Origin of the sequence: Streptomyces sp. SP18CS02 (assembly GCF_036322365.1) — a bacterium.
Taxonomy (GTDB): Bacteria; Actinomycetota; Actinomycetes; order Streptomycetales; family Streptomycetaceae; genus Streptomyces.
The window spans coordinates 1-230,686 of sequence record NZ_JAQYXC010000297.1 but is presented as its reverse complement, the minus strand read 5'-3'; the positions used below and the strand labels follow the sequence as shown (position 1 = coordinate 230,686).

The 230,686-nt window shown below is 72.5% G+C and carries 179 protein-coding genes, 4 pseudogenes and 1 CRISPR repeat array (1 of these 184 cut by a window edge); of the genes and pseudogenes, 91 read left to right on the top strand and 92 right to left on the bottom strand.

Going from position 1 to position 230,686, the window contains the following annotated elements; all coding sequences use genetic code 11:
* The 3 genes from PUR26_RS29740 to PUR26_RS29730 form a co-directional block, all read right to left on the bottom strand.
* Window positions 1-486, bottom strand: partial view of a pyruvate dehydrogenase gene (locus PUR26_RS29740; RefSeq protein ID WP_329877091.1) — the 5' portion only. It extends 1,257 nt beyond the left edge of the window; only the first 486 of its 1,743 coding nucleotides appear in the window; its start codon is at window positions 484-486; its stop codon lies beyond the left edge, outside the window.
* 27 nt (window positions 487-513) lie between these two features.
* Window positions 514-2,025: a protein phosphatase 2C domain-containing protein gene (locus PUR26_RS29735; RefSeq protein ID WP_329877089.1), complete on the bottom strand. Its 1,512-nt coding sequence runs from the start codon at window positions 2,023-2,025 to the stop codon at window positions 514-516.
* 120 nt (window positions 2,026-2,145) lie between these two features.
* Window positions 2,146-2,547, bottom strand: coding sequence for a hypothetical protein (locus PUR26_RS29730; RefSeq protein WP_329877087.1), 402 nt, complete (start codon window positions 2,545-2,547; stop codon window positions 2,146-2,148).
* Window positions 2,548-2,774: 227 nt separating this feature from the next.
* Here PUR26_RS29730 and PUR26_RS29725 point away from each other — a divergent pair, with 227 nt between their 5' ends.
* Both PUR26_RS29725 and PUR26_RS29720 read left to right on the top strand, forming a co-directional pair.
* Window positions 2,775-3,758: a helix-turn-helix domain-containing protein gene (locus PUR26_RS29725; RefSeq protein WP_329877232.1), complete on the top strand. Its 984-nt coding sequence runs from the start codon at window positions 2,775-2,777 to the stop codon at window positions 3,756-3,758.
* A 117-nt stretch (window positions 3,759-3,875) separates the two neighbouring features.
* On the top strand, window positions 3,876-4,358 hold the full coding sequence (locus tag PUR26_RS29720) for a DUF456 domain-containing protein (protein ID WP_329877086.1): 483 nt from the start codon (window positions 3,876-3,878) through the stop codon (window positions 4,356-4,358).
* 145 nt (window positions 4,359-4,503) lie between these two features.
* On the opposite strand, the gene PUR26_RS29715 is transcribed toward PUR26_RS29720, so the two are convergent.
* The gene (locus PUR26_RS29715; RefSeq protein WP_329877230.1) at window positions 4,504-5,904 is read right to left on the bottom strand and encodes a DNA-3-methyladenine glycosylase 2 family protein; all 1,401 of its coding nucleotides are present in this window, start codon (window positions 5,902-5,904) and stop codon (window positions 4,504-4,506) included.
* A gap of 161 nt (window positions 5,905-6,065) precedes the next feature.
* Window positions 6,066-7,172, bottom strand: coding sequence for a ribosome small subunit-dependent GTPase A (gene rsgA / locus PUR26_RS29710; protein ID WP_329877084.1), 1,107 nt, complete (start codon window positions 7,170-7,172; stop codon window positions 6,066-6,068).
* Window positions 7,173-7,623: 451 nt separating this feature from the next.
* Here rsgA and PUR26_RS29705 point away from each other — a divergent pair, with 451 nt between their 5' ends.
* Complete coding sequence (locus PUR26_RS29705; protein ID WP_329877082.1) at window positions 7,624-8,433, top strand: class I SAM-dependent methyltransferase; 810 nt, start codon at window positions 7,624-7,626, stop codon at window positions 8,431-8,433.
* Here the strand turns inward: PUR26_RS29705 and PUR26_RS29700 are convergent.
* Both PUR26_RS29700 and PUR26_RS29695 read right to left on the bottom strand, forming a co-directional pair.
* Complete coding sequence (locus tag PUR26_RS29700) at window positions 8,399-9,637, bottom strand: cation:proton antiporter (RefSeq protein ID WP_329877080.1); 1,239 nt, start codon at window positions 9,635-9,637, stop codon at window positions 8,399-8,401. The genes PUR26_RS29705 and PUR26_RS29700 overlap by 35 nt on opposite strands.
* 2 nt (window positions 9,638-9,639) lie before the next feature.
* Entirely contained in the window at window positions 9,640-10,110 is a 471-nt protein-coding gene (locus tag PUR26_RS29695) for a cation:proton antiporter regulatory subunit (RefSeq protein ID WP_329877078.1), read from the bottom strand.
* A gap of 709 nt (window positions 10,111-10,819) precedes the next feature.
* Between PUR26_RS29695 and PUR26_RS29690 the strand changes: the two genes are divergently transcribed.
* Window positions 10,820-11,269 carry a VOC family protein gene (locus tag PUR26_RS29690; protein WP_329877076.1) on the top strand — a complete coding sequence of 150 codons (450 nt, stop codon included), beginning with the start codon at window positions 10,820-10,822 and terminating at the stop codon, window positions 11,267-11,269.
* On the opposite strand, the gene PUR26_RS29685 is transcribed toward PUR26_RS29690, so the two are convergent.
* Complete coding sequence (locus PUR26_RS29685; RefSeq protein WP_443077212.1) at window positions 11,209-11,946, bottom strand: helix-turn-helix domain-containing protein; 738 nt, start codon at window positions 11,944-11,946, stop codon at window positions 11,209-11,211. The two genes, PUR26_RS29690 and PUR26_RS29685, sit on opposite strands and share 61 nt — an antisense overlap.
* Before the next feature lie 221 nt (window positions 11,947-12,167).
* Here PUR26_RS29685 and PUR26_RS29680 point away from each other — a divergent pair, with 221 nt between their 5' ends.
* Genes PUR26_RS29680 through PUR26_RS29665 form a run of 4 tightly spaced genes read left to right on the top strand, consistent with a single transcriptional unit; the run spans window position 12,168 to window position 18,691 of the window.
* Complete coding sequence (locus PUR26_RS29680) at window positions 12,168-12,494, top strand: CU044_2847 family protein (RefSeq protein WP_329877074.1); 327 nt, start codon at window positions 12,168-12,170, stop codon at window positions 12,492-12,494.
* A 21-nt stretch (window positions 12,495-12,515) separates the two neighbouring features.
* Window positions 12,516-14,612, top strand: coding sequence for a VMAP-C domain-containing protein (locus PUR26_RS29675; protein ID WP_329877226.1), 2,097 nt, complete (start codon window positions 12,516-12,518; stop codon window positions 14,610-14,612).
* Between the two features lie 52 nt (window positions 14,613-14,664).
* Window positions 14,665-15,699: an AAA family ATPase gene (locus PUR26_RS29670; RefSeq protein WP_329877072.1), complete on the top strand. Its 1,035-nt coding sequence runs from the start codon at window positions 14,665-14,667 to the stop codon at window positions 15,697-15,699.
* Window positions 15,689-18,691, top strand: coding sequence for an SAV_2336 N-terminal domain-related protein (locus PUR26_RS29665; RefSeq protein WP_329877070.1), 3,003 nt, complete (start codon window positions 15,689-15,691; stop codon window positions 18,689-18,691). Before PUR26_RS29670 ends, PUR26_RS29665 begins: the two co-directional genes overlap by 11 nt.
* On the opposite strand, the gene PUR26_RS29660 is transcribed toward PUR26_RS29665, so the two are convergent.
* Window positions 18,688-19,878 carry a YihY/virulence factor BrkB family protein gene (locus PUR26_RS29660; protein ID WP_329877068.1) on the bottom strand — a complete coding sequence of 397 codons (1,191 nt, stop codon included), beginning with the start codon at window positions 19,876-19,878 and terminating at the stop codon, window positions 18,688-18,690. The two genes, PUR26_RS29665 and PUR26_RS29660, sit on opposite strands and share 4 nt — an antisense overlap.
* A gap of 17 nt (window positions 19,879-19,895) precedes the next feature.
* Here PUR26_RS29660 and PUR26_RS29655 point away from each other — a divergent pair, with 17 nt between their 5' ends.
* Window positions 19,896-21,548, top strand: a complete 1,653-nt coding sequence (locus tag PUR26_RS29655; RefSeq protein WP_329877066.1) for an acyl-CoA dehydrogenase family protein — start codon at window positions 19,896-19,898, stop codon at window positions 21,546-21,548.
* Between the two features lie 470 nt (window positions 21,549-22,018).
* Complete coding sequence (locus tag PUR26_RS29650) at window positions 22,019-23,338, top strand: helix-turn-helix domain-containing protein (RefSeq protein WP_329877064.1); 1,320 nt, start codon at window positions 22,019-22,021, stop codon at window positions 23,336-23,338.
* Window positions 23,339-23,438: 100 nt separating this feature from the next.
* On the opposite strand, the gene PUR26_RS29645 is transcribed toward PUR26_RS29650, so the two are convergent.
* The 3 genes from PUR26_RS29645 to PUR26_RS29635 all read right to left on the bottom strand — a co-directional run bounded on the left by PUR26_RS29645 (window position 23,439) and on the right by PUR26_RS29635 (window position 25,798).
* Window positions 23,439-24,173: a response regulator transcription factor gene (locus PUR26_RS29645; RefSeq protein WP_329877062.1), complete on the bottom strand. Its 735-nt coding sequence runs from the start codon at window positions 24,171-24,173 to the stop codon at window positions 23,439-23,441.
* 174 nt (window positions 24,174-24,347) lie between these two features.
* Complete coding sequence (locus tag PUR26_RS29640; RefSeq protein WP_329877060.1) at window positions 24,348-24,977, bottom strand: ScbR family autoregulator-binding transcription factor; 630 nt, start codon at window positions 24,975-24,977, stop codon at window positions 24,348-24,350.
* Window positions 24,978-25,060: 83 nt separating this feature from the next.
* Window positions 25,061-25,798, bottom strand: coding sequence for a ScbR family autoregulator-binding transcription factor (locus PUR26_RS29635; RefSeq protein WP_329877058.1), 738 nt, complete (start codon window positions 25,796-25,798; stop codon window positions 25,061-25,063).
* Between the two features lie 219 nt (window positions 25,799-26,017).
* On the opposite strand from PUR26_RS29635, the gene PUR26_RS29630 reads away from it, so the two are divergent.
* The 12 genes from PUR26_RS29630 (at window position 26,018) to PUR26_RS29580 (ending at window position 36,427) form a co-directional block, all read left to right on the top strand.
* Entirely contained in the window at window positions 26,018-26,584 is a 567-nt protein-coding gene (locus PUR26_RS29630) for a GNAT family N-acetyltransferase (RefSeq protein WP_329877056.1), read from the top strand.
* A 249-nt stretch (window positions 26,585-26,833) separates the two neighbouring features.
* Window positions 26,834-26,917 (top strand): putative leader peptide, encoded by an 84-nt coding sequence (locus PUR26_RS34765; protein ID WP_443077216.1) that lies wholly within the window; start codon window positions 26,834-26,836, stop codon window positions 26,915-26,917.
* A 126-nt stretch (window positions 26,918-27,043) separates the two neighbouring features.
* A complete protein-coding gene (locus tag PUR26_RS29625) occupies window positions 27,044-28,741 on the top strand; it encodes a nitrite/sulfite reductase (RefSeq protein ID WP_329877054.1) in 1,698 nt (565 codons plus the stop codon).
* An 88-nt stretch (window positions 28,742-28,829) separates the two neighbouring features.
* Window positions 28,830-29,009, top strand: a complete 180-nt coding sequence (locus PUR26_RS29620) for a hypothetical protein (RefSeq protein ID WP_329877052.1) — start codon at window positions 28,830-28,832, stop codon at window positions 29,007-29,009.
* Complete coding sequence (locus tag PUR26_RS29615; RefSeq protein WP_329877050.1) at window positions 29,006-29,704, top strand: phosphoadenylyl-sulfate reductase; 699 nt, start codon at window positions 29,006-29,008, stop codon at window positions 29,702-29,704. The genes PUR26_RS29620 and PUR26_RS29615 overlap by 4 nt, the downstream gene beginning before the upstream one ends.
* Window positions 29,704-30,270, top strand: a complete 567-nt coding sequence (gene cysC, locus PUR26_RS29610; RefSeq protein ID WP_329877048.1) for an adenylyl-sulfate kinase — start codon at window positions 29,704-29,706, stop codon at window positions 30,268-30,270. The genes PUR26_RS29615 and cysC overlap by 1 nt, the downstream gene beginning before the upstream one ends.
* Window positions 30,267-31,205: a sulfate adenylyltransferase subunit CysD gene (gene cysD, locus PUR26_RS29605; protein WP_329877047.1), complete on the top strand. Its 939-nt coding sequence runs from the start codon at window positions 30,267-30,269 to the stop codon at window positions 31,203-31,205. The genes cysC and cysD overlap by 4 nt, the downstream gene beginning before the upstream one ends.
* 2 nt (window positions 31,206-31,207) lie before the next feature.
* Complete coding sequence (locus PUR26_RS29600; protein WP_329877045.1) at window positions 31,208-32,545, top strand: sulfate adenylyltransferase subunit 1; 1,338 nt, start codon at window positions 31,208-31,210, stop codon at window positions 32,543-32,545.
* A 210-nt stretch (window positions 32,546-32,755) separates the two neighbouring features.
* Window positions 32,756-33,868: an aliphatic sulfonate ABC transporter substrate-binding protein gene (locus PUR26_RS29595; RefSeq protein ID WP_329877043.1), complete on the top strand. Its 1,113-nt coding sequence runs from the start codon at window positions 32,756-32,758 to the stop codon at window positions 33,866-33,868.
* A gap of 43 nt (window positions 33,869-33,911) precedes the next feature.
* Window positions 33,912-34,700 (top strand): ABC transporter ATP-binding protein, encoded by a 789-nt coding sequence (locus PUR26_RS29590; RefSeq protein WP_329877041.1) that lies wholly within the window; start codon window positions 33,912-33,914, stop codon window positions 34,698-34,700.
* Complete coding sequence (locus PUR26_RS29585; RefSeq protein WP_329877039.1) at window positions 34,687-35,607, top strand: ABC transporter permease; 921 nt, start codon at window positions 34,687-34,689, stop codon at window positions 35,605-35,607. The genes PUR26_RS29590 and PUR26_RS29585 overlap by 14 nt, the downstream gene beginning before the upstream one ends.
* A 10-nt stretch (window positions 35,608-35,617) precedes the next feature.
* Window positions 35,618-36,427: a sirohydrochlorin chelatase gene (locus PUR26_RS29580; protein WP_329877037.1), complete on the top strand. Its 810-nt coding sequence runs from the start codon at window positions 35,618-35,620 to the stop codon at window positions 36,425-36,427.
* 441 nt (window positions 36,428-36,868) lie between these two features.
* Here the strand turns inward: PUR26_RS29580 and PUR26_RS29575 are convergent, their stop codons facing one another.
* The 6 genes and pseudogenes from PUR26_RS29575 to PUR26_RS29550 form a co-directional block, all read right to left on the bottom strand.
* Window positions 36,869-37,420, bottom strand: coding sequence for a DUF1697 domain-containing protein (locus PUR26_RS29575; protein ID WP_329877035.1), 552 nt, complete (start codon window positions 37,418-37,420; stop codon window positions 36,869-36,871).
* 76 nt (window positions 37,421-37,496) lie between these two features.
* A complete protein-coding gene (locus tag PUR26_RS29570; protein WP_329877033.1) occupies window positions 37,497-38,699 on the bottom strand; it encodes a S8 family peptidase in 1,203 nt (400 codons plus the stop codon).
* Window positions 38,700-39,202: 503 nt separating this feature from the next.
* Window positions 39,203-40,440: pseudogene (gene mgt, locus PUR26_RS29565) on the bottom strand (macrolide-inactivating glycosyltransferase).
* Window positions 40,441-40,452: 12 nt separating this feature from the next.
* Entirely contained in the window at window positions 40,453-41,766 is a 1,314-nt protein-coding gene (locus PUR26_RS29560) for an ABC transporter substrate-binding protein (protein WP_329877029.1), read from the bottom strand.
* A complete protein-coding gene (locus tag PUR26_RS29555) occupies window positions 41,766-42,617 on the bottom strand; it encodes a carbohydrate ABC transporter permease (RefSeq protein ID WP_329877027.1) in 852 nt (283 codons plus the stop codon). Before PUR26_RS29555 ends, PUR26_RS29560 begins: the two co-directional genes overlap by 1 nt.
* Window positions 42,614-43,543 (bottom strand): carbohydrate ABC transporter permease, encoded by a 930-nt coding sequence (locus PUR26_RS29550; RefSeq protein ID WP_329877025.1) that lies wholly within the window; start codon window positions 43,541-43,543, stop codon window positions 42,614-42,616. The genes PUR26_RS29555 and PUR26_RS29550 overlap by 4 nt, the downstream gene beginning before the upstream one ends.
* Window positions 43,544-43,674: 131 nt before the next feature.
* Here PUR26_RS29550 and PUR26_RS29545 point away from each other — a divergent pair, with 131 nt between their 5' ends.
* Both PUR26_RS29545 and PUR26_RS29540 read left to right on the top strand, forming a co-directional pair.
* Entirely contained in the window at window positions 43,675-44,526 is an 852-nt protein-coding gene (locus tag PUR26_RS29545; RefSeq protein ID WP_329877023.1) for a phosphotransferase enzyme family protein, read from the top strand.
* Between the two features lie 64 nt (window positions 44,527-44,590).
* Window positions 44,591-45,454 (top strand): alpha/beta fold hydrolase, encoded by an 864-nt coding sequence (locus PUR26_RS29540; protein WP_329877021.1) that lies wholly within the window; start codon window positions 44,591-44,593, stop codon window positions 45,452-45,454.
* Between the two features lie 73 nt (window positions 45,455-45,527).
* Here PUR26_RS29540 and PUR26_RS29535 read toward each other — a convergent pair whose 3' ends face one another.
* On the bottom strand, window positions 45,528-46,250 hold the full coding sequence (locus PUR26_RS29535; RefSeq protein WP_329877019.1) for an exonuclease domain-containing protein: 723 nt from the start codon (window positions 46,248-46,250) through the stop codon (window positions 45,528-45,530).
* 130 nt (window positions 46,251-46,380) lie between these two features.
* Window positions 46,381-47,622: an SAV2148 family HEPN domain-containing protein gene (locus PUR26_RS29530; protein WP_329877017.1), complete on the bottom strand. Its 1,242-nt coding sequence runs from the start codon at window positions 47,620-47,622 to the stop codon at window positions 46,381-46,383.
* A gap of 587 nt (window positions 47,623-48,209) precedes the next feature.
* On the opposite strand from PUR26_RS29530, the gene glgX reads away from it, so the two are divergent.
* Together glgX and treY are read left to right on the top strand one after the other, a co-directional pair.
* Window positions 48,210-50,333 (top strand): glycogen debranching protein GlgX, encoded by a 2,124-nt coding sequence (gene glgX, locus PUR26_RS29525; RefSeq protein WP_329877015.1) that lies wholly within the window; start codon window positions 48,210-48,212, stop codon window positions 50,331-50,333.
* A gap of 271 nt (window positions 50,334-50,604) precedes the next feature.
* Window positions 50,605-52,938, top strand: coding sequence for a malto-oligosyltrehalose synthase (gene treY / locus PUR26_RS29520; RefSeq protein WP_329877013.1), 2,334 nt, complete (start codon window positions 50,605-50,607; stop codon window positions 52,936-52,938).
* A 185-nt stretch (window positions 52,939-53,123) separates the two neighbouring features.
* On the opposite strand, the gene PUR26_RS29515 is transcribed toward treY, so the two are convergent.
* Window positions 53,124-53,672 carry a DUF1707 and FHA domain-containing protein gene (locus PUR26_RS29515; protein ID WP_329877011.1) on the bottom strand — a complete coding sequence of 183 codons (549 nt, stop codon included), beginning with the start codon at window positions 53,670-53,672 and terminating at the stop codon, window positions 53,124-53,126.
* Between the two features lie 389 nt (window positions 53,673-54,061).
* Here PUR26_RS29515 and treZ point away from each other — a divergent pair, with 389 nt between their 5' ends.
* On the top strand, window positions 54,062-55,807 hold the full coding sequence (gene treZ, locus PUR26_RS29510) for a malto-oligosyltrehalose trehalohydrolase (RefSeq protein WP_329877009.1): 1,746 nt from the start codon (window positions 54,062-54,064) through the stop codon (window positions 55,805-55,807).
* A 161-nt stretch (window positions 55,808-55,968) separates the two neighbouring features.
* Window positions 55,969-56,694 carry a glutamine amidotransferase-related protein gene (locus PUR26_RS29505; RefSeq protein ID WP_329877007.1) on the top strand — a complete coding sequence of 242 codons (726 nt, stop codon included), beginning with the start codon at window positions 55,969-55,971 and terminating at the stop codon, window positions 56,692-56,694.
* Between the two features lie 46 nt (window positions 56,695-56,740).
* Here the strand turns inward: PUR26_RS29505 and PUR26_RS29500 are convergent, their stop codons facing one another.
* On the bottom strand, window positions 56,741-57,367 hold the full coding sequence (locus PUR26_RS29500) for a nucleoside/nucleotide kinase family protein (RefSeq protein ID WP_329877005.1): 627 nt from the start codon (window positions 57,365-57,367) through the stop codon (window positions 56,741-56,743).
* Between the two features lie 121 nt (window positions 57,368-57,488).
* Between PUR26_RS29500 and PUR26_RS29495 the strand changes: the two genes are divergently transcribed.
* Entirely contained in the window at window positions 57,489-57,881 is a 393-nt protein-coding gene (locus tag PUR26_RS29495; protein WP_329877003.1) for a VOC family protein, read from the top strand.
* A gap of 121 nt (window positions 57,882-58,002) precedes the next feature.
* Here PUR26_RS29495 and msrB read toward each other — a convergent pair whose 3' ends face one another.
* The 4 genes from msrB to PUR26_RS29475 form a co-directional block, all read right to left on the bottom strand.
* Window positions 58,003-58,410, bottom strand: coding sequence for a peptide-methionine (R)-S-oxide reductase MsrB (gene msrB / locus PUR26_RS29490; protein WP_329877000.1), 408 nt, complete (start codon window positions 58,408-58,410; stop codon window positions 58,003-58,005).
* Window positions 58,411-58,420: 10 nt separating this feature from the next.
* Window positions 58,421-59,818: a UDP-N-acetylmuramate--L-alanine ligase gene (gene murC / locus PUR26_RS29485; protein WP_329876998.1), complete on the bottom strand. Its 1,398-nt coding sequence runs from the start codon at window positions 59,816-59,818 to the stop codon at window positions 58,421-58,423.
* 237 nt (window positions 59,819-60,055) lie between these two features.
* Window positions 60,056-60,526, bottom strand: coding sequence for an indole-3-glycerol phosphate synthase (locus PUR26_RS29480; protein WP_329876996.1), 471 nt, complete (start codon window positions 60,524-60,526; stop codon window positions 60,056-60,058).
* A gap of 108 nt (window positions 60,527-60,634) precedes the next feature.
* On the bottom strand, window positions 60,635-61,435 hold the full coding sequence (locus tag PUR26_RS29475; RefSeq protein ID WP_329876994.1) for a pyrimidine reductase family protein: 801 nt from the start codon (window positions 61,433-61,435) through the stop codon (window positions 60,635-60,637).
* A 26-nt stretch (window positions 61,436-61,461) separates the two neighbouring features.
* Between PUR26_RS29475 and zapE the strand changes: the two genes are divergently transcribed.
* The 6 genes from zapE to PUR26_RS29445 all read left to right on the top strand — a co-directional run bounded on the left by zapE (window position 61,462) and on the right by PUR26_RS29445 (window position 68,923).
* A complete protein-coding gene (zapE, locus tag PUR26_RS29470) occupies window positions 61,462-62,541 on the top strand; it encodes a cell division protein ZapE (protein WP_329876992.1) in 1,080 nt (359 codons plus the stop codon).
* 34 nt (window positions 62,542-62,575) lie between these two features.
* A complete protein-coding gene (locus tag PUR26_RS29465; RefSeq protein WP_329876990.1) occupies window positions 62,576-63,001 on the top strand; it encodes an OsmC family protein in 426 nt (141 codons plus the stop codon).
* Window positions 63,002-63,283: 282 nt separating this feature from the next.
* The gene (locus PUR26_RS29460; RefSeq protein ID WP_329876988.1) at window positions 63,284-64,642 is read left to right on the top strand and encodes an alkaline phosphatase PhoX; all 1,359 of its coding nucleotides are present in this window, start codon (window positions 63,284-63,286) and stop codon (window positions 64,640-64,642) included.
* Between the two features lie 222 nt (window positions 64,643-64,864).
* The gene (locus tag PUR26_RS29455; RefSeq protein ID WP_329876986.1) at window positions 64,865-66,334 is read left to right on the top strand and encodes a nucleobase:cation symporter-2 family protein; all 1,470 of its coding nucleotides are present in this window, start codon (window positions 64,865-64,867) and stop codon (window positions 66,332-66,334) included.
* 35 nt (window positions 66,335-66,369) lie between these two features.
* A complete protein-coding gene (locus tag PUR26_RS29450; RefSeq protein WP_443077211.1) occupies window positions 66,370-67,317 on the top strand; it encodes a polysaccharide deacetylase family protein in 948 nt (315 codons plus the stop codon).
* A 235-nt stretch (window positions 67,318-67,552) separates the two neighbouring features.
* Window positions 67,553-68,923 carry an FAD-binding oxidoreductase gene (locus PUR26_RS29445; protein ID WP_329876984.1) on the top strand — a complete coding sequence of 457 codons (1,371 nt, stop codon included), beginning with the start codon at window positions 67,553-67,555 and terminating at the stop codon, window positions 68,921-68,923.
* Window positions 68,924-68,968: 45 nt separating this feature from the next.
* Here PUR26_RS29445 and PUR26_RS29440 read toward each other — a convergent pair whose 3' ends face one another.
* The 4 genes from PUR26_RS29440 to PUR26_RS29425 form a co-directional block, all read right to left on the bottom strand.
* Window positions 68,969-69,154 carry a hypothetical protein gene (locus PUR26_RS29440; RefSeq protein WP_329876982.1) on the bottom strand — a complete coding sequence of 62 codons (186 nt, stop codon included), beginning with the start codon at window positions 69,152-69,154 and terminating at the stop codon, window positions 68,969-68,971.
* A gap of 140 nt (window positions 69,155-69,294) precedes the next feature.
* Window positions 69,295-69,963: an ABC transporter gene (locus PUR26_RS29435; protein ID WP_329876980.1), complete on the bottom strand. Its 669-nt coding sequence runs from the start codon at window positions 69,961-69,963 to the stop codon at window positions 69,295-69,297.
* Entirely contained in the window at window positions 69,960-70,856 is an 897-nt protein-coding gene (locus tag PUR26_RS29430; protein WP_329877222.1) for an ABC transporter ATP-binding protein, read from the bottom strand. The genes PUR26_RS29435 and PUR26_RS29430 overlap by 4 nt, the downstream gene beginning before the upstream one ends.
* Window positions 70,853-71,530 (bottom strand): AIM24 family protein, encoded by a 678-nt coding sequence (locus PUR26_RS29425; RefSeq protein WP_329876979.1) that lies wholly within the window; start codon window positions 71,528-71,530, stop codon window positions 70,853-70,855. The genes PUR26_RS29430 and PUR26_RS29425 overlap by 4 nt, the downstream gene beginning before the upstream one ends.
* A gap of 70 nt (window positions 71,531-71,600) precedes the next feature.
* On the opposite strand from PUR26_RS29425, the gene PUR26_RS29420 reads away from it, so the two are divergent.
* The 6 genes from PUR26_RS29420 to PUR26_RS29395 all read left to right on the top strand — a co-directional run bounded on the left by PUR26_RS29420 (window position 71,601) and on the right by PUR26_RS29395 (window position 78,731).
* Window positions 71,601-72,359 carry a peptidyl-tRNA hydrolase gene (locus PUR26_RS29420; protein WP_329876977.1) on the top strand — a complete coding sequence of 253 codons (759 nt, stop codon included), beginning with the start codon at window positions 71,601-71,603 and terminating at the stop codon, window positions 72,357-72,359.
* A 110-nt stretch (window positions 72,360-72,469) separates the two neighbouring features.
* On the top strand, window positions 72,470-73,339 hold the full coding sequence (locus PUR26_RS29415; protein ID WP_329876975.1) for a DUF4142 domain-containing protein: 870 nt from the start codon (window positions 72,470-72,472) through the stop codon (window positions 73,337-73,339).
* An 89-nt stretch (window positions 73,340-73,428) separates the two neighbouring features.
* A complete protein-coding gene (locus tag PUR26_RS29410) occupies window positions 73,429-74,970 on the top strand; it encodes a DUF692 domain-containing protein (RefSeq protein ID WP_329876973.1) in 1,542 nt (513 codons plus the stop codon).
* On the top strand, window positions 74,967-75,989 hold the full coding sequence (locus PUR26_RS29405) for a TIGR04222 domain-containing membrane protein (protein WP_329876971.1): 1,023 nt from the start codon (window positions 74,967-74,969) through the stop codon (window positions 75,987-75,989). Before PUR26_RS29410 ends, PUR26_RS29405 begins: the two co-directional genes overlap by 4 nt.
* A 170-nt stretch (window positions 75,990-76,159) precedes the next feature.
* A complete protein-coding gene (locus PUR26_RS29400) occupies window positions 76,160-76,906 on the top strand; it encodes a TIGR04222 domain-containing membrane protein (protein ID WP_329876969.1) in 747 nt (248 codons plus the stop codon).
* Between the two features lie 184 nt (window positions 76,907-77,090).
* A complete protein-coding gene (locus tag PUR26_RS29395; protein ID WP_329876968.1) occupies window positions 77,091-78,731 on the top strand; it encodes an alpha/beta hydrolase in 1,641 nt (546 codons plus the stop codon).
* A gap of 230 nt (window positions 78,732-78,961) precedes the next feature.
* On the opposite strand, the gene hemQ is transcribed toward PUR26_RS29395, so the two are convergent.
* Together hemQ and hemG are read right to left on the bottom strand one after the other, a co-directional pair.
* Window positions 78,962-79,684 (bottom strand): hydrogen peroxide-dependent heme synthase, encoded by a 723-nt coding sequence (gene hemQ, locus PUR26_RS29390; RefSeq protein WP_329876966.1) that lies wholly within the window; start codon window positions 79,682-79,684, stop codon window positions 78,962-78,964.
* A 10-nt stretch (window positions 79,685-79,694) separates the two neighbouring features.
* Window positions 79,695-81,146: a protoporphyrinogen oxidase gene (gene hemG, locus PUR26_RS29385; protein WP_329876964.1), complete on the bottom strand. Its 1,452-nt coding sequence runs from the start codon at window positions 81,144-81,146 to the stop codon at window positions 79,695-79,697.
* Between the two features lie 125 nt (window positions 81,147-81,271).
* Between hemG and PUR26_RS29380 the strand changes: the two genes are divergently transcribed.
* The 4 genes from PUR26_RS29380 (at window position 81,272) to PUR26_RS29365 (ending at window position 85,555) form a co-directional block, all read left to right on the top strand.
* On the top strand, window positions 81,272-82,225 hold the full coding sequence (locus tag PUR26_RS29380; protein WP_329876962.1) for a DUF4349 domain-containing protein: 954 nt from the start codon (window positions 81,272-81,274) through the stop codon (window positions 82,223-82,225).
* A 20-nt stretch (window positions 82,226-82,245) separates the two neighbouring features.
* Complete coding sequence (locus PUR26_RS29375) at window positions 82,246-83,628, top strand: FAD-dependent oxidoreductase (protein WP_329876959.1); 1,383 nt, start codon at window positions 82,246-82,248, stop codon at window positions 83,626-83,628.
* Between the two features lie 737 nt (window positions 83,629-84,365).
* The gene (locus PUR26_RS29370; protein ID WP_329876957.1) at window positions 84,366-85,034 is read left to right on the top strand and encodes a hypothetical protein; all 669 of its coding nucleotides are present in this window, start codon (window positions 84,366-84,368) and stop codon (window positions 85,032-85,034) included.
* On the top strand, window positions 85,022-85,555 hold the full coding sequence (locus PUR26_RS29365; protein WP_329876955.1) for a hypothetical protein: 534 nt from the start codon (window positions 85,022-85,024) through the stop codon (window positions 85,553-85,555). Before PUR26_RS29370 ends, PUR26_RS29365 begins: the two co-directional genes overlap by 13 nt.
* A 55-nt stretch (window positions 85,556-85,610) precedes the next feature.
* Here PUR26_RS29365 and PUR26_RS29360 read toward each other — a convergent pair whose 3' ends face one another.
* From PUR26_RS29360 to hemE, 3 genes are all read right to left on the bottom strand, one after another.
* Window positions 85,611-86,258, bottom strand: coding sequence for a tetratricopeptide repeat protein (locus PUR26_RS29360; protein WP_329876953.1), 648 nt, complete (start codon window positions 86,256-86,258; stop codon window positions 85,611-85,613).
* Window positions 86,255-87,343, bottom strand: a complete 1,089-nt coding sequence (locus PUR26_RS29355) for a MerR family transcriptional regulator (protein WP_329876951.1) — start codon at window positions 87,341-87,343, stop codon at window positions 86,255-86,257. The genes PUR26_RS29360 and PUR26_RS29355 overlap by 4 nt, the downstream gene beginning before the upstream one ends.
* A gap of 79 nt (window positions 87,344-87,422) precedes the next feature.
* Complete coding sequence (hemE, locus tag PUR26_RS29350) at window positions 87,423-88,430, bottom strand: uroporphyrinogen decarboxylase (RefSeq protein WP_329877220.1); 1,008 nt, start codon at window positions 88,428-88,430, stop codon at window positions 87,423-87,425.
* A 196-nt stretch (window positions 88,431-88,626) separates the two neighbouring features.
* On the opposite strand from hemE, the gene PUR26_RS29345 reads away from it, so the two are divergent.
* The 5 genes from PUR26_RS29345 (at window position 88,627) to PUR26_RS29325 (ending at window position 95,782) form a co-directional block, all read left to right on the top strand.
* Complete coding sequence (locus tag PUR26_RS29345) at window positions 88,627-89,298, top strand: DUF3000 domain-containing protein (RefSeq protein ID WP_329876949.1); 672 nt, start codon at window positions 88,627-88,629, stop codon at window positions 89,296-89,298.
* A 533-nt stretch (window positions 89,299-89,831) separates the two neighbouring features.
* Window positions 89,832-90,494 carry a helix-turn-helix transcriptional regulator gene (locus tag PUR26_RS29340; RefSeq protein WP_329876947.1) on the top strand — a complete coding sequence of 221 codons (663 nt, stop codon included), beginning with the start codon at window positions 89,832-89,834 and terminating at the stop codon, window positions 90,492-90,494.
* Between the two features lie 79 nt (window positions 90,495-90,573).
* The gene (locus PUR26_RS29335; protein WP_329876945.1) at window positions 90,574-91,869 is read left to right on the top strand and encodes a ribonuclease D; all 1,296 of its coding nucleotides are present in this window, start codon (window positions 90,574-90,576) and stop codon (window positions 91,867-91,869) included.
* A 560-nt stretch (window positions 91,870-92,429) separates the two neighbouring features.
* Complete coding sequence (locus PUR26_RS29330) at window positions 92,430-93,656, top strand: thiolase family protein (RefSeq protein WP_329876944.1); 1,227 nt, start codon at window positions 92,430-92,432, stop codon at window positions 93,654-93,656.
* Complete coding sequence (locus tag PUR26_RS29325) at window positions 93,653-95,782, top strand: 3-hydroxyacyl-CoA dehydrogenase NAD-binding domain-containing protein (protein WP_329876942.1); 2,130 nt, start codon at window positions 93,653-93,655, stop codon at window positions 95,780-95,782. The genes PUR26_RS29330 and PUR26_RS29325 overlap by 4 nt, the downstream gene beginning before the upstream one ends.
* Window positions 95,783-96,179: 397 nt before the next feature.
* Here PUR26_RS29325 and PUR26_RS29320 read toward each other — a convergent pair whose 3' ends face one another.
* Window positions 96,180-97,295 (bottom strand): hypothetical protein, encoded by a 1,116-nt coding sequence (locus PUR26_RS29320; RefSeq protein ID WP_329876940.1) that lies wholly within the window; start codon window positions 97,293-97,295, stop codon window positions 96,180-96,182.
* A gap of 132 nt (window positions 97,296-97,427) precedes the next feature.
* On the opposite strand from PUR26_RS29320, the gene PUR26_RS29315 reads away from it, so the two are divergent.
* Window positions 97,428-97,814, top strand: coding sequence for an NTP pyrophosphohydrolase (locus tag PUR26_RS29315; protein ID WP_329876938.1), 387 nt, complete (start codon window positions 97,428-97,430; stop codon window positions 97,812-97,814).
* 4 nt (window positions 97,815-97,818) lie between these two features.
* Here PUR26_RS29315 and PUR26_RS29310 read toward each other — a convergent pair whose 3' ends face one another.
* The 9 genes from PUR26_RS29310 to ngcE all read right to left on the bottom strand — a co-directional run bounded on the left by PUR26_RS29310 (window position 97,819) and on the right by ngcE (window position 109,882).
* On the bottom strand, window positions 97,819-99,327 hold the full coding sequence (locus tag PUR26_RS29310) for an amino acid permease (protein WP_329876936.1): 1,509 nt from the start codon (window positions 99,325-99,327) through the stop codon (window positions 97,819-97,821).
* A 151-nt stretch (window positions 99,328-99,478) separates the two neighbouring features.
* A complete protein-coding gene (gene dxs, locus PUR26_RS29305; RefSeq protein WP_329876934.1) occupies window positions 99,479-101,398 on the bottom strand; it encodes a 1-deoxy-D-xylulose-5-phosphate synthase in 1,920 nt (639 codons plus the stop codon).
* 162 nt (window positions 101,399-101,560) lie between these two features.
* Window positions 101,561-102,862 carry a sugar ABC transporter permease gene (locus tag PUR26_RS29300; RefSeq protein WP_329876932.1) on the bottom strand — a complete coding sequence of 434 codons (1,302 nt, stop codon included), beginning with the start codon at window positions 102,860-102,862 and terminating at the stop codon, window positions 101,561-101,563.
* Window positions 102,859-103,653 carry an ATP-binding cassette domain-containing protein gene (locus PUR26_RS29295; RefSeq protein ID WP_329876930.1) on the bottom strand — a complete coding sequence of 265 codons (795 nt, stop codon included), beginning with the start codon at window positions 103,651-103,653 and terminating at the stop codon, window positions 102,859-102,861. Before PUR26_RS29295 ends, PUR26_RS29300 begins: the two co-directional genes overlap by 4 nt.
* A 206-nt stretch (window positions 103,654-103,859) precedes the next feature.
* Window positions 103,860-104,960 carry a substrate-binding domain-containing protein gene (locus tag PUR26_RS29290; protein WP_443077208.1) on the bottom strand — a complete coding sequence of 367 codons (1,101 nt, stop codon included), beginning with the start codon at window positions 104,958-104,960 and terminating at the stop codon, window positions 103,860-103,862.
* A 122-nt stretch (window positions 104,961-105,082) separates the two neighbouring features.
* Entirely contained in the window at window positions 105,083-106,282 is a 1,200-nt protein-coding gene (locus tag PUR26_RS29285; protein WP_329876928.1) for an ROK family transcriptional regulator, read from the bottom strand.
* Between the two features lie 244 nt (window positions 106,283-106,526).
* Window positions 106,527-107,456 (bottom strand): carbohydrate ABC transporter permease, encoded by a 930-nt coding sequence (locus tag PUR26_RS29280; protein ID WP_329876926.1) that lies wholly within the window; start codon window positions 107,454-107,456, stop codon window positions 106,527-106,529.
* Window positions 107,456-108,379, bottom strand: coding sequence for a carbohydrate ABC transporter permease (locus PUR26_RS29275; RefSeq protein ID WP_329876924.1), 924 nt, complete (start codon window positions 108,377-108,379; stop codon window positions 107,456-107,458). The genes PUR26_RS29280 and PUR26_RS29275 overlap by 1 nt, the downstream gene beginning before the upstream one ends.
* Window positions 108,380-108,430: 51 nt before the next feature.
* The gene (ngcE, locus tag PUR26_RS29270) at window positions 108,431-109,882 is read right to left on the bottom strand and encodes an N-acetylglucosamine/diacetylchitobiose ABC transporter substrate-binding protein (protein WP_329876922.1); all 1,452 of its coding nucleotides are present in this window, start codon (window positions 109,880-109,882) and stop codon (window positions 108,431-108,433) included.
* Between the two features lie 506 nt (window positions 109,883-110,388).
* On the opposite strand from ngcE, the gene PUR26_RS29265 reads away from it, so the two are divergent.
* Window positions 110,389-114,195: a GH92 family glycosyl hydrolase gene (locus PUR26_RS29265; RefSeq protein WP_329876920.1), complete on the top strand. Its 3,807-nt coding sequence runs from the start codon at window positions 110,389-110,391 to the stop codon at window positions 114,193-114,195.
* Window positions 114,196-114,386: 191 nt separating this feature from the next.
* On the opposite strand, the gene acnA is transcribed toward PUR26_RS29265, so the two are convergent.
* Window positions 114,387-117,104, bottom strand: coding sequence for an aconitate hydratase AcnA (acnA, locus tag PUR26_RS29260; RefSeq protein ID WP_329876918.1), 2,718 nt, complete (start codon window positions 117,102-117,104; stop codon window positions 114,387-114,389).
* A gap of 805 nt (window positions 117,105-117,909) precedes the next feature.
* Complete coding sequence (locus tag PUR26_RS29255) at window positions 117,910-118,260, bottom strand: winged helix-turn-helix transcriptional regulator (protein ID WP_329876916.1); 351 nt, start codon at window positions 118,258-118,260, stop codon at window positions 117,910-117,912.
* Between the two features lie 41 nt (window positions 118,261-118,301).
* Here PUR26_RS29255 and PUR26_RS29250 point away from each other — a divergent pair, with 41 nt between their 5' ends.
* The 3 genes from PUR26_RS29250 (at window position 118,302) to PUR26_RS29240 (ending at window position 121,290) form a co-directional block, all read left to right on the top strand.
* On the top strand, window positions 118,302-119,189 hold the full coding sequence (locus PUR26_RS29250; RefSeq protein ID WP_329876914.1) for an NAD(P)-dependent oxidoreductase: 888 nt from the start codon (window positions 118,302-118,304) through the stop codon (window positions 119,187-119,189).
* Between the two features lie 164 nt (window positions 119,190-119,353).
* Entirely contained in the window at window positions 119,354-119,710 is a 357-nt protein-coding gene (locus PUR26_RS29245) for a VOC family protein (protein WP_329876912.1), read from the top strand.
* Window positions 119,711-119,760: 50 nt separating this feature from the next.
* Window positions 119,761-121,290: a helix-turn-helix domain-containing protein gene (locus PUR26_RS29240; protein WP_329876910.1), complete on the top strand. Its 1,530-nt coding sequence runs from the start codon at window positions 119,761-119,763 to the stop codon at window positions 121,288-121,290.
* 202 nt (window positions 121,291-121,492) lie between these two features.
* Here PUR26_RS29240 and PUR26_RS29235 read toward each other — a convergent pair whose 3' ends face one another.
* From PUR26_RS29235 to PUR26_RS29190, 10 genes and pseudogenes are all read right to left on the bottom strand, one after another.
* Window positions 121,493-121,687, bottom strand: coding sequence for a DUF2795 domain-containing protein (locus PUR26_RS29235; protein ID WP_329876908.1), 195 nt, complete (start codon window positions 121,685-121,687; stop codon window positions 121,493-121,495).
* Between the two features lie 878 nt (window positions 121,688-122,565).
* Window positions 122,566-122,850: pseudogene (gene cas2e, locus PUR26_RS29230) on the bottom strand (type I-E CRISPR-associated endoribonuclease Cas2e); the annotation flags it as partial.
* Window positions 122,851-122,874: 24 nt separating this feature from the next.
* Window positions 122,875-123,822: a type I-E CRISPR-associated endonuclease Cas1e gene (cas1e, locus tag PUR26_RS29225; protein WP_329877216.1), complete on the bottom strand. Its 948-nt coding sequence runs from the start codon at window positions 123,820-123,822 to the stop codon at window positions 122,875-122,877.
* A 109-nt stretch (window positions 123,823-123,931) separates the two neighbouring features.
* A complete protein-coding gene (gene cas6e / locus PUR26_RS29220) occupies window positions 123,932-124,663 on the bottom strand; it encodes a type I-E CRISPR-associated protein Cas6/Cse3/CasE (RefSeq protein ID WP_329876906.1) in 732 nt (243 codons plus the stop codon).
* Window positions 124,660-125,535, bottom strand: a complete 876-nt coding sequence (cas5e, locus tag PUR26_RS29215) for a type I-E CRISPR-associated protein Cas5/CasD (protein WP_329876904.1) — start codon at window positions 125,533-125,535, stop codon at window positions 124,660-124,662. The genes cas6e and cas5e overlap by 4 nt, the downstream gene beginning before the upstream one ends.
* A complete protein-coding gene (cas7e, locus tag PUR26_RS29210; protein WP_329876902.1) occupies window positions 125,532-126,749 on the bottom strand; it encodes a type I-E CRISPR-associated protein Cas7/Cse4/CasC in 1,218 nt (405 codons plus the stop codon). The genes cas5e and cas7e overlap by 4 nt, the downstream gene beginning before the upstream one ends.
* A 43-nt stretch (window positions 126,750-126,792) precedes the next feature.
* Complete coding sequence (gene casB, locus PUR26_RS29205) at window positions 126,793-127,686, bottom strand: type I-E CRISPR-associated protein Cse2/CasB (protein ID WP_329876900.1); 894 nt, start codon at window positions 127,684-127,686, stop codon at window positions 126,793-126,795.
* A 120-nt stretch (window positions 127,687-127,806) separates the two neighbouring features.
* Complete coding sequence (gene casA / locus PUR26_RS29200) at window positions 127,807-129,402, bottom strand: type I-E CRISPR-associated protein Cse1/CasA (protein WP_329876898.1); 1,596 nt, start codon at window positions 129,400-129,402, stop codon at window positions 127,807-127,809.
* A gap of 308 nt (window positions 129,403-129,710) precedes the next feature.
* Complete coding sequence (cas3, locus tag PUR26_RS29195; RefSeq protein ID WP_329876896.1) at window positions 129,711-132,698, bottom strand: CRISPR-associated helicase Cas3'; 2,988 nt, start codon at window positions 132,696-132,698, stop codon at window positions 129,711-129,713.
* Window positions 132,699-132,937: 239 nt separating this feature from the next.
* Window positions 132,938-133,210: direct repeats of the CRISPR family, unit length 29 nt; unit sequence GTGGTCCCCGCGCAGGCGGGGGTGTTCCG.
* Between the two features lie 84 nt (window positions 133,211-133,294).
* Window positions 133,295-133,783, bottom strand: a complete 489-nt coding sequence (locus tag PUR26_RS29190; protein ID WP_329876894.1) for a hypothetical protein — start codon at window positions 133,781-133,783, stop codon at window positions 133,295-133,297.
* A gap of 246 nt (window positions 133,784-134,029) precedes the next feature.
* Between PUR26_RS29190 and PUR26_RS29185 the strand changes: the two genes are divergently transcribed.
* Window positions 134,030-134,797 carry an ankyrin repeat domain-containing protein gene (locus tag PUR26_RS29185; protein ID WP_329876892.1) on the top strand — a complete coding sequence of 256 codons (768 nt, stop codon included), beginning with the start codon at window positions 134,030-134,032 and terminating at the stop codon, window positions 134,795-134,797.
* A 20-nt stretch (window positions 134,798-134,817) separates the two neighbouring features.
* On the opposite strand, the gene PUR26_RS29180 is transcribed toward PUR26_RS29185, so the two are convergent.
* The 7 genes from PUR26_RS29180 to PUR26_RS29150 all read right to left on the bottom strand — a co-directional run bounded on the left by PUR26_RS29180 (window position 134,818) and on the right by PUR26_RS29150 (window position 143,042).
* On the bottom strand, window positions 134,818-135,534 hold the full coding sequence (locus tag PUR26_RS29180) for a GntR family transcriptional regulator (RefSeq protein WP_329876890.1): 717 nt from the start codon (window positions 135,532-135,534) through the stop codon (window positions 134,818-134,820).
* Between the two features lie 58 nt (window positions 135,535-135,592).
* The gene (locus PUR26_RS29175; protein ID WP_329876888.1) at window positions 135,593-136,594 is read right to left on the bottom strand and encodes a proline racemase family protein; all 1,002 of its coding nucleotides are present in this window, start codon (window positions 136,592-136,594) and stop codon (window positions 135,593-135,595) included.
* 1 nt (window position 136,595) lies between these two features.
* Complete coding sequence (locus tag PUR26_RS29170) at window positions 136,596-137,498, bottom strand: dihydrodipicolinate synthase family protein (RefSeq protein ID WP_329876886.1); 903 nt, start codon at window positions 137,496-137,498, stop codon at window positions 136,596-136,598.
* Window positions 137,498-139,105 carry an NAD(P)/FAD-dependent oxidoreductase gene (locus PUR26_RS29165; protein ID WP_329876884.1) on the bottom strand — a complete coding sequence of 536 codons (1,608 nt, stop codon included), beginning with the start codon at window positions 139,103-139,105 and terminating at the stop codon, window positions 137,498-137,500. The genes PUR26_RS29170 and PUR26_RS29165 overlap by 1 nt, the downstream gene beginning before the upstream one ends.
* On the bottom strand, window positions 139,086-139,367 hold the full coding sequence (locus tag PUR26_RS29160) for a (2Fe-2S)-binding protein (protein WP_329876882.1): 282 nt from the start codon (window positions 139,365-139,367) through the stop codon (window positions 139,086-139,088). Before PUR26_RS29160 ends, PUR26_RS29165 begins: the two co-directional genes overlap by 20 nt.
* Window positions 139,364-140,596: an NAD(P)/FAD-dependent oxidoreductase gene (locus PUR26_RS29155; protein ID WP_329876881.1), complete on the bottom strand. Its 1,233-nt coding sequence runs from the start codon at window positions 140,594-140,596 to the stop codon at window positions 139,364-139,366. Before PUR26_RS29155 ends, PUR26_RS29160 begins: the two co-directional genes overlap by 4 nt.
* Window positions 140,597-140,678: 82 nt before the next feature.
* Entirely contained in the window at window positions 140,679-143,042 is a 2,364-nt protein-coding gene (locus tag PUR26_RS29150) for a collagenase (protein WP_443077207.1), read from the bottom strand.
* A 242-nt stretch (window positions 143,043-143,284) separates the two neighbouring features.
* Here PUR26_RS29150 and PUR26_RS29145 point away from each other — a divergent pair, with 242 nt between their 5' ends.
* Entirely contained in the window at window positions 143,285-144,667 is a 1,383-nt protein-coding gene (locus tag PUR26_RS29145; protein ID WP_329876879.1) for an aminopeptidase P family protein, read from the top strand.
* 90 nt (window positions 144,668-144,757) lie between these two features.
* Here PUR26_RS29145 and PUR26_RS29140 read toward each other — a convergent pair whose 3' ends face one another.
* Window positions 144,758-145,156 (bottom strand): RidA family protein, encoded by a 399-nt coding sequence (locus tag PUR26_RS29140; protein WP_329876877.1) that lies wholly within the window; start codon window positions 145,154-145,156, stop codon window positions 144,758-144,760.
* Window positions 145,153-146,265, bottom strand: coding sequence for an acyl-CoA dehydrogenase family protein (locus PUR26_RS29135; RefSeq protein WP_329876875.1), 1,113 nt, complete (start codon window positions 146,263-146,265; stop codon window positions 145,153-145,155). The genes PUR26_RS29140 and PUR26_RS29135 overlap by 4 nt, the downstream gene beginning before the upstream one ends.
* A 133-nt stretch (window positions 146,266-146,398) precedes the next feature.
* On the opposite strand from PUR26_RS29135, the gene PUR26_RS29130 reads away from it, so the two are divergent.
* Complete coding sequence (locus PUR26_RS29130) at window positions 146,399-148,018, top strand: AMP-binding protein (RefSeq protein WP_329876873.1); 1,620 nt, start codon at window positions 146,399-146,401, stop codon at window positions 148,016-148,018.
* Window positions 148,019-148,027: 9 nt separating this feature from the next.
* Entirely contained in the window at window positions 148,028-148,846 is an 819-nt protein-coding gene (locus PUR26_RS29125) for a PaaX family transcriptional regulator (protein WP_329876871.1), read from the top strand.
* Here the strand turns inward: PUR26_RS29125 and PUR26_RS29120 are convergent.
* Both PUR26_RS29120 and PUR26_RS29115 read right to left on the bottom strand, forming a co-directional pair.
* On the bottom strand, window positions 148,824-151,100 hold the full coding sequence (locus PUR26_RS29120) for a bifunctional salicylyl-CoA 5-hydroxylase/oxidoreductase (protein ID WP_329876869.1): 2,277 nt from the start codon (window positions 151,098-151,100) through the stop codon (window positions 148,824-148,826). The genes PUR26_RS29125 and PUR26_RS29120 overlap by 23 nt on opposite strands.
* A gap of 5 nt (window positions 151,101-151,105) precedes the next feature.
* Window positions 151,106-151,933, bottom strand: coding sequence for an enoyl-CoA hydratase family protein (locus PUR26_RS29115; protein ID WP_329876867.1), 828 nt, complete (start codon window positions 151,931-151,933; stop codon window positions 151,106-151,108).
* A 486-nt stretch (window positions 151,934-152,419) separates the two neighbouring features.
* Between PUR26_RS29115 and PUR26_RS29110 the strand changes: the two genes are divergently transcribed.
* Window positions 152,420-152,845: an ATP-binding protein gene (locus PUR26_RS29110; RefSeq protein WP_329876865.1), complete on the top strand. Its 426-nt coding sequence runs from the start codon at window positions 152,420-152,422 to the stop codon at window positions 152,843-152,845.
* Here PUR26_RS29110 and PUR26_RS29105 read toward each other — a convergent pair.
* The 6 genes from PUR26_RS29105 to PUR26_RS29080 all read right to left on the bottom strand — a co-directional run bounded on the left by PUR26_RS29105 (window position 152,817) and on the right by PUR26_RS29080 (window position 162,577).
* Entirely contained in the window at window positions 152,817-154,250 is a 1,434-nt protein-coding gene (locus tag PUR26_RS29105) for an amino acid permease (RefSeq protein WP_329876863.1), read from the bottom strand. The two genes, PUR26_RS29110 and PUR26_RS29105, sit on opposite strands and share 29 nt — an antisense overlap.
* A gap of 480 nt (window positions 154,251-154,730) precedes the next feature.
* The gene (gene argF / locus PUR26_RS29100; protein WP_329876861.1) at window positions 154,731-155,738 is read right to left on the bottom strand and encodes an ornithine carbamoyltransferase; all 1,008 of its coding nucleotides are present in this window, start codon (window positions 155,736-155,738) and stop codon (window positions 154,731-154,733) included.
* A gap of 188 nt (window positions 155,739-155,926) precedes the next feature.
* Entirely contained in the window at window positions 155,927-157,159 is a 1,233-nt protein-coding gene (locus PUR26_RS29095; protein WP_329876859.1) for an arginine deiminase, read from the bottom strand.
* 157 nt (window positions 157,160-157,316) lie between these two features.
* Window positions 157,317-159,860 (bottom strand): polynucleotide kinase-phosphatase, encoded by a 2,544-nt coding sequence (locus PUR26_RS29090; RefSeq protein ID WP_329876857.1) that lies wholly within the window; start codon window positions 159,858-159,860, stop codon window positions 157,317-157,319.
* On the bottom strand, window positions 159,857-161,419 hold the full coding sequence (locus PUR26_RS29085; RefSeq protein WP_329876855.1) for a 3' terminal RNA ribose 2'-O-methyltransferase Hen1: 1,563 nt from the start codon (window positions 161,417-161,419) through the stop codon (window positions 159,857-159,859). The genes PUR26_RS29090 and PUR26_RS29085 overlap by 4 nt, the downstream gene beginning before the upstream one ends.
* Window positions 161,420-161,653: 234 nt before the next feature.
* Window positions 161,654-162,577, bottom strand: coding sequence for an LLM class F420-dependent oxidoreductase (locus PUR26_RS29080; protein ID WP_329876853.1), 924 nt, complete (start codon window positions 162,575-162,577; stop codon window positions 161,654-161,656).
* A gap of 247 nt (window positions 162,578-162,824) precedes the next feature.
* Between PUR26_RS29080 and PUR26_RS34760 the strand changes: the two genes are divergently transcribed.
* Window positions 162,825-163,235 carry a hypothetical protein gene (locus PUR26_RS34760; RefSeq protein WP_443077205.1) on the top strand — a complete coding sequence of 137 codons (411 nt, stop codon included), beginning with the start codon at window positions 162,825-162,827 and terminating at the stop codon, window positions 163,233-163,235.
* A gap of 20 nt (window positions 163,236-163,255) precedes the next feature.
* On the opposite strand, the gene PUR26_RS29070 is transcribed toward PUR26_RS34760, so the two are convergent.
* From PUR26_RS29070 to PUR26_RS29055, 4 genes are all read right to left on the bottom strand, one after another.
* A complete protein-coding gene (locus PUR26_RS29070; protein ID WP_329876851.1) occupies window positions 163,256-163,774 on the bottom strand; it encodes a DUF6099 family protein in 519 nt (172 codons plus the stop codon).
* Window positions 163,775-163,899: 125 nt separating this feature from the next.
* The gene (locus tag PUR26_RS29065) at window positions 163,900-164,268 is read right to left on the bottom strand and encodes a nucleotide pyrophosphohydrolase (RefSeq protein ID WP_329876849.1); all 369 of its coding nucleotides are present in this window, start codon (window positions 164,266-164,268) and stop codon (window positions 163,900-163,902) included.
* On the bottom strand, window positions 164,265-165,431 hold the full coding sequence (locus tag PUR26_RS29060; protein ID WP_329876847.1) for an AAA family ATPase: 1,167 nt from the start codon (window positions 165,429-165,431) through the stop codon (window positions 164,265-164,267). Before PUR26_RS29060 ends, PUR26_RS29065 begins: the two co-directional genes overlap by 4 nt.
* 54 nt (window positions 165,432-165,485) lie before the next feature.
* The gene (locus PUR26_RS29055; protein WP_329876845.1) at window positions 165,486-165,881 is read right to left on the bottom strand and encodes a cell division protein SepF; all 396 of its coding nucleotides are present in this window, start codon (window positions 165,879-165,881) and stop codon (window positions 165,486-165,488) included.
* Window positions 165,882-166,357: 476 nt separating this feature from the next.
* Between PUR26_RS29055 and PUR26_RS29050 the strand changes: the two genes are divergently transcribed.
* Entirely contained in the window at window positions 166,358-167,584 is a 1,227-nt protein-coding gene (locus PUR26_RS29050) for a helix-turn-helix transcriptional regulator (RefSeq protein WP_329876843.1), read from the top strand.
* Here PUR26_RS29050 and PUR26_RS29045 read toward each other — a convergent pair.
* The 6 genes and pseudogenes from PUR26_RS29045 to PUR26_RS29020 form a co-directional block, all read right to left on the bottom strand.
* Window positions 167,541-168,749: an FAD-dependent monooxygenase gene (locus PUR26_RS29045; protein ID WP_329876841.1), complete on the bottom strand. Its 1,209-nt coding sequence runs from the start codon at window positions 168,747-168,749 to the stop codon at window positions 167,541-167,543. The two genes, PUR26_RS29050 and PUR26_RS29045, sit on opposite strands and share 44 nt — an antisense overlap.
* Window position 168,750: 1 nt before the next feature.
* Entirely contained in the window at window positions 168,751-176,070 is a 7,320-nt protein-coding gene (locus tag PUR26_RS29040; protein ID WP_329876840.1) for a non-ribosomal peptide synthetase, read from the bottom strand.
* Between the two features lie 704 nt (window positions 176,071-176,774).
* Window positions 176,775-177,932 (bottom strand): FAD-dependent monooxygenase, encoded by a 1,158-nt coding sequence (locus PUR26_RS29035; protein ID WP_329876838.1) that lies wholly within the window; start codon window positions 177,930-177,932, stop codon window positions 176,775-176,777.
* A gap of 304 nt (window positions 177,933-178,236) precedes the next feature.
* Window positions 178,237-179,277, bottom strand: a pseudogene (locus tag PUR26_RS29030) (IS701 family transposase); the annotation flags it as partial.
* 1,279 nt (window positions 179,278-180,556) lie between these two features.
* Window positions 180,557-181,474, bottom strand: a complete 918-nt coding sequence (locus PUR26_RS29025; RefSeq protein WP_329876834.1) for a TIGR03619 family F420-dependent LLM class oxidoreductase — start codon at window positions 181,472-181,474, stop codon at window positions 180,557-180,559.
* A 339-nt stretch (window positions 181,475-181,813) separates the two neighbouring features.
* On the bottom strand, window positions 181,814-183,028 hold the full coding sequence (locus PUR26_RS29020) for an MFS transporter (RefSeq protein ID WP_329876832.1): 1,215 nt from the start codon (window positions 183,026-183,028) through the stop codon (window positions 181,814-181,816).
* Window positions 183,029-183,262: 234 nt separating this feature from the next.
* Between PUR26_RS29020 and PUR26_RS29015 the strand changes: the two genes are divergently transcribed.
* The 15 genes from PUR26_RS29015 to PUR26_RS28945 all read left to right on the top strand — a co-directional run bounded on the left by PUR26_RS29015 (window position 183,263) and on the right by PUR26_RS28945 (window position 198,660).
* Entirely contained in the window at window positions 183,263-183,721 is a 459-nt protein-coding gene (locus tag PUR26_RS29015) for a MarR family winged helix-turn-helix transcriptional regulator (protein WP_329876830.1), read from the top strand.
* Window positions 183,722-184,405: 684 nt separating this feature from the next.
* Complete coding sequence (locus PUR26_RS29010) at window positions 184,406-185,614, top strand: sedoheptulose 7-phosphate cyclase (protein ID WP_329876828.1); 1,209 nt, start codon at window positions 184,406-184,408, stop codon at window positions 185,612-185,614.
* Window positions 185,611-186,642 (top strand): ROK family protein, encoded by a 1,032-nt coding sequence (locus tag PUR26_RS29005; RefSeq protein WP_329876826.1) that lies wholly within the window; start codon window positions 185,611-185,613, stop codon window positions 186,640-186,642. Before PUR26_RS29010 ends, PUR26_RS29005 begins: the two co-directional genes overlap by 4 nt.
* Window positions 186,639-187,853, top strand: coding sequence for an alcohol dehydrogenase catalytic domain-containing protein (locus PUR26_RS29000; RefSeq protein ID WP_329876824.1), 1,215 nt, complete (start codon window positions 186,639-186,641; stop codon window positions 187,851-187,853). The genes PUR26_RS29005 and PUR26_RS29000 overlap by 4 nt, the downstream gene beginning before the upstream one ends.
* Window positions 187,850-188,650 (top strand): SDR family NAD(P)-dependent oxidoreductase, encoded by an 801-nt coding sequence (locus tag PUR26_RS28995; RefSeq protein ID WP_329876822.1) that lies wholly within the window; start codon window positions 187,850-187,852, stop codon window positions 188,648-188,650. The genes PUR26_RS29000 and PUR26_RS28995 overlap by 4 nt, the downstream gene beginning before the upstream one ends.
* Window positions 188,647-189,618 (top strand): sugar phosphate isomerase/epimerase family protein, encoded by a 972-nt coding sequence (locus tag PUR26_RS28990; protein WP_329876820.1) that lies wholly within the window; start codon window positions 188,647-188,649, stop codon window positions 189,616-189,618. The genes PUR26_RS28995 and PUR26_RS28990 overlap by 4 nt, the downstream gene beginning before the upstream one ends.
* A complete protein-coding gene (locus PUR26_RS28985) occupies window positions 189,615-190,292 on the top strand; it encodes an HAD-IA family hydrolase (protein ID WP_329876818.1) in 678 nt (225 codons plus the stop codon). Before PUR26_RS28990 ends, PUR26_RS28985 begins: the two co-directional genes overlap by 4 nt.
* A gap of 42 nt (window positions 190,293-190,334) precedes the next feature.
* Window positions 190,335-191,363, top strand: coding sequence for a ketoacyl-ACP synthase III family protein (locus tag PUR26_RS28980; RefSeq protein WP_329876816.1), 1,029 nt, complete (start codon window positions 190,335-190,337; stop codon window positions 191,361-191,363).
* A gap of 13 nt (window positions 191,364-191,376) precedes the next feature.
* On the top strand, window positions 191,377-192,489 hold the full coding sequence (locus tag PUR26_RS28975; protein WP_329876815.1) for a zinc-dependent alcohol dehydrogenase: 1,113 nt from the start codon (window positions 191,377-191,379) through the stop codon (window positions 192,487-192,489).
* Window positions 192,486-193,460: a hypothetical protein gene (locus tag PUR26_RS28970; RefSeq protein WP_329876813.1), complete on the top strand. Its 975-nt coding sequence runs from the start codon at window positions 192,486-192,488 to the stop codon at window positions 193,458-193,460. Before PUR26_RS28975 ends, PUR26_RS28970 begins: the two co-directional genes overlap by 4 nt.
* The gene (locus PUR26_RS28965) at window positions 193,461-194,567 is read left to right on the top strand and encodes an acyl-CoA dehydrogenase family protein (RefSeq protein WP_329876811.1); all 1,107 of its coding nucleotides are present in this window, start codon (window positions 193,461-193,463) and stop codon (window positions 194,565-194,567) included.
* A 124-nt stretch (window positions 194,568-194,691) separates the two neighbouring features.
* Window positions 194,692-195,909, top strand: coding sequence for an acyl-CoA dehydrogenase family protein (locus tag PUR26_RS28960; protein ID WP_329876809.1), 1,218 nt, complete (start codon window positions 194,692-194,694; stop codon window positions 195,907-195,909).
* Window positions 195,910-195,913: 4 nt separating this feature from the next.
* Window positions 195,914-197,080: an isocitrate/isopropylmalate dehydrogenase family protein gene (locus PUR26_RS28955; protein WP_329876807.1), complete on the top strand. Its 1,167-nt coding sequence runs from the start codon at window positions 195,914-195,916 to the stop codon at window positions 197,078-197,080.
* Entirely contained in the window at window positions 197,077-197,907 is an 831-nt protein-coding gene (locus PUR26_RS28950; RefSeq protein ID WP_329876805.1) for an amidohydrolase family protein, read from the top strand. The genes PUR26_RS28955 and PUR26_RS28950 overlap by 4 nt, the downstream gene beginning before the upstream one ends.
* A 333-nt stretch (window positions 197,908-198,240) precedes the next feature.
* A complete protein-coding gene (locus PUR26_RS28945) occupies window positions 198,241-198,660 on the top strand; it encodes a hypothetical protein (RefSeq protein WP_329876803.1) in 420 nt (139 codons plus the stop codon).
* Window positions 198,661-198,824: 164 nt separating this feature from the next.
* Here PUR26_RS28945 and PUR26_RS28940 read toward each other — a convergent pair whose 3' ends face one another.
* Both PUR26_RS28940 and PUR26_RS28935 read right to left on the bottom strand, forming a co-directional pair.
* Window positions 198,825-199,643: a VOC family protein gene (locus tag PUR26_RS28940; protein ID WP_329876801.1), complete on the bottom strand. Its 819-nt coding sequence runs from the start codon at window positions 199,641-199,643 to the stop codon at window positions 198,825-198,827.
* Window positions 199,644-199,780: 137 nt separating this feature from the next.
* A complete protein-coding gene (locus PUR26_RS28935; protein WP_329876799.1) occupies window positions 199,781-200,155 on the bottom strand; it encodes a DoxX family protein in 375 nt (124 codons plus the stop codon).
* Between the two features lie 317 nt (window positions 200,156-200,472).
* Here PUR26_RS28935 and PUR26_RS28930 point away from each other — a divergent pair, with 317 nt between their 5' ends.
* Window positions 200,473-201,780 (top strand): phytase, encoded by a 1,308-nt coding sequence (locus PUR26_RS28930; RefSeq protein ID WP_329876797.1) that lies wholly within the window; start codon window positions 200,473-200,475, stop codon window positions 201,778-201,780.
* A gap of 261 nt (window positions 201,781-202,041) precedes the next feature.
* Here the strand turns inward: PUR26_RS28930 and PUR26_RS28925 are convergent, their stop codons facing one another.
* Window positions 202,042-203,355 (bottom strand): hypothetical protein, encoded by a 1,314-nt coding sequence (locus tag PUR26_RS28925; protein WP_329876795.1) that lies wholly within the window; start codon window positions 203,353-203,355, stop codon window positions 202,042-202,044.
* A 966-nt stretch (window positions 203,356-204,321) separates the two neighbouring features.
* Here PUR26_RS28925 and PUR26_RS28920 point away from each other — a divergent pair.
* From PUR26_RS28920 to PUR26_RS28905, 4 genes are all read left to right on the top strand, one after another.
* On the top strand, window positions 204,322-206,424 hold the full coding sequence (locus PUR26_RS28920) for an ABC transporter ATP-binding protein (protein ID WP_329876793.1): 2,103 nt from the start codon (window positions 204,322-204,324) through the stop codon (window positions 206,422-206,424).
* A gap of 356 nt (window positions 206,425-206,780) precedes the next feature.
* Complete coding sequence (locus tag PUR26_RS28915; protein WP_329876791.1) at window positions 206,781-207,812, top strand: ROK family protein; 1,032 nt, start codon at window positions 206,781-206,783, stop codon at window positions 207,810-207,812.
* Between the two features lie 115 nt (window positions 207,813-207,927).
* Window positions 207,928-209,151: a mannose-6-phosphate isomerase, class I gene (gene manA, locus PUR26_RS28910; protein ID WP_329876789.1), complete on the top strand. Its 1,224-nt coding sequence runs from the start codon at window positions 207,928-207,930 to the stop codon at window positions 209,149-209,151.
* 393 nt (window positions 209,152-209,544) lie between these two features.
* Window positions 209,545-211,191 (top strand): cellulase family glycosylhydrolase, encoded by a 1,647-nt coding sequence (locus PUR26_RS28905; RefSeq protein WP_329876787.1) that lies wholly within the window; start codon window positions 209,545-209,547, stop codon window positions 211,189-211,191.
* A gap of 360 nt (window positions 211,192-211,551) precedes the next feature.
* Here the strand turns inward: PUR26_RS28905 and PUR26_RS28900 are convergent, their stop codons facing one another.
* Entirely contained in the window at window positions 211,552-212,583 is a 1,032-nt protein-coding gene (locus tag PUR26_RS28900; RefSeq protein WP_329876785.1) for a LacI family DNA-binding transcriptional regulator, read from the bottom strand.
* Window positions 212,580-215,084 (bottom strand): glycoside hydrolase family 2 protein, encoded by a 2,505-nt coding sequence (locus PUR26_RS28895; protein WP_329876783.1) that lies wholly within the window; start codon window positions 215,082-215,084, stop codon window positions 212,580-212,582. The genes PUR26_RS28900 and PUR26_RS28895 overlap by 4 nt, the downstream gene beginning before the upstream one ends.
* 268 nt (window positions 215,085-215,352) lie before the next feature.
* Between PUR26_RS28895 and PUR26_RS28890 the strand changes: the two genes are divergently transcribed.
* From PUR26_RS28890 to PUR26_RS28875, 4 genes are all read left to right on the top strand, one after another.
* Window positions 215,353-216,672: an ABC transporter substrate-binding protein gene (locus PUR26_RS28890; RefSeq protein ID WP_329876781.1), complete on the top strand. Its 1,320-nt coding sequence runs from the start codon at window positions 215,353-215,355 to the stop codon at window positions 216,670-216,672.
* A gap of 108 nt (window positions 216,673-216,780) precedes the next feature.
* The gene (locus PUR26_RS28885) at window positions 216,781-217,758 is read left to right on the top strand and encodes a carbohydrate ABC transporter permease (protein WP_329876779.1); all 978 of its coding nucleotides are present in this window, start codon (window positions 216,781-216,783) and stop codon (window positions 217,756-217,758) included.
* Between the two features lie 17 nt (window positions 217,759-217,775).
* Window positions 217,776-218,639, top strand: a complete 864-nt coding sequence (locus PUR26_RS28880; RefSeq protein ID WP_329877212.1) for a carbohydrate ABC transporter permease — start codon at window positions 217,776-217,778, stop codon at window positions 218,637-218,639.
* Window positions 218,640-219,140: 501 nt separating this feature from the next.
* Window positions 219,141-220,907, top strand: coding sequence for an ABC transporter ATP-binding protein (locus PUR26_RS28875; RefSeq protein ID WP_329876777.1), 1,767 nt, complete (start codon window positions 219,141-219,143; stop codon window positions 220,905-220,907).
* Between the two features lie 378 nt (window positions 220,908-221,285).
* Here PUR26_RS28875 and PUR26_RS28870 read toward each other — a convergent pair whose 3' ends face one another.
* Window positions 221,286-222,860, bottom strand: coding sequence for a pectate lyase family protein (locus tag PUR26_RS28870; protein ID WP_329876775.1), 1,575 nt, complete (start codon window positions 222,858-222,860; stop codon window positions 221,286-221,288).
* Between the two features lie 951 nt (window positions 222,861-223,811).
* Between PUR26_RS28870 and PUR26_RS28865 the strand changes: the two genes are divergently transcribed.
* Together PUR26_RS28865 and PUR26_RS28860 are read left to right on the top strand one after the other, a co-directional pair.
* On the top strand, window positions 223,812-225,155 hold the full coding sequence (locus PUR26_RS28865; protein WP_329876773.1) for an FG-GAP-like repeat-containing protein: 1,344 nt from the start codon (window positions 223,812-223,814) through the stop codon (window positions 225,153-225,155).
* Between the two features lie 182 nt (window positions 225,156-225,337).
* The gene (locus PUR26_RS28860; RefSeq protein ID WP_329876771.1) at window positions 225,338-226,078 is read left to right on the top strand and encodes a DsbA family protein; all 741 of its coding nucleotides are present in this window, start codon (window positions 225,338-225,340) and stop codon (window positions 226,076-226,078) included.
* A 159-nt stretch (window positions 226,079-226,237) separates the two neighbouring features.
* Here the strand turns inward: PUR26_RS28860 and PUR26_RS28855 are convergent, their stop codons facing one another.
* Window positions 226,238-226,783: a hypothetical protein gene (locus tag PUR26_RS28855; protein WP_329876769.1), complete on the bottom strand. Its 546-nt coding sequence runs from the start codon at window positions 226,781-226,783 to the stop codon at window positions 226,238-226,240.
* Between the two features lie 152 nt (window positions 226,784-226,935).
* Here PUR26_RS28855 and PUR26_RS28850 point away from each other — a divergent pair, with 152 nt between their 5' ends.
* The 3 genes and pseudogenes from PUR26_RS28850 (at window position 226,936) to PUR26_RS28840 (ending at window position 229,592) form a co-directional block, all read left to right on the top strand.
* Window positions 226,936-227,319 carry an effector-associated constant component EACC1 gene (locus PUR26_RS28850; RefSeq protein WP_329876767.1) on the top strand — a complete coding sequence of 128 codons (384 nt, stop codon included), beginning with the start codon at window positions 226,936-226,938 and terminating at the stop codon, window positions 227,317-227,319.
* Window positions 227,316-227,945, top strand: a pseudogene (locus tag PUR26_RS28845) (caspase family protein); the annotation flags it as partial. The gene PUR26_RS28850 and the pseudogene PUR26_RS28845, both read left to right, overlap by 4 nt.
* Window positions 227,946-228,083: 138 nt before the next feature.
* On the top strand, window positions 228,084-229,592 hold the full coding sequence (locus PUR26_RS28840; RefSeq protein WP_329877210.1) for a sensor domain-containing diguanylate cyclase: 1,509 nt from the start codon (window positions 228,084-228,086) through the stop codon (window positions 229,590-229,592).
* Window positions 229,593-229,961: 369 nt separating this feature from the next.
* On the opposite strand, the gene PUR26_RS28835 is transcribed toward PUR26_RS28840, so the two are convergent.
* Window positions 229,962-230,330 (bottom strand): hypothetical protein, encoded by a 369-nt coding sequence (locus PUR26_RS28835; RefSeq protein WP_329876765.1) that lies wholly within the window; start codon window positions 230,328-230,330, stop codon window positions 229,962-229,964.
* Window positions 230,331-230,686: the final 356 nt, after the last annotated feature.

Below are 230,686 nucleotides of genomic sequence, written 5' to 3'. Positions count from 1 at the left end.
ACCCGGCAGCGTGACCACGCTGACGCCGCCGCGTCCGACGGCGTGCTGGATCGCCGTCTGGAGCAGCCGCGGCATCTGCTGCGGGCTGGAGATCATCTCGCTGTAGTGGCTGCACTCCTGGAAGAGGCGGTCGGGGTGGGTCTCCTGGAAGTAACCCAGTCCGATCTCGCTCGACGGGATGTGCGAGGCGAGGGCGATCACCGGCGCCATCGACCGGTGGGCGTCGTACAGGCCGTTGATCAGGTGGAGGTTGCCCGGACCGCAGGACCCGGCACAGGCCGCGAGCCCGCCGGTGATCTGTGCCTCGGCGCCGGCCGCGAAGGCGGCGGCCTCCTCGTGCCTGACCTGGATCCAGTCGATGCCGCGGGTCCGCCGGATGGCGTCGACGACAGGGTTCAGGCTGTCCCCGACGACGCCGTACAGCCGCTGGACGCCGGCCCGGACGAGGATGTCGACGAACTGTTCTGCCACATTCTGTTTGCCCATGGTCCCATCCATGCACGACCGGCGCCGTCACGCCTCCCAGATGGCCACACCCGTACGGTCATCGGCGTACCCCTTCACCCTCAGCTGGGTGTCGGCGAGGAACGCCGCCAGGCCCGGCGGTCCCCCGGCTCCCCAGCGCTCGGCCAGCTCCTTCGCGAGGGCGGGCTCGCCGCGCAGGGGGTCGGCCCAGCCCTGGCCGGCCAGCAGCAGCGTGTCGCCGGGGCGTGCCACGGAGGCGCGGAAACGGAACGGTTCGGCCGGCGGCGGGACGGGCCTCTCGACGTACGGCGAGGGGGGCGTGGGGATGTCGAGGTCAAGGGTGGGACGGTCGCCCCCAGGGGTCTCCTCAGGGGTCTGCTCAGGGGTCTGCTCAAGAGGGGAGGGGGGCGAGCCGAATCCGACCACCGGGCCACCGGAGGCCGTGGCGGACGAGGGGACCTCGGGTTCGATGTCCTGCCAGACGCCGTCCCGCAGCCGGAACAGCCCTCCCTCGCCGACGCCGAAGAAGACGCGGGTGCGGCACTCGGGGTCGGCGGTCAGCAGCAGGCAGCGCAGCCGGGCGGTGTACTCCCCCGGTTCCGCACCGAGCTCCGCCGCCCGGGCACGCAGCCTTCCGTACGTACGGTCGACGAGCCGGTGCAGCCCGGACTTCAGGTCGGCGCGGTGGCCCGCCCTGATGTCCTCGGCGAGGCGGGCGTGGCTGCGCCCGACGGCCGCGCCGATCCAGCGGCAGACGTCGGCCGCGGCCAGATGGGCACCACCCGCCCCGCGGGCACCGGTGGCCACGGCGGCCAGGACCAGCGAGGCGTCGCCGGTGCCGAACCGGGCGGTGAGCAGGGCGTCGCGGCGCGGCTCGCCCCGGTAGCGCGCGGAGTCGCCCCGCAGGGAGACGGCGCGCAGGGTGTACGTGCCGTACCGGGCGCCGTCGAGGACGGTGTCGGCGACCAGTTCGCCGAGCTGATCGGCGTGGGCGAGCGGGAGGGCGGTGGGTTCGGCCCCGTAGGTGGGCGGGCCGTCGCCCACGTGCCCGGTGCGCGGTCGCGGCGGGCCGAAGGGGTGCGGCGGCGCGGCGGGAGGGGCGGCCGGGACGGCGGGCGGTGCCTCGGGGCGCGCCGCGGCGGCGGGCCGGGGCGCGGCGGGCGGGGCGGCGGGGAAGGCGCGGGGGCCACCGGTGGCGCCCGGGGGCTCCCAGGGGGCGCGCGGTGGCGGCGGCTGCGCGGTTTCGCGCTCCCACCAGGCCCGGGGGCGCGCCCCTTCGGTCGGCGGCCGTGGTGGAGCAGGCGGTTGTCGCGGCGGCGGAACAGGTGCTGGGGCCTGCGCCGGAACGTCCGGCGGGCTTGGCGGCCCGAGGTCCCCGGCGGTGCGCGGCGGCTCCTGGGGCGGGGTGCCGGGTGCCTCGGCCACCGTGCCGGACACCGAGTCGAAGCGGTCGTCGAGCGTGTCGCCCGTCGCGGCCGGGAGGGTGTCCGGTGCGGTGTCGTCGTACAGCCTGTCCCACCACTCGTCCTCGCCGGCGGGCGTCTCCCCCTGTGGGTTCATGCCGTCGATTGTCCACCGCGGGCCGCGCGTGGAACCGGGCATTGGGAGAAAGGGCCGGTACGAATGGTCCGCCGGGCGGCCCCACCCCCCACGGGAAGGACGCCCGGCGGACCGGCGTGATCAACGCACGTCGTACGCGCGGATCACGGTGTGGGTGACGGAGCTGCCGTCGGCGTCCGTCAACCGGGTCCTGAGGGTGACGGGCTTCCCGGCGGCTCCCGCGTGGTCGACGGGCGCGCTCCAGCGACCGCCGCGTTCGCCGGCCCGGGCCTCGGTCCAGGTCGCCCCGCCGTCGTAGGAGTGCGCGGTGATGCGGCCCTTGAGGTCCGGGTGTTCGGCGTCGGCCCCGGTGTCGAGGACGGCGATCCTCGTGCCCGTTCCGTCGCGGCGCGCGGCGGCCTGACCGCCGGTCAGTGGTGCGTGCGCGGCCGGGTCGTCCTGCGGCACGGCGGCCGTGGACGGCGCGACCGCGGTGACGGCAAGGACCGCGGCGGTCGCCGCCGCCGGTGCCGTACGCGACATCGGGCGCATCGCTCTCCCCAAGTGGTTCCGGAGCGTTTCCGGCGCGCAGGCGTGAAAAGGCGCACGTCCCAAGGGTGTTGTGCTGCGGTGGCCGTCACATTGGCAGAGCGGCGAGTGATGCGGGGATGATGTGCGAGGCGGGTTCACGCCGTGGTCCGTTCCCGCCACGGCTGGCTGTGGAACGAGAGCGTCCGGTGAGCGTGAGGGGCGGAGGGGTGGGTTCAGGGGTGCTGGCGGCGATAGGGCTGGACGAACTCCAGGAGTCGGCTTACCGGGCGCTGGTCGCGCTCGGTGCGGCCGAGGTGACGGACCTGGCGCACCGGTTGGCGCTGCCGGAGACGGACACCGAGAGGGCGCTGCGGCGGCTGGAGGCGCAGGGACTGGCCGCGCAGTCGTCGGCGCGGACCGGCAGGTGGGTGGCGGCCCCGCCCGCGGTGGCGCTGGGGGCGCTGCTCACCCAGCAGCGGCACGAGCTGGAGCGGGCGGAGCTGGCGGCGGCGACGCTGGTGGAGGAGTACCGGTCGGACGCGGCCGAACCGGCCGTGCACGATCTGGTCGAGGTGGTGACGGGCGCGAGCGCCGTCGCGCACCGGTTCCTCCAGCTCCGGCTGGGCGCGGCGGACGAGGTGTGCGCGCTGGTGACGGGCAAGCCGATCGCGGTGACGGGGACGGACACCGAGGCCGAGGAACGGGCGGCGGTCCGCGGGGTCGCCTACCGGGTGGTGGTCGAGCGGGAGGTGCTGTCGCTGCCGAGCGGGATCGTCGAGCTGTCGGCGGCGCTCGGCCGCGACGAACGGGTCCGGGTGGTCGACCGGGTCCCGACGAAGCTGGTCATCGCCGACCGGACGCTTGCCATGGTGCCCCTGACCGGCCGGGGTGCGGAGCCGGCGGCACTGGTGGTGCACGCCAGCGGGCTGCTGGAGTCGCTGACGGGTCTGTTCGAGGCGGTGTGGCGGGAGGCGCTGCCGCTGCGGCTGGGCGCGGGCGCGCTGGTGACGGAGGCGGAGGTGCCGGGGCCCGACGCGACGGACCTGGAGATCCTTTCGCTGCTGCTGGCGGGGATGACCGACGCGAGCGTCGCCAAGCAGCTGGATCTGGGGCTGCGGACGGTGCAGCGCCGGGTGAAGGGCCTGATGGAGCTGACGGGTGTGACGACCCGCCTCCAGCTGGGCTGGCACGCCTACGAACGGGGCTGGGTCGCGCGCGGCTGAGCGGTCGGCCGCCGGGGCGGCGGGGAACGGCTGAGCGGTCGGCCGCCGGGCGGCGGAGACACACCCGTGCGGGTGGGGCGAACTGCGCGAACGGGGCGGGTCCGGCAGGCTGGGCGAATGGGTGTGTGGCAGCTCGTCCTGGTCGGGCTGGTGATGCTGCTGGGACTGTTCGGCGTGCTGGTGCCCGGCGTGCCGGGGTCCTTGCTGGTGTGGGCCGGTCTGCTCTGGTGGGCGCTGCAGGAGCACACCGGTCTCGCCTGGTGGCTGCTCGTCGGCGCGACGGCGCTGTTGCTGGTGACCCAGGCCGTGCTCTGGCAACTGCCCGCCCGCCGGCTGCGCGGCGTCGGGGTGACACGCCGGATGGTGGCGTTCGCGGGGGCGGGGGCGGTGGCCGGCTTCGTGCTGGTGCCGGTGCTCGGGGCCGTGCCCGGGTACATCGGGGGCATCTACCTCTGCGAGCGGCAGCGGCTCGGTGGTCACGGGCAGGCCGCGGCGGCGACGCGGACGGTGATGCGGGCCATCGGCACGAGCGTGCTGGTGGAGCTGTTCGCCTGTCTGCTCATCGTCGGCGCCTGGGTGGGCGCCGCGATCGGGAGCTGAGTGCGGGGGGCCGGGCCGGCCCGCGTCACGGGCCCGCCCGCCCGCCCCCTCACTCGTTCGCGTCACGCGTTCGTCGCCCGTCCGGGTGGCGCGTCTCCGTCGCTCGCGGGTCCGGCCGTCACTCGTGGCCCGACCGGTCCGCGCGTCACGCGTGCGCGACCTCTCGCGGGGAGGCGGCCGGCCGGGCGTACGGGGCGGCGGGCCCTCCCGTCGCGGCCAGGTACCGGGTGGCGTACGAGCGCCAGGGCCGCCATCGTTCGCGGTCCGCCCCCGGCTCCAGCGCCACGTCCGGGTCCCCCAGGGCCCGCATCCGGATCAGCGCGGCGGCGCGTGCGGTGACCCCCGGCAGGGCGCGCAGCGCCCGTTCGGCCTCGTCCCGGTCGGCGCCCGGATCGAGCCGTACGTCCCCGGCCGCGAGCGCGGCGGCGAGCGGACCGGCCTGGGGATGGCCGGTGATCGTGGCGGGCTCGGGGAACAGATGGGTGAGCCCGCCGCACGGGTTGTCCAGCGGAGTTCCGTGCGCCTCGACCAGCCGCGCGGCCTCCGCGCGCCCGGTCACGGCCCGCACGGCGAACTCCTCCGGATCTGCGGCGCCGGGCGAGCGCAGCCCCGGGCGGGCCGTCACCAGCGGCCCGAGCACCGCGTCCCCGGCCAGCCGCTCACCGACCGCGTACGGGTCGGCGTCGAGGTCGAGGAGGCGGCGCAGACGCTGCACGGCGGTGGTGAGGTCGCGCAGGTCGGCGAGGTGGATACGGGCCTCCAGCCACGGACCGGCCGAGCGCTCGTCGACGGCGGCGATGCCGGAGCCGTACGGCAGCCGCAGGGTCCGCCGGTAGGTGCGGGCGCCGGGGGTTCCGAGGACCTCCTCGACGCGGTCGACGGCCTCGGCGGCGAGGAGGTCGAAGACCTCGCGAGCGGCGAAGGGCCCGCGGTGGGCCAGCCGCAGCGGAATGCCGGCGGCGACGGCCGCGGGCCGCCCCGCGACACCGGCGGCGGACTCCACGCGCAGCCGGCTGGGGGTCCGTGCGTAGATCCGGCGGATGGTGTCGTTGAACTGGCGGACGCTGGCGAACCCGGCCGCGAAGGCGACCTCGGTGACGGGCAGCGGGGTGGTCTGGAGCAGGACGCGCGCGGTGTGGGCGCGCTGCGCCCGGGCGAGCGCGACGGGTCCGGCGCCGAGCTCGGCATTGAGCTGGCGCTGGACCTGGCGGGCGCTGTAGCCGAGCCGGCCGGCCAGCCCGGGCACCCCCTCGCGGTCGACGACACCGTCACCGATCAGGCGCATGGCGCGGCCGACGACATCGGCGCGTACGTTCCAGGCCGCCGAGCCCGGCACGGCGTCCGGCCTGCACCGGCGGCAGGCCCGGAAACCGTGTCCCTGGGCGGCAGCGGCGGTCGGGAAGAACGTCACGTTCTCGCGCTTGGGCGTCACGGCCGGGCAGCTGGGCCGGCAGTAGATACCGGTGGTGCTGACGGCGAAGAAGAACTCGCCGTCGAACCTGGCGTCCCGGCTGCTGACCGCCTCGTATCGGGTCTCCTCGTCCATCACGGCATCCAGTGTGCGTCGGTCCGCCCGCCGGGGCTGGCGGGATTCGGACACGACGGCCGGGGCGCCTGGCCGCCGGGCGCCGGCACCGGTCGTAGGGGACGGATACCGGCCGGGTGCCGGGGAGGTCCCGGCGCCCGGCCGTCGCGGCACTCACGGCGTCAGCGCGACCGCCCCCGCTTCGCCTCCAACGCCCTGCGGCCTGCCGCGTTCTTGCGCTTCCAGTCCTTGAGGATCTCCGTACGCAGCCGGGCGTCGGTCTTGGCCACGATGCGACGGTTCTCCCGCAGCAGCTTGCGGTAGCTGTCCAGCCGCCGCTCGGGCAGCGAACCGTCCTCGATCGCGGCGAGCACCGCGCACCCGGGCTCCGCCTCGTGGGCGCAGTCGTGGAAGCGGCACTCCCGCGCCAGCTCCTCGATCTCCGAGAAGACCTGGCCGACCCCGGTCTCGGCGTCCCACAGCCCGACGCCGCGCAGCCCGGGGGTGTCGATCAGCACGCCGCCGCCGGGCAGCACGAGCAGGTTGCGGGTCGTCGTGGTGTGCCGTCCCTTGCCGTCCATGTCGCGGACGGCCTGGACGGTCATGACGTCCTCGCCGAGCAGCGCGTTGGCGAGGGTCGACTTCCCGGCGCCGGACACCCCGAGCAGCACACTGGTGCCACCCGCGACCACGGCGGCGAGCACGTCCACGCCCTCGCCGGTGGCGGAACTGACCGGCAGCACCTGCACACCCGGCGCGGTGGTCTCGACGTCCTGCACGAGGTAGGACAGCCCGACCGGGTCGGGTACCAGGTCCGCCTTGGTGAGCACGACGAGGGGCTGGGCACCGGACTCCCAGGCGAGGGCCAGGAACCGTTCGATCCGCCCGAGGTCGATCTCGGCCGCGAGCGAGACCGCGATGATCGCGTGATCGACGTTGGCCGCGAGGATCTGCCCCTCGGACCGGGTGGAGGAGGTGGAGCGTACGAAAGCGGTACGGCGCGGCAGGTACGCGCGTACGTAGAGCGGGTTGCCGTCGGTCTCGACGGCGGCCCAGTCACCGGTGCAGATGACCCGCAGCGGATCGTGGGGGGTCACGAACGCGGTGTCCGCGCGGACGATCCCGTCGGCCGTGACGACATCGCACTGGCCGCGGTCGACGCGTACGACCCGTCCCGGGACCAGCCCGCGGTCGGCGTACGGCGCGAACTGCGCCTCCCAGTCGGTGTCCCACCCGTACGGGAGCAGGGACTGCGACGAGGAAGCGAGAGGGGAGGAGAGAGAAGACAAGGGGGACCCTTCACAAGGGTGGCCCCGGCACGCGCGGTGGACGCGTCAGGCAGTGATGTTCAGCCGGGGACCACAGGGGTGAGCATGATGATCTTTTGAGTGCGGGCAGCACCCCGCGCGACGACAGTCATCAATGTCCTCACCTCCTGATTCCCGTACGGCCACCGGCGGCCCTTCATGGCCGGCCGGAACGAGGGAAACCTTAGCCCGCCGATGTGACGGCGCGCCAACCTTTTTTCCACCGCGCCGGCGCGGGGTCGTGAGCGGGCGTCAGGGCGTCGCGGAGGGCATGGGCGCACGGAGCTGTACGGGGGGCGGGGGCCCGGATCGGGTGGGACAGGGGGTCCGGGACGGGTGGAGCGGGGGTCCGGGACGGGTGTGGCGGGGGACGCCGGTGTGGCACCATCGGAGTGCTTATGACAATCATTGTCGACTGAGGCAAGGGCTCACCATGGCAGGGCGGTTGACGGCGGAGCGGGCGGGCGAGTGGGTCAGGCGGTGGGAACTCCAGCAGCAGCGGTACGCGACCGACCGCGAGGCCCGCTTCACGGTGATCACCGATGTCGTCGAGGCGGCGACGGCGCGCCGGGAGCGTCCCCTGGTCGCCGACCTCGGCTGCGGTCCCGGTTCACTGGCGGCGCGGCTCGCCGCCCGGCTGCCGCGCGCCGAGGTCGTGGCCGTGGACGCCGACCCGCTGCTGCTGGCGTTGGGGCGGGCCCACCACGGGGACCTCGTGCGGTTCGTCGACGCGACGATCGGGGCGCCGGGCTGGCTGGAGTCGCTCGGACTGACCCGCGCACCGGACGCGGTGGTCTCCGCGACGGCCCTGCACTACCTGCCGGAACCGGCGCTGCTGTCGGTGTACGAGCAGATGGCCGCGGCCCTGCGTCCGGGAGGCGTCCTCGTCAACGGCGACCAGCTCTTCCAGGAGGACCCGGCCGTGGCGGGCTTCGCCGACGAGGTGGCGAGGCGGCACGCGCGACGGCAGGGAGCCCACGCCCAGGAGGACTGGGACGGCTGGTGGTCGGCGGCGGCGTGCGCCCCCGAGCTCTCCGCCCCGCTGGCCGAACGCCGCAGCCGGGGCCCCGCGCCGTGCGGGGACAACGGCCTGACGTTGCAGCGCCATGTGGAGCTGCTGCGCAAGGCGGGCTTCGAGGCGGCCGGCCCGGTCTGGCAGTACGGGCCCAGCTGTGTGCTGGTCGCGGTGCGGGCCGAGGAGAGGCCGCTCAGTTCGCGGCCGGGGTCTCACTGCTCTCCGTGATGGTCTCGTAGCCCGGCGGGGGCGGCTTGGAGCGAGGGGGGCGGGTGCTGGTCACCAGACCCCGCACACGACGCACCAGGGGCTCGGTCCAGCGGACGGCGAACGGGCCGACGAGGACCAGGATCAGCACGTACGCCGTGGCGATGGGGCCGATCCGCGGTTCGGTGGCGACCGCGAGGCCGGCGATGACGACGGAGAACTCGCCGCGGGCGACCAGCGCGCCGCCCGCGCGCAGCCGCCCGCGCGGGCCGATGCCGACGCGCCGGGCCGCGTACCAGCCGGTGAAGACCTTCGTCACGACGGTGACCAGCGCGAGCAGCAGCGCGGGCACCAGCACGGGCGGGATCGCGGCGGGGGCGGTCGAGAGGCCGAAGAAGACGAAGAAGACGGCGGCGAAGAGGTCCCGGAGCGGAGTGAGCAGCTTTCCGGCGCCCTCGGCGACCTCGCCGGAGAGCGCGATGCCGACGAGGAACGCGCCGACCGCCGCGGAGACCTGCAGCTGCTGGGCGATCCCGGCGACCAGCACGGTCAGTCCGAGCACGACGAGGAGCAGCATCTCGGGATTGTCGGAGGAGACCGCGCGGCTCAGGAGATGGCCGTGGCGCAACGCGATGTACAGGACGATGCCGACCGTGCCGAGGGCGACGATCAGTGCGAAGCCGGCGCCCGCCAGCCCGGCGCCCGCGAGCAGGGCGGTGAGCAGCGGGAGATAGAGGGCCATCGAGAGGTCCTCGATGACGAGGACGCCGAGGACGGCGGGTGTTTCGCGGTTGCCGAGGCGGCCGAGGTCGGTGAGGACCTTGGCGATGACGCCCGAGGACGAGATCCAGGTGACCCCCGCGAGGGCGACGGCGGCCACCGGGCCCCAGCCGAGGAGGAGCGCGGCGGCCGCGCCGGGCGTGGCGTTGAGGACGAAGTCGACGGCGCCGGAGGGGTACTGGGTGCGAAGGCTGGTGACCAGTTCGGACGCGCTGTATTCGAGTCCCAGGAGGAGCAGCAGCAGGATGACGCCGATCTCGGCGCCGACGGCGACGAAGTCCACACTGGCGTCGAGCGGGACGAGACCACCGTGGCCGAAGGCCAGGCCCGCGAGGAGGTAGAGGGGTATCGGGGAGAGGCCGACGCGACCGGCGAACCGGCCTATCAGGCCCAGGCAGAGGATGAGCGCTCCGAGCTCTATGAGGAGCGCGGTGGTGTTGTGCATGGTCAGCCACCGCCGATGATCGTGGCGAGGGTGTCCACTCCTTCACGGGTGCCGACGACGACCAGCGTGTCCCCGGAGGCCAGTCTGAAGTCCGGGCCGGGCGAGGGGTGGGCCGCGGTGCGCCGCAGGACGGCCACGACCGACGCCCCGGTACGGCTGCGCGCCCTGGTGTCCCCGAGCAGCCGGCCCGCGTACGGGGAGCGGCCGGTGAGGGGGATGTGCTCGGAGACGAGGTCGAGGCCGTCCGTGCGGATGGCGTCGAGAAGCGCCGGATCGATCAAGTGGGCCAGCGCGGTGGCCTCTTCGGGCGCGAGGGGCACCGACGCCAGACAGGTGTCGGGATCGTCGGCCGGGTAGAAACCCAGGAACCTGCGGCCGTCCTGGTGGACGACGACGGAGATGTGCTGGCCGGACGCCGTCGTGAAGTCGTACTGCGTGCCGACACCGGGCAGCGGGGTGCGCCGGGTACCCATGATCGCCCCTCCGGAATGAACACCTACGAGGCAAGTAAAGGATCTTCTTTACTTTATCATTACTTTTCTTGGGGGGCCGGGGTGCCCAAGGGCCGCCGAAGCGCTCGCCCCGGACTCCGGCACCGGCGGCACCGTCCGGGCCGGCGTCCGCCGGGAGCCGGTGACACCGGGTGTCCCGGCCGCCCACGTCGTCCGGGCCGCCGGTCTCGTTCTCGCCGCCCTCGTGGCCTTGGCGACCCTTGAGGCTCTTCTCGCCCTTCTCGCCCTTCTCGCCTGGGAAGTCGCCCCTCGCGCGGGGGGCCCGCCGTCGAGGGGACCCTCGCTGGGCCGGACGGGTGACCCGAGAGCCCGGACACCGTCGGCCCGGGGGCGTTCGGCGCGGCCCCGTCGACCACGCCGCGGGCCCGCGGCCCTCCGTGGCGGAGGAGGTAGGGCCCGAACACCGCGGCCATCACGGCGACCACGCCGACCACCAGGGCGCCGACCAGTGCTGGTCCGACCGCCCGATGCCGTATGCCGTTCACCGTCGCCGCCTCCTCGTGCCAGGGCTCCGCGGAACCGGCGGAGCCCCGTCTCCGGTCCCGTGCGTCCTCCCATTCAACGCCGGGGACGCCCGGCCCGCGGCCGACGGCCGAGCGCGCCCGGCGCCCGACGAGACGGGAGGAGCCGCTCCACCGGTGCGGAAGGGGACGCCGGGGCGCACGGGCCCATGTCCGATTCCTCCAAGACCGGCCAGGGGCCGTGCACCTACCGTTCGGACATGACCACTACGCCACGACTCGCGGCCCTCGGCCTCGTCGTCTCCGACATGGCCGCCTCCCTCGCCTTCTACCGACAGCTCGGCCTGGACGTCCCCCCGGAGGCCGACACCGCCCCGCACGCCGAGGCCACGCTGCCCGGCGGGATGCGGGTGCTGTGGGACACCGAGGAGGTGATCCGCTCCTTCGACCCCGGGTGGACCCGTCCGCAGGGCGGCGACCGGATGGGGCCGGCGTTCCGGTGCGGCAGCCCGGCCGAGGTCGACGCCGTCTACGAGGCTCTGGTCTCCGCCGGCCACCGCGGCCGGCTGAAGCCCTGGGACGCCGTCTGGGGGCAGCGTTACGCCGTGGTGCTGGACCCCGACGGCTGCGGCGTCTCGCTCTTCGCCGACGCGACGTAGGCGCCCAGCGTCATGCCGGCCAGGTCGCGCACCTCCCGCGCGAGGTGCGCCTGGTCGGCGCAGCCGGCGGCGAGGGCCGCCTCGGCGTACGGCCGGCCCTCCCGTACCAGCGCCAGGGCCCGCTGGAGGCGCAGGATGCGGGCCAGCGTCTTGGGGCCGTACCCGAAGGCGTCGAGCGATCTCCGCCGGAGCTGACGTTCGCCCAGACCGACCGCCCCGGCGGTCGCGGCGACGCCGTACCCCGCGTCCAGTGCCCGGACCACGGCCCGCAGCAGCGGGTCCGGGCCGGGAGTCCGCGCGGCCCGTCGCAGCGCGAGCTCCTCCAGGGCCGCGGCGGGGTCGGCCGCCGCCCCCACCCGCTCGGCCAGCCGGCGCACCGGCGCGGAGGGCCACAGCTCGTCCAGCCCGACCCTGCGGTCGCGCAGCTCGTGCGCGGGCACACCGAGCAGCGCGGGCGCGTCGCCGGGCGCGAAGCGCACCCCCACGTACCGGGCGTCCGCGTCCGCCGGGACGAACGCGCCGGTGTCGGGCCCGGCGACGAGCAGCCGTCCCTCGGTCCAGAGCAGGTCCATGCAGCCGTCGGGCAGCACGGGACGGGCGGCCCCGGCCCCGGGCCGCTGTGCGCTCCGGGTCCACACGACGGCCCCGTCGAGCGCCGACGGACGTTCCTCGTACACGCGTCCCAGCGTAGGCCGTGGCCCCGAGCCCCCGTCGGCGTCGCTCGCGGACGGACGGATCCGCCGGACGGATCGGACCGACGGACAGGCCGGATCGATCGGGCCGACGGACAGGCCGGATCGATCGGGCCGGATCGGTGATCCTCTGACAGCGTGTGCGCTCATCGCACACAATGGTGTGCGCCACGACGGCCGCGCTTCTCATGGTTCCGGGGGACGTTATGAGCACGCTGATGCAGTACACGACCGACAGCGGCGCCCAGGTCGTCGTCGAGATGGACGGCCGCGCGCCCGGCGCGCAGCCCGTGGGGCGGGGCGAGAACTCCCTGGCGCGGGCGGGCCGTACGTTCGACGAGGCCCTGGAGGGCATCCACGCGGCTGCCGAGTCCGCGCTGCGCGTGTTCCGCGAGGGCACGCTGAGGCCGGACGGCGTCGAGCTGGAGTTCGGGGTGAAGCTGACCGCCGAGTCGGGCGCCGTCATCGCCAAGGCGGCGGCCGAGGGGCATCTCACGGTCCGGCTGTCCTGGTCGCCCGAGCCCCGGCCCTAGGGTCGGGAGGCTCTGGTGACCATGGGGTCCCCCGCCTGGCACGCGCGCGTCGACCGGGACGGGGAGGTGGCGGGGTCCGGGTTCCTCGTCACCGAACGGACCGTGCTGACCTGCGCCCATGTCGTGGCGGACGCGGACCGGGTGTCGGTGTCGTTCCCGGCGGCGGCAGGTGTGGTGCCGTTGCCGGCGACGGTCGTCGTGCGGGGCTCGTGGGCGGGGTCGCCCCGGGACGCGGGCGATCTGGCCGTGCTGGCACTCGACGAGCCGGTGGCGCTGCGGCCCGCGGTGTTCGCCCCGCTCGAAGAGCCCATCACCGGACGGCTGGGGCACACGCGCCCGGCCAAGCTGGTCGCCTACGGCTTTCCCGAGGGGTACGACGAAGGGGTGCTGAGCGAGCTGCGCGCCGGGTCACGCCAGTTGATCGGCGACGAGTGGGCCCAGCTGGAGGACTGGAAGGGCTACGGGCAGCCGCTGGCCCCCGGCTTCAGCGGTGCGGCGGCGGTCCTGGAGGAACACGGCACCGTCGTCGGCATGATCACGGCCAATGACCCCGACGCCCGCAACGGCCGGATGATCCCGGCGCATGTGCTCGCCCGGCACTGGCCCGCGCTGGCCGACCGGATCCCCACCCTGGGGTACGGCGAGGCGGAGAAGCGGCACCTGCGCGCGCTGGTGGAGCGGACGCCCGGGCCGGCGCCGGGGATCGTCGGGCGACTGCTGGCGGACGCGGTGGGGCCGGTCGGTGTCGCACCGCCGTCCGGCCGCGAGCCGTCCCTGTGGGAGGCGGTGTGGCACCTGCTGTCCGAGGCGCCGCCCCGGCGGGGCGTACTGCCCCTGGCGGAGCTGACCGTACGGCTCGCGGATCTCGTCGAGGACGCCACGCTCGGGCGGGAGTTGCGCGACTGGGCCCATGACCACCGGGCCAGGTTCGACGAACCGTCGGGGGTGCCGGGCGTGCCGCGTACGCCCTTCGCCCCGTACGAGGCGAAGGACGCGGTCCTTCCCCGGCCGCCGATGGGCCACCGGGGCGGGCCCGGCCACACCGTGAGCCGGGCCTCCGCGCCCCACGGCACCGCGCCCCAGTCCCAGTCCCAGTCCCAGTCCCAGTCCCACGACATCGCGTCCCACGGCACCGCGTCCCACCACACCGCGTCCCCCTTCGCCGCGCCTGACGGCACCGCGCGCCAGGGACTCGCGCCCGGCCGCCCCGCTGAGCCCGGCCCCCTGGAGGCGCGGGCACCGGCGCATCCGGTCCCGGAACCCCGGGCCGCCGGACCTCGCGGGGCCGGGGCGGGGGCGCGCGAGGAGGCCGGGGCGCGCTGGTCGCCGATCCTGGTCGAGGTCCGGCACAGCGGGGCGGGCGCGCAGGCGCTGCTCGCGGAGGTGTCCGCGTACCGGGACGGGGCGCGGCGGCTCGTGGGCTCCGAACGTCTGGGCAAGGGCGCGCTGCGGGAGTGGGTGCTGGACCGGATCGACGACGCGTTCGGCCAGCTCGACACCGACGCGAGCGAACTGATCGCGTTCGCGCTGCCGCGCAGCCGGCTGAACGAGCCCGTGGAGCAGTGGGCGCGCCGCAAGGGCGACCGGACCCCGCTCGGCTGCCAGTCTCCCGTGGTGGTCATGGATCACGACCGGCGCTCCAGCGAGCGTCTCCAGTTCAAGCTGAAACAGATGTGGGCGGTCCTCGACGGGCTGCCCGGCAGTACGGTCCACCGCGTCGTGTGCCACAGCGGCGACCGTCCCGACCGGCTGTCCGTAAGGCTCCAGGACGTGCACGGCCCGGTCGGCTTCGCGCGGCCACCGCGCCGGGCCCGTGACCGTGAGCTGCACTGGGCCGCGCTGGACGCCCCCTCGCCGATCGTGCTGTGGCCGCGCACGGGGTGCACCGGCGCCGCGTGCTCGGGGCGGTGCGCGGGCAGTGACTTCCTGGACACCCTGGCCGGTCATCTGGCGACGCTGCCGCCGTCCGAACTGCCCCGGTGGGTGTTCGAGTTGCGCAAGAGCGCCTTTCTGCACGAGGGGGCGGTGCCGCACTGGGCGGACGGTCTCTCGCTCATGTGGGAGGACCCCCGCTGGTTCCCCGCCGTACGCCGTCTCGGCCGGTCGCCGGTGGCGTGACACCGCCCCTCCGCCCCCGCAACCGCACCCTCGAGAGCTTGGGAGCCCGCCTGTGTCGTCACCGTCGTCGCCATCGCTGCCGTCGTCGCCTTCCCTGTGGCCCGTCTTCACCGGAAGCGGCCGCCCGCACGACGGGATCGCCGCGCTGCCGCCGCCTCCGCCGTGGCGCGCCTTCAACGGCGGGCCGGTGCTGGAGCCGCCGCGCCACGACGAGGACCCCGATGCGGTGTCCCCGGACCGGGTCCACCGGGCGCGGACCTACCGGGCCACCGAGAAGGCGGTCCAGCTCGTCAACGCGGCGCTGTACCTGCGGCGGCCGCTGCTGGTGACGGGGCCCCCGGGCAGCGGCAAGTCGAGCCTGGCGTACGCCGTCGCACGGGAGCTGCGGCTGGGTCCGGTACTGCGCTGGAACATCACCAGCCGTACGACGCTCGGCGACGGCCTGTACCAGTACGACGCGCTGTCGCGGCTGTACGCGGCGGGCCGGGAGCCCCGCGACGGTGATATCGCCGACCATCTGCGCCTCGGCCCGCTCGGAACGGCGCTCCTGCCGTACGAGCGGCCGCGGGTGCTGCTCATCGACGAGATCGACAAGGGCGACCTGGACCTGCCCAACGACCTGCTGAACGTCCTGGAGGAGGGGCAGTACGAGATCCCCGAACTGGTCCGGGTGGCGCGGTCGCACACCACGGCCGGGCTGATGACGGCCGACGCGCAGGACCGGGCCGAGGTGCGCGGCGGGCGGGTGCGCTGCCGGGCGTTCCCGTTCACCGTGCTGACCAGCAACGGGGAGCGGGAGTTCCCGCCCGCGTTCCTGCGCCGCTGTGTGACGCTCCAGCTCAGGCAGCCGGCGGCGGAGGAGCTGGAGGACATCGTCCGGGCGCACCTGGGCGAGCTGGACGGGGACGCGCGCCGGCTGATCCGGATGTTCCTGGGGCGCGGCAGCGACGGCGAACTGGCCACCGACCAGCTGCTGAACGCGATCTACCTGACCCGGACCTCAGGTCTCGACGCCGCGTCCCGGGAGGAGTTGGCCGAGAGTCTGATGCCCTATCTGAGCCGGTCGACGGACCCCGATGAGTTCTGAACTGCGGTCCCTGGCGGAGCTGCTGGAGTCGGCGGGCGGGGACCGGCCGGGCGGCCGTGAGCTGGCCGAGGCGCTGTGGCTGGCCCGGCACATGGGCGCGGTCCCGGCGGGCGGCCCGGCCGGCGGGGCGCCGCCGCCGGGTCGGCGGTCCTCGCCGCGGCCGCCGTCGGAGCGACCGGGGGCGTCCGGCGCCCCGGCCCCCGGCGCCCGCGGGCGGCCTCCGGAAGAGGACCCGTACCCGGAGGAAGGCTCCCGCGGTCGCGTGCCGTTGACGACACCGCGCCGGGGCGGGCGGGCCGGGCCGCCGGCCGTGCGGCCGCCGTCGGTGCTGGCCCCGGCTCCCCCGATGCTGCCTCGTCCGCTCGCCCTCCAGCGCGCGCTGCGGCCGCTGCGACGGACCGTGCCGTCCGCGCGTGAGCGGGTGATCGACGAGCGGGCCACCGCCCATCGGCTCGCGGCGCTCGGCGCTCCGCCCGGGCTGTGGCTGCCCGAGCTGCGCCCCAGGCCCGAGCGGTGGCTGCGGTTGCGGCTGGTGGTCGACTCGGGCCGGACCATGGCGATGTGGCGGCCGCTGGTGCGCGACCTGCACACCGCGCTCGGCCAGACGGGAGCCTTCCGCACCGTCGACGTGGTGCGCCTGTCGCCCGACGGGCGCGTGCCGCCCCGGGACTGGGAACCGGGGTCGACGGCGGTGCTGGTCCTCAGCGACTGCATGGGGCCGCAGTGGCGGGACGGGCCCGCGGGGCTGCGCTGGTTCCGTACGCTGCGCCGCTGGTCGAGGGCCCTGCCGGTGGCCGTGGTGCAGCCGCTGCCCGAACGGCTGTGGCGGCACACCGCACTGCCCCCGGTGCCCGGGCTGTTCACGGCGCCGGCCCCGGGCGCGGCCGCGGCGGCGGTGGACTTCGCCCCGTACGACGGTGTGCCGGGCGGCCCGCGCGGCATCCCCGTCCCGGTGCTGGAGCCCGCACCGGCCTGGTTCGGGCACTGGGCGTCGCTGGTGGCGGACCCGGGCGGGACCCCGTGGCCGGGCGCCGCCCTCCTCGTACCGGCCAGGCCCGAGCGGGTGGCCGCCGGCGAGGACGACGGCCTCTCCCCGCAGGACGTGCCCCCCGAGGAGCTGGTGCTGAGGTTCCGGTCCATCGCGTCCCCGCAGGCGTTCCGGCTGGCGTCCCATCTGGCGGTGGGGTCGGCGCACCTGCCGGTGATGCGGTTGGTGCAGGCGGCGATCGAGGAGCGGCCGCGGCCGCAGCACCTCGCGGAGGTGGTGCTCAGCGGCATGCTGCGGGCGGAGCCGGGAGCGCCCGGGGCCTACGACTTCCGGCCGGGCGTGCGCGAGGTGTTGCTGGGCACGCTGCCCCGGACCGCCCTGGTGCGCACGGTGCGCTTCCTGGACCGGGTGGGCGCGCAGATCGAGGCCCGGGCGGGCCGGGTGCCGGGCGAGTTCCGCGCGCTGGTGGGCGTCTCGGAAGGCGCCCCGTTCGCCCTGGTGAGCCGGGAGAGCCTGCGGCTGCTGCGCGGGACCGCTGCGCCGGGGGGCCCGTCGGTGCCGCTGCTGGAGGGACGGTTCCGGCTGCTGGAGCGGATCGGGCGGGGCGAGATGAGCGAGGTGTGGCGGGCCCGGGACGAGCAGTCGCACCGGGAGGTCGCGGTCAAGCTGATCGAACCGCTGGTGCCGCCGGGCAGCGCGACGTTCCGCAGGATGTACCAGCGGTTCGTGCGGGAGGCCCGGGTGGCCGAGGCACTGGTGCATCCCGGTGTCACCGCGACCTACTTCGCCGGTGCGCACGAGGGTTCGTTCGTCCTGGTCATGGAGTTGCTGCCGGGCCGTGATCTGGGGGCGGTGCTGGCAGGGCGCCGCAACCGTCCCCTGCCCGTGCCGGACGTCGTCGACATCGGCCGGCAGCTCGCCGCGACGCTCGTGTACACGCACACGCAGGGCGTCTGGCACCTGGATCTGAAGCCGGCCAACATCATGCTGCTCCCCGACGGGACGGTGAAGATCCGCGACTTCGGCACCGCGCGGCTCGGCCTGGGCAGCACCCGCACCTCCCAGGTCACCGGCACGGGCATCGCCAAGGGCACCCCGTACTACATGTCGCCGGAGCAGATCGGCGGCGACGACGTGGACCAGCACAGCGACCTGTACTCGCTCGGCTGCGTCCTGTACGAACTGGCGACCGGGGTTCCGCCCTTCGCCTCGACGACCACGTGGACGGTGCTCAGCGACCACCGCCGCACCGCGCCGCGCCCCCCTCGCCTGCTGCGGCCCGAGCTGCCCCGGTGGCTGGACCGGGCGCTGCTGGACCTGCTGGCCAAACGGCCCCCGGACCGTATGCGGGGGCTGCGGGCGCTGCGTGACGCGCCGCCGGAACGGATCACGGTGCTGCCGAGGCCCCCCCGGCCCGACGCGGTCCCCCGGCCGGTCGCCGCCGCCCGGCCGTCGCCCCGCCCGACGGAGGCGGCGAGGAGCTCGCGCACCCGTACGCCCGCCCGCCCCTCGGAGCGGTGGCGGCTCACGCTGGATCCGGCGTCGCTCGACGGCCGGTACTTCGCTCCGAAAGGGGCCCGCCTCCCCCCGGTGCCGGCCGTGTCCCTGCGCGACACGATCGACTGGGCCGTCACGCGGCTGCCCGCCGAGATCCGGCGGCTCATGGTGTTCCGGGACGACCCGCCCGGTCCGGTACGGATCGTTCTCGCGCCCGGCGGGCTGGTCGAGGACCCCTTCGGCCTGTTCCGCCGGCTGCCGGGCCCCGGGGCGGACTCCCGTACGGCGGCGGTGGTCTTCGTCGTCCTGCCGTACGGGTATCTCAGGCGGCGCGACGAGCGGCTGGCCCAGGGGTTCGAACACCTGCCGGGCACGGCCCTCGGCTTCCGGGCCGTTCCGGTCGCCCGGGCCGGACGGGAGCGTGGCACGGGGGGCCTGCTGAGGCTGTGGCGGCGGCTGTTCGGGGGGCCGGGGCGGCCGGAAGGGAGCGAGGGCGGTCCGTCCTAGCCGTCCTGGCCGTTGTCGCGGGTTCCGCCCGCGCCCTTCTCCCGGTCCCGTTCCTTCTCGCGGTCCCGTTCCTTCTCCCGGGTCGTGTGGAGGCGGGCCTTCACGTCGTCCGGCGGAAGGAACCTGGACCAGCGTTCGGGGAACTCCGAGGGCATGTCCGGATCGTCGTCGTCCAGCTCCTCCACCGCCGCCTTGGCCCGGGCCACCAGGGCCGCCGCCTCCGCCGTGCGGGCGCGTTCGTTCTCCGCGCGGGCCGCGGCCGTGGCGACCGAGGGCCACACGCGGTCGATCGCCGCGTTCACGGCGGCGCCGACCAGGACCGCGAACGCCGAGATGCCGATCCACAGCAGCACCGCGATGGGGGCGGCGAGAGACCCGTAGATCGTCGGGCCCTCGACCGTACTGGTCAGGTAGATGCGCAGCGCGAAGCTGCCGAGCACCCACATCGCGAGCGCCACCAGCGCGCCGGGGACGTCCTCGATCCACGGGGAGCGCACGGGCACCGACACGTGGTAGAGCGTGGTCAGGAAGGCGATGGAGAGCAGGATGACGACCGGCCAGTACAGGACCGAGACGACCTCCGTGCCCCACGGGATGAGTTCGACCACCCGGTCCGGTCCCACCACCGCCAGGGGCAGCACCACCGCGCCGATCAGCAGCGCCACGATGTACAGCAGGAAGGCGAGCAACCGGGTGGCGACGATGCCCCGGTGGCCGTCCAGTCCGTACATCACGGTGATGGTGTCGATGAAGACGTTCACCGCCCGCGAGCCCGACCACAGGGCGATCGCGAAGCCGATCGAGATCACGTCGGGCCGGCCGCCGTGGGTGACGTCCGCCAGCAGCGGTCGGGCGATGTCGTTCACGCCCCGGTCGGACAGGACCGTGCCGACCGCGCCCAGGATGTTCTTCTCGATGGAGGCGACCGTCGTGGTGTCGGTCCAGTCGTCGATGTACCCGAGGAGTCCGAGCAGGCCGAGCATCAGCGGCGGCAGCGACAGGAGGGTGAAGAAGGCCGCCTCCGCGGCGAGGCCGAGGATCCGGTATTCGATGCACGAGTTGACGGTGTCCTTGAGAAGCAGCCAGCCCATCTTCCGCTTCGAGACGTTGCGGTAGAGGGCCCGGGCCCGGTGGAGTCTGCCTGGCGACCGTGGCGGCCACTCGGGTGTTTCATTTGCTGCCTGCACCTCCTTACCGTATCGGCATGGCGACCACCACCCACACAGTGACCAACCAGGCCCCGCCCCTGGTCGGGTACGACGTCTTCACCGCCGACCGGGCTCTGACGGAGGCCGTGGAACGGCATCTTCCGACCGGGCTCCTCGACGAGGCGCGCGGCGAGCTCTCCTCGCTCGGCACCACGGCGGGGTCCTCCCAGGCCCAGGAATGGGGGACGCAGGCCAATGAGAACCCTCCGAAGCTGCGCACCCACGACCGGTACGGCCACCGGATCGACGAGGTGGACTTCCATCCGGCCTGGCACCGGCTGCTCGGCCACGCGGTGACCAACGGCCTGACCAACGCCTGGGGCAGGCCGGGCGGCCATGTGCGCCGCGCGGCCGGCTTCCTGGTCTGGACGCAGGCGGAGGCCGGGCACGGCTGTCCGCTGTCGATGACCCACGCGGCGGTACCGGCGCTGCGCACGGATCCGGCTCTCGCCGCCGAGTGGGAGCCGAAGCTGACCTCGCAGGTGTACGAGGGCGAGGACCTGCTGCCTCCCGCCGGGAAGGCCGGGGTGCTCTTCGGGATGGGCATGACGGAGAAGCAGGGCGGCAGCGACGTGCGCGCCAACACCACCAGGGCCACCGCGCTGGAGGCGTCCGGCGAGTACGTCCTCACCGGGCACAAGTGGTTCTGCTCGGCGCCGATGTCCGACGGCTTCCTGGTGCTGGCGCAGACCTCCGCCGCGTCCGGGAAGGACGGGCTGACCTGCTTCCTGGTGCCCCGCGTCCTGGAGGACGGGACGCGCAACGTGTTCCGGATCCAGCGGCTCAAGGACAAGCTCGGCAATCGGTCGAACGCGTCCAGCGAGGTCGAGTTCGACGGGACGTGGGCGCGCCGCGTCGGCGAGGAGGGGCGCGGGGTGCGCACCATCATCGAGATGGTGGCGGCGACCCGGCTGGACTGCGTGCTCGGGTCGGCCGCGCTGATGCGGCAGGCGGTGGCGCAGGCGGTGCACCACACGGCGTACCGCAGCGCGTTCGGCGGGGTCCTGATCGACAAGCCGCTGATGCGCAACGTGCTGGCCGATCTCGCGCTGGAGTCGGAGGCGGCGACCACGCTGGCGCTGCGGCTCGCCGCCGCGTACGACAGCGATTCGGAGCAGGAGCGGGCGTTCCTGCGCCTGGCCGTTCCGGCGGCCAAGTACTGGGTGACCAAGCGGTGCACGCCGGTGACGGCGGAGGCCCTGGAGTGCCTCGGCGGCAACGGGTACGTCGAGGAGTCCGGGATGCCCCGGCTGTTGCGCGAGTCGCCTCTCAACTCGATCTGGGAGGGATCGGGGAACGTCCAGGCCCTGGACGTTCTGCGGGCGCTGCAGCGGGAGCCGCAGGCGCTCGACGCGTTCCTGCGGGAGGTGGGCGAGGCCCGTGGGGCCGACCACCGGCTGGACGGGGCGATCAAGGCGCTGTTGACGGAGCTGGCCGACCTGGACGGGATCGAGGCGCGGGCCCGCAGGGTGGTGGAGCGGATGGCGCTGGTGCTCCAGGGCTCGCTGCTGGTGCGATGGGCGCCGCCGGAGGTCGCGGACGCGTTCTGCGCGTCCCGGCTGGGCGGGGACCACGGGTCGGCGTTCGGGACGCTGCCGCACACCCTGGACCTCGGGTCCGTGGTCGAGCGGGCGCGCCCGGTGGCCTGACGTCCGGGGGCCGGACGGGTCCGCCCGCCTGCGGCCCCAGGGGAGTACCGGCGCCGCCCTCGGCTCGGGGTTGGCGGCGTCCGGTGCGGCCCGGGGGGCCGACGGCGGGCGCGAGCCGCGGTCCGACGGCCTGCGACCGCCGCGGGGGGGCACGGAGGGCGCGAGCCATGGTCTGCGGCTCGCGCCCGGCGCGCGACCGGACTGGTGCTGCGCCGACACGGCACCAGCCCGTCGCGGTACCGGCAGACCGGTACGGCGTCACTCTCGTACAGCGGCGGGGTGGTTCGCGAGGGTTGCAAGGGGTTGCAGCGTTCTGGGCACCGGACCGGCCCGCCCGGTTCCGCGTGCCCGGCCGTCGCTCGGCACGCGTTCGGCTCACGGGTGCCCTCGGCGCCGGGCGCCCGTACGGACAGGGGAGGATGGCATGGCACGCATCAGCCACCGTGCGCGCGGCAACAGGGAGGGGTCCGGTGCGGAAGGCCACAGTGGACATGGCACGGCTCGCCGCCATGGACACGCGCGCGGCGGCGCTGCTGCTCAAGGGCGTGCGCGACGCCACGCTGCGGGGCGGCGGATCAGCGCTGGCGCCGCGTGCGGAGATACGCGAGTCCTGGCAGCGGATGCTGCGCGAGGGGCTGGATCCTGACAGGGACCGGCGCTCCGGGCTGCTGTCCGCGCAGGAGCTGGAGCGACGCCGCTGCGCCTCCCCGCTGGCGGCGCTGCTCCCGGTTCTGCGCGAGGGCCTGATGCCGGCCTCGGGCCCCGGCTCCGACGCGGTGCCGCACATCATGGTCGTGGCCGACGCGGAGGGCCGGGTGCTGTGGCGCGAGGGCGGCTCCGCCGTCCTGAGGAAGGCGGACGGGCACGGGTTCGAGCCGGGAGCGGACTGGACGGAGGCGACCGTCGGTACGAACGGGCTGGGCACGCCGCTGGTCACCCGGCGACCGGTCCAGGTGCACTCCGCGGAGCACTTCGTCTCGACGCACCACTCGTGGACATGCGCGGGCGCGCCGATCACCGATCCGCGGGACGGGAAGCTGCTGGGGGCGGTGGATGTGAGCGGACCGCTCGCGACGATGCATCCGGCCACGCTGATGCTGGTCGGTTCGGTGGCCCGGCTGGCCGAGGCGGAGCTGCGCAACCAGCACTTCGCCGATCTGGAGCGGCTGCGTACGGTCGCCGCGCCCATCCTCTGCCGGGTGCGCGGCCGGGCGCTGGCGGTGGACGCCAACGGCTGGCCCGCCGCCGTCACCGGGATGCCGCCGGTGGACCGGCTGCCGCTGCCACGGTCCTTCCGGGCCGGCCGGGTGTGGCTGCCGTCGCTGGGCCTGTGCGAGGTCGAACCGCTGCCCGGGGGCTGGCTGGTGCGGCCGGTCGACGAGGAGCGTCCCGATCCGGGGACGGCGAGCCGGCTGGTACTGGACGTGAGCCGGCCGCGCCGCTGGTCGCTGGAGGTCTCCGGGGCGATGGGAAGCTGGAGGCAGGAGCTGAGCCCGCGTCACGCGGAGCTGCTGTACGTACTGGCGCTGCACCGGGAGGGCCGCAGCGCCTCGCAACTGGCGGCCGACGTGTTCGGTGACCCCACGCGCACGGTCACGGTCCGCGCCGAGATGAGCCGGGTGCGCCGCACCCTGGCGGGGGTGCTGGCCCACCGTCCGTACCGCTTCCGGGAGGAGGTGGAGCTGGAGGTGGCCCGCCCGGCGGACATGCGCGAGCTGCTGCCGCATTCGACGGCCCCGGCGGTACTGGCGTCCCGGGAGGCGGCTGCCGGGGAGCCGGCCCGGCGGTAGGCGCGGAGGGCGGGTGGCCGGTACGTACACGGGGAAAGCCGTGCGGAGGGGCGCACGGAGCGCCCCGGCGGACGCGTGGCCGGGACGGCGCGCCGGGCGGTCATCCGTGGCCGAGGCGGAACCCGACTCCACGGACGGTGATGATCCAGTCGCTGGCCCCCAGCTTGTTCCGCAGGCTGCTCACATGGGAGTCGACGGTCCTGCGGGACCAGGAGTCCCCCCATATCTGCTGCATGAGTCTCTTGCGGGGGATGACGGTCTCCGGATGGGAGGCGAGGAGGTAGAGCAGGTCGAACTCCTTGCGCGTGACGCACACGGGCCGGCCGTCCAGCCTGACCTCGCGGGCGCCGGCGTCGATGAGCAGGGGGCCGTGGGCGAGCACCTTCGGCGCCGGTGGACGGGGCCGGGAGCGTCGCATCACCGCGTTGATGCGCGCCACCAGTTCGCGGAACCCGTAGGGCTTGACCAGGTAGTCGTCGGCGCCGGCCTGCAGGCCGAGTACGCGATCGAGCTCCGAGCCGCGGGCCGTGACGGCTATGACGGGGACATCACAGACGGACCGGATCTCCCGGCAGACCTCCAGGCCGTCCAGATCGGGCAGTTCCAGGTCGAGGAGCACCAGGTCGGCGTTACCGTATCCGTCGAGGGCCGCGCCGCCCGTCTCGGCCCTGTCGACCAGGTGACCGTGCCGCCGCAGTCCCCGGATCAGCGTCTCGGCGTCGCCGGTGTCGCTCTCGACGACGAGGACCCGCCATGACTCGGGTGGATTGCGTAGGCCGCGCGCTCCGACGAGAGGTCTGTGGGGCTCCTCGAAGTCCATTGAGCGCTGACTCATCAACTCCCCCTCGCCTCGCAGCTTCAAGAGTCTCCGCATGCTCACCCGTTGAGGGCGAGATTACAAACCGCTCCGTCGGTTTGTCAAAGCCTCAGGCAACCACATGTGACCGCATGGCTACGGTTCGAGGGAGTGCCGGGCGACGCCCGGGAGGGGATGCGGCGGGCTTCCGGGTCAGGAACGGCAGAGCGTCCGGGTGCCGGCCGGGTCGAGGCGGTCGAGGACGTCCGCGTCGGCGAGCCGCGGCAGGAGCAGGGCCCACAGCCCGCTCAGCGAGCGGCGGGAGAGCCATTCCGGATCGCGGCGGCTCAGGACGTCCAGTCCGGCGGTCGCGGCCGTGACGACGGAGACGGCCTGCTGCAGCGGAACGTCGCGCGCCAGCGACCGCTCGGCTTCGGCCGCCGTCAGCAGCCCCTGGACGTGCTGCTGCCACTGCTGGCGCAGCCGCAGGTCCCCGCAGCGGCTCACGTCGTCGTTCAGCCGGAAGCCGGCCCGGATCACCACGTTGTCGCGGAGTTCGGCGGCGAGCGCGTGGGAGACGTCCACCAGCCGCTGGAGGGACCCGGCGGCCTCCGGCCGGATACCCATCGCGAGCCTGCTCAGCGTGGTGGCCGCCTCCCCCTCGATGGCCTCCGCGAGTGCCGCCTTGTTCTCGAAGTGGAAGTGGAGCGCGCCGCTGCTGACCCCGACGAGACGACAGATGTCACTGAGGGTGGTGCGGGAGAAACCAGACCGCTCGAACAAAGTGGCAGCCGCTCGCATCAGTTCCCGCCGGGTGCGCGCGGCCCTCTCCTGCTTGGTCACTGCCGACTCCCGTCCGTCACGCCACGTCACTGTGGCCATCTGGGGGGACAGATTAAACCGCCGTGATGGTTTCTTACTACCGGTTACACCAGGGGCGTGCGCCCGCTCCGCACCACCGCCCCCGGCTCGCCCGGATCGTCCCCGCCGCCCCGGCCGCCCCCGCCGCCCCCGGCCTCCGGGCGGGCGCGGGCCTCGGCCAGTTCCGCGTACAGCCGGGCGGCGCGGTCCGGTGAGACGTCCAGCCGGGCGAGCACGGACGGCACGGCGATGCCCGGAAGCAGCATCCCGAGCAGCACACCGACCTCACGCGCCAGGTCGTACGACTCCGGCAGCCCCTCCGTCACCACGCGGACGCCGGCCCAGGCGCACACGATGATCCGGGCGGCCTCCGCCTCGTCGAGATGCCGGTGGACCTCGTCGCGCTCCTTCGCCCGCCGCAGCAGGCGGGTCAGCGCATCGCTCCAGGCAGGCCATCCGGTACCGAGCAGCTGACGGGAGGCGGGGTCGACGGCGATCCTGAACGCCGCGCCGAGCATGGGCTCCCGGGGCAACCGATGGGCCGCGAGCAGCAGCGTGTCGACGAGCTCCTGGAGCACGAGCCCCTGCGGGCGCACCCCCGCCAGCACCGTCGCCCCGGCCAGGACGCCGCGCGCCAGGTCCTCCTTCGACGGGAAGTGGAAGTAGAGCGCCCCCTTCGTCAGGCCGGCCCGTTCGAACACCTCGGTGATCGTCGCCGCCTCGTAGCCCCGCTCGTCGAAGACCAGTGCGGCGGCTTCCAGAATCATCCGCCGGGTCCGAACCGCTCGATCCTGCTTCGCCACAGTGAGTCCTTCCGCCGCCCTCGCCGTCCAAGAAAAAACCGGGGCCCCGGTATCTTATGCGGGTGGACGCCGTCCGGCCCCCTCTCCGCCCACACGAGGCGACGGGCCGCCCCGCAGGGGCCGTACCGCGGGCACCTCCGCCGGACCGAACACCCCTCCACCTGCCGGTACGCGACCTCGCGCTTGGGCGAGGGCCGACGGCATGATTCGCTGAGACGCATGAGCATCGCTGTGACCATCTGGTCCCTGGAACAGACCTCTCCGCAGGACCTGCGGCCGGCCGCCGAGCCCGTCGGGGACATCCGGATCGTCCGGGCCGAGGTGCCCTCGCCCGAGTTCAGCCGCTTCCTCTACAGCGCGGTCGGCGGCGACATCCACTGGAACGACCGGCTGAACCTCACCCACGCCCAGTGGCGCGAGATAGTGGAGCGGCCGGGAGCGGAGACCTGGGTGGCGTACGACAGGGGGACGCCGGCCGGGTACGTGGAGCTCGACGCCCAGGACGACGGCGTGGTCGAGATCGCCTACTTCGGCCTCGCGCCGGCCTTCCGGGGGCGGCGCATCGGCGGCCATCTGCTGGCGTACGGCACGGCACGCGCGTGGGACCTGGCCGACCGCTGGCCCGAGAGGCCCCCGACGAAGCGCGTATGGCTGCACACCTGCTCCCTGGACGGTCCGCACGCGATGGACAACTACCAGCGCCGCGGCTTCCGGCTCTTCGACACGAAGGTGACCGAGGAACCGGACACCCCCACTCCCGGTCCGTGGCCGGGCGCCTTCGCCTGACCCCCGCCCCCCGGAGGGCGGCAGGCCCCTTCTTTCACCCCCTCCTCCCCCTCCCCTTTCTCCGTCCCCCTTTCTCCGGCCCGAGTCAGGCGTCCGGCGCCCGGCGTCGCACAGGAGCGGTCCCGTCGCAGGCCGGAGCCGGGGGGCACCGACGTGACCCGCACCACACTCGTCCATGATGTGGGACATAGTCGTCCACATCATGGACGAACCTGGACTGGGTCCAAAGTCCCATGGCACGCTTCCGTCATGTCTCGAGCTGGAATTGCCTTGGTGAGTCGGCGGCACGTCGACCTCGGCCGCATGTCCAGCGCCATCTGTCGGGCGAGCTGAGCACAGCAGCACCCCCGCGCTCCCCCGATCACCCGAACTCTCTGCGCATCGCCGCGCCGCTCTCTGCCCTGCGCGCGAGTGTGCAGGTCAGAGCCGCCCTCCTGCAGTCTCGAAGGACGTATCGTCATGGCCGCCACCCCCGAAACGCCCGCCCCCGCCACGCCCCGCCGCAAGGCCGGACGCCACCGCGGCGAGGGTCAGTGGGCCGTGGGCCACTTCACGCCCCTCAACGGCAACGAGCAGTTCAAGAAGGACGACGACGGTCTCAATGTGCGGACACGCATTGAGACGATCTACTCCAAGCGCGGCTTCGACTCGATCGACCCCAACGACCTGCGCGGACGCATGCGCTGGTGGGGCCTGTACACCCAGCGCAAGCCCGGGATCGACGGCGGCAAGACGGCGATCCTGGAGCCGGAGGAGCTGGACGACGAGTACTTCATGCTGCGCGTCCGAATCGACGGCGGACGGCTGACCACCGAGCAGCTGCGGGTCATCGGTGAGATCTCGGAGGAGTTCGCGCGGGGCACCGCCGACATCACCGACCGGCAGAACGTGCAGTACCACTGGATCCGGATCGAGGACGTGCCCGAGATCTGGAACCGCCTCGAAGCGGTGGGCCTGTCCACCACCGAGGCGTGCGGCGACACCCCGCGCGTCATCCTCGGCTCGCCGGTCGCCGGCATCGCCGAGGACGAGATCATCGACGGCACGCCCGCGATCGAGGAGATCCACCGCCGCATCATCGGCAACAAGGACTTCTCCAACCTGCCCCGCAAGTTCAAGTCGGCGGTCTCCGGCTCGCCCCTGCTGGACGTGGCGCACGAGATCAACGACATCGCCTTCGTCGGGGTGGACCACCCCGAGCACGGTCCGGGCTTCGACCTGTGGGTCGGCGGCGGGCTGTCCACCAACCCCAAGATCGGCGTGCGGCTGGGCGCCTGGGTGCCGCTGGACGAGGTCCCCGACGTCTACACCGGTGTCATCTCGATCTTCCGCGACTACGGCTACCGCCGGCTGCGCAACCGGGCCCGTCTGAAGTTCCTGGTCGCCGACTGGGGCCCGGAGAAGTTCCGCCGGGTGCTGGAGGACGAGTACCTGGAGCGCGAGCTGGTCGACGGCCCGGCCCCGGCGGTGCCGGTGGAGCAGTGGCGCGACCACGTGGGCGTGCACCGCCAGCAGGACGGCCGGTACTACGTCGGGTTCGCCCCGCGCGTCGGCCGGGTCGACGGAACCACCCTGACGAAGATCGCCGCGGTCGCCGAGGAGCACGGGTCCGGCCGGCTGCGCACCACCGTCGAGCAGAAGATGATCGTCCTCGATGTGGTCGAGGACCAGGTCGAGTCGCTGGTCGCCGCCCTGGAGGCGCTGGATCTGCGGGTCAACCCGTCACCGTTCCGGCGCGGCACCATGGCCTGCACCGGCATCGAGTTCTGCAAGCTGGCGATCGTCGAGACCAAGGCGCGCGGCTCCTCCCTCATCGACGAGCTGGAGCGCCGCATCCCGGACTTCGACCAGCCGATCACCATCAACCTCAACGGCTGCCCCAACGCCTGCGCCCGTATCCAGGTGGCGGACATCGGTCTCAAGGGGCAGCTGGTCCTGGACGACGAGGGCAACCAGGTCGAGGGCTACCAGGTGCACCTGGGCGGCGCCCTGGGCCTGGAGCCCGGTTTCGGCCGCAAGGTGCGCGGGCTGAAGGTCACCGCCGACGAGCTGCCCGACTACGTCGAGCGCGTGCTCACCCGCTTCCAGGCGGAGCGCGAGGAGGGCGAGCGCTTCGCGGTCTGGGCGGCGCGCGCCTCCGAGGAGGCCCTCTCGTGAGCGCCGCACGCGCGGCCGGCGGGCCGCGGACGACCGCGAAAGCCGCACCCCCGCGCCACGCGGGCGGAGAAGCGGACAGGGAGGCGCGGTGAGCGAGCGAGCGGCCCCCTTCTACTGCCCGTACTGCGGGGACGAGGACCTGCGGCCCAACGAGACCGGACACGGCGCATGGGAGTGCGCGGCGTGCAACCGGGCCTTCCAGCTGAAGTTCCTCGGGCTGCTGACCCGCGGGCTCCGGCACAACGACGGCGGAGGGGACGAGATATGACGACGACGCAGACGAAGGAAGAGCTGCGGACGCTCGCCGAGCGGGCGGGCCGGGAGCTGGAGGACGCCTCCGCCCTGGAGATCCTGAAGTGGGCGGCAGACACCTTCGGCGGACGCTTCTGCGTGACCTCCTCCATGGAGGACGCGGTCGTCGCCCACCTCGCCTCCCGGGTCTTCCCCGGCGTCGACGTCGTCTTCCTCGACACCGGCTACCACTTCGAGGAGACCATCGGCACCCGTGACGCGGTCGACGCCGTCATGGACGTCAACGTCATCACGCTGACCCCGCGCCTGACGGTCGCCGAGCAGGACGCCGAGCACGGGCCCCGGCTGCACGACCGCGACCCCGACCTGTGCTGCGCGCTGCGCAAGGTCAAGCCGCTCGAAGAGGGCCTGACGGCGTACGACGCGTGGGCGACGGGGCTGCGCCGCGACGAGTCCCCCACCCGGGCCGGCACCCCGGTCGTCGGCTGGGACGAGAAGCGGCAGAAGGTCAAGATCTCTCCGATCGCCCGCTGGACCCAGGACGACGTGGACGCCTACGTCAGCGAGCACGGCGTCCTCACCAACCCGCTGCTCATGGACGGCTACGCCTCCGTGGGCTGCGCCCCCTGCACCCGCCGCGTGGCGGAGGGCGAGGACGCCCGGGCCGGGCGCTGGGCCGGGCGCTCCAAGACCGAGTGCGGGCTGCACTGATGAACCACGACGACAAGCACAGGGGCAAGAACGTGACTGGGGCCACCATCTGGCTCACCGGGCTGCCGAGCGCCGGCAAGACCACGATCGCGTACGAGCTGGCGGACCGGCTGCGCGACGAGGGCCACCGGGTCGAGCTGCTCGACGGCGACGAGATCCGCGAGTTCCTCTCGGCGGGTCTCGGTTTCAGCCGCGAGGACCGCCACACCAACGTGCAGCGGATCGGCTTCGTCGCCGAGCTGCTCGCGTCGAACGGGGTGAAGGTCCTGGTACCGGTCATCGCCCCGTACGCCGACAGCCGCGAGGCCGTGCGCAAGCGCCACCAGCGGGAGGGAACGCCGTACGTCGAGGTGCACGTCGCCACTCCGGTGGAGGTGTGCTCCGTACGGGATGTGAAGGGGCTGTACGCCAAGCAGGCCGCGGGCGAGATCAGCGGGCTGACGGGCGTCGACGACCCGTACGAGGAGCCGGAATCCCCGGACCTGCGGATCGAGTCCCAGCACCAGACCGTGCAGGAGTCCGCCGCGGCGGTCCACGCGCTGCTCACCGAGAGGGGCCTGTCATGACCAGGAGCGTCAACGTCGTGAACGGCGGTACCGACAGCCCGTTCGCGCTGTCGCACCTGGACTCCCTGGAGTCCGAGGCCGTGCACATCTTCCGCGAGGTGGCGGGTGAGTTCGAGCGTCCGGTGATCCTGTTCTCCGGCGGCAAGGACTCGATCGTCATGCTGCACCTGGCGCTGAAGGCGTTCGCGCCCGCCGCGGTCCCGTTCTCGCTGCTGCACGTCGACACCGGGCACAACTTCCCCGAGGTCATCGAGTACCGGGACCGCACGGTGGAGAAGTACGGTCTGCGGCTGCACGTCGCCTCCGTGCAGGAGTACATCGACGCGGGGAAGCTGCGCGAGCGCCCCGACGGCACCCGCAACCCGCTCCAGACCGTTCCGCTCACCGAGGCGATCCAGCACCACCGCTTCGACGCCGTGTTCGGCGGCGGGCGGCGCGACGAGGAGAAGGCCCGGGCCAAGGAACGGGTGTTCTCCCTGCGCGACGAGTTCTCCCAGTGGGACCCGCGCCGTCAGCGCCCCGAGCTGTGGCAGCTGTACAACGGCCGGCACGCCCCGGGCGAGCACGTCCGGGTCTTCCCGCTGTCCAACTGGACCGAACTGGACGTCTGGCAGTACATCGAGCGCGAGAAGATCGAGCTGCCGGACATCTACTTCGCGCACGAGCGTGAGGTGTTCTCCCGCAACGGCATGTGGCTGACGGCCGGCGACTGGGGCGGCCCCAAGGACACCGAGACGGTCGAGACCCGTCTCATCCGCTACCGCACGGTCGGCGACATGTCCTGCACCGGCGCCGTCGACTCCGACGCCACCACGCTCGACGCCGTGATCACCGAGATCGCCGCCTCCAGGCTCACCGAGCGGGGGGCCACCCGCGCCGACGACAAGATGTCCGAGGCCGCCATGGAAGACCGCAAGCGCGAGGGGTACTTCTAGAGATGTCCACCACCACCGAGCAACTCTCCGGGCTCTCGGCCACCACCCTGCTGCGCTTCGCCACCGCCGGGTCCGTCGACGACGGCAAGTCCACACTGGTGGGCCGGCTGCTGCACGACTCCAAGTCGGTGCTGACCGACCAGCTGGAGGCCGTCGAGCACGCCTCCCGCTCCCGCGGCCAGGAGGCCCCCGACCTGGCGCTGCTCACCGACGGCCTCCGCGCCGAGCGGGAGCAGGGCATCACCATCGACGTCGCCTACCGCTACTTCGCCACTCCCCGGCGCCGGTTCATCCTGGCGGACACCCCCGGGCACGTGCAGTACACCCGCAACATGGTCACGGGCGCCTCGACGGCCGAGCTGGCCGTGGTCCTGGTCGACGCCCGCAACGGAGTCGTCGAGCAGACCCGCCGGCACGCCGCGGTCGCCGCCCTGCTGCGCGTGCCGCACGTGGTGCTGGCCGTGAACAAGATGGACCTCGTCGAGTACGCGGAGCCGGTCTTCGCCCGGATCGCCGAGGAGTTCACGACGTACGCCTCCGAGCTCGGCGTCCCGGAGATCACCGCGATCCCGATCTCCGCGCTGGCCGGCGACAACGTCGTGGAACCGTCCGCGCACATGGACTGGTACGGCGGCCCCACCGTGCTGGAGCACCTGGAGACCGTTCCGGTCAGCCACGACCTCACCGACTGCCCGGCCCGCTTCCCGGTCCAGTACGTGATCCGCCCGCAGACCGCCGAGCACCCCGACTACCGGGGCTACGCCGGCCAGATCGCCTCGGGCGCGCTGCGCGTCGGCGAGGCCGTGACCGTGCTGCCCTCGGGCCGTACGTCGACCATCGCCGGCATCGACGCGCTGGGGAACTCGGTGGACATCGCCTGGGCGCCGCAGTCGGTCACCGTCCGGCTGGCGGACGACGTGGACATCTCCCGCGGTGACCTGATCGCGCCGAGCGCGTCGGCTCCGCGGACCACGCAGGACGTCGAGGCGACCGTCTGCCACGTGGCGGACCAGCCGCTCGCCGTCGGGCAGCGGGTGCTGCTCAAGCACACCACCCGTACGGTCAAGGCGATCGTCAAGGACATTCCGTCCCGGCTCACCCTGGACGACCTGTCCCAGCACCCGGCGCCCGGGCAGCTGGTGGCGAACGACATCGGCCGGGTCGTGGTGCGTACCGCCGAGCCGCTGGCGCTGGACGCCTACGCGGACTCCCGCCGGACCGGCTCGTTCCTGCTCATCGACCCGGCGGACGGCACCACGCTGGCCGCGGGCATGGCGGGTGACTCCTTCGCCTCGGCGAAGGCCGTGACGGCGCAGGACGACGAAGGCTGGGACTTCTGATGATCGACGCCTACGCCACGTTCGCGAAGGAGGGCGGCCGGGTCGGCAGCGGCGCCCTCGGCGCGGGGACCGGGGGGGTCGCGCGATGTGCCCGCTGAACCGCGTCCGCCCGCTTCCGCACCGCCGAAGACACACATCTGCCGACTTCCCGGCCACGCCCCTGACACTCAGGGGGCCGTGAGTACCGGGCCGACGAGAGGACCCCCTCCCGTGCCTGCCTCCTTCCGCACGACCACCGCGCGCCGCGGCCTCGCCGCCGCCGCCGCCCTGCCGCTGTTGATCGGCGCCCTCGCCTCGTGCGGCTACGGCTCCAAGTCCGCGAACGACGAGAAGAAGGTGGCGGCCGAGGGTGAGAAGCTCTCCGCCGACCAGGTGAGGCTCGGGTACTTCCCCAACCTCACCCACGCCACCGCCCTGGTGGGTGACCAGGAAGGCATCATCCAGAAGGAACTGGGCGGCACCGCTCTGAAGGTGTCCACCTTCAACGCCGGCCCGTCCGAGATCGAGGCGCTCAACGCCGACTCGATCGACATCGGCTTCATCGGCCCGTCCCCCGCGATCAACGGCTACGTCAAGTCCAAGGGCAAGAACCTGCGGATCGTCGGCGGATCCGCGTCCGGTGGCGTGAAGCTGGTCGTGAACCCGGACAGGATCAAGACCCTGGACGACCTCAAGGGCAAGAAGATCGCCACCCCGCAGCACGGCAACACCCAGGACGTCGCGTTCCTCAACTGGATCAAGGAGCGGGGCTGGAAGGTCGACGCCCAGAGCGGCAAGGGCGATGTCTCCGTGGTCCGCACCGAGAACAAGATCGCCCCGGACGCCTACAAGTCCGGTTCCATCGACGGGGCGTGGGTCCCCGAGCCGACCGCGTCGAAGCTCGTCAGCGAGGGTGCCAAGGTGCTCCTGGACGAGTCGACGCTGTGGCCGGACAAGAAGTTCGTGATCACGAACATCATCGTGTCGCAGAAGTTCCTCAAGGAGCACCCGGACGTCGTCGAGGCGGTACTGCGCGGTTCGGTGAAGACCAACGCGTGGATCAACGCCAACCCGGAGAAGGCGAAGGACTCGGCCAACGCCAAGCTGGCGGCGCTCACCGGCAAGCCGCTGGGCGACAAGGTGATCGACCCGGCGTGGCCGTCGATCCGGTTCGTGGACGACCCGCTGGCGGCGACGCTCCAGGCGCAGGCCGATCACGCGGTGGCCGCCGGCCTCCTGGAGAAGCCCGACCTGAAGGGCATCTACGACCTGGCGCCGCTCAACAAGGTCCTGAAGGCCGAGGGCAAGCCCGAGGTCGCCGACGCCGGTCTCGGCGTCAAGTAACCCTCGCAGCAGCCCAGATCCCCGTTCCCAGGAGGTGACGACCATGGCCACGACCTTCGCCAAGGCCGAGGACCGTGTCGCGGTGAGCCACGCGGCCCGTATCGAGCACGTCTCGAAGTCCTTCGGCGGTCCGACCGCACAGCAGCTCGTACTGGACGACATATCGCTCGATGTCGCTCCGGGCGAGTTCGTCACCCTCCTGGGGGCCTCGGGGTGCGGCAAGTCCACGCTCCTCAACCTGGTGGCGGGGCTCGACCGGCCGACCGCGGGGTCCATCGACACCCCCGGCGGCCGGCCGGCGCTGATGTTCCAGGAGCACGCGCTGTTCCCGTGGCTGACCGCCGGAAGGAACATCGAGCTGGCGCTGCGGCTGCGCGGCGTGCCGAAGCAGGAGCGGCGGGGCGAGGCGGAGCGGCTGCTGGAGCTGGTACGGCTCGGCGGCGCCTATGGCAAGCGGGTGCACGAGCTGTCCGGTGGTATGCGCCAGCGCGTGGCCCTGGCGCGGGCGCTGGCCCAGGACAGCGACCTGCTGCTGATGGACGAGCCGTTCGCGGCGCTGGACGCGATCACCCGTGACGTGCTGCACGACGAGCTGACGCGCATCTGGAGCGAGACGCGGGTGTCGGTGCTGTTCGTCACGCACAACGTGCGCGAGGCCGTACGGCTGGCCGAGCGGGTGGTGCTGCTGTCCTCCCGGCCGGGGCGGATCGCCCGGGAGTGGACCATCGGCATCCCGCAGCCGCGCCGCATCGAGGACGCCGCCGTCGCGGAACTGTCCCTTGAGATCACCGAAGAACTGCGTGGGGAGATCCGCCGCCATGGCCAGCACTGAGACGACGACCGGGGCCACCGCCGAGACGGCGACCGGGGCCACCGCGAAGACGGACGACCTGGCCGGCCTGGAGGCGGGGCTGGACGCGCTGGACGCGGTGCAGTTGCGCCGGACGCCGGTGCGGGAGGTCCTGGTCAAGAAGGTCCTGCCACCGCTGGTCGCCGTCGCCCTGGTGCTGGCCGTGTGGCAGCTGCTGGTCTGGGCGAAGGTCACCGACGAGTACAAGCTTCCGCCGCCGGCCGCCGTGTGGGACAGCCTTTCCACCATGTGGCTGGAGGGCACGCTCCTGGACGTGCTGTGGACCAGCGTGTCCCGAGCCCTGTTCGGTTTCCTGATGGCACTGGCCATCGGTACGCCGCTGGGGCTGCTGGTGGCCCGGGTGAAGTTCGTCCGGGCGGCGATCGGCCCCATCCTGTCGGGGCTCCAGTCGCTTCCGTCGGTCGCCTGGGTGGCGCCGGCCGTCCTGTGGCTGGGTCTGGACGACTCGATGATGTACGCGGTGATCCTGCTCGGTGCCGTGCCGTCGATCGCCAACGGCCTGGTGTCCGGCGTGGACCAGATCCCGCCGCTGTTCCTGCGGGCCGGCCGGACGCTCGGCGCGACCGGTCTGCGGGGGGCCTGGCACGTCGTGATGCCCGCCGCGCTGCCGGGGTACCTCGCGGGGCTGAAGCAGGGCTGGGCGTTCTCGTGGCGTTCGCTGATGGCCGCCGAGATCATCGCCTCCTCTCCCGAACTGGGCCTGGGGCTCGGGCAACTGCTGGAGAACGGCCGCAACAACATCGACATGCCCGGCATCTTCCTGGCGATCCTGCTGATCCTGCTCGTCGGCATCGCCATCGACCTGTTGATCTTCAGCCCCCTGGAGCGCACGGTCCTGCGCCGTCGCGGTCTCCTCGTCAAGAGCTGAGCGTTCCGTCATGAACCGTCCCGCCCTCCCGTCGCCCGCCACCGCCCTGGCGAGGAAGCGCCTCGCGCCCGTCCTTCTCGTCATCGCCCACGGCAGCCGCGATCCGCGGCACGCCGCGACCGTCCACGCCCTGGTGCGGCGGGCGGGCGGGCTGCGCCCGGACCTGCGGCTGGAGACGGCGTTCCTGGACTTCGACGTCCCGTCCGTCCCCGGTGTCCTGGAGCGTCTCGCGGCGGAGGGGGTGCGCGAGGTGATCGCGCTGCCGCTGTTGCTGACCCGCGCCTTCCACGCCAAGGCGGACATCCCGGCCGTGCTGCGGCAGGCGCCGCCGTCCCTGCGGGTCCGGCAGGCGGAGGTACTCGGGCCGTCGCCGTTGCTGGTGGCGGCGGTGGAGCGACGGTTGTACGAGGCCGGGCTGACGCCCGGCGACAAGCGCTCGACCGGGGTCGTCCTGGCCTCGGCGGGCTCCACGGACCCGGAGGCGATCGCAGTGATCGCTGAAATGGCGCGGGAGCTGCGGCACGCCGGTTGGTGCGCCGTGCGGCCTGCGTTCGCCTCCGCCGTATCCGCCGAGGGCTATGGGCGCACCGAGGACGCGGTGGCGGCCCTGCGGTCACGGGGGGTGGGCCGGGTGGCGGTCGCCCCGTACGTGATCGCCCCCGGTCGTCTGCCGGACCGCATCGTGCGGGGCTCGGAGGAGGCGGACGTGCTGGCCGATGTGCTGGGCCCGGCGCCGGAGCTGGCCCGTCTGCTGCTGGCGCGCTACGACGAGGCGCGCGCCGGGGCGCGCACGGCCCGGCACGCCGCCGCGGCCGCGTAGGGCCGCGGCCCCCGCCGGCGCGGTGCCGTCCCCGGGCCCGCGTCGGACGGGAGGGACTGCGCGGAGGCCCTCGCCCGCGAAGGGGTTCCCCGGCAGGAGGAGAGCAGCCGGTCACGCCCGGTTCCGCGCCACGGCGGGTTGCGGTGGGGGCGGCGCCCGTCGGACCCGGTCCCGCAGGCCGGGCGCACCACGTCCTCGGCGAGCCGCGTGCCGCGCGTGCCCGGGTGGGCGGGCGGCCGGGGCGTCGGGGTGTCGGGGTGTCGGGTGTCGGTGAGGTGATCGCGGCGATCAGCGGGATCCGGGCCCGGCGGCGGCCCGGGGCGCCGGACTCGTGGGGCCCCGCACGCCGCGGCGCCGCGAAGAGCTCGGGCGCGGTGCGGACCGCCGGGTCATCCGGGCGCGGTTCGCCCTGTCCGGAGGTCCGCGACGGCGTCGTCGGCCTCAGCCGTCGGCCATTTCCACCAGCTTGACGACGGTGTTCCAGTTGCGGCTGGTGCCGACGAGGCCCTTCACCAGGGCGGGCCGGCCCAGTGCCTCGGCGAGCCGGGAGCGGCCCAGGCCGTCCGGGGCGTACAGGTACAGCGCCCGGTCACCGAGCCGGAACTCCTCCGGGAGGAAGGCGGGCCGGTCGAGGGCTGCGAACCGGTCCTCGTCGACGGGCGCGGAGAAGAAGGTGACATGGAGCTGTCTGCCCTCCAGCTCGGCGGCGGGGAAGGGGCAGGCGTCGGCGACGGCCCGCAGATAGCCGCCGCTGCGGACCAGGCAGTCGACCCGGAAACCGAAGTGCTTCTCGAGGGCCGCCTCCAGTGCCACGGCCAGCTCGTTCTCGTCGGCGCCGGACCCGCTGGTGAAGACCGCGTTGCCGCTCTGCAGCCAGGTCCGTACGTCGCCGTGCCCGAGCTCGGTCAGCAGCGTGCGCAGCTCCGCCATGGGGACCTTGCGATGACCGCTGACATTGATCCCGCGCAGCAGGGCGGCGTATCTCTTCGGCATGGTCACACCATAGGACGACCGCCGCGCCCCGTGGGGGAGGGCGCGGCGGCCGTCGGACCGGGTGGCCTTCAGGGTGTTACTCGACGACCTTCAGCAGCTTGTTCACCGTGCCCGCGGAGGGGTTGGAGATCTTGTCGGCCGTGGCGCCGTCGGTGAGCGCCTTGGCGACCTGTTCCGGGGTGGCGTCCTGGTGGCCGGCCAGGTAGACCGCGGCGGCGCCGACGACATGGGGTGTCGCCATGGAGGTGCCGGAGATGGTCTTGGTGCCCTCGTCGCTGTCGTTCCAGGTCGAGGTGATGTCGGAGCCCGGGGCGTAGATGTCCACGACGGCGCCGAAGTTGGAGAAGTCGGACTGCTGGTCGTCCTTGGTCGAGGAGGCGACGGTGATGGCCTCCTGGACGCGGGACGGCGAGCCCTGTCCGGCGTCGGCGGACTCGTTGCCGGCGGCGACACCGAAGGTGACGCCGGAGGCTATGGCCTTGCGCACCGCCTCGTCGAGCGCCGGGTCGGCGCCGCCGCCCAGGCTCATGTTGGCGACCGACGGGCCCTGGTGGTTCTTGGTGACCCAGTCGATTCCGGCCACGACCTGTTCGGTGGTGCCCGAACCGTTGTCATCGAGGACGCGCACCGCGACGATCTTCGCCTTCTTGGCCACACCGTGCGCGGTGCCGGCGATGGTTCCGGCGACGTGCGTGCCGTGGCCGTTGCCGTCGTCGGCGTTGCCGTCGTTGTCGACGGCGTCGAATCCGGAGGTGGCCCGGCCCGCGAAGTCCTTGTGCGTGACCCGGACGCCGGTGTCGATGACGTACGCGGTGACGCCCTCGCCCGCGCCGTCCGGGTAGGCGTACGCGGTGTCTCCGGCCGTGTCGGCCTGGTCGATCCGGTCGAGGCCCCAGGACGGCGGGTTCTCCTGGGTGGCGTTGATGGAGAACTTCTTGTTCTGGACGACCTTGTCCACGGCCGGGTCGGCCGCGAGGCGCTTGGCCTCGGTCTGCGAAAGTCCGCTGGCGGAGAAGCCGTTGACGGCCGAGGTGTAGTTACGCTGGAGCTTGCCGCCGTACTCCTCGGCCAGCTCCTTCTTGTCGGCCTTCTCGTCCAGCAGGACGATGTAGCTTCCCGACACGGCGCCCTCGGCGCCGAGTCCGTACACGGTGCCCTCCGCGGGAGCGGGGGCGGCGCCGGCATAGGACGTGCCGAGTGCGGTCACTCCGGCGACGGCCGCTGTGGCCGCCGCGAGCCTGATGCCGCGTGCGCGCTTACGAGTTGCGTGAATTGCCATGAAGAGGGATCTCCTCGTCAGCATTTGTGGGGGGATTCGCACCGGACGGAAGATCTTCCGGGGCTGGTTCGAAACCCTGACCGATTGACGCGCGCAGATCAAGGGCTACATGCACCTGTGACTTACTCAACAAGGTTTCGTAATAAGAAATCGGCCACGCCCGGGCATGCCGGACATCACCCGTCCGGGAGTGGGGCACGAACGGCGGGGGCAGCCGGGGCGGATGGGGTGGGAGCGTGCCCTCCTCCCGTGCCCACGGACGGCACGGAAGGAGCGTGAATGACCCCAACAAGCCGGATTCCGGGGGCAGTACTGTCCTGATACCGACCCTCGGGATACGAATCGCGCCACCGAGGTGGACGAACCGGGCGAGGGGTCCGGCGCGAGCACCGATCGGATGTGTACGGACGAGCGGCGCGGACAGGCGCGGCGTCAGCCGGCCCGACGTCGAGCCGCCGCCCGCGCGATGGGCCGGCGGCGGGTGCGACGTGCCGTCGGTGACCTCACGAGACCTTCGGGAGCTCCGCCTCGATGAGGTCCGCCGCCCGCTTCGTACCGCCCTCGTCGGCCATCGCCAGCTGGATCTCCACCGCCCGCCGGGCCACCTCCGGGTCGTCCGCCAGTTCCAGCACGGCCGTCCGCAGCGCCTGCGCCGTGACCTCGGCCATCGGGAGGTGACGGGCCACGCCGAGGGAGGCCAGCATGTCGGCGTTGCCGAACTGGTCGACGGCCTGCGGGACCGCGACCATCGGCGTGGCGGTGGCCAGGCCCTCCTGGCTGCCGCCGGCGCCCGCGTGGGTGATGAAGGCGTCGGCCTGACGCAGGATCGACCGCTGCGGCACCCAGCTGTGCACCTCGATGTTGGCGGGCACCTCCCCGAGCTCGGCCGGATCGACGTACCGGCCGATCTGGAGGACGACGTGCCAGCCGGGCAGGTCGCCGAACGCCCGCACGCAGGCACGGTAGAACTCCGGCTGCTTGGTGAACGTCGAGCCGAGCGAGACGAGCAGGACGCGCTCCGCTCCCTCCGGGCGCCGCCACTCCTCCCGGTCGCCGGTTTCCGCCTGGCAGGCACCGACAAAGGTGTACGTCGACTCGTCGACGCGGTCGGCATGCGGCTGGAGCGCCCGGGGGATGAGGACGACGCTGCGGCGCGGCCTGCCGACGAACCGGTCGGGATGGACCTCGATGCCGTTCTCGGCGAGCCAGCCGGTGAAGCGGCTGTAGTACGCCCGGCCGCGCTCGGACGCCTTCAGCTCGGCCGTCATCGGCTCGGAGACCTCCTCCTCGTACCCCTCCCAGGCGACCAGGTTCGGGGAGAGCGAGACGGCGGGGACGCCCCAGCGGTGGGCGAGGACCATGGCCGGGTAGGCGGTGATGTCATGGATGACGAGGTCGGGCCGGTCCCCCTCGAACGCCGCCGCCAGCTGGGGCAGCACCTGGATGGCGTCGTCGAGGAACGGCTCCAGATTGTCGATGAGTTCACTCCCCCAGGCCTCCGGGTCGTCGTCCGTCGGGAGCGTCGAGCGGTAGACGACCGGTCGCGCGCCGGTGGCGGCGACCTTGTCCGCAAAGGAGGCGGGAATCGCGTAGCTGACGCGATGTCCACGGGCGACGAGCTCCCGGATGACTTCCAGGCTCGGGTTCACGTGTCCGTGGGCGGCGATGGAGAACATGGCGATGTGGGCACGGTCTGCTGTCGGCATACCGCGACCTTAACGAGACGATACGTCTCGTGCAACCTCTGCCGCGTTCAGCGCTGATAGCGCGCCAGCACCAGGTTCCCGTCCTTCACCAGCCGCCGGGCCAGTTCGTCGGCGTCGATGGCACCGCTGTAGTACTCCTGGAGGGCCGGGGTGGCGACCTTGTCCTTCCACTCCGGATAGCCGCGCACGGACTGCGCGGGAGCGGACCGCAGGCCGCCGGCGAGCGCCGCACCGGTGGCCCAGCCGTCCTCGTCCGTGCGCAGGGACGGATCCTTCAGCGCCTCGGTGCCCGTGGGCAGCATCCAGTCGCCCCGTGCGAGCCGCACCATGTTGCGGGGCTGGAGGAGGAAGTCGATGAACCGCGCGGCCTCCTGCTTGTACGGGCTGTCCTGCGCGATCGACAGGGTCTGCGGGCTCACCCCCTGCGCGGCGCCCTCCGTCCCCGCCGGCGCCGGCAGCACCATCCACTCGAACCCCTCGGGCGCCTGCTGGACGATCTGCTGACGGTAGGAGAAGCCCAGCGGGACCATCGCGTACTTGCCGCCGAAGAAGCCGGGCAGGGTGTCCGAGCCCCCCATCCCGAGCGTGGAGCGGGGCGCGCTGCCGTCCTCGTTGATCTGGGCGCGGACGGTACCGGGGACGACGCCGTCCCCCTCGGTGAAGCGGATCCGCGCCTTGCCGTCGGCGTCCCGGTGGAAGAGGCGTCCACCCGCCGACAGCCCCAGGTTGAGGGAGACGGAGACGGGCTCCTTCAGCGGCCAGGCCACGGCGTACCTCCCCTTCCCCATGGCCGCCGTCAGCTCCTTGGACACCTGGCGGAACTCGGCCCAGCTCCACGGTCGGGCGGGGGTGGGGATCCGGACGCCGGAAGCTTCCAGGACCTTCCTGTTGGCCATGATCACGCGTGGCTCCTGGAGGAACGGCACCCCGTACACGCCCTCGCCGAAGGTGGTGGTCCCCCAGCTCCCCGCGGGGATGTCCCTCTTCAGCCGGGCGGGCAGCAGCCCGCGCAGATCGGCGAGGTACCCGCCGTAGGCGAAGTCGGCCAGGTCGTCGGAGGCGTCGTGGATGACGTCCGGCGCCTCACCGCCCTCGAAGGAGGTGAGCAGCTGGTCGTGGAGGCTGTCCCAGCCGACCTGCACGTAACGCACCTGGACGTCCGGGTGGGCGGCGTTCCACTCCGCCACCAGCTCCTTGTTCGCGTCGACGGACTCCTTCTGCCAGGCCGGCGACTGGAAGCGGAGCTCGATCGTCCGGCCGGAGCGGCGGCCGCGGTCCGCTTCGTCGTCGGTACCGGCCGAACAGCCGGCCGCCATCAGGGCGAGCGCGGCGGCCAGGGCGACCGGCAGGCCAACCCGCATCAGGACTTCACCGCCCCGGCCAGCATGCCGCCCGTGATCCGCTTCTGGATGAGCGCGAAGACGACGAGCGAGGGGAGAGTGGCGAGGAACGCGGCGGCGGCGAGCGGGCCGAGGTCGGCCGCGCCCTCCGCGCCCAGGAAGTGGGTGAGGACGACCGGCAAGGTCTGCTTCTCCGGGGTCTTGAGCAGGACGAGCGCGAAGAAGAACTCGTTCCACGCGGTGATGAAGGCGAAGAGCGCGGTGGCCACGATGCCCGGTGCCAGCAGCGGCGCGGTGACCGAGAAGAGGACGCGGAGCCTGCCCGCGCCGTCGACGGCGGCGGCCTCCTCCAGTTCGGCCGGTACGGCGCGGACGTAGCCGGCCAGCATCCAGAGCGCGAACGGCAGCGACCACACGACGTACACCAGGACCAGGCCGGCCAGGGTGTCGACCAGCTGGAGGTTCTTCAGGACCAAGAAGAGCGGAATGATCACCAGGACGAAGGGGAACGCCTGGCTGACCACGACCCAGCCGGTGGCGGCCCGGGCGAGCCTGCCGCGCCGCCTGGCCATCACATAGGCCAGCGGGGTCGCGACGACGACGGCGATCAGAGCGGCGCCGACGGCCGCGAGCAGGCTGTTGGCGGCCGCCTGGAGCAGCGGCTGCTCGTCGAACGCCTGGCGGAAGTTGGCGAGGGTGGGCTCCCGGGGGATCCAGGTGGGGTGGAGGGAACCCAGCTCGCGGGCCGGCTTGAAGGCGGTGGAGACCAGCCAGAGGAAGGGGAACGCGAGGAAGAGCAGATTCAGCACGAGGGCTGTGTACTGGCAGGCCCGGCCGGCCCGTGCGGGTCCGCCGGCTCGCAGGCCGCTCATCGGTCCTCGCCCCCCTTCAGCCGGCCCACCAGGAAGAGGGCGAGAAGTACGGAGATCACGGCGACCATCACACAGCCCATGGCCGCGGCGTAGCCGAACTGGCCGTAGCGGAAGGCCTCTTCGTAGGCGAAGAGCATCGGGAGGCGGGTGCGGCCACCGGGTCCGCCGCTGGTCAGCACATAGACCAGGGCGAAGGAGTTGAAGTTCCAGATGAGGTTGAGGGCGGTGATGGCGAGGGCGACCGGCCGCAGGGCGGGCCAGGTGACGGTCCGGAAGCGCCGCCAGGCACCCGCGCCGTCCAGGGCCGCGGCCTCGTGCAGTTCCCGCGGGGTGTTCTGGAGCCCCGCCAGCAGGGCGACCGTCGTCTGCGGCATGCCCGCCCAGACGGCGACGACGATCACGGCGGGCAGGGCGGTGGACAGCCCGGTCAGCCAGGCCCGCCCCTCCCCCAGGCCCAGGTCGCGGACGGACTCGTTGAGGATGCCCGCGTCGGGGTTGTAGACGAGCCGCCACATGATGCCGACGACCACCTCCGGCATCGCCCACGGAATGATCGCCAGAGCCCGCGCCAGCCAGCGGAAGCGCAGCTTCTGGTCGAGGAGCAGGGCCAGGCCGAGCGCGAGGAGGAACTGCGGGACGGTCACCCCGACCGCCCACAGAAGGCCGATGCCGAACGAGTCCCAGAAGAGCGTGTCGTGCAGCAGGTCCTGGAAGTTGAGGGTGCCGATCCACTGGGTGGAGCGAGTGCGTCCGGACTGGGCGTCCGTGAAGGCCAGGGCGGCTCCGTAGAGCAGCGGCCCGGCGCTGAGCACCAGGATCGGGATCAGCGCGGGCAGCACCAGGAACCAGGCACCGTGATCGGCCGGCCGCCGGGCCGGCCGGCCGGCCTTCCCCCCGGCCCGCGCCGTTGCGGTCGCCGATGTCACGGAACAGCCCCCTTTGCGAAGGTGCACGAGCCTGGCGTCATCGTCCTGACGGCCCGTGGGTTCGTCAAGGCGGCCTGCGCGGATGGGAGACTTTGCCGGATCGACAGGTGTACTGGAGGGTGGAGGACCCGATGGACGAGGCGCGGGCTCGGGAGATCCTGGCCGCTGCCGGGCTGGACGGCGGCGCGGCGCTGCTGGCGCTGGGGGAGAACGCGGTCTTCGCCGCCGGAGACCTGGTGGTGAAGGTCGGCCGCGACGCCGAGCTGCTGGAGCGGGCCCGACGGGAGGTGGCCATCGCCTCCTGGCTCGCCGAGTCGGACATCCCGGCCGTGCGGGCCGCGGAGCCCGGGCCCCGGCTGGTGGACGGCCACCCGGTGACCGTGTGGCACCGGCTGCCCGAGGCGGTACGCCCGACGGAGCCCCGGGACCTCGGTCCGCTGCTGCGCCGGGTGCACGCCCTCGGGGAGCCGCCGTTCGCCCTGCCGCGCCGTGAGCTGCTGGGCGGCGTCGAGCGCTGGCTGCGGCTCGCGGGCGACGCGATCGACCCGGCGGACGCGGCGTACCTGCGGGAGCGCAGGGACGGGTTCGCCGAGGCCGCCGCGGCACTCACCCCGCGGCTGACACCCGGACCGATCCACGGCGACGCGCTGCCGCGCAATGTGCACGTCGGTCCGGAAGGCCCGGTCCTGGTCGACCTGGAGACGTTCTCGTCCGACCTGCGCGAGCACGACCTGGTGGTGCTGGCCCTCTCCCGGGACCGTTACGGCCTCGACCCGGCGGCCTACGACGCGTTCACCGAGGCGTACGGCTGGGACGTGCGCGCGTGGGACGGCTGCGCGGTGCTGCGCGGCGCCCGGGAGACGGCCAGCTGTGCCTGGGTGGCCCAGCACGCGCCGGTGAACCCCAAGGCGCTCGCGGAGTTCCGCCGCCGGGTGGCCTCGCTGCGCGAGGGTGACCCGGAAGTTCGCTGGTACCCGTTCTGACCGCACGTTCTGGGATGATGGATCGGCTTTCCGGCGAACTCCTTCCGTAGAACGGGGCCTTGTGATGCGTGTGGAACTCGGCGACGTGACACTCGCCGTCGCGGACAGCGCGGCCGGCGCGGGCGGGGGCCCCGGCGGGGAGGACCGCACGGTACTGCTGGTGCACGGCTTCCCGGACACCCACGCCTGCTGGCGCCATCAGGTGCCCGCGCTGAACGCCGCGGGATACCGCACCATCGCGCCGGATCTCCGCGGTTTCGGCGCCTCCGGCCGGCCGGAGGGCACCGGGGCGTACGGCGTGGACCGTTCGGTCACCGATCTGCTGGAGCTCCTCGACCGACTGGATCTCGCGCGCGTCCATCTGGTCGGGCACGACTGGGGGTCCGGCATCGTCCAGTCGCTGGCCATGACGGCGCCGGACCGGGTGAGGAGCCTGTCCCTGCTGTCGGTCGGCCACCTGGGGGCACTGATGACGGCGGGCTGGGAGCAGCGTCAGCGCTCCTGGTACATCCAGCTGTTCCAGCTGGAGGGGCTCGCCGAGGAGTGGCTGAGCAGGGACGACTTCGCCAACCTCCGGGAGATGCTCACCGAGCATCCCGACCGGGAGGAGGCGGTCTCCCGGATGCGGGAGCCGGGCGCGCTCACCGCCGCTCTCTCGCTGTACCGGACGGGCCTGCCCTCCGAGGTGCTGTTCGGTCCGGAGCTGCCCCTTCCGTCGCTGCCGGGTCCGGTGCTCGGCCTGTGGAGCACGGACGACCGGTTCCTCACCGAGCGGTCGATGACCGGGACGGAGAAGCACGTGGCGGGCTCCTGGCGGTACGAGCGGGTCGAGGGCGGCCACTGGCTCCAGCTGGAGGCCCCCGATCGGGTCAACACCCTGCTGCTCGACTTCCTGGCCGGGACCACCGCGGGCTCCGCGAACGGCTGACCGGGAGCCGCGAACCGCCGGGCGCGCTCCGCGCACGACCGGGCCGGGGCCGGGCCGTCCGGGACGGCGAACCTCAGCCCGCCACCGGGGTGAGATCGCGCACTGGCCAGGCCGGGTCTATGACGGCGTCCGGTGTGCCCTTGCGGCGCAGGAACCCCTGGAAGTCCTCGGCCCAGGCGGCGTACCACTCGACCTGCCGCTCGTGCAGCTCCCCCGGGGTCAGCGCCGCCACCGCGCCGTGCCGCTCGGCTATCGCGCATGCGACCTGGACGGCCGCCAGCGCGTCGGCGGCGGCCTGGTGGGCGCCGTCGAGCACCACGCCGTACTCCGTGCAGACCGCCTCCAGGTTCCGCTTGCCGCGGCGGTAGCGATCGACCGCCCGGTCGATCGTGTACGGGTCGACGACGGGGCCGGTCGGGGCGCCGCCCAGCCGCTCGCTCAGGGCGGGCAGGGCGTGCCGCCGCAACTCGGCGGTCAGCAGCGTCAGGTCGAAGGCGGCGTTGTACGCGACGACCGGCACTCCCCTCGTCCAGTACCCGACGAGGGTGTCGGCGAGCTCGTCGGCGACCTCCCGGGCGGGCCTGCCCTCGGCCGCCGCCCGCTCACTGCTGATGCCGTGGATGGCCGACGCCTGCGCGGGGATCCGGATGCCCGGATCGGCCAGCCAGTCGCGGCGCGCCACCACCCGTCGCGCCCGGACCTCCACGACCGCGGCCGTGACGATCCTCGCTTCGAGCGGCTCCGTGCCCGTCGTCTCCAGATCGAAGCCGACGAGTGTCTCCCCGTGCCAGCTCATGCTGCCCCCTCCTGTGCGGTGCTGTGGTGCTCTCCCCCTTGTGGGTCCTCACCCTGTGGTTCTTCACCCTGCCACGCACCACTGACAACGCCGCCCCGGAGAGTGGGGGCGGCGCCGGGAGGGATCGGTGTCAGGAGACGGGCCGGGAGTCGGCCCACACCGATTCGAACTCCTCGCGGTAGATCTCGAAGAGGCCGTGGTCGCTGTCCGTACCGGAGCGGACCACGGGGCGCCTGCCTCCCCTGAGCACCAGTACCGGTGCCTCCATGCCGCGGGCCCGCCGCAGATAGGACTGGACGACCCCCACCCCGTCGGGGCCGTCCCCGTCCACCAGGTAGGCGGTGAAGCGGGGGGTCTCGTCGAAGACCTGGATCTCGAAGGCGCCGGGGTCGCGGAGCCGGGAGCGCACGCGCCGCATATGGAGGATGTTCATCTCCACCGATCGGCTCAGTTCGCCCTTTTTAATACCGAGTTCCCTTTCGCGCCTTTTGACCGCACTGCTGGCCGGATTGAGGAACAGCAGCCGTATCCGGCAGCCGGACTCGGCGAGCCGCACCAGCCGCCGTCCGGAGAAGTTCTGCACGAGGAGGTTGAGTCCTATGCCGATCGCGTCGAGGCGCCGGGCCCCGCCGAAGAGGTCCTCGGCAGGCAGCTGCCGCTGGAGCCGGACCCGGTCGGGGTGCACGGAGACGACGTCGGCGTACCGGTCGCCGACCAGGTCCTCGACGGCGTCCACCGGCAGCCGGTGCGCGGAGGGCACCCCGGCGCCGCTGCCCAGGATCTCCAGCAGCCGGGCGGAGGCCCGCTCGGACTGGTCGAGGACGGTGCGCGAGAGCGCCCGGTTGCGGGAGACCACGTTGCGCGTGACCTCCAGCTCGTCCAGGGCGAGCTCGACCTCGCGACGGTCGTCGAAGTACGGTTCGAAGCAGGGCCAGTGCTGGACCATCAGCTCGCGCAGCTGCGGCAGCGTGAGGAAGCTCAGCACATTGTCGTCGGCCGGGTCGAGGAGGTAGCCCTTGCGGCGGGAGACCTCGCGGACGGCGACCGCCCGCTGGACCCACTCCTGCCCCGCGGGACCGGCCGCGGCCACCACCCACTCGTCGCCGTGCACCGGCTCGTAGATGGGCCGCAGCACGGCGGCGACCACGGCACGCAGACGCTGTTCGACCAGATTCAGCCAGATGTAGGCCCGGCCCGCCCGCTGGGCGCGTGTGCGCACCTCGCTCCAGGCTTCCGCGCCCCAGTCCAGTTCCGCACCGATCTCCATGGGCCGGGCGAGGGAGACCGCGCCGGGCGGGACATCAGCGGGGTCAGTGGAGTCCCCCTCATGACCTGAGTCACCTGGGGGCAGCTCCAGCCCTCCCGAGCTCACCCGCGCACCGCCTTCAGCTCCTGGACGCCCGTCTTCAACGATCAAGGAAGGGTACTCCGGGAGCGGGAGGCGGTGCAGCCGGATGCACAGGCTGCTTCGCCGACCTGTCCCGTTCCGCCGGGCGTTCCGGGCCCCGGGATCAACCGGAGTGAGCCGATTCATAATGGTTGCGCCGCTCCGCCGGCCGGCCGGCCCGAGCGGCGCACCGGCGGCGCGTCGGCCACGGCGATCCGGGCGACGTCCGTCGACCCGGGGTCGACCCGGGCGACCGGACGCCCCCCGCGGTGTGCTGATCACAGGAGATGCGACCCAGGAGCCGCCGCGCTCCCCGGGCGGGTACGGCCATCCGGCCGGTATTGCCGCACGACGGGGGTAATTTCCGGCCAATCACCCCTCATGAGCCCACAGGAACCGCCGACCATCGCCTTCTCCGGAGGCAGGTGGACTAGCTTGTACACGTTTGCACCTCTATCCCCTGGGGTCACCCGGTAGGACCGATCGACGTCCTAGGAGGGCGCCCCCCTTTCGTGGAGGATCTGGCTCACGTGACCCCCAGCAGCCGGATCAGAAGTGGAAGGGTCTTATCTATGCAGGTCTGGCCGGGACAGGCGTATCCCCTCGGCGCCACGTACGACGGCGCCGGAACCAACTTCGCGGTCTTCTCCGAGGCCGCCGACCGAGTCGAGCTGTGCCTGCTCCATGACGACGGCTCCGAGACCGCGGTGGAGCTGCGCGAGTCCGACGCCTTCGTGCGGCACGCGTACCTGCCCGGTGTGATGCCGGGTCAGCGGTACGGGTTCAGGGTCCACGGACCGTACGCGCCGGAGCGTGGGCAGCGCTGCAACTCCGCGAAGCTCCTCCTGGACCCCTACGCACGGGCGGTCGCCGGCGCGATCGACTGGGGCGAGGCGGTGTACGGCTACCACTTCGGCAAGCCGGATTCCCGCAACGACCTCGACTCGGCGCCGCACACGATGACCTCGGTCGTGGTCAACCCGTACTTCGACTGGGGCGACGACCGTCCCCCGCGCACCGACTACCACCGGACGGTGATCTACGAAGCCCATGTGAAGGGCCTCACCATGCTCCATCCGGCCCTGCCGGAGGAACTGCGCGGTACGTACGCGGGGCTCGCGCACCCCGCCGTCATCGAGCACCTGACCGAACTGGGCGTCACCGCGCTCGAACTGATGCCGGTGCACCAGTTCGTCAACGACCACCGGCTGGTGGACTCGGGGCTGGCCAACTACTGGGGCTACAACACCATCGGCTTCTTCGCCCCCCACAACGCCTACGCCTCCTGGGGCGACCGGGGGCAGCAGGTGCTGGAGTTCAAGTCGGCGGTGCGGGCCCTGCACCAGGCCGGCATCGAGGTCATCCTGGACGTCGTCTACAACCACACGGCGGAGGGCAACCACCTGGGCCCGACGCTCTCCTTCCGGGGCCTGGACAACCCCTCGTACTACCGGCTCGTCGAGGACAACCCCCGGTACTACATGGACACCACCGGCACCGGGAACTCGCTGCTGATGCGCTCGCCGCACGTCCTCCAGCTGATCATGGACTCGCTGCGGTACTGGGTGACCGAGATGCACGTCGACGGCTTCCGCTTCGACCTCGCGGCGACCCTCGCCCGTCAGTTCCACGAGGTGGACCGGCTGTCGTCGTTCTTCGACCTGGTGCAGCAGGATCCGGTGGTGAGCCAGGTGAAGCTGATCGCCGAGCCCTGGGACGTCGGCGAGGGCGGCTACCAGGTGGGCAACTTCCCGCCGCTGTGGACCGAGTGGAACGGTATGTACCGCGACACCGTGAGGGACCTGTGGCGGGGTGAGCCCCGGACGCTGGCCGAGTTCGCCTCGCGGCTGACCGGGTCCTCGGACCTGTACCAGGACGACGGCCGGCGGCCGCTGGCGTCGGTCAACTTCGTGACCTGCCACGACGGCTTCACGCTGCACGACCTCGTCTCGTACAACGACAAGCACAACGACGCGAACGGGGAGAACAACCGGGACGGCGAGAGCCACAACCGGTCCTGGAACTGCGGCGCCGAGGGCGAGACGGAGGACGAGGGGATCCTGGAGCTGCGCGCCCGCCAGACGCGCAACTTCATCGCCACCCTGATGCTCTCGCAAGGGGTGCCGATGCTCAGCCACGGCGACGAGTTCGGGCGCACCCAGGGCGGCAACAACAACGCGTACTGCCAGGACAACGAGGTGGCGTGGGTGCGCTGGCCGGAGCCCGGCTCCGACGACGCCGGATCACTGCTGGAGTTCACCCGCTCGATGGTGTGGCTGCGGCGCGACCACCCCGTGTTCAGGCGCCGCCGCTTCTTCCACGGGCGGCCGGTGGAGGGCACGCACGACGATCTGTCCGACATCGACTGGTTCACCCCGGAAGGGGCGTCGATGACGGCCCGGGACTGGCAGGCCGCGCATGCCAAGGCGATGTCGGTGTTCCTCAACGGCAGCGCGATCTCCGAACCGGGACCGCGCGGGGAACGGATCGCGGACGACTCCTTCCTGCTGATGTTCAACGCGAGCGCGGAGGATCTGGACTTCGTCGTCCCGGTGAACCACGGCCGCCAGTGGCAGGTGGTGGTGGACACGGCCCTGCCGGAGGGCGTGCCGCCCGGGCAGGGCGCGAAGGCCGCGGCGGGTGACCGGCTCACCCTGCCGGGCCGCAGCATGACGGTCCTGCGCCGCCCGGCGTAGGCCGGGGGCGGGCGCGGGCGCCGCCTCGCGTCCGGCGGGCGCGGCACGGCCGGTGCCGGTGCCGGTGCCGGCCGGCGGTGAGGCGGGGCGGGCGGCGGTGGGGCGGGGCGGGCGGCCCCTCTCACCGCCGGAGCCGTCGGAGCCGCCTGTTCCGGCGGTCCGCCGGCAGGCCCGGCTGCTCCGGCGGTGGTGGGTGGACGGAACATGGCGGGAGGCGTAAATCGCATGGAGCAATGACAGAGAGGGCCTCCGAGCGGGTACGTACGTTCGCATGACGCCCAACTCCACCTATCGGCTTCAGATCCAGCCGGAATTCCCCTTCGCGGCCGCCGGGGAAGCGGTGCCGTACCTCGCGTCCCTCGGAGTGTCGCACCTGCATCTGTCGCCGGTGCTGGAGGCCGTCCCCGGCTCGGCGCACGGCTACGACGTCACCGATCACAGCCGGGTGCGCGAGGAGCTGGGCGGCGAGGAGGGCCTGCGGGCGCTGGCCCGCACCGCCCGCGCGCACGGCCTCGGCCTGGTCGTCGACCTGGTGCCCAACCACATGGCCGCCGCGCCCCGGTACAACCGGCCGCTGTGGGAGGTGCTGCGCGAGGGGCCCGATTCGCCGTACGCCCGCTGGTTCGACATCGACTGGGCCGCGGGCGGCGGCAAGGTCCTGCTGCCGGTGCTCGGGGGCCGGATCGGCGAGGAGCTGGACGGGATGCGCGTGGCGGACGGGAAGCTGCTCCACGGGGAGCTGGAGTTCCCGCTGCGGGCCGGGACCGAGGGGCTGCCGCTGCCGGAGCTGCTGGACGCCCAGTGGTACCGGCTGGGCTGGTGGCGGCTGGCCCGCACCGAGCTGAACTACCGCCGCTTCTTCACCATCTCCGACCTGATCGGCGTGCGGGTCGAGGACCCGGAGGTGTTCGCGGCCACCCACGGCAAGATCGTGGAGCTGGTGCGGGACGGGGTGATCGAGGGCCTGCGGATCGATCATCCGGACGGGCTGGCCGACCCCGAGGCGTACCTGCGCGACCTCGACCGGGCGACCGGCGGTACCTGCTGGACCGTCGTGGAGAAGATCCTCACCGGGGACGAGCCGCTGCCCGCGGAGTGGCCCGTGGCGGGCACCACCGGATACGACGCCCTCCGCCGGATCGACGGGCTGTTCGTCGACGAGGAGGGCGCGGCGGAACTGGGCGAGCTCTACCGCCGGTTCGCCGCACCCGCCGGCGACCGGGGCGGCTACTGGGAGGCGACGGCCCGCCGCGCCGCGTACAAGGTGGTGACGCACGAGCTGGCCGCGGAGGTCGCCTTCCTCACCCGGACGGCCGGCAGGATCTGTGCCGGCGACCCCTCGCTGCGGGACCACGCGCCGTGGGCGCTGCGGGCCGCCGTCCGCGAGCTGCTGATCCGCGTGCCGGTGTACCGGCCGTACAGGGTCGGCGCGGAGGAGGTCCTGCACCCCGACGCGGCGCTGCGGGCGAAGGCGACGTTCGCCGTCGAGGAGGAGGCCGCGGCCGTCGATGTCGTACGGGACCTGGCGCTGGGCCGGCTCGGGGACGGACCGGACCGGTCGGCCTTCCGTACGCGCTTCGCCCAGACCTCCTCGGCGCTGCGCGCCAAGTCCGTCGAGGACACCGCGTTCTACCGGTACACGCCGCTGATCTCGGCGAACGAGGTGGGCGGCGATCCGGGGAGGCCCGCCGTGGGCCCGGCGGAGTTCCACGCGTACTGCGCGCGGCTGGCCCGCGACCGGCCCACGACCGGGACGGTGCTGTCCACCCACGACACCAAACGCAGCGCCGATGTGCGCGCCCGGATCGCCGTGCTCTCGGAGTGCCCGCAGCGCTGGGCGAAGCTGCTGGACGACGTCGCCCGGACGCCCGCCCCCGACGGGCAGCTGGCGTGGACCGCGTGGCAGACGGCTTTCGGCTTCGGCTCGCCGTCCGCCGGGCGGCTGGGGCCTGCGCTGCTGAAATCGGTGCGGGAGGCCGGTCTGCACACCAGCTGGACGGAACCGGACCCGGCGTACGAGCGGGCGGTGGCCGCCTTCGTGGACGCGGGACCGGCCGGACCGCCGCAGTACACCGTGGGGCTGCTGGCCCGGGAGCTGGAGCCGTACGTACGGGCCAACGTCCTGGGCGCCGCGCTCGTCCAGCTGACCATGCCGGGGGTGCCCGACCTGTACCAGGGGACGGAGCGCGCGTACCTGGCGCTGGTCGACCCGGACAACCGGGCGCCGTTCCGTCAGGGCCCGCCGGACGAGAAGACCGCGCTCACCACGGCGGCGCTGCGGCTTCGGCGCGCGTGGCCGGAGGTGTTCGGCGCCTCGGGTACGTACGCGCCGCTGGCCGCGAGCGGCCCGGCCGCCGAGCACTGTCTGGCCTTCAGCCGTTCCGGCGAGACCGTCACGGCGGTCACGCGGCTGTCGCTGCGGCTGGCGGAGACGGGCGGCTGGCGCGACACGGGGCTGCCGCTGCCCGAGGGCCGCTGGTTCGACGTGCTGGAGCCGGGCCGGGAGTTCGCGGGCGGGGAGCCGGTGCCGTTGACGGAGCTGTTCGCCGGCCGGCCGGTCGCTCTGCTGAGCCGCCGTCCGGTGCCGGGCGACGGCCCGCAATGAGCGGCCACCCGCACACCGTCGTGCGGTACGGGCCGTGAACGGATCTCCGCCCGGTACGCGGGCGTATCCCTGGGACCCTGACGGAGCGTGAGGGATCAGCGTCGTCCTCGTGGCGTCCCCAGGTCATCGGTGCCCCCTGCCGTCGCGGCCGGGGGCCCACCTTCGGGGCGGCCGTCGTGCCTCGCTCAGGGGGCGGAGAGCCGGAAGGCCATCTGGCCGAAGGCGACCATGTCGCCCGGCTGGACCACGACCGTGCCGGTCACGCGCCGGCCGTTGACGGTGGTGCCGTTGGTCGAGCCGAGGTCGCGCAGGATCCACAGCCCGCCGTCCCGGCTCAGCTCGGCATGGCACCGGGAGACCGTCTCGTGACTGAGCCGCAGGCCGTTGGCCGGGTCGCGGCCTATGCGCAGGACGCGCGGTCCGGGCTCCGGCAGCAGGAGCTTGGGCAGCCGCTCCGCCTGCCACGCCCTGCCCAGCCGTACGGTGAAGGCGGACATCCGCTCGACCGCGCCGAACACCCGCTTCGAGAAGCGGCCCTCGTTGCGCAGGTCGGCGGTGAGCGCGGCCAGCTCGTCGGGCCGCCGGGCGACCAGCGCCAGCTCCATGCGGCGCAGGAAGGTGTCGTGCGACAGCCGGCCCTGGGCCGCGCCCTCCCGGAGCAGTCCGAGCGCACGGTCCCGTTCGGCGTCGGAGAGCCGAGCGGGGTACGTGTGGAACTCGAAGGGGGACGTCACAGACGTGATTGTCGGTCGGGAACGGGCGAGGTGTCCAGACGGGCCGGGCCTGCCTATGCCCCCGCACGCTCCGTGACGCCGAACATCCGGACGAGAGACGACAGTTGACATGGATGCCGGACGGAACCGGGCGGCCCCGCCCTCCGCGCGGGCACCCGCCCCCGCCCCGGCGGGCCGGGGTGCCGGGGGATCGCACCCGGGCGGGCAACCCGGCAAGGGGGCCACCTGGTGTGACGTAGGCCCTCTCCTCGGCCAAGTGCCGTGCTTCCCGTTCTGGATCTTGCCAGGATGGGCCGCGCGGCGGACCGGCGTCGCGGCGGTGACGGGAACGAACGGGAACCGGACCGGGGCCGGGTCCGACGAAGAGGCCGACGACGAGGGGATCGCCAGTGCTGTTCGAGGTGTGGGCACCGAAGGCAACGGAGCGGGTCACGCTGCAACTGGAGGGGGAAGAGCAGCCGTTGGAGCGCGATCCGCTGCGCGAGGGCTGGTGGACGGCGCATAGGGAGGCGGGCGACGGAGCACGGTACGGCTTCGCGCTGGACGGCGGGCCCGTCCTGCCCGATCCGCGCTCGCGCCGCCAGCCGGACGGACCCGACGGGATGAGCGCGGTGGTCGACCACACCGCGTACGACTGGCACCACCGGCCGCCCGCGCGCGGGTTGCGCGGCGCCGTGCTGTACGAACTGCACGTCGGCACCTTCACACCCGAGGGGACCCTCCACGCGGCCGCCGCGCGGCTGGAGCACCTCGCCGGGCTGGGCATCACCCACGTCGAGCTGATGCCGCTCTGCCCGTTCCCCGGTACGCACGGCTGGGGATACGAGGGCGTGTCGCTGTGGGCGGTCCACGAGCCGTACGGCGGCCCGGACGCCCTCAAGCGCTTCGTCGACGCCGCCCACGGTCACGGCCTGGGCGTCGTCCTGGACGTGGTGCACAACCACCTCGGCCCGTCGGGCAATCACCTCCCCGCCTTCGGCCCGTACTTCACCGACACGCACCACACCCCGTGGGGCGCCGCGGTGAACCTGGACGCGCCCGGCTCGGACGAGGTCCGGGCGTATCTGCGGGACAGCGCGCTCGCCTGGCTTCGCGACTACCGGATCGACGGGCTGCGCCTGGACGCGGTGCACGCGCTCGCCGACACCCGGGCGCTGACGTTCCTGGAGGAGCTGTCCGCCGCCGTCGACGAGCTCTCCGCCGAACAGGGGCGTACGCACTTCCTGATCGCGGAGTCCGATCTGGCCGACCCGCGCACGACGACACCCCGCGAGGCGGGCGGTCTCGGTCTGCACGCCCAGTGGAACGACGACTTCCACCACGCCCTGCACACGGCCCTGACCGGCGAGTCGCAGGGCTACTACGCGGACTTCGCCCGCGCCCCGCTCGCCGCCCTCGCCAAGACCCTCAGGCACGTCTTCTTCCACGACGGCACGTATTCGGACTTCCGCGGCCGTACGCACGGCCGCCCCGTGAACCGTACGACGACGGCCGCGCACCGCTTCCTCGGTTACGCCCAGACCCATGACCAGATCGGCAACCGGGCCACGGGCGACCGGCTCTCGGCGACCCTCTCCCCCGGTCTGCTGGCCTGTGCGGCGGCCCTGGTGCTGACCGGGCCGTTCACTCCGATGCTCTTCATGGGCGAGGAGTGGGGCGCCGGCACGCCGTGGCAGTTCTTCACCGACCACACCGACGCGGAGCTGGGCGAGGCGGTGAGCAGGGGGCGGCGCCGGGAGTTCGCGGCACACGGCTGGGCGGAGACCGACGTCCCCGACCCGCAGGACCCGGCGACCCGCGAGCGGTCCTGTCTCGACTGGTCCGAACCCGGCCGCGAGCCGCACTCCCGTCTGCTGGCCTGGCACCGGGAACTGATCGCCCTGCGGGCCGCCCAGCCCGATCTGACCGACCCGGACCTCGCGGCCGTCAGGGTGGCGTACGACGAGGAGGCGCGCTGGCTGGCGTTCCGGCGCGGTGACCTGCGGGTCGCGGTCAACCTCGGGGAAGAGACGGCGGCCATCCCGCTGGGCGGCCGGGGACGGGTCCTGGCCGCCTGGGAGCCGGTCGCGATGCCGGGCGGCGACGGCCTGTTGCTGCTCCCCCCGCAGGCGTGCGTGGTGCTGACCGACCGGTGAGCCCACCGGGGCGCGCCGCCCGCCCCGGGCCGGTGCGTTGCGGGGGGAGCGGGGCGGCGTCCCGCCGGGCGACGGACGGCGCAGGCGCCGGAACCATCCGTCATGGTGAGTGCGCGCGGGAGCGATGGACCGGAGCGGCCCGCGCGCTCAGCATGTTCTGCATGACGACGTACAACGCCCGGATCGCCCTGGTCGGCGACCGCCGCGCCACGGTGCGGTCCCATGCCCGCGTCCCGCTGCTGCTGGACGCGCTGGCGGAACGCGACGGGCTCGTCCTCGACGCGTCCTGGGTCCCGACGGGGGACGCCGTGTCACCGGGCGCGGTGGAGGGCTTCGACGCGGTGTGGGTGCTGCCGGGCGGCCCGTACCGCAGCGAGGACGGCGCGCTGGCCGCGATCCGTACCGCGCGGGAGCGGGAGATCCCCTTCCTGGGGACGTGCTGCGGCTTCCGGCACGCGCTGATGGAGTACGCCCGCGGTGTCTGCGGGGTGTCGTGGCGCGCGTCCGGGGGGCCCGTCCCGGACGCCGGCGCCGACGGGTCGCCGGCGGTGCCTCTCGCCTGTGCGCCGGTGGGGCGCGAGGGGCCGGTGCTGCTGGCGCCCGGGTCGCTGGCCGAGTCGGTGATCGGTACCGGCTCGCCGGTGGAGCGGTTCCAGTGCTCGTACGGCCCGGTGGGCAGGCACCTGGAAACGCTGCGCGCCCACGGGCTGCGCTTCACGGGCGAGGACGACGGCGGGCAGGTGCGGGTGGCGGAACTGCCCGGGCACCCGTTCTTCCTCGCCACCATGTTCCAGCCCGAGTCGGCCGGGGACGGGACCCGTCCGCACCGGATGCTGCGGGCGCTGGCCGCCGCCGCGACGGCGCACGCGGACCGGCGACGGAGCTGACCCCCGCCGTCGCCCCACCGGTCCGCGGGCCTTCGTTCGCAAGCCGTCAGGGGACGGGCACCACCAGGTCGGCGCGGTGCCTGCCGGTCGCGACGAGCCGGGCGTTGGCCTCGTCGGACTCCCTGACCCAGCGTTCGGCGTGCGGCCGGTCCTTGCCGAACCGCACATGGCGCTCGATGAGCCGGTGGACCCTGAGGTGCTCGTCCGGTTCGAGGAACCAGACCTCGTCGAGGAGCGCCCGCACCGACGCCCAGGGCCCGGCGTCGTGGAGCAGGTAGTTCCCCTCGGTGACGACGAGCGGGACGTCGGGGGCGACCGGGATGCTCCCCGCGACCGGTTCCTCCAGGGCGCGGTCGAACGCGGGCGCGTAGACGGTGGTGCCGGGCTCGGCGGCGCGCAGCCGGGCGAGGAGGGCGGCGTAACCGGCGGCGTCGAAGGTGTCGGGGGCGCCCTTGCGGTCGCTGCGGCCCAGGCGGCGCAGCTCGGCGCCGGCCAGATGGAAGCCGTCCATGGGGACCAGGGCGGCGAGGCCGTCGAGCCGGTCGACCAGACGGGCGGCGAGGGTGGACTTGCCCGCGCCGGGGGCTCCGGCGAGGCCCAGGATGCGGCGCGCGCCGGGGACGGCGAGGCGGCGGGCGCGGTCGGTGAGCGCGGCGAGCTGCTGCGGGTCCATAAAGGGCATTGTCCCACCGGGGTCACCGGTGTCACCGGAGCAGCCAGGGCCCGCCAAGGGTCACCGGAGCCGACCCGCGAGGTGGCTTGGCACCCGCAGGTCATACGTATAACGTAAGTCCATGCCTTCCATCGCTCTCACCACCCTCGTCGTCCGTGACTACGACGAGGCCATCGCCTTCTACACCGGCCCGCTGGACTTCGTCCTGGTCGAGGATACCGACCGGGGGGACGGCACGCGCTGGGTGGTCGTCCGGCCGCGCGGCTCCGGGGACGGTACGGGGCTGCTGCTGGCCCGTGCGAAGGGCGGCGGACAGGAGTCGGCCGTGGGCGGTCAGACCGGGGGGCGGGTCGCCTTCTTCCTCCACACCGGGGACTTCGCCGGGGACCACGCCAGGATGCTGGCCGGCGGGGTGAGGTTCCTGGAGGAACCGCGGCACGAGCCGTACGGCACCGTGGCGGTCTTCGAGGACCTGTACGGCAACCGCTGGGACCTGCTCCAGCCCGCCGTCTGAACGGCCGCCCGCCGTACGCCACGCGCGTGCGGAGGCGGAACAACGGACACGGAACACCGGAAGGCGGCACCCGCTCGGGGTGCCGCCTTCCGGTGCGGTCCGGCGCCGGGACGCCGGGTGCTCAGCCCTCGTCGGGCGTCAGCGTCAGCGAGATCGAGTTGATGCAGTACCGCTGGTCCGTGGGGGTCGGGTAGCCCTCCCCCTCGAAGACGTGGCCCAGGTGCGAGCCGCACCGGCTGCACCGGACCTCGGTGCGGACCATGCCGTGCGACCGGTCCGCGATCAGCTCGACGGCGTCGCTGTCCTTCGGGTCGTAGAACGACGGCCAGCCGCAGTGCGACTCGAACTTGGTCGTCGAGGTGAACAGTTCGGCGCCGCACGCCCGGCAGGAGTACACGCCCTTCGTCCTGGTGTCGGTGTACTCACCGACGAAGGCGGGTTCGGTGCCCGCCTCGCGCAGGACGTGGTACTCACTCGGGCTCAGCTCCGCCCGCCACTGCTCGTCCGGCTTCTCGACGTCGTACGACATGCGCTCTCCCTCAGTTCGACAGGCGGGCGAGGATCCTGGGACCGAGGTCGGTGACATCGCCCGCGCCCATGGTGAGAACGAGGTCACCGGGCTTCGCCATTCCCGCGACCACGTCGGCGACGGCGTCCTTGTCGGACTCGGCGGTGACATCGGCGCCGGCCGCGCGTGCCGCGTCGATGATCAGGGCGCTGGTGATGCCCGGGATCGGGTCCTCGCGGGCCGGATAGATGTCGAGGACCACCGACGCGTCGGCGAGGGCGAGCGCCTGGCCCATCTCGGTGCCCAGCTCCTGGGTGCGCGAGAAGAGGTGGGGCTGGAAGACCACCAGGAGGCGGGAGGCCCCGGCGGCCCCGCGCATGGCCTCCAGGTCGGCGGTCATCTCGGTGGGGTGGTGCGCGTAGGAGTCGATGACCTGGACGCCGGCGGCCTCGCCCTTGAGCTGGAGGCGGCGTCCGACGCCGGTGTAGGCGGTCAGGGCCTGGGCCAGCTCGGCGGGGTCGATGCCCAGCCGGACGCCCGCGGCGAGGGCGGCGGCGGCGTTGTGGGCGTAGTGGCGGCCGGGCACGGAGACCGTGAAGACGATCTCCTCGTGCCGGTCCGGCAGGACCACGGCGACCTCGCTGGTCATGCCCTTGGGAGTGATCCGGCGGATCCAGACGTCGGAGGTCTCCGACTCGCCGACCGTCACGATCCGCAGGTCCGGCCGGTCCGAGACGCGACCGCCCAGCTCACGGGCGCCGGAGTGCTCGCCGACCACGAGGGTCCCACCGGGGTGGATCTTGTCGACGAACGCCTCGAAGGACTCGTAGATCTCGTCCATGGACGCGTAGTTGGCGTGGTGGTCCAGCTCGACGTTGAGGACGATGGCGACCTCGGGGTCGTACTTCTGGAAGCTGCGGTCGCTCTCGTCGGCCTCGGCCACGAAGATCGTGCCGTCGCCGTGCAGCGCGTTGGTTCCCGGCCCCGCGAGGTCGCCGCCGATCGCGTACGAGGGGGAGAGGCCGAGCTCGGTGAGGGCGACGGCCAGCATGGAGGTGGTGGTGGTCTTGCCGTGCGTGCCGGCCACGGCGATGGAGCGCAGGCCGGTCATCAGGGCGGCCAGCGCGTCGGAGCGGTGGACGACCGGGATGCCCAGCTCTGCCGCGCGGGCCAGCTCCGGGTTGTCGGCCCTGATGGCGCTGGAGACCACCACGCTGGTGGCGTCGTCGGCCAGGTGGGCGGCGGAGTGTCCGATGTGGACGGTCGCGCCGAGCGCCCGCAGGGACGCGGCGGTCTCGGACTCGCGCGCGTCACTGCCGGCCACCTTCGCCCCGCGCTGGGCGAGGATCCTGGCGATGCCCGACATTCCGGCGCCGCCGATGCCGATGAAGTGCGGCCGCTCCATGGCAGCAGGGATGGCGGGTGCCATGTGTGTGTCTCCCCGGGGTGTGACGTACGTGAGGGGCCCAGCCTATGCGGTACGCGGGGGTGCGCCGCGCGGCCGGACCGGCGGCGGGGCGACCGCGGCGGCGCGCGACCGGACGTGGCCGGCGGGCACGGGGCGGTACGGCGGCGGGCGCACAGGGCCCGGCGGCCGGTGCGGGACCCGGCCGCCGGAGGGCGTGACGGCAAGGGCAGGACGGTTCCGGCCGCGCCTCCCGCCGCCCTAGTCGTTGTGCGCGAAGAGCTTCAGCACCGGGACGCCGACCTTGTGGCGGGCGCGTGACGCCCAGTCCCGGTGGAAGAACTCCTCCACGTAGTGCGGGGCGGTCAGCACGATCACCTCGTCCGCCCCCGCCTCGTCCACCACGGCCTTCAGCTTGTCGAGCGGGTGGTCCTCGACGACCTGTCCGACCGCCTCGGAGCCCGCGTCCCGCAACTCCTGGAGCGAGTGTTCCAAAGCGCTCTCGGCCGGCAGCCGAGCGGCCCGGCCCTCCGGCTCCTCCCCCTCGCGGGCCGCCTCCTTCAGTTCACCCATGGCGACGTCGTCCAGGGCCCGGAGCAGTACGACGGCCTGATCGCCGCGCGGCTGCATCAGCACGATGAAGGAGACCCTTTCGTCTCCGTGCAGGCCGGTGACGAATTCCACGTCCACCGGCGTCAGGGGCTTCTCGATCATCAAAACGCTTGTGAACACCTCAGGAGCCCTTCTGCGGAAACCATCCTTCCCCGTGCCCGCACGGGGTCTTGCGAATGTAAGTGTGCCCACCGGAGGCTAACCGGAACGATAAATTCCGCGGGCTGGTCAGCTCCGGACGTAACGAGTGAAGAGAAAACCGTCCTCTTCCAGCAGGGAGGCGAGGGCAAACCTCGCCGGGACGGCCACGGCGGGTCCGCCCGCGATGCGCTGGGCGCCACCGGCCGTGAGCATCGGCGAGACCGTCAGGCACAGCTCGTCGAGCACCCCGGCCGCCACCAGCTGGCCGAGGAGACGCGGTCCGCCCTCGGTGAGCTGACGGGTGAGGCCCTGATCGGCCAGCGCCCGCAGGGCCCGCTCCGGCTCCACCCCGGGGCCGTCACCGGCGACGAGCACCCGGGCACCGGCCTTCTCGGCGGCGCGGATCCGCTCCGGTGGCGCCGCCGCGCCGGTCAGCACCAGGGTCGGGACGGGCGGCTCGGTGAAGAGCGGGGCGGAGTAGTCGAGGTCCAGGGAGGCGCTGACGACCGCGATCGCGGGCGCCGTGGCCTGGCCGGCCGCCGCGCGGCGCCGCGCGAAGACCTCCCGCGCGCGGGCCGGGCGGTACCGCTCCGCACGTACCGTCTCGGCGCCGACGATCACCACATCGGCCAGACCGCGCAGGGTGCCGAAGATCCGCATGTCGGTCGTGGAGGAGATGGGCTGCGAATGCCCGTCGTGCTGGGCCGCCCCGTCCAGCGAGGACACCATGTTCGCCCGCAGCCAGGGGCCGTCCGGGTACGCGTAGGCATCGGCCAGCTCACCGAGGGACCACTCCCGGTCCTCGGGGTGGCCGACGCCCATGACGTCATCCACGTCACTGGCGTCCTTGCCGGCTGTCTGGTCGGTCACAGGGAACAGGCGTCGCATCCGAGCAGTCTGGCACGGCCCGTACAGTGGGAACTGTGTCGATCAGTGCCATAGCCGAAGCGGCCCCGCTGTCCCTGTGCTCGCGCGAGCCGCACGTCCCGGCCGACCGTCTGGTCGCCGAGATGGTGCCGCCGCCGCGCTTCGACACGGTGCGCTTCGACAACTATCTCCCGGACCCCGAGCAGCCCAGCCAGAGCGACGCGGTCAAGGTCCTGAGCACCTTCGCCGCCGGGCTCGGCGGCGCCCACGCCAGCGGCGCCGGCAAGCGCCGCTGGTTCGCCAGGAAGCCCGAGGCGCCCGCCGCGCCCCGAGGCGTGTACCTGGACGGCGGGTACGGCGTGGGCAAGACGCACCTGCTGGCCTCGCTGTGGCACGCCACGCCGGCCGACGCCTCGCTCAAGGCGTTCGGCACCTTCGTGGAGCTGACCAACCTGGTCGGCGCGCTCGGCTTCCAGCAGACCGTCGCGACGCTCGGCGGACACAGGCTGCTGTGCATCGACGAGTTCGAGCTGGACGACCCGGGCGACACCGTGCTCGTGTCGTCGCTGCTCGGCAAGCTCGTCGACGCGGGCGTGGCGCTCGCGGCCACCTCGAACACCCTCCCGGGCAAGCTCGGCGAGGGCCGGTTCGCCGCCGCCGACTTCCTGCGCGAGATCCAGGGGCTGTCCGCCCACTTCAGGCCGCTGCGGATCGACGGCGAGGACTACCGCCACCGTGGACTGCCCGAGGCTCCCGCCCCGTACGCAGCCGAGCAGGTGCGCAGGGCCGCCCACGACACACCGGGCGCGTCGCTCGACGCCTTCCCCGATCTCCTGGACCATCTGGCCCGGGTCCACCCGAGCCGGTACGGCGCGCTGACCGACGACCTGACCGCGGTCTGCCTCACCGACGTGGGTCCGGTGCCGGACCAGTCGACCGCTCTGCGGCTGGTCGTCCTGGCCGACCGGCTGTACGACCGGGAGATCCCCGTCCTGGCATCCGGTCTGCCGTTCGACGGGCTGTTCGGCGACGAGATGCTGAACGGCGGGTACCGAAAGAAGTACTTCCGGGCGATCTCGCGGCTGACCGCGCTGGCCCGCGACGCCAAGAGCCTGGTGGAGCAGTAGGTTTGGGCCGTAAACCGATCTGAAGGGACCCACCATGGCCACCACGCGTACCGCCCACACCGTCTGGGAAGGCGAGCTCCTCAAGGGCTCGGGCGTTGTCACCTTCGACTCCTCCGGCATCGGCGAGCAGCCGGTCTCCTGGCCGTCGCGCGCCGAGCAGGCCAACGGCAAGACCAGCCCGGAGGAGCTCATCGCGGCCGCCCACTCCAGCTGCTTCTCGATGGCCCTGTCGCACGGACTGACCGGCGCCGGCACCCCGCCGACCCGCCTGGAGACCAAGGCCGACGTCACCTTCCAGCCCGGTGAGGGCATCACCGGCATCCACCTCACCGTGCGCGGCGAGGTCCCCGGCCTGGACGAGAACGGTTTCGTCGCGGCGGCCGAGGACGCCAAGAAGAACTGCCCCGTGAGCCAGGCGCTCACCGGTACGACGATCACGCTGACGGCCGAGCTCGCCTGACCGTCCGCCCTCGCCGGTGACACCCGTCGGCCCGTCGGCCGGCCAGTACGGAGGCCGGCACACCGGTCGGTCCGCCGGCCGGCCGGCACGGGGGCCGGCACACCCATCGCACGGAGGCCGGCACACCGGTTCGTCTCACCGGTGTGCCGCGCCGATGGCGATGCCGGTTGTCACACAGACACCAGAGGCAACGTGACCCGCATGGTTCACGCGTCACCGATACGCGTGATACATACATGCGGGTCACGTCACATCTCCTGTCCGCCAGCAGGGAGTTGCCTCATGTCCGCAACACGACGTCAGATCCTGGCCCGCACCGGCGCGTCGGTCGCCGGAATCGCCTTCGCGGGAGCCTTCTCCGAACTCTTCGCGGGCAGCGCCGCCGCCCGCGGCCACTCCGGTTACGGCCCCCTGCTCCCGGACCCGGCCGGTCTGCTCGATCTGCCGAAAGGTTTCCGCTATCGCGTCCTGTCCCGGGAAGGCACCCCTCTGCGCTCCGGTGAGGGCCTGGTGCCCTCCAACCACGACGGCATGGGCGCCTTCGCGGGCCACCGGGGCCGGGTGCATCTGGTCCGCAACCACGAGAACCGCGCCGACGCCCGGATCGGGGTGCCCACCGTCGACGGCCTGACCTACGACCCGGGCGGCAAGGGCGGCTGTACGGCGATCGAACTCGACGGCCGGGGCAACGTCCTGGGCGAGCGCGTCGCCATCGCCGGTACGGCGGTCAACTGCGCCGGCGGCCCGACTCCCTGGGGCACCTGGCTCACCTGCGAGGAGACCGAGGACAGGGCCGGCACCAACGGGTACGCCAAGGACCACGGCTTCATCTTCGAGGTGGATCCGGCCGACCCCCGCCGCACCGGCGCCGTACCGCTGACCGCGATGGGCCGCTTCCAGCACGAGGCGATCGCGGTCGACCCGCACAGCGGCATCGTGTACGAGACGGAGGACGCCTTCCAGAGGCCCTTCGGCCTGTTCTACCGCTTCCTGCCGGACAAGCCGCTCGGCGGCACCGGCTCGCTGCGCGCGGGCGGCGCGCTGGAGGCGATGCGGGTGCCGGGCGTCGCCGACCTGTCGGCCGTCCAGGAGACCGGCGCGACCTTCGGGGGCGTCGAGTGGGTCCCCGTACCGGACACCCAGGCCCGTGAGACCCCCATCCGTCTCCAGGACTTCGGCCCGAAGGGCATCACGCACGCCCAGAAGCTGGAGGGCTGCTACTGGGGCGGCAGGTCCGTCTACTTCGTCTCCAGCTTCGCCCGCGCCAGGGAGGGCTCGGCGGCCGACCACTACGGCCAGGTGTGGAAGTACGAGCCGCACCGGCGCCGGCTGACGCTGGTCGTCGTGTTCGGGCCGAACAGCGACATCCAGCTGCCCGGCGAGTCCCCCGACAACATCTGCCTGGCACCCGGCGGCGGTCTGATGGTGTCCGAGGACGGCAACGGCGCGCAGCACGTGTACGGGCTGACCAGACACGGCGAGGTGTACGCGATGGCGCGCGGGGCGCAGAACATCGGCACGCCCGAGGAACCGGAGTGGGGCGAGTTCGCGGGCGTCACGTTCTCCCCGGACGGGCAGACCATGTACGTCAACTGCTACACCCCGGGCACGACGTTCGCGGTCACCGGCCCCTGGCGCTGACCGCGGGGCGCGCCGGCACGGCGCCCGGGCCGTCGGCACCCGTGGCACGGAGCCGGGGCCCCCGGGCCGGGCGCCGAGGTCATGGGCGCCGACGGCCCGGGCGCTCATGACCCGGGCGTGGGGCGGCGGTCGCGTTACCCGCGCGAAACTCCGCCGCCCCACGCTCTCAAAGATCGTCTGCGTCAATGCAGGTCCGCCTACGCCCACTTCGAAGGACCCGCCATGGCCGCGCCGCCCTCGCCCCACCCCGTCGACCGGCGGCCGCCGCTGGGCAGGCTCGCCGCTCTCGGCGTCCAGCACGTGCTCATCATGTACACGGGCTGCGTCACCGTGCCGCTCGTGTTCGGGGCGGCGGCCGGCCTCGACCCGTCCGCCGTCGCGTTGCTCATCAACGCTGACCTGCTCGTCGCGGGCCTGGTGACGCTGGTGCAGAGCCTGGGGATCGGCGGGATTCTCGGCATCCGGCTGCCGATCGTCACCGGTGCCACCTTCGCGGGCGTCACCCCGATGATCCTGATCGAGGAGCAGTACGGCATGCAGGCCGTGTACGGGGCCATGCTGGCGGCCGGGTTCTTCGGGCTGCTGGTCGCCGTGCCGTTCGCCCGGCTGGTCCGCTTCTTCCCGCCGCTGGTGAGCGGCACGGTGATCACGGTGATCGGGCTGTCGCTGATCGGGGTGGCCGCGGGGCTGATCACCGGCAATGACCCCGACGCCGCGGACCACGCCTCCGGACCCCGGCTGGCGCTGGCCGCCGGAGTGCTGCTCCTCATCGTGCTCTTCGCCCGGTTCACGCGCGGCTTCCTGGGCCAGATCGGCATTCTGCTGGCGCTCGTCGGCGGCACGCTGGCGGCGATACCGATGGGCCTGACCGACTTCTCCGGGGTGTCGGGGGCCGACTGGCTGGGGCTGGCCGCGCCGTTCCACTTCGGCGCGCCGCAGTTCCCGCCGACCGCCGTCGTCGCGATGTGCGTGGTGATGCTGGTGATCTTCACCGAGTCGACGGCGTCGATGCTGGCCGTGGGCGAGGCCACCGGCCGTCCGGTCACCGGCGGGGACCTCGCGCGCGGCCTCGCCGCCGACGGCCTCTCCGGGGTCCTGGGCGGCACGATGAACTCGTTCATGGACACCGTCTTCACGCAGAACGTCGGGCTGATCGGCATGACCCGGGTCGTCAGCCGGTACGTCACCGCGGTGGCCGGCGGTCTGCTGGTCGCCCTCGGGCTGGTGCCCCGGCTGGGCGAGCTGGTGGCGGCGCTGCCGGGGCCGGTGGTCGGAGCGGCCGGCCTGGTCCTCTTCGCCACCGTCACCATGGTCGGCGTCAACACCCTGCGCCGGGTCGATCTGGACCGGGGGCACAACCTGACCGTCGCGGCGGTCTCCCTGGGGGTGGGTCTGCTCCCGGAGGTGTCCCACGGCATCTACGACGGCTTCCCGTCCTGGGCCCGGATCATCCTGGGCAGCGGTATCACCAGCGCGGCGCTCACCGCGTTCCTGCTCAACCTCCTCTTCCACCACACCGGGCTCGCGAACGGCGCCGAGGGGTCGCGGCAGTCCGGGAAGCCGCACGGCGGTCCGGCCCCGCAAGGAGCGTCCGGTGAGCCGGGGGCGGAGGGCGCCGACGGCGGGCCGGCCCCGGAAGGGCCGGGGAGGACGCCGCGCCCGGCCACGCCGGGGAGCGTGCCGCGCCCTTGACGCCTGGCGTCAATATGATCAGCTAATTTTCACGAGTGACCATCTATGCACGAAGATTGTCGGTACTTGTCGTTCTAGGTGCTGTTCTTGTCGGTTGCAGTGGAGGTGGCGCCGACACCGCCCGCACGCACGACCAGGGACGGACGCCGTCCCCGCCGTCGGCACCGGGGGGCCCGTCCCCGGTGCCGACGAACGCCTCCCCCGCGCCGGCGGGCCCCTCCCCGCTGCGGCAACCACCCACCATGGCGCCCGGGCCCGGCGGGCTCACCCCGGTCTTCGTGCGTGGCCCCGCCTCCTCCGCGAAGACCGTCGCGCTGACCTTCGACGCCGATATGACGGCCGATCAGGGAGCCAGGGCGGCCGGTGGCGAACGGTTCGACAACCCCGCGCTGATCGCCACGCTGCGGCGCCTGAAGGTGGACTCGACGATCTTCATGACCGGCCGCTGGGCCGAGGAGTACCCCGACCAGGCGAAGGCGATCGGCACCGACCCTCGCTTCGAGATCGCCAACCACTCGTACAGCCACCACTCCTTCTCGACGCCCTGCTACGGCCTGCCGGCCCTGGGCAGGCAGGACATGGCCGCCGACGTCCGCCGGGCCTTCGACGCCTTCCGCACGGCGGGCGCCCGCAACGTGGTGCCGTACTTCCGCTTCCCCGGCGGCTGCTACGACGACGCCGCGCTGCACGCCCTGGCACCGGCCGGGGTGACGGCCGTCCAGTGGGACGTGGTCAGCGGCGACGCCTTCGCCACCGACGCGGACGCGGTCGCCGAGCAGGTCCTCGAAGGCGTCAGGCCGGGCTCCCTGGTGGTGATGCACTGCACGCGCAGCGCGGCACCGGTCACCGAGGAGGCGATCCGGAAGATCGTCCCCGCGCTCAGGGAGCGCGGCTACCGCTTCGTCAAGGTCTCCGAACTCATGGCGACGTCCCGGGTCCCGTCAGGACCAGGAGGTGTCCGCGCGCCGGAGGGGCGACCGTGAGCCCCGGGTTGAGGGTTCGCCCCATCGGCGTAGCGTGGAATCAGACCCGGTCCGGCCCGGTGGCCGGGCGGAGTGGGCGCGCCCCCGGAAGGGCGCGCCCCGCCGCGCCGTCACCACCGCGGGCGCGCCGCGCCGTACGCGCCGCGCCGTACGCGCTGAGCCCCGCGACGGGAGCCGTCCGCGCTGAGCCGTACGAGCCGGGTCGGCGGGACCACGGGCACGAGGAGCGATGGCCATGGGCAGGCTCTCGATCGACCAGTTGCGCGAACGGGTACGCGGGGCGGTCATCGCCCCGGACGACGGCGCCTACGACGAGGCGCGCAAGGTGCACAACGCGATGATCGACCGCAAACCGGCGGTCGTCGCGCGCTGCGCCAACGCGGGGGACGTGATGGCGTGCGTCGACTTCGCGCGGGAGAACGAGCTCGATCTGGCGGTCCGGGGCGGTGCGCACAGCGTGCCCGGCTTCGGCACCTGTGACGACGGCGTGGTGGCCGATCTGTCGCGGATGCACGGCGTACGGGTCGATCCCGTGCGGCGCACGGCGCGCGCGGAGGGCGGAGCCACCTGGGGCGACTTCAACGCGGCGACCCACGCCCTGGGCCTGGCCACCACCGGCGGCATCATCTCGACCACCGGTGTGGGCGGTCTCACGCTCGGTGGCGGCATCGGGTATCTCGCCCGCGGACTCGGCCTGAGCTGCGACAACCTGGTCTCGGCCGATGTGGTGACGGCGGACGGCGGACTGCTCGTGGCGAGCGAGGAGGAGAACGACGACCTCTTCTGGGCGCTGCGCGGCGGGGGCGGGAACTTCGGCGCGGTGACCTCCTTCGAGTTCCGGCTCGATCCCGTCGAGACCATCTACGGCGGACCGATGTTCTTCGAGCTGGAGCACGCGCGGACGATCCTGCGCGCGTACAGCGAGATCATCGCCGACGCGCCGGAGCAGCTCGGCGCGTTCCCGGCCTTCCAGATCGCCCCGCCGCTGCCGTTCATCCCCGAGGACCGGCACGGGGACACCTTCGTCCTGATCGTGGCGTGCTGGGCCGGGCCTCTCGACGAGGGGGAGCGCGCCCTGCGGCCCTTCCGCGACATCGCGCCGGTGGTGGCCGAGTTCGTCGGGCCCATGCCGTACCCCGCGCTCAACAGCGCGTTCGACGCGCTCGTACCGCCCGGTCTGCAGCACTACTGGAAGGCCAACTTCGTCACGGAGCTCAGTGACGCCGCGATCGAGGCGCACCTGCGGTACGGGCCGCGCGTCCCCGCCGTCAACTCGACGGTGCACATCTACCCGATCAACGGCGCGTGCCACCGTGTCGCGCCGGAGGCGACGGCCTTCGCCTACCGCGACGCCTCGTTCGCGACCGTCATCGCCGGGATGTGGCCCGACCCGGCCGACAACGAGGCCAATGTCGCCTGGGTCCGCGAGTACTACGAGGCCATCGCCCCGCACTCGGAGGAGGGCGGGTACATCAACTTCATGGCCGGCGACGACCAGTCCCGGATCAAGGCCAACTACCGGAGCAACTACGGCCGGCTCGTCGAGGTCAAGCAGGCGTACGACCCGGGGAACCTGTTCCATCTCAACCAGAACATCAAGCCGTAGCGCCAGTGCCCTCCGGCGGACGGGCCGCCCGGGGAAGAAAGGGCGCTACCCGGAGCAGGCGCCGCGCTGGGCCTCCTGCCACTCGCAGACCGGGCACAGTGTGGCGCCCTTGGTGGACTCCGGGTACTCGGTCGGGCGGCGGCACAGGACGCACTCGGCGAAGGGCCCGCTCTCGGCGCCCGGCTCCGCGGGGGTGACCCCGGTCGGCGTCTCGCAGTACGCATCGTCCATGCCTTCGAGCGTACTCGTTCGTGCGCATTCGTTGTGCGTACCCACTCGCGCGGATTCGTTCGTGCGCATTGGCCGGTGCGCATTGGTTTCGTGCGCATTGGTCGGTGCGCATGGGTTCGTGCGTACGCACTCGCGTGTGCTCATGCGCGCCAGGCGGTGAGCCGGCAGGCCAGGGCGATCGCGGCCGCGGCGATCGGTGCCGCCGCGGCGGCGGAGAGCCAGGGCAGGTGGACCGTGCCGGTGATGTTGCCGGTGACCAGGGCCGTCATCGCGGCCCGGGCCGGGGACCCGGGGGCGACCAGGGCCAGCAGGACCGCCGTGGTGGTCGCCGCGACCGACCAGCCGCGGCCCGGCAGCAGCGGCCGCGTGCACAGGGCGCCGACGGCCGCGCCGCTGAGCACGCAGACGGCAGCCGCGAGGAGCCCGGCGAGGGCCGCCGCCGGCACGGGGACAGCGGCCGAGCGGTCGGCGCCGACCGGGGCACAGAGCGACGTGACGACGAGCGTGGTCACGGTCCCGAGCAGCGCCGCGCATCCGGTGCCGGCCAGTATCGCGGCCAGGTGCGCGCGCTCGCGGCCCGCCGCGGCGGCCGTGACGCTCCGCGCGGCCGGAGGCTCCTGGACCAGACAGATCCGTACCAGCCAGGCGGCGAGCGGCAGCAGGGCGGCGGCCGCGTAGCCGAGGGCCCCCAGGACCGGCTCGCCGGGCCGGAGGCCGATGCCCAGGTACGCGGCGTACAGCAGGACGGGCGGCAGCCAGCGCTGTGAGCGCAGCAGCAGCGCCGTCTGATACCTCAGGAGGGCGGTCACCGGCTCGTTCCCGGGACGTTCGCGGCGGGCCCGGCGGCACCCACCCGGTGGATGTGCCAGGGCGGCCGGGCGGTCAGCAGTTCCCGCAGCAGCGCGTCGGAGTGCGCGGCCCCGACCGTGAACACCACCCGGCCGTCCGCGCCCGTCGCGTACGCCGGCGAGCCGGGAAGCCCGTCGGCCCACGCCCCCGGGAGCGGCGCCCCCGAGGCCACCACGCGCACGAGCCCGACGGGGGCGCCCACGGCCTCGGCCTGCGCCCGGGGCTCGGCGTCGGGCCCGGCCCGGCCGCGGGTGACGCGTCCGCCGTGCACGGCGTACACGGCGTCCCACGCGTCCCCCAGCCGCCCGGGGTCGTGGTCGACGCAGACGACCGTCCCGCCCGCCGCGACGCGCTCGCCCACCACCCGCTCCAGTTCGGCACGGGCCGCCGTGTCCAGCCCGGTCCACGCCTCGTCCAGGACCAGCAGCTCCGGCTCGGCGAGCAGTGCCTGGGCCACCGCGACCTTCTGACTGCTGCCCTTGGACAGCTCCGCCAGCGGGGTGCGAGCGTGGGCCGCGGCCCCGAACCGCTCCAGCCACTCGGCCGCCCGGGCGGCCGCGACGGCGGGCCGCAGGCCCTGGATCCGGCCGAGGTGGACGAGGTAGCCGGTGGCGGTGAGCGGCATGGCGGCCGGGAACCGCTCGGGCACGTACGCCGTGCGTCCCGGCCGGCCGGTGACCCGGCCCTCGGTCGGCGCGTCGATGCCGGCGATCAGACGCAACAGGGTCGACTTGCCGCTGCCGTTGGAGCCCTGGACGCGGATCAGGCGGCCCGGCGGCAGGTCGAGCCGGACGTCGCGCAGCACCCAGGGGCCCCGCGGTCCGTAACGGCGGCCGACGCTCCGGAGGTTCAGTTCTGTGCCGCCTTCTGCGGGGTGAGCTCGCTGGGCCGCACGATCACGAACCCCTCACCCTGGAGCATCAGCTGCACGGCCTCCCCCGAGCCGCCGCGGATCATGGAACCGACGGACTGCGAGCGGTGCAGCCCGGTGCTGAGGTGGGCGCTCCAGCCGACGACGGCGTCGGTGTCGACGTAGACGGGCTGGTTCGTGGTGACGGGGATGACGAGGGGGTTGCCGTCGCAGACCAGGGCGAGCTTGCCGTACCCGGTGAAGACGCTGTTGAAGAGGCCGCCGCCGGTGACGCCGGCGCCCTTCACCGTCTGTATCTCGTACGAGAGCGTGGAGTCGAAGCACAGGACGTTGCGGCCGTTGATGCTGAGCGCGTCGCCCTGGTCGAGGTCGACGATGAAGCAGTTCTGCGCCTCGTGCGCGAACCATGCCTCGCCCTGGCCGCGCACGGCCATGAGCGACAGCCCCTCACCGGTCACCGCCCGCTTGAGCATGCCGCCCAGGCCCTGGCCCTTGCGCTCGAACTGGAGGTTGCCGCGGAAGGCGATCATCGATCCCTGCCGCGCGTGCATCTCGCCGTTGACGGCGTACTTGACCGACTTCGCGTTCTGCAGGGTCATACCGGGCACAGTGGCCTGCTGGGCCATGTTCTCGGAGGAGAAAAGATCGCTCTTCATGCGGGCATACTCACCCGGAACCATCTGTTCCGCCAAGAACGGGCGCCGCGCCGGGTGGCAGACTGGCCGGGTGAGCAGCAACGACACCCCCGAGACCGCCGAGCCCGGTCGAAGCACCGGATCCGGCGGGTCCGCCCGGGCCGATGAGTCCACCGCGTCCGACGCCCGGGACGAGGCACCGCAGTTCGTCCTCCCCCTCGTCGTACGGATCGAGCGGACCGGCCCCCCTTCCCGTACCGACGCGCTGGAGACCGCCGCGCGCGCGGTGCTGACGATCCTCTCCGACGACAGGTCGCTCGGCGGGGGCGAGTGGGCGGCGGCCATGCGCGACTGGCAGGACGCCAGGATCCGCAAGGTGGTACGGCGGGCACGCGGCGCGGAGTGGCGGCGGGCGTCCGAACTGCCGGGCATCACGGTCACCGGTGACAGCGCGCAGGTGCGGGTGTTCCCGCCCGTCCCGCTGGACGGCTGGCCCAAGGAGCTGGTGAAGCTCCAGGTGTCGGGGACGGAGCTGGACGACCCGGCGGACCTCCCGGAGGTCTCGCCGGAGCAGGCGCTGCTGTGGCTCAACCCGGAGCTGCGGATGTCGACCGGCAAGGAGATGGCCCAGGTCGGCCACGGCGCTCAGCTGCTGTGGTGGGCGATGACGGACGAGGACCGCAAGACGTGGCGGGAGGCCGGATTCCCGCTGGCGGTACGCGCCCCGCATCCCGACCGGTGGGCCGAACTGACCACGAGCGGGCTTCCGTTGGTCCGGGACGCGGGTTTCACGGAGATCGCTCCGGGGTCCTGCACCGTGGTGTCGGACTTCCCACAGCGGCTCGGCTGAACGTCACGGGTGCTGTATACGTACCTCCCAATACTGCCAGGTAGGTCGATCGGCGTCTCTGCACGCCGGTCCGTTCCGCGATGGCACGCATCGGCTCGGGAGGCACATTGTTGCGGCGAATCAACGGCACGGCACTCATCATCGCGGCTCTGGTCGCCACGGTCGGGGCCCTGGCGTTCCCGATCTGGTCCTACGCCGACCGGTCGGGCACCGGCGCGGCCAACCTCAACGCCTCGACCGTAGCGACCCAGTGGGGCCCGCTGTCGGCGACGGACCGCGACTTCCTGGTCAAGGTGCGCCTGGCGGGCCTGTGGGAGCTCCCGGCCGGCCAGCAGGCCATCGAGCGGGCGCCGAGCCAGGCCATCAAGGACGCGGGTGACCACCTCGTCGTCGGCCACACCGACCTGGACGAGCGGGCCCGGGACGTGGCGGCGAAGCTGGGCGTGGAACTGCCCAACCAGCCGAACGAGCAGCAGCAGGGCTGGCTGCGGGAACTCTCGGCGGCGAGCGGCGAGGAGTACGACCGCAAGTTCGCGAACCTGCTGCGCAACGCGCACGGCAAGGTCTTCGCGCTGGTCGCCGAGGTCCGGCACACCACGCGCAACACACTGATACGGCAGCTGGCCAGTGACGCCAACGTGACGGTGCTGGACCACATCACGATGCTGGAGCAGACCGGGATGGTGGACTTCGACGCCATCGCCAACGAGGCGGCGGGCCGTAAGACCGCGAGCCCCTCGGGTCCGCCCGCGCCCAACGGGAACCTTCCGCCCGCGCCGTCGCCGGCGGTTCCGTCGGGGTCGGACCAGTCGTTCACCTCGCGGCCGTCGACCCAGCCGGGCGCCCCGACCGCGATCAACACCAACCGTCCGCCCGTGAACGCCAAGCAGCCCGACCCGCAGCAGCCCGACCCGGGGCAGCAGCCGGCCCCGCAACAGCCCGGCGCGGGACAGCAGCCGGACGCGGGACAGCAGCCGTAACCTCAAATCGAGCTCTGAACCTGCCCTCCCCCGGGTTCACCGACGCGCCACTGGGCCATTACCCCTCCACAGCGGTGAAGGAGGGGGACATGGCGGAACTGGGTATCGGCATCGGCTGGCGTCCGGAGATGGCGGACGCGGTGGAGGAACTGCCCGGGGTGGACTGGGTGGAGGTGGTCGCCGAGAACATCTGCGTCGGCCACCTGCCCGACCCGCTGCTGCGGCTGCGCGAGCGGGGCGTCACGGTCGTCCCGCACGGCGTCTCGCTGGGGCTGGGGGGCGCGGACCGCCCGGACGAGGCACGGCTGGCGGAGCTGGCCGCCAAGGCCACGGCACTGGGCGCGCCGCTGGTCACCGAGCACATCGCGTTCGTACGGGCCGGGGGGCCGCTCACCGCGTCACCGCCGCTGGAGGCCGGTCATCTGCTGCCCGTCCCGCGCACCCGGGACGCGCTGGACGTGCTGTGCGAGAACGTCCGCATCGCGCAGGACTCCCTGCCGGTGCCGCTGGCGCTGGAGAACATCGCGGCGCTGATCTCCTGGCCCGGCGAGGAGCTGACGGAGGGGCAGTTCCTCGCGGAGCTGGTGGCCCGTACCGGTGTCCGGCTCCTGATCGACGTCGCCAATCTGCACACCAACCACGTGAACCGCGGCGAGGACCCGGCGAAGGCGCTGGACGAGCTGCCGGTCGAGGCGATCGCGTATGTGCACGTGGCGGGCGGCGTCGAGCGCGACGGTGTCTGGCACGACACCCACGCCCACCCCGTCACCGCCCCGGTCCTGGACGTGCTGGCCGATCTGGCGTCCCGGGTGCGGCCGCCGGGCGTGCTGCTGGAGCGGGACGACGACTTCCCCGCGGCGCGGGAGCTGGCCGCGGAGCTGACCACGATCCGGGAGACGCTGACCCTCGCCGGGACCGGTACGCCGGTGCGCGGGCGCGCCCTCGCGGCGACCGGGGCGACCGGGGCGCTCCGACGGTCCGCCGCCGTCCGGGCACAGGCCGCTCCGGCGCCCGCGCCCGCGGTCGGGGTCGGGGTCGGGGCCGGGGTCGCGCTCACGGCCGGGACCGGGGCGGGGAGTACGGGTACGGAAGCCGGACCGGGCTCGGTACCGGCGTCGGCGTCGGCGTCGGCGTCGGCGGGCGGTCGCCGTCACATGCCCGCGGGTTCCGCCGTGGCGTCGCCCGCGCCGGGCCCGGACCGGCCGGGGCGCGGAGCCCGGGAGCGGGTGGGGATCGCCCAGGCCGCTCTGCTGTCGGCGCTCGTCGCCGGGACGCCGGCGCCCGAGGGCTTCGACCACGCGCGGCTGCGGGTGCAGTCCCGGGCACTCGCCGGGAAGCGGGCCGGGGTGGTCGCCAGGATCGCGCCCGAGCTGCCGGAGATCCTCGGGGACGGCTACCGGCGGGCCTTCCTCGCGTACGCCGGGGCCCGCCCCCTGCGCGGCGGTCACCGGCGCGACGCCCTCGACTTCGCCGAGCATCTGCTCGTGGCCGGGCTCCCCTCCGACGAGGTGGCGCGTCGGCGGCTCACGCTCTGGTGGCAGGAGCGCGCCGGCGCGCGTCCGCCCGGCCGGGTCACCCGGCTCGTCCGGGCGGCCCGGGCCGCGCTCGGCCGGGGGGCGAGGCGGCCGTGAACGTCCTCGCCCTTCTCCTGTACGCCGCGCTCACCGTCTCGTCGGCCCTGCTGATCCACGGGGTGACGGCCTTCCGGCGCGGATCCGGCGGCCCGGTGCACGATGCGACGGAGGCCGCGTTCCTGATCGGCGGGCCCGCCCGGGTCGTCGACGCCGCGCTCGCCGCGCTGCACTCGGACGGCCGCCTCGCCGTCGGCGGGCCCGGGATCGTCGTCGTCCGGCGGCCCGTCGCCCACGACCACGTCGAACGGGCGGTGCTCCATGAGCACGCCGCCGCGCCCAGCGGGGCGCTGCACGTCCTGCGGCTCGCGGCCATGCGCAACCCGGCCGTGCAGGAGGTCGGCGACGACCTGGCCGCGCGCGGGCTCCTCGTGCCGCGCGCGGCCGGCCGGCGCTGGCGTCGCCTGAGCCTCGCCCAGGGACTGGGCTGTCTGCTGCTGTTCTTCGCCTCACTGGTGCTGACGCTGATCGAGCTGGGCTCGGCCGAGCCGGGCGACCTTCCGTTCCCGTTCCTCGGCAAGGTGGCGCCCGCACTGGTCGCCGGCGGGATCGTGGCGGGCGTCTGCGGCGCCGTCGCGAGCGGCCGGATCACCCGGGCGGGCCGGCGGGCGGTGGAGGAGTACCGCAGGGCGTACGCCGCCGTGCCCGCGCCCGGCCATCCGGTCGCGCTGTACGGTCCCCGCGCCCTGCCCGACCCGGTGCTGCGGGAGCAGCTCGGGGCGGCGGCACGGATGCACCGGAGGGGCGGGGCCGCGGGCCGGCCGGGCGGTGGGACGTCGTCGGCCGACCAGCAGTATCCGACCGCGGGCGCGGCGGCCGTGGTGTGGTGCGCGGGTACCGCCCCGGGCGGATCGGGCTGCGGAGGCAGCGGCGGAGGACAGGGCTGCGGAGGCGCATCCGGCGGCGGGGGTTCGGGCTGCGGAGGCAGCGGAGGTTCCAGCTGTGGCGGGTCCGGCGGCGGAGGTTCGAGCTGCGGAAGCAGCGGAGGCTCCGGCTGCGGCGGCGGGGGCGGCTCATGAGGACCGCCCGGCGAGTCCTTCCGGGGGACCGCGCACACCCGACGGCCGCGCCGTCGCGACGGACCGGAGTGTTCCGTTCACCCCTGCTCCACACGGGAGTTCGACCCCGCCCGTGTCCACATACTGGAAACCCCGTGGCGCGCGCCCACGGCCTCGCGTAGAACTCCGGCATGCTCTGGGTCCCCTTCGTACTGGTGGCGTGGGCCGTGGCCGCCGTCAGCTGTGCGCGGCTGTGCATCGCCGCCCTGGAAGCCGCGCGCCCGTCACCCGAGCCCGTCGGGGGAAGTCGGGAACTGAGCCTGTACGAGGCGGCGTTCCTGGCGGGCGGCCCGCTCCGGGTCACCGACCTCACGCTGGTCTCGATGCACCGTCGCCGGGGCCTGCTCCTGGCGCACACCGGATGGGCGACCGTGGTCGACCCGCGGGGCCGGGACGAGCTGGAGCGGTCGGTGATCGGTGCGATCGGCCCGGGGGGCCAGTCCCGGATAGCGGCGGTACGCGCCGCCGCCTCGGCCGCCGATCCGGTACGGGCACTGGCCGAACGCCTCGTCGCGGCGGGCCTGGCCGTACCGGACGCCGCCCGGTCGGGCATCACGTCAGCGCTGCGGGCCGTGCGCCGCTCCACCGCCCTGACGGTCGCCCTCGCCGCCGCCGTGCTGCTCCTGCTCCCGGCCGAACACATCCCCCCGGGACCGGGCATGGCCTGGTTCGCGCTCCCCCTCGTCCTGACGCTCGGCTGCCTGGTGATCGCCCGCGTCGAGGTCCACCCCTACACCCGCTGGGCATCCCCGGCCGGACAGCACCTGCTGCGGGAGATCCCTATGCGCGGCCCGCTCACCGCCGTCGCCGTGGAGGGGGTCCGCGCCCTCGACGACCCGGCCCTGCGGGCGGCCCTGACCTCCCCCGGGAACTACTGAGCGACGTCCCGGCGTCCCCCGGGTCACCCCTTCGTGGGCATCGGCCCCGACACCGCGCCGTGGTCGTTCACACACCCGTGCCCCGCGAGGAGGATGCTCCCTTCCGGCACCCGGCGACCGCGTCGCGCCTCGTGGGCCATGCCCCGGTGCGCCGCGCGAGGAGCCTCCGCACGAAGGGAACGCGATGAGAGCGGTCGCCCTGTACGTCACCCTCGGCGCCCTTGTCGTGTCGGCGCTCGGCACCCCTCCTCCCGCCTCCGCCTCCGCCTCCGCCTCCGCCAGGGGGATCGGCACCGCCTCCGCCGAGGCCCTCGGCACCGAAGTGGCGGCCCGGCGCGCCGCTGTGAGCGGCATCGGCTTCGGGCCGTGCGCCGCCGTGGAGAAGCTGTCGGCGTCCGTCCGCTGCGGCACCGTCCGGGTGCCGCTGGACTACGCGCGCCCCGGCGGGTCCTGGATCCGGCTCACCGTCAGCCGCGTCCGGGCCCTCGGCGCACCCTCCGCACGGCAGGGAGCGCTGGTGTTCAACCCGGGCGGTCCCGGTGCCTCGTCCCTGTACTTCCCCATGGCCGCCCGGCTTCCCGCGTGGCGGCGCATCGCCGGCGCGTACGACCTGGTCGGCTACGCCCCGCGCGGAGTCGGCCGCTCCGCACCGCTCAGCTGCCGGGACCCGGCCGACGCCCCCCAGGGCCCCGCGCAGGCGCCGGCCGAGCCCTCCGGGACGTACAAGAAGGAGCGGATCGCCGAGGCGCGGGCGTACGCGCGGGGGTGTGCCCGCCGGGCGGGGCCGGCGCTGCGCCACTACAACTCCCTGAACAACGCCCGGGATCTGGAGGTGCTGCGGGCCGCGCTGGGCGAGCGCCGGCTCACGTACATGGGCGCGTCCTACGGCACCTACTTCGGAGCGCTCTACGCCACGCTCTTCCCGGGCCGGGTGCGCCGCATGGTCTTCGACTCGGCGGTCGACCCCTCCCCGGGGCGGATCTGGTACGCCAACAACCTCGGGCAGTCGCTCGCCTTCGAGCGGCGCTGGCGGGACTTCCGGGTCTGGGCCGCCCGGCACGACGCCGTGTACCACCTCGGCACCACCGAACAAGCGGTGCGGCGCGGTTACGACACGGCGGCCGCACGGCTGGCCCGACGGCCGGCCGGCGGCACGGTCGGACCCGGCCGCCTCCAGGCCGCGTTCCTCCAGGCGGGCTACAACGACGCGCTGTGGCCGAAGCGGGCACTCGCCCTCTCGGAGTATCTCAAGGGCGATCCGCGGCCGTTGATCGAGCAGGCGTCCCCCCGCGGGGGCGCGGAGGCGGCGGCCGCGGCGGAGAACGCCAGGGCGGTGTACACGGCGGTGGAGTGCAACGACGCCCCCTGGCCGGCGGACTGGCGGGTCTGGGACCGGGACAACACGCGGCTGGCGAAGGTCGCGCCGTTCGAGACCTGGCCCAATGTGTGGCTGAACCTGCCGTGCGCCTTCTGGGCCGTGCCCCGGCGACGGCCGCTCGACGTGGGTACGGAACCGGGCGCGCTGCCCCCGACGCTGATCCTGGCGGCCGAGCGGGACGCGGCCACACCGTACGAGGGCGCTCTGGAGCTGCGGCGACGGCTGGCCGGATCGGTGCTGGTGACCGAGCGGGACGCCGGCACGCACGGGGTGGCGGGCGGTCCGAACGCCTGCGTCAACGGTCATCTGGAGGCGTATCTCCTCCGGGGAAGGACTCCGGTGCGGCGCGCGTCATGCGCGCCGCACCCGGAGCCGGACCCGGTGTCGCTGGAGCGGCGGACGACCGATGGGCCGGGCGTTCCGCCCGGACCCGCGTCCGACGTCTGATCTTCCGGGTCGATGGGCGACGGGACCGCTGTGGGGCGGACCCGTCACCAGGTTCCTCGCCGGCCCGTGGGCCGTGTCGGCGACGTGGTCGCCGCCCGGGTCACCGGGCGGACGTCACGTCGAGGGCGCCGGCCAGGGGGCCGCCGCTCGGGTCCCGCCGGGCTCGCGCGCCCCGACGGCGCAACCCCGCCGCCGGACCCCGCTCGCCGATCCGGCCCGAACGCAAGACCCTACGCCAGTCCGGCCACCAGGTCGGCGACGGACTTCCGGCGGCCCGTGTAGAACGGGACCTCTTCGCGGACGTGCATACGGGCCTCGGAGGCGCGCAGGTGGCGCATCAGGTCGACGATGCGGTACAGCTCGTCCGCCTCGAAGGCCAGCAGCCACTCGTAGTCGCCGAGCGAGAAGGAGGCGACCGTGTTGGCGCGCACGTCGGGGTAGCCGCGGGCCATCTTGCCGTGGTCCGCGAGCATCCGCCGGCGGTCCTCGTCGGGCAGCAGGTACCAGTCGTAGGAGCGCACGAAGGGGTAGACGCTGACGTAGTCGCGCGGCGTCTCGTCGGCCAGGAACGCCGGGATGTGCGACTTGTTGAACTCGGCGGGGCGGTGCAGCGCCATGTTCGACCAGACCGGCTCCAGCGAGCGGCCCAGCCGGGTGCGGCGGAAGAGGTTGTACGCCTCCTGGAGCTCGTCCGCGGTCTCGGCGTGCCACCAGATCATGAGGTCGGCGTCGGCGCGGAGCCCGGACAGGTCGTACGTGCCGCGCACGGTGACGTCCTTGGCGGCGAGCTGGTCGAACAGCTCCTGGACCTCGTCGGCGTACGCGGTCCGGGTCGCGTCCTCGGCGGGGAGGACGTCGCGCAGCTTGAAGACGGACCACAGGGTGTAGCGGATGACCTCGTTGAGGTCCTTCGCCTTCTTACCGGCGTTCGGGATCTTTTCGGGCGCACTCATAGGGCTATTCTCACTTGTCCCTCGGAGTGCCGTGCGCCAGGGTCGGCGTGGCGAGGATCTCGTCGGCCGCGCGCCGCGCGCTCGCGATGCAGGCGGGGATGCCCACGCCGTCGTACACGGCGCCGCAGACGCGCAGTCCGGGCAGCTCGGCGACGGCGTCACGGATGCGGGCGACCCGGGCCACATGGCCGACGGGGTACTGCGGGAGTCCGCCGATCCACCGGGTGACCTCGGTGGCGACCGGCCGGGCCGCCAGACCGGTGGCCGCCGCCAGGTCCGCCAGGGACATGGAGACGAGTTCGGCGTCCTCGCGGTGGAGGTGCTCCTCCTCGCCGTACCGGCCGACGGAGGTGCGCAGGACGAAGAGGCCGGGGGCTCCCTCGGCGACCCACCGCCACTTCTGGGAGGAGAACGTGGACGCCTTGATGGTGCGGCCGTCGACGGGCGGGACGAGGAAGCCGGAGCCGGCGGGCAGCCCCGCGACGTCCGCACGGCGGAAGGCGAGCGTGACCAGGGCCATGGAGGCGTACTCGACTGCGGCGAGCTCGGCCGCGGCGGCCGGGCACTCGGCGGCCAGGAGGGCCGAGGCGGACCAGGCGGGGGTGGCGAGGATCACCGCGTCGGCGTCGATCACCCGCCGGTCGGTGCGCACGCGCCAGCCCACGGCGCCCGTGCCGCCGCGGCCGTCCTCGCCGGCACGACGGGTCAGGCCGAGCACGGGCGTCCCGGTGAGGATCTCGCCGCCCTGGGCGGTGATCGCGTCGGCGACGGCCAGGGGCAGCCGGCCGACGCCGCCCTCGACGCCCAGGAAGACGGGACCGGTCCGGGGCTGCGCCGCCGTGCGCCTCTGCACGTCGCGGACCGCTTCGAGCAGGGAGGTGTGGTCGCGGGCGGCGTCGAAGAGGGCGGGCATCGCGGCCCGCATCGAGATCCGGTAGGCGTCGCCGGCGTACACCCCGCCGAGCAGCGGTTCGACGAGCCGGTCGACGACCTCACGGCCGAGCCGGTCGGCGACGTACGCGCCGACCGCGATGTCGTCGCCGATCTCGGCGGGCGGCAGGCCGGCCTCGCGGGCGATGCGGGCGAGGCCCTCGGCGGAGAGCAGACCGGCCAGTGCGGCCGGGTCGCCCGGGACGCCCATGACATGGCCCTTGGGCATGGGCCGCAGGGCGTCGCGGCTCCAGACGGCGGCGGTCGCGGTGGCGGGCTCCTGGAGCCGGTCGCGGAGACCGACCGCCCCGGCGAGGTCGACGGCCTCGGGGCGGCGGGCGAGCATCGACTCGGCGCCGAGGTCGACGGGGGCACCCTCGATCTCCCCGGCGTGCAGCTTGCCACCGAGCCGGTCGGTCGCCTCCAGCAGGGTCACGCGCCGGCCGGCGGCGAGCAGCCGGTGGGCGGCGGCGAGACCGGCGATGCCGCCCCCGATGACGACGACATGGCCCGGGGGTGTGTCCGCGTTCATGGCTCCACTGTCTCAAACCCCGTAACGAGTCCTGACCGTGACCCGTTCGGAACCGTACGGCGCAACCGTCGCCCCGGGCCCGCACGTCGAAAGGGCATTGTTGACGACGGACCCTTGGGGGGACCATGCGCGCACCACACGCGGTCGCGGCCGTACTGCTCACCGCCTCTCTCGCGCTCGCGGGTTGCGGCGCGGGCGACGACGGCGCCCGGGCCACGAAGGGCGTTCCCGACGCGGCGGAGCGGGGAGGGAGTGCCGCGGAAACCGTCACCGGTGGCGCGGGCCCGGGATACGCGGCCGACGGGCAGGCCGGCGGGGCGAAGCCCGGGGCCGCCGCACCCGGTCGGGCGGGTCAGCGCACGGCGGCCCCGCAGCAGCACGTCGTCCGTACCGCCGAACTCTCCGTGGAGGTCGCGGACGCCACCCGGGCGCTGGCAGAGGCCCGCACCGCCGCCGAGGCCGCCGGCGGACACGCCGCGAACGAGACCACCGAGCGGGTCGACGACAGTCATGTGACGTCGCAGATCGTGCTGAGGGTCCCGCAGTCCTCGTACGACGCGGTGCTCAAGGAGCTGGCGGGCGCCGGGAAGCTGCTCTCCCGCAAGGCGGAGGCCAAGGACGTCACCGAAGAGGTCGTCGACGTGGAGAGCCGGATCGCCACCCAGCGGGCGAGCGTCGACCGGGTGCGCAAGCTGATGGAGCGGGCGACCGGGCTGAGCGACGTGGTCGCGCTGGAAGGACAGTTGAGCAGCCGTCAGGCGGACCTGGAGTCCCTGCTGGCGCAGCAGGCGTCGTTGAAGGACCGTACGACCATGGCGACGATCACCCTGCGGCTGAGCGAGCCCGAGGAGCACCGGGAGGAGCGGGAGGAGGACCCCGGCGTGCTGGACGCGCTGGGCGGCGGCTGGGACTCGCTGGTGACGGCGGCGAGGTGGACCGTGATCGTGCTGGCGGCGGTGGCTCCCTGGGCGGCCGTCCTGCTGCTGGCCTGGGCGGCGTGGCGGTGGCTGGTGCGTCCGCGGCTGCCCCGGCGCCCGGCCGCCGGACCGGTGGAGGCCCGCTCCCCCGAAGGTGAGTGATCGGCGTTAGCTTGTTCCGCATGGGACAGCAACGACTGGTGGTCATCGGCGGCGACGCGGCGGGGATGTCCGCCGCGTCGCAGGCCCGCAGGCTCAAGGGCCCGGAGGAGTTGGAGATCGTCGCGTTCGAGCGCGGGCACTTCAGCTCGTACTCGGCGTGCGGGATCCCGTACTGGGTCGGGGGCGAGGTGCAGGAGCGCGACGAGCTGATCGCCCGCTCCCCCGAGGAGCACCGCAAGCGGGACATCGATCTGCGGATGCGGACCGAGGTGACCGGACTCGACCTGGCCGGGCAGCGGGTGAGGACGCGGGACCTGGGTTCGGGCTCCGAGTCGTGGACCGGTTTCGACAAGCTGGTGGTGGCGACGGGCGCGCGGCCGGTAAGGCCGCCGCTGCCGGGCATCGACGCGCCGGGCGTGCACGGGGTGCAGACCCTGGGCGACGGCCAGGCGCTGCTCGACACGCTGTCCGGTACGGAGGGCGGGCGGGCCGTCGTGGTCGGCGCCGGGTACATCGGCGTGGAGATGGCGGAGGCGCTGCTGAACCGGGGCTACGAGGTGACCGTCCTCAACCGGGGCGAGCAGCCGATGTCCACGCTCGACCCCGACATGGGCCGGCTGGTGCACGAGGCGATGGACGGGCTGGGCATCACCACCGTCGGCGGCGCCGACGTCACCGGGGTCCTCACGGGTGCGGACGGCAGGGTGCGGGCGGTGGCGACCGAGGACGCCGAGTACCCGGCGGACGTCGTGATCCTGGGCATGGGGGTCGAGCCCGAGACCACGCTGGCGCGGGAGGCGGGCCTGCCGGTCGGCGAGTACGGCGGGCTGCTGACCGACCTGGCCATGCGGGTGCGCGGCCAGGAGAACGTGTGGGCGGGCGGCGACTGCGTCGAGGTGCTGGACCTGGTCTCGGGCCGTGAGCGCCACATCCCGCTGGGCACGCACGCCAACAAGCACGGCCAGGTCATCGGCGCCAACGTGGGCGGCGGTTACGGCACGTTCCCCGGGGTGGTCGGTACGGCCGTGAGCAAGGTCTGCTCGCTGGAGATCGCCCGTACCGGGCTGCGCGAGAAGGACGCCCACGCGGTGGGGCTGCGGTTCGTGACCGTGACCGTCGAGTCGACGAGCCGTGCCGGTTACTACCCGGGCGCGGCGCCGATGACGGTGAAGATGATCGCCGAGCGCCGCACGGGCCGGCTGCTGGGCACCCAGATCGTGGGCCGCGAGGGCGCGGCGAAGCGGGTGGACATCGCGGCGGTGGCGCTGACGGCCGGCATGACGGTGGAGCAGGTCGCCGCCCTGGACCTGGGATACGCCCCGCCGTTCTCACCGGTCTGGGACCCGGTCCAGGTCGCGGCCCGCAAGGCGGTCGCGGCGGTACGGGAGGCGGAGGGGGGCTGAGGCCCCTTGTCCGATCCCGGGTCGGATCAGCGAGCCCGTCAACAGGGCCCGTCGGGTCCGGAAGGCACCAGGACCGGCCGGGTCCAGGGGATGGCCGGTCTCCACGGTCCATGGCGTCACGACCCGTCACGGGTTGGGCCCGCCCCTGGCCCGGCCGGACCGCCCGGCCCGCGAGCCGGTCTCCACCCCGGGCGTGAGCACCCCGGCACCCTGGTGCACCTCGGCATCAGGGAACGCTGCTGTATGCCGGGCGGCTGCGGTCCCCGCCTCCGCCATCCGCCGCTGACCGCAACCGCCCGCGAAGGCGCGATCCGCGTCGGGAACAGTCGCGTCTGCCGCGTCCGCTCCGCCGCCTCCTCACGGCCGGGGACGAGACGGCCGCGGCCCGTGACCTGAGCCAGGGAAAGCCCGGTCCTCCACGGCGACGGAATGCGCGGCCCGGTAACCGCCCCGAGGAATAACTCACGTCCTTTTGATGCACGTTCAACTGAATACCCGCACCTATCGACCACCGCACCTTTCGGTCAGGACTGTTCAGAACAAGCCGTACTGGCCATTTCATGACGCGCATCAGGAGCCGGAAAGGCGCGCATGGGCACCGTCTAAATGGATGGGGGCGCTCCACCCTCAGATCGACCTCAGAATCTTCACCCGTCGACACGCAGGCGAGAGAAATGGGATACGTTCTCGTCGACCGGCTGTCCTGGAGGCAGCCACACAGGACCAGGCGTGGGGGGATGAACGTGAGAAAGGTTTTCGCGGCGTCCGCCGCTGCGTTATTCATGGTTGCCGGAATGGATTCCGTTGCGTTCGCCGCCACCGAAGAACCAGAGCCGACCGTTTCCACCGCTCCCGTCGAGGAGGGAACCGTTCAGCCGGAGCCGCCCGAAGAGCTGGAAGACGGCTCGACTCCCGCCCCCGAGGAAGAAGCACCCCTGCCTCCGGAAGCGGACAAGCCAACGGGCGGAACACATGCGGACCGCTGTGATCGCCGCAATGTCTACACGTCGACGAAGAAGAACGGCAAGGTCCATCAGCGCGTCGGCGCAAAGCAGGCCAACTACAACGGGACGAGCCGAACGGCACGGTCCTGGTTCAAGTCCGAGACCTCCGGAGAGGTCGGCGTAGCGGTAACCGGCGAACTCAAGGTCTCGGCCAACGCGCTGATTGCCGAGATCGAGGGCAAGTACGCGGTCGAGCTGTCCGCGAAGGTGGGCGTCAGGATCGGCAACGAGATGCAGGTCGACACCCCGCCGAGGAAGACCACGTACGCCCAGTACGGCGTGTGGCGGCTGAAGGTCACCGGCAAGAGTTACACGATTTACCGCAACTGCAGGACTTCCCCGCAGAACACCGTGGTCAGCCACACACCATGGCACGTCGGGTGGTACATATGGGAACGCTGACGATGACAACTTTCCGGCGCCGCGCATACAAAGGAACAGGAACAGGAATCGGCACCCTTCTCCTTGTCCTCGCAGCTGGCTGCACCGACGGCAAGCCGGAGGACGCAGCGACCCCCGCGAAGACGGGACAGTCCTCACCCCCGGGACATTCGGGTTTCCCTACCGATCAGCCTTCAAAGGATCTCACCGTATTGCCGCCGAGGCTGCCCGAAGGAAAGGTGGTGGCACAGGTGGCGAACGCACAGGGAAACAGAGAGGTTTCCATCGAGGACAGAGTCGACGAAGGCGCCCTCGGGATTCTGGTGGCCTGCCGAGGAAAAGGCACGATCACCGTAACCTACACTCCGTCGGCGATAAGCTTTCCACTCAACTGCACCACGGGGGAGACCAGCACCACCTACAACCAGATCGACCTGAAGCGGGAACAGGAAGCCGCATCCATCAAGGTCGACGCGCCAAGCGCAGTGCGCTGGGCCATGACCGTCGGCCAGTCCGACTCCGAGGGCGGCCCCGGCAACTGACGCCGCCGCACACCTCCTGGGGCGAGCGGATCGGTGGACGTCCGCCTGCCCCGCCCTACGGGGTGAGCGTGCCGATCACACGGCTCAGGGTGGCCTGCTCGTCCTCGGGCAGGAAGCGGGCCGCGTGGACCATGTGGAGCGCCGTGGACAGGCGCGTGCGGTCCTCGTCGGTGCCGAGGTCCGCGAGGTGGGCGGGGAGGATCAGCGCGAGCGCCTTGAGGTCGGCGCGGGCGCAGAGCCGCTCCAGCAGGCCGGTCAGGTCGGCGTCGCCCGGGCGCGGGGCGGCCGCTCCGGTCGCCCGCAGCCCCTCGCCGACGGCGAACCGCGTCCAGTCGCCGTAGGGGCCCGGCGGCAGCGCGTCGACGAGTGCGGCGGCCCGCGCGAAGTGCTCCCGGGCCCGGTCGGGGCGGCCGAGGTCCCGGTGGGCCCGGCCCAGGTTCAGGTGCAGGGACGGATAGAAGCCCTTGACCCGGTCGTCGCCCACCCGGTCGGCGCGGTCGAGGCACTCCTGGTTCCAGCGCAGCGTCTCCTCGGGCGTCGGCTGGTGGCGGGCGAGGTAGTGCGCGGCGACGCAGGCCTCGTAGTCGTCGCCGGCGGCCTCCCACGCCTGACGGAACAGGGCGTGGGCGTCGTCCGCCCGGCCGTCGGCCTCGGCGCGCATGCCGCGGGCGCAGAGCCGGACGACGGGGTTGTCGGGGTTCACGGGGTGGTCCTTCCAGCGGGGTTCCGGACGGGCATGACGAGGGTGGTGAAGCTGCCCTGGTCGGCGGAGCGGACGGTGACGGGCAGGCCGTCGCCGGAGATCTCCAGCAGCACATCGGGGCCGACTCCGGCGTCGAGCGCGGGCAGCAGGACGTCCGGGTCGAAGGTGATCCCCAGGGGCGGTCCGGTGCGGATGGCGGGCAGCAGGACGCCGTCGGTGCCGGGGCAGAGGACGGTGAGGCCCGTGTCGTCGGCGCGCAGGGCGAGGGGCCGGCCGGTCCCGGTGGCCCCGGCGACGACGTCACGCAGCGCCTCCCGCCCGGTGATGAGCCGGTGGACGGGGGCCGGGAGGCCGTCGAGGACCATCCGGTAGGAGGGGTACTCCGCGTCGAGGGACGGCAGCGTGCGGGTCTCGCCGTCGCCGTGGACACGGGCCTCGCGCCCGTCGCTCTCCAGCCGGACCTCGGGCCGGGTCAGGGCCCAGGCGGCGACGTCCCGCAGGGCGGCCGCGTCGGCCAGGACGCTGCGGGGCGGGCCGCCGTGGGTGCCGGGCCGCAGCACCCGCACGGCCAGCCGGTAGCGGTCGGTGGCGACCAGGCGGATCTCCTGGCCGTCGAGTTCGATCAGTACGCGGCCGAGGGCCGGGAAGCGGTCGGCGACCGCGCCGCGGGCCACGGCCGGAGCGACCTGGCGTACGGCGCCGGCCAGTTCGGCGCCGCCGACGCGGGCCACCGCGCTCCCGGCTTCGCCCGGCAGACCGCGCAGGACCTCCTCGATGACTCGCTGCGCGGCGCGCGCCGTCTCCCGGGTGTGCCGCGCGTGCCGTTCCAGTACGGCGCGGGCCTCCTCGGGCGGCGCGTCGAGCACCACGGCGGCCTCGACCAGCGGGAGGCCCGCCTCACGCAGCCGCCGCACGCGGACGGCCCGTGTCTCCTGGCCGGGCCGGTAGTAGCGGTAGCCCGTGGTGTCGTCCACGTGGGCGGGGCGCAGTACGCCGCAGTCGTCGTAGAACCGCAGGGCACTCGGCGCCAGCCCGACCCGGCGGGCGAAGGCGCCGATGCTCAGCAGCGCTTCGGTGTCGTCCATGGCCGCGAGTGTGGGCCTTCGACCCGCTTGAAGGTCAACCGGGCGGGACGCGGGCCCCCGGCGGGAGGCCCGCGCCGGTTCAGCGCGCGGTGTGCGTGTGCACGTACTCCACGAGACGGGTCAGGGCATCCGGATCCGTGGTGGGCAGCACGCCGTGGCCGAGGTTGAAGATGTGGCCCTCCAGGCCGGAAGCGGCGTCCAGCACCTCGCGGGTCTTGGCCTCGACCGCTTCCGTGGTGGAGAACAGGACGGCCGGGTCGAGGTTGCCCTGGAGCGCCTTCCCGGGGCCGACCCGGCGGGCCGCCTCGGCCATCGGGACGCGCCAGTCGACACCGACGACGTCCGCGCCCGCCTCGCCCATGAGGCCGAGGAGCTCGCCCGTGCCGACGCCGAAGTGGATGCGCGGGACGCCGTACCCGGCGACCGCGTCGAACACCTTGGAGGAGGCCGGCATGACGGAGCGGCGGTAGTCGGCGGGGGCCAGGGCGCCCACCCAGGAGTCGAAGAGCTGGACGGCGGAGGCGCCGGCCTCGATCTGGACCTTGAGGAAGGCGGCGGTGATGTCGGCGAGCCGGTCCAGCAGGTCTGCCCACAGCTGCGGGTCCCCGTACATGAGGGCCTTGGTGTGCTCGTGGTTGCGGGACGGGCCGCCCTCGACGAGGTAGCTCGCGAGGGTGAAGGGCGCGCCCGCGAACCCGATGAGCGGGGTGGCACCGAGTTCACCGGTGAGCATGCCGATGGCCTCGGTGACGTACCAGACGTCCTCGGGGGTGAGGTCGCGCAGCCGCTCCAGGCCCTGGCGGCGGCGGATCGGCTCGGCGACGACCGGACCGACGCCCGGCTTGATGTCGAGGTCGATGCCGATGGCCTTGAGGGGCACCACGATGTCGCTGAAGTAGATCGCGGCGTCGACCTTGTGCCGCCGCACGGGCTGCAGAGTGATCTCGGTGACCAGTTCGGGCCGCATGCACGATTCGAGCATGGGAATGCCCTCGCGGACCTTCAGGTACTCCGGCAGCGAGCGCCCTGCCTGGCGCATGAACCAGACGGGGGTGTGCGGCACCGGCTCACGCCTGCACGCCCGCAGGAAGGCGGAGTCCGCGGAGTCGAGTGGCTGCGTCCGCCGGGCCGGGGAGGGGGTGTCCCCGGTGCGGGCGGAGCCTTGAGTCGGGGGAAGGTCGTTGGCACTCACGCCCAGAATCTTCGCATGAGCGGGCAAGGAGGTTGCCCGGTGAGGGTGTCTCTCCCTGCGCGAGGCGCCTGTTCCGCCTACTCTTCCCCGCATGGCTGCGGCTCAGGGACAGTTCTCCGATCAATCCGACGGCGCCGAAGGCACGGACAGCGGGAAGGGGAACGCCCTGCCGCCCGCCTTCAGGATGGCGGTCGAAGCCCTGCGCTCGGCCCGGCTGCGGCCGGAGATCGAGGTCGAGCCGACCCGGCCGCCGCAGCGCCTGGCCCCGCACGCCTACGCGCTGGAGGCGGCGGTCGTCGAGGGCGACGAGGATTTGGCGGACGGCCGCCTCGTCCTGCTGCACGATCCGGCCGGGCACGACGCGTGGCAGGGCACGTTCCGGCTGGTGACGCTGGTACGGGCGGAGCTGGAGCCCGAGATGGCCACCGATCCGCTGCTGCCGGAGGTCTGCTGGTCCTGGCTGACCGGGGCGCTGGAGGCGAGGGGCCTGTCGTACGGGGAGGCCAGCGGGACCGTCACCCGTGCGGGGTCCCACTACTTCGGCGGACTGGCGGAGCGCCGGCCGGCGACCCAGATCGAGATCCGCGCGTCCTGGACGCCGCGCGAGGGGCACGGCGGGGTGCCGGACACGGCGGCGCACCTGACGGCCTGGTGCGACCTGCTGTGCCAGGTCGCGGGCCTGCCGCCGTCGGGCCCCGGGCCGCTGGAGGCGGGGGCCGGTGTGGTGTCGCTGCCGCAGCGTCGGGGCCCCCAGCACCCGTAGGTACACGAGCGGTGGAAGGGGCGCGGGTGGCGGCGTGTCCACCGCCGGGCCGGTGGGGTGCCGAGAGACCGACCGCCGCTCCGCCGCCGCACCGCTCCGCTCCGCCGGGCCACCGGGCCGGACCACGGGCCGCTCCACCACTCCCCCGCTCCACCGGGCCGGAGGGCCGGAGGGCCGGAGGGCCGGAGGGCCGGAGGGCCGGCCGGGGGGCGTACGGCGGCCCGGTGGCCCGCTACGAGTGCGGCCGGAGCGTGCGGGCCGGGCGGCGTCAAGGAGCCGGCGGGGTGGTACCGGTGATCACCCAAGGCTCAGAAGTCCCAAAAGCCCCAACCGTCTCGGCCGCTACGGCGCGGCGGCCGCTCGTAGGATGATCGATCACCCGTCCTAATTGCCCCAATTGTTACTCACCAAATCGTGATCTTCCTCTAAAGGCGGGCGGCCAAGCTGCCGAAGAGGTTTGTGACCCTTCAAGCACGGTTCGCCCCGGCTTCTTCCCCGAGCCGGCTGTGTCCCGCACCTTCCCAGGAGGCCTGGTGTCCGTTCTCCTCGAGCAGCCCGCAAGCCTGGTCGCCTACCGCCCGAACAAGCCGACGGCCATGGTCGTCGTGGCCGACCCACGCGTCCGCTCCACCGTCACCCGCCATCTGTGGGCGCTCGGAGTACGTGACGTCATCGAGGCGTCGTCCATCGCGGAGGCTCGCCCCCGCGTCGGCAACCCGCGCGACATCTGCGTTGCCGACGTCCACCTGCCCGACGGTTCCGGGCTGACCCTGCTGTCCGAGACCCGCGCCGCCGGCTGGCCCAATGGCCTGGCGCTCTCGGCGGCCGACGATATCGGCGCCGTCCGCAATGCCCTCGCGGGCGGCGTCAAGGGCTATGTCGTCACCGGTACGCGCACCAACATCGGACACCCGACCCGACCCGGCGCCGCCCCCATCGGCGCCGCCGCCGCCCGGCTGCACCGCCGTCCCCCCGGCGCTCCGAGCCACCCGGGCGGCTACCGGGAGCTCTCCGGCCGTGAGGTCGAGGTGCTCCGCCTGGTCGCCGAAGGCCAGTCCAACAAGGCCATCGGTGTCTCGATGGGCCTGTCCGCGCTGACCGTCAAGAGCCACTTGGCCCGTATCGCACGCAAGCTCGGCACGGGCGACCGGGCCGGGATGGTGGCGGTCGCACTGCGTACCGGGATCATCCACTGACCGGTTCCCTCCACATCCGCGCCCGTCGACGGAACGTTCCGTCGACGGGCGCCCTTCCGTTCACGGATACCCTTGACAGGTGACCGACGCCCAAGAGACCGCAGCAGAGACGGCACTGCGAACCTCCGGGGGCGGCCCCCCGGACGACGGCTTCGCAGGCGTCGACGTCGACGGGGCGCCGATCCCGTTGCTGGAGCCCCGCGAGGGCATGCCCCCCGTGGTGGCCGACGAGGATGCCCTGGCCGAGGTGGTCGCCGCCTTCGCGGCGGGCCGCGGCCCCGTCGCCGTGGACGCCGAGCGCGCGTCCGGATACCGCTACGGCCAGCGCGCCTATCTGGTGCAGTTGCGCCGGGAGGGTGCCGGGACGGCGCTGATCGACCCGGTCGGCTGCCCCGACCTGTCCGGCCTGGGCGAGGCCCTCGCCGGGGCCGAGTGGATCCTGCACGCCGCCACCCAGGACCTGCCGTGCCTGCGCGAAATAGGCATGGTGCCCACCCGGCTGTTCGACACCGAGCTGGCCGGACGCCTCGCGGGCTTCCCCCGTGTCGGCCTCGGCGCGATGGTCGAGTCCGTCCTCGGGTACGCCCTGGAGAAGGGCCACTCCGCGGTGGACTGGTCCACCCGGCCGCTGCCCGAGCCCTGGCTCCGGTACGCCGCGCTGGACGTCGAGCTGCTCGTCGACCTGCGGGACGCGCTGGAGAAGGAGCTCGACCGGCAGGGGAAGCTGGAGTGGGCCCACCAGGAGTTCGACGCGATCGCCTCGGCCCCGCCGCCGCCCCCGCGCAAGGACCCCTGGCGCCGTACGTCCGGGATGCACAAGGTCCGCAGGCGCCGCCAGATGGCCGTCGTCCGCGAGCTGTGGAACGCCCGCGACCGCATCGCGCAGCGCCGTGACGTGTCGCCCGGCAAGGTGCTGAGCGACACCGCGATCGTCGAGGCGGCCCTCGCCCTGCCGGCCAATGTGCACGCCCTCACCGCTCTGGCCGGTTTCGGGCCGCGCATGGGACGCCGTCAGCTGGAGCAGTGGCAGGCGGCCGTCGACCGCGCGAAGGCGCTGCCCGACTCCGAGCTGCCCCAGCCCGGACAGCCGCTGACGGGTCCGCCGCCGCCGCGCGCCTGGGCGGACAAGGACCCGGCGGCCGCGGCCCGGCTCTCGGCGGCCCGCGCGGCGGTCTCGGCGCTGGCCGAGACGCTGAACATGCCGCAGGAGAACCTGATCACGCCCGACACCGTGCGCCGGGTGTGCTGGGAGCCGCCGAAGGAGCCGACGGCCGAGGCGATCGCCGACGCGCTGGCCGGATACGGTGCGCGGCCCTGGCAGATCGACCAGGTCACCCCGGTGCTGGTGGCGGCGCTGACGCCCGCCCGGGGCTGACGCCGCCCGGCCCGACGCACGATCGCCCCCCTCGCCACGAGCGCCCTCGGGGGGCATCGCGCTTTCCGGCGACCGGCCTCCGGCGCGTCCGGGGCACCCGCGTACACGGGCCGGCTCCTCCCCCCGGCCTCCCGGTCCTTCCGCGCCGCCGGCGCTCCCGGGCGGCAACTCCCCCGGCGCACCCGACCCCCGGGCCCACCTGCCTGCCCCCCGTCGCACCCGACCGCCGGCGCGCGCCCGCGCTCGCGGCGGACCTGCCTTCCGGACCGCCCCCGGCTCCCCGCGTCCGTCCGTCCCGGCGAGGAGCGCGTGGTTCCCGGGGCGGGGCGGCCACCGGGAGTGTCCGGATCACGCCGGGCGGGAACGCTTCCGTACGCCCCTTCCCCCCGCTCCCGCGCGCCTTCCCGGCGCCGCCGTCCGGGGGGAACGGAGTGTGACCTTCGCCGCTCCGGGCGGGGGGACTGTGCAGCCTGGTTACCCGCAAGTAGCATGACCGTGTGCAGCGCGTCCTCGGGCGTGCTCCGCAGCAGTGCCACCCCGCACCCTGGAGGAGAGCCATCGTGCCTCGTACCGTCAGGGACGTCGTCTTCGTCGACGGCGTCCGCACCCCGTTCGGCAAGGCGGGCCCGAAGGGCATCTACCACGAGACCCGCGCCGACGATCTCATCGTGAAGGCGATCCGGGAGCTGCTGCGCCGCAACCCGGACCTCGACCCCACGAAGATCGACGAGGTCGCCATCGCCGCGACCACGCAGATCGGTGACCAGGGCCTGACCCTGGGCCGCACGGCCGGCATCCTCGCGGGTCTGCCGCAGTCCGTGCCGGGCTACTCCATCGACCGCATGTGCGCGGGCGCGCTGACCGCCGTGACGTCGGTGGCCGGCTCCATCGCCTTCGGCGCGTACGACGCCGTCATCGCCGGTGGTGTCGAGCACATGGGCCGCCACCCGATGGGCGAGGGCGTCGACCCGAACCCCCGGTTCGTGTCGGAGAAGCTGGTCGACGAGTCCGCCCTGTTCATGGGGATGACCGCGGAGAACCTGCACGACCGCTACCCGCAGATCACCAAGCAGCGCGCCGACGAGTACGCCGTGCGCTCGCAGGAGAAGGCCGCCAAGGCGTACGCCAACGGCAAGATCCAGCAGGACCTCGTGCCGGTCTCGGTGCGCCGCACCAACCCGGAGGCCGGCGAGACCGGCTGGGGCCTGGTCACCGCCGACGAGCCGATGCGCCCGGGCACGACCCTGGAGAGCCTCGCGGGCCTGAAGACGCCGTTCCGCGTGCACGGTCGCGTCACGGCCGGAAACGCCGCCGGTCTCAACGACGGCGCCACCGCGTCGATCATCGCGTCCGAGGACTTCGCCCGCGAGAACAACCTGCCGGTGAAGATGCGCCTGGTCTCGTACGCCTTCGCCGGCGTCGAGCCGGAGGTGATGGGCTACGGCCCGATCCCCGCGACCGAGAAGGCCCTCGCCAAGGCCGGCCTGTCGATCGAGGACATCAACCTCTTCGAGATCAACGAGGCGTTCGCCGTCCAGGTCCTGGCCTTCCTGGACCACTACGGCATCGCCGACGACGACGCGCGCGTCAACCAGTACGGCGGCGCCATCGCGTACGGTCACCCGCTCGCCTCCTCCGGCGTACGCCTGATGACGCAGCTGGCGCGGCAGTTCGAGGAACAGCCGGAGGTCCGCTACGGCCTCACCACCATGTGCGTCGGCTTCGGCATGGGCGCCACGGTCATCTGGGAGAACCCGCACCACAAGGACGCCGGAGGCAGCAAGTGAGCACCACCGCTGAGCTTTTGAAGGGTGCGGCCGAGCTGTTCCCGGACGAGGTAGTGACGTCGGCGCACGTACGCCACCTCGACCTGCCGGGCGGCGCGGGCAGGTTCGCCCTGATCACGCTGGACAACGGCTTCGACCACACCAAGCCGACCACCTTCGGCCCCCAGTCGCTGGCGAACCTGAACACCGCCATCGACCAGGTCGAGAAGGAGGCCGCCGAGGGCACCATCGTCGGCGTCGGCATCACCGGCAAGCCGTTCATCTTCGCCGTCGGCGCCGACCTCAAGGGCGTCGAGCTGCTGAAGCAGCACAAGGACGCGCTGGCCATCGGCAAGGGCGGCCACGACGTCTTCAAGCGGCTGTCCGCGCTGGCCGTCCCGACCTTCGCGTACTACAACGGCGCGGCCATGGGCGGCGGCGTCGAGGTCGGTCTGCACTGCTCGTACCGCACAGTCTCGAAGGCGCTGCCCGCCTTCTCGCTGCCGGAGGTCTTCCTGGGCCTGGTTCCGGGCTGGGGCGGCTGCGCGATCCTGCCGAACCTGATCGGTGCCGACCGCGCGGTCTCGGTCATCATCGAGAACTCGCTCAACCAGAACAAGCAGCTCAAGGGTGCGCAGGTCTTCGAGCTCGGCATCGCCGACGCGATCTTCGAGGGCGCCGACTTCCTGGAGCAGTCGCTGATCTGGACGGCGTCCGTCCTCAAGGGCGAGATCGTCATCGAGCGCCCCGCGGTCGACCGCGGTGAGGCCTGGGACCAGGCCGTCGCGCGGGGCCGGTTCATCGCCGACTCCAAGGTGCACGGCGCCGCCCCGGCCGCGTACCGCGCCCTGGAGATCATCGAGGCCGCCAAGGACGGCGACCTCCAGAAGGGCTTCGACGCGGAGGACACCGCGCTGGCCGACCTGATCATGGGTGGCGAGCTGCGCTCCGGCATCTACGCCTTCAACCTGGTCCAGAAGCGCGCCAAGCGCCCGGCCGGTGCGCCGGACAAGGGCCTGGCCCGCCCGGTCACCAAGGTCGGCGTCGTCGGCGCCGGTCTGATGGCCTCCCAGCTGGCGCTGCTCTTCCTGCGCCGCCTGGAGGTCCCGGTCGTCCTCACGGACATCGACCAGGAGCGCGTCGACAAGGGTGTGGGCTACGTCCACGGCGAGATCGACAAGCTGCTCGGCAAGGGCAGGATCCACCAGGACAAGGCCAACCGTCTCAAGGCGCTGGTGAGCGGCGTTCTGGACAAGGCCGAGGGCTTCGCCGACGCGGACTTCATCATCGAGGCCGTGTTCGAGGAGATGTCGGTCAAGCAGAAGGTGTTCGCGGAGGTCGAGGCGGTCGCTCCGGCGCACGCGATCCTCGCCACCAACACCTCCTCGCTCTCCGTGTCGGAGATGGCCTCGAAGCTCGAGCACCCGGAGCGCGTGGTCGGCTTCCACTTCTTCAACCCGGTCGCGATCCTCCCGCTGCTGGAGATCGTGCGCGGCGAGAAGACGGACGACGCCTCGCTCGCCACCGCCTTCGGCGTGGCGAAGAAGCTGAAGAAGACCGCGGTCCTCACCAAGGACGCCCCGGCGTTCGTCGTGAACCGCATCCTCACCCGCTTCATGGGCGAGATCCAGAACGTCATCGACGAGGGCACCCCGGTGGCCACTGCGGAGAAGGCCATCGAGCCGCTCGGTCTGCCGATGTCGCCGCTGGTCCTGCTGGAGCTCGTCGGACCGGCCATCGGTCTGCACGTGTCGGAGACCCTCAACCGGTCCTTCCCCGACCGCTTCACGGTGTCCCCGAACCTCAAGGCGGTCGTCGAGGCCGGCAAGCGCGGCTTCTACGTCTACGATTCCGGCAAGCCGGAGCTGGACCCCGAGGTCGCCGCGCTCCTGAAGCAGGGCGACGTCGTCCTGACGGAGAAGCAGGTCCGCGACCGCGTCCTGGACGCGGTGGCGCAGGAGATCGGCCTGATGCTCGACGAGGGTGTCGTCGCCGAGGCGCAGGACATCGACCTCTGCCTGATCACGGGTGCGGGCTGGCCCTTCCACCTGGGCGGCATCACGCCGTACCTGGACCGTGAGGGCGTCTCGCAGCGGGTGAACGGCAAGCCGTTCCTGCAGCAGGGCGTGGCGAGCGTCCCGGCGTAACGCCTGAGCCAGTACACAGCCGCCCCGGCACCGCACACGCGGTACCGGGGCGGCTTTCTGTGCGGGCGTACCGGCGGCCGGGACAGCACCCGAGGAGGGGTGCGGCGGGAGGCAGGGTCTTCGAGCCGTCCCCGCAACCGCTGGGCGCACGTCAGCGCGGGAGGGGCTCGGCGGCCGCGCGCGGCGGCCCGGGCGCGGCAACGCACCGACGAGGGCCCGGGCGTACGCGGCACGGGGCGGGCCCACCGGGCGCGGCAACGCACCGACGAGAGGCCCGGGCGTACGGGACCAGGCAGCCTCCGGCGCGCCGGCACCGGCACCCGGGCGGCGGCCGCGGACGCGCAGCCCGCGCAGCCGCCTCTCCCGTCAGGGTCGTGGCATCACCGTCGTGGCGCCGTTACACGCGGCTCCATGCCTCCAGGGCGAGCCCGGGCTCCGGCTTCTGGCGGGTGACCCGCAGCGTGCCGTCCGTGCCGATGGCGGCCACGACCACACGGCCGCGGTCGTCCAGGGCCATCGCGGGCGCGCCGGCCGTGGCGTCGCCGGTGGCGGACCAGTGCGCGCCGGACTCCTCGGCGCCCGTCGGGCAGGCGGCGACGGACAGCCGCCCGTCCTGGCCGCGCACGGCGATGACCGTGCAGTCGTGGCCGTCTATCACCGTGCGCACCGCCGCGGGCATGGAGCCGGCGGCCGGGGAGATGCCCAGCGCCACCGTGTCGCCGCCGGGCCGGTGGACGACGAGTTCGCCCGTCTTGGCGTCGGTGCCGTACAGACTGATCCGGTCGGGGGCGCTCTCCAGCGGCGTCACCGATCCGGCCGCCAGGCAGACCGAGCGGGTGGAGGCGGGTTCGACCTCGCCGCCGGGCTCCGTCTGGGCCCAGTGCTGGACGGTGCCCTCGCCGACGGCCACCACCTGGACCTTGCCGGACTTGGTGGTGAAGGCCGTGAGCGACTCGTGGGAACCGTCACCGGGCAGCTCGACCCAGCCGCCCCACTTGCCGTCGCGCTTCTCGGCGCGCAGCGAGACGCGGCCGCGGGGGTTGCACGGCAGGGCGTACAGGGAGCCGTTGTTGTCGACGGTCGCGGCGGGCTGCGCGAGGCTGCCGCCGTGCTCGGTGTCCGCGAAGGGGCAGCCCAGCGGGTGCCAGGGGGTGGTGCGGCGGCCCGACTGGTACTGGGTGGTGTGGGACATGCCCACGTCGATCAGTCCGTCGTCCCGGACCGAGCGGCGCTGCACCACCAGGTGCACATAGCCGTTGGGGCCCTGGGCGACGGTGAAGTGCTCGATGTCCGGCATCTCGAAGAAGAGCGGCTGCGACCACTCGGGGCCACCGGGCCGGCGTTCCGTCCAGCAGAGCAGGCCGCCGTCGGTGGCGGCGTAGGCGTTGAGCCTGCCGTCCTTGCCGAGGAGCAGCCAGCGGCTGGTGGCGGGAGCGTGCGCGGGGTGGGCCGCGGGGGCCGGGAGAACGGTCGTCGGGTTCTTCCGGGACCTGCGCAGGGGCCGCAATGCCATGTCTCTGGGAGACCCTTCCCTGACAGTGATTTCGGCGGTGTCCGGTACACCTCACGGACTGACCGTAGTTCGCCCGACGATAACACTTGGGCCGCGCCCGCCGGCGCCCGGTCCAGGTGGGAGGCTGGTCCCGTGGACGTACGTGTGGTGGTCGACGGGGCGAACGTCGTGGGTTCGGTCCCGGACGGGTGGTGGCGGGACCGGCGTGGGGCCGCCGAGCGGCTGCGGGACCGGCTCGTCACCGCCGCGCGGGAGGGCGTCGCGGGGTGGCCCGGCCCCGTGGAGGTGGTGCTGGTGGTCGAGGGACGGGCGAGGGGCGTGGAGTCCGTGCCGGGGGTGCGGGTCGTGGCGGCGCCCGGCAGCGGTGACGACACGATCGTCGAGCTGGCCCGCGAGGCGGCCGGCCGGCCGTGCGTGGTCGTCACGGCGGACCGGGAGCTGAGGCGGCGGGTGGCGGAGCACGGGGCCGAGTGGGTCGGGCCCGGCGCCCTGCGCGACCGCGACGACCCGCCGCGATGAGGGTCTACGGCTTCTCGATGCCGCGGCCCAGACGGCTGTGGGAGCGTCCGTAGAGGAAGTAGACGACGACGCCGATGGCCATCCACGCGCCGAACCGGAGCCAGGTCTCGGTCGGCAGGTTGAGCATGAGCCAGAACGACGCCGCGATCGACAGGATCGGGACCACCGGCACCCAGGGGGTGCGGAAGGCGCGGTGCAGGTCGGGCCGGGTGCGGCGAAGGATGATGACGCCGAGCGCCACGACGACGAAGGCGAAGAGCGTTCCGATGTTCACCAGTTCCGCGAGCTTCTCCAGGCTGGTGAAGCCCGCGACGACGGCGATCACCACACCGAGCAGGATGGTCGCCCGGTAGGGGGTGCGGTACTTCGGGTGGGTGACGGAGAAGAAGCGCGGCAGCAGTCCGTCGCGGCTCATCGCGAAGAACACCCGGGTCTGGCCGAGCAGAAGGATCATGGAGACGGTGATGAGGCCGACGGCCGCGCCGAGGCTGATGGCGCCCGCGAAGAAGGGCTGGTCCACGGACTTGAAGGCGTCGGCGAGCGGGGCGGTGGGCGACATCTCCCGGTAGAACTGCATGCCGGTGACCACCAGTGTCACGGCCACGTAGAGGATCGTGCAGATGAGGAGCGAGCCGAGGATGCCCCGGGGCATGTCCCGCTGGGGGTTCCTGGTCTCCTCGGCGGCGGTGGCCACGACGTCGAAGCCGATGAAGGCGAAGAAGACGAGGGAGGCCGCGGTGAAGATGCCCATGACGCCGAAGTTGGTGGGCTCGTAGCCGAAGATCACCTGGACCAGCGCCGCCTTCAGGCCGCTGCCCGCGGGCTGCGGCTCGGCCGGGGGGATGAACGGGGTGTAGTTGTCGGCCTTGATGAAGAACAGGCCCGCGACGATGACCATCAGCACGACGGTGACCTTGATGGCGACCACGATCGCGGTGATCCGGGCCGAGAGCTTCGTCCCGACGACCAGGATGGCGGTCAGCAGCAGCACGAGCAGGAAGGCCAGCAGGTCGAAGGAGCCTCCCTCGTCGGGCCCGGACAGCGCGACGGGCATGTCCCAGCCGAGGTTGGTCGTCAGGAGGTGGCGCACGTAGCCGGACCAGCCGACGGCCACCACGGCGGTGCCGAGGGCGAATTCGAGCACCAGGTCCCAGCCGATGATCCAGGCGGGCAGTTCGCCGATCGAGGCGTACGAGAAGGTGTACGCCGACCCGGCCACCGGCACGGTGGACGCGAACTCGGCGTAACAGAGTGCGGCCAGCGCGCAGACGACGCCCGCGGCGACGAAGGAGAGGGCGGTGGCGGGCCCGGCGTTGTTCCGGGCGGCGATGCCGGTGAGGACGAAGATGCCCGTGCCGATGATGACGCCGACGCCGAAGACCGTGAGGTCCCAGGCGGACAGGGACTTCTTCAGCGCATGCTCGGGCTCCTCGGTGTCGCGGATGGACTGCTCCACCGTCTTGGTGCGGAACACCCCGGCGCTCCGGGGGGGCTGCTGCTGCTCTGTGCTCACCGGCGTACCTCCGTAGCCATGGCCGTACACCCATGATCGAGAGGCCGACCGGACCGTGCGCGCCCTCCCGGGGCGTTTCACACGAAAGGACCGGCCGGGACCCCTCAGGGTGCTCCGACCGGTCCAATGCGCGTACCGGATGGTCCGGGCCTCAGTCGCGGGCGGGCTCCACGGCGGCGTCGGCCTCGTCGTACCGGCCGTCCAGGCGGGAGACCAGCCCCGTCACCTGGCGGGCGATGTCCGGGGCGGTGAGACCGATCTCGGCCATGACCTCCTTGCGGGAGGCGTGGTCCAGGAACCGCGGCGGGATGCCGAAGTCGCGCAGCGGTACGTCGACGCCCGCGTCGCGCAGGGCCTGGGCGACCGCGGAGCCGACACCGCCGACGCGGCCGTTGTCCTCGACCGTGACGACGACCCGGTGCCGCTCGGCGAGCGGTGCCATCGCCTCGTCGACCGGCTTGACCCAGCGCGGGTCCACGACCGTCGTGGAGATGCCCTGCCTGTCGAGGAGGCCGGCGATCTCCAGGCACATCGGGGCGAGCGCGCCGACGGACACCAGCAGCACGTCCGGCCGGTCGGCGCCCGCCTCGCGCAGGACGTCCATGCCGCCGATCCTGCCCACCGCCTCCACGGCGGGGCCCACCGCGCCCTTGGAGTAGCGCACCACGGTGGGGGCGTCGTCGACCTCGACGGCCTCGCGCAGCTGGGCGCGGACCTGGTCGGCGTCGCGGGGCGCGGCGATCCGCAGGCCGGGGACGACCTGGAGGATCGACATGTCCCACATGCCGTTGTGGGAGGCGCCGTCGGTTCCGGTCACACCGGCCCGGTCCAGGACGAAGGTGACGCCGCACTTGTGCAGGGCCACGTCCATCAGGACCTGGTCGAAGGCGCGGTTGAGGAAGGTGGCGTAGACCGCGAAGACCGGGTGCAGCCCGCCGGTGGCGAGGCCGGCCGCGGAGACCGCGCCGTGCTGCTCGGCGATCCCGACGTCGTACACGCGCTCCGGGAACTCCTTGGCGAACTTGTCCAGACCGACCGGCTGGAGCATGGCCGCGGTGATCGCGACGATGTCCGCGCGCTCCTTGCCGAGGGCGACCATCTCCTCGGCGAAGACGGAGGTCCAGTCGGCACCGGAGGAGGCGATCGGCAGGCCCGTGTCCGGGTGGATCTTGCCGACGGCGTGGAAGCGGTCGGCCTCGTCCTGGAGGGCCGGCTGGTAGCCGCGGCCCTTCTCGGTGAGGCAGTGCACGATGACCGGTCCGCCGAAGCGCTTGGCGCGGGTGAGCGCCGACTCCAGGGCCTCGATGTCGTGGCCGTCGATGGGGCCGACGTACTTCAGGCCGAGGTCCTCGAACATGCCCTGGGGGGCGATGAAGTCCTTCAGGCCCTTCTTGGCTCCGTGCAGCGTCTCGTAGAGCGGCTTGCCCACGACCGGCGTGCGGTCGAGGATGTCCTTGGTGCGCGCCAGGAAGCGCTCGTAGCCGTCGGTCGTACGGAGCGTGGCCAGGTGGTTGGCGAGGCCGCCGATCGTCGGGGCGTAGGAGCGCTCGTTGTCGTTGACCACGATGACGAGGGGGCGGTCCTTGGCCTCGGCGATGTTGTTCAGCGCCTCCCAGGCCATACCGCCGGTGAGCGCGCCGTCACCGATGACGGCGACGACGTGGTCGTCCCGTTTGAGCACCTCGTTGGCCTTGGCGAGGCCGTCGGCCCAGCCGAGGACGGTCGAGGCGTGCGAGTTCTCGATGAAGTCGTGCTCCGACTCCGCGCGCGCCGGGTAGCCGGACAGGCCGCCCTTCATCTTCAGCTTCGAGAAGTCCTGGCGTCCGGTGAGCAGCTTGTGCACATAGGACTGGTGGCCGGTGTCCCAGAGGATCTTGTCCTTGGGGGACTCGAAGACACGGTGCAGGGCGATGGTCAGCTCGACCACGCCGAGGTTGGGCCCGAGGTGGCCACCGGTCTTGGAGACCGCGTCCACCAGGAACGACCGGACCTCCGCGGCCAGCTGGTCCAGCTGCTCCGGGGAGAGCCGGTCGAGATCGCGCGGGCCCCTGATGCGGGTCAGCAGAGCCACCCGTGCCTCCTTGCGTGTTGAGCTGGTCGAGCTGCCGATTTCGTCGAGTCTAATGTTCCGCTCCGGGGCCGAGGTCACGGGCGGTGGTTCTGCGTCCTGTCACCGGCTTGGACGCAGCAATGCCCGGCGCCGGTTGACGGCGCCGGGCACTGAACGGTTCCGCTACGCGCGACCTGCGGTCTTCTGCGTACGGCGGGAGACCGAGTCGATCACGACGGCGGCCAGGAGCACCGCTCCGGTGATCATGTTCTGGATGGCGTTGGACATGCCGATCATGTTCAGGCCCTGCTGGATCGACTGGATCACGATCATGCCGAGCAGCGCGGACCAGACCTTGCCGCGGCCGCCGAAGAGGCTGGTACCGCCGATGACGGCCGCCGCGATGACCAGCATCAGCGTGTTGCCGCCGCCCAGGCTCTTGGTGGCGCCGCCGGAGAGGCTGGCGATGAACAGACCGCCGAAGGCACCGAGCGTGCCGGAGAGGGCGAAGACGACGATCCGCACGCGGTCGACGTTGATACCGGCCCGGCGGGCGGCTTCGGCGTTGCCGCCGACGGCGAACACCTTGCGGCCGAAGGTGGTGCGGCGGGCGACGAAGTCCGCGAGCACCAGTACGGCCACGAAGAGGACCAGCGCGAGGGGCAGGCCGCGGGCTCCGGCGGGCTCGTTCATGACGTACGCCACAGCGAAGACCAGGATGGCGACGACGACGGAGCGCAGCACGATCTCGCTGACCGGGCGGGCCGGCAGGAGGGCGGCCTTGCGGCGCTTGCTGTCGGTCAGCAGCGAGGCGACGTAGGCGAGGACGGCGACCAGGGCGAGGCCGTAGGCGGCCGCCTTGTCCTCGAAGAAGTAGTTCGTCAGGTTCTCCACGACACTGCCGGAGGGCGTGTTGATGGAGCCCTCTCCGCCCATCAGCCACTCCTGCATGCCCATCCACGCGAGGAAGCCCGCGAGGGTGACCACGAAGGCCGGGACGCCGATCTTGGCGAAGAAGAACCCGTGCAGCGCTCCGATGGCCGTGCCGGCCAGGACGGCCAGGACGATCGAGAGCCACTCGTTGACACCGTTGGTGACCTGGAGGCCGGCCCATACGGCCGCGCCGACGCCCGCCACGGAACCGACCGACAGGTCGATCTCGCCCAGGATGAGGACGAAGACGATACCGACGGCCATGATGCCGAGGCCGGAGCTGTAGACCGCGACGTTCGCCACGGAGCTGGCCGACAGGAAGTTGGAGTTCTGCAGCTGGAAGACGATCGCGATGACGATCAGTCCGATGAAGACCGGCAGGGAGCCCAGTTCACCGCCGCGCGTCTTGCGGACGAACTCGGTCCAGTAGCCCTGGAGGCCCTGCTCGCGCACGAGCAGGCGGGGGTCGACGGCCGGGATGGGGGCCGCGGACGTGGCAGGGGCCTGGGCGTCCTGGCGGTCCGGGGCGGGGGTCTTGGCGAGGTCGCTCACTTCGCGTCCTCCTTCGTGGCCGTGCGTGCCTGGCGACGCGTGACGGCGTTGTCCGTGGCGCCGGTGATGGCGGCGATGATCGTTTCGTGCGAGGTGGACCGGACGTCGAAGACGCCGTTGTTGCGGCCCAGGCGCAGGACCGCCACCTTGTCGGCGACGGCGCGCACATCGGCCATGTTGTGGCTGATGAGGATGACGCCGTGGCCGCGCTCGCGCAGTCGCTCGACGAGGTCGAGCACCTGCGCGGTCTGCTCGACACCGAGGGCGGCGGTGGGCTCGTCCAGGATGACGATCTTGGGGTCGCCGATCAGGGCGCGGGCGATGGCCACGACCTGGCGCTGACCGCCGGAGAGGGCGGCGACCGGGATGCGGACGCTGGGGATGCGGATGGACAGGGTGTCCAGCAGCTCCTTGGCGCGCTTCTCCATGGCGATCTCGTCGAGGACGGACGCCCTCTTCAGCTCGTTTCCGAGGAAGAGGTTGGCGACGACGTCGAGGTTGTCGCAGAGCGCCAGGTCCTGGTAGACGGTGGCGACCCCGAGGTCCTGGGAGTCGTTCGGCCGGCCGATGCGGACCGGCCTGCCCTCCCACTCGATGGAACCTTCGTCGATCGGGTGGACACCCGAGATCGTCTTGACGAGGGTCGACTTGCCGGCGCCGTTGTCGCCGACCAGGGCGACCACTTCGCCGGCGTGGATCTCCAGGTCTACGTCGGTGAGCACCTGGACGGCGCCGAACCGCTTGGAGACTCCGCGCAACGCCAGCACGGGCGTAGCGGACACGTGAATCATCTCCTTCGCCGCCTGACCGGCGGGGATGGGTTGTACGGGGAGTACGGGGGCTGCGAGTCCCTGTCCGGCAGGCCGGGCGGCGTGCCCGGCGGCGGGCGGACAGGTGGGAGGAGAAGTCCGGCGCCCGCCCTCGCTTGCGGGGCGTGGATGGGGCGGGGCGCCGGACCGGCTCAGGGAGGCCGCGGGGCCTCGCCTGTGGGGGGGTGTTACTTGATGCCGGCTGCCTCGCAGGCCGCCTTGTACTCGGCCGTGCAGATGTCCGCGGCCGTGTAGACCTTGTCGGCGACGATCGTGGAGGCGATGTTCTCCTTGGTCACGACCTCGGCGTCGTACAGCTTGGCCGGGATGTCCTTGAACTCACCGGTGAGGCTGGTGACCTTGGTGGAGACCAGGTCGTCGATGCTGTTGCCCTTGAGCAGACGGACCGCGATCTCGGCGGTGGTCTCGGCCTCCGGCTTGATCTGCTTGTAGATCGTGAAGGACTGGTCGCCCTTCAGGATGCGCTGGAGACCGGCGAGCTCGGCGTCCTGGCCGCCGACCGGGACCTTGACGCCCTGCTTGTTGAGGGCCGTGATGATGCCGCCGGCCATGCCGTCGTTGGCGGAGTAGACGCCCTGGAAGCCGTCCTTGCCCAGGGAGTCGATGGCGGCACCCATCTTCTTGTTGGCCTCGTCCGGGGACCAGTCCGGGATGTCCTGCTCGTAGACGACCTTCTTGACCTGGGTGTCCAGGACGCTGTGGGCGCCCTTCTTGAACAGGGGGGCGTTGGGGTCGGTCGGCGAGCCGTTGATCATGACAACGTTGCTCTCCTTGGCCTTGGCGCCGAGCGCCTTGACCAGGCCCTCGCCCTGGAGGCGGCCGATCTTCTCGTTGTCGTACGAGACGTACGCGGAGATCGGGCCCTCGGCCAGCCGGTCGTACGCGACGACCTTGACGCCCTTCTTGTCGGCCTGCTGCACCCAGGACTTGGTGGCCTTGTAGTCGACCGAGTCGAGGATGATGACCTTCACGCCCTGCGTCACGAGGGCGTCGAACTGCTTCTTCTGGGTCTCGGTGTCCTGCGCGGCGTTGTTGTACTTGACCTCGCAGTCGCCGCACAGGGCCTTGATCTTCGCCTCGATGATCGGGCGGTCGAACGTTTCGTAACGCGTCGTCTTGTTCTCCGGAAGCAGCAGACCGATGGTCTTGCTGTCGCCGCCGCTGCCGCCGGCCGAGTCGCCGTCGCCCGCCTTGCCACAAGCGGCGAGGGAAGCGGCCATGGTGACCGCTGCCGTGCCTATGACGATGCGTCGCGTCATTGCGTTCATGTGGGGTTGCCTCCCTGACGAGGCCGCGACGTTGCGGCCGAGGTGGCTGGAAGTCAACTCGGCCGCAACGTCGTCGTCAAGGAGTAAATTGACAACGAGATGACAACGGTGCCATCCGTTATCTAAGTGAACGCAGGCGTGTTGGCCGGAAGGGCACTCTCAAGAAGTGTCGAATCGCCCATTTCGCTCAGCACGAGGGCGAGTGCGCCCAGCACCTCGGCGCGGCCTCCCAGTGCCCCCGGCGCCACCGAGAGCTGCCGGGCGGCGCTGGGGATGGCATAGCGGGAGACGGACTCCCGGATGGGCCCCAGAACCAGCTCACCGGCCTCCGCGAGGGCGCCGCCGAGCACCACCCTGCTGGGGTTGAGCAGGTTGCAGAGGTTGGCGACACCACTGCCGATGTGACGTCCGACGTCGGCGATGACCCGTCGGCAGCCCGGGTCCCCCTCCCGGGCCAGCTGGACGACCCGCTCCATGGTGAGATCGGGCCCGTGCCCCGGCCGGAGCAGCGGCAGGACGTAGCGGGCCGCCGTGAAGGTCTCCAGACAGCCGCGGTTCCCGCAGCGGCAGACGGGGCCCGACTCGTCCAGCGTGATGTGGCCGATCTCGCCGGCGGTGCCGCCGGGCCCCCGGTAGATCTGCCCGTCGATCACCAGCCCGGCGCCGACACCGCTGGCGACCTTGATGTACGCGAGGTCCCTGACGCCCCGCCCGCCGCCCCAGACCAGCTCGCCGAGGGCGCCCAGGTTGGCGTCGTTGTCGACGTACACGGGGACGCCGAGGCGGCCGGCCAGCTCCTCGGAGGGGTTGATGCCGGTCCAGCCCGGGAGGATCGAGGTGGAGCCCAGCGTCCCGGAGGAGACGTCGATGGGGCCGGGGACGCCGAGGCCGACGCCGATCACCTTGTCCTGGCCGATCCCGGTGGTCTCGATCAGCCGTTTGACCAGCTGTTCCGCCCGGCCGAAGCCCTGCGCGGAGGACGCGTCGACATCCAGCGGCTCGGACTCCTCGGCGAGCACCTGGTGGGCCAGGTTGCCCACGGCGACCCGCAGGTGGGTGTGGCCGAAGTCGACGCCGATGACGATGCCCGCGTCCCCGCTGAGCGAGACGCTGCGGGCCCTGCGGCCCCCCGCGGAGGTGGGCGTCACCTCGACGGTGCCGCCGTCCTTCAGCTCCCGGACGATGTTGGAGACCGTGGCCGCCGAGAGCCCGGTGGTCCGGGCGATCTCCGCCTGGGTGAGCGAGCCGGCCATACGCACCGCGCGCACGACTCGCTCGAGATTGGCCCGATGCAGAGATGTCTGCGACCCCGGAGTCTCCATCGACTCTCTCACTCCTGCCGTTTTCTCCAACATGTGAACTCTAAGCTGAGCCTTTCGGGTTGGCCCCCGTCAAGACCTTGAGCGTCCGGAGGCTCCTATGAGCACACAAGGTACGGAAATATCCGAATTATGCGTAATGAACGAGTGAACGTGCGGTCGCGCGGCGAATGCCCCGGCGGATTTCCGCCGGGGCATTCGCCGCGCCTTCGTTACTCTGCGCCTCGGGCCGGTGACCCGGACGGGCTCACTTGAGGGCGCCGGCCGTCAGGCCCGCCACCACCTGCCGCTGGAAGATGATGTACGCGGCCAGCACCGGCAGCATCGCGATCACAAGACCGGCGAAGAGCCCCGAGTAGTCGCCCTTGTACGTCTGGCTGGTGGAGAGCTCCACCAGCCCCTGCGCCAGCACCCGCTTCTCGGGATCGGTGTTGAGCACGGTCGGCAGCATGTACTGGTTCCACTGCCCCAGGAAGTTGAAGATGCCGACGCTGATCAGCCCCGGCCGGGCCAGCGGCAGCATCACCTGGAAGAACGTCCGGGTGTGCGAGGCCCCGTCGAGCATCGCCGCCTCCGCGATGGAGGACGGCAGGGTCCGGAAGAACGACGTCAGGAAGAAGACGGTGAACGGCAGCGAGTACGCGATGTAGACCAGGATCAGCCCGTGCATCGTGTTCAGCAGTCCGGTGTTGTCCATGACGAAGAAGAGCGGCACCAGCGCCAGCATCACCGGGAAGCTCATCCCCCCGACGAAGAGGAAGTACAGGAAGCGGTTGCCGGGGAAGTCGAAGCGGGCCAGCACATAGGCGGCCATCGAACCGAACAGCAGCGTGCCGACGAGCGAGCCCGCCACCACGATCAGCGTGTTCAGGAAGTATTCGCCCATGTGCGCTTCGGTCCAGGCCCGGGACCAGTTCTCGAAGTGCGGCGCGTCCGGCAGCCCCCAGGGCCGGTCGAAGATCTCCGGGTCCGTCTTGAAGGACGTCATCAGCGCCCACAGCAGCGGCAGGACGACCATCACGGCCCACAGGATCAGCATCCCGTGCGAGAAGACGTTGAGGACGGCGCCCTGGCCGTCCTTCCTCACGGCCGCGGCCGCCGGGGCGCCGCCCGGGGCGCGCTGCCCCGGCACGGACGGGTCGGTGAGGCCGGAGGGCGGTGTGTCAGTGGTCTTCATCAGTACTCCAGCCGCTCGCGCCGGCCCGCCCGCATCACGATGGCCGCGAAGGCCAGGGTGACGAGGAGCAGGGCGACACCGATCGTGGTCGCGTAGGCCGCCTGGCCGTCCCGGAAGGCCGCCTGGTACACGTACAGCGGCAGGACGGTCGTCGCGTAGTCGGGACCGCCGGGCCCCACCGACATGATGTGCACCACGGCGAAGGCCTCGGCTCCCAGCGCCAGGATGCCCATGTAGACCCAGCCGGACTGCACGGTCTCCCAGAGCAGTGGCAGCGTGATCCTGAAGAACGTGGCGATCCGGCTCGCGCCGTCGAGGAGCGCCGCCTCGTAGAAGTCCTTGGGGATCGACGCCATGCCGGCGGAGAACAGCACCACGAAGAAGCCGACCGTGCACCACACCAGGACCGCCATGATGCACCACAGGGCGAGCTCGGGGTCGCCCAGCCAGTTGGGCTGGAAGCCCTCCAGGCCGACCGCCTCGAAGGCGCCGTTGATCATGCCCTGCGCCGGGTCGTACGCGAACTGGAAGAGGATCGCCACGATCGCGATGGACAGGACCTGCGGGAAGAAGTACGCGATCTTGTAGAAACCCGAACCGCGGACCCCCGTGACGGCGGCGCCCTTCCGGTGCCGCCCGCCCACATTGATCATGAAGGCGAAGAACAGCGCGAGCCCGAGCGTCACCAGCGGCAGCACGAACGCGAGCAGGACGCTGTGCCACAGGGACTTCCAGAAGATGTCGTCACCGAGCATCTTCGAGTAGTTGTCGAAGCCCACCATCGTGAACTCCGGGCTCAGGCCGGTCCAGTCCGTGAACGAGTAGTAGATGGACTGGATGAACGGCCAGATGACGAAGATGGCGTACAGCGCCAGGGGGATCGCCAGGAACCCGGCAATGAACCGGTACTTACCGTGTTGCATCGTTACCGACTCCGACCTTCCTGCGGCGTCGCCGCCGCCGGTGACACCGGGTCACTTCTGGTGCTTGAAGTGCTTGATGGACGAGTCCTTGGCCGCCGCGTCGGCGAAGCCCTGGATCTTCTTGATGGTCTCGGCCGGAGTCGCCCGGCCCGCCATCATCTCGCCCAGTCCGGCCACCCCGATCTGCTCCTTCTGGAGCTTCACGTACCAGTCCTGGAGACGCGGGTTCACCACGTTCCGGCCCGCCTTCTCCAGCGCGGCGACACCGGACGCGAGTCCGTCGGACAGCTCGATGCCGTCCGTACCGCCGTTGAACGCGGAGAGCGACTTGGTGCTGGCGGTGAAGCTCTTCGAGGACGCCTCGCTGAGCATGATGCGCAGCTGCTCCATGCCGCCGTCGGGGTTGTTCGCCTTGGCCGGGACGATGAAGGGCTCACCGCCCGACGCCCAGATGGTGCCGAAGGGCAGCTTGTCGGAGGCGTCGAGGCCGGAAGGCGCGCCGACCGCCAGCTTGAAGTCCTTCGGGATGAACTTCGCCTCCTCGTTCTCCAGCCAGGAACCGTTCGGGATGAAGAGCGCCTGGCCGCGCGCCCAGGCGCCCTGCGAGCCGCGGTGGTCCAGACCGGGTGTGCCCTGGAGGATGTAGCCCTTGGCGAAGAGCTCGTAGTACGCCTCGAAGGCGGCCTTGACGGCCGGGTGCTCCCAGGCCTTCGGCTCCAGGTTGTCGATCGCGTCGAGCACCTCGACACCGCCGATCTTGGCGATGAAGGGGTAGAGGGAGAAAGGAATGTAGTACGGGTGCTTGCCCGGGTACGTCCAGCCGGCGATGCCCTGCTTCTTCGCCTTCGCGCACAGGGCGAGCATCTCGTCCCAGGTCTCCGGGTACGTGGCGTCCAGCTTCTCCAGCGCCGTCCGGGAGTACCAGACGCCGTAGACGGTGTACGCGTAGTACAGGATCCACACCGGGTCACCGTCGAACTGACCCATCTCCACGATGCCCGGGCGCAGGGTGTCCCGGACCTTCTTGGCCGGGTCGTCGACGGAGGCGGCGTCCAGCAGCGGGGTGAGGTCGGTCAGCTGCTTCTTGCCGACCAGGACGCCCATGTCCATCTGCTGGGCGCCGGAGTTGTCGATGAGGTCCGGCGGGGTGCCGCCGTTGAAGCGGGGCTGGAGCACGGACTGGATCTTCTGGGTCTTGGAGAACTTGACCTGCGCCTTGGGGTAGGTCTTCTCGTAGACGGCCTTGGCGTCCTCGGCGTACTTGGTGCCGAAGCCGCCGTCGAAGATGACGATCTCCAGCGGTGCGGAGTCGTTGACGCCGAGCGGGTTCTTCTCGCTCTTCTCGCCCTTCGCCGCCTTGTTGCCCTCGTCCTTGCCGCCACCGCTCGCGCAGGCGGACAGGAAGCTCATGGTCGGCACGCTGATCAGGCCGAGCGCGGCGGACCGCTTGATCAGATCGCGACGGCCGAGGCCCTCGTTGTTGCGGCCTGAGATGAATCCCATGCTCAAGTCCTCGCCTTCTCCAGGACTCAGGCGGTGTACCGGTCACCCGTCCTCTCGCCCGAGGGCGAAGGGTCCCGCCACCGCGGTCATTTGCTGGGTCGTGCAGGTACTGGTCTCGCAGGATGTGCTGGTCACGCGGGCTCTGCTGGTCATGCGGGCACGGGTTCCGCCCGGGCCGGTCACACGAGTCCTGGTGGTGACACGAGAGCTGATGGCGCAGGTGCCGGAACGGTCACTCGGACGCCGACAGGTATAGTCCACTTCCCGTCAACTGAGCAAGATCGAAAGCAACTTTGGGCGGCAGTCTTTCCCGAGTTGAGACCTCGCGGAAATGCGGGACGACCCGGTGCGCATTCACCCTTCACCGCAATCCGGGAAATGACTGAATCCGATCTTCCGACAACACCAACACCCTTGACACCGTGCGGCACTTGCCTCCCTACTGGTTCCTGCGCAGATCATTTGACAACGTTGTCCAACGCGCTCGGCAGGAGGCAGGACGCGGGATGCAGCCCAGACCACGACCTCGTCACAGACACTTCCGTACGGCCGCCCTCGTGGCGGCCGTTTCCCTGATCGCGGCGGCCACGCCGTCGGCGGCGCTCGCCCTCCCGGCCCCGCCCGGCCCGACGTCACGGGAGTTCACCAGTTCCTTCGAGGCGGACGAAACCCCGCCGGACTGGCGCGACACCGTCGAGGTGGACGCCGACGGCCGGAAGCGGGCGGCCGGGGTGGACGGAGGCTTCGCCACCGGAATACCGGGCAACATCACCGACCGGGTCGCGGAGCTGCGCGCGAGCGGCGAGAACACCGGCGCCGGGGAGACCAAGGAGAACCTGGCCGACCTCCAGCCCGGCACCAAGTGGCTCACCTTCGCGCCCGCCGGCTGGGTCGAGTTCGACCTGGACGGACCGGCCAAGGTCGTCACCTACGCGCTGACTTCGGCCAACGACCACTCCCCCCGTGACCCGAAGGACTGGACGCTCAAGGGCTCCGCCGACGGCAAGGAGTGGACGGTTCTCGACACGCGCGAGGGCCAGACCTTCGAGAAGCGCTTCGAAACCAAGTCCTACGACTTCAACAATTCAACGCAGTACGCGCATTACCGGCTGGAGATCACCGGGAACAACGGCGCCGACGCCCTCCAGCTCGCCGACGTCCAGTTCTCGAACGGCGACACCTCCGCCCCCGCCCCGGCGGACATGCGCAGCCAGGTCGACCGGGGGCCGGGCGGCTCCCCCACCGCCAAGGCCAACGCCGGTTTCACCGGCACGCGGGCGCTGAGGTACGCCGGCACGCACAAGCCGGACGGCCGCGCCTACTCGTACAACAAGGTCTTCGACGTGAACACCGTCGTCGGCCGGGACACCGAGCTGTCCTACCGGATCTTCCCGTCCATGCCCGAGACGGACCTGAACTACCCCGCCACCCATGTATCGGTGGACCTGGCCTTCACGGACGGCACCTATCTGAGCGACCTGCGGGCCGTCGACAGCCACGGCGGGGTGCTGACCCCGCAGGGCCAGGGCGCCGCCAAGCGGCTCTACGTCAACCAGTGGAACCAGGTCACCGCCTCCGTCGGCACCGTCGCGGCCGGCCGGACGGTGGACCGGATCCTGGTGGCGTACGACTCCCCCCGGGGGCCGGGGAAGTTCCAGGGCTGGATCGACGACGTCTCCCTGAAGCGGGCGGTCCCCGAGAAGCACCCGGGCCGCCCCTCCGACCACGTCTCGACCGTGCGCGGCACCAACTCCAGCGGCTCCTTCTCGCGCGGCAACACCTTCCCCGCGACCGCCGTGCCGCACGGCTTCAACTTCTGGACCCCGGTGACCAACGCCGCGTCCAAGAGCTGGCTGTACGAGTACGCGCGCGGCAACAACGCGGACAACCTGCCCACCGTCCAGGCGTTCAGCGCCAGCCATGAGCCCAGCCCGTGGATGGGCGACCGGCAGACCTTCCAGCTCATGCCGTCGGCCGCGGCCGGCACCCCGCCCACCGGCCGGGTCGAGCGCGCCCTGCCCTTCCGCCACGAGAGGGAGACGGCGAAGCCGCACTACTACGGCGTCACCTTCGAGAACGGCCTCAAGGCCGAGATCACCCCGACCGACCACGCAGCGATGATGCGGTTCACCTTCCCGGCCGACGACGCGTCGGTGGTCTTCGACAACGTCACCGACGAGGGTGGCCTCACCCTCGACCCGGCGAGCGCCTCCTTCACGGGCTTCTCCGACGTGAAGAGCGGACTGTCGACCGGCGCCACCCGGATGTTCGTGTACGGCGTCTTCGACGCGCCGGTCACCGACTCCGCGTCCGCGGGCGTCAAGGGCCATCTGCGCTTCGACGCGGGCAAGGACCGCAGCGTCACCCTGCGCATGGCGACCTCGCTGATCAGCGTCGAGCAGGCGCAGCGGAACCTGGCCGCGGAGATCCCCGCGCGGGCCCGCTTCGAGAGGATCGAGGACCGGGCCCAGGACGCCTGGGACGACCTCCTGGGCCGCGTCGAGGTCGAGGGCGCCACCCGCGACCAGCTGACCACGCTCTACTCCAGCCTCTACCGGCTCTACCTGTACCCCAACTCGGGCTTCGAGAAGGTCGACGGCAAGGACCGGTACGCGAGCCCCTTCTCGCCGCAGACCGGCCCGGACACCCCGACCCGTACCGGCGCCAAGATCGTCGACGGCAAGGTGTACGTCAACAACGGTTTCTGGGACACCTATCGCACCACCTGGCCCGCCTACTCCTTCCTCACCCCCGGGAAGGCCGGCGAGCTGGTGGACGGCTTCGTCCAGCAGTTCAAGGACGGCGGCTGGATCTCGCGCTGGTCGTCCCCCGGCTACGCCGACCTGATGACCGGCACCTCCTCCGACGTGGCGTTCGCCGACGCGTACGTCAAGGGCGTCGACTTCGACGCGGAGGCCGCGTACGAGGCGGCGCTGAAGAACGCGACGGTCGTGCCGCCGAGCAAGGGCGTGGGCCGCAAGGGCATGGAGACCTCGCCCTTCCTCGGCTACGCCTCGACCGAGACCCACGAGGGGCTGTCGTGGTCGCTGGAGGGCTACCTCAACGACTACGGCCTGTCGAGGATGGCCGACGCCCTCTTCGAGAAGACCGGGAAGCCCCGCTACAAGGAGGAGGCGGAGTACTTCCTGGGCCGCGCCCGCAACTACGTCACGCTCTTCGACACGGAGGCCGGCTTCTTCCAGGGCCGCGACCTCAAGGGCGACTGGCGGGTGCCCGGCGCGCAGTACGACCCGCGCGTCTGGGGCCACGACTACACCGAGACCAACGGCTGGGGCTACGCCTTCACCGCCCCGCAGGACAGCCGGGGCCTGGCCAATCTGTACGGCGGCCGCGCCGGCCTCGGCCAGAAGCTGGACACGTACTTCAGCACGCCCGAGACCGCGAGCCCCGAGTTCGTCGGCTCGTACGGCAGCGTCATCCACGAGATGACCGAGGCCCGGGACGTGCGGATGGGCATGTACGGCCACTCCAACCAGGTCGCCCACCACGTCACGTACATGTACAACGCGGCCTCGCAGCCCTGGAAGACGCAGGAGAAGGTCCGTGAGGTGCTCTCCCGCCTCTACACCGGCAGCGAGATCGGCCAGGGCTACCACGGCGACGAGGACAACGGTGAGCAGTCCGCCTGGTACCTCTTCTCCGCGCTCGGCTTCTACCCGCTGGTGATGGGCAGCGGCGAGTACACGATCGGCTCACCACTGTTCACCAAGGCGACCGTGCGGATGGACAACGGCAACAAGCTGGTGGTCAAGGCGCCGCGCAACAGCGCGAGGAACATCTACGTCCAGGGGCTGCGGGTGAACGGCAAGGCGTGGAACTCCACCGCCCTGCCGCATTCGCTGCTCGCCAGGGGCGGCACGCTGGAGTTCGACATGGGGCCGAGGCCCTCGGCGTGGGGCACGGGGAAGGACGCCGCCCCCGTCTCCATCACCACGGACGACGGGATCCCCACGCCGCGCCGGGACGCGCTGTCGGGTGCGGGGGAGCTGTTCGACGACACCTCGGCGACGTCGGCGTCGGTCGAGGCGGTGGAGCTGCCCGTCCAGGGCGCCACGCGCGCCGTCCAGTACACGCTGACCTCGTCCACCCGCGACAAGGCTCCCTCGGGCTGGGTGCTCCAGGGGTCGCGGGACGGTACGGCGTGGACGGACCTGGACGAACGGTCGGGTGAGACGTTCACCTGGGACCGGCAGACCCGGGCGTTCACGATCGCCCGCCCCGGCCCGTACGAGAGGTACCGGCTGGTGCCGAACGCGGTGGCGACGCTCGCGGAGGTGGAGCTGCTGCGCTGACACCGCCACACGGTGGACGGGCCGCCGGGGCCGCTGCCCCGGCGGCCCGGTCCCGCCGTGGCCGCCGTCGCCGCGTCGCCGCGCACGACAAGGGCGACGCGTTCCCCGCGCCGGTCCCGTGCGACCGCGAGGTACGACAAGGGCCGCACCCCGTCCGAGACGGGGTGCGGCCCTCCTTGGCGCGGGTCCGATCAGTTGCGGATCAGGTTGCGCAGCACGTACTGCATGATGCCGCCGTTGCGGTAGTAGTCCGCCTCACCGGGGGTGTCGATGCGGACGACCGCGTCGAACTCGACACCGGTGTCGGTGGTCACCTTGACCGTGCGCGGGGTGGTGCCGTTGTTCAGCTCGGTGACGCCGGTGAAGGAGAAGGTCTCCTCACCGGTCAGGCCGAGGGAGGCCGCCGAGGCGCCCTCCGGGAACTGGAGCGGCAGCACGCCCATGCCGATGAGGTTCGAGCGGTGGATGCGCTCGTAGGACTCGGCGATGACGGCCTTGACGCCGAGGAGCGCGGTGCCCTTGGCGGCCCAGTCGCGGGACGAGCCCGAGCCGTACTCCTTGCCGGCCAGGACGACCAGCGGGATGCCCTGCTCGATGTAGTTGCGCGAGGCGTCGTAGATGAACGACACCGGGGCGTCCGCCTGGGTGAAGTCGCGGGTGTAGCCGCCCTCGGTGCCCGGCGCGATCTGGTTGCGCAGGCGGATGTTGGCGAACGTACCGCGGATCATGACCTCGTGGTTGCCACGGCGCGAGCCGTAGCTGTTGAAGTCACGGCGCTCCACACCGTGCTCGGTGAGGTACTGACCGGCCGGGGTGTCGGCCTTGATGGCGCCGGCCGGGGAGATGTGGTCGGTGGTGACCGAGTCGCCCAGCTTGGCCAGGACGCGGGCGCCGGCGATGTCCTCGACCGGGGCCGGGTCCATCGTCATGCCCTCGAAGTACGGGGGCTTGCGGACGTAGGTGGACTCGCTGTCCCACTCGAAGGTGTTGCCGGTCGGGATCGGCAGCGCCTGCCACTGGGCGTCGCCCGCGAAGACGTCCTGGTAGGACTTGTTGAACATGTCCTCGCCGATGGCGCTGGCCACGACCTCGTTGACCTCGGCCTCGGAGGGCCAGATGTCCTGCAGGTGGACCGGGTTGCCCTCGGTGTCGATGCCGAGCGCGTCCTTGGTGATGTCCACCTTCATGGAGCCCGCCAGGGCGTACGCGACGACCAGCGGCGGGGACGCCAGGTAGTTCATCTTGACGTCGGGGTTGATCCGGCCCTCGAAGTTGCGGTTGCCGGAGAGCACCGAGGTGACGGCCAGGTCGTGGTCGTTGACGGCCTTGGAGACCTCCTCCGGCAGCGGGCCGGAGTTGCCGATGCAGGTGGTGCAGCCGTAGCCGACGAGGTTGAAGCCGACCTTGTCGAGGTACGGGGTCAGGCCTGCCTTGTCGAAGTAGTCGGTGACGACCTTGGAGCCCGGGGCGAGGGTGGTCTTGACCCACGGCTTGCGGGTCAGGCCCTTCTCGACCGCCTTCTTCGCCACCAGCGCGGCGGCGACCATGACGTACGGGTTCGAGGTGTTGGTGCAGGAGGTGATCGCGGCGACGGTGACGGCGCCGTGGTCGATCTCGTACGTCGAGCCGTCGGGGGCGGTCACGGTGACCGGGTTGGACGGGGCGCCGTTGGGGTGGTTCGCCGGGGCGTCGGAGGCCGGGAAGGACTCCTTGCCCGCCTCGTCCACATCGTCCACGTAGTTGCGGACGTCCTGGGCGAACTGCGCGGCGGCGTTCGCGAGGACGATGCGGTCCTGCGGGCGCTTCGGGCCGGCGATGGACGGGACGACCGTGGAGAGGTCGAGCTCCAGCTTCTCGGAGAAGTCGGGCTCGGCGGCCGGGTCGAGCCAGAGGCCCTGCTCCTTGGCGTACGCCTCGACGAGCGCGACCTGCTGCTCGGAGCGGCCGGTCAGCTTCAGGTACTTCAGGGTCTCGCCGTCGATCGGGAAGATCGCGGCGGTGGAGCCGAACTCCGGCGACATGTTGCCGATGGTGGCGCGGTTCGCGAGGGAGGTCGCGGCGACGCCCTCACCGTAGAACTCGACGAACTTGCCGACGACGCCGTGCTTGCGCAGCATCTCGGTGATCGTGAGGACCAGGTCGGTGGCGGTGGTGCCGGCCGGCAGCTCGCCGGTCAGCTTGAAGCCGACGACGCGCGGGATGAGCATGGAGACCGGCTGGCCGAGCATCGCGGCCTCGGCCTCGATGCCACCGACGCCCCAGCCCAGCACACCGAGGCCGTTGACCATGGTGGTGTGCGAGTCGGTGCCGACGAGGGTGTCAGGGTAGGCCTGGCCGTTGCGGACCATGACCGTACGGGCCAGGTGCTCGATGTTCACCTGGTGGACGATGCCGGTGCCCGGCGGGACGACCTTGAACTCGTCGAAGGCGGTCTGGCCCCAGCGCAGGAACTGGTAGCGCTCCTTGTTGCGGCCGTACTCCAGCTCGACGTTCTGGCCGAAGGCGTCCTTCGTGCCGAACTTGTCGGCGATGACGGAGTGGTCGATGACCAGCTCGGCCGGGGCCAGCGGGTTGATCTTCGCCGGGTCACCGCCGAGCTCCTTGACGGCCTCACGCATGGTGGCGAGGTCCACGACACACGGCACACCGGTGAAGTCCTGCATGATCACGCGGGCCGGGGTGAACTGGATCTCCTGGCTCGGCTGGGCCTGGGAGTCCCACTCGCCGAGGGCCCGGATGTGGTCGGCGGTGATGTTCGCGCCGTCCTCGGTGCGGAGCAGGTTCTCCAGGAGAACCTTCAGGCTGTAGGGGAGGCGCGCGGAGCCCTCGACCTTGTCCAGCTTGAAGATCTCGTACGACTCGTCGCCCACGCGCAGCGTGCTGCGGGCGTCGAAGCTGTTCGCCGACACGACAGTCTCCTTCATCAATGTGCGCGTACTACCTCAATGCTGCCGCCACGGCTCCTCGCCGATCCGCTAAGGTAAGGCTAAGTTAGGCAGCCCTTACCGATTGGCGGCACGCGGTACGCCTTCGGCAGATATCTCGATGTCGAGATAACTCTAGTACATGACCGCGTCCCGGTCATGCCCAGGTTGGGCCGTCCGCAGCCGGGCAGCGGGGACGTTCACTCGGCGAACCCAGGCATTTCGCCCCTGCCTCGCCGTGAGTCTCGTCACGCGGGGTGCTCCCGCCCCCGCCCGCGCGCCGGACTCCTCACGTTCCGCGACGCCCCGGGCACGCCACCGCGCGCGGCGGGCCGCGGTGCCGACACGCGCCCGGCGGGTCCCGGTGCCGACGGGCGCGCTCGGCGGCTCCCGGTGCCGAGGGGCGCGCTCGGCGGCTCCCGGTGCCGAGGGGCGCGCTCGGCGGTTCTTCTCACGCCGCCGGTGGCTTCGGGGGGCCGGGTCCGGCGGTCTGGGGCCGAGGTCCGGGGCCGGGGGGCGGGGTCCGGGGCCGGGGGGGTCCGGGGCCGGGGGGGGCGGGGTCCGGGGCGGAAGGACGCGGTTCCAGCAGGGCGAGAACGCCCGTGACCGGACTAGCCGGCTCCGCCCCCGGCAGGCGTCGGCCCTCCGGGGGACCACTCCCCCACCGGGGCCGCCGTAGCCACTTTTTTGTGGGTACTTGTCGGCGGATGGCAGGGGGGACAACCTGATGACGCGCGGTCGCGGGGCCGCCGGATCCGCGAGTGACGGGGGTGGCGAGGGTGGCGGTGCGTCAAGAGACGTCTTGGGCCTCGGCCAGCTTCTCCAAGCGGCGATGGCCCCAGTCGGAGACGGGAGCCAACGCTTCCGAGAGTTCACGGCCGAACGCGGTCAGGGAGTACACCGTCTTCAGCGGCAGCCCGTCGTGCACCTCCCGGTGCACCAGCTCATGGGCCTCCATCTCGCGGAGCGCCTGAGTCAGCACCTTCTCACTGAGGCCCGGAAGCCGTCGGCGCAGCTCGCCGGGGCGCTGCGGACCGGACTCCAGCAGCCAGAGAAGAGCGGTCTTCCACTTGCCGTCGATCACCGCGATCGCGGCGGTCACTCCGCAGACATCCGCGTCCTGGGCACGACTGCGCGTCATTTTTGCCCCCTTCATTATCCTTTGACATACGGGAGTTGAGCATGTCCCTTCTCGACGAACAGTCTGCCGTCACCGTGCTCGGTCTCGGCCCGATGGGCCGGGCGCTGGCCGGCGCGTTCCTCGACGCCGGCCTGCGGACCACGGTCTGGAACCGTACGCCCGGCCGGGACCGGGAGCTGGTCGAACGGGGCGCGATCGGCGCCCGATCGGCCCGGGAAGCGGTCGCCGCGAGCGATCTGACCGTGGTCTGCGTGGTGAACTACGACGCGGCGGACGCCGTGCTGCGGCGTGACGCGGTCACGGATGCGCTCAAGGGGCGGACGGTGGTGAACCTGACCGCCGACACTCCGGACCGGGCCCGGGACACCGCCGTCTGGGCGGCCGAGCACGGCGTCCGGTACCTGGACGGCGCCATCATGACGCCGACGACGACCATCGGGACTCCGGCCGCGGTGTTCATCCTCAGCGGCCCGGAGGAGCTCCACCGGGAGCACCGGCCGGTGCTGGACGCCCTGGGCGGCACCCTCACCCACCTCGGGGAGGAGATCGGCCGGGCGGCGGCGTACGACATCGCACTGCTGGACATCTTCTGGACCGCGATGGCGGGCTACGCGCACGCCCTGGCCGTGGCGCGGGCGGAGGGAATCACCGCGCGTGAGCTGGCGCCGTTCGCACAGGGCATCGGTGCGATCATGCCACCGCTCTTCGGGGAGCTGGCGGAAGGAGTGGACAGCGGCGACTTCTCCGGCGAGGGCAACCCGATCACCTCGTCGGCGTCGTCCATGGCGCACATCATCCACACCTCCGAGGCTCACGGCATCGATGCGGGGGTGATGCGCGCGGCTGAGGGATTGGCCCGTCGTGTCATCGGACTGGGCCACGGCACGGACGGCTTCATCCGCGTCGCCGAGGTTCTGGGACGTCGCTGAGGGGACCGGTACGACGGCGGGGCGGCCGGTACGGCGGGGCGGCCGGGCAGCAGCGGCCCGGGTGCCCTGCCGGCCGTCCGGACGGACGCCCCGCCCGGCACCCGGCCACCCGGACGGCGGCGCTCGGGTTGCCGGGCGGCGGGACCCGGCCGAGCATCGGCCTCATGTTCAGTGGTGCGCACGTCATCATCTACACCGAGGACGCGGAAGCGGACCGGGCGTTCCTCAAGGACGTGCTCGGCTTCGACCACGTGGACGCCGGGCGCGGCTGGCTCATCTTCAGACTGCCGCCCGCCGAGGTCGCCGTGCATCCCGCGGCGGGCGCGCCGAGACACGAGTTCTATCTCATGTGCGACGACATCGAGAGCTCCCTGCGCAAGCTGACGGTCCGTGGGGCCGAGGTCGCCCAGCCCGTCAGTGACCAGGGGTGGGGGCTGCTCGCGGCGGTGCGGCTGCCGAGCGGCGCCGAACTCCCGCTGTACGAGCCCCGGCACCCCACCGCACACGATCTGTCACCCTGACAGCCCACCCCAGCGCGATCAACATCTCATATCTGAGATAACCTGCCGCCATGGCAGACGACTACCTCGTACGCATCGGCAAGCTCATCCGTGACGCCCGTCAGCATAGGGGCTGGACACAGACGCAGCTCGCCGAGGCGCTGGCCACCAGCCAGAGCGCCGTGAACCGCATCGAGCGGGGCAACCAGAACATCAGCCTTGAGATGATCGCTCGCATCGGCGAGGCGCTCGACAGCGAGATCGTGTCTCTCGGTTACTCCGGGCCCATGCACCTTCGCGTGGTGGGCGGGCGCCGGCTCTCCGGCTCCATCGACGTCAAGACGAGCAAGAACGCGTGTGTGGCGCTGCTCTGCGCCACGCTGCTCAACAAGGGCCGCACCGTGCTGCGCCGGGTGGCCCGCATCGAAGAGGTCTACCGGCTTCTGGAGGTGCTCAACTCCATCGGCGTGCGGACCCGTTGGGTCAACGACGGGATGGACCTGGAGATCGTCCCGCCCGCGCATCTGGACATGGAGGCGATCGACGCCGACGCGGCCCGCCGCACCCGTTCGATCATCATGTTCCTGGGGCCGCTGCTGCACCGCCTGCGCTCCTTCAAGCTTCCGTACGCGGGCGGCTGCGACCTCGGCACGCGCACCATCGAGCCGCACATGATCGCGCTGCGCCGGTTCGGTCTGGACATCACCGCGACGGAGGGGCTCTACCACGCGGAGGTCGACCGCGCGGTCTCTCCGGACCGCCCCATCGTGCTGACCGAACGCGGCGACACCGTGACCGAGAACGCGCTGCTGGCCGCCGCGCGCCACGACGGCGTGACCGTCATCCGCAACGCCTCGTCCAACTACATGGTCCAGGACCTCTGCTTCTTCCTGGAGGCACTGGGCGTACGGGTGGAGGGCATCGGCACGACGACGCTGACCGTGCACGGCGTGCCCTGCATCGACGTGGACGTGGACTACTCCCCTTCGGAGGACCCGGTCGAGGCGATGAGCCTGCTGGCCGCCGCGGTGGTCACGGAGTCCGAGCTGACCATCCGTCGCGTACCGATCGAGTTCCTGGAGATCGAGCTCGCGGTACTGGAGGAGATGGGCCTGGACCACGACCGCTCGGGCGAGTACACGGCGGACAACGGCCGGACGCGGCTCGTGGACCTCACGGTCAGGCCCTCCAAGCTGGAGGCCCCGATCGACAAGATCCACCCGATGCCGTTCCCGGGCCTGAACATCGACAACGTGCCGTTCTTCGCGGCGATCGCGGCCACGGCCCAGGGACAGACCCTGATTCACGACTGGGTCTACGACAACCGCGCGATCTACCTGACCGACCTCAACCGCCTCGGCGGCCGCCTCCAGCTCCTCGACCCCCACCGGGTCCTGGTCGAGGGCCCGACCCGCTGGCGCGCCGCCGAGATGATGTGCCCGCCGGCCCTCCGGCCCGCGGTGGTGGTGCTGCTGGCGATGATGGCGGCGGAGGGTACGTCGGTGCTGCGCAACGTCTACGTCATCAACCGCGGCTACGAGGAGCTGGCGGAGCGGCTGAACTCGGTGGGTGCGCAGATCGAGATCTTCCGCGACATCTGACGGCCCGCGACCTCCGGCCACCGCCCTGAGGAGGAGTGCCGCCGCGCCGGTTCGACCGTGCGCGGTGGCACTGGGCCGGGGCCGGGGGGCGGGGCCATGGCCGGAGCCGGGGGCCGGGGGCATTGTTCCGGCCCCACCGGCGGGCGAAGAGCGCCCAAGCCCTCGACCGACGCGCCGGCAGCGCTCACGCCACCGCCCCCGCCTATTCGTTCCGGAACACAGCCTTCTGGACGTCGCTCGGGCCCTCGAACTGCTCTGCGGGGGCGCCGGCGAGCTTCTCCACAAGGGCATCGTCCGCACCGTTGTCCTTGGCCAGCGTGACCAGGTGGTCGCGGCTGGCCGGGTAGTCGGCGCCCTTGAGTGCCTTCTGCAGGTCGATCGGACTGATACTCGCCATGGCTGTCTCCTCACTGGGTTGATGGCCGCGACTGTGGAACCCGTCGGGCCGGGGCCCTCGGCAGGTACATAGTGACCACAACGCCCTGAGCCACGCATGTCGGCCAAGCGCTGGACGGACGCGCGGAAGGCGCGGACCCTGGCACTGTTCATCCATGGTGTGATGGCGTCCCAACGGCCCAGGCAAGGACAACGGGCACCATCGGTCAGGTCACCTCGTGCGGTCCCCGCGCCGGCGGGGGTGGTCCGTAGTCGTCGCGCCGTCCGTCGGCGACGACCTGGTGGTCCCCGCGCAGGCGGGGGTGTATCGGAGGCCGGTAAGGCCGTCGAGGTCACCGACAAGTGGTCCCCGCGCAGGCGGGGGTGGTCCGAGGACCGACGCGTTCGGCCGCCCGGCCACCGCGTGGTCCCCGCGCAGGCGGGGGTGGTCCCGACGGCACCTGGGAGGTGCCCGGACAGCCAGGGTGCTCCCCGCGCGGGCGGGGGTCTTCCGCTCGAACCCTTCGCAGCGGTCATCTTGATGTAGCGTTCCCCGCGCAGGCGGGGGTGGACCGCGTCTCGCCGCGCTCATGTCGGGAGTCGGCGCTTGTCCCCGCGCAGGCGGGGGTCTTCCGGAGTCCACCGAGCACCACCACCGGCTCACTGGGCGTTCCCCGCGCGGGCGGGGGTGGACCGCAGTGGGGCGACCTGCTCGCCGCCATCGGCGGTGTTCCCCGCGCAGGCGGGGGTGGCCCGATCGGGTGGCACTTCGGCGGCTGCGCCGGGGGCCGCTCCCCGCGAGGCGGGGGTGTTCCGATCGAGATCCTCGGCGCCTTCGGCGTGCCCGATCGTTCCCCGCGCGGGCGGGGGTTTGTCGGGGGATGCCGCGTCGGGGCCGTCCTCGGGACGGAAGGCGACGAGGGTGAGACCGTCGAAGTCGACGGGTGTCCGCCGGCGTTCGCCGGCCGTGCGCAGGGTGTAGCCCTGTTCGTTGTCGTCCGGATGGACGAGTACCGCCGCGCCCGCTCCGATGGAGGCGCTGACCACGCGCCAGAGCTCGTCGCGGACCCGTGCCGAGAGAGTGCCGACGTACATGCCGGGTGTGGGTTCGATCATCCAACGGGTGAGTGCGCCGCGGACATGGTCCGGGACGGCTGTGGTGGTGAGGACGGTCATGGACGGCACGGGTCGTCCCCTTCTCCTTGACTCTCAGTGGGCCGCGTCGAGTTCGTCCTGCGGGGAGGCCCCCGGCGCGTGGCTCACGCCCGCGGGGACCGAGCCGACCTCCGGGTCCCACAGGTTGACCAGTTCCACCGCGTGGCCTTCGGGCAGGGGGGTGGCCTCGTCCGGTGCCAGGAGGGACTGGATGTCGGCCACGATCCGCGGCAGCAGCCTGTACAGGCGCAGTTGCTCGCGGAAGCCCCGCCGGGCCATCGCCTCGGGGTGCGGCGAGTCGTGCAGGGAGAAGGCGAGCGGGATGGTGAGTTCGGCCTTGTAGAGGTCGGCGATGTCGTAGACGAGGGCGTGCTGCTTCCCCTGGTGGACGAAGCCGAGCGCGGGCGAGCAGCCCAGAGCGACGATGGCCGCGTGGACGATCCCGTACAGGCAGGTGTTGGCCGAGGAGAGGGCGAGGTTGACGGGGTCCTGTTCGTCCCATGAGGCGGGGTCGTAGCTGCGCCGGAAGCGGCCGACCCGGTGCTGTTGGGCGAGCAGCTTGTAGAGCGCCTTGACCCGTTGGCCTTCCAGACCTCTCAGTTTGTTCAGCGGGGTGCTTGGCGGAACGGGGATGTTGAAGCGCTTGAGGTACATGTGCTGGGCTACGGCAAGGCGTCGCTCCGGGTCGCTCCACTGGTGGACCTGGTGTTCCAGCCATCGGGTGGTCAGTGCGTCGGACGTGGTCGCCGAATAGCAGCGGACGCCGCCCGATCCGGTGCACACCACGGTGGTGCCGTGGCGGGCGAAGGTGGCCATCGCGGGCTGGGTGATGGAGGTGCCGGGGCCGAGCAGTACGCAGCTCAGGGCCGCGGTGGGCAGGTAGACCCGGGTGGTGTCGCCGTCGGCGGTGGTCGTTTCGGCGCAGACACCCGTGTCGTCCTGCACGATGCGGACGACGTCCGCGTACAGGAACGACAGCGAGTCGCCGACCCTGGGGAGCATCGCGAGGGTCGGGGCGGCGATGCGGCGTCTGGCGGAGTTCTTGCCGCGGGCGGAGGCGGTGCCGGTCAGGGCGGTGTCGGTCATGGCGGTGTCGGTCATGGCGATGGCCTCAGGCGGCCGGACCGGCGGGGGCGAGGCTGAGCAGTCCGCAGCCGTAGGACTTGCTGCGGCCGATGCCGTTGAGGAGCGCGTGGCGCAGCGCTTCGGCGTCGCGGATCGTCGCGGTGCCGTCGAAGCGTGTGCCCTGGTGATGGACCGCCACCCTGTCCTTGCGGGCACCGCCGGCGGGACCGTGCCAGGCGGTGAGGGCGTCCGCGGTGTCGGACAGCAGGGTGTGGAGGGTGAGTCCGGCCTTCTGCGCCTGGGTGGACCACCACTGGTCGGCCTCGGGGCCCCGGAGGACGATGGCCTGCTTCCAGCGGCCCTCCGTGCTGTTGCGTCCGCAGCGTTTGACGGCGTTGCCGAGCAGCCGGTAGCGGACGGGGAGCCCGGGGCGCAGGGCGTCGAGCAGGGGCGTCAGCTCCCTGGTGCGGGCCTCCGCGTACGCGCCGGGCAGACGGCTGGTGTCGGGGGCCGTCCGGGTCTGCACGAGCAGTGCGGGGGCTCCGGTGCCGTCGTGGTCGAGGCGGAAGAGGAGACCGGCGCGGGCACGGGGGCTGTCGCCCAGTCCGTCGGGGACGAGGGTCATGACCCGTCGGTGCAGGGCTGCGGCGTCCCTGAGGTCGTGCTGGACCGCCCGGCTGGCGGGGTTGAGGCTCAGCTTGGTGAGCCAGGCCGTCGCGGGGCCGACGACGTCCGGGTCGGTCGGTGCGGCAGGGGCGGCGTGCGGGGTGGTGGTCATGCGTCGGTCCCTTCTGTTGCGGGCGGTTGCGCGTAGGCGAGGAGCGCGTCGAGGTATTCGGGGCCGTACCCCTTGCACAGATGGGCGGGGAGTCGGCAGCTGGTCGTGTACGAGGGACGGCTCCGGTACGCGCGGTCGCGGGGGCGCAGGCGGACGGGGTCGTCGTTGAGCGTGGTGACGGCCGCCCGGGAGGACGCCGGTGCCGGGAATCCGGGCGGGAAGGGGGTGTCGGCCGTGAACCGTACGGAGACGGTCTCCTCCGGGTCCGCGTCCGGTGCCGGGTGGTGCGGGGTGCCGGGGCGGGGGCGGGCCAGCGGCACGCGTGCGAGAAGTTCGGTGACCGGGTCGGGCACACGGGCGGCGAGCACGAGTGCCGCGCCGGGCGGACAGGAGCGGCGGCCGAGGTGCAGGGGCCAGTGCGGGGCGGCGAGCGCCCGGGCGCAGGCGGTGGTGAGTCCGGCGGCGTCCGGGGCGCCGGGCGCGGTGACCGCGACGGTGAACACCGCGTCGGCCAGGTAATGCCGCTCGGAGACGATGGTGGTCTGCCCGGCGCCGCGCCGCCCGCCCTTGGCGGTGGGTACGGTGCGATGGGCGGGCAGGCCCCCTCCGACGGTGTGGAAGTCACGCATGCGCACGCCGGGACGGTCGTGACGCACGGTGAACCGCAGCTGTCCGAGGCGGCTGAACGGCGTCGGTTCCCCGTCGCCCGCCGGATCGGTGACGGCCTCGTCCCGGGAGATGCCGAGGGCCGAGGCGATCATGCCGATGAGGCCCGAGCGGGTGGGGTGGGCGACGGTGTCCCGGTCGTTGAACGCGCTGTGCTCACCCCAGGATTGCAGGGGCCCGCCGAGCTGGATGAGGAAGCCGGTCACGCCGCGACACCCCCGGTCCCGGGCAAGGCCGCCGCCACGGCACGGGACACCAGCGCGGGATAGGACGCGACCCGGCCGCCCAGGGATTCGTGGCTGGTGTCGTCCACCCCGGCGTGCGCCCGGTACACGGCGCCGGTGTCGCCGAGGAGCGTGTTGACCCTGGCCGCGTAGGTCGTGAGAGCGGCGCGGGACGGCTCCGCCCAGCCGGTGCGGCCGGCCTGCACCGGCTGCTCGAAGGCCGCGGCGAGGGAGACGGGGCGGTCGGACCGGACCACGACGTGCACCAGGTCGGGGATGCTGTGGGGGGCGGTCGAGTTCTTCTTGGCCGAGGGCATGCTCTGGATGAACTCGGTCAGGAACGCCTCGGCGAGTTCGCGCGCCATCCGCGGGTCGCCCACGTTGCGGGTGAGGTCGAGCAGGTCGAGCGTGGCGTACCGATAGAAGACGCCGCTGCTGTACTCGCCGGTGTTCATGTGGGCGCTGCCGGCGTCGGTGGCCCATTGGTCGACGTCGTCCACCGCGGTGAAGAAGTCCGCCTGCACCGAGGTGCTGTGCGTGGTGAACGCGTGGGCGACCTGCACCGCGCCGTCGACTCCCGCGCCCGGGATCTCCGCCAGCATCCGGCCGAAGAGGGCGATGGAGCCGTTGCGGGAGCGCAGGATCTCGTGGATGGCGTCCTTGGGGAGCGCGGGCTTGGCCGCCGCCTTGGTCCCGAGGACCTTCTCCAGCTTGTCGCGGTGCTTCTCCGCGAGGTCGGCGAGGGAGCCGGCCGCCTCGTCGGGCAGGAACAGCAAGGAGGCGGTGGTGTCGTTGTTCTCCAGGTCGAGTTTGGACTCGGTCGAGGTGATGACCTGGACGCCGGCCAGCTCGGCCAGCTCCTCGGGCCAGCCCCTCTCGACGAGGTTCTTGGCCACCTGGAGCGGCAGCCGCCGGGTACGGCGGGCCTTGTGACCGATCCTGGCCTCCACCGCGAGCCGGGTGGGCCTCTTCCATGCCTGGCTGGAGACGCGGGTACGCGTGGTGCCGCCGAACGTGACGGTCTTCGGCGAGCCGAGATCGTCCCGATTGACGTTGCTGAACGGCAGCGTCTGGAGGATGTGCACATCCACGTAACGCGGGGCCGGCTCGGGTGCGTGGGTCGTCGGGTGTGCGGGGGTCTGCTGGGGTGCGGGGGTCGTCGGGGCCTGGGCCGTCGCGGTGTCCTGCGTCGTCATGTCGCGGTTCCTGGTTCTGTGTGCGGGGTGGGAAAGGGCCTGGTCAGGCGGGCCGCTCGGCGCGGCGAAGGGTGCGGTAGTAGTCCTCCAGCCAGCGGGTGGCGATGTCGTCGCGGCGGCCGGGCCACCGGACGAGGTCCCGCAGGAGGCGTCCGTAGTCGACGGAGACGTCCGCGGAGCCGAGCCGGCGCAGCACGGCGGGCAGCATGCGGTGCAGCCCCTCGATGTCCTGGCGTACGAGCAGGTGCAGTCGTTGCTCGGCGCCGTCCGCCTTGGACGTGTCCGCCGTCCGCTGCTTCGTGTCGCCGGTCGCCGGGGTGTTGTGGCGGACGCGACGGGCGGTGAGCTGGGCCATGCTCTCCCCCAGGCTCGTCCCCCAGGAGACCTTCGGCTGTGTCGCCGGGGCGCCGGTGGGGGCGGCCGACGCCGGTCGGCCCGGGGGCGAACCGGTGCCGGCCCCCGGTTCGACGGCTGCTCCCTCCGTTGCCCCCTCCATTCCGGCCGGTCGGACATCCGTTCCGGCCGGTCGGTCACCGGTTCCGGCCTGGCCGTCCGCGGCGCGCCGGGCATCCTCGTCGGCGCGGCGTTCCGCGCGGGGGCGAGCGGCGATCAGCGCGGCCACCGCGTAGTAGGCGCGCTTCTCGGCGGCGGGCGCGTGGTCGGGGACGAGCCCGCCGCGCAGGAGGGCGGCGTGCGTCCGGGCGGGGACCTCGTTCACGGGGCGTGCCAGGCCGGCCCGCAACGCCTGCTGGGCACCGGGGCGCCGGCACACCTCGCGCACGCGCGCGACGAAGGTGTCGAACGGAGCGAGTGTCTCGTGGCGCGGTACGGGCGGTGGGGTGCTGTCGGGCTGAGCGCAGACGATCAATGACGAGCCGTCGGAACGACGGGTGCTGCCGGGGGTCGGTGTGCCGTTTTCGTCGATGGTGAACTGCATGGGTCCTACTTCCGGAAGGGAGGAGCCGATGCCCGCGCATCGCGTGCGCGAGGCCGCCGCAGGTGCCGGTGGGGGCCGGGCGGGCAGGCGGGTGCGGGTCGGGCGGGGTGCCGGTGTGGATCAGGGGCGAGGGGCGAGGAGACTGCTGACCAGGCCGCGGGCGTCCTCCCGCGCTCTGGCACCGCGCGGCTGGGCCGCCACGGGTGCCGTCGTCTCGTCGAAGACCCGTAGCGCGATCCGGCCGAACGAGGGCAGGGCGCTGGAGAAGTCCTCGGCGTCCAGTGAGTCCCAGAAGCACTCTTCGGCCGCCGGCCAGTACGCCGCCAGCGCCGCTTCGGGCCAGGGCCCGCTGCCCTTGTCCCTGCCCTTGCCCTGCTTCGCCCGTCCACCCGCCTTGTCGCCGGTGAACGGCAGTGTGTACGCCCGCCAGGCGGTCCGCAGCGCGGTTTCCAGCCGCCAGGCGGCCTGTTCCGCTGCCTGGCGGCCTTCCTTGACGCCCAGGGCCAGTCGCGAGTCGGCCTGCGCGCCGGAGGAGGCGAGGAGCGGGAACAGCGGCGGGGTCACGGCGCTGAAGTGGGTACGGTCCCGGGTCTGACCGTCCTGGTCGAATCCGTGCGCGACGACCCGCAGATGCCGGAACGTGTCCTCGGGCAGCTGCCCCCCGGTGAGCCCTTCGAAGATCAGCGGCCTTCGGCTCGTACCACCCCGGTCCTGAAGGATCAGCCCGTCCAGATCCCGCCACAAGGCCCGCTCCGCGTCCGCCTTGCGGGGGTGCGGCGTGCCGTCCTTGGCCTCGTCCCAGATGAGGTACGGGTCCCGGACCGGCGGCCGGTTGGGACGCAGCGCCCAGGTGATCATCGCGTCCACGGCCCTCGTCCCGTCCGGGGAGGGCTTCAGCAGGACGGCGTGCTGGTGCTGCCCGGTCAGCATCGCCAGCGGGCCGGCCGCAGGCTCCGGCACCTGGAGGGGCGCCAGGGGGCGGCTGTCCTCCCACGGGCAGACGTCGTCCGATGCCGGGCGGGACGACGGCCAGGCGCCCGGGTCGGGAATGCCCAGGAGCAGCGATTCGTACAGGTTTCGGCCCAGGGGGTGGTAGGACAGCACCCGCCGCAGCGGCCCTGCCATCGTGTTGCCGTACCGCTCACCGTCGACGGTACGGGGCAGGCACTGTCCCGACGGCCCGTAGTACAGCTGGGCGAGGAGGTGCAATACGGCTTCACCGGAGGGGATCGGGGAGGGCTGGTCGTCCGTGAAGTGCCCGAAGAAGACCTGGTTGTTGCCCGAAGGGCGGCCCAGCACCAGCTTGTTGATTCCCGAAGTGGAGGCACACTGCTCTGCGAGCCGGGGGTCCTGAAGGAAGGGGCGTGCGGGGTCGTACAGCCCCAGCCCGTCCGCGCATCCGTCGAAGTACTTCTCCACACTGCCGGGCGGGAACGCCCCCTCGGACGCCAGCAGTTCGTACCGTCGGTCCAGCCACGCGTCCACACCGTCGTCGGCACGGTCGAGAGCCGTGATGCGTGCCGCCATCGCACACAGCACACGCATCAGTCCCGACGCCGCGGGGGGCAGCCCCACTCCCAGTCCCTGGAACTCGTGGGCGCGTAAGAAGAGTTCGCGCAGGCCGACCCGTTCCGTCGCACCGTCGCGTGTCAGCACGGGCAGCCAGGGGCGCAGGTCGAGGGAGTAGCGGGCGTCATCGACGGCGGCGGAAGACATGGAGAACGGCACCCCGAATCGGCAGGAGGCGGAACCAGCGGGTGGGAACGGCACCGGACAGGCCGTACCCTGAGGAACCTCCGCGGTCGGCGGAGAGACTCCGCGAGGGCGGAGGTGAACCGGTGTTGGCTGAGGTCGGAACCCAGGTCGGCATGGTCTCCCCGCGCAGGCGGGGGTCTGCCGCCGCTCCCACCCGCTGGATGCGGGCCGGATCGCAATGCGTCGGCTCCGATGAAGATGACAGTACGACAGGTGGATCTCCCTTCGCAGGGAAACTCCAATGTGTTCGCTGACGTAGGTGAAGACGATCACACGAGGCGTTCGGTCACCAGCCCGAGCGCATGGTCGTAAGTGATCCGCACGTCCCCCACCGTCGCTCCCACCGTGCGGCCCTCCCCTGTGAAGCGGTGCGGCAGGAGCACCAGGCGGGCCAGTCGCGGCTCCGTGCTCCAGGAGGCGGGTGGTCGATGCTCCGGGCCGCACGAGGCACGCCACGCGCCATGGGCCAGGGGGGCGACACGGCCGAGCAGTTCACGGACCTCGTGCACGGTGAACCGCCCGCCCGGCCCGCTGCCGGACTCGGGCAGGGGTTCGGTGCGTCCCTCGTCCAGCCACCGTCCCGCCTCGTCCTCGAACACGGGCAGGACCTGCACGGATTCGGCCCCCAGGCGCGTGCGGACCAGTTCCTCGTCGGCGTCACTGGTGGTGAGGGAGTGCAGCGAGGTGACCTTGCGGGGAGGCGGCAGAGCCACCATGTCCGCCAGGGAGGTGCGCGCCATGTCCTCGGCCAGACGCTCGAAGTCCCGCTCCATCAACCGCTCGGGGGCCGCTGTGGGGAAGTCCTCCGCGTACACACCGTCGACCAGTCCCTGTACGTCCTCCGGTACGGCGACGGGCGCGCCCTCGCGCTGCGCGAGCAGTTCGAACGTGCGGTGCAACAAGGACGGCGTGTACACCTCGCCCCACGCCCTCGGCACGGTCGGCTCGCCCTTCTCCCCCACCGGGGCGAGAACGACGAGTCGCGGGCCGTGCGCCCAGGCGGGACGGGGCGGGGCGGGGTTCCGGTGGCGCCAGATCCGGCCCGCCCGCTGCAGGAGCATCGCCATGGGTGCCAGGTCCGAGACGATCACGTCGAAATCCAGGTCGAGCGACTGCTCGATGACCTGGGTGGCCACGAGCACCGCCCCACGGGGACCGGTCGGCCGCCGGACCTGCGGCTTGTCCGTACGGCCGAACCATGACTCGGCCTCGGCGGTGATCGACGCGCGCCGACGGGCGGGAAACCGGGCGTGGAGCAGTCGCAGCCGGGGCCCGGCCGAGGCGTCGCGACGCTCCGTGTCCTCGTCCGCACGGTCGTCCCACCCTCGGTAGCCGGCGCCGTAGCGCTCCCGGTAGTGGGCGCGGAGGGCGTCGAAGGTCTGCTGCGCCTCGGCGACGGTCGTACAGATGACGGCCGCGCAGCCGCCCGCGTCGGCGACGTCCTCCAGCGTGTCCAGCAGCGTGGCGATCCGCCCGTCCGCAACGGCCGGATCATAGGTGTGCCGGACCCGGCGGACCTCGACGTCGAGGGCACGGCGCTGTTCGCTGACGATGGGTGCGGCGGGTTCGATGATCGCGGTGCCGTCCGCGGAGGCGTAGACCCATCCGGGGTAGGAGGGCGTGGGCAGTGCGCGCCCCTCGGCCGACGGGTCGGCGCCGGACAGATAGGCGCGCAGCGCGCCGCGCGCGATGTCCCCGGTCAGCGTCGCGGACAGCAGTACGACGGGGACTCCGAGGGCTCCGAGCCACTCCAGCAGGCGCAGCATCAGGGCGTGGGTGTAGGCGTCGTAGGCGTGGGCCTCGTCGATCACCACCGTCTTCCCGGAGAGGCCGAGGTGGCGTAACGCGTTCCTCTTGAGGGGCAGCACACCCATCAGTGCCTGGTCGATCGTGCCGACGGCCAGAGGGGCGAGGATGCCCCGGCCACGGCTGCGCAGCCAGCGGCCGGCCTCGACCGAGACCCCGGAGGTTCTGGCGGTGCCGGAGGTCCCGGCCGTCCTGGCCGTCCCGGCGACCGTGGCAGCACCGGGGACGGCGGGGTCGTGGTCGGACAGCACGCGCGGCTCGACCGTCCGGGGCCCGGGTCGAGGCGCCTGGCCCCCGGCGTAGGGGGCGTAGAGATCCGCCGCGCCGTGCAGGAGGGTGAGCTGGGAGGACGCCGACAGGTTCCGGCGCGCGAAGTCGACGAGGCGGCCGTACATCTGGTTCGCCGTGGCCTGGGTGGGCAGGGCGAAGAACACCCCACCGGAACCGCTTGCGGCACCCATCACCGACGCGGCGTACAGCGCGGTCTCGGTCTTGCCCTCTCCGGTGGGTGCGGTGACGAGGAGGATGCCGGGTCCGCCCAGGCGCGCACCGGTCAGTCCCTTCTCGACGCTCAGCTGCAAGGGGTGCGGCGTTGCGATGCCGGGGAACAGGTCACGGAATCCGCCGTCCCTGAACGCGATGCTTCCCAGGCCCGCGTCTTCGAGCAGCGCCGGCGCGAGTCGTTCCATACGGCCGGCGTGGGCGGTGAGGACCTGCGGGGACCCGAGGTCGGCGATGCCCGCGAGAGCCTTTTGCTGATCGGAGATGACGTGCTCCTGACTGGCGATCCAGTCCGAGACGATCACCACGCCGGCGAGTACCACCGCCTCCGCCACGGGCAGCGCCCGGGACGTGGGGGTCGGCGGGCGGCCGAGCACGTCGTACAAGGCCCGCACGTGCTCCTTCCGCTGCTCGGCCCACTCCCCCGCCCCCAACTCGGGCAGCCGCCACAGCGGGTCGCGCAGGTCCCCTGGCTCGTTGTCCCGGGGGTAGCGGCCGTGGTGGCCGCCGAGCACCTGGGACATCTGCGTGAGGAGCAGCGCGGCGGGGCGTCCGGACTGCGGATAGCCGAGCGCGATCAGCAACGAGGGCAGCGCCGCATGGGTGGCGTACTCATGCCGCAACCGAGCCGTCCCGCTGTCCGCGCCGCGATCGTGTGCGTACTCCGGTTCCCCGAGGAAGGCACGATGAGCGACACGGGTCTTGAGGATCATGTCCTGGAACTGAGGCGTGATCTTGCCCAGGTCATGCAGACCGGCCCAGAACATCACCTGGGCGCGGGCGTCCTCCAGGCCGAGCCCCAAGGAAGCGGCTATGCGCCGCCGTTGGGTCCCACTCAGCACCAGGTCCCACACGGCCCCGCAGACGAAGGCCGTGTCGACGAGGTGAAGGACGACCGGATACGGCTCGTCCAACCCTTCCGACTTCCCCTGAACCCGCGCATCGACCACGGCACCCTCCTCGGCGAACTCTGTTGCCGAAAGTCCACCACACAGCACTGACAATGCCTCCACCGACGGGCCCAACGAGACTGTGACCAGCGGGAATTCACGGCTCACCGACGTTCCTGGCCGTGTGCGCGAACGGCCTGACCGCCGACCGGGACATCTGCCACTATGAGGGCATGCCGAACGACCACCAGGCAGGCAAAGGAACGGCAAAGCGCCCGTGACGCCCCAGGTCAGGAAGTGTGGTCCCCGCGCAGGCGGGGGTGTTCCGGCCCACTCGTCGCCCTCCTCGTCCGTCTCCTCGTGGTCCCCGCGCAGGCGGGGGTGTTCCGGTCGGCGGCTGGCTGGTGCCGACGCTCCGCCTGTGGTCCCCGCGCAGGCGGGGGTGTTCCGACCCCGGAGGGAATCACGGACGGGCAGACCTCGTGGTCCCCGCGCAGGCGGGGGTGTTCCGTTCAAGCGGGCGCGACGGGTGCTTTCCGGAGGATGGTCCCCGCGCGGGCGGGGGTGTTCCGGCCGAGCGGCGCGCGGCGGGCAAGACCGCGGCGTGGTCCCCGCGCGGGGTGGGGGTGGGGCTCCGTGCGGGGTCGGGGCGCGCGTCAGTCCGGAGTGGAGCGGGAGCCGGTGCCGCCCGGTTCGACGGGGGCCCACGAGGGTTTCGCCGATGCCTCCGCCGGGTCCGGTTCGGCCAGCGTGAGGCCCCACGTGTCGTCGTCGCCGACGCGGGCCTCGATCTCCTTCACCTGGCCGCTCTCCGCGAAGTACAGGACCACGACCTGTCGTGTGGAGCCCTCGTCGTAGAAGTCGGCCGTCACCTCGCCACGGGCCGCGACGCCGAACGTACTGACCCAGTTGCGTGCCGTGGCCGCCGCGGACGTGTCGTCCACGGCGAGGTCGGCCAGCGCCTCGTCGTCACCGTCGGCGAGGCGCCACACCGCCTGCTGCACCACGTCGAGGCTCCCCCGCGAGGGGTAGCCCACCACGCGCAGCGGCTCATGGCCGGCGTAGTCGCTCTGGTAGGCCAGGTACTCGTCCGGGGCGCAGGCGCTCAGGAGCGGGCCCGTCGCCACGGCGAGGGCCAGGGCCATCGCGGTCCTTGCCGATGGGCGCTCACCGGGAACGGGACGGGATCTGCGCATGGCTGGAGGTGCCTTCGGTCGGGGGCGGTGAGGAGGCCGGTGAGGGGACGCGTCACCACGAGCCGGCCGTCGTCCCCGGAGACGGCCAGGGCACCCCGTCCGGTTCCGGCCGCGGCGGAACGGTTACCTGGATCACTGCGCGGCCGGCGCCCCGGACGAGGCGGCACTGTCAGACCGATGGGCCACGCTGGTCCCATGCTGACTCTCAGTGCCACGGACGAACTGGCCGTCGACGTCACCGGCGCGATCCGCTCGGGTGATCCCGGCGCGCTCCGGCTGCTGCTCGCCGAACACCCCGGCCTGGCCGCTGCCACGATCAGGGAGACGCGCGAGGACCGCGGTCCGGGCGTGCGGAGCCTGCTGCACATCGCGGCCGACTGGCCCGGCCACTTCCCGGGCGGGCCGCAGGTCGTGGCCGTTCTCGTCGCCGCGGGCGCCGATCCCGACGCCCGCTTCGCCGGTCACCACCGCGAGACGCCGCTGCACTGGGCCGCGAGCAACGACGACGTCCCCCTCCTCGACGCCCTCGTGCGGGCCGGGGCCGACATCGAGGCGTCCGGCGCGGTGATCGGGGGCGGCACCCCGCTCGCCGACGCCCGGGGCTTCGGTCAGTGGCGCGCGGCCCGCCGGCTCGTCGAGCACGGGGCGCGGGTCGACCTCCAGGACGCCGCGACCCTCGGCCTCCTCGACCGGGTCGAGGCGTATGCCACCGCCCCTGTGCCGCCGACGCCCGAGGAGATCACCAGCGCCTTCTGGGGCGCCTGCCACGGCGGGCACCTGCCGGCCGTCGAGTACCTGCACCGGTACGGCCCGGACATCGACTGGATCGGCTACGACGGCATGACGCCCCTCGGCGTCGCCCGCGCCCACGGAGCCGACGAGGTGGTCCACTGGCTGACCGCACGGGGAGCCACGGCCGGCCCGGCCGGCCAGGCCCGTGCCGACGGTGGCGCGCGGCCATGAGGCGCACGACGGCGGGGCGCTCAGCGGGCCGGGCCGGGGCGCCGCGCGGGGCCCGGCACGAGGGCCCGGTCGCGGTCCTGGGCCCACAGCGAGCGCACATGGCCCAGGTGGCGGGCCATGCACTCCTCGGCCGCCGCCGAGTCGCCCGACAGCATGAGGTCGAGCAGTTCGTGGTGCTCCTGCGCCGAGGCGACGAGCATGCCGCGCTCGTCGAGAGCCGTCAGGCCGTACAGACGCGAGCGCTTGCGCAGGTCGCCCACGGTCTCCACCAGGCGGTCGTTGCCGCTGAGGGCCAGCAGGGAGAGGTGGAAGCGGCGGTCGGCGTCGAGATAGCCGATCAGGTCGTGGTCACGGGCGCTGGTCACGATCTCCTCGGCGACCGGCCGGAGTTCCTCCAGCTGGTGGCGCGTGGCGGAGCCGGTGATGGCACCGATGGTCGGCACCTCGATGAGCGCGCGCAGCGCGGTGTACTGGTCGAGGTCGCGTTCGCTGACCTCGGTGATCCGGAAGCCCTTGTTGCGTACGGGCTCGACGAGGCCCTCCCGGGCCAGGTCGAGCATCGCCTCGCGCACGGGGGTCGCGGAGATGCCGAAGTCGGCGGCGAGCGCGGGCGCCGAATACACCTGCCCGGGGCGCAGTTCGCCCGCGATCAGCGCGGCACGCAGGGCGTGGGCGACCTGGTCGCGGAGGCGCTCCTGGGTGGTGATCAGGTTGTGCTGCTTCAGGTGGCCACCCATGGCGCTACCTCCGTGACTGCGTGACAGGTCTGCGTACGATCTCACGGGCTCACGGACGTCAGAGCAGGAAGCCCGCCGGGAAGGGGTCCGACGGGTCCAGGAAGTACTGCGCGGTGCCGGTGATCCAGGCGCGTCCGGTGACCGCGGGCACGACGGCGGGCAGGCCGCCGACGGTGGTCTCCGCGAGGAGCCGGCCGGTGAACCGCGTACCGATGAAGGACTCGTTGACGAAGTCGCGGTCGAGCGGCAGTTCGCCGCGGGCGTGCAGTTGGGCCATTCGCGCGGAGGTTCCGGTGCCGCAGGGCGAGCGGTCGAACCAGCCCGGGTGGATGGCCATGGCGTGCCGGGAGCGGACCGCGTCCGAGCCGGGTGCGATCAGGTAGACGTGCTTGACGCCGCCGATCCCGGGGTCCTCGGGATGGACGGGGCGGTCCGCGGCCTCGATGGCGTCCATGATGGCGAGCCCGGCGGTGAGCAGGTCGTCCTTGTGGGCCCGGTCGAAGGGCAGTCCGAGGGCGTCGAGCGCGACGAAGGCGTAGAAGTTGCCGCCGTACGCCAGGTCGTAGGTGACGGTGCCGAATCCGGGGACGTGCACCTTGCGGTCGAGGGCCGCGCAGAAGGCGGGGACGTTGGTGAGGGTGACGGACCTGGCCTCGCCGTCCTCCACGCGGACGTCCACGGAGACGAGCCCGGCCGGGGTGTCGAGGCGGACGGTGGTGACCGGTTCCGTGACCGGCACCATGCCGGTCTCGACGAGGACCGTGGCGACGCCGATGGTGCCGTGACCGCACATCGGCAGCAGCCCGGAGACCTCGATGAAGAGGACGCCGTAATCGGCGTCGGGGCGGGTGGGCGGCTGGAGGACGGCGCCGCTCATCGCGGCGTGGCCGCGCGGTTCGTACATGAGCAGGGTGCGGATGTGGTCGAGGCGCGTGGCGAAGTGCTCACGCCGTTCGGCCATGGTGGCGCCGGGGACGACGCCGACGCCGCCGGTGATCACGCGGGTCGGCATGCCCTCGGTGTGCGAGTCGACGGCGTGGTAGACGTGTCGGGTCCGCATGTCAGTGGAGTCCTTCCGCGAGCGCCTTCTCGGTCGCCGCCCTTACGGCGGCCTCCTGGGCGCTGTCGAGCGGGGTGCGGGGCGGCCGCGTGGGGCCGCCGGGGAGGCCGGCGAGGTCCATGGAGAGTTTGATCGCCTGGACGAAGTCGGTCTTGGAGTCCCAGCGCAGCAAGGGGTGGAGCGAGCGGTACAGGGGCAGCGCGGTGTCCAGGTCACGGGCTGCGGCGGCGCGGTAGAGGGCGACGCACGCGGTGGGCAGGGCGTTGGGGTAGCCGGCGACCCAGCCCACGGCGCCGGCCATGGCCAGCTCCAGCAGTACGTCGTCGGCGCCGATCAACAGGTCGAGTCCGGGGGCCAGTTCGCCGATCTCGTAGGCACGGCGGGTGTCTCCGCTGAACTCCTTGACGGCGACGACGCTGCCGTCGCCGTGCAGCCGCGCGAGCAGGTCCGGGGTGAGGTCGACCTTGGTGTCGTAGGGGTTGTTGTACGCGACGACCGGCACGCCCGACCGGGCGACCTCGGCGTAGTGGGCCCGTACGGAGCGCTCGTCGGCGCGGTAGGCGTTGGGCGGCAGCAGCAGGACGCTGCCGGCACCCGACTCGGCGGCCTGGTCGGCCCAGCGGCGGGCCTCGGCGCTGCCGTAGGCGGAGACGCCCGGCATGACGCGGGCCCCGTCGCCCGCTGCTTCGACGGCGACGCGCACGACGCGGGCCCGTTCGTCGTCGGTGAGTGTCTGGTACTCGCCGAGCGAGCCGTTGGGGACGACACCGTCGCAGCCGGCGGCGATGAGCCGGGCGACGTGCTCGGCGTAGGCGTCGTAGTCGACGGAGAGGTCGGCGCGCAGCGGCAGGGCGGTGGCGACCATGATGCCGTGCCAGGGGCGGGGGCGGGTGTCGGCGTTCATCATTCAGCTCCTGGTGGTTGTGCCAGATGACGCAGGGGGACGGGGCAGGAGAGCGGGCGCCGGTCGGGCGCGGGGTCCTCGCCGGCGAGGCGGGCGACGGCCTGTCCGCACATCCGGCCCTGGCACCAGCCCATCCCGGCGCGGGTGAGGAGTTTGACGGTGCGGGCGTCGTGGGCGCCGAGCTCCGAGACGGCCTGCCGGATCCGGCCGGCCGGGACCTCCTCGCAGCGGCACACCTCGGTGGTGGCGTCGAGCCAGTCGGTCCAGCCGGGGCCGGGCCGGTGGGCGGTGGCCATGGCGTCGGCGAACGCCCGCAGCCGGGCGCGCCGACGGGACAGGGCGGCGAGCGCGGCGGGGCGGACGCCGGGCGGGGCGGCGGGTGTACGGGGGCGGGGCGGCGCGGCGCGCAGGTCGCGTGCGATGTCGAGGGCGGCGATCCGGCCTTCGGTGAGGGCCAGTTCGGCGCCGCCGATGCCGCCGGTCTCACCGGCCGCCCAGACACCGGGGACGGAGGTACGCTGCCGGTCGTCCAGCTCCAGGGCGGGCGTTCCGTCGGGGGCCCGGCGGGTGGCGCAGCCCAGGCCGGTGGCCAGCTCCAGCTGCGGTACCAGGCCGTGTCCGACGGCGAGCGCGTCACAGGGGATGCGGCGTGCGCTCCCGGGCAGGGGGCGCCAGTCGTGGTCCAGCCGCATGACGGTGACGGCTTCCACGCGGCCGGTGCCGTGGGCGGCGGTGACGGCGTGCCGGCCCAGCAGCCGGGTGGTGCGGCGCAGGAGGGCGGTGCCGTGGACGACGCCTTCGGCCAGCTTGCCGGGGTTGCGCACGAGGGCGGGGAGATGACGGGCGTACGCGGGGTAGCCGGCCGCCTCGACGACGGCGGGCACCCGGACCCCGGCGTCGGCCAGCGACCGGGCGACGGCGAGGAGCAGGGGGCCGCTGCCCGCGACGACGGTACGGCGGCCGGGTGTCACGAGACCGGACTTGAGCATCGCCTGGGCCCCGCCCGCTCCCACCACTCCGGGCAGCGTCCAGCCGGGGAAGGGAAGTTGCCGTTCGTATGCCCCGGTGGCGAGGAGGACGGCACGGGCCCGGACCGTGGCCGGGGTCTCCTCGGGGCCGACGACGGCGTGCAGGAGCCAGGTGCCGGCGGCCTGGCGGATGTTCTCGCTGTTGCCGCTGTCGGTGTGGTCTGCGGTGTCTCTTCTGGGGCCGTGACTGTGGCTGGGGCTGTGACCGTGGCCAGGGCACGTGCTGCGGCCGCCGCCGTCGGTCGTCTCCTCGCCGCCACCGTCGGTCGTCTCCTCGCCGCCGCCGTCGGCCGTCTCCTCGCTGCCGCCGTCGCTCTCGCGTACCACCGTCCAGACATGATGGCCGGGCAGGTATCGGACGTCTCCCATGCGGCGCATGAGACGCCGCGCCACGGGATGGGCCTCGCCGAGCCCGAGGCCGGGCGCCGGGTGGCGGTAGATCTGTCCGCCCGGCCGCTCCCCCGCGTCGAGCAGGGTGACGTTCAGTCCGAGGCCGGCCGCGTCCACGGCGGCGGCGAGGCCCGCGGGGCCGGCGCCGACGATGGCGAGGTCCACCGGCTCAGGCGACGTCGTCGGCATGTCCGGTGCCCTCCTGGGTGGTGATCGTGTCGCCGGGGCGGGCCGGGACCTGGCAGGCGCGCTGGTTGGGGCGACCGTTGACGGTGGCCAGGCAGTCGTAGCAGGTGCCGATCCCGCAGAACGCGCCGCGCGGTGCGCCGCCGCGCCGGGTGGTGCGCCAGGCGAGGATGCCCGCGGACCAGAGGACGGCCGCGATGGTCTGGCCCGGCCGGGCGGTGATCGGGCGCCCGTCGAAGGTGACGGTGAAGGGCGCGGGTCTCATCGGGCGTCGCCTCCTGCTGGTCCGGAGTGGTCGGGCCCGGCGGAACGGTCCGAGCGGTCGGGCCCGGCGGGCTTCTCGAAACGGTCGGGGCGGAACGGTTCGAGGTCCAGGGCCGGCCGTTCGCCGTTCAGCGCCCCGGCGACGAGCAGGCCGGTCGCCGGTGCCAGGCCGATGCCCGCGCCCTCGTGGCCGCAGGCGTGGTGCAGGCCGGGCACGCGCGGGTCGGGACCGATGGCCGGAAGGTGGTCGGGGAGGTAGGGGCGGAAGCCGTGGTAGGCGCGGATGGCCCGCACCTCGGCCAGTGCCGGGAACAGCGCGACGGCCTGGGCGGCAAGCCGCCGCAGCGCCTCGGTGGACAGCGTCCGGTCGAAGCCGACACGCTCACGGGTGGCGCCGATCAGCACCGGCCCGGCGGGGGTGCCCTCCACCACGGCGGACGACTGGAGGGCGGCCGAACCGCTGGCCACGTCGGCGATGTAGTCCGCGGCATACACCTTGTGGCGCACGAGACGCGGCAGGGGCTCGGTCACCAGGACGAAGCCCCGGCGGGGCAGGACGGGCAGAGGGGCGCCCGCGAGTGCGGCGAGGTGACCGCCCCAGGTGCCGGTCGCGTTGACCACGGCGGGCGCGTGGAGCTCCCCCTGGGTGGTGCGTACGCCACGGATGGCGCCATCCGGGCCGGTGAGCAACGCGGTGACCTCCTCGCCGAGCCGGACGCGGGCGCCGGAGGCGCGCAGCAGCCGGGCGGCGGCAGCGGCGGGCTGGACCTGGGCGTCCTGCGGGTAGTGGAAGCCGCCGGCCAGGCCGGGTGCGAGGTGCGGTTCGAGGTCGCCCAGGGCGTCCGCCGCGATCTCGCGCACCTCGGTCCCCGCCGTCCGCTGCCCCTGGGCGAAGGCGCGCAGCGCGGTGAGGGCGGTCTCGTCGGCCGCGACGACGAGGCCGCCCTTGGGCTCGTACTCGATCTCCGGCGGGAGGGTCGCGGCGAGTTCGCGCCACAGCCTGGTGGAGAGCAGCGCGAGGGCGAGCTCGGGGCCCGCCTCCTTGTCGGAGACGAGCAGATTTCCTTCTCCGGCGCCGGTGGTGCCGCCCGCGACGGGGCCGCGGTCGACGACGGCGACGGAGAGGCCGGAGCGGCCCGCGTAGTACGCGCAGGCGGCCCCGACCACTCCGGCGCCGATGATCACGGCGTCCAGGACGTCCGGCACGGATCTCGGGTGTCTCGTGGGCACGGCAGTAATATTTCACATACCACTGTGCCTGTACAGGTGTCGTGTTCGGTCAATGTCGTTGCGCGGGGCGCGAGTTGGCGGTTCAGCCGCGCAGCGGGCCCTCGCAGGTGAAGGGTGAGGTTCCGGCTCGCCGGTCGGCCCAGATCTCCACCTCGCCGAAGGAGCAGTTCATGTCCGCGAGGTTGGTGGACGCCGCGCCGGCACGGTCGAGCAGGAAGTGGTCGACCGTCTCCGACATGTCCCGGAAGACCGCGTCCGGGTTTCCCGCGTCGGCGAGGTTCGCGGTGATCAGACCGGTGCAGACGAAACGGCGCCGGCCGGCGGTGTCACCGTTGTCCACGCAGCGCGGATCGGCGGACGTGGCCGCGGCGAAGGAGGTACGGACGGCCTCGGCCGTCGTGTCGCGCAGCCGGTCGCCGGGCGTGTAGGTGGTGTTCGGCACGAACAACTCGTCGACCTTGGCGATCTGCTGGTCGAGGAAGGCGTCGTAGTCCCGCTGCAGCGCCGCGTCCCGGCCCAGCCGGCCGCGCCAGGCGTCGAAGGCCGCCGGGTCGTCGGCGCGCAGGTGCCCGTACATCTCGCGCAGCAGCGCGGGGCGCCGCGTCCACAGGAACTCGAAGAAGGTGCCCGCGTAGCCGTAGAAGCGGAAGCCGTCCCCTGCGTAGGTGGAGTGCAGCAGCCGGTCGACGCCCATCCGCGGGCCGCCTCCCGCCGTGTCCGCGATCACGCTCCTGACCAGGGACCTGCGGACGGCGACACCGTCGTCGCGGGTGGCGCCGGCGAAGAACTCCGCCGTCCCCTCGTCCATGGCGGTGGTCCGGTCGGCCTCGTACCAGGGGCCCTCACCGAAGTAACCGGGCACCGCGAAGCGGCCGTTGAGGTAGTGGACGTACTCGTGCCGGAAGAGCTCCTCCAGGGTGAGCGAGGAGTCCTGCGGTACGCGCCGCTGGTAGGTGTAGAAGGTCGCGCCGCGCTCGATGTAGATGCCGCCGTTGTCGGTGTCCATGCCGGTCAGCAGCGGATGGTAGTTCTCGTAGTCGGCCCGGGAGGCGTACAGCACGACCGTGAGGACCGTGTTGGTGTCGCCGGCGAGCGGCGCCTCGGTCCCCAGGACCCGCTGGAACTGCGCCTTGACCTGCTTGCTCGCGTAATAGAGCTGGTCGACGGTCGCCCCGTCGAGTCCCGTGCGCACCTTGATGGCGCCGCGGTCGTAGCCGGGGGCGTACGGGAAGATCTCGCGTTCGATGTCCTCCTTGCAGACCCGGTACGGCGCGCACGCCCCGTAGAAGTTCAGCCAGGTGGCGAGCCGGGCCCACGGGGCGCTGCCCCGCCCGAAGCCGCGTACGACGGGATCGAGGAGCGCGCCGACGTCGGTCACGATGCCGGGACGGAGGGCGTCGATCTGGCCGAAGCGGCCGTACTCGGCGAGCGCGTCGCGCACGACCCATTCGTTGGGCGTTCCCTTGAGGTGGGTGTGCCCGGCGAACCTCTTGAAGGCCGCGCGGTACGTCGCGTTCTGCGTGACCACCGTGTGGAAGGCGGTGTCCCGGTTGCCGGGGTACACGCCGAGGTAGTTGACGGAGAGGGCGGCCAGGGCCGCGTTGCCCCAGGCCGGATCGCTGTGCGTGCCGGCGTGGTACTGGTCCATGGTGGCGAGCACCTTCTGGATCAGGCCCAGCTGGGAGTGGCGCAGCCCGGGTGCGCTGCCCGCGTAGAGCGCCTCGCGCAGGGTCTCGGCGTTGGTGCGGGTGATGTCGAAGGTGCGGGCGGCCGTGCCGAAGGCGTGGATGGCGCGCCGCATGGCTTCGGTGGTCGGCGGGTCGGTGACGTCGATCTCGGTGCGTGCGAAGTCGTGGTACGCCACCGCGTGGAGGTAGGTGAACAGCTCCAGCAGATGGCCGCCGTTGCGGCCGTCGTGGCCGGCGGCCAGGGCGGACGCCCGCCGGGAGACCGCCTGGACGTGGGCGTCGGACATGACCGGGGCGAGCCGGGCGTCCCAGGTCCAGATCAGGCCGCGCAGACAGCCGTCTGCGGTGACGGCCCGGTCGGTGAGGAAGTCCGCGAACGGTTCGGGGCCGAGGCGGGTGACGCCGTCCAGGGAGCAGGGCGCATACGCGGTCGCGGCCGGCCGGGCCGGGGCCCCCGGGCCGGGCACCCTGGCGTCGGTACGCCCGCCGGGGGCCGCGACGGGTCGCGGAATCCTGGCGGGTGCGGACGCGAGGCGTTCCACCTCATCGTGCGCGTCCTGGCGTGCGCCCGCCGGGGCGGGCTTCGCGGTGCCGGTGCCGGTACCGCCAGCGGTGGCGGCACCGGCGAGGGTGGTGGTGGCGGCGGTGGCGGTGGCCATCGCGTTCGGGGCGGCCATGGCGGTCGCGGATGAGATCGGGCCCGCCGGGCCGAGCAGTGTGGCGGCGGCGACGCCCGTGACGAGGAGGGTCCTGCACACGGTTCTTATCTGGGACGGCTGGGACACCAGTGCTCCTGTGTGGGAGGTGGGGAGTGGTCCGTTCAGCGGTGCCGTTCGGGTGTGAACACCCTTGCTCCAGTGGCCTGTTCGAATTCCTTGAGGAGTGCATGCCACTGCAATGTGAGCTGTAACATAGTAATGTGAAATTGCACTGACAACCCCTGTGCACACGTCAGCTGCTCGTCTGCTCGCCCACCTGCCCGTCATCCCCGGGAGCTTCCATGGCCGACAGTCCCGCACGCCCCTTCACCGGCAGTCACGATCTGTCCGTCTCCACGGAGCTGGCCCGCTTCATGGGCGGCTCATGGGCGGACACGCCGCTGCCTCCCGGCTCCCGGGTGGCGGCCCACTCCGTCACCCCCGCCCGCCGCGCCCGGCTGTCGGCCCGCTTCCCCGGGGAGCGACTGGTCATCCCCGCCGGGGAGTTGAGGATCCGCTCCAACGACTGCGACCACCGCTTCCGGCCGTACAGCGCCTACGCCTGGCTGACCGGCCTCACCGGCGAGGACCAGCCCGGGCACGTCCTCGTCATGGAACCGTACGGGCCGCGCGGCCACGAAGCAGTGCTCCACATCAGACCTCGTTCACCGCGCGGACCGGGCTCGGGGGACGAGTTCTACCGCGACCGCCGCTACGGCGAGTTCTGGGTCGGCCGTCGCCCGGACCTCGCGGAGGCCGAGCGGCTGACCGGCATCCGGTGCGTCCACCTCGACGAGGCGTCCCCGCCGCCCCCCGGCCGCGAACCCTCCACCGACCGGGAACTGGCGGCGACGCTGGCCGAGTTGCGGCTGGTCAAGGACGCATGGGAGGTCGACCAGCTCCAGCTCGCCGTCGACCACACCGCCACCGGCTTCGAGGATGTCGTACGCGCACTGCCCCAAGCCCTCGCCCACCCGCGCGGCGAGCGCTGGATCGAAGGCGTCTTCGGGCTGCGGGCCCGGGCGGAGGGCAACGGCACGGGGTACGAGACCATCGCGGCGTCCGGCGCGCACGCCTGCGTGCTGCACTGGATACGCAACGACGGTCCGCTCGACCGCGACGAGCTGCTGCTCCTGGACGCCGGCGTGGAGACCGACACCCTCTACACCGCCGACATCACCCGCACCCTCCCCCTCTCCGGCCGCTTCTCCCCCGTCCAGCGCCAGGTGTACGAACTGGTCCTGGCCGCCCAGGAAGCGGGCATCGCCGCGCTGCGTCCCGGCGCGCGCTTCCGGGACTTCCACCTGGCCTGTATGCGGGTCATCGCCGAGGGACTGGCCGACTGGGGCGTGCTGAAGGACGCCGAAGGGGATCTGCACCGCCGCTACACCCTGTGCGGCAGCGGCCACATGCTCGGCCTCGACGTCCACGACTGCGCGCAGGCGCGGGCCGAGACGTACCTGGACGGCGTCCTGGCGGAGGGCCAGGTCCTCACGGTCGAGCCCGGCCTCTACCTCCAGCCCGACGACCTGACGCTCCCCGCCGGACTGCGCGGCATCGGCGTCCGCATCGAGGACGACCTGGTCGTCACGGCCGAGGGCGCCCGGCTGCTGTCGGGCGCCCTGCCGCGCACGGTGGGCGGGATCGAGGAGTGGATGGGGTCCCTGCTGGACGCCTCCCTGTGAGCGGGGGCTCCTCCCCGTGAGCGGCGCCGGCGCACGGGGCACGGCCGGGCCGCGACGGCCGGGCCCCCTCGGGGCGGCGTCGGATCGGCGTCAGGGCAGCACGGCGACCCCGTCGAGTTCGACCATCGCCTGTTCGTCCCAGAGCCGGACCGCGCCGATGACCGCCATCGCCGGGTAGTCACGGCCCGCCAGACTCCGCCACACCCGGCCGATCTCGGCGGCCCGGGCCCGGTACTCGGCGACATCCGTGGCGTACACGGTGACGCGCGCCAGGTCGGCCGGTGTCCCGCCGGCGGCCCGGAGGGCGGCGAGCAGGTTGGCCAGCGCCGTCCCGAACTGCTCGGTCAGGGTCTCGCCCACCACCTTGCCGTCCGGGTCGAGGGCGGTCTGCCCGGCCAGGAAGACCAGACGGGAGCCGGTGGCCGTGACCGCGTGGGAGAAGCCCGTCGGCGGGGACAGTTCGGCGGGATTGATCCGCTCCAGGCTCATGAGGCGTACAGCTCCTTCGCGATGATCGTTCGCTGGACCTCCGTCGCACCCTCGTAGATACGGGGTGCGCGGACCTCCCGGTAGAGGTGTTCGAGCAGATGGCCGCGTTGCAGCGCGCGGGCACCGTGGAGCTGGACGGCGGCGTCGACGACGTACTGCGCGGTCTCGGTCGCGAGCAGCTTCGCCATGGCCGAGCGTTTCGGCACGTCGTCCGCGCCGGAGTCGTAGGCGGCGGCCGCCGCGTACACGAGCAGGCGGGCCGCCTCCGTGCGGGTCGCCATCTCGGCGACCTGGTGGGAGACGGCCTGGAGATCCTTCAGTACGCCGCCGAACGCCTCCCGGCCGGCGGTGTGCGCGACCGCCGCGTCGAGGGCGGCCCGGGCCATGCCGACGGCGAACGCGCCGACGCTGGGGCGGAAGAGGTTGAGGGTGTGCATGGCCACGCGGAAGCCCCGGTCCGCCTCGCCGAGCACGTCGTCGCGCGAGACCGGCACGCCGTCGAAGAACAGGCTGCCGATGGGGTGCGGGGAGAGCATGTCGAGCGGGCCGCCGGTGAGACCCGGCCGGTCCGCGGGGACCACGAAGGCGGTGACGCCCCGGGCTCCGGCACCGGCCGTCGTCCGGGCGAAGACGGTGCAGAAGTCGGCGTCGGGCGCGTTGGAGATCCACCGTTTCTCACCGGTCAGCCGCCAGCCGTCGCCGTCGGGTTCGGCCCGCAGGGCGAGCGCGGCGGCGTCCGAGCCGGCGTCCGGCTCGCTGAGCGCGAAGGCGGGCACGGCCCTGCCCGCGACGACCTCCGGCAGCCAGCGGGCGCGCTGCGCCGGTGTGCCGAAGGCGGCGAGGGGATGCGCCCCGAGGCCCTGGAGGGCGAGCGCCGTCTCCGCCTCGGTGCAGGCGTAGGCGAGGGACTCGCGCATCAGGCAGAGATCGAGGGCGCCGGCGTCGAACAGCCGCGCGAGGAGGCCGAGCTCGCCGAGGGCGGCGACGAGCGGGCGGTTGATCCGGCCGGGTTCGCCCTTCTCCGCGAGGGGGCGCAGCCGGGCGGCGGCGAGGCCGCGCAGCTCCTCACACCAGGCGGTCTGGTCGGGTTCGAGCGAGAATACGGGCATTCGTGCCCCCACTTCTTCCGCTTCCGTCACTGCTCGGGCGTGGCTCTTCAGGGCTTTTATCGCGCACCGTTGACTGTCGTCACCTTCACGATACGCTCGATGGGCGTTCCCACTCTGACAAGAGGGGCGAATCATGGAGCTGAGCCCATCGGCCCACCAGGACAGCTTTGCCCGGGATCATCTGCCGCCGCGCGAACAGTGGCCCGAACTCGTCTTCGATCTGCCGGAGCTGCGCTACCCCGAGCGGCTCAACTGCGGCGTGGAGCTGCTGGACCGCACGATCGAGCGCCTCGGCCCGGACCGGACCGCCTTCCGGGACGGCGCGGGCGGGGTGTGGACCTACGGTGAACTGCGCCGGCACGTCGACCGGATCGCACACGTGCTGGAGCACGATCTGGGGGTGGTCCCCGGCAACCGGGTGATGCTGCGGGGGCCGACCACGCCCTGGCTGGCGGCCTGCTGGCTGGCGGTGATGAAGACGGGCGCGGTGGCGGTGACCGTACTGGCCCAGCAGCGCGCCCCGGAACTGGCCGTCATGTGCGACATGGCCCGCGTCACGCACGCGTTGTGCGACATCCGGTCGGTGGACGACCTGGTGAAGGCCGAGGTGCCCGGTCTGCGGATCACGGCGTTCGGCGGGGACGGGCCGGACGACCTGCTGCGCCTCGCGGCCCGGCGGCCGGACGTGTACGAGGCCGTGCCGACGGCCGCCGACGACGTGGCGCTGATCGCCTTCACCTCCGGGACCACCGGACGGCCCAAGGGCTGCATGCATTTCCACCGGGACCTGCTGGCCGTGGCCGACACGTTCTCCGCACGGGTGCTGCGGCCCGAACCGGACGACCTGTTCGCCGGCAGCCCGCCGCTCGGCTTCACCTTCGGACTCGGCGGGCTGGTCGTCTTTCCCCTGCGGGCGGGAGCCTCGGCGCTGCTGCTGGAACAGGCCGGCCCCAAGCAGCTGCTGCGGGCGGTGGCCGAGGAGCGCGTGTCGGTGCTGTTCACCGCGCCGACCGCCTACCGGGTGATGCTCGACCACCTCGACGGTCACGACACCGGCTCGCTGCGCCGCTGTGTGTCGGCCGGTGAGAACCTGCCCGCCGCCACCTGGCAGGCGTGGCACGAGCGGACCGGGATCGGTGTCATCAACGGCATAGGCGCGACCGAGCTGCTGCACATCTTCGTCTCCGCCGCCGACGGGGCGATCAGGCCGGGGACGACGGGGACGCCGGTGCCCGGGTGGCAGGCGCGCGTGGTGGACGGCGACGGTCGGCAGGTGCCCGACGGCGAGGAGGGGCTGCTCGCCGTGCGCGGCCCGGTCGGTTGCCGCTATCTGTCCGATCCGCGCCAGCGGGAGTACGTACGCGACGGCTGGAACCTGACGGGTGACACCTACGTGCGGGAGCCCGACGGCTATCTGCGCTACGTGGCCCGCGCGGACGACATGATCATTTCGGCCGGGTACAACATCGCCGGCCCCCAGGTGGAGGACGTCCTGCTGGCGCACCCGGACGTGGTGGAGGCCGCGGTGGTGGGGCGCGCGGACGAGCTGCGCGGAGAGGTCGTGGTGGCGTACGCGGTGCTGCGGGACGGCGCCGTCCGTGACGAGGGGACGGCGGAGGCCCTGCGGGACTTCGTGAAGTCCCGGCTCGTCCCGTACAAGTGCCCGCGCGAGTTCGTCTTCCTGGACGCGCTGCCCCGCACGCCCACCGGGAAGCTCCAGCGATTCATGCTGCGGGCCACCGAGGCGCCTTAGAGTGATCACGTGGCCGAGCAGCACACTCCCCGTTCCCTGATCGTCTCCCTGTACGGCGCGTACGGGCGGGCGCCCGACAACGCCCCGCTGCCGGTGGCCGAGCTCATCCGGCTGCTGGCGGTGCTCGGCGTGGACGCGCCCTCCGTCCGCTCCTCGGTCTCCCGGCTCAAGCGCCGCGGCCTGCTGGAGCCGCGGCGCACCCGGGACGGGGCGGCGGGGTACGCGCTGTCGGCGGACGCCTGCCAGCTGCTGGACGACGGCGACCGCAGGATCTACACGACGGCCGAGCCGAAACTCTCCGACGGCTGGGTCCTGGCGGTCTTCTCCGTACCCGAGGCCGAGCGGCACAAGCGCCATCTGCTGCGCTCCCGGCTGGGGCGGCTGGGCTTCGGGACGGCGGCGCCCGGCGTGTGGATCGCGCCCGGCGCCCTCTACGAGGAGACCCGGCACACACTGGAGCGGCTGCGTCTCGACCCGTACGTCGACCTGTTCCGCGGGGAGCACCTGGGCTTCGCGGCGACGGCGGAGGCGGTGGGCCGGTGGTGGGATCTGGCCGCGATCTCCAAGCTGCACGAGGAGTTCCTGGACCTGCACGAACCGGTGCTGCGCGCGTGGACCGCGGCGCCCGGTTCCGCCCGGGACGCCTACCGGGACTACCTGCTGGCGCTGGACTCCTGGCGGAGGCTGCCGTACGCGGACCCGGGTCTGCCCGCCGAGCTGCTCCCGGCGGGCTGGCCGGGAGGCAGGGCGGCGGCGGTCTTCGGCGCGCTGCACGCCCGGCTGCGGGACGCGGGCGCGGCGTTCGTCAGGTCCCCGGAAGAAGCGTGAGGCGCGGCTTGGGCGCGTCGGTGCGGCCGGTGGGCGGCCGTCGGCTGCCGGCCCCGTACGGGTCCGGCCAGGGCGCGCCCGGACCCTGGTAGCCCTGTTCGGCCGCGGCGTGCAGGGTCCAGTGCGGGTCGTAGAGGTGGGGCCGGCCGAGGGCGCAGAGGTCGGCGCGGCCGGCCAGCAGCAGGGAGTTGACGTCGTCCCAGGAGGAGATGGCGCCGACGGCGATCACGGGGACGGACAGGGCGTTGCGGATCCGGTCGGCGTACGGGGTCTGGTACGAGCGGCCGTACTCGGGGCGCTCGTCGGGGACGACCTGGCCGGTGGAGACGTCGATGGCGTCGGCGCCGTGCGCGGCGAAGGCGCGGGCGATCTCCACGGCGTCCTCGGCGGTGGTGCCGCCGGGCGCCCAGTCGGTGGCGGAGACGCGGACGGTCATGGGGCGCTCGGCGGGCCAGACCTCGCGTACCGCGTCGAAGACCTCGAGGGGGAAGCGGAGCCGGTTGGCGAGCGAGCCGCCGTAGGCGTCGGTGCGCCGGTTGGTGAGCGGGGAGAGGAACCCGGAGAGCAGGTATCCGTGGGCGCAGTGCAGTTCGAGCAGGTCGAACCCGGCCCTTTCGGCGCGCCGGGCGGCGGCCGTGAACTGTCCCCGCAGACCGGTCAGGGCGGCCCGGTGCAGCTCGTGGGGGACCTGGTTGACGCCGGGGCGGTAGGGCAGGGGGGACGCGGCGGCGAGGGGCCAGTTGCCGCTGTCGAGGGGCTGGTCGATGCCCTCCCACATCCGCTTGGTGGAGCCCTTGCGGCCGGAGTGGCCCAGCTGTACGCCGATGGCGGTACCGGACGAGCGCTGGTGGACGAAGTCGGTGACGCGACGCCAGGCGGCGGCCTGCTCGGGGGTGTACAGGCCGGCGCAGCCGGGGGTGATGCGGCCTTCGGGGCTGACGCAGACCATCTCGGTCATGACCAGACCCGCGCCGCCGAGGGCGCGTGCGCCGAGGTGGACGAGGTGGAAGTCCCCGGGGACGCCGTCCTGCGCCGAGTACATGTCCATGGGTGAGACGACGACCCGGTTGCGCAGGGTCAGTCCGCGCAGCCGGAAGGGGGTGAACATGGGAGGGGTGGCGGGCGGGCAGCCGAAGTCGTGTTCGACGGCGTCGGTGAAGGCCGGGTCGCGCAGCCTCAGGTTGTCGTGGGTGACGCGGCGGCTGCGGGTGAGGAGGTTGAAGGCGAACTGGCGGGGCGGCTGTTCGACGTATCCCGCGAGGTCCTCGAACCAGCGCAGACTGGCGGCCGCCGCGCGCTGGGTCGACTCCACGACGGGCCGGCGTTCGGCCTCGTAGGCGGCGAGGGCCTGGTCCAGGCCGGGCTGCTCCTCGATGCTGGCGGCGAGCGCGAGGGCGTCCTCGACGGCGAGTTTGGTGCCGGACCCGATGGAGAAGTGGGCGGTGTGGGCGGCGTCGCCGATGAGCACGGTGTTGCCGTGCGACCAGTGGGCGTTGACGACCGTGCGGAAGGCGCTCCAGGAGGACCTGTTGGAGCGCAGGGAGCGTCCGCCGAGCGCTTCGGTGAAGATCTTGGCGCAGCGTTCGATGGTCTCCTGCTCGGTGAGCTCGTCGAAGCCGGAGGCCCGCCAGACCTCCTCGCGCATCTCGATGATCACGGTGGAGTCGCCGGCCGTGTAGGGGTAGCCGTGCAGCTGCACCACGCCGTGCTCGGTCTCTGCGACCTCGAAGCGGAAGGCGTCGAAGGCGAAGTCGGCGGCGAGCCAGATGTAACGGCAGCGGTGGGTGGTGATCCGCGGGGCGAACGCGCCGGCGTGGGCCTCCCGGGTCCGGCTGTGCACGCCGTCGGCGGCGACGACCAGGTCGTAGGCGTCCGCGAGCTCGTCGGCGGCCGGCGCCTCGGTGCGGAAGCGGAGCCGTACGCCGAGGTCGGCGCAGCGCCGGTGCAGTATCTCCAGGAGCCTGCGCCTGCCGAGGGCGGCGAAGCCGTGGCCGCCGGAGGTGAGCGTGCGGCCCCGGTGGACGATGTCGATGTCGTCCCAGCGGACGAACTCCTTCTGCAGGGCGCGGTGGACGGTGGGGTCGGCGTGCTCGATGCCGCCGAGGGTCTCGTCGGAGAGGACGACGCCGAAGCCGAAGGTGTCGTCCGGGGCGTTGCGCTCCCAGACGGTGATGTCGCGGTCGGGGCCGAGGCGTTTGAGGAGGGCGGCGGTGTAGAGGCCGCCGGGTCCGCCACCGATGACGGCGACGCGCATGGCTGTCACCTGCCCCGCCACTTCGGCGGCCGCTTCTCGGTGAAGGCCGCGTGGAACTCCGCGTAGTCCTCGCCGTTCATCAGGAGCGCCTGGGTGGCGGCGTCGAGCTCGACGGCGGCTGCCAGCGGCATGTCGAGCTCCGCGGTGAGCAGCGCCTTCGTCTGGGCGTGGGCGAGGGCGGGGCCGTCGGCGAGGCGGCGGGCGAGTGCGGCGGCCTCGGCGGGGGCCTGCCCTTCCTCGGTGAGCCGGCTGATCAGGCCGATGCGTTCGGCTTCGGGGGCGCGCACCGGTTCGCCGAGCATCAGCAGACGGGTGGCGTGGCCGAGGCCGACGACGCGGGGCAGCAGATAGGCCGCGCCCATGTCGCCTCCGGAGAGGCCGACCTTGGTGAAGAGGAAGGAGAAGCGGGCGGTGGGGTCCGCGATCCGGAAGTCCGCGGCGAGGGCGAGGACGGCACCGGCGCCCGCGGCCACGCCGTGGACCGCGGCGACGACGGGGAAGGGGCATTCGCGCAGCGCGCGGACGACCTGTCCGGTCATCCGGTTGAAGTCGAGGAGCTGCGCGGTGTCCATGGCGAGGGTGGCGCCGATGATGTCGTCGACGTCGCCGCCCGAGCAGAAGCCCCGGCCCTCGCCGCCGAGGACGAGGGCGCGCACGGCGCGCTCCCTGGACAGCTCGGCGAGCAGGTCGCGCAGATCGGCGTAGGCGCCGAAGGTGAGCGCGTTGAGCTTGGCGGGGCGGTCCAGCGTGACGGTGGCGACGCCGTCGTCGACGGCCAGGCGCAGATGGCGCCACTCCTGGGTGCGGGGCGCGGAGCTGGTGAACGGGCTCATGGGAAGCGGCCTCCCTCGGCGAGCGGGCTGCCGGTGCCCGCGATGCCTGCACGCCGAAGCTATCACTCCTACGTGACTTCCGTCACGAGTACGCGATAAACTCGCCGGTAAGGGTGCGCCGTGTCACATCCGTCCGGAACCGGCGAAGGTCCTGTACCAGCTCTGGCACAGGTCCCCGGCGGATGGGACGGGCGCCTCCGGTCCGGCTGCCCGCACTCCGTATGGTTGAAGGTGAGACGCCACGTGCCGCAGGAGTCACGTGGGCTCCCGGGGACGCACGCGAGCCCGCTCGTGGGCCCGTGGGTGTCATGGCTATGACCGGCTTCACACCCTCGCGGGCAGCCGGTGACCCGCATGACCCTTCATGACGCCCATGGACCGCTCGGACCTCATGCTCCGGTGACGGGCCACGCCGGACGAACCACCCGAACGAACGAACACCCGGACGGAAACCCCGGAACGGACACCCGGAACGGACCCCCCACCTTGCTCGAAGCCTCCGGTCCCGCCTTCTGGCGCATCGCACTGCCGCACAGCACGGCGGCGGTGCCCCTCGCCCGTGCCCTCATACGTACGGCCCTGGCGGATCTGGAGGTGTCGGCCGACAGCGACACCGCCGAGCTGCTGACGGCGGAACTGGTGGCGAACGCGGTGGAGCACACGACGGGCGAGGATCCGATCGAGCTGGTCGTGGAGCTGCTGCCGTCGGGCTGCCAGGTCGAGGTGCACGACCGCGACCCGGCGCCGCCCCGCGCCCTGGCCCCGGGCGAGCCCCTGCCGGAGCCCGATCCCTGGCAGGAGCACGGGCGCGGTCTGCTGCTGATCCGGGCGCTCAGCTCGGCCTGCGGCCACCGCCCCACCCCGCACGGCAAGGCGGTCTGGTTCATCCTTCCGGCGTTGCGGACTCCGTGACCGCCGCGGCGCCCAGGCGCGAGTGGCGGCGTCCGTAGAGGGCGTAGACGAGGGCGCCGACCACCAGGAAGGCGGCGAACTGCACCCAGGTCGTCCAGCCCGTGCCCCAGATCAGGTAGAGGCAGAAGAGCACGCCGAGAACGGGGCTCACCGGGTAGAGCGGCACCCGGAAGCCGGTCTCCGTCCCCGGGTAGCGGCGACGCAGCGCGATCACCGCGATGTTGACCACGACCATGACGGCGAGGGTGCCGATGGTGGTCAGGTTCATCACCACGTCGAGCGGGACCACGGCGGCCGGGACGGCGAAGACGGCCGCGACGATCCAGGTGTTGGCGACGGGTGTCGCGGTCTTCGGCGAGACCCGCTCGAAGACCCGTGGGATCAGCCCGTCGCGGGACATGGACATCAGGATGCGGGTCTGGCCGTACATCACGGCCAGCACGACCGACGCGATGGCGACGACCGCGCCGAACGCGATGACCCCGCCGCCCAGGGACGATTCGGTGACCGCGTCGACGATCATCGAGAGCGCGGCGGGCTGGTCGGCGACCTCGTCGGCGGACATGGCGCCGATCGCGGCGATGGCCACCAGGCAGTAGAGCAGCGTGACGATGCCGATGCAGATCATGATCGCCAGAGGGATGTTCCTGCGCGGGTTCTTGACCTCCTCGCCGGCGGTGGTGATGGCGTCGAAGCCGATGTACGAGAAGAACGCCACCGAGGCACCCGACGTCACGCCCATCAGGCCGTGCGTGGCGAAGGGCGACAGGTTGCCGGAGTCGAACGCGGTGAGGGCGATGGCGCAGAAGAGGACGAGGACCAGGATCTTCACCACGGCCATCACCGCCGTGGCGCGGGCGCTCTCGCGGATGCCACGGACCAGCAGCAGCGCGGCGAGCGCGATCACCACGATGGCGGGGACATTGATGACTCCCCCCTCGCCCGGCGGGCTGGAGAGGGCGGCCGGCAGCTGCCAGCCGATCAGGCTGTCGAGGAGCTCGTTGAGGTACTGGCCCCAGCCCACGGCGACCGCGGAGACGGAGACGCCGTACTCCAGCAGCAGACACCAGCCGACGAGGAACGCGAGACGCTCGCCGAGGGTGGCGTACGCGAAGGAGTAGGAGCTGCCGGACACCGGGATCGCGCTGCCCAGCTCGGCGAACGAGAAGGCGGTGAAGACACAGGTGATCGCGGCCAGGACGAAGGAGACGACGACCGCGGGGCCGGCCTCCGCGACGCTGTCGGAGAGCCCTACGAAGATGCCGGTGCCGACGATGGCACCCACTCCGAAGCAGACGAGCTGGAAGAGGCCCATGGTGCGCTTGAGGCCGTGCCCTTCCAGGTCCGCGCCTGATTCGGCGACCAGCTGGGCGGGTGTCTTGATGCGCGATCCGGTGGGACGCATGGGGTGGTTCTCTTCTCTGGTCGTGCTTGATGGCGCTGGTGGTGCCCGGCGGTGCGGGTGGTGCCTGGTGCGGGCGGTGCCGGGTGCCGGCGGTGCTGGTGGGTGCGGTGGTGCCGGTCGTGCTTGTCGGCCTGATGGGGCTCAGTGCCACTGCTCGTGCGGGTGTGACGGGTAGTACAACGGGTGCGAGTGTTACGGGTGGCGCGGGTGTTACGGGTGGCGCGCGGTGGCACCGCCGCCCTGCCCGGGTCTCAGCATGACCGGCCCAGGCGCCGTACGGGCTGCCGCCGCTCGCACACAGCGAAGTGGGGTTCGGCTGCGCGAGCCAGAACCCCACCATGTGCCCTGATTGTATCCACTACCCCGCATATTCACCCAATCGGGCGCATGCCTATCCCGGGGTCCCCCGGCGGCGTGCCCTCGAAGGGCTCCACCGGCCCCGGACCGGAACCGGGAGCCGCCGCAGCGGCGCGGGGCGCCTCACCGCTCGCCGGCCAACGTGGCGACCATCACCGCCTTGATGGTGTGCATCCGGTTCTCGGCCTCGTCGAAGACCACCGAGTGTTCCGACTCGAAGACCTCGTCGGTGACCTCCAGCTCGCGCAGACCGTGGCGCTCGTGGATGTCGCGGCCCACGGCGGTGCCCAGGTCGTGGAAGGCCGGCAGACAGTGCAGAAACTTGACCTGCGGGTTTCCGGTGGCCCGCAGGACGTCCATCGTCACCGCGTACGGCGCGAGGGCGGCGATGCGCTCGTCCCAGACCTCCTGGGGCTCCCCCATGGAGACCCAGACGTCGGTGGCGACGAAGTCCGCGCCCCGGACGCCCTCGGCGACGTCCTCGGTGAGGGTGACGCGCGCACCGCTGGCCGCGGCGGCCTTGTGGGCGATGTCGACGATCTCCTCGGCCGGCCAGTACGCCTCGGGCGCCACGATGCGCACGTCCATGCCCAGCAGCGCGCCTGTGACCAGGTAGGAGTTGCCCATGTTGTAGCGGCCGTCACCCAGGTAGGCGAACACGACGTCCTCCAGGGGCTTGGCCGTGTGCTCGGTCATGGTGAGCACGTCGGCGAGCATCTGGGTGGGGTGCCAGTCGTCCGTCAGGCCGTTGTAGACCGGGACTCCGGCATGAGCGGCGAGCTCCTCGACGGTCGACTGGTCGTCCCCCCGGAACTCGATCGCGTCGAACAGCCGGCCGAGCACCCGGGCGGTGTCCCGGGCGGACTCCTTCTTGCCGATGTGGGAGCCGGTCGAGTCGAGGTACGTGGTCGTGGCCCCCTGGTCGGCGGCGGCGATCTCGAAGGAGCAGCGCGTACGGGTCGACGACTTCTCGAAGATCAGCGCGATGTTCCTGCCGCGCAGCCGCTGGACCTCGACGCCCGCCTTCTTGGCCGACTTGAGTTCGGCGGCCAGATCGACAAGGCTGCGGAACTCCTCCGCGGTGAAGTCCAGCTCCTTGAGGAAGTGGCGGCCGGTGAGGTCGGGGGCCATGGGGAACGCTCCAGGGTTCGCATACGAGGACAATGAAAGTCTATACGAGACTTAGAATTCTTATACGGAGCCTCGGTCCCCGCCCCTGGGCTCGACCGCCCCCCTCACCCGTGTGGCGCCGCCCCCGCGCCCCCGGAGCCCCCTGCCTGGACCAGGCCGGATCGGCGGCCTGGTCCAGGGGAGCGGCTTCAGGGGGCGTCGCGCTCCACCGGGCAGCTCATGCAGCGGGGGCCGCCCCGGCCCCGGCCCAGCTCACTGCCGGGGATCTCGATCACTTCGATGCCCTCCTTGCGCAGATGGGTGTTGGTCGTGACGTTGCGCTCGTACGCGACGACGACGCCCGGCTCCACCGAGAGCACGTTGCACCCGTCGTCCCACTGCTCGCGCTCCGCGGCGTGCACGTCCTGCCTCGCCGTGAGCACCCGGATCTCCCTCAGTCCCAGCGCCGCCGCGATGGCGCTGTGCATGTGCTCCGGCGGATGGTCCGTGACCCGCAGGCTCTGCCCTCCGTCGCCGGGTTCGATGGTGTAGGAGCGGAGCATGCCGAGCCCCGCGTACTGCGTGAAGGTGTCCTCGGACACCATCGTCATCACCGTGTCGAGGTGCATGAACGCCCGGCGTTTCGGCATGTCGAGCGCCACGATGGTGCGGGCCGACCCGGCGGCGAACAGACCGCGTGCCAGCATCTCGACGGCTTGCGGGGTGGTGCGCTCGCTCATCCCGATGAGCACCGCCCCGTTGCCGATGACCAGGACGTCGCCGCCCTCGATGGTGGAGGGGTAGTCGTCCTGCCCCTCCGACCAGTGGTGGAAGGGGCCGGCCTCGGGGCTCGTGAAGAGCGGGTGGTGCTTGTAGATGGCCTCGAAGTGGACGGTTTCGCGCTGCCGGGCCGGCCAGCGCATGGCGTTGATGGAGACACCGTCGTAGATCCAGGCCGAGGTGTCCCGGGTGAACAGATGGTTGGGCAGCGGCCGTAGCAGGAAGTCGTCCAGGTCCATCACATGGAAGCGGACGGAGGTCGGTTCGGGGTGACCGGCCAGGAACTCCCGCTTGGTCATCCCCCCGACCAGCGCCTCGACCAGATCCCCCGTATCCATCTGGTCGAACGCCGCTCGCAGGTGATCCGTGGCCAGCGGACCGTACTCCTTCTCGTCGAAGACCCGGTCCAGCACGAGCTTTCTGGCCGCCCCGACCTCCAGGGCCTCGCGCAGCAGGTCTCCGAAGAGATGCACCTCCACCCCCCGGTCGCGCAGCACATCGGCGAATCCGTCGTGTTCATGGCGTGCCCGGCGCACCCACAGCACGTCGTCGAAGAGCAACGCGTCCTTGTTGCTGGGGGTCAGCCGCTTCAGCTCCAGATCGGGCCGGTGCAGGATGACGCGGCGAAGCCGCCCGGTCTCGGAATCGACATGGAATCCCATGACTCCATCCTCACCACGTGGAGCACTCTTCACCCGGCGAACTGCCGCTGCTCTTGAGTCGCATCCGTCACGGCACCGCGTCGATCACCCCCACGGGGAGGCACCGGCGGTGCCTCCCCGTGCGGCTCCCGGCTCGGGAAGCGCCGGGGCGCGGTGGTCACAACCGCGGGTCCACCGGCTCCGATTCCAGGGCCAGGACCGCGAAGACCGCCTCGTGGATCCGCCACAGCGGCTCACCGTCGGCCAGCCGGTCCAGCGCCTCCAGGCCCAGCGCGTACTCGCGCAGCGCGAGCGACCGCTTGTGGCCCAGGAAGCGCTCGCGCAGCCGGTCCAGGTTCTCCGGCCGGGTGTACTCGGGACCGTAGATGATCCGCAGGTACTCGCGGCCGCGCACCTTGATGCCGGGCTGGACGAGCCGCCCCTTCCCGTCCCTGGCGAACGCCTGCAACGGCTTGACGACCATGCCCTCGCCACCCGCGCCGGTCAGCTCCAGCCACCAGTCGACACCCGCGCGCACCGACTCCTCGTCGCCGGTGTCGACGACCAGCCGGCGGGTGGCCTGGAGCAGTCCGCCGCGGGGGGCGTCGTGCTCGACCAGCCGGTCGAGAAGGGCCAGCTGCTCGTCGTGCGGGACGGCCGCGAGCGAGCGTCCCTGGGCGGCCAGGATCTGGAACGGCGCGAACCGCACGCCGTCCAGACCCTGGGTGCCCCAGCAGTACCGCCGGTAGGCATCGGTGAACGCCTCGGCGTCCCGGGCCCGTTCGCGCTGCTTGCCGAGCAGGTCCTCCAGCCCGACCCCCCGGTCGACGGCGGCCTGGAGGGCGGCGATCGCGCCGGGGAACACCGCGCCGGAGGCGGCGCCCACCGCCGCGTACTGCGCGCGCAGCAGACCCGACGCCTTCAGCGACCACGGCATCAGCTCACCGTCGATCAGCAGCCAGTCCGTGCCGAGTTCGTCCCACAGGCCGGCGGCCGTGACCGCCGCGCGCAGCCGTTCCAGCACCTGCTCGGTGACGGTCTCGTCGTCGAAGAACGGCCGGCCCGTCCGGGTGTGCAGCGCGCCGGTCGCCCGCTCGGAGCCGAACCGCTCGTGCGCCACCGCCGCGTCCCGGCAGACCAGGGCGACGGCCCGCGACCCCATGTGCTTCTCCTCGCACACGACCTGCCGGACACCGTCCGCCCGGTACTGCGCGAACGCCTCCACCGGGTGCTCCAGGTACCCCTCGGCCCGGGAGGTCGCGGTGGGCGACATGGTCGGGGGGAGGTACGCGAGCAGCCGCGGGTCCACCGCGAACCGGCTCATGACCTCCAGCGCCGCGGCGGCGTTCTCCTCGCGCACCCCGACGTTCCCCAGGTGACGGGTCTCCACGACCCGCCGGCCGTGCACGTCGGCCAGGTCGAGGGGCCGTCCCTGGTGCCCGCCGGGCGCGTCGGTGGCGAGCGGCTTGACCGGCTCGTACCAGACCTTCTCGGCCGGTACGTCGACGATCTCGCGCTCGGGCCAGCGCAGCGCGGTCATCTTCCCGCCGAAGACCGCGCCGGTGTCCAGGCAGATGGTGTTGTTGATCCACGAGGTGCCGGGGACGGGGGTGTGGCCGTAGACGACCGCCGCGCGGCCCCGGTAGTCCTCCGCCCAGGGGTAGCGCACGGGGAGCCCGAACTCGTCGGTCTCGCCGGTCGTCTCGCCGTACAGCGCGTGCGAGCGCACCCGCCCGGAGGTGCGTCCGTGGTACTTCTCGGGGAGGCCGGCGTGACAGACGACCAGCTTGCCCTCGTCGAGGACGTAGTGGCTGACGAGTCCGTCGATGAAGCGCGCCACCTCCGCGCGGAACTCCTCGCTCTCGCGCCCGAGCTGCTCGATGGTCTCGGCCAGGCCGTGGGTCTCCTGGACCTTCCGCCCCTTGAGCCAGCGTCCGAGCTTGTTCTCGTGGTTCCCGGGCACGCACAGCGCGTCGCCCGACGCGACCATGCCCATGACGCGGCGCAGGACGCCCGGGCTGTCGGGTCCCCGGTCGACGAGGTCACCGACGAAGACGGCGGTACGGCCCTCGGGGTGGCTGCCCTCCTCGTAGCCGAGCTTGGCGAGCAGGGTCTCCAGCTCGGAGCTGCATCCGTGGATGTCACCGATGATGTCGAAGGGGCCGGTGAGGTGGCGCAGGTCGTTGTAGCGCTTCTCCAGTACGACCTCGGCGGCCTCGACCTCCTCGACGCCGCGCAGTACGTGCACCTTGCGGAAGCCCTCGCGCTCCAGCCCGCGCAGGGAACGGCGGAGTTCGCGGCGGTGGCGCTGGATGACGTGGCGGGGCATGCCGGCCCGGTCGGGCCGGGCGGCGTTGCGCTCGGCGCACACCTCTTCGGGCAGGTCCAGGACGATCGCGATGGGCAGCACGTCGTGCTCCCGGGCGAGCCGCACCAGCTGCTTCCGGCTCTCCTGCTGCACGCTGGTCGCGTCGACCACGGTCAGCCGGCCGGCGGCGAGGCGCTTGCCGGCGATGTAGTGCAGGACGTCGAAGGCGTCCTTGCTCGCGCTCTGGTCGTTCTCGTCGTCGGCGACGAGTCCGCGGCAGAAGTCCGAGGAGATGACCTCGGTGGGCTTGAAGTGCTTGCGTGCGAAGGTCGACTTGCCGGAGCCGGTGGCCCCGATGAGAACGACGAGGGACAGGTCGGTGACGGGAAGCGTGCGGGTCGGGGTGCCGGTCATGCCGCCTTCTCCTCCTTCGCGTGCGTGGGGGTGGTCTCCGCGGCCGCGGCCGCGGCGGTGGCGGTGGCGTCGCCCCGCGGTACGGCGGTCGTGCCGTCCTCCGGGGCCGGCCCGGGTGCCCGGTCCCTGCTGAACACGGCCATCTGCGTGGGCGGCCCGACCTCCGGGTCGTCGGGGCCGACGGGCAGGAACTCCACGCCGTACCCGTGGCGCCGCGCCGCGCCGCGCGCCCAGGCGCGGAACTCGCCCCGGGTCCATTCGAAGCGGTGGTCGCCGTGGCGCACATGGCCGGCGGGCAGGGTCTCCCAGCGGACGTTGTACTCGACGTTCGGCGTCGTCACGATCACCGTGCCCGGTCGCGCCGACCCGAACACCGCGTACTCCAGAGCGGGCAGCCGCGGCAGGTCGAGGTGCTCGATGACCTCGCTCAGGACCGCGGCGTCGTATCCCTGGAGCCGCTTGTCGGTGTACGTCAGCGAACCCTGGAGCAGCGTCACCCGGCCGGCCTGCCGCTCGCCCATCCGCTCCAGCCGCAGCCGGCGCGCGGCGACGGTCAGCGCCCGCACCGACACGTCGACACCCACGATGTCCGTGAAGCGGACGTCCTTGAGCAGGGCCTGCACCAACTGGCCCTGCCCGCAGCCCAGGTCGAGCACCCTGGCCGCCCCCGCCGTGCGCAGGGCCTCCAGGATGGCGTCCCGACGCTGCTCGGCGAGCGGCACGGGCCTGTCCTCCGTGTCGGTCGTCTCGTCGACGGCGTTGTCGACGTCCTCGATCTCCAGGTCGTCGGCCGCGGCGAGCCGCACCAGCTCCAGCCGCTCCATCGCCTGCCGGGTCAGCCCCCAGCGGCGCGAGAGATAGCGGCTGGTGATCAGCTTCTGCTCGGGGTGCCCGGCCAGCCAGCCCTCGCCGGCCCGCAGCAGCTTGTCGACCTCGTCCGGAGCCACCCAGTAGTGCTTGGCGTCGTCGAGGACCGGCAGCAGGACGTAGAGGTGGCGCAGCGCGTCGGCGAGGCGCAGCTCACCGGTGAGCACCAGCCGTACGTAGCGGGAGTCGCCCCACTCCGGGAACCGCTCGTCCAGCGCCACCGGCTCGGCCCGCACCGACGCCCAGCCCAGCGGTTCGAAGAGCTTGCGGACCAGCTCGGCGCCACCGCGCGCGGGCAGCGCCGGGATCTCGATCCGCAGCGGCAGCGCCGCCGCGGCCCGCTCGGGCAGCGCGGGGCACGCACCGCGCAGGGCGCTCTTGAAGACGGTGCTCAGGGCGACCGCGAGCAGTGACGAGGCGGCGTACGGACGGTCGTTCACGTACTGCGCGAGCGCCGCGTCCGGGGCGCCGCCCCGGCCCTTGCCCTTACCGCGCCGGACCAGCGCCACGGGGTCCACCTCAAGGAGCAGCGCCACCGTGCAGTGCTCGGCGGACGCCTCGGGGTAGAACACGTGTGCCGTACCGTGCGAGGTGGAGAACGCCTGCGCCTTGTCGGGGTGCTTGTGCAGCAGGAAGCCGAGGTCGGTGGCGGGGCGCTCGGGGGTACCGGTCGTACTGATCGTCAGGAACACATGTCCGAGTATGGCCGGGCCCGACTACCGCGACCAGCGGATTTCGCCGGGGCCCGCGCTGCCGGGCCGACCGCCCGCCGGCGACCGGGGACCGGTGAACCGGCCGGGCGGACCGCCGGACCGCCGAGAGGGAAGGCCCCCGGCCCCCGCCCCCTCCCTCGCCTGCGGCAGGTCGCGAACCGGCCCGGCACGGCTCCACCCGGGCCCGGACCGGACCGGCCGGGCCCGGCCGGCTCAGCTCAGCTGCGACTGGACCTGCGAGGAGATCAGCTCCAGGTGGTCGAGGTCGTCCAGGTCCAGGACCTGGAGGTAGAACCGGGAGGCACCGACGGCACCGTACCGGCCGATCTTGTCGACGACCTCGGCCGGTGAGCCGGCCAGCCCGTTCTCCTTCAGCTCCTCGACCTCACGTCCGATGGCCGCCGCTCGCCGCGCCACCTCGGCGTCGTCCCTGCCCACACAGACGACCAGTGCGTTGGAGTACACCAGGTCGTCCCCCTTGCGCCCGGCCTCCTCGGCGGCCGCGCGGACCCTGCCGAACTGCCGCTCGCTGTCCTGCGGCGAAGAGAACGGCATGTTGAACTCGTCCGCGTACCGCGCGGCCAGGCGCGGCGTGCGGGTCGGCCCGTGGCCGCCGATCAGCACCGGCACCTTGTCCTGGGCGGGCTTGGGCAGCGCGGGCGAGTCCTCGAGCCGGTAGTGGTCGCCCTCGTACGAGAACGTGTCACCGACCTCGGTGGCCCACAGACCGGTGACGATCGCCAGCTGCTCCTCCAGACGGCCGAACTTCTCCTTGGGGAAGGGGATGCCGTACGCCTTGTGCTCCTCCTCGAACCAGCCGGCGCCCAGCCCGAGCTCGATCCGGCCGCCCGACATCTGGTCGACCTGGGCCACCTGGAGGGCGAGGACGCCCGGCAGCCTGAACGTGGCGGCGGTCATCAGCGTGCCGAGCCGGATCCGCTTGGTCTCACGCGCCAGACCGGCCAGTGTGATCCAGGCGTCGGTCGGACCGGGCAGCCCGTCGACGGACCCCATCTTCAGATAGTGGTCGGAACGGAAGAAGGCGTCGAAGCCGAGGTCCTCGGTGGCCTTGGCGACGGTGAGCAGGGTGTCGTAGCTCGCCCCCTGCTGGGGCTCCGTGAAGATTCGAAGGTCCATCCGTCCATCCTGCACCGTCGGACGGCCGTCGACCGCACCTCCCCCGGCCGGCCGCCAACGGCCCACCCGGGTGAACATCGTCGAACCGGTGGCCCGCGCCCGCCCCCGCCAGTGACCCCCGGCCCGCGGCCCTCGTTGGCTCGGGCGGAGCCGGACCGCCCGGCCCGCGCGCCGGCGGCAGCCGTCGGTGCGTCGTTCTCTCTGGTCGCCCTCCCCCACGGGCAGGGCCCGGGCCGAGGAGGCCGTCATGTCCCAGGAAGCCGTGCCCGAGCAAGCCGTGCCCGAACAGACCGGGCCCGACCGGGTGAGGCCCGATCAGGGCCTGCCCGGACAGCAAGGCGCCGGCGCCCCCAAGGGCCTGTTGCAGCAGATGGAGGCGATGATGGCGGCGCTCACCGCCGACCTGTCCCGGCTCGACGCCGACCTGCAGTCGTCGGCCGAGCGCTACGGTGACGGCGAGGGCGGGCGCGAGATCACGGCGGAGAGCGGTGCCGGCCACCGCGCCGGCAGGGCGCGGGCCCGGTCCCGCGGGCGGTCGGGCGCCGAGGGTGAACAAGGCGCGGCGGGTGGACAGGACCGCGCAGGCGAACAGAACACCGCGGACGAGCGGGGAGCCGACCGGTCCGGTGCCGGGAGGGCCCCGTCCGGGCGCTCCTGAAGGGATGGCCGGCCGCCGGGTCACGACGACTTCGCCGCCGAGTCCGCCGGATCCGTGACGGACGACCGCTCACGGTCCGCGCCGGGTGGTCTGCTCCGCTCGCGCACCGTGAGCCGCCGCAGCATGACCCGCACCCGGTCGCTCGACTCGTCGGCGGCGTCTATCGCCTCGATGCTCTGCCAGTACAGCCCCTCCTCGTCGGTGGCGCAGGCGACGCCGACGAGCGCGATCCCCACCTCCCCCAGCAGCACCCCCAGCTCCAGCAGGGCGCCGCGCAGATCGGCCACTCCGGTCAGCTGCGCCGCCCGCATCCCCCCGACGCGCAGCGCCGGGTGGCCGGGCCCGATGAACCCGCGCCCGCCGATCTCGCTGAGCCCGTCCGCGTCCCCCCGGAGCTCCGGCGGTCCGACGAGCGCCAGATGACCGCCGATCGCCTGCGCGAGGGACTGCGCCTGCCAGGCTTCGGCCACGATGTCCAGAGCGGCCCGGCTCTCCGCCAGGGCACGCCGACTGGTAGCGATGAGCCGCTCCGCATCCATGTAAGCCGCCCCCGTTCGTACGACTATCTGTCTACTCATTCACTACCCAGAGTGAAGGCGAATGAGCCTAAAAGCCAGGGGAATTCGGAAATCTGTGGACAGGAAGCTCAGTGTGCATGATTCGATCACTCCGAAGAGTGACGATCAGGGTGCCTGGCACGGCCGGGCGGGCGCCCCACGGGGAAGCGGATCTCGTTCCGGTCGATCTTCTCGGAGAGCGCCCTGAGCGGATCCACGCCCAGAACACCGCAGAACTGCAGCAGATACGCGAGCACGTCGGCGACTTCGTCCGCCACGCGGTGGGCCGAGTCCGGCTCGTCCATCACCCGCGCGGCTTCCTCCGGCGTCAACCACTGGAAGATCTCCAGCAGTTCGGCGGCCTCCACGCTCAGGGCCGCCGCCAGGTTCTTCGGCGTGTGGTACGGCTGCCACGCGCGGGCCGCCGCGAACTCGGCGAGCCGTCGCTGCAGTCCTTCAACATCCGGTTCTGTCACGGCGACAGGTCTACCACCGATACTCCCGGCCTTCCCCGCGCGGCCCTCGCGCCCGCCTCGCCGACCGTTCCCACCAGCCGGATGTGTCCCTCGGCGCAGATCCGCGCGGCCAGCGCGGCCAGTTCGGTGATCTGACGGCCGTCCATCCCGCGGTCGAAGCCGTCGGCGAGGACGGTGAGCGTCTGCATGGCGCCGGGCACCTCCGCGGCCTGGTCCATGGCCAGCACCCCCGGGCCGGTGAGCAGGACCAGGGCGAGCGCCAGGTAGCGCAGCTCGCCCTCGCCGAGCCGTCCCATCGGTGTGCCGCCGCGGCCCTCCAGCCCGAGCACCGCGCGTACCGTGCCGTCGGCCAGTTCCTCGACGGCGAGCTCACGCACGGGTGCGGCGCAGCCCGCGCGGGCCACGGCCGCCAGCCGCGCGTGGCGCCGGGGGCAGCCGGTGCGGGTGCGGTGCAGCACCTCGGCGAGGTTGTCGCAGCCGCGCCGCAGCCGGCCGTCGCCGACCGGTACGGGGGACCGCATGTTCTGCGGCTGCGGGTCGCAGGCGAAGACCGACCGCAGTGCCACCACGACCTGTTCGGCGGCGGCGAGCACCCGTAGCTGTGCTTCCGTCCTGCCCGCGACCCGCAGCGGCAGCAGCGCCGTGCCGAGCCGGTCGTCGGGCAGGGGGGCGCGGGTGACCGTCACCGATCCCGCCGTGTGCCACTGGGCCTGCACGGTGCGGCGTCCCGGATCGCGCAGCGCGGTGGTCAGCAGGGTGCGTCCGTCGCCACCGGTCAGCCGTTCGCCGACGATCCGCGGCTCGGGTTCGGCCTGGACGGCGAGGTCGAGCCGGACCGGACCGGCCGGGCCGTCCACGGTGCAGCCGATCCGGAAACCCCGCCGGCCCTGTGCGTCCGCCTCGGCACGCTCCGGAACGCACCCGGCCGGGTCACCGAAGACCTCGGTGAGCGTGGCGCCCGCGCCGAGCCGCGCCAGCGCCTCGTACGCCTCCAGAGCGGTCGACTTGCCGCTGCCGCTCGCTCCCGCGAAGAGCGTCACCGGTGCCAGGGGGAACGCCGCCGCGCGGTGCGACCGGAACGCGGAGAGCCTCAACTCGGTAAGGACGGGACGGGCGGGGCGGGCTGGGTGTGCGGCCGGGGGGTTCGAGCGCGATGCGTACATGGTCGGACGGTATGAGCGGTATTCATGCTGAACCGTTTTGCCCGAACAACCTTCCTACGAATGAGGGACGGCCGCGGCCGTTCCCTCCACCTCGGTGCCCACCGGTGCCAGCAGGAAGACATTGCGGTCGACGCGGTGCATCGCGCTGCCGAGTCCGAAGACGATGCCGCTGCTGAAGTCCAGGATCCGCTTGGCGACCTCGCTGTCCGCGCTCGTGAGGTCGAGCAGGACCGGAATCTGCGCGATGAGGTACTCGGCGACCTCGCGCGCGTCCGCGAAGACCTGTACCCGCAGGACGACCATGCGGCGCTGTTCGGCGGCCTCGTAGTCCCTCGGGAGCGTGTGGTGATCGACCCTGGACGGCCACTCGTTGCGCCCCCGCAGCGGCACGACCTGGGCCAGGCCCTCCCACTGTTCGTCGGTGACGTCGTACCTCTCGTACCTACTCATGGACCTATCCTCGCCTCCCTCACCCGTTCGGCCCAACTGCGACACGAACCGGACATCGGGAATCACCGGTCGGTCCACCTCGTGCGCCGTACGACCAGGGTCGGTCCTGGGTGCGATGCCGGGCGGCGCGGCGGACACGGTCCGGACCGCGATGGGGGCTGCGGGCCGGTCGCGCGGCGGCCCGGCGGGCCGCACGCCACGGTACGCCGCGGCGGCCGGGCCGGCAGAGGTGACGCGGGGCACGCCGGGGCAGCCCGGGTCGCGTCCGGCACAAGCCGCGCTCGGCCGCGGGCGGTGACGAGCGGGAGGCACGGCGCATTACGGACGCCGTGGGAGCGGGCGGACCGCTGTTGCGTGCACGCTGTTCCCCTCAGGGAATTCCGAAAGGGGCCCCCACGGCTCCGTGGGTATTGCCGCGGGCACATCCGCGGGGATCCCGCGCCCCCGCGGACAACCGAGTCAGAAGGAGGTCATCCGTGTTCGTCACCTCGCTCGACCTTCCCCTACGAGGGCGAGAGTGCGAGCTGTCGTACATCCGCGACGTACTCGAATTCGGCCGCTCCCAGGGAAGCGCGCTGCTGGTCGTGGAGGCGCCGCCCGGGTTCGGCAAGACCCGGCTGCTGCGTGCCTGCGCGGCCATGGCCGAGGAGATGGGATACGCCACACCGGGCAGCACGCAGCCGGGTCACCGGGAAGCGGTCAGCTGGTCCCGGCACCGGCGGCTGCCCTCCCCGCGGGGCGGCGGACCGCGGCGTCAGCCGGGTGCGAACGCCCCGCTGCTGCTCCTGCTCGACGAGGCCGACCGGCTCGGCGGCGGGGCGGCCGACACGCTGCTGTCCCGCCGGGCCGGCCTGCACGGCAGCCCCGCCGTCTCCGTCGTGGCCCACCGCTCCGGACGGGCGCCCGAGGCGCTGGGCGCCATACTCGCCAGTCCGACCGGCCGTCGCGCGCACCTCGCGCTGTCCCCGCTGCCCCCCTCCGCCTGTCTCCAGGTGGCCACCGACATCCTGGGCCTGCCGCCGTCCCCCGCCCTGGTCGAGCTGCTGGACGAGGTGGAGGGCAATCCGCGCCTGCTGGTCGCGATGCTCACCGGACTGCGCGAGGAGCAGTCCCTGAGCGTCGTGGACGGGCGGGCCCACCTGGCCGTGCGGCGGCTGCCGCAGCGGCTGCGCGACCAGGTGGACGCCACGCTGGACACCTTCTCGCCGGAGTGCCGCCATCTGCTGCGGATGGCCGCGGTCCTCGGTGAGGAGCTGGAGTACGAGGTCCTCGCGCCGATGCTGCGGACGTCCCCGTCCGGTCTGTTCCAGCTGCTGGAAGAGGCGGTGGCCACGGGCGCGGTGCGCAGTGACGGCATCAGGACCGTGTTCGGCAACGCGTTGCTGCGCCGGCTCATCGCGGGATCCGTGCCCGCCTCCCTCCAGCGGGCGCTGCGCCGCGAGGCGGAGGAGAAGCGGCGGCCCCGGGCGCCGGCGACGGATGTCGCGGCGCGCGGGGCCGTACCGCTCAACGACCGGCAGAGTGCCGTGGTGCGGCTGGTGGGCGAGGGACTGACCAACCAGCAGATCGCCAGACGGCTGGAGGTGTCCCCGCACACCGTCAACTACCACTTGCGCAAGCTGTTCTACAGCTACGGCGTCCGGTCGCGGATCGACCTGCTCAGGGCCGTGGAGCGGCAGGCGCGGCAGGGCGCGGGAAGGTGAGCCCGCCCTCGAGCAGCCCGGTGAGCTTCCGGGCGGGCATGAAGCGGAAGTACGCGTCGCGCAGCGGGCGGCGCACGGGGTTCTCCGCCTGCTCGAAGTCGCTGAGGGAACGGGAGGCCGCGACCATCCCGCGGGTGCGCTCGCGCCGCTCGTCCTCGTACCCGCGCAGGGCGCGCGGCACGTCGTCGGCGCCGGCGAGGTGACGGGCCAGGACGGTGGCGTCCTCGATGGCCATGCCCGATCCCTGCCCGAGGCTGGTGAGCATCGGGTGCGCGGCGTCACCGAGCAGGGTCACCGGTCCCTTGCCCCAGCGCTCCAGGAAGGCCCGGTCGCGGGAGGGGACGGCCAGGATGGACTCCTCCGGGGTGACCCGGATGGCGTGCTGGACCTCGTCGGCCCAGCCCTCGAAGGCGCGGGCCACGTCGGCCTTGCCGCCCTTCCAGTCGTGGGACTCGCGGGTGGGCATGTTCTTGGTGCCCCACCAGTAGAGGCAGCCGCCGCCCATGTCCACCAGTCCGAACCGCTGTCCGCTGCCCCAGTAGTGGATGACCGCCCCGGTGCTGAAGCGCGGGTGGCTGTAGGGGGTGAGAGCCAGCCAGCAGACGTAGCCGCTGTCCTGCGAGTCCTCGGGGCCGACGAGCTGCCGGCGTACGGCGGAGTTGTAGCCGTCGGCTCCGATCAGCACGTCGCCGTGGGCCTCGCGGCCGTCCTTGAACCGGACCCGCACCTCGTTCGTCGTCCCGTCGACGGTGTACTCCTCGGCGGTGGCGCCCAGGGTGATGGGTATGCCGTCGGTCGCGGCGAGCAGCGCCCGCTGGAGCGCGGGGCGGGTGATCAGGACGCTGGGCACACCGAGCCGTCCGATGATGTCCGGGAAGGGGAACTCCCGGATCAGCCGGCCCCGGGCGGTCCTGACGTGGTACGACTCCAGTACCTGACCGTACTTGTCGAGGCCGAGGTCCAGGTCGATGGAGTCCAGGGCCGCGATGGCGTTGCTCATCACCGACAGGCCGGAGCCGGCGGCCTTGAGCTCGGTGGCCCGCTCGTAGATCTCGACGTCCAGGCCGAACCTGCGGAGCGCGGCGGCGGCGGTGAGGCCACCGATGCCCGCGCCGATGACGATCGCCTTCCGTGGCCTGCGTGAAGCCGGGGTGTTCTGAGTCATTTCACTCTCCGATCAGTTCGGTGACGACGTCGACCACGTGGGCGATGTGGGGTTCCTCCATGATGGTGAGGTGGTCGCCCGGCACATCGATGACCGTCAGTTCTCCGCTGGTGCGCTCGCGCCAGCCGTTGGTGGGGTCCTGGTGCATGGAGCCGATGGCAGTGTGCATCGAGTCCAGCACCTCGGGCAGCGGCTCCATGGCGTGGATCAGCACCATGTCCTGGTCCACCACCTCGGGCCGGTAGTCGAACGCGGCGCGCCAGTTCGCCTCGTACACGTGGAAGAGCCTGCGTACGACCGCTCCGGTGCTGCCGGCGGGCAGGACGCCCTCGTCGACCGCGAGCTGTGCGATGAAGTCGAACTTCTCGGCCACGGTGTCCAGACCCGGCGGGATCGCCTCCAGCGGGGAATCACCGCCGCGCTGGAGCCACAGCAGCTCCCAGAAGAACCAGCCCAGCAGTGCGTCGTCATCGGTCTCCCGCCGCCGCCCGGAGCCCAGTGCGGTGGTGTCGAGCAGCACGAGGCGCGCCACCCGCTGTCCCTGCGCGCGCAGTTGCCGGGCGATCTCGAACGCCACGAAGCCGCCGAACGACCAGCCGCCGATGTCGTAGGGGCCCTCGGGCTGCAGGCGGCGCATGGCGGCCACGTAGCTGCCGGCGATCTCCGGGACGCTGCGCAGCGGCTCGGTGCCGGGGTCGACGCCGGCCGCCTGGAGGGCGTAGAAGGGCTGGTCCGCCGGGAGGTATTTGGCGAACCGTACGTAGCACAGGACGTTGCCGCCCATGGGGTGGACGAAGAACAGGGGCCGCTTGTCGCCCTTGGAGCGGATCGGTACCAGGGGGTCGAAGGCGGCCACGGCGTCCCCGCTGCGCAGCCGGGCGGCGAGTTCGGCGACGGTCGGGGCGGCGACGAACTCGGACATCGGGACGTTGATCCCGTACCGCTGCTCGATGAGCACGACCAGGCGCATGGCGGTGAGCGAGGTGCCGCCGAGGTCGAAGATGTTGTCGTGGACGCTGATGGCGGGCAGTTGCAGCAGCTCGCCGAGGATCTCCGCGAGGGCCTTCTCGTACGGGTCGCGGGGCGCGGTCGCGTCGGCCGAGGTGGTCGCGGTCAGCGGCAGTGAGCGCAGGGCGCGGTCGTCGCGCTTGCCGCTGGGTGTGAGCGGGAGCGCGGGGAGCCATTCGACGTGCGAGGGCACCATGTAGTCGGGAAGTACCGACCGCAGCTGCTTGACGAGCTGGTCGGTGTCGGCCCGCTCGGGGTCGCCGACCAGGAACGCGGCGAGGAACGAGTCGTTGCCCTCGCGCCGCCGGGCCACCACCGCCGCCTCGGTCAGCCCGGGGTGGTCGGAGCCGAAGCGGGCGATCGCCAGCTCGACCTCCGCGGGCTCGACGCGGAAGCCGCGCACCTTGACCTGCGCGTCCGACCGGCCCACGCACACCACCGAGCCGTCGGGCAGGGTGAACCCGAGGTCGCCGGTGCGGTACAGCCGCTCACCGGGGGCGCCGCCGGGGTGCGGCACGAAGCGCTCCTCGGTGAGTTCGGGCCGCCCGGCGTAGCCACGGGCCAGGCACACCCCGCCGAGGTACAGCTCGCCCTTCACACCGGGCGGGACGGGGCGCATCCGGGCGTCCAGGACGTGGACCTCGGCGCCGTCGATGGGTGTGCCGATGGGCGGCAGGGCCGGGAAGCGGGCGGGGTCGCCGGTCATGGTGTGGCGGGTGACGACGTGCGACTCGGTGGGGCCGTACTGGTTCTCCAGGATCACCCCGGGCAGCGCGGCGCACAGGGCGCGGATCTCGTCGGTGACCCGCAGCTGCTCGCCGGAGGAGAGCACCGCCTTGAGGGCGTGCGGCACGGTGCCGAGGGCGTTCGCCGTCTCGGCCAGCTGCTGGAGCGCCACGTACGGCAGGTAGAGGCGCTCGACGCCCTCCCGGTCGAGCAGGCGGAGCAGGGCGGGCATGTCGCGGCGCTCGCTCTCGCCGACCAGGAGGAGCGTCCCGCCGCCGCACAGCGTGGAGAAGATCTCCTGGAAGGAGACGTCGAAGCTCATCGGCGCGTACTGGACGGTGGTGCCGCCGACGACTCCGCTGGGTGCGCCGTTCTGCCAGGCGACGAGGTTGGCCAGGGAGCGGTGGGGCATCTCCACGCCCTTGGGCCGGCCGGTGGAGCCGGAGGTGAACAGCAGGTAGGCGATGCCCTCCGGGTCGAGCTCGGGCAGTGCGGGCGCCGCTTCCCAGCCCGGGTCGGCCTCCGAGAGGAGTTCGTCGGCGAGGAGGACGTCCGCGGTGTCGGTGAGCAGATGGGTGTGCGCGGAGTGGGCGACGACCTTGAACGGTTCGGCCTGCTCCAGCATCGAGGCGATGCGCTCCTGCGGGTAGCCGGTGTCCAGCGGGACCGTGGCGCCGCCCGCCTTGAGGACGCCGAGGATGACGGCGATGGTCTCCGGTGAGCGTTCCATGGCGATGCCGACCCGGTCGCCGGGGGTGGCGCCGAGGGCGAGCAGGCGGTGTGCGACGCGGTCGGCCGCCCGGTCGAGTTCCGCGTAGCTCCAGCGCCGGTCGGCCAGGACGAGGGCGGTGGCGTCGGGGGTGCGCGCGGCCTGTGCCTCGAAGGCGCGTACGACGTCGGGTGTTTCGGCGGGCACCGCCTCGGCGGACCCGGGCGCGGGGGCGATGTGTGCGCCGAGGGCCGCGCGCTCCGGGGCCGGGGTCTCCGCGGCCGCCGCCAGGAAGGCGAAGTCCGCGGGCTCCTGCGGGTGGTGCACGACGCGGCGCAGGATCTCGGTGAAGCTGTGCGCGTACAGCTCGCTCTGCGCCGGGCTGAAGGCCCGGCCCTGGAAGTCCATCCGCAGCCATATCCGGTCGTCCGCGGGGTCGGTGACGGCATTGACCAGCAGGGAGAAGTTGGTCTCCTCCCAGGCCCGGAAGCCCAGCGAACGCACCCCGGGCAGGGAGTAGACGGCCGCGAGCTGGCGGAAGTGGATGTAGTTGAACGCGGTGTCCAGCACGGTGATGCCGAGGTCCTCCTGGATGGCGCTGAGCGGGTAGCGCCGGTGCGGATGACTGTCCTGCTCGCTGCGGAACGCCTCGCGCACCACGTCCAGCCAGCTGTCCCGGGCGGTGTCCAGCCGGACCGGCATGGTGTTGAGGAAGAGCCCGGCGATGCGTTCCGACCCTTCCCGTTCGGGGCGCCCGTGGGTGACGAGTCCGGTGGTGAGGTCGTCGGTGCCGGAGAACAGCCGCAGGGTGAGCAGGTGCGCGGCGAACAGTACGGACTTGACCGGCAGGGTGTGGGTGCGGGCGAAGTCCCTGACCGCTGACGTGAGTTCGTCCGGAAGGTCGACCTGGCGGGTGATCAGTGCCTCGTCACCCGGTGTCTCGTGCGGGGTGAACGCGTCCAGCTGGAGCAGCGGGGCGCCGTCGAGCAGCGTCCGCCAGTACTCCCGGGTGGCGGCCGATTCCAGTGCCTGGCGTTCGGCGCGTATGTGGTGCGCGATGGACGGCAGGGCGAGGTCGGGAACGGCCTCGATGTCCTTGCCGAGCGCGTGTGCGTAGTCCTGCAGGAGCTCGCGTACGAGGTTGGCGACACTGCCGCCGTCGAGGATCGCGTGGTGGAAGCTGAGCACCAGCTCCACGGACCGCGCGAGCACATGGACACGCAGGTGGTACAGCGGGGCACGCTCGAACGCATACGGGTGGAAGCGACGCTCCTCGACGTGCCCGCGTATCTCGTCCTGGGCCTGCGCGTCGGTGCGGTCACGCAGATCGACCGTTTCAAGAGCGCTCTCGACCGTCTCGTGCACGATCTGGAGCGGTTCGGAGAAGCTGCCGAGGTCGAAGGAGGAGCGCAGTACGGGATGGCGCGCCACGAGCCGGTCGAAGGCGGTCCGGAACCCGGCCTCGTCCCACTCCAGGTCGAGGCTGTACTGGAAGACGTCGCGGTAGACGGCCGAGTCCTGCTGGGCGCGGCTGTGGTACAGCAGGCCGAGCTGGAGGCGGCTGAGCGGATAGGCGTCCTCGTGCCCTTCGAGCCGGGCCCGGTCGACGCTGGAGACCAGCTCGAAGGGGGCGGGCTCCGGGGCCTCGGCGCCCGCCGGCCCGGTGGTGGTGAGGGCGGCCAGTCCGGCGACGGTCGGGTGGCGCATCACGTCGCTGAGGGAGAAGAGCAGACCGCGCTTCTCGGCGAGGGCACGGATCCGCAGCATCAGGATGGAGTCGCCGCCGAGGGCGAAGTAGTCGTCGTGGACGCCGACCCGGTCGACCTCCAGGACCTCGGCCCAGACGGCCGCCAGGGCCGCCTCCGTCGCGTCCCGGGCGGGGACGTACGCGCGCCGGCCGGCCTGCGCACCGCTCGTGGCGGGTTCGGGCAGGGCGCGCCGGTCGGCCTTGCCGTTGGGGGTGAGCGGGATGCGGTCGATGCGTATGAAGTGCGCGGGGATCATGAACTCGGGCAGACGGGCGGCCAGTTCGCCGCGGAGCAGCTGGGTGCCGAGCTCGGTGTCCGCGACGTAGTGGCCCACGAGGTAGGTGCCCCGGGCGTCGGACCGGTGGTCCACGACGATCGCGTCGCGTACGCCGGCGACGGACGCCAGGGCGTTCTGCACCTCGCCCAGCTCCACACGGTTGCCGCGGATCTTGACCTGCCCGTCGATGCGGCCCAGGTACTCCAGGTTCCCGTCGGCCAGCCGGCGCGCCAGGTCCCCGGTGCGGTACAGCCGGCCGCCGGGCGCGAAGGGGTCCTCGGTGAACTTCTCGGCGGTCAGGCCGGGGCGCTCCAGATAGCCGCGTGCCACGCCGGCACCGCCGATGTGCAGCTCGCCCGGCACGCCGATCGGCTGCGGCTCGCCGTAGGGGTCCAGTACGTACAGCTGCGTGTTGTCGATGGGGCGGCCGATCGGCACCCGGCGCACGGGCTCGCCGGGCACGGAGGGGCAGTCGTAGTACGACACGTCGACGGTCGCCTCGGTGGGGCCGTACAGGTTGACCAGGGCGGGACGGCGGTCCCGGTCGCCGAAGACGCGGTTGAACTGTTCGACGCGCGCCGGGGGCAGGGCCTCGCCGCTGCAGAAGACCTGGCGCAGCGTGGCGGCGTCCGCCCGCAGTTCGGGCCGGCTCTCCAGCAGGTCGAGGAAGGGGCCGAGCATGGAGGGCACGAAGTGCATGACCGTCACACCGCGTTCGGCGACGGTCCGCAGGATGGTCGCGGGGTCGCGCTCACCGCCGTGCGGCAGCAGGGTGAGCTCCGCCCCTTCGATCGCCCACCAGAACAGCTCCCACACCGATACGTCGAAGGAGATCGGCGTCTTCTGGAGCAGCACGTCTCCGGCGCCGACGGGGTAGCGGGACTGCATCCAGGCGAGGCGGTTGACCACCGAGTGGTGCTCGACCATGACGCCCTTGGGCTTGCCGGTGGAGCCGGAGGTGTAGATCACGTACGCGATGTCGTGGGCGGTGGCGACCGGCTCCAGGGGGGCGCCCGACCCGCTGAGGGCGAGCTCGTCCACGCGCAGGACGGGCAGGCCGTCGACCGGACGGGCCTCGCCGGAACCGGGTCCGGTGAGCAGCACCTTGGCGCGGCTGTCCCGGAGCAGGAACCGCTGCCGGTCGGCCGGGTAGCCGGGGTCGACCGGCACGTAGGCGCCGCCCGACTTGAGCACGCCGAGCAGGGCCGGCAGAGTGTGCGGGCCGCGCTCCAGCAGGACGGCCACGCGGTCACCGGGCACAACGCCCCGGGCACGCAGCGCCCGTGCGACGCGGTTGGCCCTCAGGTCGAGCTCCGCGTAGCTGAGGGACGTCCCCCCGGCGCTCCCTCCGGCGGCGTCGGCCGTGCCGAGGGCGGTGGCGGTGACGGCGGTGCGGTCCGGAGTACGGGCGGCCTGCTCCTCGATGAGGCCGTGCACGGTCATGTCGTCGCGGTACGGGACGGCCGGGCCCCGGCTGCCCCGTGTCAGCTCCTCGCGCTCGGTCCCGCTCAGGATCGGCTGGGCGAGAGCGGGGCGCTCCGGCCGGTCGACCGCCTCGCGCATCAGCGCGGCGAGGTGGCCGGCCATCGCCTCGACGGGGAAGTCCTCGTCGAAGACGTCACGGGCGTAGTCGAGGTCGATCCGCAGGTCGGCGTCGTCGTCGAAGGCGTGGACCATGATGGCGAGCGCGTCCAGGTTGTGCACCGGGGCGCTCATCACGCCGGACCGCTCGATGTCCGGGAGCGCCTCGATGTGCGGGTGGCGCAGATAGGACAGGGTGACGTCGAAGAGCCGCCGTGCGTCGGGGGAGCCGGACGGCAGGTCGCGCAGCACGTCCCCGAGTGCGAACCGCTCGTGGGCGCGCAGGGCGTCCGTACGGGCGCGGACCTGGGCGGCGATGTCGAGCACGGTGGCGTCCTCGGGGACGGCCACGCGCAGCGGCAGGGTGTTGGCGAAGTGCCCGACGATCTCCCGCTCGCGCTGGGTGCGGCGATTGAGGAACGGGACGCCGAGCACGATCTCGTCGGCGCGGTGGACGCGCGCGAGGTACCCGGCGCAGGCCGCGGCGATGAAGGCGAACGGGGAGCTGCCGAGCTCGCGGATCCGGGAGACGAGCGAGCCGTCGACGGTGAAGGTGTGGCGGCCGCGGCGTTCGACGCCGGGCCGCCGCTGCTCCGCGGGGTGCTGGAAGAGCGCGGGCGCCACACCCGTCAGGGCCTCGCGGTGGAAGGCCCGGTCCGCCTCGTGGGCGGGCGAGCCCCGGTGGACGGCGTCCTCCTCGATGAACTCGCGGTAGGACGGGGCGGAGCGGGAGTCGGCCTCGTCGCCGGTGTCGGTGCCGGTGCCGGTGCCGGTGCCGGTCAGCCGCGCGTACTCGGCCCACATGGACCGGGTGACCAGGTGCAACGCCCAGGCGTCGGCAAGGAGGTGGTGGGCCTTGAGGTGGACGTGCACGACATCGGCGTTCTCACGTATCAGGGTGGCGTTGAACAGGGGCGCGCGCCGGAGCGTGTACGGCCGGCCGAAGGCGTCCTGCTGCCACTCCTCCCAGGCGGCGGCCGGGTCCGGTGCGCCGGAGAGGTCGACGTGGTCCACCCAGGCGTCGTCGTCGCCGGTGACCCCGCTCTCGAACCACTGGACGGGAACACCCTCCTGTTCGTCGAAGCGCAGAAGGAACACGTCGCTGCGGCGCAGGGCGCGCGCGAAGGCCGTACGCAGCGCGGGGACGTCGGTCTTCCCTTCGAGGCGCTCATGGACCATGACATTGAATTGGGGGTCGTCCGGCGTACGGGACTCGGCAGCCCAGATATCACGCTGATAGGAAGTGAGAGGGAGAAGGCGGCGAGTCGCCACAGCCTTTCCTTTCTGTCGTTTCGTTGCCGATTTTCTCGAAATTCAAGGAAACCAATCGCTCGGAACCCTAGGCTTCCGAATGTCGGGCGATCCACTACTCGAACGAGTAGCCCTCCACTACTCGTTCACGTAGCAACCGTTTACGGAACCCCGCACGGCGTCCACCCCTCACCACGGCCGTTGACGTGGCGTTTCGACGGGAAACGGCGGGCGCGGCGCGTCGACGGGGCAGGCCACCACCGGCACATTTCCGCCAGAAGCCCTCCACAGGTCAAGGGCGTGTACCCGGGGACTCAAAGGGTGCTCAAAAAATACTGGAAACCGAACGGATCACGAGTGGAAGTGCCGTGAAATCGCACCCGTTCCCCTGCTGACGCGACGAGGAAACAGGAGATTCATCACCGTCGCGATCCGGCTGTACAACCGTTTTATTTCACGGACGGAATCGGAACGTCACGCGCGGAGACGTGAGGGCGGTCCCCGGATCAGTCCCCGGCGTGCCGCGCTCGCCGCCCCGTCGGCGCGTCGTCGGCGCCGGACGGGCAGGCGGCACCGGAGGGCAGCCGCTCAGGCGGGTGGGCGGGCACGCGGGCGGGCGGGCGGGCGGGCGGGGACAGGAAACAGCGGCGCGGCCACGGGGGCGCGCCGAACGGCATCGCCCCCGTGGCCGCGCCGCGGGTCCTTCCCGGTTCACCGCCCGGCGGTCAGCAGGCCCACCGCAGTTCCTGGGCGACCCGGGCCTCGACGTCCGGACCGCTGTACATCAGGGCGGTGAGCGCTCCGCCGTACAGGCGCGGCTCGTCGCCGCCGCGCAGGGGGGACAGCGGCGCCCCGACGGAGGCCGTGGCGTGGTGGCGCGCCCGTCGCGCGTCATAGGCGGCCAGCCAGCCCCGTACGTCCCTCCCGCTGCGGTCCAGCAGGTCCCCCAGGGCCACGGCCTCCTCCAGCGTGCGGCGCAGGCTCTGGGCCGCACGCCACCGCGTGGGGTGCGCGGCGTCGCCGAGCAGCGCGATCCGCCCGTCCGCCCAGCGGGTGGCCGGCTCCCCGTCGTACAGGGACCAGGCGTGCCAGTGCTCGCCCATGGCGAGGATGCCGCGGGCGACAGGGGCGGCGTCGGGGAAGGCGGCGAGCACCCGGGCGGCGTCGACGCGCTCGGCGGACATCGGTTCGGCCGAGGTGTCACGGCGCATGGCGGAGAGGCTCACGTATCCGCCGTCGCCCACCGGGAAGTGCACGATGTGCCAGCCGAGTCCCGCCCACAGGGTGGTGACGTCCTCGCGCAGCCCGTCGGGGACGAGGTCGATGGGGACGAGGGTGCGGTACAGGGTGTGACCCGACAGCGTGGGGGCGCTGCCGCCGGTGAGCTCGTCCCGGATGGCCGAGTGCACGCCGTCGGCCCCGATCAGCACGTCGCCGGTCAGCCGTTCACCGCTGTCCAGTTCCACGGTCACCGAGTCGGCGTCCTGGGCGTGGCGCACGACCCGGCTCTGGCCCCGCAGCCATACGGTGTCCATCTCCCAACAGGCGTTCAGCAGCGGTTCGTAGAGATCGAGCCGCAGAGCCGTCGCGTGCACCCGGCCGAACCGGTGGCTCCTGCGTCTCGTCTCCACCTTGCCCATGGGCTCGCCGGTCGCGCCGTCCATGAAGTGGCATTCGGTGATCGGCAGCGAGCGTTCGAGCACCGCGCGGCCCACCCCCAACCGGTCCAGCGCGTGGAAGGAGTGGGGACCGATCTGAATACCCGAAACGTTCTCGACGAACGTCGGCCGCTGTTCCAGCACGGTCACCTCGTGCCCACGACTTCCCAGGGACAGGGCCGCGGCCAGGCCACCGATCCCCCCACCCGTAATAAGAATCCGCATGCCCTCGATGATGTGCCCCGGTCACAGGCCAGCACGACTCCGCGTGCGGCACTTCGTCAGGTGAGCACCGCGAGTTGACATAGTCGCGTGGCACGGGGTGCGGCATAGCGCCGGTTGTGCTGCACCCCGCTCGCGGACCTCACGCGGGATGGTCGACCCAGTCCATGCGTCCCGTCCGTCCCGGGCGCGTCACACCGTCGCCGCGCCCCGCGCCGTCACCGCGTCCCATGCGGTCGATGCGCTCGCCCCGGTCCATGCGCTCGATGGTGTCCATGCAGTGGCTCCACGGACGCACCCGGGCCTCCGCCGCGCTGAGTATCCGTACGAGATGCGCGGCGGACGCCAGGGTCATGTGGCGGTGCCAGCCCTCCAGGGAGCGGCCCTCGTAGTCGAGGATCCCGACCTGGGTGGCGGTGTCCACGAAGTCCTGCTCGACCCGGCCGACCAGCTTGGCCAGCCGCAGCAGGACACCGAGCGGAGTCGCCGTCAGATTGGTGATCCAGCAGTGTGCGGGGCGGCCGTCCGCCCGGTCCCACTGGCCCAGGAGCAGCAGCGGGCGTCCGGCCCACTCCACCCGCACCCCGGCTATCAGGCTCCTGCGGGTGGTGCCGGTGACCGGGTCGGTCCACTCGACCGGACGCCGCAGCATCCGGTTCATCTGGAGCAGCCGGTCGGCGTGGAGCGATCTGCGGGTTCCGCCGGGCGCCCAGGGGGCGGCCTCGGTCACCCGCAGATCACCGTGGACGCGGGCCAGCAGCGGTTCGCCGGCGTCCACGAACCGCTCCGCCGCGGGCCGCAGGTCGGCGTCGGGCATGTCCAGGACGACCGGGCGGGGCCCCATCGGCGAGCAGTCGAAGCCCACGGTGACGTCCGCGGCCCGCTCGGCCGGCCGGTCGCCGGGCAGCAGCAGGCTCCACTGCACGGGTACGGTGGCCCGCTCGGCCACGCCCCAGACGCCGACGGCCTGCTGGCCGCTGACGGCATGGCCGAGCGAGGGAACGTACCGGCGCTCCACTCCGACGGTGCGGGTGCCGACCTTGGGAATGACGATCGACTGCACGACCCAGGCGGCGACGCGCAGTTCGCGGTCGGCGTGGCGGGTGAGGGCCTGCCGGACGGGTTCCCAGTCCCAGGTGGAGGAGGCGATGAAGTGGTGCAGGCTCTGGGCGGTCTCCCGGCCGCCGACGCTCGCGGCGATGTTCCGCACGGACTTGCGGCCTTCGGCCTTGAGCAGCCCGTGCAGGTACTGAGCCCCTTTGCGGCGCTGATCGACGCGGGGGAGTTCCGCGAAGAGGGCCTCGCACAGGTCGTCCAGAATTGCGCTCCTCTTCCGGACCCTTGACACGGGAACCGGCCCCTTGACCGGTTTCGTGGATGAGGACGCCGTATTCACGCGGACATCCGGACGAGCATCCGCACGGACATTCGATCGGGCGCCCGGCCGATCAACCGGCCCGGAATCCGGTCCGGAAGCCGGATTCTCCGGTGCGGTGCTCGTCGGCGAGATGGTCGTACCGGACTTCGCGAACTCCGGACCGCGCCTCATACCGTTCCCCCCTATACCGTGCCGGTAAGCCTCCAGTCTGCTGTCCGGCAGCCCGCAGGACCCTTGTCCCACCATTGAGTGGCTGGAATACAGCAGCTCCAGAACCTGGAATGGCGGTACACGGACGCAAGCATCACACATCCGTGTACCGCGATCACCGTTCGGACCGTCGCGCCAAGGGGGTTCAGCGGCCGACGGGCTCCTTGTCGTGGTGGGTGTCCGACTCCTTGGGCCCCACGGACGGGGTCGGGACGGCCGGCCCTCCGGAGCACCCCCATGCCCCCGTGGACGGGCGCCCCACGCCGACGCGGAGCAATCGGCCGCCCACCACGAAGAGGCCGGACACCACCAGCAGAGGTAGCGGATCACGCAGAAGCCGAAGGAGCTCTCGCCGGCCAGAGGACCGTCCCGGTGGCGCAGCACCGTGCGCCTGCCGTCGATGCCGCTCCACGCCGCACTGACGAGGAGCAGGGCCCGCGGGACCGGTGGTGACGGCGTGGAGCCCGTACAGCCAGGGGGGCGGCCAGGGCTCCGGCGTATGCCGCCACCATGAGGGACCCCGTGCCCACAGCGGGATCCTGACCCGGCGGCCCGACAGCGCCATGCGCGCGAGGATCAGGCCGAGACGAACGCGAAGAGGGGCACGGGCGGGGAGTTCGCAGGCGAACACCGCTTGGACACCGAGAGCGGATACTTCTCCGGGTCTCCGGGTCTCCGGGAAGTCGGGTCGCCGGGAAGTCGGGTCGCCGGGAAGTCGGGGATCAGGAACCGATCCCCGAACCGGACGAGAAACATTCCCGCCACCATGGCGCCCGCTCACGCGCAGAGGTGGCGCGCCGGAATCCTCTTTCACGGGTCCGGGGAAGAACGGGAAAAGAAGACGGAAGAACAGCTCGCCGCAGAGCGACCGGCTCGGTACCACCTTCCGGCATCGCGGCCGCCCCATCACGCTGACGCGGGTGTCGTGCTGCGGGAACCAGGAATGCACCGGCAACATGGGATCTTTTCCCGGTGTGATTCGTGAGCTCGGCGTGGGGGGGAGAGACGGGCGCCGCCGGGAGAGGGGCGCGGAGCCGGGTCAGCGCAGGGTCTGACCGTCCAGATCGATGACCTTGTCGGCGAGGACCTGGAAGAGCTCCCACAACGCCTCGGGCGAGTGCTCCCGGTCCTCCACGGCCGGGTAGTTGTCGAAGACCACGTACTGCGCTCCCAGTTCGGCGAGCTCTTCCAGGTCCTGGCGGATCTGGTCGAGGGTGCCTTCGCCGGGCAGCCGCTTCGGGTCCGTCAGCGGGCTGTCGGTGATCCGGAGGTTGACGCGCGGGCACAGCGCGGGCACGGGGCGCCCGGCCTGCTCGGCGGCGTCGCGCAGGGCGGGCAGGCCCTCCGTGCGCAGCCACTCGGTGGTCGCCCAGATCGGGTGCCAGGCATCCGCGTACGTGGCGATGCGGCGCACCGAGCGGGGCCCGCTGCCGCCGATCCACAGCGGCGGGTGGGGGTCGCGGAGCGGGCGGGGGGCGGTGTGCACCCGCTCGAAGTCGGCGAACTCCCCATGGTGGGTGACCACGTCCTCGGTCCACAGCCGCTTGATCACACCGAGGTACTCGTCGGTGATGCGGGCACGCTGCCGGTGGGAGACCTTAAGGGCGTCGAACTCGCCCTTCGCCCAGCCGGTGCCGACACCGAGCACCATGCGGCCGTTGCTCAGCCGGTCGATGTTGGCGGTGAGGCGGGCCGTGTTCAGCGGGCTGCGCAGGGGTGTGATCACCACGCTGGTGGCCAGCTCGATCCGGCTGGTGAGTGCCGCGAACCAGGCGAGCGTGACGAAGGGGTCGTACAGCTGGGTGGGGAACGTGTCGTGCACGTCCTGGGTCGTCGCCACGTGGTCCGAGACGGTGATCAGGTGGTAGCCGGTCTCCTCGGCCTGCTGGACCCAGTGGCGCAGGGTCTCGGGCTTCGCGTTGGGACCGTTGTTGACTATGTTCACGCCGAACTTCATGGAAAACCTCGCGGTGTGACGGAGCGTGGGTACGAGGACGGGGTGCCGCCTCCCGGGGCCCGGGGGTGCGCCGGGCAGAGCCGCAGAGGGCCTGCGCCGGCCGGGAGAGCCCTCGCGGGGGGGGAAGCGACGGGGGCTCGCCGGTCGGAAGCGTGACCGGGCGCCGGACGGAGGCCCGGGGGGCAGGGCCCGGGGCCAGGACCGGGAGTCGGGCTCGGGAGTCGGGCTCGGGAGTCGGGGCTTCGGACGAGGGCGTGGGGCACGGGCGGGGGCCGGCCCGGGGGGCCCAGCGCCGGGCGCCTGTACCGGGCGCCCGCGCCGGACCCCTGTGCCGGACCGCTAACGCGGTGCCGCTTCCGGCTGTGCGCCCAGTTCGGGGGTGCCTTCGGCGGCCGTGCGCCGTACGTGGTTCCACATCAGCAGGGAGAGCGCCAGGGCCACGGCGGTGGCGAGGGCGGCGGTCAGGGTGACCGACCGTACCCCCAGGCCGAGGTCGATGGTGGTACCGCCGAGCCACGCCCCGAGGCCGTTGCCCAGGTTGAACGCCGAGACGTTCGCCGACAGCGCGAGCGCGGGCGCGGCGGACGCGACGACGAGGATGCGGGCCTGGAGCGCCGGGATGATGGAGAAGCCGGCGGCGCCGAAGAGGAACAGCACGACGGCCGCGGGGATCTGGTACGGGCTGGCGGCCCAGAAGAGCACCAGTGCGCCGAGGAGCGCGCTCAGGGCCCTCAGCACCCCTCGCATCACGTTGTTGTCCGCCGCCTTGCCGCCCAGGATGTTGCCGAGCACGGAGCCGACGCCGAACACGATGAGCAGCACGCCGACCATGGGGGCCGCGAAGTGCGCCACGTCGAGCATGAGCGGCGCGAGATAGGTCGAGGTGGTGAAGACGGCGCCCTGCGCGAGGACCGTGATCAGCATGGAGAGCTGGACGGTGCCCTTGCGGAACACCTTCAGCTGCTCGCGCAGCGGTGCTTCCTTCTCGCCGTTGGGCTGCTGGGTCGCCAGATCCCCGGGGACGAACTTCTGGATGAGCAGGGCGCACACCAGCGCGGCGCCGGTGATGGACACGAACGTGGCCCGCCAGCCGAACTGCTGGCCGATGAAGGTGCCGATCGGCACACCCAGGACGTTGGCGAAGTTGAAGCCGAGGGCGATCTTGGCCATGGCCGTGGCCTGCTTGTCCGGCGGCGACATGACGGCGGCGACGTACCAGGCGACGGCGGCGAAGGTGCCGTGGCTGAGCGAGGTGAAGACGCGGGCGCTCATCAGCAGCGCGTAGTTGGGCGCCAGCGCGGCGACCACGTTGCCCACGACGAACAGGCCCATCAGGCCGAGCAGCAGCGGCTTGCGCGACCACTTGGTGGTGAGGAGCGTGATGATGGGGCCGCCGATGGTCACACCCAGGGCGTAGCCGGTGACCAGCAGGCCGGTCGTCGGAATGGACACATCCAGATCGGCCGCCATGTCGGGCAGGATCCCGGCGATGACGACCTCGGCGGTACCCACACAGAAAACCCCGAGCATCAGGGCCAGTAGGGGCAGGGGCATGACGACCTGAGCCTTCCACGGGAACGAACAGAGGGGGGGGTGAGGAGAGGGAGGAGCGAGGGGGGAGCGGGAGACGGACGGGAGAGGAGGAGGCGGGAGAGCCAGTGGATCACAAAATGCTTTCAGATGCATAGAGATAATGTCCGACTCCGAGGCTGTGGTCAACCACTGCAAAGAGTTACGATGGCGTAGTGATACGTCCGGGCCTGGCCGGGCGCTGACAAGGAGCCGCACATGGACAGCGCGAGAGGCGCCGGCGGTCGCGACGAGGTCGCCCTCTGGCGGCAGCTGACGCGCCTGACCGAACAGGTGGGTTCGGCCGCCAACCGACAGCTGACCCGGAAACACGGAGTGACGACGGGCGAGTTGATGGTGCTGCTCACGCTCGCCGAACAGCGCGACGGAATGCTGCGGATGGCGGACCTGGTCGAGGGCTCCAGTGCGAACCAGTCGTCCGTGAGCCGCATGGTGGCCCGCCTCGAAGAGGCCGACTGGGTCACTCGTATGCACTGCCAGCAGGACAAGCGCGGAGTGAACGTGGGGATCACCGAGGTCGGCAGACGGCTGGCCAAGGAGGCGGAGCAGACCTTCAAGAACGCCCTGTCCAGCGGCCTGGACAAGGCGGCCCTGGACGACCGCACCGCTTCCCTCGTGGTCCGGCTGCGTTACGCCGTACCGGTCGAGATCGACTGACGCCCCACCGCGCCCCGGGGCCGGTCCGGCCGGCCCCGCCGGGCGTCGCACACCCGCTCCGGCCGCGCGACGCCCGCCCCGCCCCGGCCGCCCTCCGCCGTCGGCGCGACCCCTCCCCCGCCGCCCCGGCCCGCCCATGGGCCGCGCCGGGGCCGCCCGCCGATCACCTCTCGCACCCGTGGCGCGCGCCGGACACGTGACGCCCTGTTCGGCGATACGCGGCGACACACGGCGACACACGGCGACAGCGGTCCCTACCGCCCGGACCGGCACCACCCCCGCACCGCCCACCGGGTCCACCCGGCACCTTGACGCGGAATCACTGGATCCGGCCACTCATGGTGCCCGCGGGAGCTTTGCTCCGACCGCACCCGACCGGGCCGGACGGCGACTTCCCTCAAGATTTCATGCATCCGCATACATTTAATGTGGGCTCGATCACATTGCCATGGATGCATATTGGGCTCTAGTTTCCTTCTTGCGGGAGAACGCGGCGGCACTTCGCCGGCTCGCCCTTCGCCCCGCCGAGCCCCAGCGCCCACGGCGTCGTCGGCGCCCACGCAGCAGACGTCACAGCGATCCGCCCATGCGATTCCGCACTTCGCGCTCCTCACGCGTCACGCACCTTCATCGCACTTCACACGCCCGAACCTCTCCCGGAGGTCAGTCTTGTCCGGTACCGCCATGTCTCTGTCCGCCGGCTACACCTCGACCGCCGATCTCCCCAAGCCGCCCGGCTTGCACTGGAACGTCCAGGCCAAGCAGCCCATCGCCTACGGCGTCAGCATGGTGCGCGGCTTGCTGGACACCGAGAACCCCACCCTCGCCCGGGCCTGCGGCGGCGCCGGCGGGCGCTCCGTCCGCTGCCTGGTGGTGGTCGACACCGTGGTCGACGCCCTGTACGGAGAGCGGCTCAAGGCCTACTTCGACCGCTGGCAGATCGATGCGACCTGGCAGGTCATCCACGGCGACGAGGATGCCAAGTACCTCGACCAGACCATCGCCGTGACCGAGGCCATGACCAGAATGGGCATCCTGCGCCGCGCCGAGAAGGTCCTCGCCGTCGGCGGTGGCGTCGTCCTGGACGTGGTCGGCTTCGCCGCCAGCATGTACCGCCGGGGCATCCCCTACATACGTGTGCCCACCACTCTGGTGGGCCAGATCGACGCCGGCATCGGCGTCAAGACCGGCATCAACTACGGGCACCACAAGAACCGCCTCGGCACCTACTTCGCGCCCGAACTCGCCCTGATCGACCCGGACTTCCTGCGCACGATCGAACCCCGGCACGTCGCCAACGGCATGGCCGAGATCATCAAGATGGCACTGGTCAAGGACGTCTCGCTGTTCGAGCTGCTGGAGGCGACCGTCGGCACCATCACCCGCGAGACGCTGGCCACCTGCGGCTCGGCCGTCAGCGAGGTGCTGTCGCGGGCGATCTCCGGAATGCTCGACGAGCTGGAGCCCAACCTCTGGGAACAGGTCCTGGAGCGGTCGGTCGACTACGGCCACACCTTCAGCCCGTCGCTCGAACTGCGCGCCGACCCGCCGCTGCTGCACGGTGAGGCCGTCGCCGTCGACATGGCGATCTGTGTCGCGCTCGCCCATCTGCGGGGGCTGCTGTCGGACACCGACACCGACCGCGCCCTGCGCCTGATGCAGGGCTTCGACCTGCCGATCTCGCACCCCGTCTTCACCCAGGAGCTCCTCACCGAGGCCCTCGCGGACGCCGTCAAGCACCGCGACGGCCACCAGCGGGTACCGCTGACCAGCGGCATCGGCAAGGTGGTCTTCGCCAACGACCTGACCGCCGACGAGCTGGGCCAGGCCCTGGAGTTCGTCGCGAAGTGGAGCGCCGCGACCGACAGCGAGCTCGCCGGTTCGCAGCGATGAGCAGGGCGGTCGCCGTCCTGGACGTGGGCGGAACGCACATCCGCCAGGCGTGGTGGCTGAGCGGCAACGGGCTGCGCGCCCGGCGCTCACGCCCCTCGCCCAGCTTCCGCCGGTTCCCCGGGGTCTCCGTGGCCAAGCTCCAGGACCTCATGGTCCAGGATCTGTGCGAGGCGGTCCCGGAGAGTCCCGACGCCGTCGCCGGTATCTCCTTCGGCGCCGCGCTCGATCACCGCAGCGGCCTCGTCTACGCCTCCGCCCCGCTGTGGGGCGAGCACAGCGAACCGTTCGATCTGCGCGGAGCCCTGCGGACCAGGCGGCCGGACGTCGACTGGCACATCGTCAACGACGTCACCGCCGCGCTGCTGCACGCCGCGTCCGCCCCGGCCCGCCGCGAACACCGCAAGGTCCTGCTGGCCACCATCAGCACCGGCATCGCCTGCCGGACCCTCGACCGGCGCCGGGACGTCATCCCCGTCGACGGCTGCGGCCTCCAGGGCGAGATCGGGCATCTGCCCGCCACCGCCTCCCTGGCCGGCGCTCCCGTCGAGCTCGTGTGCGACTGCGGGGTGCGCGGTCATCTGGCGGCGTACGCGTCGGGCCCCGGTATCGCCAGGATGGCGGCGGTCCTGCAGGAGCGCGAGCCGGACCGCTGGGAGCGGTCGGTGCTGGGCCGGCTGACCACCGACGGAGCCTCGTTCGAGACGGCGCTGTGCCGTGCGCTGGACGTGGCGGACACGCTGGCCGCCGAACTGCTCGACGCGGTCACCGCGCCGGTCGCCGACGTACTGCGCACCGCGCTCTGCCTCGACCCCGAGATCGACGAGGCGGTGCTGACCGGCGGTGTGGTGCTGGGCCTGGGCGAGCACTACCGGCGGTCGCTGCTGGACCACCTCACCCGCCAGGGCCTCTACCTGACGAGCGAGCGCTCCCCGGAGTGGGTGGAGCGGCGTGTCACGGTCAGCGGACCGGGTGAGGCCGACGGTCTCGCGGGCGCCGGGATCGCCGCCCTCGCGGAGCTCCGCCCATGAGCGCCGTGCCCGGCGGGGACACGCACGCCCTGACCGGCACGCGGGAGGAACGGCCCGCAGGCGGCGGCGCGCCCGGTGCCGTCCACGGCCGGAGCCACCGGGCTCTGGTGCGTGAACCCGGGGGCGTGCGTACGCGCCTCCGGCCCACGCCGGTGCCGGGGCCCGGCGAACTGCTCGTCGCCACCGGCGTCGCGGGGCTGTGCGGTACGGACCTGCAGATGCTGCGGGGGCTGAGGGACGACCCGGCGCCGGTCATCGGCCACGAGGGCATCGCCCGCGTGGTCGCCGCCGGGGCCGGCGCCGGACTGCGGCCGGGTACGGAGGTCGTGGTGAACCCCACGCATCGCACCGACCCGTCCTTCCTGCTCGGCCACAACGTGGACGGCCTCCTCCAGGAACGCACCCTCATTCCCGCGACCGCCGTGTCCGGCGGACTCGTCGTGCCGCTCGCCCGGATCCCCGACCCGGTGCTCGGGGCCCTGCTCGAACCGCTGGCGGCGGTCCGCTACGCGCTCGCCCTGCTGGCCACGGGACAGCCGCGCACGCTGGTCGTGTACGGCGACGGGACCGTCGGCCGGCTCGCGGTGCGGGCCGCCCGCCGCTGGCTGGGGTCGCATGTGCGCACCGTGCTCGTCCACCACACCCGGGACGGCCTGGAGTGGTCCGCCCGGCACCGGGCGCACGGCGCGGACGTGCTGCTCGGCGGGGAGGGCGACAAGCGGATGCCGCTGGGCGAGGGTCCGGTCGCCGCGCTGATCGCCACCCCGCGCGACGGCACCCCTGCGGCGCTGGACGCCGCGCTGCGCCTGGGGGCGCGGGAGCTGACGGTCGACCTGTTCGGCGGGCTCCCGCCGGACGCCGTCAGCCCGCTGCTCCCGGGCGCGGACCTGGCCCGGATCCGCGCCGCCAACTGCGCGGGCCACCCTCGTCCGTACGCCTTCGCCACCGCGACCACCACCGAGGGCGCCCACGTCCGGCTCACCGGGCACCGGGGCGTGGGCAACGAACACCTGCGGGACGCCGCCGCCGAGTTGTGCCGGGCCCCCGAGACGTACCGCGAGCTGGTCACGCATGTCGTCGGGCTCGACGAGGCCGCCCGGATCATGAACCAGCTGGCGGGCTCGCGGGAGCGGACGGTGGACGGACGTCGCCTCATCAAGCTCGCGGTGCGCGTCGCACCCGAATCGCCCTCCCCCTTGGAGAACCGATGACCACACCTCTCACCCCCTCGGTCGAGGGCCGGCGCGCCCTGGTGGTCGGCGGCTCCACCGGCATCGGCCGGGGCATCGCCGACGCCTGGGCCGACGCCGGGCTGGACGTGCTGGTGCTCAGCAGGTCGGCCCCTCGGGGCCCGGGTGCCGAGCGGCTGGACTGGCTGGCCACCGACCTCACGGACGCCGCCCGGGTCGACGAGGTGCTGACCGCGGCCACCGCGGGCCCGCTGCACGCGGTCTGCTACTCGGCCGTCCACTACGGCGACAGGCGTGCCCTGTTCGACGAGGTCACCGAGGCCGAGTGGCGCCGCCAGGTCGATGTGAACCTGCACGGTCTGTGGCTCACCCTGTCCCGGACCCTGCCCGTGCTGCGCCGGACCGAGGACCCCGGGCTGTTCGTGGGCGTCTCCTCGGAGGTCGTCTACAACGCCGGCCCCGGGCGCTCCGGTTACGCCGCGTCGAAGGCGGCCTGCGCGGTGCTGCTCGACTCGGTCGCGCAGGAGGAGCTCCTCGGGCGGGCCGACGAGGGGGAAGGACAGGAGGAGCGGGTCCGCGTCGTCCAGGTGCTTCCCGCGGAGATGGTCGACACGCCGGGCATCCGCCGCCGGCGGCCGGAGGACTTCGACTACAGCTCCTACATGCGACCGGCGAGTTTCGCCCCGCTGGCACGGGAGCTGGCCACGACGGCCGGTGCCGGGCTGCACGGCGCCCACCTCGTCGTGGACGGCGACGGGACCTGGCAGCCGGTGGGCGACCGGACACCGGTCTCCCAGAGCCGCAAGGTCCCCGCATGAGCGGGGGCGCCCCGTCGGCCGGCGCCCCCGGCACCGGGGCGCGGGGCCCGGACCGCCGGGGGGCCGGCGCCCGTGGGCCGGACACCCGCGACGGGGAGCTCGACGCGCTCACGCCCGGCGGTCCGGCCCGCCGCGCCGGTGCCCCGCGGGTCGGGCTGGCCGGCTGGCGCCTGCCCGTGGAGCACGCCCGCGCCGTGGAGCTGACCCGCCGGTCGGGCGCGGACGGGCTCCAGCTCGACCTGGGCGGACCCGGCCGCGGCGCCCGGCTCGACGACCCGGCCACGCTCGACGAGGTGCGCTCCGCCGCCGCGGCTCACGGAGTGGAGCTGCTGGCGGTCTCGGGCAACACCCTCAACGACATCGGCCTCACCGCGCCGGAGGGGACCGACGACGCGCGACGCGCCCGCCGGACCCTGATCCGGGTGCTCGACGCGGCCCACGCGCTCGGTGCCCCCCTGGCCTTCGTACCGAGCTTCCGGCGCAGCGCCATCGACGGCCCGCGAGCCCTGCGGCGTACCGTCTCCGTTCTCTCGTGGGCGGCGGGCGAGGCCGCCGACCGCGGCCTGTCGCTGGCCAACGAGAACGACCTCGCGCCGGACCGGGCGCGCGCGCTGGCCGAGGAGATCGGTTCACCGGCCTTCCGGCTGCTGCTGGACACGTACAACCCGCGGGTGGCCGGCGTCGACGTCCTCGCGCTGGTCGAGGCGACCGCCGGGCTGCTGGCCCCGCAGGTGCACCTCAAGGACGGGGTCGACGGGGTCGCCGGCCAGGTCCCGCTCGGGGACGGCGACGGGCGGGTGGCGGAGGCGCTCGCCGCGCTGCGCAAGCGGGACTTCGCCCCGTACGCGCTGGTGCTGGAGAACGACTACCGCGACGGCGGCACGGAGCGGCTCGCCCGGGACATCGACCGCGCCCGCAGCCACGCACGGGACTTCCGTACGTCCATGGAGAAGGAGATCCACGCATGACCGCGAGCGAACTGAACCTGACCGCCACGGCTCTGCTGTTCGACATGGACGGCACGCTGGTCGACTCGACCCCCGTGGTGGAGCGCACCTGGCGCCGCTTCGCGGGCCGCCACGGGCTGGACCCGGAACGGGTGCTGTCCACCGCTCACGGCCGCCGTACCGGGGAGACCGTCGCCATGTACGCCCCCGAGGGGGTGGACGTGGCCGCCGAGACGGCGCGTCTGGAGGCCGAGGAGATCGAGGACGTCGAGGGCATCACCGCGATCCCGGGCGCCGCCGAGCTGCTCGCGTCGCTGCCCGCCGGCCGCTGGGCCGTGGTCACGTCGGCCGGCCGTGTCCTCGCCGAACGCCGGATGGCGGCGGCCGGGCTGACGTTGCCCGCGACGGTCGTCTCGGCCGACGACGTCACCGCGGGCAAGCCGAGTCCGGAGGGTTACCGCACGGCGGCCGAGCGGCTGGGCGTCGCGGCCGGCGGCACGGTGGTCTTCGAGGACGCCGAGACGGGTCTGCTGGCCGCGGTGGCGGCCGGGGCGACCGCCGTCGTCGTGGGTGAACACCGCGGCCCGGCCACCGTGGGCCTGGCCCGGGTGGCGGACCTGCGCGGCCTGACCGTCACGGAGACCGGGCAGGGCGGTCTGCGCCTGACGCGCGTACGCCCGCTGGCCCCGGCCTGAACCGCCCCACTCCCTGCCCGCTTTCACCGAAGGAGCGACGAGTTGCGCTACGACAACCTGTACATACGCGGCCTGGGCGCGGAGCTGGGCACCCTGGTGCCCGTCGAGGACGCCGTCCGGAACGGCCTGTACCGCCCCGAGGTGGCCGCGCAGACCGAGATGCGGTCCGCCTCGGTCTCCGAGCTGTCCGGTCCCGACCTGGCGGTACGGGCGGGGCGCAAGGCCCTGGAACCGCTGGGCCTGATGGACTCGCGGGTCGGTCTGCACCTCCACGTCGGCATGTACTACCAGGGCATCGACATGTGGTCGGCGTCCTGCTACGTCCTGAACCAGCTGCTGGGTGCGGGCCCGATGCTGTCGGGCCAGTTCACGGCGATGTCCAACGGGTCGATGGCCGCCCTGGAGCTGGCGGCCGGGGTGCTTTCGGGCCGCCCGGACCTGGAGACCGCGCTCATCACGGTCGGCGACCGCTGGGGCGAGCCGGGCTTCCCGCACTGGGGCTCCGACATCGGCGCGGTGTTCGGCGACGCGGGCAGTGCCGCGGTCCTGGGCACCGAGCCCGGCCCCGTACGGATCGTCTCGACCGCCTCGTACACCGATCCCGCGCTGGAGTCGATGCACCGGGGCGACGAGCCCTTCCGCCGGGCCAGCCCGGCCGCGACGACGCCCATCAACCTGCACGACCGGAAGGTGGCGTACCTCGCCGCCAACGGCGGCGTGGACGAGTTCGACCAGCGCAACGCCTTCGGCATGGGCCAGTCCGTCGAACTCGCCCTGAAGGACGCGGGATCGACCATCGACGACATGCGCTGGGTGCTGGTCCCCTTCTTCGGCCGAAAGCTCGTGCGCACCCAGTGCCTGGAGCCGCTCGGCATCCCCGAGGACCGCACCCTCGCCGACTGGGGCCTGAGCCTGGGCCACCTCGGTGGCAGCGACCAGCTCATCGGACTCGACCACCTGCTGGCCACCGGCGCCGTCGCCCCCGGCGACCGCGTGCTCCAGGTCGGTGTCGGGCTCGGCTTCACCTGGACCACCGCCGTCGTCGAGATAACCGATCTCGCCGCGGCCTGAGGAGGGGGATCCGATGTCCATCACGGCAGCAGGGAGCACGGCCACGGCCGGTACGGCCACGGCGGAGATGACCGCGCTGTTCATGGAGGCGCCCGGCAAGGTGGTGCCGCGCCGTCTGCCGGTGCCGTCGGCGCGCCCGGGTCACGCCGTCGTCGCGGTGCGCTATCTGGGCCTGTGCGCGACCGACCTCGGCTTCTACGACGGTTCCAGCAACTACCTGCACGACGGTCAGAAGTCCTTCCCGTTCGTGTTCGGACACGAGTGGAGCGGGCAGGTCGTCGCGGTCGGGGAGCCGTCCGGGACGGGCGGGGGGGCGGCCGGCGCGTCTGGGGCGGTCACCGTACGCGTCGGCGACCGGGTGGCGGGGCACAACTTCCGCCCCTGCGGCACCTGTGACATCTGTCTGCGCGGGCTGTCCATGCACTGTCCGGACCGCAGCGAGATCGGGGTGCTCGGGCCGGCCCCCGGCGCGGCCGCCGAGTACGTGGAGGTGCCGGTCGACACGGTCACCGTGATCCCCGGGGGCATCAGCGACCGGGCGGCCACGCTCCTCGAACCGTGCTCGGCCGCCCTGCACGCGGTCAACCGGATCGGCATCTGCGCCGAGGACCGGGTCGCCGTCCTCGGCGGCGGCACCCTGGGCCTGGCCGCGGCCCAGATCGCCCGGGCCCGGGGCGCCGAGGTGCACCTGCTCGACCCCGGCGTCCACCCGCGTGCCCTGGCCGCCGAACTCGGCCTGGAGCACGCGATGGACCCGTCGGCGGCCCGGCACGGCCACTACACGGCCGTCATCGAGGCGTCGGGCGCGGAGGCCGCCATCAGGCTCGCGCCCCTGCTGTGCACGCCCGGCGCGCGGATCGCCCAGCTGGGCACTCCGCACGAGCCGGTCGACGGGTTCCCCACCGCGGTGCTCGTCATCAACAACGTGGTGCTGCACGCGGTGCTCTCAGGCGTCGACCAGTGGGCGGGGCTGGTCGAACTGGTCGAATCGGGCGCGCTCCGGCTGGAGCCCCTGATCGACCGGGTGGTTCCCGTCGACGACATAGACAAGGCGTTCGCCGCGCTCGCCGAGGGCGGACGGCGCCGGCCGAAGGTTCTGGTTCAGCTCTCCAAGGGGGAAAAGTGACAACGACATCCGACCACACGCAGCAGCAGGCCAAGGACGTGCTGCGGGGGGCTTCGCGCGGCCGCGACTGGCTGCGGCAGCGGGGACTTCCCTACAGCGACGAGATCCCGCTGGAGGCGTCGACCGGCGAGTTCGACGGCGGTGGGCAGTACGGCATCGAGGTACCGGTCATCAACTCCTTCCGGATCCTGGAGCAGACGCTGAAGGGCCTGCGCGAGGAGGGCGTGCCGGTCACCCGCTTCAACGAGACGCTGGGGGCGTTCCTGCTCTCGGACGCCGAGGTGCGGGACATGCTCGACCTGTGCCGCGAGAGCGAGGTCGGCATGGTATTCGCGCTCGGCCCGCGCCCCGAGTACGACCGCAAGGCCGCCTTCTACCGCGGCGGGTTCGGCCAGTCGCAGGGCCGCCGGATCAACAACAACGACGCGCTCGCCGTCATCGCCGACGAGGCGATCCGCCTCACCGGACTGGGCTGCCGGGGTCTGATCGCGTACGATCCGGGGGTCTTCCGGATGCTGAAGCTGATGCGCGCCGAGGGCGCCCTGCCGTCGGGCCTCCAGCTGAAGGCGTCGTCGCACTGCATCGTGTCGAACCCCTTCACCGCCGCCGGTTACGCCGACGACGGCGCGGACAGTGTCACCACCCAGCACGACCTGGGCCTGTCCGTGCTCCAGGAGATGCGGCGGATGTCGCCGAGCCTCGTGCTGGACATCCCGACCGACGTGTACGGGAACAAGGGCGGCTTCATCCGCTTCCCCGAGGTGGCCGAGCTGGTCCAGATCGCCGCGCCGATGTTCCTGAAGATCGGCGCCAGCGCGCAGGCCCACCCGCACGACCCGGTCAGCGACGCCACGGTGCGGGCCCGCGTGCAGCGGGTCGCGCTGGCGATGGAGTACCTCGACAAGTCGGGCCTGGAAGCCGTCTACATCGGCAGCAAGGCCCCCCAGCGGTGCGTGCCGGTGAGTGCCTGAATGGCCGGCGACATCGATTTCGCGGACGATCCCGAGCTGGAGCGTCTGCGTGCGGAGGGCCGCGAACTGCCGTGCGGCGAGGTGGCGGCCGCGGCCGTCGCGGCCCTGATCCCGCAGGTCCACGGCGGGCGCGGTCTGGGCTTCGTCCGGACGACCGCGCTGCTCGAAGGCGTGGGCCACGCCCTCACCACACCTCTGTCCGTCCTGCCCGACATCACCCGCGCGGTGCTGACGGCGGTGCCGCTGTGGCAGCTGGGTACGGCGCGGCAGCGGGAGACGTATCTGCCGGCGGTGGCGGCCGGCTGGCGCAGTGGTGGCATCTCCCTGCTCGAACTCCAGGGCGGCGCCATGGACATCACCGCCCAGGCGTCCTTCGCGCGCACCGGTGACGGCGGCTCGCGGCTCGACGCCAGGAAGGGACAGCTGCTCGGTGCCGACCAGGCCGACCACTTCCTGGTCACGGCGGCCGACGATCCGTCCGGCCTCAGCGCGTGTCTGGTGGAGCGAGGGCTGCCGGGCACGTGTGTCGCCGCCGAGGAGGGCACCCTGCTGCTGCGGGGCTGCGACGTCCCGGACGACGCCTTCGTCGGCACGCGGGGGGCGGCCCTCTCCGAGTTCGTCCCCCTGCTGCTGGCGCTGGACCGCAGTGTGCTGCTGGCCCCCTGGCTGGGCATCATGCGCCATCTGATCCAGCGCTCGGTGCGCGGGGCGCGGGAGGGCAGGCTCTTCGGCCGGGGCACGGACGGCTTCCAGCATGTGCGGGCCGACATCGCCGACATGCGGGCGCGGTACGAGCTGAGCGCCGGGCTGGTCCACCGGGCGGCGGCGCAGCTCGACTCCCGGGCGCGTCCGTCGCGCGCGGACGCCGCCGCCGCCAAGCTGTACGTCGTCGAGGCCGCACGCGCCGTCGCCGAACGGGCCCTGCGCATCCAGGGGATGGCGGGCGAGCCGCCCAGCCGCTTCCTCGAACAGGTCCTGGTCGCCGCGTCCCGTATCGAGCACACGGGTGCCGGGACCGGCACGCTGCGTTCCGTCGTGGCGGAGACGGAGCTGAGCGCCGCCGCGGAGCGCCGGAAGGCGGGCGCGAGCCACTCGGCGCTCGTATGACCGCGTACTTGCCGTTCGGCCGTCCGTCGCGCGCGCTCCGTGCGCGCGGCGGGCGGCCCCCCGCGCGCGTACGCGCGCATGTCCACGGGCACGACCCGCACGTGTACGACCAAGGAGTACGCACATGACCCACTCGTCCGAGGCCGTGGACGCCGGCCTCGTCGGGAGACTCGCCGAGCGCTTCGGGAGCGTGGCCGAGCGGGCCGCCGAGGCGGACCTGACGGGGCTCGTGCCCCAGGAGAGCTGGAAGGAGATCGTCGAGAGCGGCTACCTCCGGGTGTTCCACCCCGAGGAGATCGGCGGCCTGGGGGCCAACGGCCCGACCCAGGCCGCCGCGATGGAGACCCTGGCCCGTGCCTGCGCGGGAACCTACTGGTCGGCGACGATGTCGACGCTGCTGTGCGGGAAGCTCATCTCCACCCACGGCGACGTCGTCGAGCACCGGGAACTCCTCGACGGGCTGCTGGGAGGGGAGCGGCTGGGCGCCTTCGCGGTGGTCGAGCGCACGTCGGGCAGCGACGCCGGCACCTACCGGACCACGGTGACGCCCCGTGACGGCGGCTATGTCATCAACGGGGAGAAGTCCCGCATCACCAACGCCCCCACGGCGGACGTCGCCGTGGTGCTGGCCCGGCTGGCGGCGGAGGACGGCAGCGAGCGGCCGCCCGGCTGGTGCCTGGCCTTCGTCGATCTCCACCAGCCCGGTGTGGGCCGGTACGACATGCCGCACATGGGCCTGCGGGCCATGCCATGGGGCGGGATCACCTTCGAGGACGTACCGATCAGGGCGCAGGACGTGGTCCCGGTGCCGTACTCGGTCTTCGGCGAAGGGATGGCGTGGGGCTGGCTGTTCATCTCGATCGCGGCCATCGCCACGGCGGAGCGGGCGCTGCGGGCGTCGGCCGAGCACGCCACGTCCCACATCGCGTTCGGGCATCCGCTCGGGCACATGGACGGGGTGCACACGCTGCTCGCCACCTCCCGGGCGGAGATCGACGCGGCCCGGCTGCTGGCGCGGCGGGCCGCCTGGCACCGTGCCGAGGGCCGCTCGGCGCGGGATTTGATCGCGGTGCTGAAGATCCAGGCGACGGAGCTCGCCGTGCGGGTGACGCAGCACGCCGTGCAGATCCACGGGGCCGGCGCCCTCATGCCGGGTCACCCGGTGGAGCGGTACGTGCGGGACGCGCCGATGAACGTGATCGGCGGGTTCACCACCAACCGGCTGCGCGAGCTGGTGGCCGACGGCATGGGGCTGGACGGCTCGTACTACCCGCCGTTCGACTGGCTGGCCCCGGCGGGCTTCGCCTCCGACCCGGCCCTGCCCGCCACAACGACGGAGTGATCGTATGACTGCACCTGTACGACTGGCGGTGATCCCCGGCGACGGCATCGGAGCCGAGGTCACCGTGCAGGCACGCCAGGTTCTGGACGAGGTCTCGCGACTCGCCTCGATCCCCCTGGAGTACGACGAGATCCCGGCCGGCGCCGCCCACTACCTGGAACACGGCCGGGACTGGCCCGAGGGCAGCGAGCGGCGCTGCGCCGACGCGGACGCCATCCTGCTCGGCGCGATCGGGCTGCCCGATTCCGCCGGCCGGGGCAGCGTCCTGCGGACGGACGGGCGCATGGCCGGCTGGTCGGCCATCGTCGGCAACCGGATCGGACTCGACCTGTACGCCAACGTCCGTCCGGTGAAGCTGTTCCCCGGCGTGCGGCACCGGGTCTCGGGCCGGCTGGCGCAGGTCTGGGAGCCGTCCGCCGTCGACATGGTCATGGTCCGGGAGAACACCGAGGGCCTGTACTCCGGTTCCGGCGGAGTCCTCGCTCCCGGCGGCCTGGCGCAGGTGGCCACGGACACGCGGATCATCACGCGCACGGCCTCGGAGCGGGTGATCCGGTACGCGTTCGAGACCGCGATGCGCCGCGACGGCGCCCCGGCCGACGGGCGCCGACGGGTGACCTGCGTCGTGAAGGACAACATCCTGCACGGCTGCCGGCTCTTCCTCGACGTGTTCGAGGAAGTGGCGGCCGCGTACCCGGACGTGGAGCGGGACGTCAGCCTGGTCGACGCCTTCACCCTGCGTCTGGTGCGCGACCCCGGGCGCTACGACGTGGTCGTCTCCACGAACATGTTCGGCGACATCATCACCGAGCTCGCCTCGGCACTCCAGGGCGGCCTCGGTCTCTCCGTCGGCTGCAACATCGGGGACCGGCACGCCATGTTCGAACCGATCCACGGCTCCGCGCCCGGCCACACGGGCCAGGACCGGGTGAACCCGATGGCCGCGCTGCTGGCGGCCGGGGAGGCCCTGTCCTGGGTCGGTGAACGGCGTGGCGACCCGGCGCTCACCGGCGCCGGGGGCGCGGTGGCCCGGGCGGTGCGCGACGTCCTGGCGGACGGCTCCACGCTCACCTACGACCTGGCGGACGACGGACGGGCGGCCCCCTCGTCGAAGGTCACCGCGGCGGTCGTGCACCGGCTCCCCGCCGCCCTGGAGGCCGCCCGGCCGTGATCGTCGACGCACAGGTGCACATCTGGGGCGCCTGCACGCCGGGGCGCCCCTGGCCCCCGGGCGGTGCGCACACGGCGCACCGCGCCGAGCCGTGGACGGCGCGGGAGGTCCTGCGGGCGATGGACGGCGCTGGTGTCGGCCGGGCCGTCCTCGTCCCGCCCTCGTGGGAGGGGGACCGCAACGACCTGGTGCTGTCGGCGGTGGCCCGCCATCCCGACCGCTTCCTGGCGATGGGCCGGCTCCCGCTCCACGACCGGGCCGCCACCGCGCGCCGCGTCGCCGGGTGGCCGGTGCGCGCGGGCATGCCGGGCGTCCGGCTGACCTTCCACCGGGAGCCCCTGCGCGAAGAGTTCGCGCGGGGCGGGCTGGACTGGCTGTGGCCGCTCCTGGCCGACCGGGGGCTGCCGGTGATGCTGTACGCGCCGGGACTCACGGGTGCTGTCGGCCGGGTAGCCCGGCGGCACCCGGGGCTGACGCTGATCCTCGACCATCTGGCGCTGCCCGTGGACCGGGTGGGCGCGGCGGCGTTCGACGGTCTGGCCGGGACCCTGGACCTGGCCCGGCACCCGCGGGTCGCGGTGAAGGTCTCGGCCCTGCCCTGTCACACGGAGCGGCCCTATCCGTTCACGGACCTGCACCCCTGGATCCGCCGGGTGCGGGAGGCGTTCGGGCCGGAGCGGATGGCATGGGGCTCGGACCTGACCCGGCTGCCCTGCGCGTACCGCGAGTGCGTCGAGCTGTTCACGCGCGAGCTGCCGTTCCTGGACGACGCCGACCGGGCCATGGTCATGGGCGGGACGCTGCTGTCCCTGCTGGCGGTGGACTGACCCGTACGGGAACGGCGGCCCGGGCGGCCCGGGCACGGGCACGGGCCCGGGCCGCCCGCCCTGGCCGGTCACCCGCCCGGACCGGTCACGCGCCCTGCCGTCGCGACCCGGCAGCCGGACCCCGCCGACGGGGCCGGCGGGCCGGGTCGACGGGACCGGATGCCCGGCCGGCCGACGCCCGCCCACGGCCCCGATTCGAACATTCACCCGCTCACTCGTTCACCCGATCGGTCCCGTCCAGGGGCAGACAGCCTCCCCCTGGCCTTGCATGGACGTATGCGCCCCACCGACTCCGGCCCCCGCGCGGCTCGTTCGGCCGGCCGGGGGCGGCACATGCCGCTCCTTCCGGTCTGCCTGTTCGCCGCCGTCTCCCTGGCGGCGAGCGGATGCTCCGCCGCGGGTCCCACGCGCGAGGAGCAGGCGACCATCGCCGTCCATGAGCTGTGCGAGAGCCTCGGTGACCTCCGGGCGCACACGGGCGAGCTCGCCGACCTCGACGGCACGAGGGCCGGTGTACTGGACGTCCGGGACTTCCGGCAGGACATATCCGACGACCTCCACAACGTCCGGGAGGAGGCACGGACCGTGCGTCACCCGACTGCGGCCCTCGCGAACGCCTTCGACAGTCTGAGCCGCGCCGTGGACATCCTGCCGGGCGACGCCACGGGTGCGCGGGCGACCGAGCAGATCATGCCTCAGCTCCAGGCACTGGACCGGGCGGTCGCCGCCTCCCAGGCGTCCGTGAAGTGCTGAGAGGGCCGGCCCTCCCCCGGGCACGCCGCCTCACGGCGCCCGGCCACGCCGCCCGCGCGGGCTCCCCTCTCGACCGGACGCCCACCGGGCCGCGTACGCGTCGCCCCGGCCCGCACCGCTCGTTCCCCGGCCGGTCCGGCCGATCCGGCCGTGGTCAGCCGTCGTCAGGTCGTACCGGGGTCGCCCGTGAGCAGGGCGAACTGCGCCCCGGCGGGGTCCATCACCATGGCGAGCCGGCCGACGCCCGGGACGTCCATCGGAGGGATCATGACGGTCGCCCCGTGCCGGGTCGCCAGCGCGAAGGCGGTGTCGCAGTCGGTCACGCCGAAGTAGGGATGCCATTCCGAGGTGGATCCGGCCGCCAGGTTGTCCTCGTGCAACTGCATGATGCCGCCCTGTCCGGCGTCCCCTCCCCGGCCGCCGCCCGGCGAGGAGACGACGCTGTAGGAGACCTCATCGGCCGCCCCCGCGTCCCCCGTGCCCCCCATCTCTTCGTACCGCCACTGGAACACCGAGCGGTAGAAGTCCTTGGCGGCCGCCGCGTCCGTGGTGTACAGCTCCGTCCAGCACAGGGTGCCCGGTTCCATGACCCGCTCCAGGCCCCCGATGTCCCTGGGCTGCCACACGGCGAAGTCGGCACCCGTCGGATCGGTGAAGGCGGCCATCCGTCCGGCGGTGAAGACGTCTCCCGGCGGCACGCGGACCGTGCCGCCGGCCCGCTCCACCGCCGTCAGCGTCCCGTCCGCGTCGGCCACCATGAAGTACGCCGTCCAGGCCGGGCTCGCGCCCGCCTCGGTCAGCGGGCCGACGGCGGCCACCGTCCTGCCGTCGAGCTGGAAGAAGCCGTACCCGCCCGCCTGCGGGCCCGCCGACCGGAAGGTCCAGCCGAACACGGCGGAGTAGAAGGCGACGGCGGCTTCGGTGTCCGGGACCCCGAGGTCGATCCAGTTGGGCGTGCCGGGAACGAAATCGGTCGTCAGCATGGGCGACTCCTGCGGTGGGTGTCAGCGGCCCTGGATCTCCAGCATGGCAGCGGGCACCGACAACCGCCCCGTGAGCGCCGCCGCGCCCGCAGACCCCCGGCCCGGCCGCCCGGACCTCCTCCCGTCTTCCCCGCGCGCTACTTCCCCTGCGCGCGGGCGGCCTTGCGGGCCCACAGGACGAGCGGCACCTGGAGCGGCAGCCGCCCGAAGGCCACGGCCCTCTCGCGCGCGGGGCGCTCGCGCCAGTCGTAGGCCATCTTGACGTTGGCGGGGAACACGCCGACGAAGAAGAGAGCCGTGGCCCGCGCGGCCACCCGCCGGGTGCGCGGCACGGCCAGCCCCGCGGCGAGCGCCAGCTCGACCGCCCCGCTCGCCTGGGTCCAGGCCCTGGGGCTGCCGGGCAGCGCGCGGGGCACGATGTCGTCGAACTTCTTCGGCGAGACGAAGTGGGCGACGCCCGCCGCGGCCAGCAGGCCGGCGAGGAGCAGAGGCGAACGGGATGACGAGGACATGAGGGCTCCTTGCCGAGGCGGTGCTGTCGATGCGGAAGGACACAAAGGGCCCGAAGGACCCGAAGGACGCGATGGACCCGAAGGACACGAACGGCGGGAAGGACGGGAAGGACGGGAAGGACCACAGAGGATGACAGCCTTGATGCTACTGGCGAGTAAGCAACAAGCGCCACGTATCCCTTGGGCGTGAGGGGCGCGACAGCGCGAATTCACACGGCGCACACATGGAGCTCGTACAACGGCCCCCGGGCAGCCATCCCGGGGACCCAGGATCACGCCCGGCGATCGCCATGTCCCCGACATGAAGGAGCACCTTCGTGACCAGCCATCATCCCGTCCGCTCGGCCGCCCTCTCCGCGGTCACGGCTCTCGCGGCCCTCGCGACCCTCGCCGCCGCGCCCGCCGGCGCGCACGCCGCGCAGCCGCTGCCCGCCGTCACACCATGGGCCGCGACGCCCACGCTGTACGACGACGAGGCGGGCGGGAACGCCGACGCGGACGACCCCGCGATCTGGCGCAACGACGCCGATCCGGGGCGCAGTCTGGTGATCGCCACCGCCAAGGAGGGCGGTCTGCGGGTCTACGACCTCGGTGCCCGGCAGGTCCAGTCGGTCCCCGCGCCCGCGGGCCCGGGCCCGGACGACGCCCCGGGACGCTTCAACAACGTCGACCTCGTCCACGGCCTGCGCCTGTCCTCGGGGCGGGCCGACCTGGCGGTGACCAGCGACCGCGGGAACGACCGGCTGCGGTTCTACCGCATCGACCCGAGCCGCCCCGGCGGCCCGCTCACCGACGTCACCGACCCGGCCGCGCCGCCGGTCTTCTCGACCGGCCAGGACGAGATCAACGACCAGCGGACCGCCTACGGGCTCGCCACCTGGACCGATCGGACGTCGGGCCGTTCGTACGCCCTGGTCAGCCGTCGCAACCGCACCGACATCACGCTGCTGGAGCTGACCGCCACCCCCACCGGCACGGTCGGCTACCGGAAGATCCGCACGCTGAGCCTGCCGTCGACGTTCCGGCTCCCCGACGGCACCTCCTGGACGCCCTGCGCGGAACCGGACGAGCTGCCCCAGGTGGAGGGCATGGTCGTCGACCCCGCCGACGGAACGCTCTACGCGGGCCAGGAGGACATCGGCGTCTGGCGCCTGCGCGCGGACCTCTCGGGCACGCCGCAGCTGGTGGACAAGGTGCGCGAGTACGGCGTGCCGGGCGTGTACGACGAGGAGACCGAGGAGTGCGCCCCCGGCGCCGACCCCGGCTTCGGCGGCACGCACATCTCGGCCGACGTCGAGGGGCTGACGCTGCTCACCGAGGCCGACGGCGACGGCTACCTGCTGGCTTCCAGCCAGGGTGACGACACCTTCGCGCTGTACGACCGCGAGATCGAGGACGCCAACGAGTACGAGGGCGGCTTCCGGGTCACCTCCGCGACCGCCACGCTCGACGGCTCCGAGGAGTGCGACGGCGCCGCCGTCCTCAACGCGCCGCTGGGCAAGGCGTTCCCGCGCGGGCTGCTCGTGGTGCAGGACGGACATGACACTCCCGCGGACGGCGACCGGGAGGGCACCGGTTTCAAGTTCGTCGACCTCGGCGACGTGATGGACGCCGTCGACGACTGAGCGCAGGCCCTGGTCGCCGACCCGCGGGTGCGTGCCGTCGGCTTCACCGGCTCCGCCGCGGTGGAGCGTGTCGCCGGCGGCCCCCGGCGACGTACCGCACGCCCCTTTCGGCGGCGTCAGGGCGTCAGGGCGTCGCGGACGGCCGGTTCGGCGGTGCTGGGGCGTCGAGGCGTTCTCCGGCACCCGCCGGCCGGCCACCACCACGCAGCGGGCGCACCACCCCTTGCGGCCGGCTCCCGCCCCGCCCCGCGCCGCCCGGCGTCACCGCGGGGCGGGAGGCCCGACGGCGGGGCGGGGTGCCGCCACCGGCGCGGGCGGACGCGCGGCTGGGGCCTGCGCGGTGGTCCGCGACGGTACGGCGGTCGCCTGCGAGGGCACGGCAGCCGCCCGCCCGGGCGTACCCGCGGTGTGCCAGCGTTCCAGCCGGCGCTGAAGGGCCTGGACCGCGCCGCGCTGGCGGCCGGGCACCCGGCGGCGCAAGGCGATGAGGGCGGGCGCCAGGGCTCGCGCCCTGGCGGCGTCCCGCAGTTGCTCCCACTGGTGGTGCGCGCGGTCGACGGCCCCCTCGACGTCCGGGTCGTCCACGGTCTGCTGCCGCTCCAGCCGCGCGTGCGCCACGGCCATCCACAACTCGCAGCTGCCCCCCGGGTCCTGGGCGAGGCGCGCGAGGTCGGCGCGCACCTCCAGCCAGTGGATCGCCTGCGGCGAGCCGGGTCCGTGGGCGCGGACCGCCTCGTGCTCCCAGGCCGAGGCCGCCGCGGTGGCCTCGGCGTGGCGGCCCGCGTGCGCGGCGGCCAGGATCGCCGGGTGCGGATCGGCCGCCGGAGGTGCCTGCCCGGCGGCGGGGCGGTCGAGCGGAGTCGGGGTCCGCTGCGGAAGCGGCCCCGGCACCACGACCGGCGCGTCCACGGACAGCAGCAGCGCACCGCCGCGCGTGCGCGCGTGCTCCACGGCCTGGGCCGCGGCCTGCTCGGCGGCCTGCTGGTGGAGCGCGGCGAGCGGCGGGCGGGCCCCGCTGCGCCACAGGGCAGCACACGCCTTGAGGTAGTCGGGGGCCGCCATGGTGCGCCGGGCGGGAGGCGGGGCGATACGGCCGTAGAGGCGCACCCCGTATCCGAGGGCGAGCACGGCCCGGTCGGCGGTGAGCTGCTGCCAGGCCTCCGCCTCCGCGACCAGGTCGACGACGACGGTCGTCGTGCCGGGCCGGCGGAGCTTGAGCTCGGCGGCCAGCCAGTGCCACGGCAGGGCCGTGTAGCGCAGGGTGGAGGGCGTCGACCGGGCGAGCGCGAGGTGCGGCAGGCGCTGCTTGTGGTCCAGGTGGAGCTGCCCGGCGATGTAGACGGACAGCGTCCCCGGCGTGGCGACGGCGGCCCGAAGGCGCGTCAGGACCGCCTGGGGGTCGAGTGGGTCGGCGAGCTCCACGAGGTTCGCCGCGGCCGTACCCGTGAGCGCGCTCGGCGGCACCGCCGCGAGCGCGGGCAGTACGGACACCGCGTCGGTCAGCCGGCCCTTGCCGACCGGGGCCACGGCCAGCACCAGCGCCGTCCCGGTCGGGTCCTCCCCATTGATCACCACCCCCGCACCGTATCCGCTCCACGGACGGCCCCGCAGGCCGCGGCCCCACCTCACCGACCGGGGCCCGCCCGGCGAGGTGGGGCCGTGGGGCAGGGGCGAGTGATACGGAGGGCGTGACGGGGGGCGTACGCGACCGGCGGGGAAACGGGGTCAGGAGGTGGCCGAACGGGGCCGGTACGTGGACGGGGCGCGACGACGGACGTACGAAGGCGGAGCCGTCGAGCAGGTCTCGTGCGCCTGCGATTCCCTCACCCGCGCGGGCGGGCCGCGAGGACCTGCTGCGACCGCTCGCCGATGCCGCCGTCGAAGCGCGCGGACTCATCGCGATCAACAGTCTGGCACGAGCACCCTCGTGTCGCATCCGGAGCATCCGGAGCATACGGAGCATCCGGAGTCCGAACGCCCCGGCGGCGACCGTGTGCGGCCCGGGGCCCGCACGGCCCGTGAAGAAGCGGATGGCGACGGGTGCCGGGCCGCCCGACGGGCCACTGGGCGGCGCGACCAGGGCACCTGACCGGCGAGTGCCGACAGGTGACCGGGGGCGGCCCGGCAAGGCACCTGAGCGGCCCGGCGGTCGACCGACGGCTCGGTGCGACAAAGCTCTCGTACCCCTCGCTGGGCAATCCCTCGGCCGGGTGAGCCAGCCCCACCCGGGTGATTCGAACGTGGCGCCCTGACGCCTGTGGCCCATCAGGAACCGACACCCGCCATCCATCGCACTTACGTCCGAGAATTCGCCCTCGATCACCCGTTACACGCACAGACCACGCCTCGTTTCCCCGTCACCAGTTCGACACGGGAAGCGGAGGAGGCATTGGTGCGACATGGTGAGACCTCGCCCCGAGCGCGAGAAGAATCGAACAGAGCGTCCACCCGGTGCAGTGACACCGGAAGGGGCGGGGAGCCCACCGGCGGGCGGGGGGCCCCGGATGCCGGGGCGGGGATCCGGCGGCTGCGGGTGATCGCATGAAACGGCTGTTCACCCGCCCCAAGCCGGTCGAACCGGCCGTCTCGACGTCCGAACACGACCTCTTCGGCGGTCCGTTGCGCTACGACATGGGCTGGTCCACCCATGAATACGCACGGCTGGAGCTGACCCTGCTGTCGGCGCTCCGCTCGGTTCCCCAGATGGTCTCCGGCACCCTGCGTCTCGCCCTGCGCGCCGACCGGCGCGCGATGGTCACCGTCGCGGTCACCGAGATCGGCCAGGGCATCACCGCGGCCCTGGGGCTCATCGTCCTCAACACGGTGCTCCAGGCGCTGCTGGGCGCCGGCAGCACCGCCGAGCGGCTCCACGAGGCGCTTCCCGCCCTGGTGGCGGGCGGCGCGATCGCGGTGGCCGGCGCGGTGCTGGCCTCGCTGTCGACGGCCTCGGCGGGACGGCTGGAGCCGAAGGTGGAGCGCGCCGCGAACGAACGCTTCCTGGAGGCGTCCGCGGGGGTCGAGCTGGAGGCCATCGAGGACGGCGAGTTCCGTCGGCTGATCGACATCGCCCAGTTCGGTGCCGCCTCGGCCCGGCGCATGGTCGGCGTGTGCGTCGCCGCGGTCAACGGCATCATCTCGCTGATCGCCGCCGGTGGTGTGCTGACCATCCTGCACCCGGCGCTGCTGCCCATGCTGCTCCTGATCGCAGCCCCGCGCGGGTGGGGCGCGATGCGCGTGGCGCAGCGCCGGTACGTGTCGACCATGCAGTGGGTGGAACACATCCGGGCCGGGCGCCTGCTGGGCAATCTGCTCACCTCCCGTACGGCCGCGCAGGAGGTCCGCGTGCACGGCGTCGGCGGATTCTTCCTCGGGCACTACCGCACGATGGCCGAGAGCGCCGAGGAGGAGCAGTCGCGGCTCGCCAAGGACAAGGCGGCCACCGAGTTCCTGGCGGCGGGCCTTTCGGGCGTCGCGGCCGTGGCGACGTACGTGGCGCTGGGCGCCCTCATCCTGGCCGGGCACATGGATCTGGCGGTGGCCGGCACGGCGGTGATCGCGGTGCGTTCGGGCTCCGCGGGACTGGGCGGGCTCGTGATGAACCTCAACGCCCTGCACGAGGAGTCCCTGTACGTACGGGACCTCGAACGCTTCGTCGACGAAGCGGGACGCCGCGCCATCCCCGTGGGCGGGCTGCCCGTGGCGCCGGACACCGGGGCGATCACCTTCGAGAAGGTGTCGTACGGCTATCCGGACCGGGAAGGGCAGGCCGTCGCCGACGTGTCGCTCACCGTCCCGGTGGGCCAAGTGACCGCGCTGGTCGGGGAGAACGGCGCGGGGAAGTCGACGTTCATCAAGATGCTGGCGGGGCTGCTCCTGCCGGACAGCGGCCGCATCCTGTGGGACGGCGTCGATCTGCGCGAGGCCGACCGTCAACAGGTCTTCGCGCAGGTGGGCCTGCTCACACAGGACTTCGAGCGGTGGCCCATGACCGCGGGCACGAACATCCGGATCAGCGACACCGCCCGCCCGGCGGACGAGGCCGCGATGGAGGCGGCCGCCGGGTACGCGGGCGCCGACCGGATGATCGCGGAGCTCCCGCACGGCATGAACACGCTGCTGGCGCGGATGTTCCGGGGGGCCAGCGAGTTGTCCGGCGGCCAGTGGCAGAAGCTCGGGCTGGCCCGTGCCCGGTACCGCGACGCCCGTGTACTGATCGTCGACGAGCCCACCTCGGCACTGGACCCGGCGGCGGAGATCGCCGCGTTCGAGAAGATCCGCGCGCTGGCGGGGCCGGAGCGGGCCGTGGTCCTGGTCACCCACCGGATGGCCGCCGTGCAGCACGCGGACCGGATCCATGTCCTGCACGAGGGCCGCCTGGCCGAGGAGGGCACGCACGACGAGCTCATGGCGCGTGGCGGCCGGTACGCCTCCATGTACCGGGCACAGGCGAGCCAGTACCGGCTGGAACCGGCCCACCGTACGGCCCCGGTCGTCCCCGGCCAGCTCCGGCCGGCCGCGACCGCAAGCCACACCGGGACCCGACGGGCAGCCGCGCCGGCGGGGCCGGGCCCCGGAGGAGCAGCCGGGTCGGGGACCGCGTCGGAGGCCGGAGAGGGGGACGCCGGGCCCACGGCGGGCGCCTGACCGCCGACCGGGCGTGACCGCCGACCGGGCGCGGAACCGGCGGTGTCCGGGGACGTCGTGACGGGGAGGGCGGCAGCCACGCGCGCCGCCTTCCTTGGCCCTCCCCTCGCCCTTCGTGGCCCTCCCGTCGCCCTTCGTGGCCCTTCCGTGGCCCGTCCGTGGCCGCGACCCACCGGAGGGCCGGCCGTGGGGACGGCTCGGCGTCCGCAGTGTCATGACGATGACCGCGCACACAGGATCGTAGATTACTAAACCATTACCTTAACTAAACGGTTTACTAGACAACGTTGTCAGATGCCGTCAGAGTGTGCGCTCGGGGCGTGGGAGCCGCTTCCCTTCACGAAAGGTGTGGTGACGTGACGGTGTACGGAGCACTGGACATCGGGGGCACGAAGATCGCCGGGGCGCTCGTCGACGAAGCGGGCGCCCTGGTGATGCGCGCCCAGCGGCCCACTCCGGCCCTGCGTTCCGCCGAGGAGCTGATGGCCGCCGTGACAGCGGTCGTCGACGAGCTGGCCGCACACCCGCTGTGGGAGGAGGTGTCCCGCGTCGGCATCGCCAGCGCGGGCCCGGTCGACACCGTCGCCGGCACGGTGAGCCCGGTCAACATCCCCGCGTGGCGCCGCTTCCCGCTGGTCGCCCGTGTGGCGGCGCATCCCCGCATGCCCCTGGGAACCCGCCCGGTGCTGGTCGGGGACGCCGTCGCCATGACCGCTGCGGAGCACTGGCGGGGCGCGGCGCGAGGAGTGGCCAACGCCCTGTGCATGGTGGTGTCGACCGGCGTCGGCGGTGGGCTGGTACTCGGCGGCAGGGTCCACACGGGCAGCACGGGCAACGCCGGCCACATCGGACACATCTCGGTCGACCTCCATGGAACGGCGTGCCCGTGCGGGGCACGGGGCTGCGTCGAGGGGCTGGCCAGCGGCACGGCCATCGCCGCGTACGCGAGGGCCGCGGGGTGGTCCCCCCGGCCCGGTGCGGCATCGACCGCCGCGGCGGTCGCCGACGCGGCCCGCGCGGGAGACACCAGGGCCCAGGCGGCCTTCGAACGGGCGGCGCGGGCGCTGGCGGCGGCGATCGCCGCGACGGCCGCCCTGGTGGAGCTCGACCTCGTGGTCATCGGCGGCGGCGTGGCGCAGGCGGGCGACACGCTCTTCACTCCGCTGCGCCGTCGCATGGCGGACTACGCGGTGCTCGATTTCACCCGCGACCTGCCGATCACGCCGGCGCGGCTCGCCCTGGACGCGGGTCTGATCGGGGCGGCCGCCGCAGCGGCGACCCGGGGCGCCGCCGCGCCCGGGGCGGAACCCCGTCGGCCATTCGAGGAACCGTCGTCCGCGTCCCGCGGCGAAACCGCCCCCATGGCCGGGACGACCGCCCGCCAGTAACCCGGGCGTCCGCAATCCGCGCCGCCGCACATCCAAGCATCCGAGAATCCGAGCCGTCCGAGGGGCCGCGCCACGACCGCCGGGACGGAGGGCGGCCCCGGAAGGGGACCACCGCGTGGACCGCCTCATCAACACCGTCCGCCCCTACGCCTGGGGATCGACCACGGCGCTGCCCGAGCTGATGGGCGTCGAGCCCGACGGAACACCGCAGGCCGAACTGTGGATGGGGGCCCACCCCGCGGCCCCCTCCCTGGTCGAACGCGCGGGCCGCACGCAGCCCCTCCACCACGTCGTCGGGGACGACCCGGCCGCGGAGTTGGGGGCGGTGACGCTGCGCCGGTTCGGGCCCCGGCTGCCGTTCCTGCTGAAGCTGCTGGCGGCCGACGCCCCGCTCTCCCTTCAGGTCCATCCCGACCTGGCGCAGGCCGGCGCGGGCTTCGCGCTGGAGAACGCCGAGGGCGTCCCGCTCGACGCCCCGCACCGCAACTACCGGGACGGCAACCACAAGCCGGAGATGATCGTCGCGCTCACCCCGTTCGACGGGCTGTGCGGCTTCCGCGCACCGGGTGAGTGCGCCGGCCTGCTGGGCGCCCTGGGCCTGGAGGAGCTGGAACCGTACCGCGCGGCCCTGGCCACCTCACCGGAGGAACCGGCCCTGCGCGAGGTCTTCTCCACGTTCCTGGAACAGGGCGCCGGCCTCGTGGAGGCGGTGGCGCGCGCCGTGGCACGGGAAGCCCGGGGCGACGGCCCCCACCGGGCCGCGTTCGCCGTCCACGACTCGATCGCCCGGGCGCATCCACGCGACCCCGGGCTGCTGGCCGCGCTGATGCTGCGTCACGTCCGGCTCGCACCGGGCGAGGGGCTGTTCCTCGGCGCCGGCGTCCCGCACGCCTATCTGCGGGGGCTCGGCGTGGAGATCATGGCGGACTCGGACAACGTCCTGCGCTGCGGACTGACCCCCAAGCACGTGGACCTGGCGGAGCTGTTGCGGGTGGTCCGGTTCTCCGCGTCACCGGTGCGGATCGCGCGCCCCACGGTCCGGGAGGACGGCGAGGAGGTCTTTCCCGCTCCGGTCGACGACTTCCGGCTGTCCGTACTGCGGCCCGGCGCGCGCCGGCCGGCCTTCCCTCTCGACGACCTCACGCCGCAGATCCTCGTGTGCACCGAAGGACGGGTCCTCGTCACGGGCGGCGGGGGCGAACTCGACCTGTCTCCGGGCGACTCGGTCTACGTCCCGGCCGGCGAGCCGGTGACGGTCACGGGCAGGGGGACCGTCTTCCGCGCCACGGTGGCGGCCGGCCGTACGGGGACGCCGTCCCGAGTGGCCCCGGAAAGGTGAACCAGCACTAAACTTAACCGGTTTGGTTCCAACTGTTGTTTGTCCGTACCGCTGCCTCTAATCTCTCCTTCAGCCGCCCCGCACAAGGGCGAACCGCCGTGATCCTTCGCCTGTCCGAGCAAGCCGCACACACACGGCAGTTCACGGCTGGGAGATCTTACCGTCGGCCGGCGGGAGCCGTTTCACATGACCGGCCACGGGATTCCCTTTTCCTTTTCCGCGCATTCCCCGGGGAACGCACGCCACCGAAGCACACCGGTCGCGTTCCAGCACAGCGCGGTGACGGGAAAGGGAAAGGCGACGCGACACGACATATGACAGAGCGTGCCGCGGCGGGCGGAGAGCCCCGCCCCGCGCGGCCGCCCCCTCACGTCCATGTTGGGAGAACGACAGATGCGAAGGAAACTGGCCACCGCCGCGGGAGCGCTGCTGGCCGTCACCGCCGCCGTACTCACCGCGCCCCCCTCCGCGCAGGCGGCGGAAGCCGCGCGGACGGCATCGGCCCAGGCGGCACCCGGGTTCCGGGTGAGCGACGGCCGGCTGCTCGACGCGAACGGCAAGGACTTCGTCCTGCGCGGGGTGAACCACGCGCACACCTGGTACACGGCGACCACGCCACAGGCCCTGAAGGACATCAAGGCCCTCGGCGCCAACTCGGCCCGCGTGGTCCTGAGCACCGGCGACCAGTGGACCAGGAACGACACCGCCGACGTCACGGCGATCGTCGCGCAGTGCCGGGCCAGCCGCCTGGTCTGTGTCCTGGAACCCCATGACACGACCGGCTACGGCGAGGCGGGCGCCGCGGTCCCGCTGTCGCGCGCTGTCGACTACTGGACGGAGATCCAGGACGCCGTCAAAGGCCAGGAGAAATACGTCATCCTGAACCTCGGCAACGAGCCGTACGGAAATACCGGATACGCCGCGTGGACCTCCGGCACGACCGAGGCCATCAAGAGGATGCGGGCCGCCGGATTCCAGCACACACTGATGGCGGACGCCCCGAACTGGGGCCAGGACTGGTCCTTCACCATGCGGGACAACGCGGCCGGAGTTTTCGCCGCGGACCCCGACCGGAACACCGTCTTCTCGGTGCACATGTACGGGGTGTACGACACGGCCGCCGAAGTGCGGGACTACCTGAATCGGTTCGTCTCGCAGAAGCTTCCCGTGGTGGTGGGAGAATTCGGCGACGCCCATTCGGACGGAAATCCGGACGAGGACGCGATCATGTCGACCGCGCAGCAGCTCGGCGTCGGTTACATGGGCTGGTCCTGGAGCGGCAACGGCAGCGGGGTCGAGTACCTCGACATGGCCACCGGTTTCGACGCCGGCCGGCTGAGCCCCTGGGGACAGCGTTTCTTCAACGGCGCCGACGGCGTCAAGCAGACCGCCCGTGAGGCGAGCGTGTTCGCCGGCGGCGCCGACGACACCCAGGCGCCGACCGCGCCCGGAGCCCCCACCGCCTCCGCCGTGACGTCGAGCAGCGTCCGGCTCGGCTGGGCCGCCGCGACCGACAACACCGCGGTGACCGCGTACGACGTCGTACGGGTGGCGGGAACCGCGGAGACGCAGGTCACCACCTCGTCGACCATCGGGGCCACGGTCACGAACCTGACTCCGGCCACCTCGTACACCTTCGCCGTCTACGCCCGCGACGCGGCCGGCAACCGCTCCGCGCGCTCGGCACCGGTCACCGTCACCACGGCCGCCGGCCCGGTCGCCGGCGGCTGCCAGGTGGCCTACCGTGTCAGCGAGTGGAGCGGAGGCTTCAACGCCGACATCACCATCCGCAACACGGGGAACCAGGCCGTCAAGGGCTGGCAGCTGGACTTCGCCTTCCCGAGCGGCCAGACGGTCAACTCGGCCTGGAACGCGAAGGTGAGCCAGCAGGGCGCGGCGGTCAAGGCCAGGCCCGAGTCCTGGACGGAGACCATCCCGGCGGGCGGCAGTGTGAGCTTCGGCCTGAGCGGCTCCTCTCCGGCCGGCAACACGGCCCCCACCGCCTTCACCCTGAACGGCGCCGCCTGCGCCAAGGGCTGACCCCGCACCGAGACCGCGCGGACGACCGGAACGGCCTCCCCCCTCGTCGGGTGGGAGGCCGTTCCCATCGCGCGCCCCGCGCGGTGTCCGGGTACGCGGCCGATGGGTCGGGGGGCAGGCCGGGCGATGGGCCGGTGGGCCGGCAGGCTGGCGGACCGGCGGGCGTCTCGTACCGGGAGGCGCCCCCGCCCCGTACGGCCAGCCGTACGGCTCCACGCGCGACGACCCGAACGGCCGGGGCATCGCCACCGGCCGTTCGGGTCGTCGTCCTTCTCGTGGTCGCAGCTGTCACTGCGGCCCCAGCCGTGACCAGGTCGTGGCCGTGGCCCCGCAGCACTGGCCGTGGCCCTGGGGAACCGCTCAGTGCCCGTGCGGCGCCGGCGCGGTGGAGCCGCGGGGGGTGAGTGACGGGGTCGGCACCTGAAGGGAAGCGGTGTGCGTCCCCTCGATGACGGCGAACAGTGTGCGGGCCACCTCCGTGCCGAAGTGGTGCACGTCATGGCTCATGGCGGACAAGGTGGGGTGCGTGATCCGGCACAGCTGCGAGTCGTCCCAGGCGAGCAAGGACACATCGTCGGGGACGACGAATCCCATCTCGGCCGCCACACCGGCGCCGGCGACCGCCATGATGTCGTTGTCGTAGACGATGGCGGTCGGCCGGTCGGCCGCCAGCAGCAGGGACCGGGTCGCCCGCGCTCCCTCCTTGCCGTCGTAGCCGGTGGCTATCTGGCGCCCCTCCTGCAACCCCAGTTCACGCATCGTCGCCGCGAACGCCGCGGCACGGATGGCGCTGTGCCCCAGCCCGACCGGGCCGCCCACCCGGGCGATCCGCCGGTGCCCGAGCGCCGCCAGGTACCGGACCGCCTCGGCCGCGGCGGTGGCGTCGTCCGTCCAGACGGCGGGGAAGGTACCGGTCAGGGACGGGTGGCCGACGGCCACCGCCGGCAGCCCGATGGACTGCAGGGAGGGGACCCGGGGGTCGTTCTCGTGGAAGTCGACCAGGATGGCGCCGGCGATGGTCTGGCTGCGCCACCACGTCTTGTACAGGTCGATCTCCTCGTCGAGGTCCCGTACCAACCGCAGCAGCAGCGAGCACGACCGGTCGGCCAGGACGCTCTCGATACCGGAGATGAAGTCCATGTAGAACGGTTCGAGTCCCAGCAGCCGGGCGGGACGGCACAGGGCCAGGCCGACGATGTCGACCCGCTGACTGGAGAGGCTGCGAGCGGTCAGGTTCGGGGCCCAGCCCAGCTCCCGGGCCGCCTCGAAGATCCGTTCCCGCGTGGCCTCGGAGACACCCGGCTTGTGGTTGAACGCGAGCGAGACCGCCCCTTTGGAGACACCGGCCCGGGCGGCGACGTCCTTGATGGTGACCCGGGCGGGGCTGTTCACGTCGCGTCCACGCAGAACAGGGCGGCCCTGACCTGCTCGGCGTCCACCGGCCCGCACCCGCTGACACGGAAACGCGCCTGCTCGCCGGGCAGCAATGTGCGCAGGCCCTGGTCGACCGAGGCACGCGGGTCCAGGCGGTCGGCCTGGAGCAGAAGGTCTCTCAGCAGAGTGTGTGCGCTCACCACGACGTCGACTCTATCGCTCCGGCCGGGGACGGCTTCCACGATGACGTCGTACTCCGGACGCGGGTAGGCGAAGTCCTTGTCGGGGACGGGGAAGTACACCGCCCGCAGGTCTCCGGGATCCGCGGAGACGTGGTCCGCGGAGACGTGGTCCGTGGCGGCCCGGTCCGCGCGGGCGGAGGCGGCAGGATCGACGTCCGCGTCCGGGCCGGCGCCGGCCACCGCGTCGGCGGCCAGGAACTCCTTGGCGGACCCCTCGGCCGGCACCAGCTCCGCGGGCACGGGCAGCCGGACCACCGAGCGGGGCTCCGCCGTCACCTCCAGGACGGCGCTGCGCACCGTACCGCCGTCCGCCTCCAGACGGCGCAGCGTCACCGCGGTGCGCCACGCGGTGGCGGACTGGTTGATCACCGCGAGCACCGGACCGTCCTCGCCCGGCTGCAGGGTGAGCAGGCGGTCCGCGTACACCCGGCGCAGCTCGTGGTGGAGCGGCTTGAGCCGGCCGTCGCCGTCGATCGCGGCCCAGGAGCTCACCGGCCAGCAGTCGTTGAGCTGCCAGACGACGGTGCCGGCGCAGACCGGCCAGTGGGAGCGCCAGTGCTCGATCCCGGCGGCGACCGCGCGGGCCTGGACGACCTGGGTGAGGTAGTGCCAGCGGTCGAAATCGTCCTCGGGGAGGGCGAAGTGGCGGGCGACACCGCGGTTCAGCTTGCCGTTGCCGTCCTCGGCCTTCTGGTGGTGCAGCATCCCCGGGGAGTCGGGAGCCAGGGTCTCGCCGGGCAGTGCCCGCCGCAGGGTCGCCATGGCGGGCGGTGCCTGCCAGCCGAACTCCGCGACGAAGCGCGGGACGCTCGCCCGGTACTCGGCGTAGTCCTGGCGGTTCCACACCTCCCAGGAGTGGTGGGTGCCGTGCGCGGGGTCGTTGGGGTGGTGGTCCCAGGAGCCGGACCACGGGCTGCCGGCGGTGTAGGGCCGGGTGGGGTCGAGCTCGGCGACCACGCGCGGCAGCAGGCCCAGGTAGTAGCCCTCGCCCCAGGAGTCGCCCGCCAGCTCGGGCTCCCAGTCCCAGTCGCGGAAGCCCCACAGGTTCTCGTTGTTGCCGTTCCAGAGCACCAGGCTGGCGTGCGGCATCAGGCGGACAACGTTGTCGCGGGCTTCGGCCTCCACCTCGCCGCGCAGCGGCTGCTCCTCGGGGTAGGCGGAGCAGGCGAAGAGGAAGTCCTGCCAGACCATCAGGCCGAGCTCGTCGCAGACGTCGTAGAAGGCGTCGTCCTCGTAGATGCCGCCGCCCCAGATGCGGACCAGGTCGACATTGGCGTCGGCGGCCTGGGTGAGCCGGGTGCGGTAGCGCTCGGGGGTGACCCGTGAGGGGAAGGCGTCGTCGGGGATCCAGTTGACGCCGCGCGCGAAGATCCGCTCGCCGTTGACGACGAGGGTGAAGCCGGTGCCGTGCTCGTCGGCGGACCGGTCCAGTTCGACGGTGCGGAAGCCGATCCGGCGCTCCCAGGCGTCCAGCGTCCCGTTCTCGTCGCGCAGTTCGACACCGAGGTCGTACAGCTGCTGCCCACCGTAGCCGCGCGGCCACCACAGCAGGGGCCGCTCGACGTCGAGGTGCAGCACCGCCTCCTCCCCCTCGAAGGCGACCTCGGCGCTCACGCCGGCCACCGAGGCGCGTGCCACCAGCCGGCGGCCCTGTCCCCGCGGTGTGCGTTCGGCCCTCAGCCGCACCTCGACCCGGCCGGTGCCTTCGTCGACGGTCACCAGGGGTCGTACGGAGGCGAGGCGCGCGGTGGACCAGTGCTCCAGCCGTACGGGACGCCAGATGCCGGCGGTCACCAGTGTGGGTCCCCAGTCCCAGCCGAAACTGCACGCCATCTTGCGGATGTACTGCGACGGCTCGGGGTAGACGTTGGGGCGGCTCCCCGTGATCGCGCGGACCGCCTCGGCCTCGTCGTAGGCGGAGGCGAAGCGGACCTCCAGCTCGCCGGTGCGTCCGGTGATGTCGAACCGGTAGGACCGGTGCATGTTGCGGGTGACACCGACCTCCTCTCCGGCGAGGCTGATGCGCGCGGCGGTGTCGAGGCCGTCGAAGACCAGGTCCGTGCGCTCGTGACCGCTGTCGTGGCTCACGTCCGCCAGGTAGGTCCACGCGCGCCGTCCGACCCAGTCGACCTCCTTCTCGCCGAGGCCGATGTACGGGTCGGGGATGACTCCGGCGGCGAGCAGATCGGTGTGGACGCAGCCGGGGACCCGGGCCGGGAGCAGCGCTTGGTCATGGCGCAGGTTCCAGCCGTCGACGAGCGGGGTGACGTCCTTCATGGTGCGGCTCCAATCGCCTGCAACAGGCCGGGGGATGTACGACGCCGGACAACGTAACCCCGACGATCACCCCCTGTCCATAAACCGGTCTAGTCGCACCACCGCAACACAACACACGGAACATGGCGCAGAATTCGGGCATCTTCCACCTGGCGGTAACGATTGAGCATCGCGCTCGAAATCTGAGCTTTACCGGTTCACCCATCCCTGCCATAGTGCCGACATCCCACCCGCGGAGCTGAGCCGCCATCCTGAAGGAGTTGGGCACATGGGGAAGAACACGACGCTCGCAGTCGCACTGCTGGCCGTCACGGCGCTGACCGTGACGGGATGCGGGGGTGGAGGGGCACCCGGCACGGAGACCGCGTCGGCCCCCGCCGACCCGGGGAAGGTGTCCGGCACCATCACGGTCCTGACCCACCGCACCGATCTGGTCCAGAGCGGGGAGATGGACGACTACGCGGAGCGGTTCCGGAAGGTGTACCCCAACGTCACGGTGAAGTTCGAGGGCCTGACCGACTACGAGGGCGAGGTCAGGATCCGGCTGAACACCGAGGACTACGGCGACGTCCTCATGATCCCGGGCGCCGTGGCGAAGAACGACTACCCGAAGTTCTTCGCCCCGCTGGGCACCTCGCGGGAGCTGGGCGCCAAGTACCGCTTCAGCGACAAGACGGACGTCGGCGGCAAGGTCTACGGCGTGGCGCAGTTCGGCACCGCCAACGGCTTCCTCTACAACAAGGCGGTGTGGGAGAAGGCCGGCGTCACCCAGTGGCCGACGACTCCCCAGCAGTTCCTCGACGGCCTGAGCGCCATCAAGTCCCGGACCGGCGCCGTGCCCTACTACACGAACTTCAAGGACGCCTGGCCGATGGTCCAGTGGACCAGCAACGTCGGCTCGGTCAGCTGCGACGGCAAGGCGACGGACAAGCTGGCGGGTCCCGTCTCCCCCTGGAAGCAGGGCAGTGAGCTGCGGGTGATCGACACCCTGATCCATGACATCGTCGACCGCGGGCTGGCCGAGAAGGATCCCAGTACGACCAACTGGGAAGCGTCCAAGGGCATGCTCGCCAAGGGCGAGATCGGCACCATGATGCTCGGCTCCTGGTCGATCACGCAGATGCGACAGGCGGCCGAGGCGGCCGGGGGCAAGCCGGAGGACATCGGCTTCATGCCCTTCCCGGCCCGGAAGGGCGGCACGTTCTGCGCCACGCTGGTCTCGGACTACCAGCAGGCCGTCAACGTCCACTCCGAGCACAAGGACGCCGCCCGGGCCTGGATCGACTGGTTCACCGACAAGTCCGGCTACTCCGCCAAGGAGGGTGCCGTGCCCAGCCTCAAGACGGCCCCCATGCCGGACACCCTCAAGACATTCGTTGACAACGATGTCACGTTCGTGGAGCGCTCCGAGGCGAAGACCGCCGAGGTCAACGCGATCGACACCGCCGCCGAGATCGGGCTCAACACTCCCGACTACCGCCAGAAGCTGATCGATGTCGCCCGGGGGGCGCAGAGCGGCAGCGTCGAGGACTTCTTCGCCGATCTGGACAAGCGGTGGGACGAGGCAGCGAAGACCGCCGGCTCCTGACGACGACACAGGCGGGTCCCGACGGCACGGCACGGCACAGCACAGCACAGCACAGCACTGCCAGGGATCCACAGCCCGTCGCGCAAGCGGACGACGAAAGGCCCCGACATGACCCATACGACGACCGACCCGGCGACGGCTGACCGACCACAGCGCGCCACGAGCTCCGAGCGCGGGGCCGCGGGTCGCCCTGAAGGCCCGCGAGGAAGCACCGCACGGGGACAGTGGCTGCGGCGGATCACGCCGTGGTCCTTCCTCGCGGTGCCCCTGGTGCTGCTGATCACGTTCACCTACGTCCCCGTGGGCAACATGATCTTCTACAGCTTCACCGACTGGGACGGCATCAGCCCCGACCGCGAGTTCACCGGCGTCGACAACTACGTCCAGATCTTCACCCGGCCCGAGCTGTTCCGGGTGTTCTTCGTGAGCTTCTACTACCTCGGCGCGTCCGTGGTGCAGATCGCCATCGCGCTGTACTTCGCGACCGTGCTGAGCTTCGACCTCAGGTTCCGCAACCTGTTCAAGGGGATCCTCTTCTTCCCCTACCTGATCAACGGCGTGGCCATCGGCTTCGTCTTCCTCTACTTCTTCCAGGACGGCGGCACCCTGGACGCCGTCCTGTCGTGGTTCGGGGCGGAACCCGACCACGCGTGGCTCGGGGATCCCGCCTCGGCCAACACCTCGCTGGCCGGCGTGTCGGTCTGGCGCTTCACCGGCCTGAACTTCGTGCTGTTCCTCGGCGCGATCCAGTCCATCCCGGGCGAGCTCTACGAGGCGGCGCAGCTGGACGGAGCCGGCCGATGGCAGCAGTTCCGGCACATCATCGCGCCGAGCATCAAGCCGGTGATCGGCCTCAGCATCATCCTGGCGATCTCGGGTTCCCTCTCGGTCTTCGAGATCCCGTACATCATGACCGGCGGGGCGACCGGTACCTCGACGTTCGTCATCCAGACGGTCAAGCTCGCGTTCCAGTTCAACAAGACCGGGCTGGCCTCGGCCGCCGCAGTGGTGCTGTTGCTGATCATTCTGCTGATCACCTGGATACAGCGCCGTCTCGTGCCCGATGAGAAGGTGGACCTCGTATGACCACGGCCCCGCAGACGATGCCGGACCGGCGGACCCCTCCGGCCCCACGGTCCCGGCTCCGCGGCCGGATCGGCCCGGCACTGGTTTATCTGTCCCTGGTCGCCGCCTCGCTGGTGGTACTGCTCCCGCTCGCCGTCGTCCTGCTGACCTCGCTGAAGACGGCGGAGGAGGTCACCGACGGTTCCGCGCTGTCACTTCCCGCCGACTGGCTGAACTTCGCCAACTACACGACGGCGTTCACCGACGGCAGGATGCTCACCGCCTTCGGGAACACCGCCTTCGTCCTGCTGTTCTCCATCACCGGCACGGTGATCATCGGCTCCATGACGGCCTACGCCATCGACCGCTTCCACTTCCGGGCCAAGAAGCTCGTCATGAGCCTCTTCCTGATCGCCACCCTCGTCCCGGGCGTCACCACTCAGGTGGCGACCTTCCAAGTGGTCAACAGCTTCGGCCTGTTCGACACCCGGTGGGCGCCGATCCTGCTGTACATGGGGACGGACATCGTCTCGATCTACATCTTCCTGCAGTTCATCCGAGGCATTCCGGTCTCCCTGGACGAGGCGGCCCGGCTGGACGGGGCGAACTCCTTCACGGTCTACCGCAAGATCATTTTCCCGCTGCTCAAGCCGGCCGTCGCCACCGTGGTCATCATCAAGGGGATCACCGTCTACAACGACTTCTACATCCCCTTCCTCTACATGCCGTCGCAGGAACTGGGCACGATCTCCACCGCCCTGTTCCGCTTCAAAGGCCCCTTCGGGGCCCACTGGGAGAACATCTCGGCGGGCGCGATCCTCGTCATCCTGCCCACTCTGGTCCTCTTCCTGTTCCTGCAGCGCTACATCTACAACGGCTTCGCCCAGGGCGCGACGAAGTAGCAGCGGAGCGACGACGTAGCCGCCCCGGCCACGACACTCCCCGCCCCGCCACCAGCGCACGGCCACGCCGCCCGGCGTACGGCCACGAGAAAGCCCGTGCACGGCCGCGCCACCGGATTCACACCGGCGGCGCGGCCTGCGCGTGTTCCCGCCCCCGCCCCCCCACTCCCCCGCACCTGCCCGGCCCCCGGCCCCGGCCGCCCGCGAGGCAGCCCTCCCGTCGTGCGGACGGCGCGACCGCACCGCCTCGAAGGCGGTCCCGCGGTACCGGCCGCCGTACGACCGCCTCCGGGCGACGGCCCCGGACGACGACGTCCGTGCGGCCGCCTCCGCACGACGACATCCGTACGGCAGCCTCCGCACGACGACATCCGTACGCCGGAGACCGAGGCGGCGGCGGCCGAGGCGGCGGACGGCGCGAGCGCTCCGCCCCGACGCCGGCGGAGTGCAGGGCCGAGGGCGCACGGCCGCGAGGCCCTACCGAAGGAGAACCGGACCCCCATGGCCACGTCGGAGAGCCCTCTCGACCACCGCTACCGCGGTGAGCACCCCGTCCGTACCCTGCGCTATCTCTTCCGCCCCGACCGGGCCCGCCTGGCGGGCTCGGTCGCCGTGTTCTTCGGCAAACACGCACCGGTGTGGCTGCTGCCGCCCGTCACGGCGAACATCATCGACGTCGTCGTGGAACAGCGGCCGATATCCGAACTGTGGTGGAACTGCGCGGTGATGCTGGTCGTCCTCGCGCTCAACCTCCCCCTGCACCTGCTGTACGTGCACTGGATGCACGGCTCGATCCGCCGCACCGGCCGTGACCTGCGCATGGCCCTGGTGCAGCGCATGCAGCAGCTCTCCATCGGCTTCCACGCCCGCACCAGTTCGTCCGTCCTGCACACCAAGGTCATCCGGGACGTGGAGACACTGGAGACCGGTGTGCAGCAGACGGCGGACAACGGGCTCACCGCCGCGGCCACCCTCACCGGCGGCCTGGCCGTCATCGCCGTGGTCACGCCCGCGTTCCTGCCGGTGTTCATCGTCCTCGTGCCGGCCTCCGCGCTCCTGGTGGTGGCGCTCCGCTCCCGGCTGCGGGAACGCAACGCCACCTTCCGCCGCTCGGTGGAGCGGCTGTCGTCGAGTGTCAGCGAGATGACCACGCTCATCCCGATCACCCGGGCCCATGGTCTGGAGGGCACCGCTCTGCGCCGGGTCGACCGGGACCTCGACACCGTGCTGCGGGAGGGGTCGCGTCTGGACCTGCTCAACGGACGGTTCGGCTCGCTGTCGTGGATGGTCCTCAACGCGCTGGGCATGGGATGCCTGGCAGGCGCGGCCCTGGTCGCCTACCACGGGTGGCTGGACGTCACACCCGGCGCGGTGGTCATGCTCAGCGCGTACTTCTCCGCTCTCACGGGCTCGGTGACCACCCTGCTGACGCTGGCACCGGTCATCGGCAAGGCGCTGGAGTCGGTACGGTCCGTCGGCGAGGTGCTCCAGGCACCGGATCTGGAGGAGAACGACGGGAAGGAGCAGGTCGACGAGGTGGCCGGCGAGTTCCGGTTCGAGAACGTCGGCCTCACCTACGACGACGGGGACCGGCCCGCCCTGGAGGGACTGGACCTCACGGTGCCGGCCGGGCAGACGGTCGCGCTGGTCGGCGGCTCGGGGGCCGGGAAGTCCACCGTGCTGAGTCTGGTACTCGGCTTCCACCGCGCGACGGGGGGCCGCATCCTGCTCGACGGCCGGGACCTGGGCGAGCTGGACCTGCGCAGCTACCGGCGGTTCGTGTCGGTGGTCCCGCAGGAGTCGATCCTCTTCGAGGGCAGCATCCGGGACAACGTCGCCTACGGGCTCCCGGACGTCGACGACGACGCCATCCGCCGGGCCCTCGCGGACGCGAACGCCTCGGAGTTCGTCGACCGGCTGCCCGACGGGCTGGACGCGGTGGTCGGAGAGCGCGGGGCCCGGCTGTCGGGCGGCCAGCGCCAGCGGCTGGCCATCGCGCGGGCGCTGATCCGCGACCCGCGCGTGCTGGTCCTGGACGAGGCGACGTCGGCTCTGGACGCCCACTCCGAGGCCCTGATCCAGCAGGCGCTGTCCCGCCTGGTGGCGGGCCGTACGGTGTTCATCGTGGCCCACCGCCTGTCCACCGTCAGGAACGCGGACCGCATCGTGGTGCTGGAGCGGGGCCTCCTCCAGGAGGCGGGCACGCACGCCGAGTTGCTGGCGCGCGGCGGGGCCTACGCGCGGCTTCAGCAGGCCCAGCTGACGTGAGGAGCCCGGCCGGACGGAGGCGGTCACCGGGCGGGGCCCGCCCGGTGCGTCCCACGCGGCGGATGGGACCCGCCCGTCGGCGTGGGCAGGGGCCGGTCGGCGGTGGCGGGGGCCCCGGCAGTGGCGGGCCCGTCGGCGGGGCGGGGGCCGGCCGGCATGGCCCCGGTCCTCGCGGCGGCGGGGCCCGGCCCACTCCCCCGCCGCCGCTTCGACCACCCGAGCCCCGCCCGCCGGGAACGGGGGCCGTCGCGCCCGAACTGCCCCGGCCCGGGTGATGGGCGGCGGACGACGGTCACGGCCTCGTCGCCGCGTGCGGTCGCCGCCCACCCGCCGGGTGCGGGGCCTCCGGTGTTCCCGCGCGGAGGCGGGACCGCGCCGCTACCCCGCGTAGGTCTCGAACTCGGCGACCTTCGGCGCACCGGTCGAGCCCGTGATCTCGAAGGTGATCTTGCGCAGGGAGGTCTTGGGGAAGGTGATGGCGCCCGCTCCGCTGCCGGAGGTCAGGACGGCGCCGGTGTCGCCGTTGACGACCCGCCAGGAGCCGATGCCGCCCGCGGATCCCGCGGCCTCCCGAATGATGATCGCGGACACGGCGGTGGCGGATCCCCACTTGATCGAGACGGAACCGGTCGAACCGGCCGGCGACCAGTACGTACCCAGGTTGCCGTCCCGTACGTTGCCGTAGCTCGTGCCGTCGGCCTTGCCGGAGCCGTCGGAGCCGGCGCCGATGCTGAGGTTGGTGCCACCGGGCTGGGTCGGTCCGGGCGTGGGGTCGGTGGGGGACGGGGTGGGATCGGTGGGGCTGGGGGTCGGGGTGGTCGGCGTCGGCGCCGGTGTCTGCGGGGTGCAGTTGCCGTCCGACACCTTCAGCCCCTTGCCGGCACCCGCCGTCTGGCTCACGACGGACGGCACGCAGCTCGCGTCGTCGAGGCTGTAGGAGTACGGGATGCCGACGGTGGTGTTGGACTTGGGGTCGGGGCCGGCGGGGTTGTTCTCGCTGCTCTTGGCGGACCAGGTCACGTTGTCGAAGGTATTGCCGCTGACCTGCCAGTAACCGGCCGCGTCGGTGTAGAAGGTGCCCAGGACGTCCTTCGAGTCCTTGAAGTAGTTGTTGTCCACCTTGGCGCGGGCACCGGCCCGGGAGTTGATGCCGGACTCGTTGAGCTTCACATAGTGGTTGTTGTAGATGTGGGCTATGCCGCCACGCAGCAGAGGTGCGCGGGAGTCGATGTTCTCGTACAGGTTGTGGTGGTACGTGATGAAGCCGTTGGAGAGCTCGGTCTCGCTGGAGCCGACGAGACCCCCGCGGCCGGAGTTGCGCAGGGTGCTGTAGGACAGGGTCACGTACTGGGTGTTGTCCTTCATGTCGAAGAGGCCGTCATACCCTTCCGACTCACCGCCCGACGCCTCAAGGCTGACGTGATCGACCCAGACATTGCGTACGTTGCTCTCCATCCCGATGGCGTCACCGCCGTTGGACGTGGGTGAGCCGGACTTCTTGACGTTCCGGACGGTCACGTTCTGGATGATGATGTTGCTCGACTCACGTATGTGAATGCCCAGTTGGTCGAAGACGGCTCCGCTGCCGACACCGACGATCGTGACGTTGCTGATCTGTTTGAGCTCGATCACACCGGCGGCGGTGTTGCAGCTGCCGCCCGACACCTTGGCGGTGTTGCCGTGGTTGATGGTCCCCTCGACCTCGATCGTGATCGGGGTGCCGGCACTGGCCCGGCCGCACAGGGCCGCGTGGATCGCCGTTCCCGTGGTGGCCCGCACGGTCTGCCCGCCGGCACCGCCGGTGGTCCCGCCGTTCTGGGACGCGTAGCCGGTGGCACCGGCGGCCGCCGCCGACGCCTCGGGCGCCGACAGAACCACCCCGGCCCCGGCCGCGATGGCGGCCGTGGCCAGCACCGCGCAGAGTCGCGGTGCGACTGCTCGTCGTCGTCTCATGTTCGTCTCCTCATTCGTCGTCGAATGCCGGATCTGCTGATGCCGGGTACTCGTCCGTACGGGGGCATAGCTGCCCGCCCGGCAGCAAGCGCTCTCTTGTCCGTCATGGATTCAGGCGGATCGCCATGTGCCCGTATCCCCGGGGTTCGTCGAGGCCGGCAGCGGGATCACCGCGACCGCGCCATCACCCCGCCCGGGGACCCCACCTGCCGGCCGCACCGCCGGGAACGACGGCACCACCTGCCCGACAGACCGCCTCCGCATGCCGCTTGACCGGCCATTTCCCTGATGTGCCGGCACTGCTGGACCACGAGGGACGACGTGATGCACTGCCCTCGCGGCTCCACCTGTCGCTCGATGGCCAGTCGGCACGACATGGCGAGAACTGACGCCGCACCGATGGCGACCCATACGCGCGAGGCCGCGGCGATACCGCGACGACCGCTTCCACCGGCACGACGCCTGTCCACTTCGAAAGCGCTTTCTGTGGGCGAGAATAGAGCGGCGCCGGTCAGACTGACAAGGTTCATGACACGTATGAACCGAGACTCCACCGCGCCTGCGGAGGGCGGCATCGCGGCGCCTCGCGCGTCCGGCACTCCGAACAGGCCCGCGTCGGCCTGCCCGGGTCCGCTCCGACCACCACGCTCGTCGTCGGCCACTGGAACCACCTCGGCTCGGGCCACAGCCCCGGCGCGGCGGCTGTCGATGGCCTCACCCTCGCCCGTCGGCCCCCGGAAGGCGGCACCGACGCTGGATCCGCCTTACGGTGCTCCAGGTGGTGGCCCGCCTCCAACCCAGCCACTCCGCCGTCTAGGCCCTGCCGCGCTCCGGCCAACTCACCTCGATCGGGGAGAGAGCGACCGGGACAAGTTCACCATCGTCGTACCCGGAGACCTCAACGTAGACAAACTTCCCGACCTGCTCCTGCGCGACAACGCCACAGGTGACGTGTACCGCTCCTACGGAACACCCGACCCCAACGGCAATCTGAATGCCGCTACATGGGGCAGGGCCGCCGGCCGTGTCAAGATCTCCACAGGCACGCACCCCCAGAGCCTCTACCCAGCCCTCGGGGCTTCCGGAGATCTCAACGGTGACAGCACTCCCGACCTCTGGGCACGAAAGAGCGACAACACTCTCCTCGGATGGCCCGGAAAGACGACCGGTACGGGACTCACCGGTCTTGGCGCCTCCTTCACCATAGAAGGCATCACCGGCGGTCTGCGCCTCGCACCCGGCAGCCGCATCAGCAGCGGGCAGAGCATCACGTCCACCACCGCGAAACTGACCACGAAGCCGGCTGGCAACCTCGTCATCACTTCGAGCGCAGGCAAGGAACTCTGGTCCAGCGGCGCTCCCTCCCCCGCACACGCCGACGCCACGGCCCTCGTGCACACCAACGGAGACATCGGCCTCTACGACAAGGGCGGCACATTCATCAAATCGGCCACCGGCATCGACAGCACCACACCCGGCATCACCGCCGAGGGAAGCGCGCAACTCCAGGACCGGGGCAGCCTCGTCGTCCACAACGCAAAGGGCCACTCCATCTGGTCCAGCGGCACCCAGATCCGGCACGACTACAACCGCGACGGCCGCAGCGACATCGGGGTCTGGTATGACCACGCCGACGGGAGCGACGCCACCTGGTCCTTCCTCACCAACACCGACGGAACCTTCAACAGGCCCACAAGATCATTCCAGGCACCAAGCGGCGGCTGGGACGTCACACGCGCACGATTCGCCACTGGGGACTTCAACGGCGACGGCTACGGCGACGCGGTGGTCCTCTACGTGAAGACCGACAACAGCACCCGCATGTGGACCCTGTCCGGCAAGAGCGACGGCGGATTCAACGAACCCATCGCAGGATGGGACGCCCCCGCGGGCAGCCTGAACCTTGCCGCCTCCACCATCCAAGCCGGAGACTTCAACGGCGACGGCCGCGACGACATCGCCCTGTGGTACGTCTACCCCGACACCCACGACCAGGTCATGCTCACCACCGCCATATCCACCCCCCATGACGCCTTCGGACCCCCCAACGACAAAGCACTCGTGGTCAATGGCAGCTGGGACCTCGCCAAGAGCCGTCTGGTCGTCGGCGACTACAACGGCGACGGGCTCGACGACCTCGCCGCCATGTACAACAACACAGACAACAGCATCACCATGTGGACCTGGACCATCAAACCCGACGGCTACTTCAACGCCGCCAAACCCGGCTGGACGGCGAACTCAAACGACTGGAACTTCGCCGCCACCCGCTTCCTCACCAGCTACACCAGCTGAAGGGCACGCTGCTCTCCTCCGGGCTGCTCCAGGGCCGCCCGGAGGAGGCGCTCCCGCGCACAGCGCGGACAGTCCGAACGCGTCTGCGCACAAAGAGAGACGCGGGCCACCCGGGGCCGCATCGGCACCCGGCAACCGCGAAGAGGTCGTTGCACCAAGCTCGGAATCATCACTCGAAGGTCGTGAGTGATCAGCAGCAGCTCGCCTCGGAAGGCGAGCGGGGAGGGAACAGAGCAATGGGTGAAATGCGGAACTTCGGATGCTCCTTGGCAGCTTGTGCGGCAGCCGTGGCGCTGGTCGTCTCGTTCGGACCCTGGTGGAAGGAAGACCCCGGGCCGCAGCTGACCGAGCTTCCGGAGAAACTGGCCAAGGACAGGACAACCATTCTGGTCGGCGACCCGGAGGCCCCCATTACGGTGACGGTCTTCGAGGATCCTCGCTGTGCCATGTCCCGTACGTTCGAGACCTCGGGCAGCGGGGCCTACCTCCGGGAGCTCGCCAAGAAACGCGAGATCAACATCGAGTACAAACTGGCCACGTTCATCGATGACAAACAGGGCGGCGGAGGCTCGAGAAAGGCGGTCGCCGCACTCAAAGCAGCTTTGGACCAGGAGAAGTTCACCGAATACCACGAACAGCTCTACGCCAACCAGCCACCAGAAGCCGTCGATGGCTACACAGAACCGTTCCTCCTCGACATAGGGAGCAAAGTGGTCGGCCTGCGCGGCTCCGCGTTCGACAAGGCCGTCAAGAACAGCGCCCACAGCGACTACACCGTCGCGGTTGATCAGTCCTACGAGGCCGCCGGATCACCCGCGACGCCCACCATCATGGTCAACGGCTCCGCCCTGCCTCCCGCGTTCGCTGACGCCATCTACGACAAGGACGACTTCGCCGGCGTCCTGCGCAGCTACACAGGCTGACCTCAAGCCGGCCACATAAGGGCCGGCGGAGGAAACGAGGACGTCCCTGTCATCCACTCCATGCGTGCCGGCGGCTTACGCTGTTCGGGCAGCGGAATCCGAGGATGCGGGCGCAGCCTCCCGCCCTCGTCCCTGCCGCCTGCTCGAACGGCGTGACCATCAGAGCGCCTGAGCATCGACCTCATGGGCCGGACGGTCCATGAGGAAGGACGGCAACTGGGGGCCGAGAGAGCCGGGCCGGCGCCTTTCCTGGTTGGTCTCGGCAGCCATCCGCACCAGTGACCCGCCTCGGCGCGAAGGGTTCGGGGAAGTGGGCCCCGCACGTGTGAAGGGCGGCACTGGCAGATTGCCGGCAACCCCATCTTGGCGGTCCACACGCAGCTCGTCGAGGCGGAGTCCGCAGCCGTGAAGCGCACATTGCCTAAGCGGCAGGCCGAGTTGCCCGGCCAGATCGCTGCAGTGTCCAGCGGCATGCCAGTCGAGCCGGGGAGTTCGGACACTGCTTGGGCTCTTCAGCAGCGAGGGCTGATCAAGCAGAGCCGGCACGGCGCGGTGGTGACGCCGGGCGGCCGGTACTTCCCCGAGCATGGCCAGCATCGCACGGAGGCCCAGGCGGAAGGCAGCGACCGGCAGCTGAGGCGGAGCGGGCGTGTTCGCCCAGCTCTTCGAGGTCGACGGCACCACCCTGACCAGGCCGTTCGCCACGTCCGGCTCCTTCTGGCCGAGCACAACCACAGCGTCCCTTCGTCGACAGCCAGGTTCCGCACGCCCGCCGACGTCACCGCGTTCGTCGCGAGTAGCATCTCCACCGAGCGCAAAGCAGTGTGTTGATTCCCTGCGAGCCCTAGGCTGACCGTATGACGACCATCACCGTCCGTGCGGCTGGCGATCCAGCCGCCGTCGAGGCGGAACTGCGGTCCCTCAGAGCCTGGTTGGAGGACGACCGGGCGGTACGGCGGCATGTCCGCAGCGAGGTGGGGAGCTCACTCGCTCCCGTGCCCGGGCACCAAGGCGACGGGATCGACATCCTCTCCCTCGTCCTGAGCAGCGGCCTCAGCGCCGCCTCGCTCGCCGCCGCCATCGCCTCCTGGCGGTCCACCCGCACGCCGTCGCCGACGCTCGTCGTGCAGCGGCCCGACGGCACCCGCGTCGAGATCAGCGGGCACAGTCAGGAGGAGGCGGAGAAGCTGATGCGCTCGCTCCTGAACGGCGGCGAGGACACGGGGGGTTCGGCGGCTTGACCGCGTTGCCCGACCCGGACGGGACCCGGGTCCTGCTGATCGGGGCGAGCGAGTTCACCTCCCTCGACGGCCTGCCGGCCGTGGCGGGCAATCTGGCCCTGCTCCGCGACCTGTTCACGGACCTGTGGAAACTGCCGCCCGGTCACGTCACCGTGGTCGCGAACCCCTCCATCCCCCGTGACGTGTCGCGGGCGGTCCAGGAGGCCGTCGACGCGGCCACCGACACCCTGCTCGTCTACTACGCGGGACACGGCCTGCTCGATCCCCGTACCGGAAAACTCCACCTGGCCACCGAGACGAGCGATCCCAGGTCGGTCCACGACACCGCCACGCCCTACGAATGGATCCGCTGGCCGGTCGAGAAGAGCCCGGCCATGCGCCGGATCGTCGTCCTGGACTGCTGCTACAGCGCACGGGCCTTCGGGGTCCAGTCGGCCGCCGCCGCCCTGGAGGTGGACGGCACCTACCTCCTTGCGGCCTCAGCCGAGACGGCCGTGGCACTCTCACCGCCGGGCGAGCCACTCACCGCCTTCACCGGCGAGCTGGTCACACTGATACAGGAGGGCGTGCCGGGTGGGCCCGAGTACCTGGACCTCGACACGCTCTTCACCCGGCTCCGTACGCGACTGGTCACCCGTGACCGCCCGGAGCCGCAGCGGCTGTGCCGTAACCAGCTCGGGCAGGCGCCCTTCATCCGCAACGCTGCCTACACCCCGCCGCCCGAGCCGACACTCGTCACCAGTCCGCCCCAGGCGCCGGAGCCCCTGCGGACCGACCAGGCCATCGCGGAGATCTACACGGCCCGCAGCCTGGCCGACACGCTCCAGGCCATCGCCGACGCGGCCGTCTCCGGATTCGGTTACGAGCTGGCCTGCGTCAACCTCGTCCGCCCCGACGGAGACCTCGTCGTCGCCGCCCTGGCGGGCAACCCCGCCGCCGAGGCACTGATCACCGGACGGGTCGGCTCCCGCGCCTCCTGGGACCGCCGGCTGCACATGGGCGAGGACTGGTCGGGGCTGCGCTTCATCCCGCACACGGAAGGCTGGGTGCTCGACGACGACGACGTACCTCAGTGGCACACCGAAGGCCCCCCGCCCGAGCACGACGACGAGTGGCACCCCGACGACCGGCTCTTCGCACCGATGTACTCGCCGCACGGCGAGCTGATCGGCGTGATATCCGTCGACCGCCCGAAGGACGGCTTCCGCCCGGGCGCCCAGGCCCGCGAGGCACTGCGCACGTACGCCTTCCACTCGGCCATAGCCATCAGCATGGCGCGTCTGCGAGCGAACATGCAGCGGGCGCTGGTGCGGCTGGAGCACGAGCAGACGGCCCTGCGCGCCAGCGAGGAGTCGTTCCGGCAGGCCTTCGAGTACGCACCGAACGGAGCCGCCATCGCGGAGATGGGGGGCGACAGCCACGGGCGGCTGCTGCGCGTCAACGACGCGCTGTGCCGCCTCCTCGGGTGGCCCCAGTCCATGCTGCGCCGCTACTCGTTCAGCGACCTCGTCCACCCCGAGGACATCGGCGTCCTGCTCCGTACCTCCGCCGAGGGCGGCAACGCCGAGCTGCGGCTCGCCCGCCGAGACGGCACGTACGTCTGGGTCTCGGTGTCCAACTCCGTCGTCGCCGACGCCGGCGACGGGCCCCGCTTCCTCCTCACCCATGTCATTGACGTGGACAAGCGGAAACAGCGCGAGTCCGAACTGGAGCGCCGGGCGACCCTCGACGAACTCACCGGCCTCTGCACGGAGTCGGAGTTACGGATCCGTCTGGCCCGCGCGTTGTGCGACACACCGGACGCGGCCCCCGGGGCGAACGATCCGTACGGCCTGGAACCGTACCCGCCCCACCGGCACCGGGACCTGCCGATCGGCCCGAACCCCACGCTCGCCGTGCTGCACCTCGGCGTCAACGGGCTCAAGCCGTACAACGCGCGCCACGGCCGGGCCGCCGGGGACGCCGCGCTCATGGAGATCGCCGGCCGGCTCCGCAGCGAACTGGACCGCGAGCGGGGTGACGGGGGCGACCGGGAGCCCGCGGTCCTCGCCCGGATCCGAGGGGACGAGTTCGTCGCCCTCATCCCGGATCTGGACAAGGCGCCCGCCGAGACGCTGGTGGCCCGACTGCACCAGGCCCTCCGTACCGGCCCCCTGGAGGCGACCGGCATCCTGTGCTGGGCGACCTGCGGCACCACCGCCGACCAGGTCCTGGGGCGCTCGGGAGAACTCCTCCACGGCAAGAAGCTCCTCCCCGGCCCCGCCCGGGCGTGACCCATGGCTCTCGTGACGGCCTGCAGGCCCTGTCACCTTGACCGTCTACAGACTGGAGCGTTTGCGAGGGGTCCATGGTTGTGCGGTCGGGATCCGCCCGAAGGCAGCCTCTGGCTCCGTGCTGCGCGGGTCGCTCTTCTGCACAACCTCCGAGTTGATCACGGTCTTCAGGTGATCGTGCTTCGGCGGGTTCTCGGAGGCGCCGCGCTGACCGGTGGCCGACCCGCTGCGATCAGTTGATCTTCCCGAATGGACAACCCGCGGAGAACGGATCCAGCGCCGGGCCGGGCCGTCGCCCGCTCGGCCTTCCAACGGCATCGAGCGCCGGGCACCCGTCCACCAGTGGCACTGCCCGCAGTACGCCCTCACTCAGCAGTCGTAGCTCTTGAGCGTCTTCGACGCACCGGTGGCCGACTTCAGGTAGTCGTTCTCCGACTTCAGGCTCTCGTTCTCCGCCGTCGACTCCGCCAACTGCGCGACCAGTCCGGCAGCCATGGACAGGAGCCCCTCGTGCTCTTCCTGGAGCCGCTTGTACTTCCAGGCGAGGACCCCGATGGTGGTGGCGGCCAGAACGCCGGCGCCGGCCTTGACCACGACGCCGGCTCTGCCGAACTTACCTCCGGCCGGCCCGGCACCGTCCTCGCCGATGCAGATATGGCCCGTCTGGTGCGAGTGCTGTTGGGCCTCGCCAAGATGGTCGCTTCGATACGAGCACGATCCGCATCGGTAATGGGTCACCAGTCGTTCCTCTCCTCCGGGGAGCTGAGCTTGCCACAGGTCACGTGCCTCCGGCGCCCACTTGGGCATCCTCCCCGTACACCCACCGACGCCGAGGGGAGGACGTGACGCACACCTGCACGGGTGTGTTCGCCCGCTGGTTGTGGGCTATGCGGTCAACCCTCTTAGGTGGGCTTGGCGCGCCACGGGGAGCTCGTTCATCCGGGAACGCCTCCCGCCCCAGGGCCCCAGCGCTCTACGCCCTACCGGACGTGCCGGCGTCTCGCCGGCCCGGGGCGGTGGGGGGGGGGGGGGGGGGGGGGGGGGGGGGGGGGGGGGGGGGGGGGGGGGGGGGGGGGGGGGGGGGGGGGGGGGGG

Excerpts from the sequence above, each read along its gene's own strand:
- PUR26_RS28990 (WP_329876820.1), top strand. The coding sequence starts at position 188,647 with ATGAGCGGGGGCGCCCCGTCGGCCGGCGCCCCCGGCACCGGGGCGCGG.
- PUR26_RS29020 (WP_329876832.1), bottom strand. The coding sequence starts at position 183,028 with ATGCCCCTGCCCCTACTGGCCCTGATGCTCGGGGTTTTCTGTGTGGGT.
- PUR26_RS29190 (WP_329876894.1), bottom strand. The coding sequence starts at position 133,783 with ATGGCCCTGGCCCTCGCCGTGGCGACGGGCCCGCTCCTGAGCGCCTGC.
- PUR26_RS28965 (WP_329876811.1), top strand. The coding sequence starts at position 193,461 with ATGGCCGGCGACATCGATTTCGCGGACGATCCCGAGCTGGAGCGTCTG.
- PUR26_RS29370 (WP_329876957.1), top strand. The coding sequence starts at position 84,366 with ATGAACGTGAGAAAGGTTTTCGCGGCGTCCGCCGCTGCGTTATTCATG.
- cas1e (WP_329877216.1), bottom strand. The coding sequence starts at position 123,822 with ATGCTCCCCAGGGTCGGCGACTCGCTGTCGTTCCTGTACGCGGACGTC.
- PUR26_RS29140 (WP_329876877.1), bottom strand. The coding sequence starts at position 145,156 with ATGAGCCTGGAGCGGATCAATCCCGCCGAACTGTCCCCGCCGACGGGC.
- PUR26_RS28945 (WP_329876803.1), top strand. The coding sequence starts at position 198,241 with ATGCCGCTCCTTCCGGTCTGCCTGTTCGCCGCCGTCTCCCTGGCGGCG.
- PUR26_RS28890 (WP_329876781.1), top strand. The coding sequence starts at position 215,353 with ATGGGGAAGAACACGACGCTCGCAGTCGCACTGCTGGCCGTCACGGCG.
- PUR26_RS29715 (WP_329877230.1), bottom strand. The coding sequence starts at position 5,904 with ATGGACGAGGAGACCCGATACGAGGCGGTCAGCAGCCGGGACGCCAGG.
- glgX (WP_329877015.1), top strand. The coding sequence starts at position 48,210 with ATGCAGGTCTGGCCGGGACAGGCGTATCCCCTCGGCGCCACGTACGAC.
- PUR26_RS29625 (WP_329877054.1), top strand. The coding sequence starts at position 27,044 with ATGGCCGCCACCCCCGAAACGCCCGCCCCCGCCACGCCCCGCCGCAAG.
- PUR26_RS29700 (WP_329877080.1), bottom strand. The coding sequence starts at position 9,637 with ATGCACAACACCACCGCGCTCCTCATAGAGCTCGGAGCGCTCATCCTC.
- PUR26_RS29500 (WP_329877005.1), bottom strand. The coding sequence starts at position 57,367 with ATGGACCCGCAGCAGCTCGCCGCGCTCACCGACCGCGCCCGCCGCCTC.
- PUR26_RS29010 (WP_329876828.1), top strand. The coding sequence starts at position 184,406 with ATGTCTCTGTCCGCCGGCTACACCTCGACCGCCGATCTCCCCAAGCCG.
- PUR26_RS29575 (WP_329877035.1), bottom strand. The coding sequence starts at position 37,420 with ATGCCGAAGAGATACGCCGCCCTGCTGCGCGGGATCAATGTCAGCGGT.
- PUR26_RS29285 (WP_329876928.1), bottom strand. The coding sequence starts at position 106,282 with ATGGAGACTCCGGGGTCGCAGACATCTCTGCATCGGGCCAATCTCGAG.
- PUR26_RS28935 (WP_329876799.1), bottom strand. The coding sequence starts at position 200,155 with ATGTCCTCGTCATCCCGTTCGCCTCTGCTCCTCGCCGGCCTGCTGGCC.
- PUR26_RS29705 (WP_329877082.1), top strand. The coding sequence starts at position 7,624 with ATGGCAGGGCGGTTGACGGCGGAGCGGGCGGGCGAGTGGGTCAGGCGG.
- PUR26_RS29170 (WP_329876886.1), bottom strand. The coding sequence starts at position 137,498 with ATGAACGCCGACACCCGCCCCCGCCCCTGGCACGGCATCATGGTCGCC.
- PUR26_RS29560 (WP_329877029.1), bottom strand. The coding sequence starts at position 41,766 with ATGCGGGTTGGCCTGCCGGTCGCCCTGGCCGCCGCGCTCGCCCTGATG.
- PUR26_RS29615 (WP_329877050.1), top strand. The coding sequence starts at position 29,006 with ATGACGACGACGCAGACGAAGGAAGAGCTGCGGACGCTCGCCGAGCGG.
- PUR26_RS29115 (WP_329876867.1), bottom strand. The coding sequence starts at position 151,933 with ATGAGCCCGTTCACCAGCTCCGCGCCCCGCACCCAGGAGTGGCGCCAT.
- PUR26_RS28940 (WP_329876801.1), bottom strand. The coding sequence starts at position 199,643 with ATGCTGACGACCGATTTCGTTCCCGGCACGCCCAACTGGATCGACCTC.
- PUR26_RS29345 (WP_329876949.1), top strand. The coding sequence starts at position 88,627 with ATGGCTGCGGCTCAGGGACAGTTCTCCGATCAATCCGACGGCGCCGAA.
- PUR26_RS29735 (WP_329877089.1), bottom strand. The coding sequence starts at position 2,025 with ATGAACCCACAGGGGGAGACGCCCGCCGGCGAGGACGAGTGGTGGGAC.
- PUR26_RS29245 (WP_329876912.1), top strand. The coding sequence starts at position 119,354 with ATGTTCAGTGGTGCGCACGTCATCATCTACACCGAGGACGCGGAAGCG.
- PUR26_RS29655 (WP_329877066.1), top strand. The coding sequence starts at position 19,896 with ATGGCGACCACCACCCACACAGTGACCAACCAGGCCCCGCCCCTGGTC.
- cas7e (WP_329876902.1), bottom strand. The coding sequence starts at position 126,749 with ATGACGACGCAGGACACCGCGACGGCCCAGGCCCCGACGACCCCCGCA.
- PUR26_RS28905 (WP_329876787.1), top strand. The coding sequence starts at position 209,545 with ATGCGAAGGAAACTGGCCACCGCCGCGGGAGCGCTGCTGGCCGTCACC.
- PUR26_RS29585 (WP_329877039.1), top strand. The coding sequence starts at position 34,687 with ATGGCCAGCACTGAGACGACGACCGGGGCCACCGCCGAGACGGCGACC.
- PUR26_RS28880 (WP_329877212.1), top strand. The coding sequence starts at position 217,776 with ATGCCGGACCGGCGGACCCCTCCGGCCCCACGGTCCCGGCTCCGCGGC.
- PUR26_RS29695 (WP_329877078.1), bottom strand. The coding sequence starts at position 10,110 with ATGGGTACCCGGCGCACCCCGCTGCCCGGTGTCGGCACGCAGTACGAC.
- PUR26_RS29540 (WP_329877021.1), top strand. The coding sequence starts at position 44,591 with ATGCGTGTGGAACTCGGCGACGTGACACTCGCCGTCGCGGACAGCGCG.
- PUR26_RS29600 (WP_329877045.1), top strand. The coding sequence starts at position 31,208 with ATGTCCACCACCACCGAGCAACTCTCCGGGCTCTCGGCCACCACCCTG.
- PUR26_RS29440 (WP_329876982.1), bottom strand. The coding sequence starts at position 69,154 with ATGGACGATGCGTACTGCGAGACGCCGACCGGGGTCACCCCCGCGGAG.
- hemQ (WP_329876966.1), bottom strand. The coding sequence starts at position 79,684 with ATGAGTGCGCCCGAAAAGATCCCGAACGCCGGTAAGAAGGCGAAGGAC.
- PUR26_RS29290 (WP_443077208.1), bottom strand. The coding sequence starts at position 104,960 with ATGAACGCAATGACGCGACGCATCGTCATAGGCACGGCAGCGGTCACC.
- PUR26_RS29045 (WP_329876841.1), bottom strand. The coding sequence starts at position 168,749 with ATGACTCAGAACACCCCGGCTTCACGCAGGCCACGGAAGGCGATCGTC.
- PUR26_RS29255 (WP_329876916.1), bottom strand. The coding sequence starts at position 118,260 with ATGACGCGCAGTCGTGCCCAGGACGCGGATGTCTGCGGAGTGACCGCC.
- PUR26_RS29185 (WP_329876892.1), top strand. The coding sequence starts at position 134,030 with ATGCTGACTCTCAGTGCCACGGACGAACTGGCCGTCGACGTCACCGGC.
- PUR26_RS29590 (WP_329877041.1), top strand. The coding sequence starts at position 33,912 with ATGGCCACGACCTTCGCCAAGGCCGAGGACCGTGTCGCGGTGAGCCAC.
- PUR26_RS29395 (WP_329876968.1), top strand. The coding sequence starts at position 77,091 with ATGAGAGCGGTCGCCCTGTACGTCACCCTCGGCGCCCTTGTCGTGTCG.
- PUR26_RS29000 (WP_329876824.1), top strand. The coding sequence starts at position 186,639 with ATGAGCGCCGTGCCCGGCGGGGACACGCACGCCCTGACCGGCACGCGG.
- hemG (WP_329876964.1), bottom strand. The coding sequence starts at position 81,146 with ATGAACGCGGACACACCCCCGGGCCATGTCGTCGTCATCGGGGGCGGC.
- PUR26_RS29380 (WP_329876962.1), top strand. The coding sequence starts at position 81,272 with ATGCGCGCACCACACGCGGTCGCGGCCGTACTGCTCACCGCCTCTCTC.
- cas6e (WP_329876906.1), bottom strand. The coding sequence starts at position 124,663 with ATGACCACCACCCCGCACGCCGCCCCTGCCGCACCGACCGACCCGGAC.
- PUR26_RS29025 (WP_329876834.1), bottom strand. The coding sequence starts at position 181,474 with ATGAAGTTCGGCGTGAACATAGTCAACAACGGTCCCAACGCGAAGCCC.
- PUR26_RS29630 (WP_329877056.1), top strand. The coding sequence starts at position 26,018 with ATGAGCATCGCTGTGACCATCTGGTCCCTGGAACAGACCTCTCCGCAG.
- PUR26_RS29365 (WP_329876955.1), top strand. The coding sequence starts at position 85,022 with ATGGGAACGCTGACGATGACAACTTTCCGGCGCCGCGCATACAAAGGA.
- PUR26_RS29295 (WP_329876930.1), bottom strand. The coding sequence starts at position 103,653 with ATGATTCACGTGTCCGCTACGCCCGTGCTGGCGTTGCGCGGAGTCTCC.
- PUR26_RS28875 (WP_329876777.1), top strand. The coding sequence starts at position 219,141 with ATGGCCACGTCGGAGAGCCCTCTCGACCACCGCTACCGCGGTGAGCAC.
- PUR26_RS29680 (WP_329877074.1), top strand. The coding sequence starts at position 12,168 with ATGAGCACGCTGATGCAGTACACGACCGACAGCGGCGCCCAGGTCGTC.
- PUR26_RS29320 (WP_329876940.1), bottom strand. The coding sequence starts at position 97,295 with ATGGCATTGCGGCCCCTGCGCAGGTCCCGGAAGAACCCGACGACCGTT.
- PUR26_RS29135 (WP_329876875.1), bottom strand. The coding sequence starts at position 146,265 with ATGCCCGTATTCTCGCTCGAACCCGACCAGACCGCCTGGTGTGAGGAG.
- ngcE (WP_329876922.1), bottom strand. The coding sequence starts at position 109,882 with ATGGGATTCATCTCAGGCCGCAACAACGAGGGCCTCGGCCGTCGCGAT.
- PUR26_RS29105 (WP_329876863.1), bottom strand. The coding sequence starts at position 154,250 with ATGCGTCCCACCGGATCGCGCATCAAGACACCCGCCCAGCTGGTCGCC.
- PUR26_RS29665 (WP_329877070.1), top strand. The coding sequence starts at position 15,689 with ATGAGTTCTGAACTGCGGTCCCTGGCGGAGCTGCTGGAGTCGGCGGGC.
- PUR26_RS29465 (WP_329876990.1), top strand. The coding sequence starts at position 62,576 with ATGGCCACCACGCGTACCGCCCACACCGTCTGGGAAGGCGAGCTCCTC.
- PUR26_RS28975 (WP_329876815.1), top strand. The coding sequence starts at position 191,377 with ATGTCCATCACGGCAGCAGGGAGCACGGCCACGGCCGGTACGGCCACG.
- PUR26_RS29535 (WP_329877019.1), bottom strand. The coding sequence starts at position 46,250 with ATGAGCTGGCACGGGGAGACACTCGTCGGCTTCGATCTGGAGACGACG.
- PUR26_RS29180 (WP_329876890.1), bottom strand. The coding sequence starts at position 135,534 with ATGGGTGGCCACCTGAAGCAGCACAACCTGATCACCACCCAGGAGCGC.
- PUR26_RS28850 (WP_329876767.1), top strand. The coding sequence starts at position 226,936 with ATGACGACCATCACCGTCCGTGCGGCTGGCGATCCAGCCGCCGTCGAG.
- PUR26_RS29690 (WP_329877076.1), top strand. The coding sequence starts at position 10,820 with ATGTCCGATTCCTCCAAGACCGGCCAGGGGCCGTGCACCTACCGTTCG.
- PUR26_RS29545 (WP_329877023.1), top strand. The coding sequence starts at position 43,675 with ATGGACGAGGCGCGGGCTCGGGAGATCCTGGCCGCTGCCGGGCTGGAC.
- PUR26_RS29720 (WP_329877086.1), top strand. The coding sequence starts at position 3,876 with ATGGGTGTGTGGCAGCTCGTCCTGGTCGGGCTGGTGATGCTGCTGGGA.
- PUR26_RS29250 (WP_329876914.1), top strand. The coding sequence starts at position 118,302 with ATGTCCCTTCTCGACGAACAGTCTGCCGTCACCGTGCTCGGTCTCGGC.
- PUR26_RS29160 (WP_329876882.1), bottom strand. The coding sequence starts at position 139,367 with ATGAGACCCGCGCCCTTCACCGTCACCTTCGACGGGCGCCCGATCACC.
- PUR26_RS29675 (WP_329877226.1), top strand. The coding sequence starts at position 12,516 with ATGGGGTCCCCCGCCTGGCACGCGCGCGTCGACCGGGACGGGGAGGTG.
- PUR26_RS29060 (WP_329876847.1), bottom strand. The coding sequence starts at position 165,431 with ATGTACGCATCGCGCTCGAACCCCCCGGCCGCACACCCAGCCCGCCCC.
- PUR26_RS29035 (WP_329876838.1), bottom strand. The coding sequence starts at position 177,932 with ATGCGGATTCTTATTACGGGTGGGGGGATCGGTGGCCTGGCCGCGGCC.
- PUR26_RS29410 (WP_329876973.1), top strand. The coding sequence starts at position 73,429 with ATGGCGGAACTGGGTATCGGCATCGGCTGGCGTCCGGAGATGGCGGAC.
- cysC (WP_329877048.1), top strand. The coding sequence starts at position 29,704 with ATGAACCACGACGACAAGCACAGGGGCAAGAACGTGACTGGGGCCACC.
- PUR26_RS28995 (WP_329876822.1), top strand. The coding sequence starts at position 187,850 with ATGACCACACCTCTCACCCCCTCGGTCGAGGGCCGGCGCGCCCTGGTG.
- PUR26_RS29090 (WP_329876857.1), bottom strand. The coding sequence starts at position 159,860 with ATGACCGGCACCCCGACCCGCACGCTTCCCGTCACCGACCTGTCCCTC.
- argF (WP_329876861.1), bottom strand. The coding sequence starts at position 155,738 with ATGGCCCCCGACCTCACCGGCCGCCACTTCCTCAAGGAGCTGGACTTC.
- PUR26_RS29080 (WP_329876853.1), bottom strand. The coding sequence starts at position 162,577 with ATGGACCTTCGAATCTTCACGGAGCCCCAGCAGGGGGCGAGCTACGAC.
- PUR26_RS29475 (WP_329876994.1), bottom strand. The coding sequence starts at position 61,435 with ATGCGACGCCTGTTCCCTGTGACCGACCAGACAGCCGGCAAGGACGCC.
- PUR26_RS29175 (WP_329876888.1), bottom strand. The coding sequence starts at position 136,594 with ATGCGGACCCGACACGTCTACCACGCCGTCGACTCGCACACCGAGGGC.
- PUR26_RS29645 (WP_329877062.1), bottom strand. The coding sequence starts at position 24,173 with ATGAGTCAGCGCTCAATGGACTTCGAGGAGCCCCACAGACCTCTCGTC.
- PUR26_RS34760 (WP_443077205.1), top strand. The coding sequence starts at position 162,825 with ATGTCCCAGGAAGCCGTGCCCGAGCAAGCCGTGCCCGAACAGACCGGG.
- treY (WP_329877013.1), top strand. The coding sequence starts at position 50,605 with ATGACGCCCAACTCCACCTATCGGCTTCAGATCCAGCCGGAATTCCCC.
- PUR26_RS29275 (WP_329876924.1), bottom strand. The coding sequence starts at position 108,379 with ATGCAACACGGTAAGTACCGGTTCATTGCCGGGTTCCTGGCGATCCCC.
- PUR26_RS29280 (WP_329876926.1), bottom strand. The coding sequence starts at position 107,456 with ATGAAGACCACTGACACACCGCCCTCCGGCCTCACCGACCCGTCCGTG.
- PUR26_RS29425 (WP_329876979.1), bottom strand. The coding sequence starts at position 71,530 with ATGAAGAGCGATCTTTTCTCCTCCGAGAACATGGCCCAGCAGGCCACT.
- PUR26_RS29145 (WP_329876879.1), top strand. The coding sequence starts at position 143,285 with ATGGCCGACAGTCCCGCACGCCCCTTCACCGGCAGTCACGATCTGTCC.
- PUR26_RS29455 (WP_329876986.1), top strand. The coding sequence starts at position 64,865 with ATGGCCGCGCCGCCCTCGCCCCACCCCGTCGACCGGCGGCCGCCGCTG.
- msrB (WP_329877000.1), bottom strand. The coding sequence starts at position 58,410 with ATGTCGTACGACGTCGAGAAGCCGGACGAGCAGTGGCGGGCGGAGCTG.
- PUR26_RS28920 (WP_329876793.1), top strand. The coding sequence starts at position 204,322 with ATGAAACGGCTGTTCACCCGCCCCAAGCCGGTCGAACCGGCCGTCTCG.
- PUR26_RS29265 (WP_329876920.1), top strand. The coding sequence starts at position 110,389 with ATGCAGCCCAGACCACGACCTCGTCACAGACACTTCCGTACGGCCGCC.
- PUR26_RS29120 (WP_329876869.1), bottom strand. The coding sequence starts at position 151,100 with ATGCGCGTCGCCGTCATCGGTGGCGGACCCGGCGGCCTCTACACCGCC.
- PUR26_RS29375 (WP_329876959.1), top strand. The coding sequence starts at position 82,246 with ATGGGACAGCAACGACTGGTGGTCATCGGCGGCGACGCGGCGGGGATG.
- PUR26_RS28960 (WP_329876809.1), top strand. The coding sequence starts at position 194,692 with ATGACCCACTCGTCCGAGGCCGTGGACGCCGGCCTCGTCGGGAGACTC.
- PUR26_RS29165 (WP_329876884.1), bottom strand. The coding sequence starts at position 139,105 with ATGCCGACGACGTCGCCTGAGCCGGTGGACCTCGCCATCGTCGGCGCC.
- PUR26_RS34765 (WP_443077216.1), top strand. The coding sequence starts at position 26,834 with ATGTCTCGAGCTGGAATTGCCTTGGTGAGTCGGCGGCACGTCGACCTC.
- PUR26_RS28870 (WP_329876775.1), bottom strand. The coding sequence starts at position 222,860 with ATGAGACGACGACGAGCAGTCGCACCGCGACTCTGCGCGGTGCTGGCC.
- cysD (WP_329877047.1), top strand. The coding sequence starts at position 30,267 with ATGACCAGGAGCGTCAACGTCGTGAACGGCGGTACCGACAGCCCGTTC.
- PUR26_RS29355 (WP_329876951.1), bottom strand. The coding sequence starts at position 87,343 with ATGGACGACACCGAAGCGCTGCTGAGCATCGGCGCCTTCGCCCGCCGG.
- PUR26_RS28885 (WP_329876779.1), top strand. The coding sequence starts at position 216,781 with ATGACCCATACGACGACCGACCCGGCGACGGCTGACCGACCACAGCGC.
- casA (WP_329876898.1), bottom strand. The coding sequence starts at position 129,402 with ATGTCTTCCGCCGCCGTCGATGACGCCCGCTACTCCCTCGACCTGCGC.
- PUR26_RS29240 (WP_329876910.1), top strand. The coding sequence starts at position 119,761 with ATGGCAGACGACTACCTCGTACGCATCGGCAAGCTCATCCGTGACGCC.
- PUR26_RS29400 (WP_329876969.1), top strand. The coding sequence starts at position 76,160 with ATGCTCTGGGTCCCCTTCGTACTGGTGGCGTGGGCCGTGGCCGCCGTC.
- murC (WP_329876998.1), bottom strand. The coding sequence starts at position 59,818 with ATGGCACCCGCCATCCCTGCTGCCATGGAGCGGCCGCACTTCATCGGC.
- PUR26_RS29130 (WP_329876873.1), top strand. The coding sequence starts at position 146,399 with ATGGAGCTGAGCCCATCGGCCCACCAGGACAGCTTTGCCCGGGATCAT.
- PUR26_RS29235 (WP_329876908.1), bottom strand. The coding sequence starts at position 121,687 with ATGGCGAGTATCAGTCCGATCGACCTGCAGAAGGCACTCAAGGGCGCC.
- PUR26_RS28955 (WP_329876807.1), top strand. The coding sequence starts at position 195,914 with ATGACTGCACCTGTACGACTGGCGGTGATCCCCGGCGACGGCATCGGA.
- PUR26_RS29580 (WP_329877037.1), top strand. The coding sequence starts at position 35,618 with ATGAACCGTCCCGCCCTCCCGTCGCCCGCCACCGCCCTGGCGAGGAAG.
- PUR26_RS28985 (WP_329876818.1), top strand. The coding sequence starts at position 189,615 with ATGACCGCGAGCGAACTGAACCTGACCGCCACGGCTCTGCTGTTCGAC.
- PUR26_RS29730 (WP_329877087.1), bottom strand. The coding sequence starts at position 2,547 with ATGTCGCGTACGGCACCGGCGGCGGCGACCGCCGCGGTCCTTGCCGTC.
- PUR26_RS29055 (WP_329876845.1), bottom strand. The coding sequence starts at position 165,881 with ATGAGTAGGTACGAGAGGTACGACGTCACCGACGAACAGTGGGAGGGC.
- casB (WP_329876900.1), bottom strand. The coding sequence starts at position 127,686 with ATGCAGTTCACCATCGACGAAAACGGCACACCGACCCCCGGCAGCACC.
- PUR26_RS29070 (WP_329876851.1), bottom strand. The coding sequence starts at position 163,774 with ATGGATGCGGAGCGGCTCATCGCTACCAGTCGGCGTGCCCTGGCGGAG.
- PUR26_RS29495 (WP_329877003.1), top strand. The coding sequence starts at position 57,489 with ATGCCTTCCATCGCTCTCACCACCCTCGTCGTCCGTGACTACGACGAG.
- PUR26_RS29445 (WP_329876984.1), top strand. The coding sequence starts at position 67,553 with ATGGGCAGGCTCTCGATCGACCAGTTGCGCGAACGGGTACGCGGGGCG.
- PUR26_RS29015 (WP_329876830.1), top strand. The coding sequence starts at position 183,263 with ATGGACAGCGCGAGAGGCGCCGGCGGTCGCGACGAGGTCGCCCTCTGG.
- PUR26_RS29555 (WP_329877027.1), bottom strand. The coding sequence starts at position 42,617 with ATGAGCGGCCTGCGAGCCGGCGGACCCGCACGGGCCGGCCGGGCCTGC.
- PUR26_RS29005 (WP_329876826.1), top strand. The coding sequence starts at position 185,611 with ATGAGCAGGGCGGTCGCCGTCCTGGACGTGGGCGGAACGCACATCCGC.
- PUR26_RS28895 (WP_329876783.1), bottom strand. The coding sequence starts at position 215,084 with ATGAAGGACGTCACCCCGCTCGTCGACGGCTGGAACCTGCGCCATGAC.
- PUR26_RS29095 (WP_329876859.1), bottom strand. The coding sequence starts at position 157,159 with ATGGGATTCCATGTCGATTCCGAGACCGGGCGGCTTCGCCGCGTCATC.
- PUR26_RS29460 (WP_329876988.1), top strand. The coding sequence starts at position 63,284 with ATGTCCGCAACACGACGTCAGATCCTGGCCCGCACCGGCGCGTCGGTC.
- PUR26_RS29505 (WP_329877007.1), top strand. The coding sequence starts at position 55,969 with ATGACGACGTACAACGCCCGGATCGCCCTGGTCGGCGACCGCCGCGCC.
- PUR26_RS29570 (WP_329877033.1), bottom strand. The coding sequence starts at position 38,699 with ATGGCAATTCACGCAACTCGTAAGCGCGCACGCGGCATCAGGCTCGCG.